Consider the following 230,686-nt stretch of genomic DNA (forward strand, 5'->3'; position numbering starts at 1 on the left):
ACCGTTACCGACTTTTAGTTTTTCTACTTTAGCGACTAATGTTTTAGTGAATTTTTCTTTGATTTCTTTTGCGACAAATATGCGATTTGGTGATACACATACTTGACCATTGTTACGGAATTTTGCTGCGATTAAATCATCTACTGCAGCTTCAAGGTTAGCATCCGCAAATACGATAAATGGTGCGTGCCCCCCAAGCTCAAGCGAGATTTTCTTCAAGGTGTCAGCAGATTGTTTGAATAGTGTTTGGCCGACTTTTGTCGAGCCTGTAAACGTTAATTTGCGGACATCATCACTATCTGTTAAAGTTTCACCAATTTCTTTCGAGCTTCCCATGACGATATTAGCAACGCCTTTTGGTAAGCCAGCTTCTTCAAAAATTTCAAAGATAGCTAAAGCCGAAAGCGGGGTATCTCCAGATGGTTTTAACACGATAGTATTACCTGTAGCTAGCGCTGGTGCGAGTTTTCGTGTCACCATTCCACCCGGGAAATTCCACGGAGTAATTGCTGCTACTACGCCAATTGGTTGTTTTTTAACGATAAACGCATGGTTGTTTGGAGCTGGGATTGTTTCACCGTATAGTCTTCTTGCTTCTTCAGCCGCGAATCGGAAGTTTTCCGCGCCGGTTAAGACTTCTCCTTTTGATTCTTTTAGTGGTTTACCTTGTTCTAAGGTCATAATTTTTGCTAAAGTATCTGCTCGTTCTTCCATTAAATCAGCAATATTATGCAAGAGTTTAACGCGGTCAGCTAGTTCCATTTTCGCCCAATCAGGAAAAGCATCTTTTGCAGCTTTAATCGCTTGTTTTGTTTCTTTAGGTCCTGCTTGAGCAATTTTCGCGATGACTTCGCCGTTTGCTGGATTTACAATATCTTTTGTTTCTTTATTATCGCCATCTATCCATTTTCCATTAATAAATAATTTGGTTTGAACTTTTGGTAAGCTTGTTTCTTTAATACTCAAAAATACCACTCCTTAGTAAATTTTTCTGTCCGAATCTATCGTTGCTTATAATAGTGTTTTCCACAAATCGAAAAATTTAATCAGGATTTTCTTCTTAAACCCAGAAAATGGCTTATAAGAAAACTTGCTCTATCCCAGCATGATGGGCACGAGCGACTTTCTAAAAAACTTTAATTTTTTTCAAAAAAAACTAGCTGCAACGGGTGCAACTAGCTTTTTATAATTAATTTTCTTCAATTGGTTGATGTATTTCTTCTTTTACTTTTTTCGGTGCGTTTTTCTTATATGCAAGGAAATAGAAAAGGCTGACAAAAACTGCTCCGCCGACTACGTTTCCGAGGTATACTGGGATGACGTTCCAAATAAAATCTGCCCATGAATAGTATCCAGCGAAAATTGCGGCTGGGATAATAAACATATTGGCGACAACGTGCTGAAATCCGATAGCTACAAAAGCCATGACGGGGAACCAAATACCGAGGATTTTTCCAGCAAAGTCTTTAGCCGCGTAACAAAGCCACACAGCAATTCCAACAAACCAGTTACACCCGATACCTGAAACGAAAGCAACCCAGAAAGGATCGTTAATTTTTGCTCCAGCTGTTGCAAGTGTTTTGGGTAAAAAATCTCCTTCTGTTAAGCCAACGAAATGCCCGAAGAAGTATGCGACGAAAAAGGCGCCGACTAAGTTCATGACGGACACAATCGCCCAGTTTCTAAGTAATTGTTGGAAGGAAATCTTTTTGTCATACCAAGCAATCGCTACCGCCATCATGTTGCCAGTGATTAATTCTCCTCCACCGAGTAAAATGCACACAAGCCCAACTGGAAAAAGGCTCGCACCAATAAGCGTTGCAAAACTGCCCCATTCGTGAGGCATTGTTCCTACTGCGCGTATGTATAATAAGTAACCAAGAGAAATAAAGGCGCCACCCAAAAAGCCTAGTAAAACGAGCGTTAATGTACTCGAATTTGCTTTTTGCGTCCCTTTTTCAATCGTAATCTCTGTTACTTCCTGCGGGCTATAATATCCCACATGAATCCCTTCCTTCTTGTTAAAATAATCACAAAATTGCGTTCTTATTATAGCATAATCAAAAACAGCTTGCTAGTATAAAAAAGCCCGGCACAAAAGTCCCGGGCTCGCGTTTTACGTATGGAGTTCTTTTACAACGGGTATCCTAATTTCAATATCCGCACTTTCTTCACCATTTTTTGCATATATTTCTAATTTAAATGGTAATGGATCAAAAACAGGATTGTTTGCAGTAATATACGGTTTGTACTCTTTTTCCTGTATTGCTCGAGCTATTTCCTCGTAACTTTCTAGTATATCGGTCTCTGCTATATGTTCCGCTACAAAATAAGTATGTGCTGGAACTTCAATCCATTCAAGTGGTTCTTTTAAATGAGCGTACTTTTGCTCAACTGGGATGACAGCGTAATGCGTTATACCATCTTCTATATTATGGACGGAAATACCATAGACCTCTTTTAGTTCTGAAAAATCATCTAATTCTTGCGCAAGTTTGAGCATTTCTTTAAAAGCTGTTTTAATTCCGGTATGAAATGCTTCTGTTTTTAGTCCTTCGTGAACAAGCGCAATCCCCGTGAAACCTTCCCATTCTTCTAATCGTCCTTGTCTAATCGCCATGATTAACACTCCTTTTAAAAAGAATATTACGGCAGAAGATTCATAGATGATTTTAATTTTTTATCCGCATAACACATGATAAATACCCTACTAAACTTTACTTAAAACAAGATACTAATGAAAACTATCGCTGCAATAATAAAAACAAAAGTGAGCCATGCAACAGGACGAGCAGTGTTGATCGTCCAGCCAATGCCAAAACGTTTTTCAACAAATAAAGCAGGATCATTCCTGTTAAAATAGATTACTCCAGCTTTCCAAAACGCATCATCATCACGAATTGGTTTATTCACATTATCTGGTTCGTTAGCAAATTTTAATCTACTTCCACCTTGTCCTACTTTTACAGCAAGGAGTACTGTTCCAAGTAATATTAAGATGATAGAAATACTCATGGTAATCATCATAATTTCAGGCGAGAGTGAAAGTAAAATAACTACTTGCATTACGAGAAAATCAATAACCAGAATAACGCACATAATCAACATTGCTTTACTAGAAATTTGTCTAAACAGCATATTCCGTTTTAATGAATCTGCTGGATTTTCGTTTTCTACCGTTTGTTTGCTTCTCGCAATAACGAAATTAATAAATATAAATAAAGCAATCATCCCTAATTGTAGCATTGGTAAAAGTAAAGCAGCTCTCACCGATTTTTGAACGGTGTCAGTCACGACTCCATTCATATCAAAATGAACTGGGAATGCTTCTGGTGCAATTGGATAGAACACTGCTGTAATGGCAAGTGTGATAATAAAAATAAGTAATGGTACTACAAACCAAGTATACGAAATAACCATTTTCCTGCGATGAAAACTAGTATCTACCATGATAATAGAGTTGGTTGAAATTTCGCCAGACTCGATCTTTTCTCTTTTCCACTGTAATGTTGTGTGATGAAAACGATAGTAAATAATGAAAGAAACAATTAATTGACCAAACATGGATATGATAAAGATTCCCGCTTGAATGTTTTCACTCCAATGGAAACCTTGAATTAATGCAATTCCAATGATAGCAACCAATACAGTCCATAAAATCACTTGACCAACATATTGTTTTTTAAGTTGGGTTAGTTCTGCATTTCGATTAGCGCGTTCGCCCACATTTACCCCGAAACATTCAGATTTACGTATTACAAATGGCGTAATTGCTTGCAGGGAAATAATAGCAATACTGACAAAAATATAAATGATGATTTCCATAACTACTCCACTCCCCGCCCTTTTATTTCGTTAAAAATAGCTTTACTAATTTCTAGCCACTCTTCCTCACTCACGCTACGCACAATCGATTCTGCAATTAATGGTCTTAGTTTTGTTTGCAGCTTAGTGAAAAATAGTTGATCTGCTTTTGCCACGCCATCTGGATGTATAACTACTCCTTTTTGGCGGTGTATTTGAATAAATCCTTCTTGCTTTAAGATTTGGTATGCTTTATTTACGGTATGAAAATTAATACCAATATCCGCACCAAGACTTCGCACGGAAGGAAGTTTATCTCCCGGTAAAAGTTCCCGTTTTGCCATGCCTTCAATAATTTGATTACATATTTGTGTATAAATCGGCTCGTCTGATTGTAAGTCAATCGCGAGTAACATACAAACACCTCTTCTCTAACTGTTATACACATTGTATAACACATATATTTTTAAGTCAACATCATAAATTCAGTGGCTATTTAAAGCAGTTAATGGTACTATAAAATTTAACAATAAGGTTTATAGAAAGAAGGGGATCATTTGAAATTTTCACGTTTTAGGGATAGTAAATTGTTTTTTTGGACTATTGAAATTTTAGCAGTTGTGGCAGTTTTATTTATTCTGTTGCAGATGAAGTACATATTTTCACCAATCGGTATAATCGTTTCCACTTTATTTATGCCTATTCTAGTAGCAGGATTTTTATTCTATTTATTCAATCCGCTAGTTTTATTTTTAGAAAAGAGAAAAGTTCCGCGACTTTTAAGTGTTATTTTGATTTTTATCGCGTTTATCGCGCTTGTTGTTCTAGCTGTAATGCAACTCGGTCCAACACTTGCTGACCAAGTAGCCGAACTTGCAAAAGCAATACCAGGTTACTGGCAAGATTTTGAAAAATGGCTACAAAGTCTCTCAAATAATTCTGCATTAAAAGATATTGATATGAAACAAGAACTTTCGAAACTCAACATTTCCTTACCGAAAATTATGTCTGTGGTAGTTGATGGGGTAGCTTCTAGTTTTGGCGCGATTATCTCGTTTGTTTCTGGTTTTGTTATGATTCTTGTAACAGTTCCATTTATCGTCTTTTATATGTTTAAAGATGGTCATAAATTCGTTGAGTCTTCTGGCAAATTTTTCCCAGCAGGCATTCGTACTGAAGCGAAACAAATTATTAAAGAAATGAACAAAACAATTTCTACTTATATTAGTTCTCAAGCGATTGATTGTATGTTTGTTGGTTTGTTTACTTTTATTGGTTACTTAATTATTGGTCAACCATATGCGCTTCTGTTTGGATTTATTGCAGGTGCAACGAACATTATTCCTTATCTTGGACCATTCCTTGGAGCAGCTCCCGCGGTTATCGTGGCGCTATTCACTTCTCCAGTTCAGGCTTTACTCGTAATTGTTGTCGTTACTATCGTTCAACAAATTGACTCTAACTTACTTTCTCCATATATTATGGGTAAATCATTATCCATTCATCCGCTCACTATTATCATCATCTTGATTGTTGCAGGTAATTTAGCAGGAATTTTTGGAATGATCTTAGGTGTTCCACTTTACGCGGTAGTAAAAACAATTATCGTCAATGTGAATCGGTTAATTAAATTAAGGCGAGGCCAGCTGGCAATTGATAATAATCCACCTGGGTCTAATCCGCCGACAGAATAAAAAAACGAGCTTTGGGAAACTAGTTCCTAAAGCTCGTTTTTTCTATGCTTTTTTAAAATGAGAAGTATCGTTTAAACGTTCTAATTTGAATAAACCATTTTCATAAGCTAAAACAGTAACGCTTGCATTGTCTAGAATGACTGATTCGTCCATGGATGGTTCTAGTTCGTGGACAATGTTGCGAATGGTATTTCCGTGAGCGACAATAAGAACGTTCCCGCCTGTTTCACGGTGCCGGTTAATGACATGTAAGAAACCTTGTTCTACCCGAGTCCAAAATGTCATAAAATCTTCTGCATCACCAGTTGGATCAGCGGCTTTCGTGCCATTCATCGTTTCGCGAACATCTGCGTTTTTAAATAATTCTTCTTGGTTTGCGTAGCCCATGTGATGAGCGATTTCGTTCCAAGCTACATCGCCTTTTTCACCTTCATAGGAACCGAAGAATGTTTCCCGAAATTCGCTTAGTGGTTCAAGAGTTAGACCGAATGCATGTTTATTTTCTTTTAGTAAGTGTCCTGCTGTTGCGATTGTACGGTGTAAGTCACTTGAATAGGCTGCGACGAATTCCGTTTCGGCAAGTCCGCGACCACTTTCTTTTACAACTTCAATTCCTTCTGGTGTAAGCGGCGTATCAGCCCAGCCCTGCATACGTAGATTTTTGTTTAAATATGTTTGACCATGTCTTACAAAATAAAGTGATAATTTTTTTCCCATTACGTACTTCCTCCTCCATCGTTGTTTTCTATTTCATTGTAACAAATTCTTCAGATCCTGTTGGGTGGATAGCAACTGTATTGTCAAAATCAGCTTTTGTTGCTCCCATGTTAATAGCAACGGCGAATCCTTGAATCATTTCATCCACTCCGTAACCAATACCATGCAGGCCGATTACGCGTTCAGTCTTCCCTTCACAAATCAATTTCATCCGGCAAGGCTCGCGGTGGTCTGTAATAGCTGTATACATCGACGTAAAGCTAGACGTATATACTTTAATATTTTCTTTGCCATATTTTTCAATAGCTTCTGGTTCTGTTAAGCCAACTGTACCAATAGCTGGATGGCTAAAGACAACAGTTGGAATATTTTCATAGGTTAAATGAGCATCTTTTTTATTATTGAAAAGGCGTTCTGAAAGACGACGACCAGCAGCAATCGCAACTGGAGTCAATTCGTAATGTCCCGTTACATCGCCAACTGCATAAATCCCGTCTACATTAGTATTTTGGAATTTATCTACCGCAATATGCCCGCTATCCACAAGTTCAACGCCCGCTTTTTCGATTTGAAGCCCTTTAATAACCGGTTTACGTCCGATTGCCCAGATTAAAGTATCCACTGTTTCCGTACGACCATCTTCTAAAAAGATAGTTAAACTACCATCCGAGTTTTTTTCCACTTTTTGAGGAACGGCATGTTTATGCAAAGTCATGTCAGATTGCTCGATAAGCTCGGTCAATGTATCTGTTAAAATCGGGTCAAAATTACGCAGAGGAGCATGTTTACGTACAAAAAGATGCGTATCTGATCCAAATTGCTGTAATACACCGGCTAACTCAACAGCAATATAACCCGCGCCGACAACCGCCACTTTTTTAGGAAGCTCTTTTAACGCAAAAAAGCCGTCTGAAGTAATGCCATATTCTGCGCCAGGGATGGAAGGAAGTGCTGGTTCGCCGCCCGTCGCAATTAAAATATGATCCGCTGTCACTAATTCACCATTCACTCGTAACGTTTTTTCATCGACAAATTCGGCGTAACCTTTGATCCATTCAACTTTATTGTTATCAAGTCCATTTTTGTAGGAACCACGAATTCGTTCAATGTAAGCTTCTCGGTTTTCTACTAATTTTTGGAAGTTAAAGCTTGAATCTACTTGGTAACCATAAGCATCTGCGTATAAATCCATTGCTTCTTTGATTTGTGCGCCATACCACATTACTTTTTTAGGAACGCAGCCAACATTTACACAAGTACCACCTAAAAATTTTGGTTCAATTAATGCACACTTTGCCCCGTGCATTGCCGCGCGGTTAATAGAAGCAATCCCGCCACTACCGCCACCAATCGCAATATAATCATAATGCTTCTCCATACAAAATCTCTCCTAACATTTCTTCGTTTTCATTTTTATAAATACGCTTCGCCCCGCATAATCGCGAGAACCCGCGGATTTGGTAAGTAACGTTTAATCACTTGAAGTTTTTCATAGGTGTCGGTATCTCCTAAATGTTCAGCAATACCCATAGCAACGGCGCTACTTCGACTGACTCCAGCATGACAATGGACTACAATTTGTGTGAAATCTGGATGTTCATCCACAAAATCATAAATCAAGTCACGATGAACCTCATTAAACAGCTTCATCTCGGCTTGCTCTTTGTCACTTAATCCCCAATAATCGTCTTCTTCGTTAATATCGTTAAAATGAACGGGCAAAATAGCTTCAAAAAGTGCTTCGTGTTTGAGTGGCTGATACGTTGCGCCAACATCCGCAATACGAATAAGTAAAGTATGTTCTGAGCGCGGCTTAAATTGAACCGCTACTACTTCTGGTACGGCAATTATCCGTAATTCAAATGGATCAAAATCAATTTGGCGCCTTTCTTTGTTAATATAATTCGCCATCCTGCATGTCCCCTTTTCCAGTGCAACAAGATTTTCCTTCGCCTTATTCCTCCTCTATTCTATCACGGTTCCACACTTTTACATAAAGAAGCAGTTTCAAACGCAAAAATAACCAAATAAAATTATCTGGTTACTTTTTTCCTTGGCGGTAAAGATCTTTTGTTTTGTATCCTTGGCTCAAAATATCGACCATTTCTACGCGTCTTTTTTCTTGTGTGGCTGGTTGTTTGGCAGAGTAAATATAACGCGCCCAAACACGCTGGTACCCTGTGGCTAAATTGTTGTAGAAGGCTTGTAAATCGCCTTTGTCTGCTAAAAATTCTGCGACAAGAGGTACATAGTCGGCATATTCATCTGCAGAAGGATTATTTTTCTTTACGCCCTTCGCTTTTAGTTTTGCTGCTTCTTTTAGTCCAACAACCGTGTATGTTTCATCAAGTGCGACCATTCGCGTGAATTTGAGCGTGCTACCGTCGACGTAACCTTCCTCATCGGTTTTAAGTGCTGGCATGAGTTCATCGCGGTGGACATATGTAGCGAATTTTTTATTGCCTTTTTTCGGATAAGCGAAAAATAAATAACCATTCGCGGAAAGTTTATTTGTAGCAATAACGTCTTTCGTAAAAGACACTAATTCTTCTAGCGTTTCAACAAAGTCAAAAATTAAATCGTATTGCTTATCTGTTAGTTTTTCTTCGTAATTCGCTAGATTTCGAAAATAATCCGCTCCATCTGGTTGATTTAGGATGACTGCTTCTTTGTACTTAGTCAGTTGTAATTTTTCTACTATTGTCTTCTCTGCCATATTCCAGCACCTCGTTTGTATAGTTTGGTTTCAGTATATAGCCTTCCCTCCAAGTAATCAAGCCAAACTCAATGTAAAAAAATAGACCGAGCAATGGAGCCCGGTCTTTTAATCTTTTATTTAAAAACAACAATCTCGTTAATTTCAATCGAAGGGTCTAAACTTTTCGCAACCGGGCAGGCATCTTTCACTAAATGCACCGCTTTTTCGGCTTTCGCTTCGTTACTTTTATCCACTAAATCAACTGTGAAAGTAACGTTAATTTTCGTTAAAACATGCACGGCACTTTCTTGATCTTGCTCATAATCGGTATGAATGCTTAAATCATTTATCTCAATTCGTTTTTTCTCAAGTAATGTTTGATATACATATCCGCTACAAGCCGCAACCGCAGCCACTGTTATTTGAACTGGAGAAAAACCTTCTTCTTTAATTAATGTCCAGTTTCCATTTGGATGTACAAGTTCTAATACTTTCCCATTTTTCACTAAATCCATGATTAATTCCTCCAATTTAATTCTTACAATTCTTATATGAATAATAAGATTATAGCTCAAATAAAAAGCCATGTCCAATTTCCGATACGAAAAAAAGAATCCAAGTGTAACTTGGATTCTTTTTGAGCGGTCCCGACGGGATTTGAACCCGCGATCTCCTGCGTGACAGGCAGGCATGTTAACCCCTACACCACGGAACCATATGTATAGAAAATGAATAAAAAAGTGACCCGTACGGGATTCGAACCCGTGTTACCGCCGTGAAAGGGCGGTGTCTTAACCGCTTGACCAACGGGCCAGATAAAAAACGAAAAATGAATATATATTCAATTGAATTCATTTCTCTTACACCAGCTTTTTTATTATAACATAATCTCAGTCACTGTCAACGGCTTTTTCTAATTTTATTTACAAATTTTTCATCTCATGTTTTTTATGCATTTTTGCTAGTATAAAATAAAGTCAGCTATGCTTATAAAAAGGCACGCTGACTTTATTTTACTTTTCTCGGTGATCAACCATAATGAAACTTCTCGTATCATAGCGATGTCTTGAACGGGAATATTCGACTGGTCTACCGTCTTTTAAATACACTACTTGCTCCACTTCTAAAACTGGATCATGTTCTCCGCACGCTAAATATTCTTGGTCATATTCAGATGGCTTATCGGCATTAATTTTTCGAAATGCACCACTTAAAACGAGCCCTAGTGTGTCTTGTAAGTATGCATAAATAGAATGATGCAAAATCTCTCTCGTTAAACCTGGAACTAAATCTGCTGGCATGGTTGTATGCTCTAATACATACGGCTCACCATCTAACAGGCGCAAACGAATCAATTTATACACTGGTTGGTCTGCTTTAATCAAGAGTTGTTCTTGCGTTTTTTCATCTGGGAAAGCAATATCGAATGCAATGATTTTACTTCGGATTCGATTGTCTCCCATCATTTTTGTTAGACCGTCATAATCTCGCAAACTCGCATCTTGTTTATTAGCTAAGGCATTTTTCATCACAAAAGTTCCTGCACCACGTTGTCTGTAAACAAGTCCTTCAAGCGCAAGTACGTCAAAGGCTTTTTTTATTGTCATTCTGCTACAATCATAAGCTCTAGATAAGCTCACTTGATCAGGAAGAATGGATTCTGGTGGATAAGTACCGTTGTTTATTTTTTCACGGATTTCTGCGGCAATCAGTTCATACTTAACCAAGTCGATCGCTCCTTCGTTTGAATTAAAAATGTCTAGCCATTTCCAATCAAATTATAGCATATCGAAAAGGAAAACATAACTTATTTGATAGCTGCTTCGGATTCTCTTGCTATATTCGTACGGTCAACAAGTTTAAGGAATGGATACCAGATGATTAACACGATGAAGAAATCCACCACTTGAAGTGCCCCACCGAGCCATGAGTTTGTTGCTAAAATTCCATTGATGATAATTGGCACTGTCCAAGGTACAGATACCCCAGTTGGAGCTGGTACAATCCCAGCAGCCATCACAAAGTAATTAAGTGTAGTGACAACTAATGGTGCAAGTATCCACGGAATTAAAATTGTTGCATTTAATACGATTGGCATCCCGAATAATACCGGTTCGTTTACATTAAAAATACCAGGTCCGAGCGCTAAACGACCGATTTCCTTGCTTTGTTTGCTCTTCATTAGAAAAGCGAGCGCGATTACTACAGCAAGTGTCATCCCAGATCCACCCATGCCGACAGTAAATACTTCCATGAATGGTTTTGTAATAATATGTGGTAACGGAGACCCAGCTTTATAGGCATCCAGATTTTCAAGCATTAACGTATTCCAAATTGGGTCCATTACCGAGTTTACAATAATTTGACCATGTAAACCGAAGAACCACAATACTTGGACAAAGAAAAGTGCAATCAAAGTTGGTATAATTCCCGATCCTAAACCAACAAGCGGTTTTTGAATAACCGTGTACACGACATCATGTAAGTTGGTATTGAAGAAGAATTGAACAATAATATTAATTACTAAAAAGATACTTAATGTCAAAACTGCTGGTATTAATGCAGCAAATGATTTAGCAACTGCTGGAGGCACCCCATCAGGCATTTTAATCGTCCAATCACGTTGCACGAAGAAACGATATAATTCTCCGGCAATAAAACCAGTAATCATCCCAATAAACATACCTTTTGCACCAAGTCTGTCTAAAGAAAGTGCTCCAGTAACTAATTCCCCATTGGCACTATTAAAGAAAAATGGCGTTAAAATCAAGAAACTAGCGAGCGCAACAGCACCACCATATATAGCTTCTACTTTATAATACTTCGATAACGAATAACCAATACCAAAAACGACAAAAACCGTCATAATACTCATCGTCGCATTTTGGGCATTTCCTAAATAAAGTTGTAAAGTAGCTTTCGTTTCATCACTCCAAAATGGCAGATTCATCAAAACTACAGCAATAGAACCAAACATTGTCAGTGGAAACGCTAACATAAAAGCATCTCGTAAAGTCGTTAAGTAACGATTCTCCCCTAACTTTGCAGCAAGAGGCATTAATTTATCCCCAAGCAACTCCATAAATTTATTCACTTTTCTTCCCCCAAACGTATTTTTTTCTACAAGAAAACGTTTTCTATTTATTATTATACTCATTTATTTTTAAATGTCTAGTCTTTTTAAAATAAAAGACCAAACAAAAAAGCTTCCATCATATTGATGAAAGCCTCAAACTTATTTTTTCTTTTTCTTTGCTAGCTTTTCTGCTGCTTTTTGTTTATTTTCTGCTAATCGGAAAAGTGTCATTTCTTTAATTAATTCATAAGGAACTTCTTCTTTGATAGGAAATTGAACCGCACCTTTTGAATACTTGTACTTTCCTAATTGCTTCTCAAAGGCCGAAATGCCACTAGGCGCTGGATAAAACCCGTAATGATTTTTCGCGACTGCAAAATGCACTAGATTGCCTTCAAAATAAAAAGTTGGCATTTGATAGCTGATTTTCTCAGTTGCTTCTGGGGCAGCAGCTTGAATTGTCTCTCTTATTGTTTGCAACACTTCTTTTGTTTCTGGTGGCGCTTGGGTAATATATTCATCAATCGTTGTAAATTCTAGCTTATTATCCATAGTCCATTCCTTTCTGAAACGTTTTTCTTATTATAGCAACTCTCTTCTTAAATGCCAATTTTAGCGCGCAAAAAAGGTTACCTTAACATTTTATAAGGTAACCTTTCTTAATTACGGAGAAGGAGGGATTTGAACCCTCGCGCCGCGTGAGCGACCTATACCCTTAGCAGGGGCACCTCTTCAGCCACTTGAGTACTTCCCCAAACTCCACAGGCAGGATTCTTGTTCCTGCGCCCACTCGGTTAACAGCCAATTACGCTATCAACGGAGCTACTGTTGAATTATCTGACTTCCATTAGTATACGCAGAATTAAGCAAAAATGCAAGGCTTTTTAGGGGGATTCTGTATAAACTTTTTTTGAACCAGTTTGCTTTAATCTTCCGCCGCAACTGCCACAGCGATAACGGTTTACATTAAATCTACGTTGTCTTAAAAATGACTTCCCGCAACTTTTACATGTATATTCATGCATTGTAATTTCACGCGGAATCGCAGCACAAAACCTTGGGGCGTCTACTTTTTTTAATAATTCACGAAAATCCTTGTCGCGATGTTGGTAGCCTTTTTTCTCTAAATGAAGGTGATAATGACATAATTCATGTTTCATAATGCCGAAAAAGTACTCTAAGCCAAAGTTTTCTAAGTACTTAGGGTTCATTTCGATATTGTGGCTTTTGAGTAAATATCTTCCGCCGGTTGTTCGTAAACGCGTGTTAAAAACAGCTTGGTGACGGAATTCTTTTTGGAAAAATTGCAGCGACACTTCTTCCATGTGCTGCTGCAATTCTGTTTGATTCATTATTTGACACTTCCATCTGGATTACGCATTGTTAAAGCAATTCGATTTTTCTTCGTGTCTACTTCATCAACCCAAACTGTTACAACGTCTCCTACTGAAACGACATCCATCGGGTTTTTAACAAAGGAATTACTTAGTTTTGAAATGTGCACAAGTCCGTCTTGTTTCACGCCAATATCAACAAAAGCGCCAAAGTCAACAACGTTACGAACAGTTCCTTGTAACTCCATCCCTTGTTTTAAATCTTCCATCGAAATAACATCTTGTTTTAATAGTGGAGCTGGTAGTTCATCACGAAGGTCGCGGCCTGGGGCAATTAAGTTATCAATAATGTCGCGCATCGTTTCTTTACCAATGCCTAGTTTTTCTGCTTCTTCTGGGATACTAAGAGCTTGTAATGCTACTTTTAAATCCTCACTACCAATATCATTCAAGCCAAAACCAGCTGCTTTTACAATTTGCTCTGCTGCTTTATAGCTCTCAGGGTGAATAGCTGTTTTATCAAGCGGATTTTCGCCCTCTAAAATACGTAAGAAACCGATACTTTGTTCATATGATTTCGCGCCGAGACGAGGAACTTTTTTCAACTCTTTACGGGAAGTGAAAGAACCATTTTCTTCGCGATATTTACGAATGTTATTTGCAACTGTTTTGTTTAAACCGGCAACATATTGTAAAAGTGATGCGGATGCTGTATTTACGTTGACGCCTACTTGGTTAACGGCTGTTTCAACGACAAAAGTTAGCGTTTCATTCAAGCGTTTTTGGGCAACATCGTGTTGATATTGTCCTACTCCTACTGATTTTGGATCGATTTTTACAAGTTCTGCTAATGGATCTTGTAAGCGGCGTCCGATGGAAACTGCGCTACGTTCTTCTACTTGATAATCCGGGAATTCTTCACGAGCTGTTTCACTTGCAGAATAAACACTTGCGCCTGCTTCATTAACAATACAATAATAAGCATTTGATTTTGATTCGCGAATAACTTCTACGATAAATTGCTCTGTTTCACGAGAAGCTGTTCCGTTACCAATCGCGATAACTTCTACTTGATAGGTGGATAAAATCTCAGCTATCTTTTGTTTTGCTTCTGGACGTCGCGCCTTAGCAGTATGCGGATAAACAACACCGATTTCTAGCACTTTCCCCGTTTGATCTAATACAGAAAATTTACAACCTGTTCTAAAAGCGGGGTCAACTCCAAGGATGATTTTTCCTTTTAAAGGTGGTTGTAATAGCAGTTTGCGCAAGTTCTCGGAGAAGATATGGATTGCTTGTTCTTCTGCTTTATCAGTCAGTTCACCGCGAATTTCACGTTCAATTGCTGGACCGATAAATCGTTTATATGCATCTAAAATCGCTTCTTCTACGTATGTTCGTGTTGCAGAATTACGGTTTTGGATTACTTTTTCAAAAAGATATTGAAAGATTTTTGTTGTGTCTACTTGGATTTGTACGCGTAAAATATCTTCTTTTTCACCACGATTAAAAGCAAGTATCCGGTGACTAGCAACTTTTCCAATCATTTCATTAAATTCGTAGTACATTTCGTAAACGCCTTTTTCATCAGCTTCTGCGTTTTTTGCTCGTGATTCAATCATACCGAATTTTCTAGTGAAGTTACGAATCCATTCACGGAAAGTAGGTTCATCACTGATTTGTTCGGCAATTATTTCATGTGCGCCTAGTAAAGCGTCTTCTGCTGACGTCACTTCTTTTTCTTCAGAGATGTATTTGGCAGCTTCTTCAAGTGGATTTGCTTCACCCGGAAAGCTCATTAACCAATCGGCTAGAGGTTCTAAGCCTTTTTCTTTGGCAATGGTTGCTTTGGTGCGTTTCTTTTGTTTATAAGGGCGGTATAAGTCTTCTAATGCTTGATGCTTTTCAGCTTTTATAATTGCAGCTTTTAGTTCATCTGTTAATTTTCCTTGTTCATCTATTAAGCGAATAATTTCTTCTTTACGATTTTCTAATTTAGTAACGTATTCAAACGTTTCTTCAATATCGCGAATTTCAACTTCATCTAGGCTACCAGTCATTTCTTTACGGTAACGTGCGATAAATGGAACAGTGTTGCCTTCTTCCATTAGTTTAATTACGGCATTAATTTGCGCTGGTTTATAAGTTAGCGATTTTTGGACTAATTTCATTATTTTTTCTTGCATTTGTTCCATACTTGATAGCCTCCAATTATTTCATTATCTATTAAGTGTAACATAATTACGTTTCAACTGACAAAAGCTATCTGCTAAGCTCACTTAAAGCATTTTCCGCATAATGGACCGCGTCTTCTGTGTGTAAAAAGAAGTGTTCTTCCCCAATTCGGTCATAAAGTCCGCTACCTTTCAGACTTTCTTTCGCTTTGTCTGTTAGGCCCGTAATCAAGATTTGCCCACCTTGCTTCGAAAATTCTTTTTCAATTTGATGGAAATAACCTTCTGCCGTAGCATCGATAATTGGCACTTTTCCCATTCGCAAAATAAGAAATTCTGGTTTCACATGGATTGCTTTAATAATATTTTGTTGAAAAATTTGTGCCGCACCAAAGAAAAGCGGCCCGCGAATCGTAAATATGCTAATTTTATCATGTAAATGAGGAGCTATTTCGGCGCCTTCTGGTTCAATTTCTTCAATTTGCATCGAGCTGCCCATTTGTTTAGCGAAGAGCACGACCGCAAGCAATAATCCCACTTCAACGGCTACTGTTAAACTTGCAAAAACCGTTAATAAAAAGGTAATAACAAGCACTAAAGTATCGCCTGATTTTAATTTGATAATATGTTGGAATGTTTTTCGTTCGCTCATATTCCAAGCAACTAACATCAAAATCGGCGCCATTGCTGCAATCGGAATATTAATAGCTACTGGTGCAAGGACAAGTAACGTAAGCAATACAAAAATCCCATGAATTACTCCTGAAACACGACTAGTGGCACCATTATTAATATTGGTCGCTGTTCTTGCAATTGCACCAGTTGCTGGAATACCACCAAACATTGGCGTGACGATGTTTGCTATACCCTGCCCAATTAATTCACGATTACTATTATGTTTTGTATTCGTCATCCCATCAGCTACTACTGCCGAAAGAAGCGATTCAATCCCACCAAGCATTGCAATAACAAAAGCCGGGCCAATCAATTTACTCATATTAGCAAATGTCATATCAGGAAATTGGAATGGTGGAAAAGTACTCGGGATTTCTCCGTATGCCGATCCAATTGTTGGGAGCGCGTCTTTGAAAAACAGCATGGCAATCCCGGTCGTAATCACAAGACCAATGAGTGGTGCTGGAATTCGTGGTAAAATTTTTGGAAAAACAAATAATACAAACATACAAATACAGGAAATTAACACGCTATAGAAATTCCATGAATCTAAGTGTAGCCAGATCTCTTTCATATTTGCTATAAATGATTCATGTTTTTCCATCCCAGTTAATCCAAGGAAATTCCCCACTTGCCCCATAAAAATCGTTACGGCAATTCCCGCTGTAAAACCGATAGTTACCGGGCGCGGAATAAATTTAATTAACGTTCCAAGCTTGAAAATCCCCATTAAACAAAGTAAAACCCCAGCCATCATCCCAGCTACAAGTAAATCCTGATAACCATAAGTTAAGACGATTCCAAGTAATACAGGAATAAACGCCCCAGTTGGCCCCGCTATTTGAAATCTAGAACCACCAAAAATGGAAACAATAATACCAGCAACAAAACTTGAATAAATCCCGTATTCAGGCTTTACTCCTGAAGCAATCGCAAATGACATCCCCAGTGGTAAAGCAATGATGCCCACGATAATCCCCGCAAGCAAGTCTTTTCTAAATCTCGCCCACGTATAACCTTTTACACTATTCGATAAAACTTTCTTCAATTTGCTCCTTCTCTCTTATTTATATTTTAATCCGCGCGAAAAAACGCAAAGCAATATCGCTTCACGCTTACTAAGTGATTTTTATCACATGATTAAGTATAAAAACTAGCGCTCTATTCTAATATACCATAAATAGACTAAGTTCTCACACCCGATTTTAAAAAACACCTTTTAAACCATCGCTCGTTTAAAAGGTGTTTTCGTTATTCTGGAAACTTTCCAATCATGAAAGTTACATCATCTGTTGGAATATCAAGTATATTTCGCTCGATTAAATGTCCTATTTTTACTACACAAAGTGGTGATTCGAGACTTTTTCGAACACGAGAAAGAACAAGCCCATCTGAATGCATCAAAAACTTACTGCCTGGTTTGTATTTAAAAGATTGCATCCGGTACTTCTGTTTTCTTCCAGATAAAAACCCAGAGCCAGAAAGCGGAAAAATCAGCTTATCTTCTATACCAATCATATAAAATCGGATATTACCCATACCAGTATAGTAAAGTGTTTTCGTTAAGTAGTCACCTTTAATAATTGCTATCGCAGCACCACGAAGTCCAGAAACGGCCTGGTTAGCTTTTTCAAGCATATCAGTAATATCCGCATGAATATCTTCCTTTATGGCTTCAACGGTCGCTTTGGCGGCTCTATTCGCCTCAAGCCCACTTCCGAGTCCATCAGAAAGAACATACAAAAAACCATTTTTGTCTTCATGGGTAAAATAAACATCCCCGCAGTATTGTTGTAATGCTTTAGAACGTTGAAATACAAATAAATTATTTGATTCAACCGCCTTGTTCATTTACTCCACTTCCTCATTCTGCAACGCCTCTCGAAGTTTTTTAATAGCTTGACGTTGGATTCTAGACACATGCATTTGTGATATATCGAGTAGTTCACCAGTTTCTTTTTGACTACGATTTTCAATGAATGTATATTGCAATATTTTCTGTTCTCGCTCATCTAAAACAGGGAGAACTTTCTCTAAAAGCATACGTTGATTCACACGTTCAAATCCATCATCCGTACCACCAACTACATCAAGTAACGTAATGGTACTTCCATCCGAATCTGCTTCAATCGAATGATCTACAGAAAGTGCTTGGTAACTTTTTCCCATTTCCATCGCTTCTAAAACTTCTTCTTCCGTGACACCGATAAAATCTGCAATATCGCTAATTTGCGGCGAGCTTTGTAGTTCTCTTGTTAGCTCTTCCACGGCATTTTTAATTTTCGGACCTAATTCTTTAATTCGACGTGGTACATGAACGCTCCATGTTTTATCACGTAAAAAACGTTTAATTTCGCCAACAATTGTCGGCACAGCAAATGCTTCAAAGCTTTTCCCAAAAGTCGCGTCATAACGTCTAATAGCACCAAGCAAACCGATATTTCCAACTTGAACTAAATCTTCGTGAAAAGATTTACCTTGAGAATATTTGCGGGCAATTGATTCTACTAAGTTTTTATAATGAACGACTAAATTATATTGGGCATCTTCGTCACCGTCTTCTTGGTAAGCGGCAATCCAAATATACACTTTTTCTTTTGCTTCTTTATCAGGTTGAGATACTTTTGGCATTCTCCTCCACCTGCTTTTCATTAATATATTTGGTCATTACGACAGAAACCCCTTCATCGTAATAAAGTTTCACATCATCCATTAATGTTTCAATTAAAAATAAACCTAGCCCTCCGATACGCATCATCTCCGCATCTTCACCCACTTCATAAGGACCAATTTCTTGTTTACGGGTTTCTAGGTCGAAGCTTGTTCCATTATCAGAAACACGAACTTCTAATTTGTCTTCATAAATATGATATTCTACAGTAATTTCACCATCTTCTTCACCTTTAAATGCATGTTTTACGGAATTAGTGATGGCTTCACTTACAGCTATTTTCAAATCTTCAATTGCTTCATAAGAAAATCCTGCGCGACTTGCAATTCCTGATAATGACAGTCTACCTAGACTAACATATTCAGGTTTGGCAGGAAGTTGTAATGTAATTTTGTCATGCATTGTTGCCATTCATTTCACCCTCTACATTTTTGATTTCAATGATATCTGACAATCCTGTGATTTCAAACAATCGGAAAAGTCGGTCGCTTAAACCAAACAAGACAAGTTCACTTTGGCGTTGTCGTAAGCTTTTGAAAGCCCCTACAAATACGCCTAAACCGGTGCTATCCATATAACTTACTTCTGTTAAATCAATTCTAAGTACAATACCCTCTTTTACTTGATATACTTCAAGTGCTTCTTTTACCTTTGGCGCTGTATAAGCATCGATCTCCCCAGCAACAAATATGTCTATGTGGTCAGTATCACGTTCTTTTATTTCTATACTAATATTCATCACTTCACCCCATCTAATTTAAGTATACTGTCGATTTTACCCTAACAAATAAAATTAAAACATTAAAAAATAAAAACGTTCCACTCTTTAAATACGTTTACTCACCAGTAAATGCTCTTTAAAGAATGAGGTACGTCTCTACTTTGGACTTATTTAGTTCGTTTAATACAAATAAGTGTAAAGTCATCATGCAATTCAAAGTTTTGCATTTTAACTAATTGATCATAAATTGCATGTACCATTTTTTCAGCTGATAATGAAATATGCGCTGCTATAATTTCTGTTAACTCTTCTCGTTCGATAAATCCATTTGCTGTTCTAGTTTCAGTAACACCATCTGACATAATAAAAATAGCGTCTCCAACTTCAATTTTCTTATCAAATTGACGATAAACAGCATTTTTATCAACACCCAGAGGTAAACCTTTGGCATATAAATCAGAAAAGCTGTTTTCTTTATGTTGGTAATATAAACCTAGTTCGTGTCCAGCAGAACCATATTCAAACAAATGCGTATCTTCATGATAAAGCCCGTAAAACATCGTGATAAACATATTATCATTAATGTTTTCTTCCGCTACTTGGTTAAGCGTTTCTAGTACGATGGATGGTTTTCGGTCGTCACCAGTCATCCCTGCTAGAGCATATTTTATCATCGAGATACTAAATGCAGCCGGGATTCCTTTACCAATAACGTCAGCAAGCGCGATACCAATTTGCTTATCGCCTTCTTCTGTAAAGCTATAATAGTCGCCACTCATTTGTCTTGCTGCGACACTTATAACGCCAAAATCAAGTGAATCATGTTCTGGCACATCTGTTTTCATTAAGGTTTTTTGCATATCTTCTGCTTGAGCAATTTCGCTACGTAACGCTTTTTGTTCGGTTCTTAGACTCAGATGTTCCATATAAGCTAAGCCGTAACCTACCATTATTTCGAGTAATACATCAAAGGATAATCGTACAAAATCTGGCAACTCTTTTCCGTATAATTCAAGAACTGAGCGATGTAAATGGACTATTTCTTCTGGTGAAACTCGCTCTTCCATAGCTTCTCTGGATAATTTCTCGCAAGTATAAAGAATTTCTTCATCTTGATGTTCTAAATATTGAATAAGAATATCACGGTATTTTCCTTCAAAAGCTTTTTCCATTTTTTTCTAGCTCTCCTTACCGAACCCATTTCGTTGTTGTAATTACCGTTCCTCTTGTGTCGCCTTCAATGCTGGATTCAATATCAAAACTGTCCATTAAGCGTTTAACTCCCGGGAGACCTGCTCCAAGACCGCCAGATGTAGTATAACCATCTTGCATTACTTTTCTAATATCTACAATTCCTGGGCCTTTATCTTTGGCCACAATAATCATTCCTTGCTTACCGGATTCGCTTACTTTTTCGATGCAAATCTCTCCTCTTCCAGCATAAAGGAAAATGTTTCTTGCTAGTTCACTGATGGCTGTTGTAATTCTTGCTTGGTCAACCGTTCCAAAGCCAATTTCTTTGGATATTTTTCTACCTAATTGTCGTGCAGCCACAATGTCCCATTCATTAATTATCTTTACACAGGATTGGAATGTCATGTTCATTCCCCCAATTCCTGTTTAAGTTTTTCGAGACCACTTTCAAGATCCATCGCCGAAAGCACTCCACTAAACGTAATTCCGAGTTCAATTAGTGTAATCGCAACTGCTGGCTGTATTCCAGTTACAACCACTTTTGCACCCATCAATTTAGACATACTTACTACATCTCCAAGAATCTTTGCAATAAATGAATCAATAAAATCGATCGAAGTTATATCAATGACTACTCCTCTGGCCGACGTTTCATGGATTTTTGCAAGTAAATCTTCCTGGAACTCTACCGCAGTATGATCATCTAATTCACTCTGGATAGAAATTAATAAACATTCACCTAACTTTAAGATTGGTATCCCCACAGTATTCACCCCTCTTTTTCTACTATCTCTCTGTTCGTCAAGGCTAGCGCACGCTCCATGCCTTTTTTCATTGTGTTGGTCGTGATAATCTGATCTAATTCAATTCCTAGGTTAACGATAGTTTGCGCGATTTCTGGTCTAATACCTACAAGCATTGCCTGACAGCCGACAAGTCTAACTGCTTCTGATGCTTGAATGATATGGTGCGCAACCATTGTATCAACAACAGGAACTCCCGTAATATCAATCAAAACCACTTCTGACCGATTTTTTACAACGCCTATTAGTAAGTTTTCTATGATTAACTTAGCTCTTTCTGTGTCAATCGTTCCAATTAGCGGCATTACAGAAATTTTTTCAAATATTGGTAAAAGTGGTGCGGATAATTCCTGTAAAGCACTTTTTTGGATAGAAACTGTCTTTTCCCACGTATCCGCGTAGGCAGTGACCACTTTGTTATACATGGAGGAAAGCCATGTTTCAAAGCGATAATAGGCATCATCTTCTGGTTTTTCTTCTCTTTTTAAGAATAAATCTTCATCTCTCATCGCTGTATATACTAAAAGCCCGAAAACTCGTAGGCCAGTGGTGACAAAATGAATCGGCCAACCTAGGTGAACCACTTTCTCTGCAAAATCATCAAGTTTTTCATTAAACTTAGAGCCATTTTCAGTAATATTCGAGACAATCAAATCAACAAATTCAATGCTTGTTTCTTCGTACATCGGTTCTTTAGCGATGTCGTTAATAAGCGGATCTGATTGTTTCTCCATTTCATTCATCCAATTATTTAGTAAGTCTTTTTTATTTGTACGGATGAAGTTTGCAAAATCTTTATACATCAGTTATTTTCCAACCTTTCTCCATTGTTAACAAAATTTTCTCTATTATTATGCGGTTTGATTAACTATTCTTTAAAAAAAGACATTAGAAACAAATTTAGCGAATAGGTTGATTACGCGTTGTTTGTAGGTTTCTGATGCCCTTTTTGCTTAGCCAGACTAGTTAATTATTTTCTTATGTATTAATTATCTTTTTTTACGTCAGACCCTTTGCCTGCATTCATCATTGTATGTTATTTCTTTAGGATTGTTTAGAATTCTACTACTCCTAGACTGACTTCAAGTGCCTGATTTACCTTGGCCATTAGTTCCTCGTCCAAATGTGTAATCTTATCTGTCAGGCGTTGTTTATCTATCGTTCTAATTTGTTCTAATAGAATGACAGAATCTCTTTCAAAGCCGTCTTTACGAGTAGCTTCCACATGTGTTGGCAACTTCGCTTTTTGAATTTTTGCAGTTATTGCTGCCACGATCACAGTTGGACTGAATCTATTACCAATATCATTTTGAATGATGAGAACAGGCCTTATTCCCCCTTGCTCGCTTCCGACCACGGGGGAAAGGTCCGCGTAGTAAACGTCACCACGCTTCACCATCAGCCATTAACCTCCTAAAATACTAATATTCCTGTCTTCTGCCTCTGCTTCGACATGAGTACACTCGCACGCGATAGCGAAATTAATCGTCGCCATTTCTGCATAGCCGCGTTCCATCTCGTCTCTTAATTCACGAGCTCTTTTCTCCTGTAAAAATTGTTGCGTTGCTTCCATTATAACTTCACTCCGCCCCATTTTTTCTTTTTCTACAACTACGTCGAGTTCTTGTACCATTTCCTGTGTCAGTTCTACGGATATTATCATCCGTTTTTCTTTCTCTAACACGTGTCACACCCCCAAAGCCTCGTACCTGTAAGTAACAACTATATCGTACCATTATCACGCCATGAAGAAAAGAGTTATTTCGCATTTTATTGTTAAGAATGTTACAGTTTCAGCTTAGGAACTCCCTTAAGTCCTATATATAGCTATAAAGTTTCATATGTTAGATTATAAACGCTTCTCTTAAAAAAAGCACGAATATTACCTTCTAATTGATGTATTTCCTTGGTATGCGCTCCGTTAACAAACAAGTAACTTCATAATTAATTGTGCCTAAATATTCTGCTGCATCATCTGCTGTTACCTTATTTCCATGATCTGAACCGATTATCGTTACTTTTGTACCAGTTTGAAATTCACGAGGAAGTTTTATGATGGTTTGATCCATACAAATCCTTCCGATAATTGGTGCCCGCTCGCCTTCTACTAAAACATGAAAGCCACTATAATGGCGAATAAGGCCATCTGCATAACCAATTGGTAATGTCGCAACCCATTCTTTTTCGGTTGCTGTATAAGTTGCGCCGTAGCTAACACTGTCACCTGGCGCTAGTTCTTTCACATGAACCATTTCCGTATAAAGTGCAAGTGCAGGTTTAAGTTCAAAGGGCAAACTATTTTTAATTTCCGTGGAAGGTGTTAAACCATACATCGAAATCCCAAAGCGAATAGCATCGAAATCAATTTGCGGTTGTAGCAATGAAGCTGCTGAATTTGCTGTATGAACGAATGTTGGGCGTGTTGTTAAACTACTTAAAATTGCTTGGAATTTTGCTAATTGTTGTTCAAAATAACTTGTTTCTAATTGATCGGCTGTCGCAAAATGCGTATAAATACCTTCTAAAATCATTTGATGATCTATCGCTATTGTTGTTTCGATTCGCTGTGCTTCTTCTCTACTACGAATACCAAGGCGTCCCATGCCACTATCTACTTTTAAATGAATCCGGAGTGGCGCCTCTAAAGTTAAATCGTCCAGCCAATCTTCTCTAAAAACAGTAACCGAGATATTATTTTTAGCAGCAAGGTTGGCGTCTTCTTTTCTAGTTGCCCCTAAGACGAGAATAAATTCATTTCGAAACCCAGCTTCTCTTAATGCCAGAGCTTCATCTAAAATAGCGACACAAAAACCTTTTGCTCCGGCTTCTTTCGCTATTTTTGCTGTTTCAATAATTCCGTGACCGTATGCATTTGCTTTTACTACGGCCCAAAGTGCCACCTTATCTGGTAGTTTATTTTGTTCATTTTTTATATTTTCGCGAATTGCTGCGCGGTCAATTTCAATCCATGTCGGACGGTGCCAGCCTGTTACCACTATCGTTCACTTTCCTTTCTATTGTTCAATTATCACTTGAGCTGCGGCTGATCTGGCTGTATGGGTGATACTCACAAAAACAGTTTCACCTTGTTTTATCGGCATCGTTACGTGAGGTCGCCCATCTTCTACTTGCAAAATTTCTACATCAGTAAAACTTAAATGTTTACCAAATCCGGTTCCATTGGCTTTCGCATAAGCTTCTTTCGCTGCGAAACGTCCTGCTAAAAACTCAATTTTACGGCTACCTTCGTATTTTTCATATTGTTTAGTTTCTTTTTCTGTTAAAATTCGTTCGATAAAGCGAGGGTTCTTTTCGACCGCTTGTTTTACACGGTCTAAATCGATCATATCGAGTCCAATTCCTTTAATCATGTTACACCTCTTCCAAGAAATCTGCTAATTCAGTAACCGCAGTTTGTGCTCCAGCTATACAGTCAGGAATTCCTACACCTTCGTAACTCATCCCTGCAAAATAAACACCTGGATAGTCTGTCTGGATGTTTTTTTTCAATTGTTTAAGACGATCTTGGTGATCTACTAAATACTGCGGCATAGCTGATTTCATTCGACTTACTTCATAAAAAAGTGGGGCGGCATGTAAATCCATTATTTCCGCATAATCTGTTAGTACAGCAGTGACGATTGCTTCATCACTTGCTTGCTCTAACCAAGATTCACCAGCTTTACCAACAAAGCCCCGTAATAACATTTTATCTTTTGGTACCATGTGAGGCCATTTTTTTTGCACCCACGTACAAGCAGTTGTTTTATACGGCGCGGTTCGAGCAACTAAATAACCTGTTCCATCTGGCAAAATAGGTACATCTTTTTCGTCGTAAGCTAACGAAACCGTCGCGAGTGTCGTTAGTGGTTGTCCTGCAAAAGGTGCTGTCGTTGTTTCTGCTAACAAATGAATCAGGGCATCATGTGTAGCTGCAATAATAACGCCATCTGCTTCTTTTTTATCTCCATCAGCAAAAGAAATTTCATAAGAAGTATTTTTTTTCGTGATTTGTGTTGCTTGTTTCGCTGTATGCAAGTTTTCAGCTGGCAGGGCGTCGGCAATTGCTTTTGGTAAACGGTCTAAGCCTCCTTCTAACGTTCGAAAGGCGCCAATGGTTCCTTTTGTGCCAGTTGTCTGCATAGTACTTTCCTTCAACCCGTCCATTAGATTTCCATACTTTCTAACGGTTTGTTCAAATTGCGGAAATGTAGCGCGCAAACTCATTTTGTATATATCACCGGCGTAAATTCCTGATAAAAGAGGTTCAATGATTGTTTTCACTAATTCCTTGCCAAAACGTGCTTCAAAGAATTCGCCAAGTGGCTGATCTGTTTCTTGATTATTTGGTTCGATTGTCGGTTCTTGGAGTGCGCGTGCTTTGCCTATTTCAGAGACAATCGTGCTAGCTAGAAGTGCTTCTCTATCAGTTGGAATTCCCATCACAGAACCTTCTGGAATTGGATGAAGCGCTTTTTGATGGTAAATGTAAGACCGTCCTGTCGCATTTGCAATTAATTTATCTTCGAGTCCTAAGTCTTTCACTAAGCCCACTCCAGCAGGCTTTCTAGCTAAAAAGGAATCTGGGCCTTTTTCAATTAAAAATCCGTCCCGTTTTACTGTTTCAAATTTCCCGCCTAATTTCTCGTCTTTTTCAACTAATTCCCACGTATAATTCGGATGTGTTTTTTGTAGTTCATAAGCTGCTGCAAGCCCCGATAAGCCGCCTCCGATAATCACTATGTGTTTCACTACTTAACCAATCCTCTCTATCTCTTGTGTCGTTTATTCTTTCTATTTTACCAGATTTCCACCTAATTGAAAAAAAATAATAGAACATTCGCTTCCAAAAACCTATGCGTTTACCTCGATAGATTTTTTAGGAATTGAATGTTCTATTTATTAATTAACCGTTTTTGATGGGCTGTACCAGTTGTATACGCTTATTGCTTGGTCTTGATTTAAATAGCGCACATATGCCTCAGCGCTTGTACTGCCGGATTTAAGCCACACATTTAAATGGCGCGAATCCCCTTTTTCCATCCAAATGCTTTGTCGTAAGCTTAAACCTTGGATTCGTTCTTTACGGATAATATGGGTTAACTTAGAGAAAATTGGTCGTGACTGTACGAGTAGTGTGTGTTTATCCATGAAAACCCCAGTCGCCCGGTAACTTGCTATCGCTTTTATTCCCGCTAAAATTGGTAAAATAATACTAATTAAGCCAAGTGGGAAGAATAATATACTTGCTATAATAGCCGGAATGACTGTCCAAATGAGGTAAATCTGCAAAAATCTGAGCAAACTTGCTTTTGGAGCACGTTCCATTTCTTCTATTTCAAATAAATAATCGGGTAGCATTTCTTTTAACGTTTTTAAGGCTAACTCTTTTTTCATAATTGGCAAGAGTAAAATGTCACCTGATTGTTTTTCATCACCTGAGTTGCCGGCTGTAATTACCTTGACAGCAACTAGTCCAAGCATTTGTCGTAGTGGTGATTCAATAATGGTAATTCCTTGAATCCGGGCAAGTGATATAGTTGTATGGTTTCGTTCTAATAATCCTTTTTCCACGACTAGGGAATTGGGGTATTTCATTAGTTTGAACTGGAAATATTTGAAAAGGGTCGTAACAATCGAGATGCCCCATAATACTAGGAGAATCAAAACGATTAAGACAATAAGTACAATTATTCCCATTTTCCATAATTCTTCTGCTTGAGCTTCCATCCAATCTGTCGGAATGACTTCACGGAATTGTTGCATGAATGCGAGAACGATTAGGAGCGTTCCGAAAACGCCACCTGATGTTACGGCCATTAGTATGAGTTGTTTTGTTTGTAACATCACCGTTTTTTCTGGAGCTTCTTCTGTCTCAAGCACTTCTACTTCAGGCTCTTCCGTTTCTTTCACTTCATCTTGTATGGTTGCTTTTTTCCCGTCACGTAAATCTTTCAATTCATCGACCACGCTCACAGGAACAGCAACTAAGTCGGCCTCCGCTTTACCATTACCACCTGCTGTTTCAATTAAAATTTGGCAGACGTTAAATGGAATAAAGAAAAACCATTGTTTCTTTTGGACGGTTTGAATGCGTTCATAAGGTATGTAAGTATTTTTCCGGAAAATCAAACCGTATTTAATACGAATCCCTTGGTCTTCCAGTGTGTATTTATATGTAATGTATTTTAAAACCGCGGGGGTTAAAACGAGCAATATAACGATGACAATAATAAGATATACAGCCCAGTTCGGTAAGTAACCGTTGCTATTAATTGCGCGAAAAACAGAAAACAAACCGACGACGATAGGAACAATATTGCGCCTTACGTTTGTGATAATTTCTTTAATTAGAGCAATTGGATGGAGGCGTCTTTCTTCAAACATCTTCTTTCGCCACCTTCACAAGCTCAAGGATATGATGTCTAAGTTCATCTGACTCGGATGCGTTTACCGCTTCAATCTTATGTGTCCTTGCAGCTGTTGTAATTGATAAGGAAACTAATTTTTGTCTTCTAAGTAGTGGGCCTTGCTCCGTTTCCACGTGTTGGATGCGAATCATTGGAATTAATACACGACTTCTAAAAATAATACCGTGCTGAATTTCCATTTCATCAGGTTTAATTTGATAGCTCCACCTCGCAAAACGAAACGGAATAATGAATAAGTAAATAAAAGCGGCATATAAAAGAGTGAAACCAAATCCAATAGCACTCCACCAAACCGAGGCTCCAGCATAATATAAAATAATTGCCGCGGCCACCGAACAAACAAGAAAAACAAAAACAGCAATTCCCTCTGTTTGCCGCCATACAGTTTTAATTTTCTTCGGTAATTTCTTTTCTAAATTTTCAAGTTCCATTGCTCTACTCCTTTTTTCTTTTTATCTTACGTTAAAACCATCCAAATTGGTAGCGATTTTTTAAAACTATCATATTTTATTCATAATTTGTTCATATTTCTTTTTTATAATGGAAAAAGAAGAGGTGAGAATGATGAAGAAAAAAGGTTACGTTCTATTAATAGTTGCGCTTTTGTCGCTAACTTTAAACTGGCTTCCAGAAATTGCCCATGCGAAAAAAGAATCAACGGGAGTCACCTATACAACTGCAACAACAGGCGAATTAATGGAAATGTTCCTAACTTATTCCATTCAAAACCCTTATATCGAAACGACGAAAAATAGCGCAGAATTAATGTTTCAAACAGATACCGCTGCAACAATCTCGATTAAAACAAATAATCAGACCCAACAAATTGCCGGAAATACTGAAAATCACCAATTTACATTAGAAAACTTGGAGCCCGGAAATAATTTAGTGACTATTATCGCAAAAATGGCTGATGGAACAACAGAAAGCAAAACAATAACCATCAATCTTCCCGATAAGCCAAACAAAAATTCCAAATCGTTTCATGATAAATCAAAAAACCAAACCGTGACACATCGAAAAAAAGGTCACCTTCTATAATATAAAAGGAAGCGCTAGAGAAATTCAGCGCTTCCTTTTTTTAGTTTTTACGTCCAAAAGTTAAACCGATTGCAACCAAACTTACTCCAGCCAAAAATGGAATTAGTGGGCTTTCGTCACCTGTATGTGGCAAAGTGCCAGATGCGTTTACTGCCCCATCCACTCTCGTTGTACTAGTCACTTTTTGCGGAGTTGGGACGGTAATTTTTGATAGTAGTGTTTTTTCGATAGTTAATTGTAGTTTTTGTCCCGTTTGTAAATTATCCGAGCTTAAATGGTTCCAGTCTTTGATTTCTGCAACAGTCACATCGAATTTTTTAGCAACGCCTGGTAAAGTATCGCCACTTTTCACTTTATAAATGACTTTGATTTTACCGTCTTGTTCGGAATCTTTGACAACTTCAATTGGTCCAAAGTCTGTTTCAACGATTTTTTCAATTGGTTGTTTATCTGCTGGGATAAATGGTGGTTCTTCTTTAACTGGCGGTGTTGGTGGCGGTGTTCCTGTCCCTTGTCCGCCGCTTCCGTAATCATTAACGGTTGCATTTCTTGAAACTGCATCTAAATTGTCACCTGATAAAGTGGCTTTATTTGTATAACTTTTTTGTTTCGTGGTGATTTTAGTATCGTAAGTAATGACGACTGATTGATTGTTCAGTGTACCGATTGTTAATTCAAAATTACGATTACTATCGAGCGCAATTGGTTGGACGCTGGTTGATAGAACTTTTTTATTTGCGTCGCGGTATTTGATTGTTGCATTTCCTAGAAGATTTTGGCCAGTTCCAAGTGTATCGGTGTAAATCGCATTATCAATTGGTGTAAGTGCATTGTTTAGTGTAACAGTCCAATGAATAATACTCGTGTCCTTATCATCCATTCGCCCTTGTTTAAAGACGATAGTAGGTGAACCAGTACCGCCACCTGTTGTTACTTTGCTTATATAAGTATTAATGGTTTGCGTGGTGTTATTTACTGGAAACTGGATTGGATTCACTTGGTCTGTTTGGATATTCTTGCTGTTAAAAGTGGCATTATAAAACAAGCTACCACTTAAGTTTGTATGTGTATTGACGTAATCTGTAAAAGTTAAGGTAATCGTTCCTGTTGCTGGATCAATTGTCGCATTCGCAATAGTATTTCCTGATGCATCATTCACTGGAAAACCACCGAAATTGATTAATTTTAGCTGATCCGGAATCGTTAATGTCATTGTCTCTCCACTTACAACAGGTTGCGTAATAACAAAATCATACGCTACCCGCACTTTGCTATTTTCTTTAAAATTAGTAACTGGATCCCCGTTTTGATTTTGCAAAGCTACATTAGTAAAAAAGCTGCTACCGTAATCTGTTGCAGCCTCTGCTTTTGGGCTCAAAAATCCACTTGCAATTAAAAAAATGATTGCGAAAATTAGCCACTTTTTTTTCATTTGTTTCATTCCCCCTTAAAACATCTACATGTACATTCCCAAACCTTACTCGTTGTAAACGTTGCTACTAGTTTCACATAAGAAAACGCCAGAGAAAACTCTCTGACGTTTTTACTATAATTCTAATAAGTACTTGTAACTTGCTTCTAAAGTTTCGAACATATTTCGTTTCGATCTATCTTGCTCGATACAATAATATTCCACTCCATTAGTTTCGCCCCACTCGATGATAGCGCGAAAATCTACTTCGCCCTCGCCCATTTCAACGAGATTATTATCCATATCTTCTAGCTCAAAACCACTTATAAAGTCTTTCATATGAACAATTGGCGCCCGCCCACTGTATCGCTTAATAAATTCCGTTTCATCATGTCCGGCTGCTTTAATCCAGTACGTATCTGGTTCTGCGTAAATGCAAATTCCATTAACTGGATCTGTGATAAAATCCATCACTCGGCGGCCGTTGATGCATTCATTAAAATCGTATTCCGGATTGTGAAGGCCGATGCGAAAACCGAGTGCGTGTAACTTTCCTGCCGCTTCTATGAGTGCTTCTTTTGTTGCAATGTAACCCGCAGTTGTTTGGTCTTCCTCTTCAATATATTTATCAAAAACTGTTTTACAACCGAAGTAATAAGCTTCTTCAATAATACCGTCTAAATCATTCATAAAGCGGTCGTGTTTAATGTGCATCCCGATAACTTTCAACTCATATTTTTGAAGTAAGCGTAAAACCTCTGCCGGATCATTGCCTCGCATACCATCAAGTTGCACATAACGAAAGCCGATTTCGTGAATTTTCTGGAGCGTACCTTCTAAATCGCGTTCCATTTCTTTGCGTACTGAATATAGTTGGACTGCTATTTTAGCTTGAATATCCATTTTCTCTCCGCCTTTCCTTATGCCTTTAAATCAAGCCAGTCAACTTCTGCTTGCGTTAACGTAATTTCTGCTGCCAAAACAGATGACTTAAGTTCAGCAGCATTTTCCGGTCCGATAACTGCGGCTGTTGGGAAAGATTGTGTTAAAACATACGCGAGCGAAATTTGAATTGGTGTACAGCCCTTTTGTTTAGCGAGTTGTTTGGCGCGACTGAAGCGTTCCCAGTTTGCTTCACTATAATAAACTTCTACCATTTCCGTATCGTTTCTATCTTCTTTAGAAAATCGACCGGAGAAAAACCCGCCAGCTTGTGACGACCAAGAAAATAGCGGCAAGCCTGTTTTTTCATGCCAGTTAATCATCGTTTCGTTTGCTGAAACACAATTTTCCCAGCGTGGTCGATTCACTTTTGCCAAACTAAAATTAGGGCTATTGAAACTTAGTGGGGTTAAACCATGGCTTACTGCATATTCGTTTGCTTCGATAATCCGCGGCAATTCCCAGTTAGATAGTCCAATAGCATATACCCGGCCATCTTCCACTTCTTGATGCATTGCTTCCATGATCTCACCCACTTCTACTTCTGGATTATCACGGTGAAGTGCAAATAATTCGACATGATCTGTTTGTAGCGTGTCTAAACTGACGGAAATATCTTCATGGATTGCTTCTGCCGTAACACGTGGCACATCGCTTGCTTCTCGTACCGGATGTCCGCCTTTTGTTTGGATAATTACACTATCGCGGTTACCACGAGCTTTCATCCACGTGCCGATTGCTTTTTCGCTATGACGATAATGGCGCGCGGTATCAAATATATTTCCGCCCATTTCAAAATATTGATCTAGTATCGGACCAGCAAAATCCATATTATCAGCGCGTAAAAAATCTCCTGCTCCCATGACTAAATTCGAACAAGCTATCTCGATTTGTTTGCCATTTTTCCTTCCTTGAACAATAATTTTTTCCATTATGCCTTCACCCCACTAGCCGCTACTTTATCAATTACAAGGGTTGTATTTGCTTCTTTTACGAGCGTCGCAGGAATCGCAACTGTTGGCGCTTTTTCAATTACTTGTTTAACGATGTCGACTTTTTTCGCTCCTGTAGCTACTAAGTAAATTTCTTTCGCCGCTAAAATTTGCTTCATTCCAAGGGAAATTCCGTGTGTTAACGGTAAGTCTGTATCGAAATATTTGCTCATTACACGTTTCGTTACATCATCGAGCTCTACCACGTGGCAGTTCACATCCACCGGCACAAAAGGTTCATTAAAGCCAATATGCCCGTTAAGTCCAATCCCTAACAAAATAAAATCCATCCCGCCTCGCTCATCAATAAAGGCATCTACCCGAGCACATTCGGCAGCTAAATCCTTCGCTTTCCCGTCAAAAAAGCAAATTTGTTCATTAGAAACATCTTCTAAACGGTCAAAAAACGCATCATACAACGTTTGGATACAACTGCCTTTTGTTTCGCGCCCTAAGCCAACCCATTCATCCAAACCAACAAATTGCGTTTGACTGAAATCTACTTCACCAGCTTGACTAGCTTTTATTAGGGCTTCAATCGTAAGTAACGGCGTATCCCCACCAGCAATACAGATGAGGCTAGCTGGTTTCGCCTTTACCAATTCGATGATTCTTTGACTTACCGTTTCCGCGACGAGTTGTTCATTTTCATTAATAATTAATTTCATTTTTCAAATCAACCTTCCTGTATTAGAAATCTAAGTCCAGTGCATCGTGCGCCGCTTGACGTTCTGATACCACTGTTTCTTCTTTGATTAAGCTCTTTTCATACATTTTAAAGAATGGATAATACATACAAACTGCTACTGCGAGAACGAAGATGATTAAAATAATCGCGCGCCAGTCCATGGTCGCTAAATACTGTGCGAGTGGAATCGGTGTCCCGCCTACATTTGCAATCGGCGGACGAACCCAACCAAAGTGGAATACAAACCACTGACCAACTGCTAAAATAGGTGTTCCAAGTACGAATGGGATAAATAAATATGGGTTAAAACAGATTGGAAGTCCAAATACCACTGGCTCGGAAATCGTAAAAATCGCTGGAACGACAGACACTTTTCCGACTGCTTTTAATTCTCTTGATTTACTAAATAAAGCCAGAATAACTAATGCTCCTGTAATACCAGAACCTGAGAATCCCATGAAGTAATCCCAGAAGTTTGGCGCAAATACGTACGGAATTGGTTCTCCTGCCGCATAAGCAGCTGCGTTCGCTCCTAAATATTGTGTCATAAATGGAAGCACAAAACCAATCAAAATCGCATAACCATTTAGACCGATAAACCAAAATAGCATTTCAAGGAAACAGATAAGGAACACTGCATAAGGTGTATCAATGCTATTAATCGCCGGAGCTAGCATCGTCGTGAAGGCTTCTGGAATAATTTGCCCGCTCGTCACACTTTGCATTAGAATACTAAGGCCAACAGCACTGAATAGCAGTACTACGAGTGGAATAATCGCTTCAAAAGTAGTCGCAATCCCCGCTGGTAATCCTTTAATTTGAATCGTAATATTTTTTCTAATAAACAAACCGATAAGTTCAACAGAAATAAGTGCTGCAAATATTGCGATAAAGAGTCCTCTTGAATCTAGAAATTCTGTATTTAGAACCCCGTCAACCATTTTCGTATTGAGGATGAGTGTTACCATAACAGCGGCCATAACACTATGTAACACGGGTACTTTCATTTGTTTTGCATGGCTGTAGGAAATAGTTATGGCAGCATAAATCGATAGTAATCCAAACGTAAATTGAAACGGTAAGTTAAGTGCTGCTGCGTTTTGAACAAAGAATTCTTTCACAACAGAACCCGCTGGAAACATATTTCCGATTGCTGAAATAATCAGCGAAAATGATCCAATAATTAAAACCGAGATCAAAGCAATCATCCCATTTTTTATTGAGGAAATATGGCGTTGTTTTTCAATTCTAGCTGCGACTGGCTCAAAATACTTCTCCATAAAAGCGATAAAACGGTTCATAAAAGATTGTTTGTTTTTACTCGACATGTTGTTTCCCTCCACTTTTTTTATTTGTTCATTTTAAGGATAATCGCGTCTTTTAAAATGTTTGCGCCGTTGACTGTGCCGTAATCTTTCGTATCAATGACTTGGATTGGTTTATTATATTCAGCTGCGATTTCACTTAAATGTTTTAGTTGGTGTTTAATTTGTGGCCCGACTAAAATAACATCGAAATCTTCAATATGCTCACGTAATTCTCCAGCAGGATGTGCCTCGATTTTTACATCTGTATTCTTTAGTTTTTCACTATTTTGAGCAATTTCTTTCATTTTTGTTACCATTACTCCGGTTGATGCACCTAGATTACACACTAGAAGTACATGTAATTGATTTATTTCCATTTACTTTTCCTCCTCTTTTTTTAATGCTTTCATTTCTTGATGCATTTCAATCATTTCGCGAATTAACGTCGATGCTAAAATAGTATTCATTAAGGTATCTTGCGCATGTACGAGTAAAACAGAAAAACTGGCTTGTTCGCCTCTCGTTTCTTGAATAAGCATTTCAGTTTGTACTTTGTGCGCTTCAATCATTAAATCATCCGCCTCTTTCAAAAGCTGATCTACTAGTTCTGTGTTCGATTCTTTTGCGGCTTGTAATGCTTCAATTAATTTAGAAAATGAATCCCCCGCTAGCGATATTAGTGAAAACGATATTTTTTCTATGTCCATTATGAAACCCTCTCTCATTCAAAGATAGCTGACTTAACGTAATGATAAATATCACGTTTTGAGCTAGCCATTTTAATTTTTTGCATTTTTTCTTCATTCAGCGCTAATTTCATTAATTGTTCGACGATTAAATGTGCCTCTTTTGTTTTTAAGGCCAAGGTGAAAATGACATGAACCGGCTTTTCGTATCTATCAAAAAACATAATCCCGTCCTCAATTATCGTCACCCCAATACCATCCATCAAAACACCATCACTTGCTCCCGCGTGCGCAATCGCAACACCTGGCGCAACAACCATATATGGCCCATAAACTTTTAAATTATGGATGATTTTTTCATGATAACTAGGCTCAATTACCCCAAGCTTCTCCATACATTTTGTTCCGAGTTTAATTGCTTTTCGCCAAGTTGGACAATTTTCTTCCATAATGATGGCCTCTTCTGTAAATTGAAATGGCGGGATAATTTTCCTTGGCGCCTCTCCCTCATCAGATATAAGCGCTTCCAATAAGTCGAACTCTAACTTACTTAAATTATTAATTTGCGTATTTTCCGCTATAATCGCTAAAATCTTACTAAATTTGTTAATAATCTGCTTATCACTTTTAACCAACTTCATTCGTAAATGCTTTTGCAGTAATTCCATATCTTCTTTTTGCAAATAGCTATTAATTCTGAGCACTTTAGCATCTTGCATATCTGGTAAATCCACTGTACTAATAACAAAGTCAAAATCTTTCATCATATCACGCTTAAATTTTCTAAGACCAATCGTCTGAACCGACTCAAATTCAAACATTCGTTTTAACTGAATCGCAATCATATTTGACACCGCGACCCCTTCTGGACAAATAATCAATAAGTTTGGTTTCATTTCAACGGTTTGTTTATTTCGCTGTACCTCAGATGCAAAGTAAATCGCCAAAAATGAAATTTCTTGAGAACTAACAGAAATCGGCAACACCGGCTTTAATGCTTCCAAACTTTCCTTCACCCGCATAAAAATTTCGCGATTATCACGCATAAATTCATTAAAAATCGGATTTTCAATAATAACCCCTGCTCGAACGCGCCGAATCATTAACTTAATATGCGCCTTCATTTGTGTAAAAAAATCCGTATCTCCATGCACAAAATCCACTTGATAAATTTCGCCCATTTTTTCGCAAATACCTCTCACAAAAGCTTCAATGATAGCTTCATCTTCACTCCCATATTGGTACTGCTTGAGCGAGCCAATAATCGTTTCTAGCGCTTTATCTAGCTCATCTGTCACCGCAAAATCCGCTGTAAACTTAAAATCTGCTTTCGTTTCATGTTGTTTTAGTAAAATAGCAATTAAGGTTAAATAAAGTTGCTCATCCATCGCACGCGTCATATTCTCTTCAACCGAATGCGCCTCACGATTCACTTCCTGCAAAACTTCCATCTCAAAAAGGTTATAAAAAAATAACTCTCCTTTTTTAGATAAGCTATTTTCTGAATCTAAAAACTGATAAAATTCTCGGATGTTAATAAAACGCAAGAAACTCCTCGCAAAAAGGGATGTTTTCGTAATTAAATTACCAGTCACTAGAAATCCATGACGCGGTTGGTGGGACAAATCCAAGTTATTTAAAAAAAGTTCCCCTTCAATTGCGCGTAGATGATTTAGCACAGAAGATCTTGAAATAAAAAGAACTTCTTCAAAATATGTAACCGGAAGCACTTCTTCACTTAAAAGAAGCTTTAATAGTAAAAATTGCTGTACTTCTTCTTGGCTGTAACGATATTTTTTCGGCGTGATTTGCTGTTTGAACTTACTCACCACCGGATTTATGATGTTCTTTTCTGGAAGTAGCACCCCTTTCCTCGTATGTCTGATAAGAGCTGGCAACGTTTGCTCATGGAGAAAAATATCGATTTTTTCCAAACTATAACGAACACTGCGCTCCGAACAACCAAGCGCGTTAGAAATATAACCAATATTTTTAAAATCTTCCTGCTCCATAAGAAAATCTAAAATTTGAATACACTGCTGATTTAGTTTCATCAGGTATCACTCCTCTTTCTAAATTCAATTTATCATTTTCATGATAGGGCTTACAATAAGCTATATAGCTATTTTTGTCAGACCTGTCGGGACAAAAAAACTATCCATTTTACTATAACTGGAAAAAAACCTTGCCGGAATAGGTCAGACCTACCGAAAGCACAAAAAAAGCCTTCTACATTCACTGTAAAAGGTCTATTATTTGAACTATTTATCTTTTTTCATATAGAAAGTTAAAATAATTGCGATGAAAACCATCAAAAATCCGACAATCGGTGTATAACTTAAACCAATATATTCCGTTACTAATCCACCAATAAATGCTCCGAGCGCGATTCCAATATTAAACGCAGAAATATTAAGCGCAGAAGCCATGCTCACCGTTTCTGGCAAATACCGTTCTGCTAATTGCACCACATAAAGCTGCAATCCAGACACATTCATAAACGCGAAAAATCCCATTAGCATAATAGTAATTAAACCTAAAATAGCATTGGTCGACGTAAATTGAAGCAATAATAACGTAATCCCTTGCAAACTAAACATCACGAAAAGTGCTTTAGCTGGGCGTTCATTCGCAAAATGCCCACCAATCGTATTCCCAATCGCAACCATCACACCATAAATAATCAGTAAAATAACTATCATACTTGTCGAATAACCCATATTGCTAAACATTGGCGATAAATACGTATAAACAACAAATGTGCCCCCGTAACCAAACGCCGTCATGAGTAATACCATCACGATTTTTTTATTAACTAATAATTGCCCAATCGATTTAAATGAAATACTACTTGCATTAGATAAATTTTTTGGAACTAAAAAGAAGTTGGCAATAATGGCAATCACGCCTATCACAACAATAAACAGAAACGACATCCGCCAGCCAAATAGTTGCCCGATAAAGGTTCCAAGTGGCACCCCAGTCACAGTCGCCACGGTCAGCCCTGTAAACATCACCGCAATCGCACTAGCTCGTTTGCTCGGATGAACGACATCTGCCGCAATAACCGAAGCAATCGACATAAACACCCCATGCGCAAATGCCGCCACTACCCGCCCGGTAAGGAGCATTCCAAAACTTACAGCAAATGCCGAGACAAGATTCCCTATCAGAAATACTAACATTACTAATAATAGTAGATTTTTACGATTCATTTTCGACGTCATTGTTGTTAAAACCGGCGCCCCCACCATCACACCTAGCGCATAAATCGATACAGTTAATCCCGCTGAACTAATCGACACACCCATACTAGAAGAAATCAGTGGAAGAAGCCCTACACTAATAAATTCTGTTGAACCAATCCCAAACGCACTAATCGCCAGCGCCAAAAGTGTCAAATTAGGATTTACTTTTTTCATATCCACGTTATTTCCCCCTAAAAAATTGCAAATTGTTTCGTTCTGTTATACAGTATCTTATATACCGTACAGAATAACAAGAAGGTACTTAAAAGTCATATAGATACTAAAAAGTGCCTATAGGAGGATTACGATGACTAAAATATACAATATCGGCGTAGAAGCTACACTAGAAGTTATAGGCGGAAAATGGAAACCAGTTATCCTTTGCCATTTACGCGAAGGCAAAAAACGAACTGGCGAATTAAAACGACTCATCCCCAACATCACACAAAAAATGCTCACACAACAATTGCGCGAGCTGGAAAAATCCGGGGTTATTATTCGTAAAGTATATGAGCAAATCCCGCCAAAAGTCGAGTATTATTTGAGTGAATACGGTGAATCGTTATCGGAAATCTTGAATAAACTGTGCTTATGGGGCGAAAACCATGTCGATCTTTTGCTTACAAAAAACGAAGATATTGTTCTTCTAAACCGCGATTAAGGAAAAACAGCCATCTAAAAAGATGGCTGTTTTTTAATCAATCATTTTACGGAAATTTAAACGTTTATTTAATAGATACATTAGCGGAATCCCGACACCCATTACGATGAATTCACTTGCCGCAGTTGTTGCCCAAGTAATTAGGAACGGTAAGTCAAAAACAATCACTAGCTCCCAAGCGATAATTGCCATCGTTAGCGAGAAAAGGATCGTATTAATAATCATCCGCGGAATAATTCCTTTAACGTATTTAGAAATTCCAATCATTAGTAAAAGGGAAATAGCCGATTGTGCTACGCCAAAAACTAAATCAATCCAACCTAATCCGGAAAAGAATAAATTCGTAATAAAAACACCTACGATAATGCCCCAGAAGTATTTTTTATTAAAGACGATTAGGTGGTTAAAGATTTCTGGTATTCTAAATTGTAATGCCATAAACCCAATTGGTGCGACAATCATCCCGAGCACTACATACAGTGCGGCGATAATTGCATTCACCGTCAAAATTTTCATTTTCATTATTTTTCCTCCTAGTTTTTTTACGTGGGATGGTATGAATGAACCACGTGTGGCAATTTTGCCAACATGCTATTTTCTCATATTTGGAAGTTAATGTAAATGAATTATTGCACATAAAAAAACGGCTACTTAGAGTATAGCCGTTTTTTATCTGCTATGTTTCCCATTCAACCTTTTGCCTACAAAATAAAGAACTATTGATAGAATTACTAATGAAATAAATCCTATATTTTTAGGAAGAATTTCTTTAATGACAATGAAGTAAGTCCACACTAGAACGATGATTGCTACGACAATATATTCGATAATTTTGTTTATCTTCATGACGAGCGCCACACTCTCGTTCCCTAACATTAGTATTTATAAAAAAATAGACTGTAGATAAAGTTAAAACTTCTTTATCTACAGTCTATCTATATGGTAACTATTTGTCTAATAATCTTATTTAGATTTTTGTGAGTAGTTGCCTTTGTTGCCGCCGCTACGTTGTTCTCCGCCGCCACGACGATCACGATTGCCGCCACCGCCAGAACCGCTTCCGCCGCCGCTACGACGACCTTTGCCACTGTTGTTACGATCACGGTAGCTTCCGCCTTTACCGCTTCCGCCGCGATAGCCGCCACCTTTACCATTTTTACCTTTGTAGCCACCGCCACCACGGGATGGTAATGGGCGCTCTTCAGTAATGTGGACAGGAGTTTTGTCTGGCTCTTTCGCTAACATTTTAAGCATTGCTGCTGCGATGTCAGTTGCATCGTATTTTTCAAGAAGTTCGTTAGCAAACGTTTTATAGTCAGCTAAGTTTTCTTCTGTAATTGCTTCTTGAATTTTTTCAGTTGCTACGCGTAATTGGCCTGCAAATGCTTCGTCCCAAGTAGGAGCTTGAAGTGGTTGCATACGTTTTTTCGTAGTTTCTTCAACAATACGTAGATAACCCATTTCACGAGGTTGTACGAAAGTAATCGCCATACCTTCTTTACCAGCACGACCAGTACGACCGATACGGTGAACATAGCTTTCTGGATCTTGTGGAATATCATAGTTATATACATGTGTTACGCCGGAAATATCAAGTCCACGTGCTGCTACGTCTGTTGCAACTAGAACATCAATTTTTCCTTCTTTAAATTTGCGTAGTACGCTCATACGTTTTGCTTGCGTTAAGTCACCGTGGATACCTTCAGCCACGTAACCACGCATATCAAGCGCGCGAGATAGTTCGTCTACACGACGTTTCGTACGACCAAAAACAATTGCTAGTTCTGGTGCTTGAACGTCTAATAAACGAGATAATACGTCAAATTTTTCTTTTTCGTGCACTTTTACGAAGAATTGTTCGATTAATAGTGCAGTCATTTCTTTCGCTTTAATACGAATAAGTTCTGGGCTGTGCATGAAACGTTCACCAATACGGCGAATCGGATCAGGCATTGTTGCAGAAAATAGTAATGTTTGACGTTCTGCTGGCACTTCTTTTAAGATAGTTTCAATATCATCAATGAAGCCCATGTTTAGCATTTCGTCTGCTTCATCTAGTACAAGTGTTTCCACGTGGTCTAGTTTGAGTGTGCGACGGTTAATATGATCCAAAATACGTCCTGGCGTACCAACTACGATTTGTGGGTTTTTCTTAAGTGAACGGATTTGACGGCTAATATCACTACCACCGTAAACCGCTAGCACACGTACATGTTTGTCATAGCTAAGTTTATAAAGCTCTTCTGAAACTTGGATTGCAAGTTCACGCGTTGGAGCAATAATTAAAGCTTGTACGTTGTTATTCTTTTGGTCGATTTTGTGGATCATTGGAAGACCAAAAGCGGCTGTTTTACCAGTACCTGTTTGTGCTTGTCCGATTAAGTCTTTACCTGCTAGTCCTAGTGGAATTGTTTTTTCTTGGATTGGCGTTGCTTCTTCAAACCCCATCCGATTTACTGATTTTACAATTTTTTCGTCCAGTCCGAACTCCGAAAATTTTGTCAATGTCATTTCTCCTTTACCTGTTTAAAGTTTGGTAGGAGAGCTACTTTTATAATTCATCACAATACGCTTATTACGATTGTTTGTCTGTTCATTTGCAGTTGTTTTTATGAAAACTGCTATCTTTCATTTTCATTTTTCTGCAATAGAAAAGCCTGGGCGCACCAAGCAAAATGATTCACGGCATCAGAAAATTTCTCTGCCATTATAGCAGTTCTAACGCATCAAATAAAAAAGCCCTCATTAATCACTAGGCTAAATATAAACCTAATAAACTTCCATCTAACATCATAACACAATAACAATTTCTTTTCAATGTCAAAACCTTATCTTTCCATGCTATTATCGAATAAAAAAAGTTATTTCGTTTTAAATGTACGTTTATCAGCTGTTTTTAGTTATTTTTAATTTTAAAAAAGCTGGAAATCATCCGAAAACGATTTCCAGCTTTTTTTTAGTCCCATACAGCTAATACGCGTCTTTTCAAGTCATTCATTGCTTTTTCTGCGTTTTCTTCTGTTTCAGCAATGGTTTGGAAATAGATTTTACATTTTGGTTCAGTCCCAGAAGGTCGGACAGCGAACCATGATTTGTCTTTTAAGTAAAATTTCAATACATTTTCTTGAGGTAGCTCGATGTTTGTTATTTCTTTTGTGAGAAGATTTGTTCGCTCACTAGTGAGAAAATCTTCAACAGCTACTATTTCTGGTAAAAAATGGGGTTCTTTTCGTAAAGTGTCTATCATTTGATTCATTTTTGCAGCGCCATCGTTGTTTTCGAGGGTAATAGTGTGCAAATATTCTTTATGATAGCCAAATTGTTCATATAAAGAAGTTAGTTTTCCAAGCAGGGTAGTTCCTTCTTTTTTATAGAAAAGAGCCATTTCTGCTGTAAGTAATGCTGCTTGTACCGCATCTTTATCGCGTACAAAAGGCGCTATTAAGTAACCGTAACTCTCCTCGTAGCCAAAAATAAAATTAGCTTGCGTCCCTTCCATTTCGGCTATTTTTTCACCAATAAATTTGAAACCTGTGAGCGTTTGGACGTGACGAATACTAAATTGACTTGCTATTTTGGCACCTAAATCTCCAGTGACAATCGTATTAATCATCGTATCCTCTTTCGTTACAAACTCTTTCGCCGACAAAATATAGTCTAATAACAAAGCACCAAGCTGATTTCCTGTTAAAATTTGATACTCGTTTTGATTGGTTAAAACTGCTACTCCGAGTCTGTCAGCATCGGGATCAGTTGCCAAAATTATATCCGCTTGCATTTTTTGCGCTTGCAGTTTAGCTAATTCAAAACTATTTTCTTCTTCTGGATTAGGTGAAACAACCGTTGGGAAATCTCCGTCTGGCTCACTTTGTTCTTGAACAAGTAGCGTATTTGAAAAGCCATTTTCCGCTAAGCCTCGCATAACTAGTTCTTTACCAGCTCCGTGAAGTGGTGTATAGCAAATCCCTAATTCATTTCCATAATCAGCAACCAATTCCGGACGAGAAATTACTTTTGTTAAAGCCTGTAAATAGGCGTCGTCCATTTCTTTTCCAATGGTAGTAACGAGCAAATTTGGTAATTCTCGAACTGGTATACGAAAAATATCCGTTATTTTATTTAAATAGCTGGTAATTTCCTGTGCCGCACCTAATGTGATTTGGCATCCATTTTCATCATACACTTTAAATCCATTATAAATAGAAGGATTATGGCTCGCGGTAATCACTACTCCGGCAAAGGATTTCGTTTCCCGAACGCAAAAAGAAAGTGCTGGCGTTGGACGAATCGTATCTGATAAATAAACTCGAATGCCCAGTGCTGATAATACTTTTGCTGTTTCAGCTGCAAAAACGTCTGAATTATTTCTAGAATCGTAAAAAATTGCGACGCCCTTCTCTTTGCCTCCATTTGCTGCCACATACTCGCCTAATCCACTTGCCACCCGTCTGATTGTAAAAAGGTTAATGCGATTCGAGCCAAGCCCCATTTTTCCACGCATTCCGCCTGTTCCAAATGTTAAGTATCCTTCAAAACGCTCCTGTTCATGTTCCACTCGCTTTAATTCACTTCGCCACTCATCAGATAAATCGGCATTTTTCCAAGCATTCAAATAGTTTTGCCAAGTCATTTAGCTTCCACTTCTAACTGATGTAAAATTTCACTGATTTTCATATCGCAACCTGCCATGGAAGTATCCGCTACCCCGTAATACATGTGTAACGTGTCGCCTTCTTGAATGGCTCCACAAGCAAAAACAACATCGCCAAAGAAACCATTTTTTTCATAATCAGCTACTGGTTCTAAAATCGGGGTTTTCGTTCTTTTCAGTACAATTGTTGGATCATTTAAATCAAGCAATGCCGCGCCCATCACGTAACGATTCTCTTCAGTTGCACCGTGATATAAAATCAACCAGCCTTCTTCTGTTTTGATTGGCACACAACCTCCACCAACGCGACCACTGTCATATTCACCAGGACGGATACCAAGTAAATGACGATGATCTCCAAAACTACGCAAATCCGGTGAAGAAGCAATCCAAATATCTAAGTTACCGATACTTTTTAAACTTGGGCGATGTAGTGCATAATATTTCCCATTAATTTTTTCCGGGAAAATAAGTACATCTTTATTTTCAGGAGCAAAAATATTGCCTTGATACTCCAAATTTTCAAAGTCTTTTGTTGTAACTAATGCGTCTGCTACACCGAACTCAGATACCGCACTGAAATTCACATGATAAGTATCTCCAATTTGTGTCACGCGAGCATCTTCAATCCCAAATGTCTGATATTCATTAAATGGGTATAAAAACGGCTTTTCATCTAAGGTAAAATGATGACCATCTTTACTGCGAGCGATTCGAATATATGAAAGAGAAGTTAAATAAGAAAATCCTTCTAGTTTTGCTTTACTGCGAATCATTCGCGGATCTTCAAAATCATAATTTTCATCATCTAAACGGAAAGATTGTAATTCTAATTCTTTGTTTTTCTCATTATAAACTGGTGCAAGAACTATTTCTGGGTCTTCACTAACTGGTTTTTCTGCCACACGAAGAAGTAAAAGCACTTCGCCATTATACTCGGCAACACCGCCGTTGAAAGCGCCAATCACTTCAAAACCTTCATGGATTGGTTTCACGTCTAAAGGTGTAATTAATGGATTTTCTTCATAACGATAAATGTTCATTTCTATTCAAAACTCCTACTATTAGTTATTTTTAAATGGATCAGGAATGGTTAATTTTTGTGCATCAGAATCGCCAATCCCTGCATAAAGTTCAGCAGTACCGTCTGAATTTCTGATTAAACCGCCGCTAAATACAACATCTGCTAAATCAGGTCTTTTCGCCTCACTTGGAGCAAAATCAGCACGTTCTGCAATAATTTTTTCTTGTTCGATTTGTGTAAAATCTTCATTTAAACAAAAAGAGCACGCGTAATAATGACGATCACCAGATTCATCAAAACAAGCAATATGACCAAGAACGCCAATTCGACCATCTTCGAGCAAATGAATCTCATTGCCGCCGCCCCATTCATCACCTGAAAAGTTTCGTTTTAAAAGGGGCGCTTTCTCAATTTGTTCAATTGTTAAATCCGCTAGTGAATTAATGACGATTGCGCCAATTTTCCCGCGACCGCCTTTTTCGCCTTGTGGTCTTGTTAGTACTAAAATCCGGCCGTCTGCTAGCTCTTTCACTCGTAAATCTTTCATTCCAATTGGACCTGTAAAAATTTGCTCAAAGTCGGTAAGCGAAGTTGCGCGATATAAATTAGTGCGCCAATCTAACATTGCCCTGTCCGATTCTTTAGGAAAAACTTCCACGCCACCGATAATAAGTTCTCCTTGTACAAACGTTACAAATGGATCTTGCAGGGCTAGGATAGTCGTATTTTCAACTAATTGATACGTATCCTTTGCCGTATTTTCAAAAAAGCGCACTTCTGCAAACTCACTATCTCGTGATTCCACTCGTCCAGCAATATATTCTTTTCCGAGCCAAGTAAAAGGCGCAGTAATGTTATAGACATCCTTGTCAAAAGCGCCACTTAACTCAAGATGGGTGTAAGAAGCAGTCTTTGTTTCACGATAAACTTGCAATAAGGTTTCAATTGATTTCATGTTAATCCTCCACTCTGAGCGCAATTCCAGTATACGCTCCCATCTTAATGCCAGCTTCTAACATCACAGCTTCTCCAAAAACAAGCTCTGATTTCCCTTGAAGTGGATATGTCACCTCTGCCTCACCAAAATGCAGTAAAAATAAGAATTCCCCACGCTGATAGCTAAGTGTTTCACCATCTAACGTTAATGACGCGTATTCTTTTTCTTTAAAATCATGACCTTTTCTAAAAGCGAGTAAAGCTTGGTAAAAATGCCACATTGATAATGCATCTTCCTCATTTAAACTAGCCATTTTAATCCAGGGTTGACCGGTCGTAAATGGCTTCCCGTCCGGAAATACCATCGGGCCGCGTGCTTTATCGCGCGTTTTATTTATCGCGAGCTCAAGTGCACTTTGTTCATCTGAACCTGCTTGTAACGCTTGATAATAAGCTGCAGTTCCTTGAATATCACGCATTTCTTCCACGGAGGAAAAGGTTAAATCTGGCACCCCCACTTCCTCGCCATAATAAATAAACGGTATACCTTTAGCAGTTAACATTAAAAACGCTAACAGTTTCGTTTTGGACAAGTTTCCGTTTGAAAGTCGTGTTGTAAATCGACTCATATCGTGGCTACCAAAGAAAAGCGTTGGCCATTGTCCCTCTTGTAATGCTGTTTCCATTTCATTTAAAGTAGTAAATACCGATTGCGCATCAAGCAGTTCGACACTTCCAAAATTAAAATTAAAGGTAACATCAAGCATTGTTTTCGAACTATATTTCGCAATTTCTGGCAATTTATCAGAACTAATTTCACCTACTAAAAATACCTCTCGCTCTTTGCGACAAAAAGCAGCAATCTGCTCTAAAGCTTGTTCGAGTCCTTGTTGATTTCGATCATAAACATGCTCCATTTCATTATCTACAACTGGATTATCTGGGAACTCAAGTACAAGCGTTAAATTATTAATCACGTCTAACCTGAATCCTGCCACGCCTTCATTTAACCAAAATGCTAAAACTTGCTCGATTTCAGCGCGAACAGCCGGATTCGCCCAGTTAAGATCAGCTTGTTCCTTTGCAAAACTATGATAATAATATTCACCAGTAAGTTTATCGAGCTCCCAAGCTGAGCCACCAAAAAACGACTCCCAATTATTTGGTTTTTGACGCCAAATATAATAATCTCGTTTAGGATTTGTTTTGCTACTCCGCGACTCCTTAAACCACGCGTGCTCTGTCGAAGAATGATTTAAAACTAAGTCAATAATCACTTTTATGCCTCGCGCATCTGCTGCTTTCATAAATTCTCGAAAATCAGCCATACTGCCGTAATCTGGATTTATATCACAGTAATCCGAAACATCGTAGCCATTATCCACTTGTGGTGAAGGATAAAATGGAGTGAGCCAAATGCCATCAACCCCTAAATCTACCAAATAATCTAACCTACTAGTCAATCCTTTAAAATCACCTAAACCATCACCATTACTATCTTGAAATGATTTCATATAAATTTCATAAAAAACACTATCCCGCCAAAATTCCAAGTTCAGTCGCTCCTTTTATTTCAAAGTAAATTGCATTCCTTCTTGGAATTTCTTTGAGAAGAATAAGAATAGAATAATTAGTGGTAGTGTGAGTAGTACAGAAGCTGCATACATTGGACCTGGATAAGTTGCATACGGTCCGAACATTTGCGAAATTAGTACATTCAGCGTTACCGTTCCATCACTCTTCGTTACAAGCATATCCCAAAGTAAATTCGTCCATCTGTCTGTGAACAGGAATAAAAAGATAACTGTTGTGATTGATTTGGACATCGGAAGTACAACCCGAAATAGAATTTTCAAATCACTCGCACCATCCAATTTTGCTGCTTCAATTAAAGTATCTGGAATCGCTTTAAAAAAGTTGGTATACATAAATACAGCCCATAAACTAAGCATCGTCGGAATAATCATTCCAGCGTACGTATCAAGTAAACCAAAGTCCGTAATCATTAAAAATTGCGGAATTAGCAAAATAATCGCCGGGAAAAACATTTGGAATAAAATCGCATTATTAACAATTTTTTTACCCTTAAAATCAACTTTTGCGAGTGCATAGCCGACCATTAAGCCAAAAAGTAACATTAACCCTGTCGCAATCGTGGAAACAATAATGGTATTAATAAAGGCGTGAATCCACGGAGCAGGCGCCGCAACCACTGAATTCCCAAACAGCCAATCCCAAGAACGAGTGGTAAATTCAGTCGGAATGAGCTTTTTATCTACTTGATCCCAAGCTGCAAATGAATTTAATACGAGATAAATAAACGGATAAATCATAACTAACATGAGCAATGTTGTCAGTATATAGCGAACAATTTTTCCTGCTTTACTATTATGTCCAACCATTTCTTTGACCCCATTTCTCAAGCATTTTCTTAATAACTCCAATTGATGCGAACGTTACAGTAGCAGCCATAAGAGAAATCGCTGAAGCATAACCAGAATTCAAGTTAACAAATGCTTGGTTGAAAATCTCCATTTGCCATGTATTCGTTGCAAAATTTGGACCACCGCCAGTTAGCTGGTATACTTCGGTGAAAATCCCAAAACTAACACCTACCGCTAAAACAATCACGGTAAATAAAGCTGGATAGAGCATCGGAACGGTAACTTTCCAAAAGGTTCTAAAGCGACCAGAGCCGTCCATTGCCGCTGCTTCATAAATTTCATGGTTAATACTAGCGAGTCCAGAAATTAAAATAAGCGCATAATAACCAGACATTTTCCATGCAATCATTAGCGAAATAATGACAAGTGCCGACATCGGCGTCCCAAGCCAATCAATATCCCAACCAAAATGCCCACGTAAAAACACATTTAGAGCACTGTTATACGAAAGTAAACCTTGCACAATTAGTGAAGTAACAACACCTGAGGACAAGTATGGTAGGAAAAACGCCACTAAATATAGTCCTTTAAACTTCGGTAGTCCGTTTACAAGTACTGCGACAATCATCGAAATAATTAACGCCATCGGAACAAACACAATTAAAAATTTATAAGTGACAAAAAATGCCGCTCGAACTGCCGGGCTAGTAAAAGCTTTAATAAAATTATCAAAACCAACAAAATTGATTTCTGGGCTCATCATGTTCCAATCAGTCACGGATAACCAAATTGACCAAATTAGCGGTACTAAGAAAAATACCGCTGTGAATATGAGATACGGGCTGGTAAATGACCAGCCCAATTTGTTATTTCGCCGCTTCATTTTTGAAGCACCCCGTCCTCCGCTTTCTTCATGTCAGACCAAGCTTTATCAGGTTTTTTCTCCCCGCGTACAATTGGATTCCAAGCTTCTTCTCCAAGAACTTGTTGAATATCATTGTATTTCGCATCATCCATCGCTGGAATGCTATACGGCACATTTGCTGCATATACTTCTAATTCTGGATTTTCTTTAAAGAATGCTGTGAAAGCTTCATTTTCTGTTGCATCATCACGTGCTGGAATTAAATTAGTAGTTTCAAGGAATTTCAAATCATTTTTATCGTCGTTATAAACGAATTTCAAGAAGTCCATTGCCGCTTCTTTTTCTTTATCTGTTGCTTGAGCGTACATTACAACCCCTTTTGAATCAGCATAAGTAGCAATATTTTTTTCATTTGCCATGCTGTCTGGTACAAGTGGTGCAGTTATCGCGTAGTTTTCGTTATATTTAAGTTCTGGGAATTTTTCGTCCCAGTTAGGGAAAGTCCACGGGCCATTGTCTGCCATAATACTTGTTCCTGTTTCAAATGGATCTGTTGCTTTACTTGCAAGAAGTAATTTATTTTTTTGCAATTCGGACATGAAGGTTAATAGTTCTGTTCCAGCTTTATCGTCTGCAACTAATTTGCCATCTTCAACAAATGCATTTCCTTTTGAAGCTGCATCATACAGTGGGAAGAAATCAAACCAGCGCATCCATGCTGTTGGGTCAGATAAATCACCTTTAGCCCAAAGTACTTTATCTGGATATTTCGCTTTTAATTTTTTACCAACTTCAAGTGCTTCACTATATGTTTTTGGTGGAGCATCATAGCCAAGTTCTTTTAATGTATCTAAACGCCAAGCAAAAAGAATTGGATTGGAGTATACAGGTAGCACATATTGATTGCCATCAGAGAATTTCCAAGAATCCATTGTTTCGCTCATTTTTCTTTCTTTTACAACATCATCGAGACCTTTTACATCATTCAAAGGTACAATAGCTTTACTATCTGCTAATTGTGCAGCGAAACTACGATTGATATTTTCAGACATAGTTGGTGCCGTTTTAGAGGCGATAGCTGATTGAATTGTCGCTTCTGATGATGGGCTTTCTTTCATTTGGGAAACTTCAACCGTTACATCTGGGTTTTCTTTTTCATATGCTTTTGCCATTTCATCCCAATATTTTACTTGAGTTGGATTTGGAGCTGCCCAAAACGTTACTTTTGTTTTACCGTTATCGTCTCCACTTTTGTTTCCTCCACCGCCACAAGCAGTTAGTAATGAGCCAGCAACCGCAACACTAAGAGCCGCAATAGCAATTTTTCTAATCTTCATATCAATAATCCTCCTAATTCCACTTTTTGTAATTGTAAGCGCTTGATTACGATTACATTATCACATTACATTTTTGTAATGTCAATAATTACTTTTATAAATTCTTTTATTATAAACGTTTTAACCATTTTAATTTAAAACTCATAAAAATTACTTTTAACATTACTTTTTAATTATAAAATTTTTGCTATTTTGTGAATTAACTTCTATAATAGAATAAACAGAGGAAAACGGAGGGGGAAGCATGAAGAAAGTTACAATGCAAGATATTGCTGACAGGCTAAATATAACGAAAAATTCAGTTTCACAAGCTTTAGGTAATAAAAACGGGGTCAGCGAGCAAACTAAATTGGCTGTTTTTAAAATGGCTGATGAATTAGGTTATAAATATAAAAAAGAAATCGCACGAGAGGTCGTGAAAGAAAAATTTGCACTTTTAGCAACTTCATTCGCCTTATCACAGCGTAGTTTTTTTGGCGAAATTATTGATAATATGAAACAAAGCATCATTGCCCACCAAGCGGAATTAATTATTTTTCCAGTGACGGATGAGGAGGCAGAAAAGAATCAATTTCCTGAGCAACTAACAACGGAAAACTGGACAGGGATTTTCTTGCTATCGCATATTAATACAGTTTACAGTAAGAAAGTGATTGAACTTGGTATGCCAGTGGTACTAATTGATCATCACGATCCACATTTAAAAGCCGATGCCGTTATTAGCCAAAATAAAGACGGTGCTTTCACAGCAGTCGAATTTTTAATCGAAAATAAACACCAAAAAATCGGTTTTCTTGGTGATACTACTTTTTCTCCGAGTTATGAAGAGCGCTTTGAAGGATACAAAAAAGCATTGCAGTATTACCAGATTCCTTTTAATGAAAAATATGCCATTACTCGAATTAAAGAAGAACAAACGACACTATACCGGACGCTAGACGAGCTAGATGAACTTCCAACAGCTTGGTTTTGCGTTAATTCAGGCCTTGGATTTATTTTAAATACTTATTTGCAATCAAAAGGATACAATATTCCGAAAGACTTATCGATTATTTGTTTTGATAACACCGAATTTACGGTACTTAGCAATCCCCCACTTACGACAATGTGTACCAATCTTTCGTTTATGGGCGAAAAAGCAGTGGAACTTATGTATAATCGCGTAAGAAAACCAGATGAAGGCTTTGTTCATCTGGCACTTGCGACTAATTTAATAGCCCGAGATTCTGTTGGCGAAAACAAAAAAACCGATTCAGCAACTGAGAGCTGAATCGGTTTTTTTAATTTGCATTTAGTACAGCTACATCTTTTTGTAAAAATGTTAAAACAGCTGCAAATAATTTATCTGCTTGTTCATCCTGACAAATCACATGTTTTGAACCTTCTAGAATAAATAATTCTTTCGGTCCTGGAATACTTTCCATTAAAAAATTGACACTTTTTTCAGCAGAAACAATAGGATCGGCACTGCCTTGTGCAATAAAAGTTGGAATTTCAATATGTTCAAATACTGGTTTTGCAAGAGCGACCATTTTTTTAAATTGAAGCGTGGATGTCCACGGGGTTTCAGTTACTTTCTTTTGATAGCGTTTGAACATCGGGCTGTTTTTAAGCGTGACTTCTTTTGCTTCGGTGATTACTTGCTTGGAATTTTCGATAATTTGTGGCCATTCCATCGCATTTACAGCTGTGCTTAGAAGTACCAGCTTTTTCACTTCCGGATAATGCCTAGCTAGCCATCCCGCGAGCAAACCGCCCATAGAAAAACCAATAATATATACTTCATCGTCTTCTTTTAACATTTGACTTAAAATGCTATCTACAAAAACAATCCAATCTTTATACGTCACATTTTTTAAGTGGCGCAGGTGATCATGGCCAGGTAATGTGGGTGCTAAAACATCCCAATCTGTATGCTCTCGCAAATAATCAGCGAGCGGCTTCACCTCGGACGGCGAACCAGTAAAACCATGAATACACAAACAAGCAACCATTATGCCTTTCCTCCTGTCCAAATTATTACCAATTAATCGGTAATATCATATGTCCAATTTTATTCGTTACTTAATAATAAGATTTTCTACCACATCTTTCAAGCCCATTCCGTAAGAACCTTTGACCAGTATCCATTCATTTCCATTTATTTCTGAAAGAAGCGCCGTCTCAAGCGATTCCTTTGTGTCAAAATGTTGAACTTTTCCCTGACCAATTTTTGCCTCAGCCACTGATTTGAAAGCTTTCATCGCTTCACCGTATAAGAAAATCTTCTCAATCGTATCATTTTCTAGTACTTCAGCAGATTCTTGGTGTAGTTTTGTCGACAAATCGCCTAATTCAAGCATATCTGCAAGTACTAAATATTTTGGTTTACCTTTTGAGTCCATATGCATAAAAGTTTTTAAAACTGTTTTTAACGCTGTTGGGCTGGAATTGTAGGCATCATTTAAAATACGCGCGCCGCTTTTGGTCGTTATCCATTCTAAACGACTTTTAGAACGTTCCATATTTTTAAGCGCTGACTGTATTTTTTCTCCTTCAATACCAATTTCTCTTGCCGCAAGCATCGCCGCCATCGTATTGAAAACATTATGCTCGCCGATAATCGGAACAAAAATTTCTAAATCTGGCTCCCAGTTTGTTATAAAAGAGGTCCCTTCTGCTTCAGCGCGAATTTCTAACGGATAAATTTCCGCTGCATCTGATTTACCAAAAGTTAGTTGTCTAAAATCGCCATCTACGTTTCCTAAAAGAAGGTTTTCTTCATGTGGATAAATTAAAATACCGCTTGGATTTAGTCCTGCTGTAATTTCGAGTTTTGCTTTGGCAATTTCTTCACGCGAACCAAGGTATTCAATATGAGCCTCGCCGATATTAGTAATAATCGCAATATCAGGTTTTGCAATTTTTGACAGCACTTCGATTTCATGACGATGATTCATCCCCATTTCAAGTACAGCCACTTCTGTATCTTCCGGCATCGTTAAAATAGTATAAGGTAAACCAATATGATTATTAAAATTCCCGCCCGTATAGTGCACTTTATAAGTCGTTTCAACAATTGCTGCCATAATATCTTTTGTAGTCGTTTTCCCATTGCTGCCAGTGATTGCAATTACTTTAGGTTTTACTTGCTGAATATATTTCGCTGCCAGCTCTTGAAGGGCTAGCAAAGTATTTTCCACTAAAATAACCGGGAAATCAGTTGGTGGATTGGGTACATCTTTTTGCCAAAAAGTCGCTACCGCTCCCATTTCTCGTGCCTGACTTACGAATTCGTGCCCATCGCGTAAATTCCCTACAAACGGAACAAATAAATCTCCTGACTTTATTTGCCTTGTGTCAAAACAAATGCCAGTAATGACGACATCGCGAAATGTATCTACATGGATGGAACTATCTAACATTGCTACTACTTCGCCTACTGTTTTTTTCAAATTAAATCGCTCTCTTCCATAAAAAAGCAGCTTCCGCATCTGAAAACTGCTTTCTTGTTTATTTTAGTCTTCTAATTTATATTTAAGTGCATTTTTAGCTGCGTGGCGTTCTTTTGCCAAATCAACTAATCGTTCAATTAGCGCTCCGTATGGTAAGCCAGTTTCCTGCCAAAGTAGTGGATACATGCTATATGGTGTGAAACCAGGCATTGTATTTACTTCATTTAAGAACAACTGATTATCTTCCGTTAAGAAAAAGTCAGCACGCACGAGCCCGCTTGCATCAAGTCCTAAGAAAGCTTGAACCGCATATTCTTTCATTTGTTCTAAAATTTCTGGCTCTACTTCTGTTGGAATAATTAATGCAGTGTTGTTATCTTGATATTTTGCTTTGTAATCATAAAACTTAGCAACTGCACCTTCTGGCAAGATTTCTCCTGGAACCGAGCAAACTGGTGTATCATTTCCAAGTACGCCCATTTCGATCTCACGAGCAACCACACCTTGTTCAACAACAACACGACGGTCGTATAAAAATGCTTCTGTCATCGCTTCAATTAATTCTGTTTTATTCGTTGCTTTACTAATACCAACACTTGAACCAAGATTCGCTGGTTTTACGAAGACTGGATATGTAAGCACTTCTTCCATTTCAGTAACCATTTCCTCTTGATAGTTTTTCCAATCAATTAAACGCACCGCAACTGCTGGAACTTGTGGAATACCAGCATCTGCAAAAATTTTCTTCATCACGATTTTATCCATTGCTGCTGATGAAGCTAGGACACCATTGCCAACGTAAGGAATATTTAAAACTTCGAATAAGCCTTGAACAGTTCCATCTTCTCCGTTTGGACCATGTAAAAGTGGGAATACGACTGTTTCTTGTCCGTCAGCTTCTAAAACAGCTGGGCTAATTGCTTCCCCTTCTGATTTTTCTGATTCAGCCGTAGCAAGTTTCACTCTATCTGTAGCCGAGAAACGTAATTGCTCGACAAAATCTAATTTTCCGGAAAGTAACGGTCCTTGAACCCACTCACCTTCGTTTGTAATATATATTGGTTCAGCTTCAAATTTTTCTAAATCTAAAGCATTGATTACTGAAAATGCTGTTTGTAAGGAAACCTCGTGTTCAGCAGATTTTCCACCGTATAATAAAATTAACTTGGTTTTCATAATACCCCTCCGTCATTATTCGCTTTATCTATTTTACCATGTTTTAGCAAGATGAAAAGACATAACTAAAAAATAGGTTGAAAAAATCTTCATTTTCGAATAAGAATGACGTGCTCTTATTCCAAAAAGATCTTTTTCAACCTATTTTATTTAAACACCAGATGTTAATTTTAGACCGACAACGCCAGCAATAATCATCGTAATGAAGAGCAGTTTCCCAACACTCTTACGCTCTTTAAAGACAATCATTCCGAGTGTGACACTACCAACAGCCCCAATTCCGGTCCAAATCGCATAACCCGTACCAATCGGAATTGTTTTAAGTGCGAGAGATAATAAGAAGAAGCTCGCTGACATAAAGATAACGGTGAGTATCGCAAATCCGAGACGTTTAAATCCGTCTGATAATTTCAGCATGACAACAAAGACCATTTCACACAAACCTGCTACGAGTAAAAATATCCAATCCATCGTTATTTAGCCTCCTTCTCAGACTCATTGCCATCCACTAACTTAAGGCCAATAATTCCTGTTAATAGTACGATTAGGGAAACAATTTTCCAAAAAGAAACACCTTCTGAAAGAAATATCATTCCAATAATCGCCGTACCAGCAGCCCCAATTCCGGTAAACACTGCATACGCCGTCCCAATTGGAATCGACTTCATGGAAATCGAAAACAAACCGAAACTAACAATTAGAAATGCTATCGTTAAAAGGCTCCACCCTAACATCGTAAAGCCGTGCGATTCTTTCAGCCCAAAAGCCCAAACAATTTCTGATAATCCTGCCATTATTAAATAAAACCAAGCCATTTTCCTTACCTCCAATTTATCCGAGTAAACTTGCGAGAACTTCCCAAGCGGATTTCCTACGCAACTCAAATTCCGTTTCATCATAGATCCCGTGCTCGACGCTAAGCCCATCGAGTAACGCATAGAACACATGCATCCATCTTGTTAAAGCATCTTCAGGGAGCGCCGGCTCAAGCGTTTTTCGTAAAATATCATTCGTTAACTGCTCATAAGTTCTCGTCTCTTCTTTTAACTCTTCAAAAAGAGACTTTGGTGGATAAAATACTGCTCGTTGGAAAAACTTTTTCTCATCAGGACTTCTTGAAAAATCAGTCGCAACAAAAAAGATTGTCCGCAGTTTTTCTTCTCCTCCTAGCGCTTCTTCATCAGCTACTTTACTTAATTCGCTTAGTTCTGTGTGGATGCTATCTTGATACACTTCCATAAAAAGCGCTTCTTTAGATGGAAAGTGGGCATACAACGATGGCGTTTTAATCCCTACAGCTTTTGCAATTTCAGAAAGAGCCGTTCCATCATATCCTTTTTCTGCAAAAAGGGTTAATGCTACTTCTTTGATAAGTTTTTTCGTCATTAGAATAATCCTCCTAACTAACGTTCATTAGTTAAATTCTATCAAATAAAAAACCAAACGTAAAGGAAAAGGTTTGATTTTTTATTTTTCGATATATTTCCATTCATTTTGTTTTAAATCATAGACTAGTTTTGCGACTTCTTCTTCGTAGTAAATTTTTGAAGTTATTTCTAGTTCAGTCATTTCTTCCGTAAGACCAAGGCCAATTGGTACTTCGATTTGGGTTCTAGTTCTAACGACATCATCCATTGCGATACAAGCACCGTCTTTGAAATGATCGGACATTTTTTTGAGTAGCTCAACTGGTGGTTCAGAAACATATTTTTTCTTTCCAAACGAAAAAATGCCTTTCTCATTAACGAGTTCTGATGTTTTCCGGGCAATGACATAACTTAGCAACATATAAAAATGATTTAAATTCCGATAATATACTTTATTGTAGCGACCGTCTTCTCTCGTTAAATAAACAAAATTATTTTGTAATTTATAGTAAAAAGGAGAACGAAGGTGGCGTCCCGTATGCGCAAGATAAAGCATCTCAGCCACTTCTTGCGGTGTAAGTTGGTTTAAAAGTTCCACATCTTCAAAATCAATCCAACAAAGTGGACTGAAATTTTCTTTAGATATATTTGCCAAATCGCCTGGCTCTAAGTAATGAAAAGCCGTGTGTGCATTATAAGACGCATCTTCCATATTATGTTTGATTAACAATATATTTTCAGGCGGTTGCCCAACGCCATTTAAAAAATCACAAAAAGAAATGCCGCTTGTAGCCACATTGTTAATAACATGATCAATATGAACATAAATAGATTGTTGATTAACTGCTTCTTTTTTCATGTATTTGCCTCACTCTATTTCTATTTTCTTCATTCACAGAAGTCTTCCATACCATCATACAACATTTTCGCTTAAAAAGGATAACAGAAACATCAAAACTTAATGACTAATTTATGACAAAGAAAAAAAGTGGAGTAATTTTACATGCGAATTCTATCATTTTTCGTAACTTCACTTACAAAAAACGCAGACAAATAACATATAAAAAGTCCCCACTTCTCGATTTTATTGCAATCGAAGTGTCATATTCGGCATCGCTTTGCCGCTTACCGATTTCCATATATCTTTTCGGGATTTGGTTTTTTCAACCACAATACCTTTTTCTTTGAGCTGACGGATTACTTGATTCAAATCTTTTTGATTATTATCCAAACTCATCACTCCATCTTCCAAATTAGTTTTCATTCTTTTCATTATCTCTCTTTCCTTACTTTACCATATTCTCTTTAGTAAAAATACCCTATTAATCTAAAAACTAACCTAAATTCGTGACTTTTTTCAAGAAAGCGTTTGAAAACCGAATTTTTTTGGATAATATCGTATTAATATAAAGAATAATTGCCTTTTTCACATAAAGTTTCCTAAGTGGATTTGTAATCCTTTCTTATAATTATAAAATATAATAATCAATAATTGTTAACTAAAAGGAAAAAAGTCGCTATTTTGTGACAAAATTGTGAAAAGAAAACAACATAAAAGATTTTTAAGTAATCAGATTGTGAATATATCGCTATTATGCATGAAATCAAGTCTAAAAATATAATTCTTATCTTCACATTATTGTCACTGATTTTCTCTTATACTTCCTATATAATAAGATACATATATCAGACATCGGAGGAATTACATGAAAAGACGAATTATCATCATATGTGCCACAGTTATTACAACGTTTAGTGTAACCGGTACCTATCTCTACCTAACAAGCCAACAAACTTCCGCTCCAGAAAGAACCTCTAGTATTTCCAAAAAAGACCTTCCAACGTCCAAACCCAAAGATTCCAATCAACATGATAAAGATAAAAAAATCGGTTCAAATAAAGAAAACTTCAAACTAGAAACTGGTTTTGGCAATAAAACATTAGAAGTTGGTAGATTAACTGGAAAAGTTTCACAGGAATCTGTTAATCAAAACAAAAATTTCGAAATTAAATTAACAAACGACAAAACAGCAGCAGCGAAAAAAAAGGGAAGTTCTAAGCTGAATAACACTACACCGAATAACACTTTGCCGAGTAAAGTAAAACCTGGGAAAGTAAATCCAGGTAAACAAGAACCGACCGAAGAGACGCCAATCCAAGATATAAATTTTTATGATAAAGAACGAGTAATGGATCCAATTGACGCACAACTAGAATCATTGGATATAGCGGCTCTTGAAGAAAAAGAGCATCTCGTAATTGGGGCTGACATAGCCAAACTTCAAAATTTAATTGCAACTAACCAACTAAGTTATAAAGAATTAGCAGGAATTTACCTCAACCGAATAAAAAAACACGATCAAAATGGAATTATGTTAAATGCAATCACAGAGGTTAGTCCTACTATTATTGCAGAAGCAGAACAACTTGATAATCAAAACGAGCCAAATAAACCAGCTTTATACGGCATGCCTGTCGTTTTAAAAGATAATATTGGTACTATTACCCTGCCAACAAGTGCCGGTACTGTAGCCCTTAAAGATTGGGTAATGGAGAAAGACGCGGCTATCGTAGACAAACTTAAAACAAACGGTGCTTTAATTCTAGGAAAAACTAATATGTCAGAATGGGCAGCTGCAATGGACGACGGAGTACCAAATGGCTACTCAGGAAAAAAAGGGCGTAGCAAAAATCCTTACTCTTCCGAACTAGATCCACTTGGTTCAAGCTCTGGATCTGCAACTGCTGCTACTTGTGATTTCGCTGCAATTGCGATTGGAACAGAAACAAATGGTTCTATCATTTTACCAGCAGGAGCTCAATCTGTTGTTGGCTTTAAACCCAGCCAAGGCCTTGTAAGCAACGAGGGAATTATCCCACTCTCAAGTAGATTTGATACGCCTGGTCCACTTACAAGAACAGTTACAGATGCTTATTTAACAACCAATGTTTTAATGGATGAAGCAAGTCAAACACCACTTTCCAAAGATGCGCTAAAAAATAAGCGGATTGGACTACTGTCTGATGATGAAAGCAATGAAGAAACAGCCATCCTAAAGAAAATTAAAAAAGATTTAACAACTGCTGGTGCAACCGTTATAGAGGGCATCACATTGGAAGAATTAGAACAAGTGGATACTGATTATATCACTTTATTAAATGCCGATTTCAAACGAGATCTTAATCAATTTTTACAAATTAATCGTTCTCCTATGTCGACATTAGAATCGATTATCGCTTTTAATAAAACTAATCCTACTAGAAACATGAAGTTCGGCCAAAGTGAACTTGTAGCGTCGCAGAATAGTACAATGACGAAACAAGAAGCGGATAACGTAGCTAATGAACTTATTCATATTACACAAAACGAACTGGATTCTGTGTTACAAAATGAAAGATTAGACGCTATCGTATCAGCAGGTGTCGGCGGGTCTGTGAAGTTCCTAGCTCCAATCGCTGGAAATCCGGAACTCACTATCCCAGCTGGCTATGACACTGAATCAAATCAACCTAAGAGCTTAACTTTTGTCTCTAAACGAAATACGGACATAGCTTTACTAAATATGGGATATGCTTACGAACAGATTTCAAAGAATCGAAAAAGCCCCATTTTAACAAACCAATAAAAAAAAGCAATATGCCTGAATAATACAGGCATATTGCTTTTTTATTATAAAACTTTATCTAAGAAACTAATTGTTCTTTCGTTTGTAGGGTTGTCAAAAATATCAGCTGGCTTTCCTTCTTCCACGATATAACCGCCATCCATAAAGATAACACGGTCGCCAACTTCGCGAGCAAAGCCCATTTCGTGGGTAACAATCATCATTGTCATTCCATCTTTAGCTAGCTCTTTCATTACTCCAAGAACTTCCCCGACCATTTCAGGGTCAAGTGCGGAGGTTGGTTCGTCAAACAACATAATATCTGGATCCATCGCCAGAGCTCTGGCAATCGCAACCCGTTGTTTTTGTCCACCAGATAGTTGATTTGGAAACTCATCTGCTTTTTCTTTTAGCCCAACTTGCTCAAGTAAACGAAGCGCGTTACTTTTCGCTGCTTCTTTATCCATTTTTTTCAGTTCTACAGGAGCTAAAGTAATATTTTCTAACACAGAAAGATGCGGGAATAAATTAAAATGTTGAAAAACCATACCGATGTTTTCGCGAACTTTATTAATATCTACTTTTTTATCTGTAATATTAAAATCGTCTACAACAACTTCACCAGCTGTTATTTCCTCTAGGTTATTCATGCAACGAAGAAAGGTACTTTTACCAGAACCAGATGGCCCAATTACGCAAACTACTTCGCCTTCTTTTACTTCTATATCAATGCCTTTTAGCACTTCATTCGCGCCAAAACTTTTTTTAAGACCTGTTACTTTAAGTTTAGTCATTTCGTAATCTCCTTTCCAAACGATCGGACACTTTCGTTAAAATAGTAATGACGATTAAGTACATAATTCCAATGATAAGCCAAGTCCATGTACTTTCAAACGTACGCGCCATAATAATTTTACCAGATTGTGTTAATTCGACGAGTCCAATTGCCGACATAATCGACGTATCTTTCAAAGTGATAACGAACTGGTTGATAAAGGATGGAATCATCATCCGAATTGCTTGTGGTAGAACGACTTTCATCATTGCTTTTTTATGTGGTAAACCAAGACTTCTTGCTGCTTCCATTTGTCCTTTGTCGACAGATTGAATCCCGCCGCGTACAATTTCGACCATATAAGCACCGGCATTTAAGCTTAGCGCAATGACCCCTGCCAAGAATACTGGCATCCTAAAGTCGAGCGCTGCTGGAATACCAAAGTAGAAGAAGAATGCTTGAACAATTAATGGTGTTCCACGGAAAATATCTACATAAACTGTTGCAATCCCACGTAGAATTTTACTATTGCTCACTTTCATAAAGCCAAATGTAATACCAATAATGAAGGCAATAATTAATGAAACAACGGCTAGACGAATAGTCAACCACATTCCAGCTAAAAGTGCTGGCCAGGAAGATTTAATAATACCCATGAAGCCTTTTTCAGTAGTATTTTCTTTAACAGCGTCTTTTCCTAAATAAGTTTCAAGGATTTTATCGTATTCGCCGCTAGCTTTAATATTAACAAGGCCGTCATTGAATTTCTTTAAAAGTTCTTGATTTTGGCCTTTATTAACGGCAAAACCATATGAATTTCCTTTTTCTTTTTCAGTAACGATTTTTAAGCCGTTTCCAGTTTGCACGCCATAAGCGAGTACTGGATAATCATCAAAACATGCAACTGAATTTCTTGTTTTAACGTCATCATACATTTGTGCAGAGTCATCAAATACAACAATATCAAAACCATATTTATCTTTTATTTTTTCAGCGAAAGCGTAACCTTCTGTACCTGTTTTAACGGCTACTTTTTTGCCTTTTAAATCATCATAATTCTTGATTTCGTCGTTATCTTTCAGGATTCCCATAACAACGCCAGAGTCAAAGTACGGATCAGAGAAATCGAATTTTTGTTTCCGTTCGTCTGTAATACTCATTCCAGCGATTACGCCGTCTACTTGATTAGCTTCAAGTGCTTGAACGGCTGCATTGAATCCCATTGCTTTAATTTCATATTTAAAATTTTGATCTTTGGCAATGGCTTTAAGAATGTCCATGTCAATCCCGACATGTTTCCCATCTTTTTCAAATTCAAAAGGTGCAAAAGTAGTATCTGTACCAATCAAATATGTTTCTTCAGCGGCTTTTGCATTTAACCCGTTTCCTGTGAAAATGAACATGGCAACACATGCAATTGCCATTGTTAGTATGAAGCGTGAAAATTTCTTCATATTGTGTCCTCCCTCTATATGTGTTTAGCTATTATTAATTATTTTATGTAGCATTAATTTTTTTCCGTACTCGTAAGATTTTACCATAAGGCTAGATTATTGACCATAGTTATTTATGATAAGATTTTCAATACAGCAAAACAAAGAAGCTAATCAGTGAAAGCTAGCTTCTAACTGTTTTTCAATTGGTTTTCAAAATCGTATTCTTTCATCTTAGCATATGCGGCATACGTACTCTTAGCGTTTTCGATAGCTAAATTAAGCTGTTTCTTCTTTCCACCTTTTTGCGGGAAGGAAGAAGCCTTACGGAGCGGCTCTTTCAAAGTAATTTTATCGATTTTTTCTGCGATTAGCAACTCTTTTGGTTGGATATTATTTGGATCTTCGTAAAATTGGTTGATAAAATTGGCTAAGTCTTCTTGGAGCGAATTTTCGATTGGGAAAACATGCCATTTACTACCGTTGATTGCGCCATTTCGGACAAAGAAAACGAAAACACTTAAATGATTATCTTGTTCATAACAGCCGATAATATCACGATTTTTTAGTCCGGGGAAAATAATATGTTGTTTTTCGATGGTTTCATTAATAGCATGGATTTTATCGCGTAGTTCAGCAGCTCTTTCGAATTCCAGTTTTTCGGTGGCTGCTTCCATGTCTTTAGTGAGCTTCCCCTTCACGCCTTTAACATCGCCTTCAAGAAAACGACTAATTTTTTGAATTTGTTTTTTATATACAGCGGGTTCAATTTCTGCTTGGCAAGGTCCTAGGCAAAGTCCTAAATGATAGTACAAACACGGACGTCCCGGCTTTCCGTCACATCTACAAAGCGGATATAATTTTTCAATAAGTTCTACCGTTTGCCTTGCTGAAAACCGACCAGGATATGGACCGAAGTAGTGCGCGCCATCTTGTTTCACTTCAAATACGACTTCGATATGCGGATTTTTCTCATTCGTGATTTTAATATAGGGATAACTCGTTCCTTCTTTTAACTGGATATTGAAAGGAGGTTGATATTTTTGAATTAAAATCATCTCGAGAAGTAGTGCCTCTTTTTCGGAGGTAGTGATAATTAGTTCTAAATCACGAATTTGTCTTACAAGTCTTGCAGTTTTACCGATTTGTTTACTATGAAAATAAGACTTTATACGGTTTTTTAAACATTTAGATTTGCCAATATAAAGTATTTCGTTATTTTCATCTCTATAAATATAGCAACCTGGTGATTCAGGTAATAAGGTTAATTTGGTTTGTAATTTGTCATCCAAAGGGCTTCCCCTCCTTCTAGAACATCTATTCTATTCCTACTTGCTGTTTTTGTAAAGACGAAAAAAGAACTAGCCTAGGCCAGTTCTTCTTATTTGTTATTTCCCCCAAACGTCTTCTGCGATTTTGACGACGTAACGTAATTTGTTCCATTGCTCTTCTTCACTTAAAATATTGCCTTCTTCTGTAGAGGCGAATCCGCACTGTGGGCTAAGGCATAATTGGTTTAGCGGCACAATCTCACTCGCTTCTTTAATTCGTGCTTTGATTGCCGTTTCATCTTCTAAATCCCCTGTTTTAGAGGTGATTAAGCCGAGAACGATTTTCAAATCTGGGCGCGCTACATATTTTAGTGGTGAAAAATCTCCAGAACGTTCATTATCATATTCTAAAAAGAAACCATCGATATTTAGCTTGCCAAATAATGTTGCTGCAACTGGTCCATAACCGCCTTCTGCTATCCACGTAGAGCGGAAATTCCCACGACAAATGTGCATCGTAATAACCATATCTGCTGGTTTATACTTGATAGCTTCATTAATAAGCGTTTTATATGTTTCTTGCAGTGTATCGGGGTCAAAACCTCGCTCACGTACAACTTCACGCTGTTCATCAGAGCATAAATAGCTCCACGATGTATCATCTAATTGTAAATAACGACAACCGGCATCATAAAAGGCTTGAATCGCTTTTTGATAAGCAGCCGCTAAATCAGCCACAAATTTATCAGCATCGTCTATATATGGCTGATACTCCATGTCACCACGATAATGAAGCATCGCCGGACTTGGAATCGTTTGTTTTGCTACATGATTTTCACCAACGGCTTCTTTTAGGAAAATAAAATCTTCTATAAATGGATGCGTCGTGAAATCAATTGGACCTGTAATTTTCACCGAATGAGATTTTGTTTGGACTTTGCTAAATTGAATGCCTCCCGCCGCATCGTATCCTTCTACCCCATCCAAATTCTCTAAGAAATCAAAATGCCACCAAGCGCGGCGAAATTCGCCATCAGTAATTGCTTTTAAACCCACTTCTTTTTGTTTTTCAACAATATACTTAATTTCTGCATTTTCAATTTCACGTAATTCTTGAGTTGTAATTTCGCCACTTTGGAATTTCTCGCGTGCCTCTTTAATTGCCTTTGTCCGTAAAATACTTCCAACATGATCTGCATAAAATGGTGCCACTTGATTCATTTTCTTCGCCTCAATTCTAGTTATTTTTATGTACAAAAAAACTTTCCCCCAAAAGACAGCTTTTAAGGGAAAGAGTGATTTACCTGTTTCGCGTGCCTTATCTGTCAGTGATACTGCTGGATTTGGCACCGTGAAAAGTCCGGTTGCCAAGGCTTCACTGGGCCAGAACCCTCCACCTTTCTTGATAAGTTACTATGTAATTGGTTCTTATTATATCGTTTACTTCTCGTGATTGTCAAATTTATTTCTGAATATTTATGCTTCTGCGATAACTTCGATTTCAATGTCAGCGTCAAGCGGTAACTTGGCTACTTGGAAAGCACTTCTTGCGGGGAAATCACTGGAAAAGAAAGTAGCGTATACTTCATTCACAGCTGTAAAATCATTTAAATCTTTGAAGAAAACAGTCGCTTTAATGATTTTATCTAGTCCAGAACCCGCTTCTTCTAGTACGGCTGCTAAATTTTTAAAAGCTTGCTCAGCTTGTTTTGTTGCGCCTTCTGCTAATTCTCCAGTTGCTGGGTTAATACCAAGTTGACCTGATGTGAAAATAAGTCCATTCACTTTTACAGCTTGTGAATATGGTCCGAGTGCTTTTGGGGCTGACGAGGTTTGAATAATTTCTTTTGCCATTTTATCCCTGCTTTCTTTTGTGGTATGCTTTTATTCTAATCAATAAAGTTAGTTTTAGCAATAAAGGGGGATTTCTGAATGATTTTAACGATATATTTAATCGCGATAACGCTTATTTCTTTTCTATTATTCGCTGTTGATAAACGGAAAGCAATTAAACACGCATACCGGATACCTGAATCGGTACTACTTCTCTCCGCATTTCTTGGTGGTGCCTTTGGTAGTTGGATGTCGATGCAGTTGTTTCACCATAAAACGCAAAAGCCGAAGTTTCGGATTTTAGTGCCACTTGCGATGGTTTGGACTGTTGGGGTTTTGGTTTGGTGGTTGTACTGAATTAACAAGCTAAATTTGTCGATTTTTTAGCTTTTATAATGTTCAAATTCCCAGCAGAAATAGTTTTGCAGTGCTTGACAGGAGTCATCTCAATTGTCTTTTAAACATGATTTCTATCTTTGATAAAAGTAATTCATAGCTATATTTTAACAGTCTTTTTGTACAGTTCTTAAAATTAGTAAAACACTATAACAAATCTATTATGTCTAATAGCAAAAAATACCGACCAGAGAAAACTGGTCGGTATTTTTATTCTATCTTTTATTAATTTTTCCTTCTTAATTTCTTTCTACCTCTCATCACCAACAAGAGCATGCTTAGAACAAGTAAGCTCATGCCTGTCCAGATTACCCAAGTGTTTGTTTGGTCACCTGTTTTTGGTAATGGTTTTGCTGCTTCATATGTTGTTGTATGTTGCTTGTTATCAACTACTTTTAATGGTGTTTTTTCTACTGATGGTTTTACTGGATTTGTAGGTCCTGTTGGGTCTGATGGGTCAACAGGTTTTACATTTTCTGCTTTTACTTGAATGTTAGCTGTAACAGAAAGTTGTTCCTTCCCCGCATCTGCAGTTCCTTCATTTGGATCATACGTGTAAATCACTTTGTAGATACCAGCTTTATTTACATCTACTTTACCATCTACTTGGATTTTGGAGAAAGGAATTGCTACACCATCTCGGTTTGTCGCACCTATAAAATTAGCTTCTGCTTCCCATTTTTCTCCATGTGGGATAACGCTATCTTTTACAGTGATTTGAGCTTGGTTTTGGATCACAGTGATATGAGCTACTTTTTTCACTCCATCATAGATATAGCTTACTTCATATGCGCCTGCTGTTTCAGAATCAACATGCCCGGTTACAGTTACATCTTCAAAAGAAATTTGGTCGCCTTTTTTATCAGTAGCGTTATCGAAGTTGTCTTCTGCTTTCCATTTATCTCCTGTATAAATGGTAGAGTCATGCACTTCTAAGCTTGTTTTTCTTGGACTTACAGTGAGATTAATTGTTTTCGAAACACCGCCATAACTATAAGTCACTTGGTAAACACCAACTGTTTCTAAATCAACAGTCGGATTTTCTGAAACGTTGATATTTTGCCAATCTACTGTATTTCCGTCTTTATCTTGTGCACTGTCAAAATTATCTTTGGCATCCCAGCTATCTCCCACATAGATTTCAGAATCATGCGCGTTCACTGCTGTTAAGATGTCTTTTACTTGGATATTAATTGTTTTTGAGACACCGTCATATGTGTACGTTACTGGATATGTTCCAGCTTTATCTGTATCAACAGTTCCTTTAACTTCTATATCAGCAAAAGCGACGGAATTGCCATCTTTATCAAGCGCACTGTCAAAGTTATCTTCTGCATTCCACGTGTCTCCGATGTAAACTGCGGAATCATGTGCGTTCACTGCTGTTAATTTAGCTTTCACAGTTAAAGTGATTTTTTTCGATACTTTGCCATACTTGTAAGTGACTTCGTAAGCACCTGCTTTAGCTGTATCAACGGTTGGTTTTTGTGTGACTGTAACATCTTCTAGGTCAACCGCGTTACCATCTTTATCAAAAGCACTATCGAAGTTATCTTTAGCATCCCATGCATCTCCTACATAAATAGTAGAGTCATGAGCACTGATACCTTCTTTATTTTCTAAAACAGTAACTGTAATAGTTTTCGAAACGCCATCGTAGCTATAAGTGATGGTATTAGTACCAGCTTGATTTGTATTAACATTTCCTGCCACTGTTATATCAGCAAAAGCGACGGAATTACCATCTTTATTAAGCGCACTATCAAAGTTGTCTCCCGCATTCCATGTGTCACCTGTATAAATCGTGGAATCATGCGCGTTCACTGCGGTTAATTTAGCTTTGACAGTAACATTAATTTTTTTAGAGACACCATTATATGTGTAAGTTACTGGATACGAACCAGCTACTGCAGTGTTTACAGTTCCTGTAACTGTCACATCGCTAAACGCTACATTAGTTTCGCCTTCTTTATTTGCTGCACTATCAAAGTTGTCTTTCGCTTCCCATGTGTCTCCTACATAAATAGTAGAATCATGTGCGTTCACTGCTGTTAAATCTTCCGCTACAGTTACTTGAATAGTGACTGAGACTGTTTTGCTGTCTTTAGTTATCGTGTAAGTTAATGGATACACGCCACCTTGATTAGAACCATTTTTTATAGCATTTAGTTGTGTTTGGTTCACTTGTACTAAGTCTAAACGATCTTCGGCACTTGAATTAGCACCGTCTTTTACCTCTTCAAAGGCGGCTGTTTTTGCGAGAGTTAGTGCCTGTGCTTTCGTTAAATCAGTGGCTTCTTTGTACTCCATCGAAAAGTCAGTCGCACCCATGGTATAACCGTCTTGTTGCGCAACCGTTCCCTCAGTTCCAGTAACATATAGTGGAGCTTTGGAGCTTTGTTCTGTTCCAAAAATATCTTGAATTGTAATCGTTAAATCCGTTACATCAATCGTTTTATCATTTGTGGAAACGCCAACTACAGCTGCTGAACCATCTGCTAATGTTTGTACTGTTGCCACTTTTGTATCTGCAACAGTCCATTTGTAACCATTTGTTGTTGCTTTAATATTTTTAAAGAAGCTTGGTTCAATAGTATCTTCGGCAGCTTGTCCAGTTGTTGAAGCTACTTTTGGTAATGTGATTTCTAAATTGCGACCCATTTGCACTCGTTTTTCATTTAGGTTAACTTTTAAATCTTGTGTAGGATTATAAGCGTAATAACCTGCATTTGCGTATTGTGAGCTTGGTTGCGTTGGATCGATTTGTTTCACCCAACCTTTGTCTGCTCCGCTGTATGGAACATCACTATCTAGTGAAATATCTTTACCAATATTTTTCAACGTATACTGATAGCCAGCTTTGTCTGGGAATTTCACTGCATAATTACCATAACCAACGCCATCATTATAATCAAAACTGTATTTACCGTTGCTATCTGTTGTGGCAGTTACATTTTTGTCTCCTACTTTGGCAGGTTGATAAACAGATGTGGATTCATTCCATTTGTACAACTCAACTGTTTCATTCGCTAAAGGTTCATCGCCTTTATCTTTTTCATACAAACCATTAACATCTTTATCATTAAATAACATACCGGCTACTTCGCCAATTACTAATTCAGCACCTACTTTTGTTCCAGATAATGAACCAGCGAACGTATTAGTAATTACACGGTAATACGGGTTGTAGATATCACGTTCACCAATTTTGTTGCCTTCTGTTGCTGAATCAAATGTTTCATCTACTTTAAGTGGTACTTTGAAGGTTTGTGTTTCACCTGCATTAATTTTCGTTTTAACTTTGATTCGAACCATATTTACTTTTTCATAGTCAGAAACTGTATTTGAGTATATGCTTGTAGAATCGTAATTGTTTTCTGTTGCATTTGTTGCATAACTAATGTCGAATTGGTCTTGTTGATCTGAACTAACAGGTAGTGCTCCACTTAGTTTCATATCCCACTTGAAAGGTTCACTTTGGAATTTAGATCCGAAGTCTTGACCAGTTTTTGGAATTGGGATATAAAGCTCAAATTCACTTGCTTCTCCGTTAGAAGCATTCGTAATTTTAACTGTGTAGTCCGCATCCGTTCCTGGTGTGAAGTAGGAAACCGTACTGTCTTCTCCTTCTACATAGGCCGCTTTAGCACCTTCTCCAGCCACGCTTAAGAAGGTTTCTACAGCAACTGTATCTTGTTTTGGAATACTTAAAGTACTACTATTGACAGAAAGTAATCTTTCATTGTCCCTGCCATTTTTATTTACATCTAGCCCTACATCTGAAAAAGAATTAGTAGAAATTGCCGGAGTAACATTTGGGCCACCCCATGCAATGACCTCCTGTGCATCCATATTAATGCTTTTATCTAAAGTTACATCAAACGTTGTATCGTAACTGACATTTAGAAATTTATGTTTAGTAGGATAGCCGACATATACTCCCACTGATACATCCGTTGTTTTTAAGAGGTATACTTTGTCTCCATTATTTGCCGTTTCTTGTTCAACTGTGAAATTAACATCTTTCCCATCCTGATCAGTCAGTTTAATAGAAGAAGGTTGAATTGTTGTACCTTCTATAGCACGTAAATAAACTTCCGGATCATTGAGGACCGTTCTTGTTCCATAAGGATAATCAAATAACGCTAATATAGCTTTTGTGTTGATAGTTTCTCCTGCACTTGCTGTTTTCACCTTTGTACCAGCTTTATTATAGAAAGCTGCAGTACCATTTGCTCCTGTACTTTCTGCACTTGAAACTTTATAAGTTGATATGCCAGATGTTTTCGTGTTAGCTTCATCATCTGCGTCCCAAATTGCGCCTTCAAATTGGACAGATGTAACGCCCGGCTTGATTTTACCGTAAGAAGTAGTGGAGTTCCAACGATAAGTGGCCGAAGCTTCTGTATTCTGATATCCAGGCGCAAAATCTCCTACATTTGCTTTTACTTCTGTGAAATATTCCCCTTCTTCAAGTCCAACTGCTTTTGCATCTAGTCGATACATTTGGTTATTATTTTTAATAAGCGCCCCTTCAAATGTTCGAAAAGCGTCGTTTAAATTTGTTTTATACTGTACTTCACTGATTTTGTTTCCTGAAATAGTGCTATCAAAAGGGATATTGATCATATAAGCTTCCCAGTTAGGGTCAAATTTAATTTGATACATTTGATTTTTTTTCACACCAGCACTATTTTTATTATTGATTTGGATACTGCCACCCCAAGTTTCGTTATCTGGATTGAGTTGACCATTTGCTGTCTTTAAACTCAATTTATTTTCGGTAGTATCAACAACTTTACAATTGTCTAGAGGTGCTAGAGTGGTTAAATCGTTTGTATTAGTTGTTAGTGCATCTGATTCAAATACTTCTCCATCATATGTTGTGATAACTGCATGGGGAGCTTTTGATGTGCTATATGTTCCTGCAGGAGTTCCTTTAGGTACTCTATATTTGACTCCATAAATAGAATTACTAGCAGAGCTGTTGTTTAAGTGCTTATTATTAATCACAACCTTATTTTCATTCGGATAATTAGTAATAGTTACGTTAGAATTTTCCGTCAGCACTGTTCCAGCATTATTTACAACATTTACAAACTCCATACCTTCTGGGTAATAAAGCGTTACTTCGAGATTTTTAGCAATATAAACTGCTGCTCCGCGACTATCTAAACTATTCAATCCGTTCACGACAGAGTAAGATTTTGTATAGTTATAAGAGTCGGTATCATCTGTACTTGCAAGGACTTCTGATAGTCTTTGATCATTATACCAATTACGGAACATTGTTTTTACATGATCTTGGTCAGCATATCCTACAACTTTTTTTCCTTCTGCACGAATTGCTTGTTCTGCAGAAGCAACAGGTGTACTTGCCTCCCCTTTAAATACTTCTGTTTTTATTAGATCATCTAAGTCAAGTGGTCCGTAATATTTTGCTGCATCTACTCGTACAGAAAAAGTAAAGCTCGCTTTTTCAGTTCCTGGACTTAGCTCATAACTAACTGTTCCAAAAGTAGCTTGATTATATGCTTTTTCTTTATCAGGTACTTTTACCGAAGTAATGGCAATTCCTAGTGGATCACTTGCCCCTAAAAAACTTAAAATTCCTTTATCCACATTCGCACTAGCCTGGTAGTTACTCGGCACTGGCAAAGAAACAAAACGCATTCCATCTGGTAAAGTGAAATTTACTTTTTTGCCAGTAGAAGTACTGTCGCCAAAGTTAACTGTCGCAGTTACTTCTTTAATATCACCGTTTGCCCATGCTGTTTTGTTATAATCTGGTATTTTTAGTTCAACTGTTGTTTGTCCAGATTTTAGTGATTTTATATTTTTATTATTAGAAGGAGATTGAATGTTAGCATCTTCTTTTTCAGTTACCTTCTCTGTTTCCGTAGCTTTATTTGCTTCATCTTCAGAAACTATGTCAGATACTTCATAAGAAGCAGTATATGTTTTAGTTTCTGCTTTTTCTTCGCTTGTATTTTGATAGTTAATTAAGAAATTAGTTGTACCATTTTTTTCGGCTTTATAGCTTACTTCTTGGCCTTCTTTCTTCTCTCCATCAGGTGTTTCAATAGTTAAGATTTTCACCTGATCGCTTTTTGGTGTTACTTTAATGGTTAAATCAGCTGATTTTTTGTCTTCTGCCAATTTAGACTGAACTTCATAAGTTAGCTCGTCATTTCCATTTTCTTTTGCAAACACGTTAAGGGCTGTTAAATTTAATTGTCCTAATACTAGGAAAAATGCCATCAACAGCACTAAATAATGTCGCGCTCTAGTTGCTTTAATCATAAAAGAGTTCTCTCCTCCAAGTATATTTTATAGCTGTGAAATAGTGTGTTCTCGTATTTCATTACTTATAATACGTACAAAGATCGCCATATGTACACATGACTAGAGTGAGTTTTTTAAATAAATACTAAATATAACTATTTCATACAAAAGTTCGCCATATAAAAACACGATTTTAGACATATTTTAGACATATTTAGCAAATGAGACACTCTTAAAGAAGTAAAACAACTATTAAAATCGCATGATAGAGCCATTCTTTATAGTTTTTAATATAATCTTAAAACAGGCGTATTAATGTCATATTGGTCGTTTAGTACTTCTATTAGATAAGTTTCTAAAAGAAATTTTATCTATTTTATATACTTGTTATTCACCGATTTCTTTCTAATTACGAAGAAAAAACACAGAAACCCTTAGTTAATCAAGGAATTTCTGTGCTTATATGAATTATTTAAAAAACTTGTTCTGAACTACTTTAATAATCTCCATCATCACAACTGCTGCGAGTGCTAATCCTGCTGCAATCGACCATTCGTGTAAACCAAATGTTGCTGGGATTGAGAAGATTTCGCGAGCTCCTGGTAATACTGTAATTCCGTATAGGACGAAACAAAGTAATACTGCGCCGATGACGTATTTGTTGCTGAAAAATCCTGCGCCAAATGCGGTTTGGACGTTCGAACGAGCTGCGAATGTTTGTAATGTACGCGCTAAGATAAGTGTAGTAAATGCCATCGCGACACTCATCTCTGGTGAAATTTGCATTCCGATATATTGTGAGATGATAACAGCAATACCGATTAATACACCGCGGCTAATAACTGCACGCATCGTTCCGCCGGCAAAAATACCTTCGTTAATATCTCTCGGTTTGCGTTTCATTACATCAGGTTCTGCTTTTTCCATTCCTAGCGCAATTGCCGGTAAGGAGTCATTGACTAAGTTAATAAATAGTAATTGTAGTGCTGTGAACGGGTTAATCCAGTCGAGCACTAGTGCAAATAAAATCGCAATAATTGCGCCTAAATTTCCTGCAAATAAGTAGGAGATGGATTTCTTAATATTATCAAAAACCGTTCTACCTACACCAACTGCATCCACAATTGAAACGAAATTATCATCGGTTAAAATCATCGCGGCAGAGTCTTTGGCAACGTCAGTTCCGCTACCCATTGCGACACCAATATCGGCTTGTTTTAAAGCGGGCGCATCATTGACACCGTCTCCGGTCATTGCCGTTATTTTACCTTTTTTCTGCCAAGCTTTGACGATACGGATTTTATTTTCTGGAGAAACACGGGCGTAAACAGCGATATGTTCCAATTTTTTATCAAGTTCTTCTTCTGGCATGGCATCAAGTTCTTGGCCAGTCAAAGCAATGTCGTCTGCATCCATTAAACCAATATCACGTCCGATTGCTTGTGCGGTTGTTTTATGGTCCCCAGTAATCATGACGGTACGGATACCCGCTTTTTTAGACTCTTCAATTGATGCGTAAACAGCTTCACGCGGCGGATCAATCATTGCAGTTAAACCAACTAGTACGATGTCTTGTTCGTCTTCTAATTTTAATTCGGTTGTGTCAGCTGGCATCCGTTTGTAGCCGTAAGCAAGGATCCGGAGTGCTTGATTCGAAAATTCTTCATTTGTTTCTTTTAGTTTCGTTAAAATCTCTTCTGTCATTGGCTTTTCTTCGCCGTCAAGGAAAACATAGCTACAACGCGCGAACATCACATCTGGTCCGCCTTTTGTTAGCATTGCTTTGTTTTCATTAAAGGTGTGAAGCGTAGACATTAACTTACGATCTGAATCAAATGGAATTTCGCCTTCACGGATGAATTTTTCGCGAATCTCATTGTAGTCTTGATTATTTTTATTACTAAAGGCAATTAGCGCTACTTCGGTAGGGTCGCCTAGTTCTTTACCTTCACTGTTAATATTTGAGTCATTACAAAGTACCGCAATATGAATCAAACGACGCTCCCCTTCTGACCAGTTTTCTGGACTATCCGGGAAATTTTCCTTTGTTCCATCTGGTAAAAAGTAATCGACAACCGTCATTTTGTTTTGGGTTAACGTACCTGTTTTATCGGTACAAATAACACTTGTGGAGCCTAGTGTTTCAACGGCCGGGAGCTTTCTAATAATCGCATGTTGTTTCGCCATTTTGTTTGTTCCAACGGCAAGTACAATCGTTACAATAGAAGAAAGTGCTTCTGGAATCGCTGCTACAGCTACGGCCACGGCAAACATAAAGGCATTTAAAATCGCTGTTGCCATATCCGCTGAATTGTCGCCGAGTAATACGCGACCAGCCTCAACTGCAAAAATAAGTACACAGAGTGCTAAAATACCAATTCCTAATTTTTTACTAAATGATTCTAGTTTTCGTTGTAGTGGTGTTTGTTTTGCTTCTGCTGTTTCAAGTAGTCCTGCGATTTTGCCGATTTCCGTTTCACTTGCTGTACCTGTTACGACAAACATCCCGCGACCATAAACAACGAGGGAGCCACTGAACACCATATTCACACGGTCACCAAGGCCTACTTCATCAGAAATAGTATCAATATATTTTTCTACTGCTTCGGATTCCCCAGTGAGCATGCCTTCATCGATTTTTAAAGAACCACTTTCGAATAAGCGGCCGTCTGCTGGGACAAAATCGCCTGCATCTAAAATAACTACATCGCCTGGGACAAGTTCGCGCGCATGAATGCTTTGTTTAGAGCCATCGCGAATAACTTTGGCAACTGGCGCAGACATTTCTCGTAAAGCATCGAGTGAACTTTCTGCTTTTCTCGTCTGAACTACGCTAATAATTGAGTTGACAATAAGTACTAAAAAGATAATAAGTGATTCAACTACTTCACCTAAAACCAACTGCACCAAGGCAGCTATGACTAAAACGATGACCATTGGATCTTTAAACGTTTCGAGAAAAAGCTTCCAAAGTGGATCTTTCTTTTTATTCTTCAGTTCGTTAAAACCGTATTTTTCTTGTCGTTTTGTAACCTCACTAGTTGTTAAGCCTTGTTCTGTTGCTTCTAGTTGTTTAAATGTATCTGCCGCGCTTTTGCGGTAAATCTCCAATCATTTCAGCCCCTTCCAATCAATCTATGTGTTAAGTATAACAAATCTTAACAGTGAAATAATATTGATAACATGGATAATTTACACACTCTTAACAAATAGCGCTTCCAACTTCCTATTTTAGCGAATAAAGGCAAAAAATAGTTGAAACGGACACAAAAAACAACTATACTACAACCAGAGAGATAACTTAGGAGGGCATGGCATGGATAAAAACGAACAAGTCATGGCAAACGTTAGAGATTTATTTAATAAACTCGCATGGATTAACAAAGTGAAAATGGAAAAAGCGCTTGAGGGATACAAACCTTCCGAAGTTCACTGCATTGAATTTATTGCTAAAAATGAGGACCCAAACGTAACTAAACTCGCGGAAGCTTTCTATATGACAAAAAGCGCGATTAGTAAAATCACTAAAAAATTAATGGATAAAGGATATATTGAAAGCTATCAAAAACCTGAAAATAAGAAAGAAATCTATTTTCGATTAACGACCAAAGGAGCAGAAATCAACCAAGTGCATGATAATTTGCACCAAGAGTTTCTTGACCGGGATAAAGTTGTTTTTGAAGATGTTTCTGATAAACAATATGAGGAAGTTTTACAATTTGTGGATAAATATAGCCGTCATTTAGATACTGAAATGAAGAAAATTTTAGACGAAAAATCAGAATAAACTTAGTAACAGTCTCGCTTTTATTAGTTAGGCTGTTTTTTATCGTTTTATTTTTGTTGACAAGGAAACAAAAAGGAGTTAAGCTATTTATGTTTCCTAGGACACTAATTATATTTCGATAGGAGAATCACATGTCTTCAACTAAATCTTTCATTAATACAAAAACCTTACTTTTTGGTCTTATATCTGTTTTTCTTTGTGGAATGGGCTTCAGTATCATTATGCCTGTAGTTCCTTTTCTAGTTGCACCGTATGTAAGTAATTCTAGTGAACAAGCGCTTATGGTGACGCTATTAACATCTGTTTATGCCCTTTGCGTGTTCTTCGCAGCACCTGGACTTGGAGCTTTAAGTGATCGGTTCGGCAGACGTCCAGTGTTACTAATCTGTTTTATCGGTTCGGCAATTGGCTACTTTGTTTTCGGGCTTGGCGGGGCGCTTTGGGTGCTCTTTCTTGGGCGGATTATTGAAGGAATCACTGGCGGTAGTATTAGCACGCTATTCGCTTTCTTTGCTGACATTACACCCGAAGAACAGCGTACGAAATACTTTGGCTGGGTCAGTGCCGCGGCGGGTGCAGGTGCGGCGCTTGGTCCTGCTTTTGGTGGCGTAATAGCTCATTTTGGATATGCGATGCCGTTTTTCTTTGGGGCGGCTATTACTTTTATTAACTTGGTGTTTGGCTATTTTTACATGCCTGAAACTTTAAAAGAGGAAAATCGCTTAAAACGAATTCCGCTTATACGACTTAATCCTTTCTCGCAACTCCTTAATATCTTGACGATCAAGCATTTAGGTCGCTTACTTATTGCGGCATTCTTGATTTGGATTCCAAATGGATCACTTCAAGCAGTTATGTCTCAATTTGCCATTGATAATTTTAGTTGGAAACCAGCTTTAATTGGTTTGATGTTTTCAATTATGGGGGTTCAAGATATTCTTTCACAAGCCTTTGTTATGCCTAAACTGCTACTTAAACTTAGTGATAAACAAATTGCTATTCTCGGGATGATTGCTGAAATTATTGGTTATGCGCTTATTGCGGCCTCCTCGATTTTTATCCTTCCTCAGCTGCTAGTCATTGGAATGTTTGTTTTTGGGTTTGGTGATTCGATTTTCGGCCCCGCTTTCAATGGCATGGTTTCGAAATCGGCAAGCGCCAGTGAACAAGGGCGAATTCAAGGTGGTAGCCAAGCGATTCAATCACTCGCGCGTATCATTGGACCTATTATCGGCGGTCAAATTTATATCACTCTTGGTCACGCTGCTCCCGCCGTGATGGGCGTCATTTTGATAATTGTTGCCATTTTTATTCTCTATAAAAGAACTCGTCCGCAATTATAAAAAAAGGATTCCAAGTTGGAATCCCTTTTTCTTAAATCGTATTAAATTGTGCATCATATAATCGTTTATATGCACCGTTTTCTTTTGCTAACAGTTCATCATGTGTTCCAGTTTCTGCAATGCCGGTTTCATTTACAACGATAATTCGGTCAGCATGCTTAATCGTAGCAAGCCTATGCGCGATTATTAAAGTAGTCCGACCTTCTGCTAATTCTTCTAATGAAGCTTGAATTACTTGTTCTGTTTCAGTATCCAGGGCTGAAGTTGCCTCATCCAAAATTAAAATTGGTGGGTTTTTTAGAAACATTCGGGCGATTGCTAACCGTTGTTTTTGCCCGCCAGAAAGTTTTACCCCGCGTTCACCAATAATTGTATCTAGACCGTCTGGCATCTCTTCTACCACTTTAGAAAGATGCGCTAGTTTTACGACATGCTCAATTTCTTCATTACTAGCATCTAATTTTCCGTAAGCGATATTTTCACGAACAGTACCGGAAAATAAAAAGACATCTTGTTGCACTACGCCGATTTGCGCTCGTAAGGATGGTAAAGTGAAATGTTTAATATTTTCTGCATCAATAGTAATTTCCCCATCTGAGACATCATAAAAACGTGGCAATAAATTACAAATCGTCGTTTTCCCAGCGCCACTTGGTCCAACAAATGCGACTGTTTCGCCAGCTTTAATCGAAAGGTTAATATGACTTAAGACGTTTTTTCCATCGCTATATTCAAAAGAAACATCTTTGTATTCAATGTCTCCGCGGAAAGCCGAAGCAGGTTTCGCATCTTTTTCATCTTGAATTGCGGGTTCCGTATCCATCACCTCTAGGAAACGCTTAAAGCCCGCGAACCCTTTCGGATAGCTTTCGATAACATTATTGATTTTCTCAATTGGTCGGATGAAAACATTCGTTAGTAAAATAAACCCGACAAATTCACCATATGAAATTTCGCCATTAATGGTAAAGTAAGCTCCGAATAACAAAGCAAATAAACTAATTAATCGCATAAGAAAATAGTTAAATGAAAAACTAAGTCCCATCACTTTGTAAAACATGAGTTTTGATTTTCGGTACGCTTGATTTAAAACTGCAAAACGACCTCTTTCATGCGGTTCGTTGGCAAATGCCTGAACAACCCGAACGCCACTGATTGCATTTTCCACTCCAGCGTTAAAATTCCCTAAATCTTTAAAAATCCCGGTCGTTACTTTGGTCATTCGTTTGTTGAAATAAACAATTAACACTGTCAAAATTGGGACTAAAATAAATGTAGAAATCGCCAGCTTGACATTAATATTTAGCATTAAGAAAAATGCGCCAAACAGCGACATAATTGAAATGAAAATATCTTCCGGACCATGATGCGCCACCTCGCCAATTTCAAATAAATCGGTCGTCATTCGCGACATCAATTTCCCCGTCTTTTGATTATCGTAAAAGCCAAATGGTTGCTTTTGCAAATGACTGAATAAATCTCTGCGCATATCTGTTTCTATGTTAAGACCTAACATGTGGCCAAAATAAGTGACAATGTACTGCATAAAAGTATTAAGTATGTAAAAGAATAACAAGGCAAGTGCAGCAGTAATAATTAGCCCAAAATCTTTTCCTGGAAGTAATGTATCAATCACGTGATTTACAGCGACCGGAAATGTGAGCTCTAAAATCGCAGCTAAAACAGCACAACCAAAATCAATGATAAAAAGTGTCCGATACGGTTTATAATAACTAAAAAACCTTTTTAGAATAACAAACTCCCCCCTTAAAAATAGTCATGGTTCCCATTATAGTGTAAAATGACTAAAAAAGCGATATTGTTTTTGGAAAGGAGGCAACTGATGAAACGATTAGAAAAGATTTCTTCTATTGTTCCCATCCTGCTACGGATTACTCTAAATTTGGCGCTCATTATGGTCGGATTTACTCTTGTTGCTTTTTTAATTAGAGAGGCATTTACGATTTTCAATAATATTTTCTTTTTAGATACGGACGTTTCTTACTACTATATGACACAGGATATTTTGACGTTTTTCCTTTATTTTGAATTTATTGCGCTCATTGTAAAATATTTCGAATCTCATTTTCATTTCCCGCTGCGCTACTTCATTTATATCGGTATCACAGCGATTATTCGATTTATTATTGTCGATCATTCTAGTGCAACATCTACGCTAATACTCTCAGGCGCGATTTTACTTCTTGTCGCTGCACTATTTTTAGCTAATACAAAGCTCCTTAAAAGAGAGGGCTAAAAAAGCAAGCAACCCCACTTTCGGGATTGCTTGCTTTTTTTATACTGTATTTAAATCTGAATTGAAAAGTTGAATCGCTTTAGTAAGTTCTAAAACTTCGGCTTCTAATTTATCTTTTTGTTTTTTTAGTTCGTACATTTGTAAGATGTTTGCAGCTTCATTCAAATCAACGTCTGTCACATCGTACCATTTAATCCATCTAGAAAGTGAAGCGCTTGAAACTCCAAAATCCTCGCATAGAGTTTGTTTAGAAGTTCCTTTGCGATATAAATAAACAAGGCTTATTTTGAATTTTTCGGTATATTTTTTAGTAGGCATAAACAGTTCCTTTCTTGTGCGTTTTTCTCATAAAGTAGTTTCCCAGTCAACTGTTGTGTTGTTTTAATACCCCATTGTACGTCTCTTTTAATACTCATTTCTAGTAATAACAAATTAGCAATATTTCCTTTTTTAAACTATTTTGAATGAGCAGTTTTGCTGATTGTTTTTTAGTATTTAAAAGAACTATTTTTCTTGTTTCCCTTATTTTGAAAATTAATAGATAAAACCAATTCTTCGTTAATTAATGCAGTCTAGCCTCGTTTCATTCCTATTATCTCCTTTTATTTTTCAGTAAAAACTTTCTTATCAACAATGAAACTTTTCGGAATTTGCAAAATTTCTTAATCAACACATTTATTATAGATTATACGATGAAAATTTTTATACTAAAAAAAGACCAATTTAGTTATTTTTGTGGCTAAAAGGTGTCTTTTTAGTGTCTATTTAATGACATAGGTCAAACTCCCTCTGTTTTTTAGTACTTTTTTAGGACTTTTATGATGAAAAAGAGCTTTTTTATTCCTAAAACAGTACATTTAGCTGCTTTCGATTCTTTTTAAGAACAGATGTTAGAGAGGCGGACTAGCATAATTTAGCAAAAATAATCGTTTAAAGATAACTTATAAGGGCTACTATTGGTCTATTTTAAATATAAAACGTCTTTTTGTGGTACAATAATTTACAATCTATATAGAAAAGGGTGTTGCTATGGAGTTTCTATTCATTTTACTTCCAGTTTTCGGAATTTTTGCAATTGGTTTTATTGGGCAGAAAACATTAAAATTCGATATTCCTAATTTATCGAAACTGACGCTTTATCTTATGTCGCCGTTTCTTGCATTTAATACTTTTTATACTAATCCGCTAACGATGGATTATTTTTATTTGGCGATTTATATTTTTGTTTTATGCTTAAGCTTAATTTTACTTGTTAGTGTTATTAGTTTTCTGCTTGGTTACAATGTGCAAGATCGTTGTGCGCTTATTTTAGCTAGTGCTTTTATGAATAATGGGAATTACGGCACCCCTGTTGTATTGCTTGTTTTTGGGGCGGCTGGACTTGATATTGCAGTTGTTTTAATGGTGTTACAGCAGCTTGCAATGAGTACGATTGGTATCTATTTTGCTGCAAAAGGGAGCAAGGATGCGAATGGTATGAAAACTGTCATGACACGTGTGGTACGAATGCCGATTGCTTACGGGGCGCTACTTGGGCTTATTCTTCAGCTACTACATATTCCGCTTCCCTCTGCATTAATGACTTGTGTGAAACTTGTTGGTGATGCAGCGATTCCAACAATTATGATTGTTCTTGGAATGCAGTTAGCGGTTATTTCTTTTCGGCGGATTGAACTGGATAAAGTTGGCATCGCGCTAGTTTTGAAATTACTCATAGCACCGTTTATCGCATTTGGTTTGACTCTTATTCTTCCTGTCGATGAAATGACAAAGCAAATCATGATTTTGTTAGCAGCAATGCCTACAGCAGCAAATACAACTCTTATGGCTGTTCAATTTGATACTAAGCCAGATTTGGTTTCCAGTACGACGTTTATTAGTACTGTTTTAAGTATAATTACGCTACCAATTGTACTTTATTTTCTTCATCCAGTTTTCTAAGGCGGGCTCCGGCTCGTCTTTTTGTATAGACCAATAATAAAACAAAACGTTTGATTTACTTATATTTTATAAATATAATAGCTATACCAATTAAAAAAGGAGACGGTTATCAGTGGAAAATATCGATATGAAATATTTACATTTATTAGCCAAACAATATCCTACTATAGCTAAAACGGCCACAGAAATTATTAACCTTGAAGCCATTATGAATCTACCAAAAGGAACGGAACATTTTTTAAGTGATGTGCACGGAGAATATAGCGCATTTGAACAAGTTTTACGGAATGGATCTGGAGTTGTAAAACGTAAAATTCGCGATATTTTTGGGGATGAGTTGGATGATGCTGAAATCAATTCTCTTAGTACTTTGATTTATTATCCAGAAGAGAAAATGGATTTAATTGCTGAAGAAATGGACGATATGCATGATTGGTATCGCACTACCCTTTTCCGCTTAATTGAACTGTGCCAGTATGTTGCCTCAAAATATACTAGATCGAAAGTAAGAAAAGCCATGCCGGAAGATTTTGCTTACATATTAGAAGAATTGTTACATGAAAACTATAACGAAGAAGATAAAAAAATGTACTATGAAGAAATTTTGCAACATATCATTTCGCTGGATCGTGCAGCTGAATTTATCAGTGCATTATCACGTTTAATTCAACAACTCGTGGTTGATCATTTACACATCGTTGGCGACGTTTATGACAGAGGCCCTTATCCAGATAAAATTATGGATACACTGATGAATTATCACTCACTTGATTTCCAGTGGGGTAATCATGATATTTTATGGATGGGAGCGGCTAGTGGCTCAAGAGTTTGTGCTGCTAACGTCATTCGAATTTCTGCGCGTTATTTAAACTTAGATATTTTAGAAGATAGTTATGGTATTTCTCTTCGCCCACTTGCACTTTTTGCTGATGAAATTTATAAAAATGATCCTTGCACCTATTTCCAACCTAAAAATGAAGATAATTTAAACTATAGTAAAGCTGAAATTACCCAAATTGCGCGGATGCATAAAGCGATTTCGATCATTCAGTTTAAATTAGAGGGCGAGATAATCAATCGACGTAAAGAATTTGATATGAATCATCGTCTGTTACTGCAAATGATTGATTATAAAAAAGGAACCATCCATTTAAAAGGGAAAGATTACCAGTTACTTGATACTCATTTTCCAACGATAGATCCTAATGACCCTTATAAGCTAACAAAAGAAGAAAAAGAGCTTATTGAAAAAATTACGGCATCGTTTAAAAATTGTCGGCGATTACAAAAACATGTTCAATTTCTTTATTCAAAAGGTAGTATGTTTTTAACGTATAATGGTAATTTACTTTATCATGGTTGTATTCCTCTATATGAAGATGGAACTTTTATGGAAATGAAGCTACGCGGAGAAAACTTTTCTGGGCGAGAACTTTTAGAACAATTTGAAATTCTTACTCGTGAAGCCTACGTGCGTAAACCCGGAACAAAAGAGAAGAAATATGCTTGTGATATTGTTTGGTATTTATGGACAGGAGCGGTATCTTCATTATTTGGGAAAAGCGAGATGACTACGTTTGAGCGCTACTTCATTGCGGAAAAAGAGACACACAAAGAAGAAAAAAATCCTTATTATAAACTCCGCAACGAAGAAACAATTTGCAAACAAATCTTGGAAGAGTTTGGTCTCGACGGTGAATGTGGACATATTATAAACGGCCATACACCAGTTAAAGAAGGTAAAGGTGAAAGTCCAATTAAAGCAAACACCAAAATGCTCGTGATTGATGGCGGTTTTGCCAAAGCTTATCATAAAGAAACGACGCTTGCTGGCTACACATTACTCTATAATAGTTACGGTTTGCAGTTAGTCAGTCATCAACCGTTTACGACGAAAGAAGATGCGATAAAAAATGAGACCGATATTCTTTCAACGCGACAAGTTATTGAGATGGAAATTAATCGAAAGCGTGTACGAGATACAGATATTGGTAAAAATCTTAATGAACAAGCCACCGATTTAAAAATGCTCCTTGAGGCTTACCGCAATGGTTCGCTTCACGAAAACAGTTAAACGATAGATTTAGAATTGTCATAAAACTTTCACAAGTGCTAGACTGACTGGGCTGCAACAAATAAAGCGTTATTAACTATTTATGTTCTATTTTTACTAGTGCACGTTTTAGTAAAAAAAGTTATATTAAAATAGTAGTTATTTCTTTATAACGTTCATAAAAGAATATCTATTCATTCCCACTTAGCTTCTGATTCCCACAGATCAAAAGCAAATAAAGAGAAGACCCAGTGATCACTGGGTCTTCTCTTTATTTTTCTTGTTCTCGCGCTAATCTTCTAGCCTCTCTAGCTGCTTTTCTTGCTGCGCGGTCATCATCTACTGGTTTTTTGGTTGCTTCTTCAGATACTTCTTTTTTCTTCAATATTTTTTCTAAATCAAGACCTGCCATTGTCGCATAGCGTTTGAAGCGTTTCTCAGCATCTAAGCGTGTTTTTTCGGACAGTTTAGCTGCTACTTCTGGATTCGCTTTATATAATGCAGAATAGCGTGTTTCGCGTTTTAAGAAGTCTTCAAATTGATCAAAATCCACTTTTTTATAATCCATAACCATCGGATTTTTACCTTTTTCTTCTAGTAAAGGATTATAACGATATAAGCTCCAGTATCCGCATTCGACTGCTTTTTGAGTTTCGCTAAGCATCGTCTTCATCCCGCGAGAAATCCCGTGGTTAATACATGGCGTATAAGCGATAATTAACGATGGACCTGGATAAGCCTCCGCTTCCTCGATAGCTTTCAAGGTTTGGCGTTTACTTGCACCCATCGCAATTTGAGCAACATAAATATTACCGTAACTCATGGCCATGATTCCAAGATCTTTTTTACCGACTGATTTTCCACCAGAAGCAAATTTAGCGATTGCAGCAGTTGGGGTTGCTTTGGATGATTGACCGCCTGTATTGGAATATACTTCATTATCCATTACAAAAATATTCACATCTTCACCTGATGCTAAAACATGGTCAATTCCGCCAAATCCGATGTCATAAGCCCAACCATCACCACCTATCATCCACTGCGACCGTTTAATAAATAATTCTCTGTCACGGTAAATAGATTCAAGCAAGGCATTTCCTTTCATTTCATTTAAAAGGGCGAGTTGCAAAGCTTCTGCTCGGTCACGTGTGTCTTCTGAAACGTCCATTTGATTTTGCCAATCTGAAAGAGCCTCACGTAAGCCTTCTGATAATGTTTCATCCGCTAGTGCTTGAGTGACTTTATTATTTAAAGCTTTTCGCATCGTTTGGTTCGCTAAATACATACCGTAACCGTATTCTGCATTATCTTCTAATAATGAATTTCCCCAAGCCGGACCGTGTCCTTGATCATTCACAGTATAAGGCGTTGCTGGTGCAGATGCGCCCCAAATTGAGGAACAGCCAGTCGCATTGGCAATCATCATTCGGTCGCCAAACATTTGCGTTAATAATTTAACATAAGGGGTTTCACCACAACCTGCGCAAGCCCCTGAGAACTCAAGTAACGGTTGTTCAAATTGACTACCTGGAACGGTATTTTTCTTACCAGGATTTTTCTTTGGTTTGACATTAATCGCAAATGACCAATTCGGATTTTCTTTTGCGGCAACTTCTTCAAAAGGTTTCATTACGAGCGCTTTATCTTTCGCTGGGCAGGTTTCTGCACATAAGTTACAACCAGTACAATCCATTGGTGAAACTTGAATACGGTAACGAAGTCCATCTTTCCCGCGCATTTCTCGTGTCATAAAGCCTTCTGGTGCAGATTCCAATTCCTCTTCATTAGTTAAAATTGGGCGGATTGCTGCATGCGGACAAACAAAGGCACATTCATTACACATCGTACAGTTTTCAGAAATCCATTCGGGAACTTCGAGTGCGATACCACGCTTTTCGTAAGCTGCTGTCCCTGGAGGATATGCGCCGCTTACCATACCGTTAGAAATTAAATCACCAACAGTCAAGCTGTCCCCTTCTAAACGGTTCACAGGTTCCAGAATATTTTTAACGTACGCTGGTTTTTCGGTGGCGGTACTTGCTTCTGCTGTTAAAACTGGATTTGCCCAGCTTTCCGGCACTTCTACTTTATGCAAGTTAGCAACTGTTTGGTCCATCGCAAGAATATTTTTCTCCGCAACCGCCATATCTTTTTTCCCGTAAGTAGCGATAGCCGATGCTTTTAAATCAGCCAGTGCTTTTTCGAACGGTAAAATATCGGTCACTCGGAAAAAGGCCGTTTGCATAACGGTATTAATTCTTCTACCAAGTCCAGCTTCACCCGCAATTCTCATCGCATTTAATGTATAAAATTGAATATTATTTTTCGCAATATATTCGCGCATCGCAGCTGGTAAATGTCGTTCTAACTGCTCGCCTTCCCAAATCGTATTGAGTAAGAATGTTCCGCCTGGTTTTAAGCCTTTTAATAAATCATAGGAGCGTAAATAGGCCGAGGTGGAGCATGAAACAAAATCAGCTTGTTGAATTAAATAGGCAGAACGAATGCGGTTTTCACCAAAACGCAAATGCGAAACGGTTAGCCCGCCCGATTTTTTCGAATCATAGGAGAAATAGCCTTGCGCATATAAATCGGTATTATCCCCAATGATTTTAATTGCGGCTTTATTCGCGCCAACTGTGCCGTCCGAGCCGAAACCCCAGAATTTACATTGGAATGTTTTTGCTGAAGTCAGATCACTTGGTCCAGTATTTTCAATGGAAAGGTTCGTAATGTCGTCTGTAATTCCAATCGTAAAGCGCGGTTTTGGTTTTTCGGTCGTTAGGTGCGAATAAACACCAAGAATCTGGTCTGGTGTAACATCTTTTGAACCTAAGCCATATCTACCGCCAATAACGAGCGGACGCGTTTCACTATCATAAAGCACACTTTGTACATCGAGCAAAAGTGGTTCCCCGCCTGATCCTGGTTCTTTCGTACGGTCTAAAACAGCCACACGTTCCACTGTTTTCGGTAGTTTTGCTAAGAAAGTTTCTGCTGGGAAAGGACGGTATAAACGAATATTTAATAGCCCTACTTTTTTGCCTTGGGTAGTTAAATAATCAATCACTTGTTCGATGACAGGTGTTACAGAGCCCATCGCCACAATAACGTCTGTTGCATCTTCCGCTCCGTAGTAATTTACTAAGTCATAGTCTGTGCCACGAAGCTGATTAATTTCTTGCATGTAGTTTTGAACGATACTAGGGATTTCCTCGTAATAACGATTCACCGTTTCTCTTTGTTGGAAAAAGATGTCTGGATTTTGGTTGGAACCTAGTGTTTTAGGATTATTTGGCGTCATTGCGCGATTTCTGAATTGTTGTAAGGCCTCTTTATCAAGTAAATTTTCTAATTCGTCATATTCGAGCACTTCGACTTTTTGTAATTCATGGCTCGTCCGGAAGCCGTCAAAGAAATTTAAAAATGGTAAACTCCCTTTTAACGAGGCTAGATGGGCAACGGCAGATAAGTCCATTACTTCTTGCACGGAACCTTCTGCAAGCATCGCAAATCCAGTTTGGCGCGCTGCCATCACATCACTATGATCGCCAAAAATATTAAGTGAGGCTGCAGAAATTGTTCTTGCAGAAACATGGAAAACAGTTGGTAATAGTTCGCCGGCAATTTTGTACATATTCGGAATCATTAAAAGTAAACCTTGACTCGCTGTATATGTGCTCGTTAAGGCTCCTGCTTGAAGTGAGCCGTGAACTGTTCCTGCTGCTCCTGCTTCTGATTGCATTTCTACTACTTTTACGGGTTCATTGAATAAATTTTTCTTGTTTTTTGAAGACCATTCATCCACAAGTTCAGCCATGGTGGAGGAAGGGGTAATCGGATAGATTGCTGCAACTTCTGTAAATGCGTAAGAAATATAAGCTGCGGCGGTATTTCCATCCATCGTTTTTCTATTTCGCATAAGACTCAACACTTCCAGTCATTCTAGTTTTATAATCATTCTTATTCTACACCACTATTCGCTTATACTCAATGCTTCACAAGGACTAGAAAAAGTGTAGATTTTTAACAAAAAAAGAAACTAGCTAAAACGATAGCTAATTTCTTTTGATTATTATTCGTTTAATTCTAAAACAGACTCTGCAATGTTATTTGCATGGTCACCAATTCGTTCTAAATCACTTACAATATCGATATATAAAATTCCGCTAACGACTTGGCATTTGCCTTCATTTAAGCGACGGATATGGCTTTTACGTAATCTACGTTCTGCTTTATCAATATCTTTTTCAACCAAAATAGTTTCTTCAGCAAGTGCTCGGTCTTTTTTATGCATTGCTTTTACTGCTCGTTCGAAATTGGATGTTGTCAGTTCAAACATTTCGATTAGCTGCGTGGATGCTTCTTCAGACATTTTCGCTTTGTTTTTAATCAGTTGGTCGATATTTTCTACGATGTTCTCCATGTGATCGCCCACCCGTTCAATATCACGAACGGTATCAAGCATCAGCGCATGTTCTTCTGTTTCATTGTTTGTTAAAGCAACCGAAGAAATTTTAGTTAAGTATTCGGTGATTTTTCGGTCTAAATTATTCACTGCTTCTTCAACCTGAACAGTTGACTCGGCATGTTTTGGTTCCTGGTTAACGAGATATTCTTTTGCTTCTTGTAGGCCTAATTTGGCATAATCTGCCATGCGAAGTGTTTCCTCGCGTGCCATTTCAAGTGCAATCCCTGGTGACTGATCGATTAAGTTTGTATCTAGATGTTTCACTTTATAATCAATGCGCGAATCGTCTCCTGGTATGAGTTTTGTTACTAGCCAAGCAAAGGCCCCAATAAACCAGAATTGAATAAATGTATTTGTCACATTAAACGTTCCGTGAGCAACCGCAATGGTCATTTCTGGATTTAGTCCAAATAAACCTTGCATATAAGCTACGAGCGATGTGAAAAGTGGTAAAATCAACATGAATATAATTGCGCCTAATAAGTTGAAAATAACATGAGTCGCTGCTGCACGTTTAGCTGCAACACTAGCTCCAATGGCAGCAAGAACCGCTGTGATCGTTGTACCAATATTATCTCCAAATAAAACTGGTAATGCGGCTTGAAGGTCAATTGCACCTTGCCCATATAGCTCTTGTAATATCCCGATAGTCGCACTTGAAGACTGCACTACCGCGGTAAAGATCGTTCCGATTAACAAACCTAAGAATGGATTTGTACTCATTTGAGCAGTTAATTCATGGAAAGATTCCATTCCAGCAAGAGGTTTCATCCCTTGCCCCATCAAATCCAGTCCATAAAATAACGCACCAAATCCAAAGAATACTTGTCCAATATTTTTTACTTTATGATTTTTAAAGAAGAATAAAAGTACTGCTCCTACAGCAATTATTGGTAAAGAATACTCGGATAACTTAATACCAATAATAAAGGCGGTTACGGTTGTTCCAATGTTCGCCCCCATGATAACACCAATTGCTTGTTTTAAGGTCATAAACCCGGCACTTACTAACCCGACCGTCAAAACAGTTGTACCTGAGCTACTTTGAATTAATACAGTAACTAAAATTCCGGCAAGTACACCCATAAAAGGATTCGTCGTGTACTTATCTAAAATATCACGGAGTCTATCCCCAGCTGCCATTTGCAGCCCGTCCCCCATATATTTTATACCGAAAAGAAAAATTCCAAGTCCTCCAATAAATTGAAAAATCATCTGCTGAATATTTATGTCTCCCATGAAAATCTCCTTTTTGTTTGTAATCTTGTAATTTCACTCTTTTTTCATCATAAAAGAAAGTAAAAGCGAGGTAAATAGATTTTTTTCATTTTGTAAAGGAAGTTCTATTAAAAAGAATGTAACTCGTTGAAAATAAAGGCTTTAACGCGTTCCGAATGTATTGTTAAGTTTTTGTAAAGGTCGTTTACATAGACTTTTATTTTTCAGATCGTAAAGTAGCGATATATGCTTTCGCTGCCATAACATTCATTTGTTTGCTTTCTTGTAAAAACTTGGCTACTTTTTCGATTTCATTTGCTTCTGCTCCCGCTGTCATTGCCAGTGATTTTGCTTGTAACGACATATGTCCACGCTGGATGCCTTCCGTAACGAGTGCCTTTAAAGCGGCTAAATTTTGCGTTAAGCCAACTGCGCATACTAACATAGCTAGTTCTTTCGCCGATTCTACTCGTGCAATTTTTTTCGAAAGGCTGGCGATCGGATGAATCCCGATAGAACCTCCTACAAAGGCGACTGGCATTGGTAAAGTTAATTCGCCAACTAAATATCCATCTTGATCTTTGGACCACTTAGACATGGGCTTATAGCTTCCTGTACGGGCAGCATAGGCATGACTAGCAGCTTCTACTGCACGCCAATCATTTCCAAAAGCCATAATAACTGCATCGATACCATTCATAATTCCTTTGTTGTGCGTGGCTGCTCGGTAAATATCAGCATCTGCAAATTCATAAGCGGCAATAATTCGATCACGTACCCACTCGCCACTTTGCGTTTTTGTCGCTAAACTTAGAGGGGAAAGTCGACAAGTCACCGTTGCGGTTGCTTCATCTACTAAATTGGATAAAATTCGCATATTTGCCGTTCCACCCGTTAAAAGCTCTAATTCTGGCGCTAACGTTTCTACCATTGTATTTACCATATTGGCTCCCATTGCTTCTTGGGTATCAACAAGTAAATGAACGATAAATAAAGTTTCTTCGCTCGCAGTTTTAGCGGTACGTAGCTGTAAATCCACAGCCCCGCCGCCTCTTTTTTGTAAAGATGGATGGGCGTCATTAGCAATAGCAATGAGTTTTTCTCGGTTAGCAAGCACTTCTTCTTCCGCAGATTGGACATCTGGCACGTTAATTAATTCAATTTGACCGATCATTTTCCGGTCAGTCGCAGTGCCTTTCATACCACCGTTTTGCGCGATTAATTTCGCTCCTGAGCTTTGAGCAGCAACGACAGAAGGCTCCTCCATTGCCATTGGAACAATATAATTTTTTTCATTTAAAAGCATATTCATTCCTAGCCCGAGCGGAAGCGAGTATATGCCAACCGTATTTTCAATCATGTGGTTTGCTTTATCAAGAGAAAGAGCCCCTGTGGAAGCTAAAAAGGCTTGTTCTTCATCATTTAAATCAGCATATTCGGCTAAAACCGCACGACGTTCTTCTAAAGTTTTTTTATAAAATTTATCAAAAGCTTTCATTGCCTTAATCACCTCAAATTAAATTTTCTGCACTTACTTGACTATAGCATATTCCGAAACTGGATGTAACGGTTCCAGTAATCCCCAGTTAGTTCCGTTTTTTTCTTAGGTTTTTCCCATTTATCCACGACTTGGCCGGCTGAAATAATTGCTGGTCTAAAAATCCCATTCTTCGTTATAATTGCTTCATGCCACTCTTCTGGTAAAACGATGGAGCGGTCAATGTATCCGATAATCCACTCGTCAAAACCTGCAAGTGGAACCGTGTGTACTGGACTACTTTTCTCAATTGTATTGGATAAATAAAAGTCGCCTTCTTTATTGAAATCTTCTAAAGCTATTTTTGCATCGGTAACGGTCAATCCAGACCAAAAGCAAAAGTCTTTTAAAGTAGCTGGCGCGTGGCTTTGTATGTAGCGCTTTGCCAATTCTTTCAACGCTTCTTCTCGGGTATAAGTGTACTCAGGAGCTGGAATATGAATTGTGTTTCGAAAGGTTTCATCCGCGCCAGAGCAAATAATTTTCCGCGAGCTTAAGTAGACCAATAACTGCGCAAACGGGATGCCGCTGCTAGGTAAATCATGTTTCGCTAAGTTCAGAGCTAAGTCTTTTCGCGTTATCGCATGCTCTGCTACAAGTGTTTTTACAACCTCCGTAGATTTACTTAGAATGTCTTCTGTTAAACCTAATTTAGTTCGATATGGCTTACAAATTTTATCTATCCTCGGGGCAATTAAATCCATCAACCAGTGATAATCACGTGCCGAAAAAAGATGAATTGTTCCTCGCAAAAGCCACGTTCGGATAATTTCACCTTCATCAATCGCTTGTTTTACAGTTTGCTCATTTGGAGTAATTAATCTACTTCCAACTGCCCAAAGTGATTGACCATAATTTTGAGACTGCATCGCACCAAAATGAAACACTACTTCTTCAGGGGACGAAAGCCATGTAGTCTCAGCTAATCTTTGGTTTATGAACCGCTTTTGAATAATCGTTTTTCGCTCCATAGTAACCTCTTTTTTTAGTTTATTGTAGCATAAAAACATAGCAAAAATCCCTCCCGCTATGAAAAGTCGGAAGGGATTTTATTTTAATTAGCAGTTTCTTCGTTTTTCTTTTAGAAATTGAAATTATCTGGGTCTGGGCCAGTTCTTTCATCTTTATTTAATCCGCTGATTTTTGCAACTTCTTCATCACTTAATTCGAAGTCGAAAATATCGGCATTTTGGATAATACGTTCTTGGTGAACTGATTTTGGAATAGTAACTACGCCAATTTGTAAGTCCCAGCGAAGAATAACTTGTGCAACTGATTTACCATGTGCATCAGCAATTGCTTTAATTTCTGGGTTAGCAAGAAGTTTACCGTTACCAAGTGGAGACCAAGCTTCTACTACAATGTTGTTTTCAGCACAGAATTTACGTAATGGTTCTTGTGTTAATTGCGGATGTAATTCAATTTGGTTAACCATTGGAGCGATTTCCGCATCTTCCATTAATTCTTTTAGGTGATGTTCGTGGAAGTTACATACGCCAATTGCTCGAACGCGTTTATCTTTATATAATTTTTCAAAAGCGCGCCAAGTATCTTTGAATTTTCCTTCGACTGGCCAGTGAATTAAATAAAGGTCTACATAATCAAGTTCTAGTTTACGTAAGCTTTCATCAAAAGCAGCTAGAGTAGATTCATAGCCTTGCTCTGCATTCCAAAGTTTGGTTGTTACGAATAAGTCTTCTCTTTTAACGCCAGACTCTTTAATCGCTTGACCAACACCTTCTTCATTTTTGTAAGCAGCAGCTGTATCAATGCTAATGTAACCAGCTTCGATTGCCCATTTAACAGAATTTACTGCTTCGTCGCCGTCTTGTACTTTCCATACGCCAAATCCTAAACGGGGCATTTCTACACCATTTGCAAGTTTTACTGTATCTTTTAAGTTCAATTTATCCGCCTCCTAAAAGTATTAACACGTTTACTATACACCTTAGAGTATACTCAAAGGCAAACATTTGGCTTTTCGATTTTCAAGGTGCTATTATTAAGAAAAAAAGAGGTGATTTTAGTGCAACAAACAATTAAAGAAGCTTCCGAGCACACGGGTTTAAGCGCCCATACGATTCGCTACTATGAACGAGAAGGGTTAATTCCATTTCTAGCACGTGATAAAAATAATAACCGGATTTTCGATAATGATGCCCTGCACTGGCTTGAATTACTTACTTGTTTACGTGTCACTGGAATGCCACTTGCGAAACAGAAAGAAATTGTTGAATTAACTAAATGTGGCGATGAAACGGTATCAGAACGAATCGCTGTACTTAAAGAACATCAACAAGATATGTATCGCCGGCAAGCTGAACTGGACCGCGCATTTAAAAAAATCGAGAAAAAACTAGCTTGCTATGAAGAATTAGAAAAAGACGTAAAGAAAAGTGTGAATCAGCTTAGCTAACTGATTCACACTTTTTTTACTGTATTCTTTTCTTTTTGCGATGTTTTCTAATAAGATAAATCAATAAACCAATAATCGCTACGAGTAGAATTCCACCAACAATCGCAATATTTTTCACGTTTGGCACAGTGACTTCAAAATACATTTCGGATTTTTGATCAAGTGGAACGTCCCAAGTGAGCTTTCCGCCATCGACGCTCTTAGCATTATTATCACCAATTGACGACACTGGTAAATCTAAAATAAAAGTATAGTCGATTTGACTTAGTATTTCTTTAGGAAACGGGACATCTGCTACTTCTTTTTTCCAGATTTTCTCGATGTCAATATTTGCATCCACTTTGATTTTTTGTGTGAAGAAACTTTTCGTATTAGTAATTTTCACGCCAAAATCTTCTGGCTCCATATCGCTTTTCGTCGTTTCATCCTTCGCTAATTTCTTTTCGATATGATAACTTGTATTTGATTTCTTATCAACAGTAAAGCCAGCTTCTTTTAGTTTAGCTTCCACTTGATTTGAATAACCTGATGCGAAAATTCCTGCTACAGATGAAATATCGATGTCAAAGGAAATCATTGCCTCACCTTTTTTGTCGACTTTCACCGTATTCGTTACATTGGCGCATCCTGCGAGAACTAAAACTAAACTAAGTAGCAGCGTGAAAATAATTTTTTTCATTGGTTTGCCTCATTTCTTATTTTTGCATATGTTCATAGTCGTGGCCGCTCAGTTTAATTTCCCCAGTCACATGAAATCCTAAGCGTTCATACAACCGTTTCGCATGTGGATTTCCTTTATCGCAATTTAAACCGACTACTTTTTCACCATCGTTTGCAGCAATTTCTGTTAATTTAGCAAGTAATGCTGTTCCAACGCCGTGACCGCGGTATTTTTCATTTGTTACGATTGAATCTAAATACCATTCACCTGGAAATGTTTCTTTATCCACAAAAATCGGCGCATCGTAAGTAATTCCGTGTTTTTTCGCAATCTCGTTCCACGCATGGTCGATTTCCGGTTCAATTTTCCCAGGATAGCCAGCTAAAACTCCGGCAATATCTCCATCTTTTTCAAATACATGAAGATGTCTGTAGCTATAACGGTAATCCTCGGTTTGAATCGCTTCAATTAATGCATTTGTAATTGCTTCTTCCGTTTCTACTTCTAAAATTGGTAACTCCATATCTTTCCATATTACGAGTAAAAGTGGCGCAATTTTTGGCGCGTCTGATTTTTTAGCTTGTCGAATCAATTTTTACATCCTCTTTTCTAATATCATTGTATCATTTTATTATTCTACCAATCTCACTTGCAAAAATAAAATGCTATTTAGGATCAATTTCCTCCAAATAGCATTTTATTCTTATTGCTGTGCTACTTTTTGTAAGAAATCGAGTGCTTTACTAGTTAAATCTGTATCTTCCATGATTTTTGGTTCTTCGTGCGTTAACCACTTAGTTAATTTTTTCGCCTCTTCATCCGTTAATTTTTCTAGCTTTTTCAAACTATGTGCAATTGGTAAAACGGAGCGAATATAAGCTTTTAATGCTACCAATCCTAGGTTTTCTGTTAAAATCCCTTGGCGTAGCAATAGTCTAGCTTTGACCTCAAGTTCCGCGTCCAAACTCACATCATAGCCCAAATGTTGTTGTTCCGTATCATGATTATCTAAAAAATGAACTTCGATGGCAATTTGCTCGACTTCATAAATTCTAAGACGAATGCGCATATCTGACTCAAAAACTAATTTCACCCGAAACTGAGCTCCGAGTTCTGTGTTCATTTCGGCTACCTCACCTAACAACCATGCATGGAAAGATAATAGTTTTTGGCGTACTTTATTATTTTTAATATGTTCTAATACATATGGGAGCACGATTTTATTAGCTTCATCTGTCCAATATGTCGGTAAATCCCGCCAATATTTTTCAGTATCCGCGCTCGTTCCATTGACCAAAAGAAGCGGATACGGATAGGCACTCATGTCACAAAATTGATTTTTTTGAAGTTCGTATAAAAATGGAATCGTTTTTTTCACTGTTTTACTTTCGATTCCTAATTTTTCTACAAGTGGTGCAATAACGATAGCAATTTCCTCAATAACTTCTTCGGCACGCAACTGCGCTTCTTCGTTTCCTTCATAACGTGCCCCGATGTCTTTTCCAAAGTTACGTTCTAGAGATGCTGCTACTAATTTTTGAGTTTCATTCATTTAGTTGTCCTCCTTTAAGCTTTTGCTCTTTTGCGCTGAATTAGCTTTTGGATTTCAACGAATAGAAGTGGGAACATCGACAGGATAAATGCAAGAATCCAGTGCGTTAAGCTCATCTCAACTAAGAAGAACATATTAGCAAGCGGTGGAATAATCGCAAGTCCTAGAATAATCAGCATCGAACAAATCGCACTAAAGAACAAGCCGCGGTTTGATAAAAATCCGATAGTGAAAATCGATTTATCGCTTCTTACGTTGAAAATGTGCGCGACAGATGACCATGCTAGAATAACGAACGCCATTGTCATTCCAACTTCATAGCTTGCACCAATCGAATTATTAATCGTTACAAACTGCCCGATATAAAATCCTGCAAGTGTCACAATCGTAAAGACAACCGCTTGTGTCGCCATTTTCTTTCCAAGTCCATTCGCAAAGATCCCTGCATTTTTCGGTATTGGCTTACGCTCCATAATCGAATCATCTGCTTTTTCACGACTAAGGAAGAATCCTGGAATCCCGTCAGACACAACGTTGATTAGTAGCAACTGAACAGCTACAACCGGCGCGCCCCAGCCAAGAATAATCGCAATTAACATAATGAAAATTTGTGAAAAGTTTGTACTTAGTAAAAAGTAAATCGTTTTGCGGATATTCTCATAGGCAGTACGTCCCTCTTTGACTGCATCTACAATCGTTGCAAAATTATCGTCTGTTATAACCATATCTGCAGCGTTTTTAGATACATCTGTTCCGGTGATTCCCATTGCTGCTCCAACATCCGCTGCTTTGAGGGCTGGCGCATCATTTACACCATCACCTGTCATTGTTACAATCTCACCATTTTTCTGCCAAGCCTTGACAATCCGAATCTTGTCTTCTGGGCTAACCCGAGCGTATACTGCATAATCTCGAATATTTTTCTCCAGATCTGCTTCTGACATTTCTGCCAGTTCCGCTCCAGTAATCGCTTTGTCCCCATCCGTTAAAATACCAATTTCTTTTGCAATTGCTGATGCCGTTACAATATGGTCACCAGTAATCATTACAGTCTTAATACCCGCTTTTTTCGCCGCTAACACAGCCGCTTTACTTTCCGGTCTTGGTGGGTCAATCATTCCAACCATCCCCGCGAACGTTAAGTCCGTCTCAAGCGCTTCACTAGACAAGTCTGTCGGCATTTCCTGATATTTTTTATAGGCAACAACTAACACCCGTAATGCCTCTTCTGCAAAACTGTCATGCACTTGCTCCGCCTCTTTTAAAAACTCCGCTGAAAAATTTACCGGAATGCGGTCAAAAGCACCTTTTGTAATGGAAAGAAATCCGTCTTCTACTTGGTGAATCGTCGTCATTAACTTTCTATCTGAGTCAAAAGGAAGTTCGAACACGCGTGGATATTTGGCTTCTAATGCTTTTTTCGTTGTTCCTTTTTCTTCTAGTAAACGGATAATCGCGCTTTCAGTTGGGTCACCAATAATGGTTTCTTCGCCGTCTGTTACATCAATCGTCGCGTTACTGGAAAGGCTCAACATTTCTAATACTTTTTGTTCTGCAGTATCAAATTCAGCTGTTGCTTTTATCGGAGCATGGTCTGCTGCCCAAATTTGCTGGATAATCATTTTATTTTGCGTTAATGTTCCTGTTTTATCAGAACAAATAACCGAAGTATTTCCAATTGTTTCTACTGCAGGAATTCGGCGGATAATCGTATTTTTCCGCACCATATTTTGAACCCCATAAGCAAGTGTTAATGTAACAATAACTGGCAACGTCTCAGGAACTGCTGCTACAGCTAGAGAAATCGCGATCATCAACGTTTCAATAATCGTTTCACCGTACACATATACATCAATTATAAAAATTAAAATACCTGCTAAAAGTGCTACAATACTAAGTCGTTTAGCTAATTCTTTTAAGCGAAGTTGTAAAGGTGTCATCAGTTTTGAGGTGCTGTTTAGAAGTCCAGCAATTTTCCCCATCTCTGTTTCCATCCCAATTTCCACAACAACTGCTGTTGCACGACCATTTGTTACAAGACAGCCTGAGTAAAGCATATTCAGACGGTCGCCAATTGGTGCTTTTTCTGAAACAACCGCATTTGCGTCTTTTTCAACTGGAACACTTTCGCCAGTTAACGCAGATTCCTCGACTTGCAAACTGCTGCTTGAAATAATCCGTGCATCTGCTGGAATCATATCTCCTGCAACGATTTCAATAATATCCCCTGGCACTAATTCCGTTGCGTCCACTTGCATCCGCACACCATCACGAACAACCGTCGTTAAATGCGCATTCATACTTTGAAGTGCCGCGAGTGCTTTCTCGGCGCTGTTTTCCTGGTAAATGCCGAGCACCATATTTAACACGACAATTCCTAAAATAACAACCACTTTCGCCCAACCATAACCGGTTGTAATTGCTAAATAAGCGGAAATCGCCGCTGCAAAAAGCAACACAATCGTCGTAATTTCAACTAAATGGTGACCAATTTTTTGAAGAAGTGATTCTTTCTTCCCCTCTTCAAATTCATTCGTCCCGAACTCTGCATGTTTTTGTTTCACTTGTTCTTTCGTTAACCCTGTGTCTAAATTCGTGTGTAGTTTGCTGAGAAGTTGCTCAATTGACTCTTTTACCCAAAGCATACATCTACCTCCTACGCACCTACTCCCAAAAGCAAGTACTTACTTTATTTTATTGCAAAAAAATATTAATTTAAATATATCCGATTTCTTAGTGTAATTGTATAATATATCACGTTTATTTGCAAGTATTTTGTTTTTATTCACAAATCCTTATTATTTTGAGACATGACTTCGCAGTAGATTAGGCTTATACTAAAGCTATTAATTGTATAGGAGATGATGAGATGTCTTTTGCAGTTCCATACTTAGTTTTTAACGGAGAAGGTCAAGATGCGTTAACATTTTATGCGGATGTGTTTCAAGCTGAGATTACAAGCGTTCAGCGTTTTAAAGAGATGAACAATTTTGATGGCGATGCCGTTTTTGGTGAGCGATTGATGCATAGTCGTTTAGCAAAAAACGGAGAAGAATTTATTTATATTACCGATGCGCCTTATGATGGTTTTACAATTGGTAATCGGGTGACAATCCTGATTAATTTTGAAACAGAGGATGATATTAAGTACGCCTATGAAGTTTTAAGTGCTACTGGCAAAGTGGAGATGGAGTTGCAAGTGGCATTCTGGGGTTCGACTTATGCGCAGGTGACGGACCGGTTTGGGGTGTTTTGGCAGCTTAATTTTGATAAAAAAAGTTGAGCTTAGTATGCGCTCAACTTTTTTTATAAATCTTTTATCATAATAATATCAGTTTGACAATCATCGCCCATGAAAAAATCATGTTGTCCATTTTTAATAAAACCCAGCTTTGCATAAAATTGAATAGCGTTCTTATTCTTTTCCCAAACACCTAACCATATTTTTTCTGCATCAACTTCTTTCGCTATCTCTATTGCTTGATTAAATAACTCTTTACCTAATCCCTTTTTTTGGAATGACTTCAATACATAAATACGCTCTATTTCGATTGTATTCCCAGCTATTTCTTCTGTTTGAGCATCTCCTATATTTAGTTTTAAATAACCAGCAATAGCTTCTTGGTGAAAAACAAAATAAAAATAGGAATGTGGGTTTTTTAGTTCATCGCTTAATTTTTTAGCCGTAAAATTTGTTTTTAAATATGCATCCATGTTTTCCGGTTTATTTTGCGCTCTAAATGTTTCATCAAATGTCTTATAACTTACTTCTAAGAGTGCTTGGGAATCACTTATTGTACATAATTTTATCATTACATTTCCTCCAAATTAATAACTTCTTTTATTGCCTTTTTTGACATATAACCAGTCATCTGCAATATTTTCTTTGACCTTCTTGAGCGCATCGGTGAGCAAATTAATTTCAGCCTCAGTAAATCCTTTTAAAGCTACTGCATTAGAGTATTCATTCTCGCGGATAATTAAGGGATATAGTTGCTGTCCTTTCTCTGTTGGGAATAATAGTTTATTTTTTTTATTATTCTTATCCTGTTTCTTTATAATCAAACCGTTTTTCTCCAAATTCTTAATAGCTCTCGAAGCAGTGGTTCGATCGATTTTTAAAATATCTACTAGTTTTTCTTGAATAATCCCTTGGTTCTCGCAAATTCTAACTAGATAAATAAATTGTCCTTTTGCTAGATTTAATTCTTTAAATTCGATATTACTTATTGAATCAAGTGCACGTGCAATAACACCTATATCTCTTAATATATCTTTCATCGCCAATCTCCTTTTATTGCATTTGCAACAATATAACTTTACATTAGTATAACATAGAGGATGTATTGATGAAACAGAAATGAATTTTTCTACTAACTAAAAAAGCCGTATCAGCACTGAGTGAACTGGCACGGCTTTTTATGACTTACTAAAAATCCAATATTAAGGAATCTATCGAAGCTATTTTACTCAAACGCTTCAAAAGAAAGCAGTTTAAAACATTAATTTAATTCTAACCCAGCAATCACATTCTTAGCATCTGTCATCATCTCTTCAATAACATCTTTACAAGGTTTGATTTCTGTAATTAAGCCAGCGATTTGACCGGCCATGACGGAGCCGTTGTCTGTGTCGCCTTCTTGTACTGCTTTTCGTAAAGAGCCTAAAGTTAACTCTTCTAATGTGTCGCGATCGGCGTTTTCTTCTTCTAAACGAATGTATTCTTTGATCATTTTATTTTTAATTGAGCGAACTGGTGCGCCAGCTTTTCGTCCGGTAACCATTGTGTCGCGGTCGGAAGCTTTAATAACGGCTGCTTTGAAATCGGGGTGTACTGGGCATTCATCGGTTGCTAGGAAGCGTGTTCCGATTTGGACACCTTTTGCACCTAGAGCTAGAGCTGCAGCGATTCCGCGACCGTCGGCAATTCCACCTGCGCCAATGACTGGAATAGTTACAGCATCCACGATTTGAGGTAAGAGCGCCATTGTTGTTGTTTCGCCAACGTGTCCACCCGCTTCTGTTCCTTCTGCGATAACTGCATCTGCGCCCATTTTTTCCATACGTTTAGCAATCATGACAGATGGAACAACAGGAATCACGATAATTCCAGCTTCTTTCCAAATTGGCATAAATGTTTTCGGCGTTCCCGCTCCAGTTGTAACGATTCCCACTTTTTCTTCTATAATTACTTCGGTTAATTCAGCAATATTTGTCATCATTAGCATTAAGTTGACGCCAAATGGTTTATCTGTCAGTGCTTTTGTTTTTTGGATTTCTTCGCGTAGCATGTCGGCAGTCATTCCGCCAGAAGCGATAATTCCTAAACCGCCTGCATTAGACACAGCGGCTACAAGTGGAGCTTTGGCAATTTGAGCCATTGCACCTTGGATAATTGGATATTTAATATTTAATAAGTTCGTAATCGACATCTTTTTCCTCCTGCGTTCTTGTTTGTTTTATCACAATTTAGTATATCAAAAAACAGCCCTATAAACTAGAGCTGTTTTTCGCCATTAATTGGACTCTTCCGCATCCACAGCGAGCAAGACACAGCCAGTAATTCCAGCGTCATCTTCTAACTTTGGAGGAACAATATATTCATCTAAATCCGGTAGCTGAACATAGTTATTAACGAGTGCTTTTAATTTTTGACGGACAAGTGGGAAAAGTTGGCGTTGTTTCATGACGCCTCCACCTAAAACAATTCTTTCTGGAGATAAAATAAGCGTGTAATTCATTAAAGCTTGAGCAATATAATGCGCCTCTAAATTCCACACTTCTTCATTATCCGCAAGTTCTGCTGCTTTTTGACCCCAACGTTTTTCTATCGCCCCACCAGCTGCGAGACCTTCTAAACAGTCACTATGACTCGGGCAGCTGCCTGTGAAACGATCGCGCTTATGACGGCGCACCATAATATGCCCCATTTCTGGGTGGGAGAAACCTTCTAAGATTTTACCAGAAACAACTGCACCACCACCGATTCCAGTGCCGATAGTCAAATAAATACAACTGTCTAAACCTGCCGCTGCTCCTAGGCTTACTTCTCCTAAAGCTGCTGCATTAACGTCGGTAGTAAAGCCAATTGGCACATTAAATTCTTTTTTCATTGCGCCCACAATATCATAATTACGCCACGCTAGTTTTGGCGTTTGGGTAATATAACCATATGTAGCACTACTTTTTTGAATATCAATCGGTCCAAAAGAGCCGATTCCAATTGCTTTTAATTCATCTTGATATTGTTTAAAAAATTGAATGACTGCTTTCATTGTTTCTGCAGGTTCCGTTGTCGGATAGCTCTCGCGTTTAATAATTTTCCCTGACTTTTCACCAATTGCTACAACAAATTTAGTTCCGCCTGCTTCAATTGCTCCATAAACCATTCAAAAAAACTTCCCTTCTCGTAAGTTTTATAACGCTTTCATTTTACAATAGTTTTCTGGAAAAAGAAACTTATTTTCTAAAAACTTATCATTTTAATTCTTAATACCTAATTTAACAGATATTTTGATACAAAATTTTACTTCTTAAAAATCCACTTCACAAGTCGCGCGTATTCATCAAAGAAACTAGGAACGTCAGATGGATTTAACCCGTATTCCATATTATTTTTAATCCCTTCGTTATACCATTTTTGCAATTCATAGCCGCGTTTAAAATAGCCCCAGACAGACTTGCCTTCTGAGCTTAAGGCATATTTGACGGAGGTTAAATTATCTAGTTTATCCGCCACGATTAACGCTTTTTCTTCTAGGCTACCAGTGCGGACTTGTTCAATCGTATGGGCTTTTCGTTCTTCCCAAGATAATGTTTTATTTTCTGTATGAGAAGCTACTAAATCTGCTACTTCGTCACCAAATGTTGCGCGAATATCGGCATCAGTCATCTCCGTATCTTCAACAGCATCATGTAACAACCCCGCGACAACAACTTCTTCGCGAAAGCCAGCGCGACGTAAAATTCTCGCTACATTTAAAGGGTGCGAAAAATAAGGCTCGCCAGTAATTTTGCGAACTTGGCCACTATGCGCTTCGATCATCATCTGTCTCGCTTTTTCATACATAAAAAGAAGCCTCCACTCAAAATCTATGTCTATACTATACAAGATTCGAGCGAGGCTTTCTAGTTTTTTAATTGTAAAAAGTAATTTCACGACCATTTAAATCTTGTACTGGTCGGCTTGTATTACCAATTGCTTTTTCAAATTCAGTAAAATCTTCTTGGCCAAGCGTCTTCGCATTTTTCAACACGATCCAAGTCACGCCTTCCACGGTTGGTGGTGTCGTCCGTGAACCTTGGTATGTATAGAAAACACGCTCTTCTGGCATAAATTCATTTACATCCAAAGTGATTTCCAGTTCTGTTTCAAAATCAGCGAACACTTCTGGGAAATAGGTTGGTAAATCTTTGAATTCGACATTGTTTGTATTATCAATTTCCATCCAAGCACTCATTACAAGCGTTGTGCCGTCTGGTTTTTCATGAACAAAATGCCATTCAATCGGATATACATAACCGTCAAGCAAATGCTCAGCCGGAATATGTGCATGGAATGATACAAGCGGATAATACTCGCCGTTAAAGCGTAACCCTTGTTCTTTATCATGCGGAAAAACATGCACCGATTGTTCAATTCTTCTAATCGTATAGTCTGTTTCTTTATAGTAAAATTTCATTGTTGACGGTTTTAATTTTACAACGTCAGCTTGTTCAATATTTACTGGTGATTGTGCTTTCCCAGTATGTGCGATTTCAAAGTCAGAGCAGATATGCCCCCACATTTCTGGCCCAGTCTTTTCATCGTAACCCCATAACACTTTCTCCTTAGTCATAACCATTTCTCCTTTTCGAAAAAAATTGCGTAACATTATTTTAGCGGATAGCTGATCTATTTCACAAGTTATATGCTTAATGTTCGTGTTGTGACTCTCGCGTGAACCGGTGAAAAAAATACGGATAGCTTTATTTCCAGTCCGTCATAAACAAGAAATATTCAGTTTACAACATTATATAATATATGTTGATAATTTTCCTCTAGAACGATATTCAGTAAAAATCGTATTCGTTTCACTCATCCTTCCCCCACCCCTTTTTATGTAGTATGCTGGAGTTAACACCATATCCATTTAAAAGAGGAGATGATTACTCGTGAATTACACAATTGGTGCATTTTCAAAAGAAGTCGGTTTATCAATTGATACATTACGATATTATGAAAAAGAAAAACTAATTTTACCAAAAAGAAATGAGATCAACCGTAGAATTTATGATAGTTCGGATATTACTTGGATTAATTTCATAAAAAAATTAAAACAGACAGGCATGCCAATTAAAAATATTAAGGAATATGCAAAACTTCGGTATCTAGGAGATCAAACCATCGAGCAACGAATGACTTTGTTATATAGGCAATACGATATTTTAGTTGAGAAAAGGGAAGAAATTGAGCTATATACCCAGTTTCTACTAAATAAAATAGATATTTATAAGGAAATGTTGAGTGAACGAGATATTAAATAATTTTTGCTCGTATAAGAAGAGTTGACATGGTGTTAACTCCAGCATTTATAGTTGATTCATACTAAAATGCTAGGAGGAATTGTCATGAAAAAATATGTTGTCATCACAGGTGCAAGTTCAGGTATTGGCTATGCTGCAGCTAAAGGGTTTGCAAAACGCAAAAAAAATCTAATCTTAATTGCCAGAAGAGTAGCTAATTTGGTGAAGTTGAAAAACGAGATTGAAAAGGAAGTACCCGAAGTTGAAGTCCTAATCAAAGCGATTGATTTAACAAAAATAGACCGTTTAGAGAAATTATTTTCTGAATTGGACCTTTATTTCATTGAAACGTGGGTAAATAATGCTGGTCTAGGATATTATAGTGAAGTTAAAAACCAGAACCTAACTAAGACTTTACAGCTTCTTCATTTGAATATTGAAGCATTAACAGTTTTATCGGTCTTGTATGTTAGAAAGTATCATGACCAATCAGGTACACAACTAATTAATGTTTCTTCAGCAGGTGGCTATACGATGGTTCCTACTGCAACAACTTATTGTGCTAGTAAATTCTATGTTAGTTCCTTTACTGAAGCACTAAGTTTGGAATTACGAGAAAGCGGTTCTCCACTTCAAGCAAAAGTATTAGCACCAGCTGCCACCAAAACCGAATTTGGGCAAAAAGCAAATGATGTAAGCGAATATGACTATGACAAAAAATTTAATAATTATCATACAAGTGATGAAATGGCCCAATTTTTATTGGATTTGTATGACAGCGACAAAATTGTCGGCATGATTGATAGGAAAGCATTCTCATTTACTTTGACTGAAAATTTGTTTTCATACGCAAATCAAGCCTCTTCTAATCAAAAATAAGGAACCGTAAAAAAGACTCTTGTATTAGAATACAAGAGTCTTTTTGTTTGAGATGAAGCTTTATTTCCGGTACATCTTAAACTCCAAAAACAATTCATTATAATACGACAGCATTCGTTTACCGAGATTATCATATACTTCTAAATTATTTAATTCGTCCATATCCGGATAAAAACGTTCGTCACTCGAAATTTCTTTTGGTAACAATTTGACGGCTTTTTCATTTGGTGTTGCATAGCCGACATATTCAGCGTTAATTGCAGCATTTTCTGGTTTTAACATGAAGTTAATAAATTTATGCGCGCCATCGACATTTTTCGCCGTTTTTGGGATGACCATGTTATCGAACCATAAATTGGAGCCGTCTTTTGGAATAACATATTCTAAATCTTCATTTTCACTTAGCATTTCTGCTGCTTCTCCGGAGAAAGTAACCGCGACACCCGCTTCATTGTCCGCCATGAGAAGTTTAATCTCATCGCCAACAATCGCTTTGACATTCGGCGTCATCGTTTCTAGCTTGTCTCTGGCAGCTTGTAGGTGGGCTTTATTCGTATCGTTCAGTGAGTAACCGAGACTATTCAGCCCAAGTCCCATCACTTCACGAGCCCCGTCAATCAGCAAGATTTGGTTCTTCAACTCAGGATCAAATAACGCATTCCACGTATCGAAATTTTTATCTGGGAACATTTCTTTATTATAAATAATGCCAAGCGTTCCCCAGAAATATGGCATCGAATATTTATTATCGTCATCAAACGACAAGTCCATAAAACGCGGATCAAGGTATTTTTCATTTGGTAGTTTGGAATGATCAAGCGGAATCAGCAAATTTTCTTCTTTCATTTTACTAATCGCGTAATCACTTGGCACCGCAATATCAAAGGTCGTTCCACCTTGTTCAATTTTCGTCATCATCGCTTCATTAGAATCAAATGTTTGGTAAATAACCTTGATGCCAGTTTCTTTTTCAAATTTAGTAATGAGCGATGGATCAATGTAATCGCCCCAGTTATAAATAGTCAGCGTATTACTCCCAGCGTAGCCCTCAGAGCGGTTCATCGTCGTTGCAAGTAGCATCATTAGGAGTGCGACGACAATGACTGGTACAAAAATTTTCAGCAGTTGCTTCATTCTTTCGTCGCCCCCGTCCGAATATTTTTACTTGTATTACGTTGGTTGATAAAGTAATAACCGATCACGAGAATAATCGTAAACAGGAAAATCAGTGTCGACAAAGCATTGATAGAAAGCGAAATCCCTTGTCTAGCTCGGGAATAAATTTCCACGGCCAATGTCGAGAAGCCATTTCCAGTTACAAAAAATGTTACCGCAAAATCATCTAGCGAGTAAGTTAATGCCATGAAAAATCCAGCTAAAACTCCCGGCATAATATACGGCAAAATAACTTTTGAAAGAACTTGCCACTGGCTTGCTCCTAAGTCGCGCGCGGCATCCATCAACGTCGGACTCATTTCTTGCAATTTCGGCAAAATCATCAATACGACAATCGGAATACTAAAAGCAATATGCGAAACTAGGACGGAAATAAAACCTAATTTTACGCCTAAAATCGTAAAGAAAATCAAGAAACTAGCACCAATAATTACGTCCGGGCTAACAATCAACACATTATTCAAACTTAAAAGTGAGTTTTTCGCAAATGGTTTTGGCATAAATTTAATCGCCAGCGCCCCGCAAACTCCAATAATAGTTGCAATCACCGAAGAAAGCAGCGCAATTACAAACGTATTTAAAACAATAATTAGTAGGCGCGTATCTTGGAAAACTTCTTTATAATAACCAAGCGTAAAGCCACTAAAATTGTGCATTGTGCCACCTTTATTAAACGAGTAAAAAATCAAATAGAAAATTGGTGCATATAAAATCACAAAAACAAGCACTAAATAAATCGTACCCCATTTACTTTTCTTCATTTACGCGCACCTCTTTTCTTTTTCGAACCAGTTAGGAACATAATTAAAATCATCGCAATAATTAAAAATACGCCAATTGTCGAACCCATTCCCCAGTCTTGCGTTACTAGGAAATGTTCTTCAATCGCTGTTCCGAGCGTAATGACACGGTTCCCTGCAATTAATCGCGTAATCATAAAGAGTGATAGCGCTGGAATAAAAACAGCCTGGCACCCAGATTTCACGCCGTCAGCAGTGAGTGGAAAAATCACCCGTCTAAATGTCGTCATACTCGATGCGCCTAAATCGCGTGACGCTTGAATCAACGTTGGGTTAATTTCCTCAATTGCATTAAAAATCGGTAATATCATAAACGGAATAAAAATATAGGTCGATACAAATAAGAAACTAAAATCCGTAAATAAAATCTGTTTCGAGCCAATTCCAAGTATTTCCAAAAATTGATTCGCCGCCCCGTACGTTCCAAAAATCCCAATAAAGGCATACGCTTTAAGCAGCAAATTGATCCAAGTCGGTAAAATAATGAGTAGCAACCACAATTGTTTATGTTTTAGTTTCGTTAATAAGTATGCAGTTGGATAGGAAATCAGCAGTGTGAAAACCGTAATTAAAAACGCATACCAGAACGAACTCGCCGTCATTTTTAAATAGACAGGGGTGAAAAAATGAATATAATTATCTACAGTAAAATTGCCATCTACATCAAAAAAAGAATAATAAACAATTAATAAAATCGGTGCAACAACAAAAAGTAAAATCCAAAGAACATAAGGAACAAGATAAACTGTACGAGTGCGTCTATTCATTACTGCACCTCATCGTAGCTATCAAGCCGCTTATCGAATTCTTCCTCCGTTTCCCCAAGACGCATAACATGAATTGCCTCTGGTTCAAACGCTAAGCCAATCTTATCACCCACACGAACTTTTCTCGTTGTGTGAACAAGCCATTCATTTCCATCAATATCAATACAACCAACTTCATAATGAACACCGCGGAATAGCATCCAATCAACGGTTACTTGAAGTTTTCCTTTTTCAGCCGAAGTAATCTCTAGATCTTCCGGACGAATAACTACTTCAACGACTTCATTTGGACGGAAACCTTGGTCGACACATTCAAAACGTCTTTCCACAAATTCCACTTCGAAATCTTGTATCATTTTGCCATTAACAATGTTGGATTCTCCAATAAAATCAGCAACGAACTTATTAATCGGCTCGTCGTAAATATCAATCGGCGTACCGCTTTGTTGAATTTCGCCTTTATTTAATACAAAAATTTCATCGCTCATCGCAAGTGCTTCTTCTTGGTCATGTGTCACAAAAATAAACGTAATCCCAAGCCGTTTTTGCAAATCGCGCAACTCATATTGCATTTCGGTACGTAGCTTTAAATCAAGCGCTGACAGTGGTTCATCAAGCAAAATAACTTCTGGTTCATTGACGATTGCCCGCGCGATTGCGACACGTTGTCTTTGTCCGCCAGACATTTCGCTAATTTCTCTTTTTTCGTAGCCTTTTAAGTTAACAAAGCGCAGTGCTTCTTGTACTTTTTTATCGATTGCGTCTTTTTTTAGCTTTTTAATCCGCAGTCCAAAAGCCACATTTTCATACACGTTTAAATGTGGAAATAACGCATAATCTTGGAAAACGGTATTTACAGGACGTTTATTGGCTGGAATTTGGTTAATTACCTTATCCCCTAAGTAAATTTGTCCTTCTGAAGCTTCTAAAAATCCGGCAATTAAGCGCAAAATGGTTGTTTTCCCGCAACCAGATGGGCCGAGCAAAGTATAAAACTTCCCTTTTTCTATTTCAAAGCTGACATTGTCAAGCACTGGTGGATCATTATCAAATTGTTTTGTTACATTTTCAAAACGAATAATTGTTTCTGTCACAATCATTTACCTCCCTTATAAATATGACTCTGTCGCAACTAAGATGAGTGTCGCTTGTTCCGTTGATCGATTAATAATTTGATGTTCATCTGCGGCGTGGAAATAAATTGCTTCTCCTTTTTTAGCCACATACTCATTTCGACCAAGCAGCACGGTCACTTCCCCTTTTAGCACGTAAGCAAAAGTTTCTGAAAGTGATGGTTCAAAGCTTTTAAAACAACTGTTTGCTTCTATTTCAAGTAGAACGGGTTCCATTTCTTTTTCATTTGATTCTGGAACAAGCCACTTAATTCTGTAACCTTTTTCTTCATCTTCAAAGAAAGTATGCTCTAGTTCTCCGTATATTACTTTTTGATTATGTTCTTCTTCATCAAAGAAATCTTTCGGAGTAGAACCTAACACTTCCAAAATAGCAAATAACGTTTCGATAGAAGGAGAACTTAAATCTCGCTCTAGTTGAGAAATATATCCCTTCGTCAAATCCGTTCGTTCGCCTAATTCTTCTTGTGTCAAATTCTTACTGAGCCTAAGATTTTTTATGCGTTTGCCAATATCCATGTCTATGTCCTTTCTTTCAAGTTTAGTGATAGTAAACCTCAAGTCATAGAAGTTTACCAATATTAAACACAAAGTTTACTTACAGCAAGCTACATTATACAACAAAGCCTTACCATGGACAATAGTTTTTTTGATTTTTTTCTACGATAGATAAATCATTTTAAAACAAAAAAACCTTAAGAACGTTGCATTGTCCTTAAGGTCTTCTCTTATTCTAAAAAGTCATCATATAAATACGTTTCAATCATGTTGAGATTTTGGCGTAAGTCACGGGCTAATTCCCTTGAGATCCCGCCTTTTTCAAACATATTCTGAATAATATCACGTTCTAATTGGAAAGCCACTACTTGGACTTCGCGTTTTTTCTGTTCGAATTTTGCTCGCTTACCTCTCGGACTGTGCTCTTTTCTCACGCGTTCTAAGGAAATAGTGTGTTCCGTAATTAACGGTCCAATAATATCAGCATTTTCTTTCGTTAATTGTTCTTTGAGTTTAGAAATAATGAGTATTTCATTTTCTTCTCGTAGTTGGCGAATTGCTTGGAATCGTTCGCTATCTTTAGAAATACCTTTTTTCACTTTATGGGTGATTCTACCCCATTTTTTCGGGTGAATGATAAGCATTATTAGACGATAAAGGAACATCCATGCTGTTTTTATTTTTGTTCGGAAGCGCTGTTTAATCGCTTGTTCCATCATATTAAGATAGTGTTGATAACGATAGCTATCTGTAGCAACAATGCGTCCTTCATCGGTCATTTTTTTGGTGTTTTCACGTTCCCACTGGATAATTTCTAATCGTTTCGCCCGTTCTCTTTCATCCATGCCTCGATTCGAAATATTATTTTGCTGTAAATCATAAATCCGTCTGCGGTAATCTTCAATTACTTCATCTGTTGCGGCTTTCGTTTCTGGTAAAGTCTGTTCTTTCAATTCTCTAATGACATTTCGAAGTATCCGAATCCGTGTCGCAATTTCAGCTCGTTCATCTTCCGTTGTCACTTCTTCACTTTTTGCTAGTAAAGGTAAGATAAACGTCGCAATAACTAGCGTACACAGAATAACACCTGACGCTATAAAGATAATCAGTGAGCGCTGCGGAAATAGTGATCCGTCATCTAAGAAAAACGGAATTGCGAGCGCACTGGCAAGCGTAACTGCCCCGCGAACACCAGAAAGCGATGTGAGCACAACTGGTCTAAATTTAGGTAGCTGTGTCTTTTTATTCTGTTTTTGCCTTTGTTTTGCGCCAATGCTCCATGATATGTAAACCCATAAGAAGCGCAGTAAAATCAAGGCTGCTGTGATAGAAAGTATATAAGCAATTACTTGTAAATTGCTACTACCGGAATCATTCCATACTACCTCGGTAATCGCAGGAAGTTGCGTACCAAGCAGTAAAAACACTAAGCCATTTAAAACAAAAATAATAACCGACCAAGTACTTTGCGAAACAACATTTAATTTAACTAATTGTGGATCCATTTTCTTTTGTTCCATTGAATGCATAATCCCGGCTGCAACCACCGCTAAAATTCCTGAAACGTGTAACTCCTCTGCCGCTAAATAAATAATAAATGGCGTTAAAATTTGGATAAGCATGTGAAAAGTAACATCTTCCATCCCAAGACCGCGAACCCATTTTAACAATCGGAATTTTAACCAACTTAAAACGAGCCCTACTAAAATACCACCAATCGCGATAATAAAAAAGCTAATACTCGCATCCATTAAACTAAATACGCCTGTCACCATCGCAGCAATCGCAAATTGGAAAGCAACTAGTCCTGAAGCATCATTAATTAGCGCTTCTCCTTCTAGTAAATTCATAATCCGTTTTGGCAAATTAATCCGCCCAGAAAGTGAACTAACGGCTACAGCATCAGTTGGCGCAAGAGCCGCTGCAAGAGCAAAAGCTGCTGCAAGTGGAACGGTTGGAATCATCCAGTGGACAAAGTAACCAATCACAACAACCGTCGCAAACACAAGACCGAGCGCTAATACTAAAATCGGCATCCGCATTCCCCAAAGTGCCGCTTTATCCGTCTGTCTGCCATCATTAAATAGCAAGGGTGCAATAAACATTACAAGAAAAAGTTCTGGATTGAGTTGTAAATCAAACGTAATTGGCATAATAGCGATAATTACACCAAGTCCGATTTGAATTAACGGCACCGAAACAAAGGGAACAAACCGATTAAGCAAATTAGAAATAAAAATAGCTACAAGTAATGCTAAAACATATAAAAATATCTCCAATATGTATCGTCCCCTTTCGTTTATTCTCCTATATTATTATGAAGCAAAATAAACTATCTCGCAAATATAAAACAGCCCTGCTCCTTTGTATTTGCTCACTTTACAAAGAAACAAAGCTGTTAGATTAAGTTACTTTTCTTTTTCATTCTTATATTGATCAATTTGATCATTTAAATTTTTCATTTTTTCATCTAAATGGGTAATGATTCTTGCGGCGTCTTGTAATTCTTTTACTAATTCTTCTGGCGCTTCTTGTTGATATTTATAATAAATTTTATGTTCTAAACTTGCCCAAAAATCCATTGCAACCGTTCGAATTTGAATTTCTACCGTCATTTTTTCCGAACGATTTGTTAAGAAAACTGGCACTTCACATAATAAATGTAAACTCCGGTAGCCATTCGGTTTTGGGTTAGTCACATAATCTTTTACTCGTTTAATCGTTATATCACTTTGGCCGGCAAGCATTTCATGAATACGAAAAATATCGGATACAAAAGAACAGGTAATACGAATTCCCGCAATATCGTGTACATATTTAAGTGCATTTTCTGGTGTAATATCCACATTTTTCTTTTCCAGTTTTGCCCCTATACTTTCGAGTGATTTGACCCGTGATTTCAAGTGTTCCATTGGATTATAGTCGTGAATAAATTGAAATTCTTCATTCAATATTTTAAGTTTCGTGTTCACTTCTTCTAGAGCAAAACGGTGAAGAAGCATAACATTTCGCCAATGCTTTAGTTCGTCTACTGATGGTTGTTCCATGATGACACTCCTTCCATATGTATAAACTTCCTATTCCATGTTACTACAAATCAGAAGCCAGCGTAACTATATGTCGAAAGTTTCACCACATTCTCATGAAATTTTCATAAAAAAGCCTAGAATAAAATTTATTCTAGGCTAACTCGCTATTTAACTAATTGGACAACTAATTACTTTATCGTTATCTGTCACAAGCAACAAATTACGATTATAATACTGTCCATCACTTTTTAATACCAGCGTTTTTTCTGTGTCATTATAATCGATCGTTAACGCATCTTCTAGAAATATTTCCGTCCAGCGCTTAATTAATACAGGATCGATATTTGAATCTATTATATCATCTTCAGGAGTTTTCTCTGCTACTAATCGAAGGGTAAATATACCACTGTTTTCACAGGAACACCCTTCTGTATCGTAGTATAAATGCAACTGACCGGAAAGATTTGAACGAAGCGCATTTAGCCGATTTATGGCGCTATCTGTAAATGTTATATACATAACCAATCACCTCTAACTCTATTATACACCTGAGTTACTAAGATTTCGCGTGAGTTGCTTACTTTCGATTTATTTCACAAATTAGACATTGGGTTTTCATTCCTTTGCGTGTTATGATAGGTATGTATTTACAAAGGGGGAGAAACACGCAGATGAGCGCTTATCCAAAATTCGATGTTATTTTGAAAGCATTAAATTTGTCTAGTGTAGGAGTAATTATTACAGATCCTGAGCAAAAAAACAATCCGATTATTTTTGTGAACACAGGCTTTGAAAATATTACTGGCTATACTAAAGAAGAAGCTATTGGCTCTAATTGTCACTTTTTGCAAGGAGATGATACTGACAAAGAGGAAGTTGCGAAAATCCGTCATGCCATTAACGAAAAATCAACTGCGAACGTTCTACTAAAAAATTACAGGAAAAATGGCACTTCATTTATGAATGAGCTGACAATTGAACCGATTTATGATGATAATGACCATCTATATTTTGTCGGTATTCAAAAAGATGTGACGACCGAGCATAATTATCAACTTGAACTTGAAAAATCGTTATGGGAAATTGAAAAACTATCCACGCCAATCGTTCCCATTAAGGAAAATATTTGTGTGCTGCCGCTAATTGGTTCCTTGACCCACGACCGGTTTCAGCACATGTCCGATTATGTCAGCGAATACATGGATAATGGGAAAGAAGATTACTTAATTATGGATCTTTCTGGTCTTGCTGATTTTAATGAAGACGCTGTAATGAATCTTGTGAAGTTCCATGGCTTTATGAAGCTCACAGGTGTGGAACTAATTATTACGGGGATTTCACCTAAATTTGCGATGACTTTAATGCGCTACCAAGAAAATCTATCTAGTTTAACTACTTATAGCACAATCAAAGAAGCACTACAATTTTACTAAAACATATTGCAAAACAACCCATTTTCCGTTATTATGGGTAAATAATCAAATATAAACCCTCATCCAAATGGTGAGGTAGAGGTTGCGAGATGCACTAGTAATTTTTTCGAGGCGAAACAAAGACGCCAATGACAAAAAACGAACAGGTTGATCGCCGAAGTGACTATTTTCTCTTTGTATCGAAATAGTTGTTGGGACAGTTTCCTAAAGGAGCTGGACTGCTATAAGAATTTGTCGAAATTTCTTATAGGTGTGCTATCTGACAAAATGATGTTGGTAAAATACGTAACAGCCAATTTCTTGCAGATTGGCTGTTTTTTTGCGCACTTCCTCTGATAATAGAAAGGGAGATTTATAGTGAAAAAAGAAACACATGGCGAGATTCGTCGTGACTTAAAGACAAGGCATCTATCCATGATAGCAATTGGTGGTTCAATCGGAACCGGATTATTTTTAGCAAGTGGAAATGCGATTCATACTGCTGGGCCTGGTGGAGCGCTAGTTGCTTATATTGCAATTGGCATTATGGTGTACTTTTTAATGACAAGCTTAGGTGAAATGGCTACCTACATGCCTGTTTCCGGCTCATTTAGTACGTATGCTAGTCGTTTTGTTGATCCAGCTTTTGGTTTTGCACTCGGTTGGAACTATTGGTTTAACTGGGCGATCACGCTTGCGGTCGATATTTCAACAGCGGCGATTATTGTTCAATTTTGGTTGCCGAATACGCCTGCTTGGCTCTGGAGTGCGATTTTCTTACTCTTGATTTTCGGTTTAAATGCCCTATCGGTAAAAGCTTACGGGGAGTCAGAGTACTGGTTCTCGATTATTAAAGTAGCGACTGTTATTATTTTTCTTATCGTCGGTGTGCTGACAATTGTTGGTATTCTTGGCGGCGAAGTGATTGGCTTTTCTAACTTTACAGCAGGAGATGCACCATTTAAAGGTGGATTTTTCGCGATATTAGGTACATTCTTGATTGCTGGATTTTCTTTCCAAGGGACTGAAATGGTTGGGATTGCAGCTGGTGAAAGTGCTACTCCAGAAAAAAGTGTTCCTAAAGCGATTAAGCAAGTTTTCTGGCGGATTTTGTTATTTTATATTTTTGCGATTTTCATTATCGGGATGATTATTCCTTATACTAATCCGAATTTACTGAGCGCTGAGGCAACAGATGTGGCGATTAGTCCATTTACGCTGGTATTTGAAAAGGCTGGGCTAGCTTTTGCGGCTTCGGTAATGAACGCGGTTATCTTGACTTCCGTTCTATCCGCGGGTAATTCAGGTCTTTACGCTTCCACAAGAATGCTTTGGGCAATGGCTCGCGACAAAAAAGCTCCTAAATTCCTAGGCAAAGTAAACCGTCGTGGTATCCCGATGGCTGCACTTATTGTGACAACCATTGTTGGTGCGATGACATTCATTACTACGCTTACCGAAAATGGGACAGTGATTTATACATGGCTCCTTTCTGCCTCTGGTTTAACCGGATTTATCGCTTGGGTCGGCATCGCTATTAGCCATTACCGATTCCGTAAAGCTTTCATTAAGCAAGGCCATGATTTGAACGAACTAAAATATAAAGCCAAATTTTTCCCTTTTGGTCCGATTTTAGCTTTAATCTTATGTATTTTAGTTATTGTCGGTCAAGATTACGCGGCATTTTTAAAACCAGAATTTACGAATCCTGCTTGGTGGCAAAAAATCGGTATTTCTTATATCGGCCTCCCTATTTTCCTTATCTTCTGGTTATCATTTAAATTTACAAATAAAACAAAAGTCATTCCACTGGAAGACTGCAAATTTGATCAAAAATAAAAAAACATCTCTTGTTCATTCATTTTTACTTGAATGATACAGGAGATGTTTTTATTTACTCTTTTTGAGTAAGGTTTCTACTTTTTTATTTAAGCGGATTAATTCTTCTATTTCTTCTTCGGTCAAATTTTCAAATACTTTCATCATCGCTTTGTACATAAAAGCGTTTGCAGTGGAGCGCTTGGATAAGTCTTCTCCTTTTTTTGAAAGCTTTAGTGTTAAATCCATATTATCAGTTGGGATTGTTTTGTTTAATTTTACAACAAGGCCTAAGCTAATTAACCCGTCCACATTAGCCGCGGCAGAACTTCCAGTAATTATTAATCGTTTCGTTAAATCCGCTACCGAAATGCCAGGTGTGCTATAAATCACATTAATCATCGCAAGTTGCTGAATTGTTAGTCCTAAGCTAGCCGCATTTTGATCGGCATATCCCGCTGAAATCCGCTGTATTGACCAATAAGTTTTTAATAATTCACTAATATTTTCTGTATCTGTATTAATTTTTTCCATCATTCAACCTCCTCTTACCACCTATTCTACGCACTTTATTAGAAAAACTCAATCATATTTACGAAAAAAATATATTTCTAATACGTTTTTATAGTTGCTTATTAAAAGTAAGTATGATATAGTTTACTTATAAACAGTTAAGCAATTGCTTTTCTAACGTGTAAAAGTATTTTTTCTAAGGTTTAATATCAAACAATTTAGGCTAGATTATAAGAGAATGCTTTTATAAAAAACATATTTGGAGGAATGAAAAAATGACAGTAGAAAAATGGAACGTAGACCCAGCGCATAGTTCAATCGAATTTCAAGTAAAACACATGATGGTATCAAAAGTAAAAGGTGCATTTAGCGATTTCACAGCAGATATTGAAATGGATCCAGAAGATTTAACAACAGCAAAATTAAACTTCTCTGTATCAGCAGCTTCTGTAGATACTCGCCAAGCACAACGCGATGGTCATCTAAAAAGTGAAGATTTCTTTAATGTAGAAAAATATCCAAACGTTACTTTTACAGCAACAAAAATCACAGCAGATGGCGATGATGAATACGAAGTGACTGGTGATTTAACGATTCGCGACGTAACTAAACCTCTTACACTTGAAGTAAGCTATGAAGGTACTGGAAAAGATCCAAACACTGGTAACATGGTAGCTGGCTTTGAAGCAAAAGGTAAATTCAACCGTAAAGACTTTGGCCTAAATTACAATGCTGCATTAGAAACTGGTGGCGTACTTATCGGTGACGAAGTAAAATTAAACATCCAAATTGAAGCAAGTAAATAATTACTGAAACTACGAGTAGCTAGCCTATTCGTGGTTTTTTTTGTAGCTTTATTCTCCCTTTTAGGATAAAATAGTTCTATTGTTTTTAAAAAAGGAGGCTAACATCGCTATGGAAAATAAACAAAATGGGCAGCTAGGTGGAATTATCGCCGGAGCTCTCGCATATGTATTTTGGGGTGTCCTTCCGATTTACTGGAAGCTTGCCACAAATGTCCCTCCTATGGAGATTTTGGCCTATCGAATTATATGGTCTTTTATTTTTATGCTATTTTTGATTGTTTGTTTACGAAAGACTTCGATGGTTTTTCAAGAAACAAAGGACGTTTTGCTTAAACCGAAAACGCTTATCGCCATTATTGCGGCAGCTTTTTTAGTTACTGGAAACTGGTATTTATTCATTTACACAGTGAATAGCGGGCATGTGACCGAAGCAAGTCTTGGTTACTATATAAATCCACTTGTAAATGTACTTCTTGCAACGGTGATTTTAAAAGAACGATTGAGTCGCGGTGAGATTATTGCAGTTATCTCGGCAACAATTGGCGTCTTAATTCTCACATGGCATCTTGGGTCCGTTCCTTGGGCTGCAATCGGTATGGCTGTTTCCTTTTCCCTTTATGGATTGATTAAAAAAGTCGTTTCCGTTTCCGTATGGACTGGTTTAACACTTGAAACGATGATTATTACGCCATTCGCACTCATTTATGTACTCTTTTTCGCGACGAATGGATTAATGCAGTATGCCGCGCAAACAAATATTATTTTAGTTGGCGCTGGGATTGTTACCGCTATTCCACTACTTTTATTTGCGACAGCTGCGAAGAAAATCAGCTATACAATGGTCGGCTTCTTGCAATATATTGGACCTACGTTAATGCTTGCTCTTGGTGTCTTACTTTTCAAAGAAAGTTTTGACCACATCCAATTATTTGCCTTCATGTTCATTTGGTTAGCACTCATTATTTTCACGATTTCACACATTTATTCCGCAGCAAAAATCAAACAATTAGCAACCGCTGCAAAAGAACAATCATAAAAAAATGTTTTCCGGTCCCCTCTTTCGGGAATAATTCTTCTATCAAGCGAGAAACTATTCCATAAAAATGAATAGGGGGCTTTTTTCATGAAAATTGGTATTATTGGCGCTACGGGTCGAGCTGGTTCGAGAATTTTAGAAGAAGCAAAAAGTCGTGGCCACGAAGTAACAGCTATAGTTAGAAATGCCGGGAAAATAACGCAAACGCATAAGGATATTAATATTTTACAAAAAGATATTTTTGATTTAACGCTTTCAGATTTATCCGATCAAAATGTAGTCGTTGATGCTTACGGGGTCAGCCCGGATGACGCAGAAAAACATGTGGATTCGCTTGATCATCTAATTTCTGTTTTAAATGGAACTGTATCTCCGCGCCTAATTGTCGTTGGCGGGGCAGCAAGTCTTCAAATTGATGAAGATGGTAATACCCTTTTAGAATCAAAAGGACTTAGAGAGGCGCCGTACTATCCAACTGCTCGTGCTCAAGCAAAACAGTTGGAACATTTAAAAGCAAATAAGGCTGAGTTTAGTTGGACTTACATTAGCCCTTCTGCCATGTTTGAGCCAGGTGAACGCACTGGCGAATATCAATCAGGGAAAGATCATCTTTTATTTGGTAGTGATGGTAATAGTTTTATCAGTATGGAAGATTATGCTATCGCCGTTTTAGATGAGATTGAGCGACCAAACCACTTAAATGAACGATTTACAGTGGCTGGAAAATAACACGAAAGTCGAAGGAGCAAAACGCTTCCTTCGACTTTTTCATCCGAAATAATACTCCCAATTGCCAGAAAATTCCTGTATACTAATGCTATATGCAAAAAAGGGAGGAAGAAAATGGTTCTACTTGGTGCGCTAGTTAATGGGCTAGGGATTTTAATTGGCTCTATAATTGGCATGAAATTACATAATATCCCTGAACGTATGAAAGATACTGTCATGAAAGGGATGGGTTTATCCGTTATCGTCCTTGGTATTCAAATGGCATTTAAAACGAGCAACTCGCTTATTGTTATTTTAAGTATTTGTTTTGGAGCTGTTATTGGTGAATGGCTTAATATAGATTACCATCTTAATCAACTCGGGCACTGGATTGAACGGAAAGTCGGGGCAAAAGGAAAAAGTAATGTTTCAAAAGGCTTTGTTACTGCTACACTTATTTTCGTGATTGGCGCGATGGGAATTATTGGCGCGCTTGATAGTGGTATTCGTGGTAATCATGATGTACTTTATACGAAATCAGTGATGGATGGATTTATCGCCCTTCTTCTTAGTACGACACTTGGTTGGGGCGTTATGCTCTCGGCTATTCCGGTGTTTTTATTTGAAGGCCTTATCGCGCTTTTTGCAACACAAATTGATCAATTCATTCCAGCAGACCTGATGGCACTTATTATTAAAGAACTAACGGCTACTGGCGGAATTATGATTTTGGCTATTGGTCTCAACCTGCTTGGTTTAACGAAAATTCGGGTCGCGAATCTGGTTCCGGGGATTTTGGTTGTTGCGCTGATTGTTGCGGGGCTTTATTATTTTTAAAAGAAAAAACAGAGAATCGCTCGTCTCTGTTTTTTTAATTTCGTTTAAATGGTTCTTTTACATCTAAACTTATTAAATCTGTATAGGTTTGCGGTTTTCGGTAGGCATTTCCCCACGTTTCATTTTCCCTGTAACTTCGAATCTCGTCTAAATTAAATTCAGCAATAAAAATACCTTCTGAAACGTCGTCTGTTTCAATAATCGTATTATCGCGGTAATCCTCATTTTCATCAAAAACAATCGGGGAAAAAGCAGTGGATCTGCCCCATTTCTCTCCAGGATAGTTTGCCATTGCAACGCCAACCATATTTTCAAAAGCACGAGAGTTTAGTTGGTTCAGTCTAGCTGGATTCATATCGCATGCATTTGGAACAAGGATAATTTCTGCCCCTTTTAACATTAAAACTCTGGCGCTTTCCGGGAATTCTCTGTCGTAACATATCATCACACCAAGTTTTATGCCATCAAACTCACAAACGTTAAATTCGTCCCCGCTTTGCAGCAATGCTTCTAAAGAGAAATCGCACGTATGGACTTTAGCGTAATCTAGAATTATTTCTCCATTTCGGTCAATTATAATAGCTGTATTTTGCGGTTTTTGTTTTGTTTTAGATAAATAAGTAGCACAAACGCCAATGTTTAGTTCTTTCGCGAGTTTTCTTAAAGTAGTAACGTATGCGCTATCTCGTGCTACTGCATCTGCCAACCACCGCGTGCGCTCTTCTTCAAAACCAGCATCCATTGGCTCATCAAAGGCTGTCTCAAAAGGTGGCGCGTAGCCGTTTGACCACATTTCGGGAAAAAGGACTAAATCGGCTCCTTTTCGGTGCGCTTCTTTTATATACTTTATAGATAAATTTAAATTTGCCTCTTTGTCATTTGGTACTGCTTGTTGTTGTACTAAAGCGACTTTAAGTGTAACCATGTGCCCCCTCCTAGTCAACTAATTAATGCAATTATAACATCTATTGCTAAAAACAAAAAAACACCAACAACCCGAAAGTTGCTAGTGTCTATAAAAATCTTAGTTCATGCCACCCATGAAGAATGCTGTTGTTAATTCTTGCATGAATGCCATATCGTTTTGCATTTTCCATAATGAATCATCATCTGGATCTGCTTTTAGTTTAAGTGTGATTGTTTTCGCTTCTGATACTGCATCTGCATTTTGAACAGCTTTAGTGTAGATTTCCATTGTTTTTTCAGCCATTTTTTGATCATCTGTAGCAATTGATGGATCAGCAGTTGCTGCTTTTGTTAGTTCTTCTACTAATTCTGTTTGAACGCCCTTCATGTCTAGCCCTTTAACAGCGAACTGAATTTCTGGACTTTCTTTGTCGTCATTTGTTACTTTAGTAGTGTACGATGTTTTTTCGTTTACTTGTTTACGAAGTGCATTATAGAAATCATCCACTTGTTTGTCTAAGTTAACATCACTTGAAAAACTTGCAGTGAATGTACTAATGAAGCTTTCTTTAAAACTAGTTTCAAATTCTTTTTCGAATTTAGAACCATCTTCACCATATACGTCTTTAACTTTATCCGTGTCTTTATTATAAACAACGGCGTTAACTGTGATTTCTCCTGCTTTTTTTGGTTCTACCCTTGATACGCCGCCACATGCACTTAAAACAAGTACCATCGCAAGCACAAGAACCATGCTAAATAACCCTTTTTTCATTAATAAATCTCCCTTTCTTATTTGAATTCCATTTCATTGTACAGAAAGCAGCGATAAAAGCCAACTATTTAACTAAAAGTGTCATAATTTGTACATAAATTAAAATTAATTGAGGTGAAACAATTGAATAAAAAAACAAATGCGTGTCGAATTTTGGATAAACAGAAGATTAGTTACCAATTACGTGAGTATGAATGGAGTGAAGACGCGCTTGATGCACTTCATGTTGCAGAAGAAACGGGGAATAATCCTGCGCAAATTTTTAAAACGCTCGTTCTTACTGGCGATAAAACAGGAAATATCGTCGCGTGCATTCCAGCTGATAAAACCTTGCATTTAAAACACTTAGCGAAGATTAGCGGGAATAAAAAATGTGAATTAATTCCAGTTGATACGTTGGAAAAGCTAACAGGTTATATTCGCGGTGGTTGTTCTCCTATTGGTATGAAGAAACTATTTCCAACTTTTATTGATAATAGTGCAGAACAGCTGGATACTATCTTAATTTCAGCCGGAAAAAGAGGACTTCAAATCGAACTAGCCCCTTTTGACTTAAAAAAAGTAGTGCGTGCGGAGTTTGCAATGATTACCGAAGATTAAGTTTAACGAAGGAGAATGATGTTTTATGAACATATCCGTATACGTTGCAAGCGCATTTAGCAAAAATAACAACGGCGGAAATAAAGCTGGCGTAGTATTAAATGAACCAACATTAACTACCCAACAAAAAATGGCGATTGCAAAACAACTAGGCTATGCGGAAACAGCTTTTGTAACCGATTCTAAAATTGCCGATTATAAATTAGAATATTTTACACCAAAAGAAGAAGTTGATTTATGCGGGCATGCGACTATTGGTTCTTTTGCGATATTGATGCATTTAAATAAACTTCATAAGAATCAATATACAATCGAAACAAATAGCGGTGTTCTTACTATTACATTAAAAGACGATACTATCTTCATGGAGCAAAATCGCCCAAATTTCTATGATATAATCCCGCCAAATGAGCTAACTGAATGCTTTGACTTAAACAAGGTTAATACAAACTATCAAGTTCAAATTGTCTCAACTGGTTTAAAAGATATATTAATTCCAATCAAAAGTGAAATAGATTTACATGCCTTAGAGCCAAATTTTGAAAAGATCCGGGAAGTTAGTGCGACTTATGATGTCGTTGGAATGCATCTTTATACTTTTAATAACGACCGAATTATTTGTCGGAATTTCGCCCCGCTATACGACATTAATGAAGAAGCAGCAACAGGGACCTCAAATGCCGCTTTAGCATGTTATCTTTATAAAAATCATTACTTACGAAAAGAAAATTATCTGTTTGAACAGGGCTATTCTTTGGACTCGCCTTCTGAAGTCTTAGTTAATTTAGCATTGAGTAATAATGATGAGATAGAAAAAGTGTTTGTGGGTGGTAAAGGATATTACTGTGAAAAGAAGAATTTAACTATTGAATAGAAAAAAGCCGCCCGTTGGATGGGCGGCTTTTTTAATTAATCATTATCGGTTTGGACATGCTCATTGCTAGAAGCTACGTGCTTCACTTTCTGAGCAATCGCGCCAACTGGATCTGCATCCCGCGCTTGTTTTACTTTGTTTCCAATCATTTCGACTGGGGCGCTTTCTCGTACTTGTTTTGCTTTACCAAGGATTTTTTCTCTTGGGTTAAATCGTGTATTGGTTTCTTTTTCGGTGATAACTTCTGTCGTTTCTAGTTGTTTTCTGGCGATGGAGAGCATTAGTTTGATTCGATTTAGTTGATTCACAGAACTTGATCCGGCATCGTAGTCAATCGACATGATGTTAGCTTCTGGATACATTTTTTTGAGTCCTTTAATCATCCCTCGACCGGTAATATGGTTTGGCAAACAAGCAAATGGTTGTAAGCACGCGATATTTGGTACGTTACTATCGAGTAATTCAAACATTTCTCCTGTTAAGAACCAGCCTTCACCCATTTTATTTCCGAGTGATAGTAATTGGCTCGCTTTTTCAGCAATAGATTCGATACTTGCTGGTGCTTCAAAGCGTTCACTTTTCTTCAGCGCATCTGTCACTGGTTTGCGGAATTGATTAATGAGCGGAATCGCAACGCTTTGTTTTGCGAATGATTTTACTTTGGAACGTCCGAAAGTATTCGCTGCAAAATGATCGTCATAACAACAATATAAAATGAAATCTGTTAAGTCTGGAACAACCGCTTCTCCGCCCTCGTCTTCAATGACATCGACAATATTATTATTAGCCCCGGGATGGAATTTCACGAGAATTTCTCCAACCACACCAACTCTTGGTTTCACTTCATTTGTAATTGGCAGGTTATCAAAAGCGCGAACCATTTCGTTTGCTAATTTTTTATATGCTACGAAAGAATAATTTTCCATTAGAGCACGTCCAGCATCAAGGTATTTACGGAATAGTTTATTCGCACTGCCTGGTTCGACTTCATATGGTCTGGTTCGGTATAGCATTCGGTCGAGGGCATCACCTAAACTAATTCCAGCCAAGAAACGAATGAGAACTTTTGGTGTCATTTTAAAACCTGGTTGTTTTTCTAAACCATTAGCATTAAGCGAAATAACTGGGATATGGTCAAGGCCAGCTTCTCCAAGTGCTTTTTTCAACATCGAGATATAGTTGGTTGCCCGGCAGCCTCCGCCCGTTTGCGTCATCAATACCGCTAAATTATTCACATCATAATCACCATGTTTCAGCGCATCCATCATTTGTCCGATAGTTAAAATCGCCGGATAACATGCATCATTATTTACGTAACGTAACCCCTCATCAACCGCGCGAGGCGTAACTGCTGGTAACACTTCCAAATTATAACCGCCCACTTTACAAGCTGCTTCTAACATTTCAAAATGGGTCGGAGCTAGCTGTGGCGCTAAAATAGTATAGGTTTTCTTCATTTCCTTTGTAAATAATGGTCGTTCTTTTGGTTTTGCCATAATTCCTGGTTTCACGTTGTTTTTCTCGCGTTCTTCCATTGCTGCTTTTAACGAACGTACGCGAATACGAGCCGCACCAAGGTTGTTGATTTCATCGATTTTAAGTAGTGTATATACTTTATTATGACCTTCAATGATTTCTTGGCACATATCCGTCGTAATTGCATCAAGTCCGCAACCAAATGACGTCAATTGCACAAATTCTAAATCTTCACTTTTAGCAGTAAAGCTAGCTGCGCGATATAGTCTTGCGTGATATTTCCACTGATTTTCGACGCGGAGTTTATGGTCAATTTCACCAAGATGAGAAATTGAATCTTCGGTAAGAACCGCCATGCCATTCATCGTAATAAGTTCAGGAATGCCGTGGTTTACTTCTGGATCAATATGATACGGGTGCCCAGCAAGAACAATTCCTTTAATTTTATTTTTCTTAATATAAGTAAGTGCCGCTTCTCCTTCAGCTTGAATATCTTTACGGCAAAGTTCTGCTTCCTCTAACCCAGCTTGGACTGCTTTTTCCATATCAGCAGCTGGAATTTCTGGGAATGCGAGACTCATTTGTTCGATTAATGCTTTTTCATTATCTAATGTTAAAAATGGACTAATCATCGGGATGTTTTTTTCTTCCAAGGCATCCACATTCACACGAATAACTTCAGGATAACCGGCCACAACTGGACAGTTAAAGTTATTTGTCGCCTCGCCAAATTCTGGTTTTTCATAAACAACAGATGGATAGAAAATGCGATCCGCTTTTTTCTTAATTAAATCCATAATATGACCATGTGTTAATTTGGCTGGGAAACAAACCGCTTCAGAAGCAATCGTTTCGATACCTTTGTCATACAGGTTTTTAGACGATTTAGAAGATAAAACGACACGGAAACCTAAGTTTGTTAAAATCGTATGCCACAGCGGATAGTTTTCAAAAACATTCAGCGCACGCGGTATGCCAATGGTGCCCCTTGTAGCTTCGGATTTTTTCAGTGATTTGTAATCAAAGGTACGTTTTAATTTATACGCATATAAGTTTGGTAGTAAGTTGCGTTTTGTTTCGACACGTTCCCCGCGTTCACAACGGTTTCCACTAACAAACATCCGGTCATCGCCAAATCTTGTCACGGTTAACTGGCATGTGTTACTACAAAGGTTACAACGCGATTGCGACGTATCTGCACTAAATTCACGTAATTTTTCCAGTACGAGCATCTCGGTTACTTCGCCAGTTTCATAATGTTCCCTGGCGATTAAAGCAGCACCATAAGCCCCCATCATTCCCGCAATATCCGGTCGAACAACTTCCCGCCCTGTTAAAAGCTCAAAAGCACGTAATACGGATTCATTGTAAAAAGTTCCGCCTTGAACGATGACTTTTTCACCAATATCTTTCGGGCTACGGAGTTTAATTACTTTTTGAAGGGCATTTTTTACGACGGAATATGCGAGACCCGCGGATAAATCTTCCATACTAACGCCTTCTTTTTGCACTTGTTTCACTTTGGAATTCATGAACACCGTACAGCGCGAACCTAAGTCAACTGGTGCTTTTGCCTCTAAAGCTCTGGCAGCAAATTCTTCAATGGATAAATTAAGTGTTTGCGCAAAAGTTTCAAGGAACGAACCACATCCGGCTGAACAAGCTTCATTAAGCATTAAGCTATCCAGTGCCCCTTTTTTAATCTTCATACATTTCATATCTTGTCCGCCAATGTCTAAAATAAAATCAACATCCGGCAAAAACTCACGAGCAGCACGATAATGCGCTACGGTTTCTATTTCGCCAACATCAATTTTAAGTGCGGCTTTAATAAGCGACTCGCCGTAACCTGTAATTCCAGACTGCGCTATTCGAACTTTTTCTGGTAAGATTTCATATAAATCGCTTGTTGCATCAATAACAGATTGAAGTGGATTACCGTTATTGCTTGAATAAAATGAGTATAAAATTTCGTTGGTTTGGCTCATTAAAATTAATTTCGTTGTCGTTGAACCGGCATCAATTCCTAAATAAGCGTCGCCTTCATACTCTTCCAACTTCGCCCGTTTAGCTTTCATTTGATTATGACGTGCCCGAAAATCTTCTAAGTCTTCGTTATTTTCAAAAAGTGCTGGCAAAATAACCGTATCGGTCGCCATTGTTGTCATATCCATGTTAGACAGACGATTAATCATATCTGCCACTTTTATCGGTACATCGTTTAGCCCTGTAAAAGCAGTTCCAAGCGCAATAAAATATTCCGCATTTTGAGGTGCGATAATATCACTGTCTTTCATTTTAAGCGTTTCTGTAAAACGATAACGTAATTGATCAAGAAACGTAAGCGGACCTCCAAGAAAAGCTACTTTCCCGCGGATTGGGCGTCCACAAGCTAGCCCACTAATGGTTTGTGTAACGACACTTTGAAAAATAGATGCTGCTATATCTTCTTTTCTAGCACCTTCATTAAGTAATGGTTGCACGTCTGTTTTTGCGAAAACACCGCATCTAGAAGCGATCGGATAAATCGTATTCGCATTTTGCGCTAGTTCATTTAAACCAGTTGGATCGGTTTGAAGTAGTGTGGCGATTTGGTCAATAAAAGCACCAGTTCCCCCCGCACAGGCGTTATTCATTCGTTGCTCAATCCCACCGCTGAAATAAATAATCTTCGCGTCTTCCCCGCCGAGCTCAATGACTACATCTGTCTCTGGAATGACCTGTTCTACTGCTTCTGTACAAGCAATTACTTCCTGCACAAATGGTACATTCAAAAATTTGGAGATGGCAAGCCCTGAAGACCCTGTAATTTTAAATGTCATTTCGGTCATGCCACATTTTTTTTGCATATCTTGCATGATTTCTAGTGTTACTTTTTTAATGTCGGAAAAATGTCTTCGGTACGTTTGAAATAAAATATCCCCCTGGTCGTTAAGTGCTACGGCTTTTGCTGTTGTTGATCCCACATCTAAACCTGCATGAATCATTTTCTCATCCCTTTCGTTACGCCCTACTTGATATGTACAGAAATTCACATATCATTCGTTAATTGTATACTGCTTCACATATGTACGCATTTATAAAAATGAGTGAGTACTCACTCGAAATGCGTAAAGGCATCAAAACCTCTAAACACCTATCATTCTACACGATTTTTTTGATTTGTAAAGAATTTCGCGGAGCTATTTTTGCTTCAAAAAAAAGCAGTCACCCGCTAAAACTGCTTTCTTTAGCGAATGACTGTATTCTCGTTAATTATGTCTAATTTTTGTCTTTCGGTTTGATGCTTTTAAAATTTGATAAGCTATAGCTAGAATTAAGAACCACACTGGAGTTACAAATAAAGCGATACGTGTATCTGCTGCAAATCCTAGAATAATCAATAATCCTGCAAAGAAAATCAAACTCACCCAGTTCATAAATGGCGATAATGGCATTTTAAATTTACTTTTGGCAGAGATTTCCGGATGTTTATGACGGAAACGTAAATGCGCCACTAAAATAATGCCCCAAACCCAGATAAAGCAAATCGTTGCGATACTTGTAACTAAAATAAATACTTGCTCTGGTAGAATATAGTTTAAAAATACACCGATAAGTAAGCATGCTGTAGAAGTGATTAACGCGGTTGCTGGCACTCCATTTGAACTTAAGTGGTGCATTTTCTTCGGTGCTTTTCCTTCTGCTGAAAGTGTATAAAGCATCCGACTAGTACTAAAAATACCACTATTACAAGAAGACATCGCGGCTGTTAATACAACGAAATTAATAATTCCTGCCGCGGCCGGAATCCCAATCATCGTAAACACACTAACGAATGGACTTGTGTCTGGATCAATATTACTCCACGGATAAATGGACATTAGTACTAATAAAGCACCAATATAGAAAATCAAAATCCGGATTGGAATATTATTGATTGCTTTTGGAAGTGTCCGCTCTGGATCATCTGCTTCTCCTGCTGTCACCCCAACAAGTTCAATCCCAACAAACGAGAAGGTCGCCATTTGGAACGCGAGTAAAAATCCAGCTACTCCATTTGGGAAAAAGCCACCATAATCAATTAAATTAGAAAATGATGCTGTACTAGTTCCATGTTTATAACCAATAAATACAAGTACAAATCCGATTACGATTAAAGCGATAATAACAACCACTTTAATAATCGCAAACCAAAACTCAATTTCGCCAAAAGCTTTGACTGTAGCTAAGTTAAATAATAGTAAAATTAAAACACAACCTAATGCTGGAATCCACTGAGGTAAATCAGGTACCCAAAACTTCACGTACATTCCAACTGCTGTGATTTCTGCAATCCCGGTCACAATCCAGCAAAACCAGTAAGTCCAACCAGTAATAAAGCCAGCCCACGGTCCGATAAATTGTTCCGCAAATTCGGTAAAAGATCCTGTTGTTGGATTATGTATTAATAATTCTCCCAAAGCTCTCATAACAAAGAATAAAATAGCCCCAATAATTAAGTAAACTAACATGATAGAAGGTCCGGCTAAATGAATTGACTTCCCTGCTCCTAGAAAAAGCCCTGTACCAATTGCTCCGCCAATCGCAATCAACTGAATATGTCTATTTTTCAGTCCTCTTTGCAATTCTTCTTTTTGCTCTTCCATCTCTATTCATCCCTTTCGAGTAACTAAACAGAATAAAGTGCCGAGTTGAGTCAGCACTTTATCCATCAATCTACTTCTCTACTTTACCAATTTATAAAGGGATTAGCAATCTTTTTATATGTTTTTATTGGTCTAGACAGTTGATAATACTATATTAACATTTAATATTAAAAACTATTTTTCACAAACTTTTTCAGAATTCAGCAGCACTTTCATGCGCTACCGCTTTAGCAGCTGCAACGATTTCCGCTTCTTTGCTTGGATTGTGGTCAATACCTTCAACAAAAATCGATGGTACTACATCAATACCGATAAATTGTAAAATTGTGCGCAAATAAGGTTCTCCGTGAGTAAATGAACTTGTTGGTCCAGCAGAATAAATACCACCGCTACCATGAATCAAAATCGCTTTTTTACCTTTTAAAAGTGCTTCTGGGCCGTGTTCTGTATAGCGGAATGATTTTCCAGCAATAACAAAAGTGTCTACATAAGCTTTTAAAAGTGGCGGGATTCCAAGGTTCCAAAGTGGGAAAACGAATACATATTTGTCTGCTGCTAAGAATTGCTCAGTAAGCGCATTGTAGGCATTTAATCTTTTTTGTACATCTGGAGCTAGATCAGTAAATGCTTTACCTGCTTGTAATTCGCGGCCAGCTGTCATTAATTCTAAATCTAATAATGGAACTTCTGTATTATATAAAACTAATTCTTCTACTGTATCAGACGGATTTTTCGCTTTGTATTCGTCGATGAAAGTAGCTGCTACTTGCGAACTTCTGGATACTTCATTTGGAAGTGGTGACGCTTTAATAAATAGTACTTTTGACATTATGAAAACACCTCATTGATTTTATTTGTTCCTTCTATATAATAGTACTATCCGCGCGGGGAGTCAATTTGATTTTAAGCAAATAATCATTGACATTTTCACTAGGAATGCTAAGATAAATACAGAATTCTAGAGTGTATTAGCATCATTCAATACACACTCCGTTTTTCAATACACTAATTGGAGGTTTTATAATTGAAGCGTATTGACCGTATTTATGAATTTATTTTAGAAAACCCTTCAACTAAGTCGATTCGTGAGCAACTAGAAAATAATGAAGGCTTTACTGCAACTACTATTTCAGAAACATTAGATATTTTAAGAAATAACGTCAGCATGGAATTAAATGAACTTCATAGACAAGGAAAAATTATTAAAATCGTTGGGCGACCAGTGCTTTATTTTCCGAAACGAACGGTGGAAGAAGAAATTGGCCGCGTGCTTTCAGATAACGAACTAGAATTTGAAAGTTGTGAAGCACTTCTGAAAATTTTAAAGCCAAGTATCGTTGAAAGAAGCCCTTTCGATGATTTAATTGGCGTAAATGATAGCCTTAAAACCCCTGTCGAACAAGCCAAAGCAGCAGTACTTTATCCACCAAACGGCTTACATACAATGATTCTTGGACAAACTGGTGTGGGTAAAACATTGTTCGCTAACTTAATGTATCGTTTCTCGCAACATGCCAAACGATTGCCGGCTGATGCCCCGTTTATTATTTTCAACTGTGCCGATTACTACAATAACCCGCAACTCCTGATGTCCCATATTTTTGGTCATGTCAAAGGTGCCTTTACTGGTGCGGAAAATGATAAAGGCGGACTCGTTGAAAAAGCAGAAGGAGGTATTTTATTCCTCGATGAAATTCATCGTCTCCCTCCAGAAGGGCAAGAAATGATTTTTTATCTGATGGACTCTGGTACCTATAACAAACTCGGCGAAACTGACCGAACTCGAAAATCCAATGTTTTAATTATTGGAGCAACGACAGAAAATCCGGAATCTTCCTTATTAAAAACATTTATGCGTCGTATTCCGATTATTATTACTTTACCAAGCTTAGAAGAAAGAACTGCTTTTGAACGTGTGGAACTGCTTAAATACTTACTTTCTAGCGAGGCGCACCGTGTAAATAAACCGATTCGGATTGAAGATGAGGCTGCGAAAGCGCTGATTGGTAATACTACTTACGGCAATATCGGCCAGTTGAAATCAAACATTCAACTCGTTTGTGCGCAAGGTTTTTTAAACAGTTTTGATAAAGACGATGAAATTTTAATCGATTTTAAAACTTTACCGATAAATATTAAAGATGGCTTTTTCCACTTTAGTAATCGGCGCAAAGAACTTCAAGCCATCGCGGAATATCTAGAGCCCTACACGACGATTTTCCCTGAGCTAAACAACACGTTAATTACCTCCGACGAATATGAGCCAAACTTCAATCTTTATAAAATTATTGAAGATAAAGCTTCTATTTTAATGGATCAAGGTGTTGAAGATGACGATATTAAGAAATTTATCAAGATGGATATTGATATTCACCTCAACAGTTTCTATAACAAATTCAAAAATACCATCCATAATCGCGAAAATATTTTAAAAATCGTGAATGAAGAAATCCTTAATTTTGCAGAAGGTATTGAACAAAGAATCGAGCATCAGCTAGGCAAAAAGTTAAATGAGCGCTTCTTACTCGCCTTTAGTCTGCACTTGACTTCCTTTATTAAACGCATTGAAAGTAACAAACCGTTAAAATACACGAATATCGAAAATGTGGTTAATGATCAACCTGAAGCATATGAATTATCTCGTGAAATTAAAGATGATATTGAGGCTACTTTCCACATTCGCGTTCCAAATATGGAAGTAATGTATCTAACCCTTCTCATTAGCTCCTTGCTTAAAGAACAAGAAAATGCGCGCGTTGCTGTACTTGTTGCTACTCATGGAAATAATACCGCTAGTAGTATGGTTAGCGTTGCGAAAAAATTACTCGGCGAAGGATTAGTCGAAGGAATTGATATGCCTCTTGACCAAAGTCCGAAAATCGTGCTGGATAAGCTGACTGAACGAGCGAAGGAAATGGATATGGGGCGCGGTCTACTTCTACTTGTTGATATGGGCTCGCTCACAAGTTTTGCTCCAGTTATTTCTGAACGTACGGGCATTCCGGTTCGCTCAATTGATATGGTTTCAACTGCGACAGTTATCGAAGCTGTGCGTAAATCAAACATTCTTGATATGGAACTAGATAGTATTTACGATTCACTGAAAGATTTCCGCGGCTACGGGGGTTATAATTCTGATGATGACACACTCGATTCCAATCAAAAACCACACGCTATCGTTACTATTTGTGCGACTGGCGAAGGAACTGCTGAAAAACTTCAACTATTTATTGAAAATATTTTAGATACTATCACAACCGACGCCATCAAAGTCATCCCAATCGGTTTACATGAAATGGATACAAGATTAGAACAGCTACAAGAAGAAAACGATATTTTAATGGCTGTCGGAATTCAAGATCCAAAAATCCAAATCCCCTTCATCCCGCTTGAACGACTTTTTGGCATTGACGGTGAAGAACAATTAGTTAGCCTAGTTAAACAACGCAACATTATTGTTAAAAAAGGCGAAACTGGTCGAATCGCAAAAGAAATTATCGAAGAAAGCCTTAATGAATTTCTAACCTATCTTAATCCAAAGAAAACAATCGAAATTCTGAGCTCTTTTGCAACTGTATTAGAGAAAAAACTAGGTTACAAACTGGATAATACTTTTAAAATTAATTTACTCATCCATGTAGGTTGCGCCCTAGAACGCATGGTTTTAAATGATGGTTTAGTCTACCGCGAACCAAAAACCATGCTAGACACAGATATTTTCAGTGCATTAGAACAAACAAATAAAGAAGTCATCTACAAAATGAACTTAAAGCTTACAAATGATGAACTTTGTTATTTGTATGATATTTTGAACGAAATTCAACCAGAAGTACTTTCATAAACATCAGAAAGCCAACAAAATTCTTACGTTGGCTTTTTTTATTTTCAACTATTGCGTTTTCTGCTACATTTTTTAGGGTAATGTTGTATGTATGTCTAAGATAAATATTTAGTGTATTAATGTAGTTATATAGCGTATTAAGCTCCTATTCACCTTTTAGTACACGCTTACAGAAGCCTTGAACCACTTCTATTAATAAAGGGGGTAGTTTAATACAGAAAAGTTGGCACAGTTTTTGCGTTAGTATTAATGGATGCTTCATATCCACGCTTTAAGGAGGAGATACTTATGCCAGTTGCAATTATTATTGGCACACATGGTGAAGCTGCGCGTGAATTGCTCAAATCAGCAGAAATGATTATCGGCAAACAGGACAATGTTGAATTTATTACGTTTGTTCCTGGAGAAAACACTGATACGCTTATTACCAAATATAAAGAAAAACTAGACAAATTAGATACTTCAGAAGGTGTTATTTTTATGGTCGACTTATTTGGTGGTAGTCCTTATAATGCTTCTAGCCAAATTGCCCTTCCAGAAGAGAATATGGACGTTATAACGGGCGTCAATATCCCAATGTTACTTGAAACACTCTCCATGCGTGCTGCAAGTAATCAAAAAGATCTAGTAAAAACTGCCTTAACAGCAGGAAGTGATGGCGTTAAGTCACTGAAAGAATTATTACCAAAAAAAGAAACCGAAGTCGGGGAGGACGATTTATAATGGAAATTCGCTTAGCACGTATTGATGATCGCTTAATTCACGGTCAAGTAGCAACAGTTTGGACAAAAGAAACACAGGTAGAACGTATTATTGTTATAAGTGATGATGTAGCAAAGGATGAAGTGCGTAAAACCCTTCTTACACAAGTAGCACCTCCAGGAGTTAAAGCTAGTGTTGTTGACGTACAAAAAGGAATTCGTGTATACAATAATCCTAAATACGCAAAAACTCCAGTAATGCTTTTATTTACTAACCCAACAGATGTATTAACTTTAGTAGAAGCTGGTGTCAATATCACAACTGTTAATATTGGTGGCATGGCATTCCGCGAAGGTAAACACATGATTACCAATGCAGTTTCTGTCGATGCAACAGACGAAGCAGCATTCCGCAAATTAGACGAAAAAGGAATCGAACTAGAAATCCGTAAAGTCGCTTCTGATAATAAAGTAAAACTCATTCCACTACTTGATAAAGAAAAGTAGGCTTTCATTTTCAAAGTAGAAAGATATGCAAACGTTTAAAGGAAGACCTTTAAAGGGGTGATTCATGAATAAAAGCTCATGTAAAAGACGCTTTCATTATTCAGTCATCATATTGAAATTATCTTTTTTATCATTTTAAAGAAAAATTGGGAGGGAAATATATGTCAGCAATACAATTAATCCTTGTATTCCTCGTATCATGTATTAGTGGTATGGGTAGTATTTTGGATGAGTGGCAAACGCACCGTCCATTAATTGCCTGTACATTAATCGGTCTTGTTTTAGGGGATATTACAACCGGTATCATTATTGGGGGAACACTTGAAATGATCGCGCTTGGCTGGATGAACATCGGAGCTGCTGTTGCACCTGATGCTGCACTTGCATCTATTATTTCTACTATCTTAGTTATTACAGGGGGACAAGATATTAGCGTAGGTATTTCGCTTGCGATTCCTTTAGCTGCTCTTGGTCAAGTACTTACAATTCTAGTTCGTACAATTACAGTTGCTTTCCAACACATGGCTGATAAAGCTGGTAAGGAAGGTAATCTGCGAAGTCTCGACTGGATACATGTTACTGCACTACTACTTCAAGCAATGCGTATCGCAATTCCAGCCGTTATCGTTGCGGTAACAGTTGGTACTAGCGCCGTAGAAAATTTACTCAATGCCATTCCTGATGTTATTGTTAATGGTCTTAACGTAGCTGGTGGATTTATCGTTGTTGTTGGTTACGCAATGGTTATTAACATGATGTCAGCTAAATATTTAATGCCTTTCTTCTTCTTAGGTTTTGTTGTAGCAGCATTTACTGCCTTTAACTTGGTAGCACTAGGTGTTCTAGGGCTAGTTGCAGCAATCGTATATATCCAACTAAATCCTAAATATCAATTGAAAGAAGCTATCCAACAATACGGTGGGGGCGGCGGCGGACGATCAGCGGATGATGATCTCGACGACGACCTTGACGACTAAGGAAGGGGGAGAAAAAATATGAGTGAACAAATTACAGTTAATGAAAAGAAAATAACGAAAAGTGATTTAATGGGCGTTTTCATTCGTTCCAACCTCTTCCAAGGGTCGTGGAACTTTGAACGTATGCAATCTCTAGGTTTCTGTTTCTCAGTAATTCCAGTAATTAAACGTCTTTATCCTGAAAAAGGACCTGATAGAGAACAAGCTATCAAACGTCACCTTGAGTTCTTTAATACCCATCCATATATGGCCGCACCTATCTTAGGTGTAACTACTGCGATGGAAGAACAAAAAGCCAATGGTGCTGATATTGACGATGGCGCTATCAACGGTATTAAAGTTGGTTTAATGGGACCACTTGCCGGTGTTGGGGATCCAATTTTCTGGGGAACTGTTCGTCCGGTACTTGCCGCTTTAGGTGCAGGTTTTGCAACTGACGGTAGTATCATCGGGCCAATTTTATTCTTCGTACTATTTAATGCAATTCGTCTAGGTTTCCGTTATTGGGGAGTATTCTACGGATATACAAAAGGTACAGATGTTGTATCTGATATGTCTGGCGGTTTGCTTCAAAAACTAACAGAAGGAGCTTCCATTCTCGGACTATTCGTTATGGGTGCCCTCGTTAATAAGTGGACAACAATCTATGTTCCACTTGTAGCTTATACAACAGAAGATTCTAAAACTGGTAAAGACGTTCCAACTACTGTCCAAAGTATCTTGGACCAATTAATGCCAGGTCTTCTTGCCCTTCTACTAACATTCGCTTGTATGTGGATTCTGAAGAAAAAAGTCAATGCTTTATGGCTAATTTTGGGACTATTCGTTGTTGGTATTCTAGGTTACTGGTCTGGTATTTTAGGACTTCCACCAGCTGGGTATTCACCGCTAGGATAATGAACTAAAATGAAAAAGCGGAGAACCGGAATTAGATCCGGTTCTCCCTTTTATTTACTTAATTATGTTACAATATTACTAAACTATACCAATGATAGATTGTGAGTGATAACTAAATGGTTTGGGATGCTACTAATATCTTTTTATTCATTGCCAACATATTGACTTTACTGTATATCTTGTATAATGATGCAGTAATTCCTCTTTCAAAAGGTAAAACAGTCTTAAGTGTCAAATTGCGTTCTCGTGGACGTTGGGATGGCTATATTTTCGTTGGAATCATTGTTCTTTTATTTGTTTCCAATACATTCTTTCGTGAAGGTCCGTTCTCAACTTCGGTATTACTTGCTGTTATGGGTGTATTATTCATCTATATTTGTTTCTTCCGTAGTTCAAAAGCTGTTTTTAAAGAAACAGGACTTTATTATGCCCTTCTATTCTTCCCATACGCTAAAATCGAACGAATGAATTTATCGGAAGACGGTGTGTTAGTCATTGAAACTAATCGCCAACGTTTGATGCTCTTTGCAAGATCTGAAAAAGATTTAGAAAAAATGCTCGCTGTATTTACTACATATAGCTAAAAAACGCCACGCTCACCTTCCCTTTTAAGAGAATGGAGCATGGCGTTTTTTTATATACCAACATTACTTAATTCTATTTCCGGAATAACAAATTCAACAAATCTTCCATGGAGCATTTCGATTTCTTCGCTGAATTTCGTATCAAAACAAATAATACTTTCTTCTAGACGGAGTACCGCAAAGCCATCTTCCTCGTAGTCCTCCAACTTCCCAACTACATGAACTAAGCCATCTTCATCTATTTCTAATAAACAATGTTTTTCTTCACTTTCATGCAAAAGTTCCGCGGTAATCATATCAGGTATCGTAATTTCTACCGTGTAAACCCTACTTGGTTCTGGGTCTTCATCGGCCCATATACCAACGCATTCACCATATTCACTACTAAAAGCGATTCTGCCGTCAGTCAATTTTTTTTGAACCTTTATCTCCACTAACCATTTCCTCCTGCGCTTCAAATTCTTGCTTTATTATAGCACAAAACTCGAAAGTGACGGTAATTTTTAGCAAAGTAATTTCACTTTTTATTTGTCATTTGTCTTATTTAAAAGTATGATAAGTATATACTTTTTATAAAAAGGAGATCGGATTATGACGATACTAGCATTTGATATGGGTGGTACCGCAGTGAAGTATGGCGTTTTAACAACAGAAGGCGCAATACTAGAAAAGGGTAAATTTACAACTCCGGATAATTTGGATGAAATGATACAATTATTGGTGGATGTGAAATCTAATTATGACTATTCTTTCCAAGGTGCCGCTTTTAGTTGTCCTGGTGCAGTAAATAATGAAACCGGCATCATTGGCGGAGCGAGCGCAATTCCTTACATACATAACTTTCCTTTCAAACAATTACTTGAAGAAAAACTCGGGCTTCCGGTTACAATGGAAAATGATGCCAACTGTGCGGCTTTAGCAGAAGTTTGGATTGGAGCAGCTAAAGATAAACAAGATATTATTTTTATGATACTTGGAAGTGGCGTAGGTGGTGCGGTTATTCGCGGTGGCAAAGTACATCATGGCGCGAATTTGCATGGCGGCGAATTTGGTTACATGTTGATGGACCGTGACGGACACACCCTTAGCGAGCTTGGTACTGTCGTAAATGCTGCTACTCGGATTTCAGAACGCCTGGAGCTCCCTGCTGATGAAGTGGATGGTCATCTTGTTTTTAAGCTTCGTTCAGAAGGAAATGAGGTCGCCAAAGAAGAACTTGAGACAATGTTTTATTATTTAGCTCGAAGTATTTTTAATTTACAGTATGCACTTGATCCTGAGATGGTTGTGATCGGTGGCGGTGTGAGTGAACGCCCTGATTTTATAACTGAACTAAATAGCTACGTCGATCAAGTAAAGGCGAGTGTTCCGATTGCTACAATTCGCCCAACTGTAGTTAGTTGTCAGTTTGGAAATGATGCCAACTTAATTGGTGCAACTGCCTTTCATTTAGCATAAAAAAAGAAGCTGGACACTTTGTTGCGCCAGCTTCTTTTTATCCTAATTTTTCTGGTTCACCGCGGCTTTCTAATACTTTTCTGACCGCTTCAAGCCATTTCTTTTGTTTATTTACAACAAATTGATACTTCACACCTGAAATCATATCTACTTCTAAAATGTTGGATAATAACTCTTTTCCAAGAATTTTTGTTCGGACTCCGCGAATTTTAGAGACGCGGTTCAGTGGAATATTGATTTCTTCGTCAAAGTAATCATTTGGCTTGTGTACAATGTAAGTTTCGGTCAAATAAAGCTTCCCAGGGACCGCTTTAAAACCATTTTTCGCATTGGCAAGACCTTTATGAATGACTTCTAATTCCTCTTCCATAAAGCTTCTCATCTCCTTATTCTTCTACATTTATAATAACAACGCTAGCTGTTACTTTTTCAGTATGAATGGACCGAAGTGCTTCTGGCTGCTTTTTTTAGGTGCGAGGATGTTCAAATGGCTTCCAAGGACTTCAATCTCGGCCGGAACGCCTGGACCTGGATCGCCGTCCACATTAATGCTTAAGTCGTCCCCGCTTGCATCAATCGTTAATTTCTTCGTTTTAATATAAACAACGCCATCGCTATTTTTTAAATTACCACGAATTAATTGTGGGATCATATTAGCCGCATCAAGTAGCCCGAGTTTAGTTAACACGATGACATGAAGATAACCGTCATCGATTTTGGCATCGGGAGCCCATGATTCCATTCCGCCGACTGATTTCGTTAAGCCAGCCACAACAAGTGCTGCCTCACCTTCCCATACTTCCTCGTCATATTCTAGTTTAAAATGAAGTAGTTCATTGCGGTTAAACGCTTTTAGACCTTCTAAAAAGTATGCTACTGAACCAAATTTCGTTTTTTGTTCTACGCTCACTTGGTCAACAGCTTGCGCAATCATTCCAATCGCTAATACGTTCATAAAATATTGATCGCCAATTCGGCCGATGTCCATTGGAATTGCTTTTGCTTTTTCAAGCGCTTGAATTGCTTTTTCGGGTTTTAGTGGTATGCCTACGGAACGTGCCAAATCATTGACGGTCCCAAGCGGAATAAAGCCGAAATCTGGTCGTTTTTCATGGATTGCTAAACCATTTATAGTTTCATTTAGCGTTCCATCACCGCCCATTGCGATAACTGCGTCAAACCCTTGTTCCGATGCCCAAGACGCAAATTCCGTTGCATCTCCTGCTTTTTCTGTTAAACGTACTTCTACTTCATCATATCGTTTTTTTAAGACTTCTTCTGTTTTCCCTTGATAAGTTTTTCCTTTTTCTTTACCTGATGATGGATTCACAATCAATAGTGCCTTACCCATCGCACTCACCCTCTCTTGCAAAAAAATTCTATTTATATTTTCACACATAATATAGGCATCTTCACTACTATAGTTTACCTTGAAATGGGGATTTGTACCAGTCACAGCCTTGAAAAATGCCGAAAAAAGTCGTAAAGTGAAGATGAACACAAAATAGAGTTGTGGAGGAATTTATAAATGAAATCATTTCAAGCGCTTTTCATTGAAAAAGAGGCAGACAATACTTCACTTCATTTTAGAGAAACTACTTTAGATAACTTACCAGAAAATGAAGTAACAATTGAGGTTCACTATTCTGGTATTAATTACAAAGATGGGCTGGCAGTTCTTCCTGATGGAAAAATTGTGAATGAATATCCTTTTATTCCGGGAATTGATGCAAGTGGTGTGGTTGTTGAATCAAAATCAGCTCGTTTTAGAGCCGGGGATGAAGTTATCGTAACAAGCTATGATTTTGGTGTTAGCTATTTTGGTGGCTATAGCGAAATTATCCGGGTTCCCGCTGAATGGGTGGTCGCTTTACCAAAAGGTTTATCGCTTAAAGAAGCTATGATCCTTGGAACAGCAGGCTTCACAGCAGCTCTCTCGGTCGATGCGCTGGAATTTAGCGGCGTAACACCAGATGCTGGAAAAATCGCTGTGAGTGGCGCTACTGGCGGCGTTGGTAGCCTTAGCACAGCCATCTTAGCTAAAAGAGGATATTCAGTCGTAGCTTCTTCAGGAAAAAAAGACGCAGAAACATTTTTACATAAACTAGGCGCGAAAGAAGTCGTTTCCCGCGAAGCATTCCAACCAGAAAAAATCCGTGCTCTAGATAAACAACTATATGCAGGAGCGATTGACTGTGTTGGCGGAAAACCACTTTCGTACTTACTGACTGCTGTAAAATACGGTGGGGCAGTAACGACATGTGGTATGTCAGCGGGTGGAAAATTAGATACAACTGTTTTCCCTTTTATCTTGCGTGGGATTCAACTTTTTGGTATTGATTCCGTTCTTTGTCCAATGCCAAAACGAGAACGCATCTGGAAACGACTTGCAACAGATTTTAAATTAACTAATTTAAATGAGCTTGCTACTGAAATCAATTTTTCTGAATTACCAGCTGCCCTTCACCAAATCATGAATGGCGGAATAACCGGAAGATATTTAGTAAAAATAAAATAAAAAAAGCATTGTCCCTTTTGAATGGGGACAATGCTTTTTTACCGATAAGCGACTAATACATGCGCATCAATGACTTGATCAATGATCGCCATACATTCGTCGTAATTTTGTGCTTCAAGCGCATCGATAAAACGCTGAATATTAGCGATTGTTTTAACACAAGCGTTTTGAGCGATTTTAATTACTTCTTCATCACCAAACTCTTGAATATTATTAAAAAAGTCATTGCTAATTTTTAAGTAATAATTATTTTTCATATAGGTTAGTAAATCATTAACAAACCATTTTTCATATTCAAAATAAACTGCTGGATCACTTGGTTCTACGTCACGTTCAATTTCTACTAACTTAGCGACTACGCGCATCTTATTAAAACTGATTTTTTTAGTACGAATTTTTTGAATGGCTTGTTTTAAAAATAAACCAAGAATTTCAGTCATTTCAAAATAACGTTCTTTATTAATAATACTGTCCCGAACAAAAGCGCCGCGGAAATCATTATATTCCACATATCCATCTGCAGCAAGCATCCCGATTGCTTTACGAATGGGCGTCCGACTAATACCCAACTGCTCTGATAACGTGTTTTCTATTAAGCGATCACCTGGCTTTAGTTCCCCGTTTCTAATCTTCTTTTTAATTTCCCGATAACAAACACTTTCTCTAGTCTCTTTGCGTTTGGTTGTCATTACTTTTCCTCCTAAGTATGCCTAAAAAATTATGTTATAAAAAGGACCGTGATGTAATAATCTCTTTCAAAAAATCGTTTTCATTCACTTTTTTCTCCATCGCCAAAAAGGGATGGTAACTCGTATTTTCTGTGACTAACATAGCTGTTTGAATAGCAATTATTTCTTTTGTTAGTTCGTGCTCTTTTTTTGCATTTATTTCTGATTTAGAACGAATAACTGACATAATCGTAATCCCGAAAAAATACAATACTATTGCCATAACGATAATGATCACTGCCGCAATGAGTCGTTCCGCTACATTATTCATTAAAAATAGAAAAGACCCGCCTAATATAGCTAAAAATGCAGCAATAAAAACGCCTATCATCGTACTAAGGGGCTTATAGTTCTTTTTCTCTTCCGCCATTTCAGAGTGAATAAACCGAAGCAGTTTTTCTAAGTCATCTCTTGAGCTGAAGCCACTTTTTTCTAAATAAGCAAATAATAAATAGCGACGCATAACTGCTAACTCTTTAAAATTACGCAACTGATAACGGGTTTTAATAAATTTTTTCGCCCGATTATAAATCAATAGGTAATAAAAAAGTGGAATACAGAGTAAACTAACCAAAATTACTGGAATAAAAAAACGATTATCCACTAAATTCATGACTATAACATTACCAACAATTAAAAGCAGCACTAATAAAAAAAACGCTCTCCAAAAACCTTTCATAAAGCTATGTATTAAATTCCAGCTACTAAGTTTTTTAAAATAAAAATCGTTTAATTTTTTTATAGCCATTTCTACACCTTTTCCTTTTTTTCCTAAATTTAAGTTTAACATGAGTCATCCATTTATTAAAGTTTGTAAAGAGATTTTCACTTTTTTATCGTAATTAGTTTACATTATGCTTAAAATTAAATATAATTAATATTATAAAATATATTTAATGGGTGAGTAAATGAAAACACTACTATATCAAAAAGTTTATGATCAACTAAAATTATCCATTCAAGAAGGCAAGATTCCTGTTGGTAGCAAAATGCCGACTGAAAATGAATTAATGGCTCAATTTGATGTGAGCAGTATTACGTTAAAAAAAGCGCTGGAATTATTAAAAAAAGATGGTTATATTTCAAGGCGCCCTCGTGTCGGTACTTTTGTTATTAATGACTCGCCAAATAGTGAGCAAATCGAAACGAGGAAGTTCGATAAACCACTTTTTGGTTGTATTATGACAAATTTCGACGACACTTTTGGAACAATTTTATTATCTGGCATGCTAGAGCACAGTGACTCTAAAGCTCATATTATTGTAAAAAAATCACTGGGAGATACTGAGCGAGAAGAAGAAATACTGCAAGAGTTTATTGAAATGAATGTTGCTGGGATACTTATTTTACCTGCTAGTTCTAAATTTGTTTCACCAACCTTACTGGAGCTTGCTTCTCAAAAATTCCCTTTAGTTGTGATAGATCGTACGTTAGAAGGTTTACCAATATCCTCTATTAGTTCCGACAATACAGAAGCTGGTCGTATTATTACAGAGAAATTATTTGAACTTGGTCATAAGCACATTGGAATGATAACGTCTACTAGTCCAGTTTCTACGCTTGATAGTCGAGTGAATGGCTTTATTCGCGGACACGCATCTTTCCATACCGCTTTTCATTCTGATTATGTTTTTCGTGAAATTGAATCAGTGATGCCAAATTCAACGGTTTCCATTCAAACAGATATTGATAAAATTGCTCATTTTTTAGAAACACATCCAGAAATTACTGCCCTTGTAGCGACAGAATACAATATCGCCCTTTTGATAAAACAAGCATGTAATAAGTTAGGCAAATCTATTCCTACTAATTTATCGGTGGTTTGTTTTGATCATCCAGATAATTTTTTTGATACCTCCGCATTCCAATTTACACATATAAAACAAGCACAATATGAAATAGGCGTTAAAGCAGTGGATATGCTGTTAAATCAAGTGCTTAAACCAGATACGATAAACAAAGAAACTTTACCTCCACTGCTTGTAGAAGGAGATTCAGTCGAGCCACTAAAAAGCACCTCCAAGTAGGAGGTGCTTTTTTCTAATGTTCTAATTTTGCAGCCATTTCAAGTGCGATCATTCCACTTAATTCTGCTGAATAAGGAATTTTCCCAGAAGGTTTTTCTTTCCAGTTCATTCCCATTAACAAATATCCATCTAATTTTGCGTTTTCAACGAGTATTTGACAACTATTTAGTACAAAATCCCGGTAAGTTTTATTCGCCGTTTCTTCTATTAAATCTGTAAAATATCTGTAAAAGATTCCTTTGAAAAGCCCTTCGTCTCCGCCATTTCCTTCATCTTTAAATATATCATCTTCCGTTAATTCTTTTAATGATATATCCGCAGTTTTATTCGCTGTGTCTAAATATTTTGCTTCTTTAGTGATACGGTATAATTCTAAATTAGCTCCAATATACACACCTTGGTTATAAGTAAATTTCCATTCATAATCAATGGATCCGTCTTCTAAACGATTAATTCCATCTTCAACAAAACCATCTTCACGTACAAGGACTTTAGTTTGCCATTCGTAAGTCTTCATTGCCCACTCTATATATTTCGTTTCATTAAGTTCATTATATAGCCAACAAGAAAGAATGATGAACGGTGCATTCACGGGTGTGTTTTTATAATACATTTGTGGTCGACGCCAAGCAAATCCACCGCCCATGATGTCGTTCCAACCAGTATCCACTAAATCCTGCCAAACCAACTGTGCATCTTCTAAATAAATTGGTTTCCCAGTCGCTTTATATAGACGATAAGCCGCAAGTGCATTCCAAAGCATATCATCATAAAAATCATGAATAAGCGTTCCACCATTTCTGTTTTTATTATGCAGATATGTTTTCTCGGCTATCTCCAAATCCGCTTGTTTTTTCGTGCGTAAGTATGCATCTAGTCGTACTTCAACCAAGTGAGCTAGCCACCAATAATTAAAAACCTTATTATCTTCTTCCGGATTTCCTGTCGGATAAAAGTTATTTAAAAATTGTTCTTTTGTATCCGCAAGATAAAATTTTTCTAAACTTTGTTGAGCTAAATTTGCATATTCGGACCATTTCATCGTTTATTTATCTCTCTCTTCTTTTAAAATTTGGTTTCCTTCTTTTTCAGCTTGTGATAAAGCTTTTTCCGCTGAAATATTACCATTCATGAATTTCTCAAATTGAGGCTTCATTGCTAAACCTTCTACATCTGCATAACCTGCCACAGTTGGACGGATTTTAGCATATTTCATTGTATTTACAAAAACAGAATAATTGGGGTCTTTTGTAAAATATTCATCTTCAGCAGCAATTTTATTCGCTGGTAACCAACCACTAATTTTAGCAAACTCTACACCATTTTCTGGTTTTGTTGTCCACCACTTCATAAAGTCCCATGCGCCGTCTTTATGTTCCGCTTGTTTAGGCATTACTAATCCAAACCCGCCCATAATCGCGCCTTTATCACCATTTGGTCCTTTTGGCGGTTCTACTACACCGTAATCAAGATTCTCTACTTTATTATAATCCGCTAAAGCCCATGGACCGTTGTATGTCATTGCTTCTTTTCCAGCTGCAAAAGCATCAGAACCATCATCAAAACCACGTTGGTATACTTTTAAATCATTTTGCATTTTATCCCAGTAATTAAGTACTTCTAAGCCTTGTTCTGAATTGAATGCCGTTTTTTTATTATCAGGAGTTACTAGTTGGCCACCTGCTTGCATTAAATATAAGTTAAACAAGCCAACATCTTGAAGCGACATTCCTGCTTGCGTCATTTTATTTCCATCCCATTTCGTTGTTTTTTGCGCAGCGGTTGCTAATTCATCCCATGTAGTTGGTGGTTTTACGCCAGCTTCTTGTAATAATTTTTTATTGTAAAATAGAATTCGGTTATCATTTAATAGTGGTAAACCATATAATTTATCACTATAGGTCATTTCTTTCACCGATTCTTCATAAAAATCGTCCATCTTCACGTTGTCTTCTTTGACAAGTTTATCTAGTGGTTCAAGCACTCCTTTTGGTGCATAAAGAGCTGTTTGATAGCGATCCCACATAATAATATCAGGGAGTTCACCACCTGCAATTCCGGTTAATAATTTTTCTTCCACATTTTCTTGCATTACATATTTTACTTTATACTTATCTTGTGACTTATTATAACTATCGATTTGTTTTTCTAACTGTTTAATCTGATCTCCTGACCAAGAGCCCCACATAACAATTTCTTCTTTTCCGTCCTTATCCTTACTACTGTCTGAACCTCCACCACAAGCCGCTAAACTGAGTAACAACACCATACTAAGAATTGCTAACAATACTTTTTTCATCCTATACACTCCTTTTTAGTTTATTTACCGCCATTATGCGCAATACCTTCTACAAAATATTTCTGTGCAAAAATAAAAACAAACAATACAGGAATGGTGGAAACAATTGTCCCAGCCATTAAAGCCCCATAATTGGCACTTTCGTTATATTGAAAGGAAGCAAGTCCTACTTGAACAGTCATCATTTTTTGCGAATTAAGAACAATCAAGGGCCACATAAACTGATTCCAGCCAGCCTGAAATGTCATTATTCCAAGGGTAGCAAGCGCTGTTTTAGCAAGTGGCATATAGATTTTCCAAAAGATTTTAAACTCCGAACAACCGTCTATTCTTGCAGCTTCAGAAAGTTCATCTGGCAAAGTTTCAAAGAACTGTTTCATGAAAAAGATCGAAAACGCGCCAGCAGCTCCTGGAATCAAAATTGCCCAGTAAGTATTAATAAAACCCATTCCACCATGGCCAGTAATATCATTACCACCCATCAACGGGAAATTCTTTAAGACTAAAAACGATGGAATCATTGTTACTACAGCCGGAATCATCATACTTCCTAAAAATGTCATAAAAAGACCTTTTTTCCCTTTAAAAGGTAGCTTAGCAAAAGCATACCCTGCTAGTGATCCAAAGAATAAATTAGTGAGCACTCCACCAACTGCAAGTATTAAAGAGTTGACTAGATAGCGGGCAAATGGGGTTGTACTAAACACATCTTTGTAATTATCCCAAGTAAACATTTTAGGAATTAAATTCATGCTATTACTTAAAATTTCACTCGTTGGTTTAAAGGAAGTAGATACTGTCCAAATAAGCGGGAAAACAGTCACTAAACTAATTAGAAGTACTGCAATATACCAAATGAACGACTTGCTCCCTTTTTTTAATTTTATGGTATTCATACCAACCCTCCTTAAGCTGTTCTATCTTCTTTATTCACACGCATATTAATAATCGAAAATACTAGTATGATTAAAAATAGTACAAAAGAAATCGCGGAAGCATAGCCCATTTTTAATCCTCCAAAGCCTTCATTGTAAATATAGTAAACAAGGGTGATAGTTGAGTTTCCTGGCCCGCCTTTTGTTAAAACATATGCCTGATCAAACACCTGAAAAGCATTGATAATTAGCATTGTAGTTACGAGAAAAGTAGTCCGTGAGAGGGATGGCCAAGTGACATAACGAAACGTTTTCCATCTTGAAGCGCCTTCAATTTTAGAAGCTTCATATAAGTTAGCTGGGATGCCTTGAAGACCAGCAAGAAAAATCATCATATTTGTTCCAAATGTCATCCAAACACTCATCATCACAATCGCAAACATTGCCCAGTTCGAATCATAAAGCCATGCAGGACCATTAATCCCAAACCATCCTAAAACACGATTAATCAAACCATACTGCGGATTAAGCAACCAATACCAGATAGTCGCTGTGGCTACCGTAGAGCATAATACCGGCACATAAAAAAATGTCCGAAACAAACCTGCCCCTTTTTTATTCATATTAATTAAGATAGCAGCCCCAAGCGATGCTACAAGACCAAGTGGTACAAACAAGGCTGTGTAGATAATCGTATTCTTTAATGAAATGAGAAAATAAGGATCTCTAAACATTTTTATGTAATTGTCAAAGCCGATCCAGTTGGGAGAATTAACAATATCATAATCTGTAAAGCTGACAAACAGAGCCATTCCAATAGGAAGAATCATAAAAATCGCTAGTAATAAAACTGGAAGCGCAATAAAAAGGTAAGCCATTCGTTGTTGATGTATTTGAACAGATTTATTTCTAATCGTTGCCATCATTAAGCCTCCTTCGTTAGTTCTTTAAAACACTTGCCATTCGAAATCCAGCTACATCAAGAATTAATTCGCAAAACATCATATTTGCCCATGAAAACCATTCACGCGTAAAGTCTTCCGGGTGATCTGGATGAAACGATTCATGCATTAATCCAGTTCCCGCATCCGTTCTTAACAACATTTGTAAAATCTCCAATTTTTCTGATTCATCATTTGCAGTGAGTCCTTGAATCGCCAGTCCAATTGGCCAAATATATCCTGCTGGTGTATGCGGACTACCAATTCCTTTTGCAAGCTCACCTTCAAAATAATACGGATTCGATTTACTTAAAATAAACTTCCGCGTGTTCTGATAAATTGGCGACTCTTTCTCAAGATATTGGATGATTGGCATAGAGAGTAGACTTGGAACATTTGCATCATCCATCAATAATTGATTTCCAAGACCATCTACTTCAAAAGCAAATATTTCACCAAAAGTCGGATGATTATATGTACCAAACTTTTCAATCCCTAATTGAATATCATTTTGTAAAGTAACTGCTTGTTTTATCGTTTCTATTTCGCTTGGATAAAAAGCTTCTATAATTTCTTTGGCATAACCTAAAACTACTACTGCAAACATATTTGAAGGGATAAGGTACCCATATTCACAAGCATCATCACTTGGTCTAAATCCTGACCAAAGCATACCGGTGTAAGCTGTTTCCGTTCCTAATCCGTTTCTTTTTAGAGTATCAGAAGGAACACAGTCCAGCCGTTCAAAACGATAAGGCGATTTTGTTTCATGATGTTGTTCTACTTCCCATAAAGCAAAAATCGTTTGTAACATCTTGAAAAATGCAGCGTCAAATTGTTCTGTTCTTCCAGTAATTTTCCAAATAAAGTACGCTAATTGAATCGGATAGCATAACGAATCAATCTCATATTTTCGTTCCCATACTTGTGGATGCATTTCTGTTTTATCAGCTTGATGCCCAGCTCCATTTGGCGTTTCATTGAAAGCGTTAGCATAAGGATCGATTCCAACTAATCGGACTTGTTCTTTGCTAAGACCAATCAACATCGACTCAATTTCTTCATTTTCTTTAGCGAAAAGCAGGAACGGTCGTACTTGGCATACGGAATCACGTAACCACATTGCCGGAATATCCCCTGTTAAAATAAATGTGAGACCGTTTTCCCTGATTTTAATGGTGGTGTCTAATGTGTTTTCCATACACTTTTCATACATGTCAGCTAATTTTTGATTATTTAATTCTTTTTTTATTTGTTCGGTGCTTGTTTGTATAAAAGCGCGGTTTGCGATAACCAAATTATTCACTCCTTTTAATTAATTATACTTAATTATTATTTATCATATTTAAATAATACTATATATATTTATTTTATGTCAATATAAAAATGAAATCGTTTTCTTTTATACACAAAAAAACTCTGAGAATCTATATCTCAGAGTTTTAATTCTTATTCAAACAACATATCTAGTATTGCTTCTTTTTCAATATTACCAAAATAAGCTTTTGTATTTACATTTTCCCAAGCATGTTGGACTGCAGCTCGCTCAAAACGGCAACCGATTAATTTAGCTGCTAACTCACTAACATCTTCTGTACCAAAGAAATCACCATAAATTATCGCTTCAGCCACTTGCCCTTTATTTAAGGATAGCTGAAATTCGATAGTGCCGGCGGGAAATCTTTTTTTGCGTTTGATGGTTGCTTTTGGGGATTTTCCGTAAGTCCAGTCCCAATTCCGATACCGCTGAGTGCGTAATTTTTCTATTTCGATTTTATCTTCCGCGGTGAAATTATATTTCGGTATATCTGTCGTTTCAAAAATCGACTCAAGTAAAATCTGCTTAAAGGCTTGAATATCCATATCTTCTGCTAAGTGCTCGCGAATAGTTGTCACACGGCTGCGCACAGATTTAACGCCTTTAGATAAATATTTTTCTGGATCGACTTGTAGTGCTTGTTCTAACATGGATAAATCCACATCAAAAAGTAGCGTTCCGTGGCTATAAAGTCGCCCTTTCGTTGCAAATTGCGCATTACCACTTATTTTTTTGCCGTCCACCTCAATGTCATTTCTTCCGCTGAGTTTGGCATTTACACCTAATTTTTGAAGTGCTTGAATAACCGGTTCTGTGAATCTGGCAAAGTTTTGAAAACTATTTCCATCGTCTTTTGTAATCATACTAAAACTAATATTTCCTTCATCATTGTAGACTGCCCCGCCACCTGATAAACGGCGCAAAACATCGATATTATGTTCTTTTACAAAGGAATGATTGATTTCTTCTAATGTGTTTTGATTTTTACCAACAATAATCGTTGGCTTCATTCGGTAAAACATAAAATAAGTTTCATTTTCATCCAAAAAACGGAGCGCATATTCTTCCATTGCAAAATTATATGCTTGGTCAAGCACGTCTTCATTGTCTAAATAAATCAATTTTCTCTAGCATCCCCTTTTGCTTTAAGCGTAATTCGAATGATTTCTGGATCATTAAATAGACGCGGCAGCTTAGTTACATTGCCTAAACCACGACTGACGATAAGCGATTTTCCGCCAGCTGAGTGAATTCCCGCTGTCCATTTTGGCATAAAGCCTTGTCCTGGTGCAAAAAGTCCTTCTGTGAGTGGTAGTCTAAATTGACCGCCGTGCGCGTGACCAGACAATACTAAATCAACCGGATAAGCTTGATAAAGTGGCCAAAATTCTGGACGATGGGCGAGTAGAATCGTAAAGTAGTCCGGGGATAAATTAGCTGTCGCCTCATCTAGCGCTTCTTTTAATGCTTCTTCTTCCCAAACTTGTTTAGGCAATTCTTTCTCGACCCAATCATCTCTAACAAATCGCGGATCTTTAACACCAGCTACCATGATCGCCGCACTATCTTTTCTCAGAAAATAGCGTTCGTTTTCAAGGACAGCTACATGATGTTTTTCCATGTCCGCTTTAAAATCTTCATAAAATGCGCTTCTACCTTCGTGGTTTCCGCTCACATAAAAGACCGGAAATTCTTTTGCTATTTTACGGACGACTGCCATTGTTACAAAAGGAGACTCATCACCATCAATCATATCTCCCGTTAAAAAAACAGCATCCGGCGCTAGTTCATTGACGATACTAAGCAAAGGATTATTATATAAACCAAAACTCGCACTATGCAGATCAGACAGCTGAACAAAAGTCGCGCCGTCCCATTCTGCCGGAATTTTATCTGATACTATTTCATAATCTGTTACAGTTAAATGTTTGGTTGACCAGTATGCATATCCTGTGAAAGCAGCAACTGCACCAAGTATACCCCATCCAGTTTTTTTCATAGCTAGAAATCTCCTCACTAAATTTGCTGTATGTTTCATTATAGCAAATTCAGCTGGAACTCGCTTTACTCAGCTACTTGGTATTCTGCTAGCTTCTGTAAATCGGCCGGACTAACTTCAGCCACAATTTCGGTGCCGTTTTCCAAGTATTCAGTAGCTAAAACATCTGCATGATCGTTTAAATAAGCAACAACATTCCCCGCTTCAAACGGAATTAAAAAGGTCGCTTTTTCATAGCTAGCAAAAAGTTCTTTACGAATTACTTCGGTTAGAAATTCCAAACTTTCTTCTTCGCGCGCTGAAAAGACAATTGTATTTTCCGTCTGTTTTGGATATATTTCGTCTTCTAAAAGATCCGCTTTATTGTAAGCATAAATGACTGGAACATCTTCCACTCCAACTGCTTTCAACGTTTCTTCCGTCGTTTTCATCATTGTTTTATAATGCGGATCCGAATAATCTACCACATGAATGAGCAAATCGGCATCGCGCGCTTCTTCTAAAGTGGAACGGAATGCTTTCACTAATTGATGCGGAAGTTTGCTAACAAAGCCGACCGTATCTGTGAGTAAAAATTGCTTGTTATCCGGTAAAACAATTTCGCGCACACTTGTTTCAAGCGTAGCAAACAGCATATCTTTCTCAAAAACTTGTTTGTCCGCAGTTTCGCTATAAGCACGCACTAAACCATTCATCGTCGTTGATTTTCCAGCATTGGTATATCCAACAAGTGACACCACAGGAATCTCATTTTTCTTCCGTTTGCGACGACGAACTTCGCGGTCATCTACGAGCATGTCTAGTTCTTTTTGTAAATGGCGGATTTGATGTTTGATGGTACGACGGTCGGTTTCGATTTTCTTTTCACCCGAACCACGGTTACTAAGTCCGCCTTTTCCGCTTTGTTGGTCCATATCTTCCCCTTGTCCAAAAATTCGCGGTAATTCATATTGTAATTTGGCGATTTGGACTTGGAGTTGAGCTTCTTTAGTTTTTGCTCGGTTTGCAAAGATAGCGAGTATTAGCCCAGTCCTATCCATTACCTCAAGCTCGAGCGCTTCTTCTAAATTCCTAATTTGCGACGGCGAAAGTTCATCGTTAAAAATAATCAAGCGAGCATCCTGCATTTCTGCTAAGCCTTTGATTTCATCCACTTTTCCTTTTCCGACGTAAGTAGCGCGATTTTCACGATCGATATTTTGTCGTAATTCGCCCACAACTTCCATATTATTTGCAGCCGCTAAATTGGCTAATTCTTCCATTGAATAATCAAAATCTTTTTGTTTTTGGCTAACACCAACGATTAATACATTTTTTTCCATAAAAAAGGACCTCCTGAAATAGATTCAGCGCGGTCAGGGTTTTTGAGTAGATAAAAACACAAAAACAGCATCAAAAGATACTAGCTTGCCTTCAAATGAAAGCATTTCGCCTTCATTCTACCCATATTTATTTTGGGTGCCATACATGCACGCAAGACCAATCCCGTTACCCATACTAAATAAGCATGGATATTCCCGCACTATTAAATTAGTTGCATAGATTTTTTGGGAAACGTAGTCTAATATAACGCATGATGGGCAACCCTCCGTTCAATTTAGATGCCCCTAGTTTAACATGATGGCCTTTGTTTCGCAACTATTTCTCGTTAGTTTGGCCTTTCAATCCGGAAAATATCGCCAAGTTTTGTATAGTCATTTCCAGCGAGTCTGGCAACTGGTTCAAGCTTTTCTGGTAAAATATAGTGATGCTTTTCGTCAAACACTTCATCTGCAAAATCGTACGTCAAAATACGTGCCAGAATTAAATCAGAAACAACCTCATCAGCGTCATTCTTAATTGGAATAATTTGTTCTAGTTTAGCTGTAAGCACGATATTGGCCTCGGAAATCTTCGGAGTTTTCATTCCAGGAACTTGCTCTAAATGCAAGCTTGTCTTATCGATTTCGCTTACATCTGGTGCAAGTCTTGCCGCAGTTTTATTCATTTCTTCCACAAATGACTCACTAACAATATGAATATTTAGTTCTTTCGTAAAAGCCGCATTCCTCGCTGTATCTTTTTGCTTGCCATCTGCGCGTTGAACCGCAATCGATACTATCGCCGGATCACTCGAAACGACATTAAAAAAACTGAACGGGGCGGCGTTAACCGTCTCCCCGTCTTCAGCAAGCGTTGTTACAAAAGCAATTGGTCGTGGAATAATACTTCCTGTTAAAAATTTATAGTTTTCTTTTTGGGTTAAATCTGCACTTTGAAAAACAGTCATTTATTTACCTCATTTCTGGTTGTTTTGATACCATTTTTTTGCTTCTTCTAGTTCTTCCATAGTCAAGGAATGGCCAGCAGCTGTCCAAACTGTTTCGACTTTCGCGCCCCGTTTTTCGAGGATTTCCACTAATTCTTCGGATGCTTTTGCGGTAATAAGTGGATCATTTAAGCCGGCTGACAGAAATACATTGCGGTGGCTAATTGAAAACTCGGGTTGTTTATTTCCAGCTGGCATCGCGTGAAACAAAATTGCTTTATGAAAACTATCTTCTGCTTGTAGTAGCGCGTTGGCTGCAATATTGGCACCGTTCGAATAACCTACTGCAATCATTCGTTCAAAATCCAGTTGATATTGCTCGGCTAACTCGCGTGTCGTCTTGATTAATTCTGCAGTTTTAAGCTCCAAATCCTCTAAATCTAAGCTGCCATCATGAAATCTTTTGAAAAATCGATTTGCTCCGCCTTCTTTAATATCACCGCGTAATGATAAAACAGCAGCATCACTATTAATAAATTCCGCTATTTCAACAAGCGACTTTTCATCGCCACCTGTCCCGTGAAGTAGTAATAACGGTGCTAAATTGTTATTTTTTCCAGGAATAAAAATGTGTTCCATACGTTTTTCAGCTCCTTTTCGTGTTAATTGGGCGGACCATTTTTTCAATTTCAGCTCGTTTTGGTTCTAAAAATGGAGGTAATGCCAATTTTTCACCGAGTGTTTCGTATGGTTCATCACCTGCAAAACCTGGGCCATCTGTTGCGAATTCAAATAAAATTCGTTCTGAAACTGGTACATACAATGATTCAAAGTAGAAGCGGTTTACATAGCCAGAGTTGGGTGCTTCGATTGTATTCATGCGGTCAATCCATTTTTGTAATTCCTCGTGGTCGTCAACGCGGAAAGCTACATGGTGTACACCGCCGTAACCTTGCATTGCGGCTGGAATATCGGTACGTTCTTCCACAATCACTTGCGCCCCGTTTCCTCCTTCACCCACTTCGTATAAATGAAGTCCATCTTCTTCTGTCACTTTTCTAAAGCCAAAAATAGTTTGTAAAATTGCTTCCATATTTTTGAGCGAAACTACTGTTAAAAATACTGGTCCTAAACCGTAAATCGCATATTTTTCTGGAACTGGTCCTTTTTTCCAAGGAGTTCCTGCTGCAACTCCTTCGTTATTTTCATCTGAAATTAGTTGTAATTGTTGGTCGTCAAAGTCTTGGAAGGTAAGATATTTTTTGCCAAATAATGTTTGGATGTCACTATGCGGAACTTCTAATTGGTCAAACCGGTCAAGCCAGTATTCAAGCGCCGCGTCACTTGGTACACGGAAAGATACGCGAGAAATACTATCTGTCCCGTGACGTCCTTTTGGTAAATTAGGAAAGTCGAAAAACGTCATATCTGTTCCTGCTGAACCTTTGTCATCTGCGAAAAACAAATGATACGTATGAATATCGTCTTGGTTGACTGTTTTTTTCACTAATCGCATTCCTAAAACTTCTGTGAAAAACGCATAATTTTTCTCGGCACTACTTGTCATTGCTGTTACGTGGTGAATTCCTTTTAACCCTTTAATCATGATAAATCTCCTCCAAAATAAGTTTCAATTTCTGTTCTTTTTTCTTCTAAAAAGCTTGGTAAGGCTAAGTGGTCGCCCATTGTTTCAAGTGGTTCATCGATAGTAAAACCGGGGCCAGCACTAGCAAATTCAATTCTCAAGCCACCTGGTTCGCGAATATAGAGACTTTTAAAATACTCGCGGTCAACAAATTCTTCAATTTCTAAGTCGTTTTTCACTGCTAAATCGTGAAGTTCATCCACAGCTTCTTTTGTTTCTAAAGTATATGCAATATGATCGATTGTTCCGCGTCCTGTGCGGGATTTTTTGTCTGATTTAGTAGCGTACAATTTCATAAAACTCATTTCACTCTTATCTACTATTACCCCATTCTGTTGCTTTAACCCAAAAAGCTTTGTGAAAAATTGACTAGATGCGGCTGGGTCCGGTACGTGATAGTCTGCGCCGATAATTCGAACGATTTGTTTTTCGACTGGTATATCGGTGTGGATGGTTGGGTTAGAAATGGTTTCTGGTATTTCCGTTAGGATTATGCCCATTGTATCGGGATCTTGTAATCTAAAAGTCTGGTCTTGTTTTTTGAAAGAAATGGCAAAATCGTTTAGCCTTTTTTCCCAGTAAGAGCTTGTGTCTTTTGGTATTCCAAGGGTGATATTACCGAAAAAGGCGCGCTCGTTGTAGCTTGAGCCGATGCGAGGTACTTCGAAAAATGTTAACAAGGTACCGGGGCTGCCTGTATAGTCCCCGTAAAATAGGTGGCGCATGTGAATATTGCTTTGATTTACTGTATTTTTTACGAGCCGTAGCCCTAATATGTCTGAATAAAAATGATGGTTCTCGCTAAATGATTTTGTTAGCGCGGATACGTGATGAATGCCTTTAATCATTTGTTTGTACCTCCTTCTTGATTACTAACTATAGTTTATAACTAAACTATTAAAAAGAAAAGTTTTATGCTCACAAAAAGTAAGTAACTTTTAATGTACGCAAAAAAGAGCGCCGTTAAGCGCTCTTTAATACACATCTCGTTTTGTGAAAATAAAATAGGATAAGATGAAAGCGACTACCATCCACGCTGTTAACACAAGCATCGAGAAATTCAATGTCATTCCTTCGACGGGTGGACTGGAGCCGTTCAAGTAATTCGTTAGTTGTAAATTGACCATAAATAGATATTTTGCGCTTGGCCAAGAGCTAACGAGATTGGTTAAAATCGTTCCGGTAATGAGTGAAGCAAGCATAATTCCCATCACGGCGGCCGTGGACCGAACTAGCACGGATACAAACATTGTTAACACACCGACCACAACACTGACAAACCACGCGAGTCCGAACTCCATGAGCAGTAATTGCCAAACCGGAAGCTGGTACACATTGGTTGTCGTTATCGCGCCATCTTTCACACCAAACCCGGTGAGAACTGGTGCATCCCAGCCACCGTACCCAAAGACAATTCCAGAAATCAGGTAGGCAATAACGGCGGATAATACCATAATTGCGGAAATCGAGAGTAGCATCGATATATATTTACTCGTCAAAATCCGCCATCGCTTTACAGGCCTTGTCAGCAGGAACTTCATCGTTCCCGCGCTTGTTTCGGCACTGATTAAGTCGGCTGCTATTACCATGATAAAAAGTGGAAACAACAAACTAATACCATTTTCGACAAACGTTTTTAGGAAAGTTGGTGCTCCAGGTGCATTGGGATTGATGTCATTATCTAAATAATATTGTAGTTGCCCGACAAGCACTTTGAAATATTTTTGATATTCTTCGGGTAGTCGCCCTGTGCCGAGTCTGTTTTCAAGGTCGACGATTTGTTGCTGAGTCTGTACATGCCAATCACTTGTCCCAGCTTGCTTTTCATCTTCTTGATACTGCCGGAACTGCGCATACGTGAAAATCGCTACGATAATTGCTACCAATGCTAAAATAACGATGAGTCGCTTTTTGCGCCAAAGTTTTAGCTGTTCATTATAGACTAAATTAATCAATCGAATGACCTCCTGTTAACTCAAGAAATAGGTCTTCGAGAGATGGTTTTTTCTTGTCGATTTCATGGACTTGAATGCCTTTTGCAACCAACTGTTCGTTCCATTCGGCGCTACGTTCATTCACTGCGGTCACGAGATATTCGCCGTCCACTTCGACTTCGGTTACACTTGCCAAAAATGCTTTGGCTTGTTCAAAAGGAGTCGCCAGCCAGCGTAATTGTGCGCGGGAACTAAGGAGGTGTGAAACTTGGTCGGTTTTAATAATCGTCCCGTCTGTCATAATCGCCACCCGATCACATAAAAGCTCAATTTCACTTAATAAATGCGAAGAAACGAGCACGCTAATTCCTTCATTTCTGGCAAGCGCACGGATAAAGTCGCGCATTTCATGAATTCCAGATGGATCTAAACCGTTTGTGGGCTCATCAAGAATTAATAATTTCGGACTGGAAAGTAACGCTTGGGCAATGCCTAAACGCTGGCGCATACCAAGTGAATAGGTGGAAACTCGGTCATTTATCCGTTTTTCCAGCCCAACTAGCTCAGTTACTTCCTGAATACGTTCTTTTTTTATCGAGGGATCCATTCGGGCAAAATACGCCAAATTTTCTTGCCCTGTTAAAAATGTATAGAATTCCGGATTTTCCACGATAGAGCCAAGACCGCGCATTGCTTCGGTGAAATTTTTTCGAATATCTTTTCCACCGATTAAAATCGTTCCAGATGTTGGTTTAATCAACCCCACGATCATTCGAATCGTAGTTGTTTTGCCCGCTCCATTTGGTCCTAGAAAACCGAATACTTCTCCGGGCATAACTTCAAAAGAAATCCCTTTGATAATTTCTCGTTTACGGATTTTTTTATGCAGGTTAGTTACTTGAAGTGCTAGCTCCGTCATCGCCTTTTCCCCCTCCCGTCTGTATCACTTCTGTCACCCGATTACCGATAAACTGGTATCCCGCATGATTTGGGTGGAATTTATCACTTGCTAAATAAGCCGCTCCATTTTGTTGAAATAAATCAAATGTTGGTACGTAAATAATGTTTTTCTCATTTTGTGATAGATTTTGACTCTCTAAATTCCATTCATTCGCAACAGCCGACATCTCACTCGCATTTTCTAACGACATAAACGGATTATAGAGCCCAATATGAAAAACTGGCGCGGATGGATTTAATTTTCGTATCGTTTGGTAAATTTGTTTTAAGTTATTCGTGTAGCTTGCTTCGGCTTGTTTAATCGCATCACTTTTGAAATCATCAAGTGCTTCCCCGCCGCGAAATAAATCATTGCCGCCGATTGTCATTAAGACTACATCAGCTGATTTTATTTGATTCTGTACTTCTTTTTGTTCCAATTGTTTGAGTAATTGTCCTGATTTCGCCCCGCTAATAGCAAGATTGACGTTCTCGACATTTTTCTCTTTTTGTTTATAGAAATTTTCCACAACCCGAACATACCCACCGCCTTCTGTGTCACCAACGCCATATGTAAGTGAGTCGCCGAGTGCAGTTATTTTAAAGGTATCTTGTTTTTTCGTTACAGTAGTATCTTTTTGGGCAGCTGAATTTGTATTATTTGCTTGATGATTTTTTTGCCCGTACCAAATTGACGCTACACCAACAACACTAACAACTAGCGCAATAACGGAAAAAACGAAAAGAATTTGAACCGTTCTACTCTTCTTCAATGACTACCACCCGCCTTTTTCTTGAGGTTTATTTGTCCCTAAGTATAGCATATTTTAAAATGGGAATAACGATATAGCGTTTTTAGCAAATTTATCTGATATTAAAAAACACTCACCCCTAAAGGTGAGTGCTCTCTCATTCTTATTCCGCTACAATTGCTTTCGTTAAATCATCGACAAAATCTTGTTTGTTTTCTGCTTTCGATGCTTCGGAAATTGCATCAATATCTTTCGGTTTATCATCCCAGCGGCCAGAATCTGCTGTTACCGCAATATGGATACTTTTATCTTTATTATCATTCATAAAAGTGGTTACGTTTTCTGGAATATCATCGGACTGTACTGTAGTGAATAGAACTACTTTGTCATAATCATCTGCTTTTACTTTGTCTAGTTTTGTTGTATCGATAATCGAAACATGTACGTTTTTGCCTTCCATGTCTTTTTTCACTTGATCCATTACGCTGTCTTTAAATTTACTACCTTGAGTTGCCAGCAATACGTGATCTCCTGTAGCTGATTTGTTTATTTCGGCATTTTCAGTAACGTCCATTGATTTAATAAAACGGTAGGATAGCATCACTCCTGCAAATATAACTACTGCGATTCCTACGACGATTAAGCTGATTTTTAGTGGTTTTTTCATGTTAAATTCCTCTTTTCTGTTAGTTGGGTCATTCTGATCTTAAAGCTTCTGCTGCATCTAATTTTGCTGCTTTATTACTTGGATAAATCGAGAAAATAAAGCCAATTGTAATTGTTATTGCGAGTGTGACAAGGAAATTCCAGAACGAAATGTGAATCATATCTTCAAAACCAATGTTCGTTTCTAAAATAGGACTAGCTATTTTTGCAATTGTCACGGCGACAAGACTTGATAGTACATTTGCTAAAATAATAATATAGCTTGCTTCCATCATGAAAAGTCCGCGAATATGACGTTTTCGATAACCAATTGCTCGGAATACCCCGATTTCTCTTGTTCGTTCAACCACACCGATATAAAGCACAATAGCAATCATCACGCCAGCAACAGCCAGCGAAAGACCTGCAATAAAGGCAATCAAGTACACAATAATATCGGTAAACTGGCTAAATGTATCTACGAAAGCATTCGCATTAGTAATCGAATAATTCGCCCAGTCTTTGTCATCCTCATATTTTCCAACGATTTCCTCTGCTTGTGCTGTTGTTTTTGTGAATGCATCTACAGATAAAATCGGTTTTTCAATACCAGTTGTTTTAATAAAATCATTCATTGTTTTTGTAGAAACGTCAAATCCCCTAGCAAAACCTTCTTTAGATGGATTTGTAATACCAGTAATAATTGTTTCTGTTTTAACCGTATTTTTTGTGTCGCTATTTCTTCCGGCATAAACTAAGGTTATTGTTTTACCAATGAGTTTATCGCCGTCACTTTTTGTTATATCATCAGAATCCTTTTTCCCAAGAATAGCTCTTGCTACATTAGAAGGGATAACTGCTCCTGCTTCATCACTTGTTACCATTTTCCCGCTTAGAAGATATTCATCTTTGACCGTCAAATCTTCATAGCGTGATGGCTTAAAGTTGGCTTCTTGCATTTCACCAGAAATACCTTTCAAATATTCGCTATCGTATTCAAATTTAATGCCTTGGACAGTAGTTCTTTCATAAATTTCGGTAATGTTTTCATCTTCATACAATTGCTTAATTTTCTTAATTTCACTACTCGTTAATGGAGTAGTCGGTTCAGGTGATTTCGAGCCACCATCTTCTTTATAATAAGTCGTAATCTGGTTAGGTGAAAAAGTCGTTCCAAAAATCTTTGAAAGACTTTGATTTACTCCATTCCCAAGCCCGAATGCTAATAAAATGGCGATAATTCCAATTGAAGTCCCAAGTGCTACGAGCAAATTCCGAAACTTTCTATTGAAAAAGCTTTTAAAAGAAATTTTAGCAGTGGCCCACCAGTTTAGACGCAACTTTTTTTCATTTTTGTGGCTAACTCTTTGGATAACTTCTTTTTTCCGTTCAAATGAAATTACTTCTCCATCTGCTAGTCGTAATACCGCATCGGTTTGGTCTGCAATATTTAAATCATGCGTGACGATGATGACTGTTGTTCCTTGTTTCGCTAACGTTTTTAATAGCTTAATGATTTCCTCTGAAGTTACACTATCAAGCGCTCCGGTTGGTTCATCCGCAATAATCATATCTGGATTGTTAGCAAGCGATCTCGCAATTGCTACCCGTTGCTTTTGTCCACCAGAAAGTTGCGTTGGTTTTTTACTAGCAAATTCGGTTAATCCAACTTGTTTCAGCAAATCTAGCGCTCTCGCATTTCGGTCACTTTCCGATAATTCGGCATTCAAATATAAAGGAACTTTGACATTTTCAATAACAGACATATGGTTAACTAAATGAAAGCTTTGAAAAATAAAACCAATATGATTAAAATGATAGGCGTCTAAGTCTATATCTTGTAAATCAGCGCCATTGTATAAAACTTGTCCGGAATAGTCGGTATCTAGCCCACTAATAATATTCAGCAAAGTGGACTTACCGCTACCGCTTTTCCCGATGATTGCCGCAAATTCCCCGTCTTGAATCGTCACATTAATATCTTTCAAAACAGGAGTCTCGTTTTTCTTTCCAAGTTTGTAAGATTTTTTTAAGTGCTTAATTTCTAACATGTATTCTCCTACTTTCAAATAGTATCCATTTTTTTAGACTTCATATAGATATAACTGCCTGCAATAACTGAACATAATCCTACATTCCAAACAATAGAAAGAAGTGAAATCTCAAAATGACCATTTGGCAAAATAGAGATAATTCCCGCACTGTTATAAATATGCAAGTAGTATTCAGCTAATAAATTGATTATTAGGATTGCAAAAAGAAGTAGAACAACGGCTGCTTTTTGAAGAGAACTAGCCTTCACGTGATCTTTTAACCAACCTACCGGAATAACAAAGTAACAAACAAACATAGCGATAAATAAAAACATCATCAGCGTTCCAGATACAAACGATAACGCATCGCCTGCTTCAATTCGTCCTGTTTCAAAACCGTAATACCAAATAAAAGCACTTTGAAGTAAAATAACTGCAATTGCTGATAAATAAGCAGCAAATAGTTTTCCGAAAAATTTCTTTGTTTCCGAAAATCCGGAAAGAGAAGCGAGCGTTAAGTTTTCTTTCGATGTGTCGAGTTTCGTGATTTTCCAAGTTGTGATAAGAACGAGAATTAAGCTTATCACCGTCGTTCCTCGAATCGCTCTAAAAAGTAAATCCGTTCCCTCCAGTAGATTTATCGTGAACCCTAGAAAGTTCAGCCCCAAGATAATTGCAAGTCCAATCAAAAGAATAGGACTAATTTGTTTTAAATAAAAAGTAATCATTTTTGTCATTTGTTCATTTCCTCCTTATAGAAATCGATTAATGAGTTGCCTGTTCTCTCGCGATAAGTTTCTGTTTCTATTGTTTTTAATGTATTATCTTTAATTAACCAAAGTTTGTTATATAATTTTTCCGTTCCTTCTAAATGATGCGAAGAAATAATCGTGATAGCATCTGGCTCTGTTTCGCTAATAATAGCCTTCATTACTTCTGAACGAGCCATAATATCAATACTTGCAAATGGTTCATCGTAAAGATACACTTTGGCTTGTCTTGCTAAAACACTAGCAATTTTCACTTTCATCAACATACCTGTCGATAGTTCACCAAGTTTTAAACGTTTACTAATGCGCCATCCTGAAAGTAGTCTTTCCCACTTATCTAAATCCATATTTTCAAAAAGAAGCGCATGTTGTTTCATAAATTCTTCTATAGTAATACTTTTTTTAGCGTAAAGTTCATTGTTTAGATAAGCGATTTGCTGACGGATTTCACTCGTTATGAAAACTTCATTATCTAGTTGTAATGTGCCGCTATCTGGTTTCTTCAAATTTGCTAACATATCTAGCAAAGTCGTTTTCCCGCTGCCGTTTTCACCAGTGAGCACGATCATATCGCCTGGTTTTGCTTCGAAGTCCACATTTTGTAAGACTAATTTATTTGGATAGGATTTAGCAAGATTATTTCCCACTAACATTTACTTCTACCTCCTCTACTTTTTTCACCCAAGCGATGATTTTTTCTTTATTAATTCCTAATTTACTCATTTCACTAATAAAATTTTCGGTAAGTTGTTTTGCGATGTCATTTTCCAATTGCTCAATTCTCCTCTTATCTTCTGTCAAATATTTACCAGTACCGCGAACGGTGAAAATAATTCCCGCTTCTTCCAGTTCTACATAAGCTCGCTGGATGGTTGTCGGATTTACTTCTAACTTTGTTGCTAATTCTCTTACAGATAGTAGCTTGTCACCAGCCTCGTATGTTCCTGTAACAATTTCTGTATGAATATAATGAACGATTTGCTTATAAATGGGTTTACTATCATCAAACTTCATAATTTCCTCCTTTCGCCTGTCTGTCCGTATCACCGTACCACTTGGGTAACACTGGCTATGAATGTACTATATCAAAGGAAAATCGCTTCATTTATATACTTCATATATCGAGCAAGCGTTTTTCCCACTACAAAATTTCTTTTCAAACTTTTATCCCTCTCTCCAAGCGACTTTAGCAGGAGTCACAAACTGTTCATAACTCTTTTTGAAAAGAATTAAGGTATAATAAATGGGTAAATATGTAAAAAAGGAGTGGTCCTAATGACGGAAAAATTCAATACAGTGCTCAGTTATCTAAAAGAATTTCCTGACTACTATAAATATGTAACAAAGAAAACCTATACAATGAATGAAAAAATTATTTTTGAACAAGAAAAAGCAAAACATATCTTTTTTGTTGTGGAAGGTTATGCTGCGGTAGAATTAGAGGACAATTTAAGAAAAACAAACTATATTTCAATATTCGTTCTTCCAAATAATGTGTTAGGGATTGACGCATTCTCGTCATTTCCAAAGAAAAAACATAGTATTACCGTCATGAGTGAGCAAATGGTGCTCTATAAAATAGAAGCAGACTTTTTACTAAACATTTTATCGATCAAACCTGATGTGAATGATTTTCTTTTGACAAGTATTGCTGACGTTTTTGCTCGCCACTATGCACTACTTGGAATGATTGCAAAAACACCTAAAGAACGGATTTACATGGCTTTAGAAAATCTTGCTGTAGAGATGGGCGCTGAAGATGAAGAAAGAAATGAGATTGTGTTACCAAACTTTATCAATCAGTCAGTCCTTGCAAGATATTGCCGTACAACCCAGCCAAACATATCTAATTTACTCACAGAGCTTGTAGACGAAGAATTTTTAGTCAATAAAAAAAGCCCTTATCGGATAGATAAGGACTCCTTAGATATTTAATTTTGTTTGTGTTTACGGCGTAATAATCCAAGCGCTGCAAATACAAATATTAAGCCAAACATGCTATACAAAACGCTATCCCAAAGTTTATCGCCAGTAGTTGGAAGTTTTAATTTACCAGCTATAGTTGATTTTTCACTTTGAGTTGGCGTTATTTTTATTGTTTCTGTCTTTTCTGCTGAAGTTTGGTGGTTTGTAGCTGGTGTAGTTTCGTTATTTTGTTGCGCTGGTACTACAGGGTTTAGCGGTGTAACTGGAGGCGCTGGAACGGCTTTTTCTTTAACCGTTACATTAATTGTTATTGATTCGCCGCCAAAGCTATAAGTGACCGGATAAATACCTGCTTTCGTGGTGTCAACTTCACCGTCCACCTGCACATCACTAAAGGAAACAGCGATACCAACTGAATTTATCGCACCATCAAAATTGTCCTCTCCGCTCCATGCATCGTTTACATAAATCGTCGAATCGTGCGCTTTAATTTTCGCAGGTACTGCTTGATAAACATAAGTGACTGTTTGCGAGTTTGTTTCGAATACGCCACTTGCATTTGCTGGCAGTTTACTTTTATCTAATGTAAATCCAGCAATTTCTTTTGCTTCAGCTTGATACGTATCATCTAATTTACCTGTTAAAATATCTGAAGTGGTTAGTTCCTCGCCATCTTGGTTTACATATTTTACTGTGACTGGTGCTCCGTCTGCTTTTTTATATACATAAGTGACCGTTTGCTCGTCTAAACTAAGTGTCCCGATTGCATTTTCTGGTAGTTGGTTAGTATCGAGTTCGTATTTATCAATTGCTAGTTCATATTCAGGCGTCGTCACATCATAGTCATCGCCTACATTTCCACTTACCGTTTGCGACTCGTGAATCTCTGCCCCTGTTTCATCCACATATTTAACCGTTAAATCCTTTGCCTTAACCGGTAAAATATCAATTAAAAAAGTTGCTTGGTTTTGAGGATTGTTAGTCGCATTATCAAGAACTACTTTAATTACGTGTACGCCAGATTTAAAGTCGGTTAATGGAATACTCACATCTGATGTCAGCGCCCCATCATAAAGCACCTTACCATCATTCGTATCGGTAATCGTCACATCATGCCCATCAAACAATTCCGAGTCAAACATATATACTACTTGTAAATTAATAAATGTAGGACTATTTTTTAAAAATGGCGTAAGCTCCATATCATTAGTTAGATTAGAAATAAAAGAATTATTTGCTTTAATATGACCGCTATACTCTGGTGTATTAGCTGGATAAATGAACGTATACGCTGAGTAAACACTTGGTTCTGGTTTTTGACTGTTAATCGTCACTTGGTTACCAGAAACATTTACTTCATTTGCGCCAGTTCTATTTTCATACAAACTTAAAGGTAGTTGCCCGACTAATTTATTACCTTGCAAAGCGATGGAAGGAATATTTCCAAGACCATCCGGAATTTTTCCTGAGAATTGATTATAATCTAAGCGCAGTTCTGTTAATTTTTGTAATTGACCTAATTCACTAGGAATCTCCCCTGATAAATTATTACTATAAAGTAAAAGTCTTTCGAGAGACACTAGGTTTTTAATCTCTGGTGGGACTTCTCCCGTAAGCGACCTATTGCTTAAAGAAATGGTCTTAATCTTAGCCAAATCCTCAAAAGTTAGATCAACACCGACTTTTTTCGGCGCCAATTGTCTATTTACCTCATTGATTAACCACGCTTGTCCTCCTAAATCTTCAGAAGTAACAATATCTGTATTACTTTGATTTAAATTAATTGGTTGATTTGTTTCTTTTGTTGTTTCTGATGCTATTCCGGAAATGGGAAAACCCCAAACAAAATTTAATGAGAGAACAACAGCAGAAAGATAAAGAAAAGCTTTTTTCATTAATGTATAACCTCCAGTGTTTTTGATTACTCCTAAAATTATACGCTAAACAATATTATTAAAATGCCTAATAAGGTACCTAAAATCACCATTTGTGAACATTTTTCGAACATTTCATATCATAAAAGCAGCATGCCTTTTGATTTCCAAGCACTTTCCTTTGACACATTTACCTCAAAAAATCGAAAATTATTTTCATGAACAAAGCAAGTATCCGTAGAAATAAAATCCGATAACATATTGATATTACTTGTTTTTTCGTTCAAAAAAGCATTCAAATCAATACCATCTAAATAGCTCCCTTTAGTCTAAACAGCATCTAAAATAGTTATAAAACAGTTAAATCGGGTCTAAATTTGAACAAACCCTGTTTTTCGCCATTTTTGTGATTTTGTCACCGAATAGTCACATTTAAGAAATCACACGCGATTTTTAGGTCTGATTTTAGTACTACGAAAATATGGGAAAGGACTATAATTAACTCATAAATAATAAAACAAACTATAAAAGGATGTGCAATACCTCTTGAGAAAAACTTTTCTAATCCTCATTTGCTCCATGCTACTCGCAACACTCGTCCCCTTCACTTTCCCAAAAGCTAATACTGAACCGACGTCCTGGATTGAAACAGAATTAGATGGTAACGAAGCTTTCATCTCGGCAACAGAGAGAAATCTCAATAAAAAACGAGAAGATATTACACTAGCAGATGTAGAAACAATCACTTCTCTTGATCCAGTAGGCGCCTCTTCTATACCTGATAATATAACAGACTATAAAAATTTAACTAGGCTTTATATAACACAAGGAACTTTGACGGAAGTACCAGAGAGTATTGGTGAACTCAAAAAGCTAACCTTTTTAAGTTTTTATAATAATAAGCTGACTGAATTTCCAACAGTTGTTTATGACCTACCAGCTTTAAATTCGCTTCTATTACAACGAAATAATATTAGTGAAATCCCTGAAGAAATTACGAATATGTCTTCCCATTTATCAAGTCTCGATGTTCGTAATAACAATTTAATTTCCATTCCTGATAAGATTTTTACAACTAAATGGGCTAGCCGCAGTGGCCAACTAATTATAGATACAGAAGGAAATCAAATTACTTCAGATGTTCCTGTTGATTATTTAGATAACTATAATAATGGCGGAAACATGTTAGAGAATTACAATTATCGTCAAAAGCAAGATCAATTGGTTTATAAAGGCGATCCAATCGTAGTTCCTTACAAAACAGACTTTAAACAACTGACTCCTGATAAATCCAAACTAGCATTAGCTTCAAATAATGCGTTATACCCTACTCACGAATTCGAATATTACGACGACGGTTCTTCAACGCTTGAAAACGGGGTAGCCACAACAGAAGGTGAAGGTTTCATTACGATTAAAAGCACCTTATCAACTACCTCCAACCCATTTGCAAAAGTACGGGTGCCAATCGTTGTGGAAGCTCCTCCAGAAGGCTCCGATGTCACAGTCGAATACAAAAGTACCACAGGAGAAACAATTGCTCCTTCTGAAACTTTAAAAGGTTTATTAGAAGCAAATTATACGTCTGAAGCTAAAACGATTCCTGGCTACACACTTACAGAAACGCCAGCTAATGCGAACGGTACTTTTTTAAACGATCCACAAACAGTCACTTATGTTTATTCAAAAGACCCCGTTCCTGCTAAACCAGTTACTGTAAAATATGTTGATGATAAAGGTAAAGAACTAGCGCCATCAGAAACATTCACTGGTTTTATAGACGATGATTATACTTCTACAGAAAAAACGATTGAAGGATACACATTAGTAGAAACACCAGCAAACGCCAACGGAAAATTAACAGCAGACCAACAAACAGTGAATTACATTTACACTAAAAATATTATTCCTGCTGAGTCTGTAACAATTAATTATGTGAGCGATACAGGTAAAGAGTTAGCAGAACAAACTGTCTTAGATGGCAATATTGGAGATTCCTATTCTTCTTTTGCCAAAACAATTCAAGGTTATAAGCTAACTACAACACCAACAAATGCGAACGGTACATTTTCTGATACTAAACAAAGCGTTAATTACGTGTACACTAAAGACAAATCTTTACTAAAAGCAAAAATTGGTAAAGTCGAAGTAGAATTTGTTGATTCCACAAACACGCCAATCAGTAATCCTTTAATAGTAGAAGGAGAAATTGGAAAAACGTATAAAATCCCTCATAAAGAAATAACAGGATACACACTAAAAAAAGAGCCCTCTAATGAGCTCGGAACATTTGATCAAACACCGAAAAAAGTCACTTTTGTATATCAAAAAGAAGACAGTTCAGAAAAATCACCATCGAACAAAACAACTTATAACAAATCGATAACAAAAGCAGAATCAAGCACAGTAGGAATGCCAAAACTTCCAAAAACTGGTGATAAGAGTCCATTAATTCCTTCACTAGTAGGAATCTTCCTTTTAAGTTCTGCTATTGTTCTTTGGAGAAAAAAACAGCTGTAAATCCGAATAATAATTAATAAAAAAAGACGATAAACCTCGGTTTATCGTCTTTTTGAATGGCTTAAATTTGTTTTTTCTTCCAAAGTAAACTAGCAAATCCAACAAATAATAGCCCAATCAGCACCAAGTATAAGTTAGTATCACCTGTTTTTGGTAGTGTTCTTTGTTGTTTTGAGTCATCTAAAGAAGTTGCGTTTTCTGATGCCGCTATAGTTCCAGATTGTTCTCCCTTAATCTCCATATCACCCGATCCCTCGGAGGAGACTATTTCATCCGGTTTAACTGGATCTGTTGGTTTTGTTGGGGCAACTGGACTTCCTGGATCAGCTGGATCTGTTGTTTGTTCTTCATACTGAGCATATAGTGTCATATTGTTTGCTGGCATTTTATCTGTAGCGAAGTTCCATTTCTTTCCACCAGTTTTTGCATCGTACCAACCAGTGAACGTGAACCCTGTTTTGCTAGGCTTTGCGGGTTCAGTTACTAATTCATCACTAGCAAAAGTCCTTGTAGATAGTGTTCCTTCATTGTCAAAGGTTACTGTATATCCTCCAACAAGGGATTGTGTGACCTTCCCACTAAATTCCCCTGTTGACCTGCCAATCTGAGTTGTCTCAGAAAAAGAATAATCTAGATTTGCTACGAAGCTTGGAAGTTGCCAAGATAAGATAGCATTTGAATAACTACCGCTATTACTAATATTCTTCGGCGTCACAAGTGTTCCATTGATATTTTTCACTTTATTTTCCAGTGTAAAATTTGTAGAAAAAGCTTTGGGTTGATTGACAATACTCTGATCCTCTGCAAAAAAGTAATCTAATTTGCCAAAATCAGCATTTTTCAACGAACTAATACCACTAATGTGGTTATTGCTAATATCAATATAAAAATCATCGGCCAATGGATCCTCTGAATATAGTGTCATCTTACTTAATGGACTAATATCACTTATTTCATTATTGTTAAGTGTTAATTGTTGAAACGATTTACCAGCGAGCGGGCTAATATCCTTGATTTTATTATCGGCCAAATAAATATAAACAAATTGGTTTGCCGGGAAATCTCTTAACACACTTATATTACTTATACTATTATTATTTAGTCTTACCGAATTTAAATTTGGCAATGAGCTAAGTGTGCTTATATCACTTATATTATTATTCGATGCATCTAATATTTTTATTTTTGGAGATTTACTAAGTGGTGATAAATCATTAATATTATTTTCAGAAATATATACAGTTTCTAACTCTGATAATCCTTCTAACGGTGAAATGTTACTTACAGACTGCCCAGAAATATTAAATTCCGATAAATTTTGAAGATACTCGACACCCTCTATCGAATAAATTATTGGCCCCGGCATACGGTCAGAGGTGCTGCCATCTAACTTTGTAATATTATCTAAATCTGCCTGAGATACTTCATCTGCTGAACTACTCTTATAAGTGACTTCAGCTATTACTTTAGCCATATTTTCATCAGGAAAAACCTCATTTATTGGTTTCGGTGATGTTAAAATACTTTTTTCGGCTGCATTGGCGTTTGGAGAACTAATAAAACTAATTAAGACGAGAGATACGACTAGTAGCGACATTGTGATTGTTTTTTTCATGTAGTTAATCATTCCTCCTAGATGTATAAACGCTTATTTATGAAATTGGTACTTAACCAGTATACAATCAACACAAAATTAACAAGTACTAAAATTAGACTCAATTTTCCGAATTATATTTAAAATGTGAATAAAATGTGAAATTCGATAAACATTTACTGATTTTCAGTGCTTTTTTAGTAAAAAAAATAGACTGTAAACAAAATGATTTCTCACATTGTTACAATCTATTTTTTTAAAGCCCCTTTTAGAAAGTTTGTACTTTTCTCGCTAGGCACATAATACCTGCGATAACTGCAAGTACGCCTGGAACGATCCATAGTAAGCTAACTAAGAAGAAACCACCTACACCAGCAACTAGCGTCAAGATACCAAATACTTTCGCATTACGTTTAATTAATACTGCGAAAACAATCAAAGCAATACCAATGACTAAAGCGATTGCAGATAAAATTACTGCGAAACCTCCAGCAGCAGCAAGTGCTTCTGTATCAGTAGTAGACATTGTTGCAGCTCCAGATAGTTCTTCGCTACCAGATAAAGCAGCAAGAATACCTCCACCTGCGATTCCTGTAATACCAGCGATAATACCTGTAATTCCTGCTATTAATGTTAGAATGAATTCTGGTTTTCTTGGATTCATGTTGTAAAACCTCCCTTTTTTATAGTCATTTATTAGTATAACATTAATTCACACGAAAAATGTAGACATTTAGTGTATTTTTATTTAAATTATCTTTTTATTGTACAATTTTAACTATAAAAAAAAGACCTCTTGTCTGAAAAGGTCTTAAATATCTTCGCGTTCTAGCCATAAACTGAGAAGTACATCATTTTCTTCTTTAATATCTTCTTTTGTCATTTCGGGTTTAATGTCTACTTTTTCAAGAATTTCAAATTGAATGGTGTCGATACCATGTTCAGTTGCTTCTTTTGCCATTTCTGGTGGTAGCATATTTCCCGCTCCAATTTTCACTCCGAAAGCAAGTTTATTGGCTATTCCTTTTAAATCCATTGTATTATCGATTAAGTATTTGCCTGTTTTGGTACTGATAAAACGATATACTCCAGCGTCAGGGGCTTTTTCTTTGTATGCCCGAATCAGCTCTTTGCGGTTTTCTTTATCCATTTGTTTCACGTCCTTAGTATCCTGCTTCTTGTAAAAGTTTGCTAAGTGTCTTGAGGCGTTCGCTGAGTAGCTCATCATCATTTTTTAATGCTTGTTCGAATAATTGAATGTCTTCGTCGATATACTCGTTATCTTCACAAACTGCGATAGTTAGCGCATCCCCTTGCAAGCCGATACGGTCAAGCGTTGGATTTTCTTTATCGTAAAAATTAGGTAAACGATAAGCATCTTTAAAATGAACCTTCGTTCTTGCAATTAAAATAGCTAAGTCAAGTACGCGGTGTAATGGAAGCTCTTCGGATTGGCGCGACCATTTATCGCCCGTATGACGCCAAACTTTGGCTGAAATATCTACTTTTCCACGATCATTCCACTGCGCAAGACCAAGCGAAAGACCTTTTGCATCCGAATGATACGCGCTTTTACCGTCTACTTCTTCGTAATTTTCGGCAACAATCACTGGTTTATGTTTTAAGGTAGTTGGAATCTTCATTAGATTTCTCCTTTTAAATTTTAGTAATTTACTAAATTAGTATATTACTAATTTTATAAAATGTAAAGAAAAACTTTCCTAATGACTAGGAAAGTTCATTTTTCATATGTAATTGTTGTAGTCCGTCTGGTAAATCTACTTTGATAGTTCTGCTATTCGTCACTTTTACGAGATTCTTGTCGGTTTGATAAGTGCCGGTTGCAGGAAGAACATAGTCATCTAAGCCGACCATTTCACCATTTTCTACCATTCCGGTAATATACCACGGGTGACCAAGGAGTTGTTCTGCTTCTAGGAAATGACCGCGCCGAATAAAAGCTCGAATGTTTGTGGAGCTGATTTTTGTTTGGTTTGTTTCAATTACTGGGACAGATGTGACGTCGATACCATAGGGCTTGCAAAGGTCCCGCAGTAAATCCACATCAGAATCGCGCCCTTTTCCAAAATTAAACTCAGAACCAACGATGATATGCGATAATTGTAAATTGGTCAAATGGTCCGTAACAAATTCTTCTGGTGTTGTTTCCGCATACCTTGGTGTAAAAGCTGTTTCGATGAGATGGTCTACCCCGTAATGCGCGAGCCAGCGTTCTTTTTCCATTCTTGGTGTGAGCATTTCGCGGTATATTTCGATTTGTTTTAAAGCCCAAAGTGGATGTGGGCTGAAACTAATAGCAGTTAAAATTTCGTTTTCTTTTTTGATGGATAAAGCTGTATTTAAAATGGTTTGGTGACCAAGATGAACCCCGTCAAACTTACCGATTGTTAATACTGCGGGGCGACTATCTTTATTTGGTTCGAGTGTTACGTGTGATACTTCCATTGGCTGATTTCCCCCATTCCTCTCTAAGTTTATAGTATAACAAGGGGGTCGTGCAAATTTATTGATTGCATAAAAAAAGACCTTTTCTAATTTCGAAAAGGTCTTGAATACTTTATTCTACTGTTACACTTTTTGCTAAGTTTCTTGGTTTGTCGACATCGCAGTCACGGTGAAGTGCTGCGTAATAAGCTAATAGTTGACACGGGATAACACTTGCTAGTGGTGTTAATAATGGATGTACTTGTGGAATAACAAAGCGATCACCTGGTTGTGCAACGTTTTCCATTGCAAATACACAAGTTTTTGCTCCGCGTGCTAAGACTTCATTTACATTTCCACGAATATTCCAATTGATAGATTCTTGCGTAATAAGTGCTAAAACTGGTGTGCCGTCTTCGATAAGCGCAATAGTACCATGTTTTAATTCCCCACTTGCAAAACCTTCTGCTTGAATATAAGAAATTTCTTTTAGTTTAAGTGCTGCTTCCATCGCTACGAAATAATCGATGTTTCTACCTAAGAAGAAAGCGTTACGAGAAGTCGCTAAGTATTCGCCCGCAATATGTTCGATGACTTCTTTACTAGAAACCATTGCTTCCATTGCAGTTGCAACGATACCTAATTCAGCAGCCAAATTAATGCTAAGTGCTTCAGCGTCACCAATTTCGCGACCAAGTGAAACTGCAAGTACTGCTAAAACAGAAATCTGTGCGGTATATGCTTTTGTTGATGCAACCGCAATTTCTGGTCCAGCATAGAGATACATCGAATGATCTGCTTCACGGTCAAGCGTAGAGCCTGGTACGTTCGTTAATGTCAACGTCCGGTAACCAAGTTCTTTCACTTTTACAAGACATTGGCGGCTATCGGCAGTTTCCCCACTTTGCGTAATGAAAATGAATAACGGCTTTTTAGACATTAGCGGTAAATTATATCCAAATTCACTAGAAACATGTACTTCTACAGGAATTTTCGCCATTTTTTCGATTAAATTTTTTCCAACTAAACCAGCATGATAGCTCGTTCCGCAAGCGACAATGTGAATACGGTCAGAAGATAAAATTTCATCAAGGATTGTTTGATCGACATTGATTTCCCCAGCTTCATTTTGGTAAGCTTGGATGATTTTACGTGTTACTGCTGGTTGTTCGTCGATTTCTTTTAACATATAGTGCGGGTAAGTGCCTTTTTCGATGTCAGATGCATCTAGTTCTGCAGTGTAGCTTGCGCGGCTTACTTCTTCCCCTTCTAATGTTTCTAATGTAAAACCGTCTTTTGTAACAATAACGATTTCTTTATCCATAATTTCCACGAATTCATCGGTTTCTTTAAGAACAGCCATTGCGTCACTTGCAATAACGTTGAAGTTTTCGCCTTTTCCGATTAGTAATGGGCTTTTGTTTTTTGCTGCGTATAGTGTTTCTGTATCCGTTTGGTCAATTAAGCAAATTGCGTATGAACCGTGAAGTAACGATAAAGCTTTCTTAAATGCTTCTTTTGTAGAAAGTTTTTCAGCAAATAATTCAATAAGCTGCACGATTACTTCTGTATCTGTATCACTAATAAATGAATGATTTTTTAAATATTCTTCTTTTAAAAGCGTGTAGTTTTCGATTACACCATTATGAACAATAGTAAAACGGCCTGATTTGCTTTGGTGCGGATGAGCGTTCTCGTGATTTGGTTTACCATGAGTTGCCCAGCGTGTATGACCGATTCCTGTTGTACCAAATGCATCACTTGGTACAAGGCTCGCAAGGTCTGCAATCCGTCCTTTTTCTTTTACAACTGTTACTAAGTCTTTGTTTTGTAAGGCGATTCCTGCTGAGTCATAACCGCGATATTCTAATTTTTCAAGTCCTTCTAATAAAATACCTTTTGCATTGTTTGTTCCAATATATCCAACGATTCCACACATAATAAATTCCTCCAATAATTAACTTGAGGGCAGACTTGTCCAATTTCAAGCCCTCTACATTTTTTGGTTTCCTTGGAGGGTAAAAAACATGTTTCATTACTACTCTGTCCACTTGGTCACCCAAATGATTTGTAAGTAAGACTTAACGACTGCATGCACAGCCGGGAGACTCCCGCCGAAATTTCGATTAATCTCCTCCTCGTCAACTGATTGTTTACTTTCCAGGAATTTCACCTTTAAGCATTTTCGTCCCAATCAGTTCTGGCGCTTCTATTCAGTTGTACTATCCTCCTTCAATACTTTTCAAGGAAACAAATCTATTTTACAATAATATGTATACTAGGTCAAGCATTATATATAGCCGTTTGTTTAAAATTGGTCTATACATTGACAAAAAATAACAAATGACTAATAATATAGTTATGATAGAAAAAGGAGCGAGCCGTATGGTTTTATCAAAAAAAATAGTTTCTAGTATTGCTTTAATTTTTTCGCTAGGTTTTATTTATTTTCGTGTGAGCACGGTTTATGCACTCGAGCATACAAGTAATGCGTCACTTTTACCTTCGACCGGGGATGCATTTTCGGTTTGGCCGATTGTTATCGGAGTACTTCTAGTAGTCTTAGCAGTCGTTCTTTTCATTAAGAAAAAAATATAAAAAACGTTTGGAAGCTTGCTTATGCTTCCAAACGTTTTTTTATGGTTTGCTTAAATAAATAGCTTGTTTTCCCATGGCGGACCAGCCTTCTTCTAAGACAGCTCTTTTTACAGCGCGATTTTTATGTCCGTATGGATCGTTGATATAAAAATTCTCCTTATCAAATCCAGTAATGACAACACTATGCATGGAATAAGTGATTTTCTTTTTTCCTTCTTTTGTTTGGACGGTTTGCCAATTTTTTGGTGCATGGTAATCGGTCGTTGTGATAATCCAAACGGGTGCTCCTGTGCTAAGTACGGTTATAATATCGGTTATATCATTGCCGCTAATGTCATGTACATGCGCTTCGTTAACATATTTAGCAGCCAGTTTGGCGATGGGAGCATGATTCACCCCGAGCCCTTTACTATCTCCACTGATGCTCCCAACAAATGCTTTATCAGGATTTCCGTGTAAGCCGTTTTGTTCAATAGGTGTGGTTGGAAGGTTCGCTGCTAATTCATTTTTGGTAACATTTTTCCCAGTGAACTGTAGGAGCATTGCAAGACTCGTTACTTCACAGCCGTTAAAAAGTATAGGCGCATCCATTTGATTAACGAGAGGAACGTCGAGTCTTACATTAAAAGGTTCATTGTCTAATTTATAAACTACTTTGGCGCTTTCGAGTTTGACGGTTGGTGAATAAAAGGTATATTTCGTATTTAGAAGGGTCAAACTAAATATACAAGCTGTAATAACAAGTAGTGATTTTATCCAAATTCGCATTTGTACAAGCTACCTAGACATTTTCAGCTAGGATTGGCTCTCCGGGTTCTTTTGTTTCCGGTTCTTCTTCTACTTCGACCACTTCTTCGCTTACTTCGGTATTGAAGTTGGCGATATACCCTTCTAATGAGCCGGAAATTTTTTGCATTTCTTCTGAGATAACTACTAGCTCGTCCACTTTCATTTTGTTAACTTCCGCGAATTCAAGTGCGGCTGTGGATTTTTCACCAATTTGGTTAGAGATTTCTGTTACGTCGCTAATCGATGTGTTTACTTCTTCAATTCCAGCAGCCATTTCTTCTGTTTCTTGAGAGACGTTTTGCATTTGAGCGGAAATATCGTTCACACGGTTGAGTAAATCTGTAAATGTCGCTTCTGTTTCAGAAATGATTTTTTGACCTGCTTCTGATTCGGAAAGCCCAGTGTTCATTACTTCAATTGTTGTTTTTGATTCGGTTTGGATTTTTTTCAGTACCGTATTAATGTCGACAACAGCAAGACGAGATTGTTCTGCTAACTTACGGACTTCTTCAGCTACAACTGCAAAGCCGCGGCCATGTTCGCCAGCACGTGCGGATTCGATTGCTGCGTTTAAGGCTAGCAAGTTCGTTTGGTCAGCGATATTTGTAACGGTATCAAGTGCTTTTTCGACTTCGCCAACACGATTAACGAGTTGAGATACGACGTCTGTGCTCGAACGCATTACACCGCTGATACGATCCATTTGTGATACTAAATTGTTAATAACAGCAATTCCATCATTTGTTTTTTCTGCGGAGTCTTTTGTTAAGTCAGATACTTTCAGGGCATATTCCGCAACGTTTTGAACGCCGCCTGTCATTTGATCCATTGCATCGGTACTTTCTTTCATGCTACCGATTTGCGTTTGGATTTGTTCGCCCATCATTTTCATTTCGATGTCCATCTCTGTTGTCATTGCAGAAATAATTTCAGAACTAATAATGACGTTATCACTGGAAGATTTAACGTCTGTAGAAGCTTTTTTAATATCTTCAATCATTAATCTTAGGTTTTCGCTCATTTCATTTAGGTCATTCGTGATGTCGCCTAGCTCATCTTTACCATTGTATGTGCTACGGTATGATAAATCACCGCTTGCTACTTTATGTACAGCTGTTTGCAAGTGACGAATTCCTTTTAAAATAACGCGTGTAATATAAGCGTTGAAAATGAATAGTGAAATCAGTACAGCAATGATAACGGCTGTGAAGATTAAACTAATTTTTACGCCAAAATCAGAAATAGCTTGCGAAGATTTTTCGACTTCATTATAGTTCATATCATTTAAAACGTTTAATTGTTTTGTAGCATCGTCAAATTTTGTTTTAACATTTTGGTAATATCGATTTTGTGCTCCTAAAAGTTCTGCGTCGTCCAGCGCACTTGAAGTATCACTGATGACAGAGGATGCCGCTGACTTCATATCCGCTAATTTTTCTTCAAAGTAAGCTAATTGTTTTTTATCTTCTGCTGTTAAATTGGCTTTTTTGAAATTATGGATTGCTTGGTCATTTTCAGCATAAAGCGTATCAATATCTTTAATAAGGGTTGATTTTCCGTTGATAGTATCGAACATGGTCAGGATGTCGATATTGATTTGTGCCATGTTTGTTTGGATTTTTGCGATTTCTTTCATTGGAGCAACATTATTATCAACCATATTATCTGAAAGTGTCGCTACATGACGAAATCCAAGGAAACTCGTTGCGCCAAGTCCGATTAACATGATGGTGGTTATAATAATATTAATGCTTAGTTTTGTTTTCAATTTACGATTTTTAATTAAATTCACCCATTCCACACTCCTATTCTCTAATTCTAGTTCATTATCTCATATTTTTTAAAAAAACTCCATATTTTATTGTAAAATAATTAGTTTTAATAAAAAAACATTATAATAACTAGCGAATATCGGCGTAAAATGGGTGATATTGTTATTTTTTTATTTATTTTTTATAAAAATCTACGTAAAATAGTTTTAAGTGGTGGCATTTTGGCGAAACGGTGGTCTTCTAGGACTGATTGGATTTCGAATTTGGTGTAACCTAATGCTTCGTCCATCACGATTTTTCCTGGTAGTGGAGCGGCTGCGCTATCCACGGAAACGTCGATGATAACTGGTTTTGTTGCTAGTTTGGCGTTTTCGAAAGCAGCTTCTAGGTCCGCCATTTTTTCTACTCGGAAACCAATTCCGCCACAACTTTCGGCGAATTTTGCGTAATTGATGTCTGGAAGGTCGATTGCGTAATTTAGTTCTCCTGCAGATTGTTGTTCATATTTAATAAATGATAGTTGTTGGTTGTTTAAAACGACGACAATCATTGGCATATCAAGACCCACCGCGGTTACGAAATCTTGCATAACCATTGAAAAGCCACCATCACCGACAATTGCAATTGCTTGGCGATCTGGATAGGCTTTTTTCGCTGCGATAGCTCCGGGAAGACCGCAGCCCATTGTACCAAGCCATGCAGATACGATAAAGTCATTTTCTGGTGTTAAGTGTAAATAACGCGTGCTCCAAACTGTTGCTGTTCCTACGTCAATGGAGAAAATAGCATCTTTATCAGCGATTTTTTGGATATTAGCCATCACGACTTCTGGGGCAATTGGGTCCGTTGTTTGCGAAATATCTTCTTCCAACCATTTCCACCATTCTTGCATATTTTCTTGGCATGCTTGAAGGAATTTCCGTTCTTCAACCGGTGCTATTTTGGTTGTTAAATTACTAATTATTTCTGCGGCATCGCCAACTAAACCAACTGTCGCTTGATAACGTTTGCTGATTTTGGCTGGGTTAATATCGATTTGAATACATTCAGCTTTTTTAGGTAAGTAGTCGCTATAAGGATAATCATTACCAAACATTAAGAGTAAATCAGTTTCTTGCATGGCTTCATATGCTGGTTTCGTTCCTATTTTACCAAGGTTACCAAGTGCGTTTGGGTGGTCATCTGGAACGATTGTTTTTGCTGGCAAAGAATGAATAATCGGGATTTTCGCTTTCTCTGCAAAAGCGATTAATTCTGGTCCAGCGTGTTTTGTTCCTAAGCCTGCTAAAATGACTGGTTTTTCAGCTTTATCAATTAATGTTACGGCTTCTTGAATTGCTTTTTCGTCTAGTTTTGGAATTTCTTGTTCAAATTTTACTGGTTTTGCTTTTAGGCTCGCTTTAATTTCTTGAGATGGAATATCATTTGGGATTGTTAAGACAGCGACACCTTTTTCTTGATAGGCAGTTCGAATCGCTTCATCAACAACATCTGCCAGCGTTTCAGCATTATCGATTTGTTTATTATAAACGGCAACATCTTCAAAAATAGCTGGTAAATTAACTTCTTGGAAAAAGCCCGTATTTAAGACGTCCGTTGTCACTTGGCCAGCTAAAACGAGCATTGGTACGTGGTCCATTTTTGCATCATACATACCGTTTAGAAGATGAATCGCACCAGGTCCGCCGATAGATAAAGCGACTCCGATTTTGCCGGTTAATTTGGTATAGGCAGCTGCTGCTAGTGATGCGACTTCTTCGTGACGCACATGAATAAATTCAATTGCCTCTTGTTCTTTTCTGAGTGCATCGACCACGGTATCAATCGAATCACCGGGTAAACCATAAACATGATCGATGTCCCAATTTTTTAATGTTTGTACGAGTGTTTCACTTGCTTTTACTTTTTTCATTATACTTTCTCCTCCCATGGATGTTTTCTCTAATGTCCAATAGTTTTCGTTTACCCTGTTTTTGGAAGAATATTCATGAAAGAGAATTGACGAACAATTCAGAAGTGCTTATAATGAAGGCAAGGTGGTGATCAAAGAGATGCAAACAAAATTGCACTGCTCTCGACTTTCTAACAATGGCTTTAGGATTGTTTAGAAAGTAAGAGTGAAATAAACTCTTCAATCCTTCAGCTAGTTTAACCAAAATTAAACTATTAAAGGAGAATTATTAATGAAAGAGTTTATCGAACCATACCAATATAATTTTATCAAAAAACAATTAGAAAATGTCTCACGCGCTTATCGGTCCGCGAATGATAAATCTACTTTGAAGGCGTTAAAGTCTTTGACGGAGGAGAAAATCAACGAACTATTTCCGGAGAGCGTGCTAGAAGAGCATAAGGAACTTTTTAGCGAGCTCCATTCGATTACTTCAACCAAAGAAGCAGAGCCGTTTTTAGAGGGGTTAAAAGCCTATGTGATTCCTTTCGTTCCGCCTAGCGATGTGAAACTTAAAAAACTTTTTGCGAAAACGAAAAAATTAAAAATTCCTGCATGGTCGAAACTTGATTTGCGCGATTATACTTTTTACGGCTGGAATGATATTGCTCAGCAGCGTAAATATATCGTGACTTATGAGGACGGAAATTTGGTCGGCGTAAATGGGACTATTTCTCCGGAGATTCAAAAGGGTGTTTGTTCCATTTGCCAAACGCATTCCAAAGTATCGCTGTTTATGGCGAAAACGAAATCTTCTAGTGATGGCGTTTATACGACAAATGGTAATTATATTTGCTACGATAGCGATGTTTGTAACGAGCAAATAAAAGCCCACGAAACATTAGATGAATTTATTGAAGTTGTGAAGAAACGCAAATAAAAAAAACAGCAAGTCTCTCTTATATTCGGAGAGACTTGCTGTTTTTTATTTGATTGAATCACGTAATTTTGAGCGTTGTTTATCCATCCAAGTTTCTTCTGGATATTCGTTTAGTAAGCTGTCTGCGAATTCGGCTAGGTCATCGCCTACAACAGCTTTTAATTCTAATTGATCAGCGGCTGCGTTTTCGAACATTTCGAGGACGTTTTTTAGGATTTCGAACATCCCTGCGCCTTTTGCAAAGTTCCATAAATAGGTTTCAACGGCTTTCATTGCTGTTTTATAGTCTTCTGGGAGCGCGTCTATTCTTTTTTTGTATTGTTTATAGTCTCGTTTTTCTTCGCGGTATTTTGTGTACCATTTAAACATATGCTGGTCCTCCTTTAATTTGGACGATTTTCGATTGGATAAAGTTCCATCGTTTCCAAAAAGTTGCTAGTTCTTCTTCGCCGGCTGGGCTTAATGTGTAAAATTTTCTAGGTGGACCTAATTCTGATTTTTTCTTTTCGATATTGACTAATTCTTTTTTCTCGAGGCGAACGAGAATGGTGTAGACGGTTCCTTCAACGATTTCATCAAAACCTAGGTCATTGAGATACTTGGTGATTTCATAACCGTATGTTTCACCTTTAGAAATTCGCTCTAATATCATTCCTTCTAAACTACCTTTGAGTAACTCGGTAAGTCCTTTCATTTGAATTCACTCCTCTACTAGTTGTTACTAGGTACAAGTATATAGTAATACAAAGTAGACTGATTGTCAAATGGTTTTTAGAAAAATATTTTCTTTCAAATCATAAGACCTTCACAAATATAAATTCGTGAAGGTCTTATATTAATTACCTTTATAATGAACTAAGTCATAAGGATAATAAGGTAGATTCTTTAAATCTTTATCATTGAGTTGTAATATCTTTGCAATTGCTCCACTTTCCCAGCTCCAATAACCACTATATATTTTTTCATAATGATTATGTGATTCGTGCCATCCAGTGTCATCATAAATTTTATACCACTCATTTTCTAAGTAATATTTTAGTTTATTTATCATTTCTTCTTTATCGTCTAATTGAACTAATTCCTGAAGAGTTTTAAAATCCTTGGGAAATAAAAGTTCTTTAGTGTTAATTTTCCAATTTGAATTATTTGCATGAAATAAATAATCAATTAGAAAATCTTCTTTTTTAGACTTACTTTGTAACTCATGTAATGATTCCATTACTTCAGAAGAGGCATCAAGCAATATTCCCCATGAAACCATCCATAACATAGTATTATAGCTTTTAAAATTCCATCCTTTTTTCATGTATTCGACAACTTCGTAGTAATATTTTCTTATCGAGTCTATTTCCTTTCCCATTGAGTATAAAGCGTTCAATTTATAAAGTGAAATATCTAATAAAAATCCGTTGCCTTCTCGCTCTTTTTCCTTGTTATTCGGAAATTTAATTTTGCCTAATTCTAAAACCTCATTAAATTTTAATAACCTTTGGTCAGCTTTAGTTAAATATTCTTCAAAATATTTTTTATCTTTTCTTATATCTCTCATAATTATAACCTCTATTCTAATTTTCCATTTTTTTACCAGTTGTATCCAATATACATTCCATAACATTCCCATTGTCATCTACATGGATTAACAGTTTTTGAACGTTTTCTGGATTTAAGAACATCTCTGTTTTAATATCATCTGCTTTATCTATGCCTACAGCTTTTTCTAGTCTTTCCGACCCCTTAATCCACGTATCACTCATTTGTAGACCATCATCTGTTAAGTTTAATCTTGATGTTCCATATTTAGCCTCTGCAATAATATATTTTGGTGGTGGAGATGCACTTTCATAGACACCATCTATTCCTTTGTTAATTATATCATCTAAACTAGTGACAGGATTCCCACTAATTCTCGATGCCCCTCTGACACTCTCCATATAACTATCCATTACTACTTCACCAAAATTGCCTTTATACTTAGTGGTTTCTAAAATGACTTCTCCCTTTTTAACACTCGAAATAATCTCTTGTTGTTGTCTTTTTATTACTTCCACGGGGTCATCAATATATTTGAGTGTGTTCGCATTTTTAAGTATCTTATTTAAACCAAATCCTGCAACCATAAAGGCTATATCCGTCCCTGCACTCAGAATATATGCTTCACGTTCTTTTTGACTAAGTGGGTTGCCGTTTATATCGAGTCCAGTTATCGCATGACCGATAGACTGGGCGCTCATAATTCCACCTGCCACCATTGATGTTGTGCTTACCCATCCAGGTACAGCTATACCCGCAAAAGCGCCCCCCGTTGCTACTACTAGACCTCCAACACATACAATAACTAGTCCTGTTGTAAGCATATTGGTTACTTTTTCTAAACCAGTTTCATAGTTAAAATCAGTCTGACGATAGAGAGTGTTTACAAAGGTTTCGTAATTAATTTGAAAGTCTAACTGACCAGTCATGGCTAAAAAGGTTTGATATTGTTCTTGTTTCATTTTACGTGTAAATGAACTATTCATCAAATCCATAAAATCTACATCGTTTTTGGTTTTAAATGTATTATAGGCCGTTGAAGGAGCAGAAATGCTCTCACCTGGTTGCCAAGCTTCTCCTTGAACAGCTATACCACTTGTTGAAACAGAGTGACGGTTAATATCTACTAAACTTAATCGTTCTGCAAATTGTTCCATATTTTTCTTAAATGGACTATCAATCTTCTCACTGGCTTCACGATAAATTCTAACAATATTATTTGTCAAATTCCATAATTTTTCGTTTAAATTATCAATTTTAAAACTCTGTGAAGAATAAGTGAAATAGAACTCATTAGCTAAGCCTTCATCGTGTAAATAATCATCCATTTGTTTGAATAAGTGGTCAACTCTATAAAATTGATTTACAGCCTCGTTCAAGCGGTTAAACAAATCTTGTTTATAGTTTTCTAATGTATCATCGTTTATATAAATTTGTTCTGCCACTATCCCAATGCCTCCTCACAAGTTTTCTCCCAAAGTTTAGCTATCTTTTCATCAGTATCTTTGAATGTGATCATAGCATCAATGCAGTATTCGTTGATAAGATTATAATAAGTTGCAAGCATCTGCACTTTTCCAGCAAAGTCCGCCCCCATTTGCATCATATCTGAACCATTCACTTCAATCATACTTTTACTTAAGATACGCTCCACTTCTTCTTTTGCTTCACCTTCAATATAGAAAGCACTATTTTTCACAGCATTAAGAGATGGCAGAGCTGTATTTATAATAGATTCCATTAATTGTTGTAAAGTGGTAGTTACTAGCTCTAGTTCATCCGGATTAATAACAATTTCACTCATGATTTTTTACCTCCTGGATTCGCTCTTGGGCGATAGTTACAATTTGTGGTACTTTATCAACAAACCATTTAAAAGGGTCAATATCAATTTTTGTAGTTAGTTTATTCCTTTCATCTAACTGATAATATTGATTATTATCTTGTCCAATAGCTAATTGAGCTTCGAGTTGATATTCATTGTTAAATATTTCTATCACCAAAGTGGGCGCGCTATGTGAAAAGGGAAGTGTTCTTTCATCTAATGTCTTGGTAGTTATTTTTTCATAATATATACTTGCTGACTGTTTTAGGATTGGATGACTAAGAGCTATCTCTAGCATACTCAAGGCATCGCCAACAAAAAGTTCAAATCGAATAGTATCTTGAACAGGGACTTGTTTCAAAATAATGCATAGCCCATCGTTAAATAAACCAAAAATATATTGTTGAATATGTACATAACGATCAGCTTGAGCGTATTTTTTTAGTACCTCCACATAGTTAATTGTAACTAATGATAAACCTCCAGTAGATGTTAGTATTTCTTTTTTTATTAATCCTTCTACAGAGGCAGAGCTTGGTGCTTCATAAGGGATTCCAAATAGCAAGGATATGTTTTGATACTCTGCTAAGTAGTAAAGTTCATCGGCATTTAATACTTTACCAGTCATAAACAATACCTTTTATTCCAAGATAGGATTCCATTCTTTCAAATTCTTTATAGGTTTGACCAAATTGATAAAGAGCTTCATTCAATTCAACAGAACTGTTCAATAAAGCACCATGGTACACAACAACCATTTCAAGTAATGCTCGAATATGCTTGTAGTGTTCACCGTTCCAATTCATATTCTCAACATTTGCTTGTAAAGTTTTGGCTTGCGAAAGAGTATCATCTAACATTGTTTTTACTTTCGCTAGTTCTGTCCACGCTTCATACCAATTATCATTATATAATTGCTCACGACTCATTTTCTTTTGCCTCCAATTGATTGATTTCCAGTGCACAAGAATACAACTTGTTTTGCGCTGAGTTTTTCAAGTCACATAAATCTTCCAATTGATTATCATGCTTTTTACGCATTTCTCGAGCCATCTCAAGAACAAGACGAGTTTTGTCATCAATGAGCATATTGGGTTCGTAGTTGGTATCCAGCCAACCTATTGAATCTAAATCAATAGCACACATACGAGCGTTCTCAATTTGGGTTTTTAAATAGTTTGCTTTTTTAATTAAATCTTCGTATTTCTGATGTTTTATTTTTGCATTTGTTAATTCCTCACTTGCAAACAACGAATTAAACATGGTATATTCCTCCCGTATTTTATTTTGTATTAAATTTCACAATATACCTTTGAATCAATTATAATGTACTTTATTTTCTGATACAACAAAATTTTATAATAAATGTGATTATAAAGTTTACTAGTAATCTTGCAACAGACTCATTCCTATACTAAAATGAAACTATCAAACAGATGTAAAATAGAATTAAATTCCAACTTATCTACTTATACTTCTTAGAAAGGAACAATTAATATGTTATCTTTAATTAAAACTTTAGTATGGTCTGCCTGTTTTTTAGAATTTGTTTTTGCCTTTTATACGCTAAAAGCTCTGGGAGACGCGATAACTTTATTCCCTATCATTAGTTTGATAGCATTTCTTATGCTAGCTCATTGTCTTTGTTGCATTATCCGTTTAAGATCTCTAACTCCTAACAATAAAATTATCTTTCTATTTATTAGTGGTATTCTATTGTTAGGCGCCAACCTAATAGAAGGTTTTTACATAAATCCGATTCCTGGTTCGCTTTATATTATAGCTGGTGTTATCGCGACTATTTATGATCGAAAAATCGATGCATCACAAAATTAGCTTTATAAAAAAGAGAGGCGCATAGTAGCGGCTCTCTTTTTGTTTATTGAAATAGTACTTCTGGGTTTTGTTTCATCGCGGTTAAATTGGCGATGTTAACTGTTAAAAATTTCTTTTTGGGTGCTTCTAATGTTTCAAGCCATTCGCTCGTTAAGTTTGCGGCCATTTCGGCTGCTGCTTCATTTTGGCAGATGAATCCGATATTTTTGTATTGGCATTTTTCATGAAGGTTAGCGTAGTGATGTTCTTCGCTTTCTTCGGGGTTGAAAATGTCCATGTAAAAATTGCGGTTGCCTTTTAGAAATTGCATGTGGGTATCATGTGAGTCTACTAGATTGAAATCGCGTTTGGTGAACTGATTGATTGCTTCTGATTTTACGCTAGCGAGGTCGAAACTTACGGTTGTACTTGGTTTTTCTAGGTTTTGAAGTTGGCTCGCTTCGAATGATTTAGATGCTTCTTGGTCGGATGTGAAGGCTTGGAGTTGTTCTTCGACGCGGTTCATTTTTGCTTCAAAATCAAGTTCATTTAGGAGATTTTCGGTTTGTCTGATGACATTGATTGCTTCTTCAAATTGGTCATTTTTTATGTAGGAAGTTACTTTGTCGGCTGCTTCGATTTTAATTTCTTGTTGCATTGCTGCTGTCATATCGCGCCATGATTCCCACTTTTGTTGCCAGTTTCCCATGATTTATTCTCCCTTACCCGATAATTTTCGTTAAATAGTTTTGCGTTTCTTTGAATGGTGGGACCCCGCCGTATTTATGTACGTTACCTGGTCCAGCGTTATAGGCTGCTAATGCTAATTTTAGGTCACCATCGTATTTTTTGATGTAACCGGCAAGCTGTTTTGTCCCTGCGTCGATATTAGTCGCTGGGTCGGTTCGATTAGAGCCGTACATTAGTTGCATTAGACCAGTGGCACCAGCACTTGAAACCACATTCGGATTAAAATTAGATTCTACTTGGATAACTCGTTTGATAAGCGCTTCTGGTACACCGTATTTGGTTGCTGCTGTTTTAATTAAATCGCTATATTTGCCTTCATTTTCAGCGCTAATAGGTTTAATTTGGTAGTTGTTCCAATTAGTTAGCTCTCCGGTTGTTGCTGCTGGAGTTTCGGTTGTTACACTTGACCTTGCACTAGGAGTTTGTTTAGTTTCGGATTTATTTATTAAAGCTTCGTATGCTTCACGGGCGCGAGCTAGTTCGGCATCGGTGACTGTTTGCACATTAGTTGTGGTGGTTTGCTTTGTCGCATTTAAACGTTCATTTAATTTCGTTTCAAAAGTGGTGGCCGATTGTTTCGCTGCTTCAAATGCGCTTTGAAACTCGGCTTGTCTAGCACTAATAACTTGTTCTACTGGATTCATCCACGGCACTCCTTTGTTATACTAACGTTTCCATCATTTTACTCGTTTCTTCTAGCGTGACACTCTCATCCCGCAGCTGTTTTAAAAATTGATGAATAAAATAGGATTTTTCCTTACTTGTAAAAATGGCTGCGTTGTCGCTTGTTTGTTCAATTGTTCCTAATTTGAAGTACAGTTCATTTTCTTGGTAAATGCTCATCCATTCGCGGATTTTCGAAGCGGATTTCCACTGACTTTCTGGCACGATTTCTTCCATTACCCGGCTAACGGAGCCAAGGACATCAATGGCTGGATAGTGGTTTTTTGTTGCCAGTTCTCGGGTTAGAACGATATGACCATCTAAAATCCCCCGCGCTAAATCGGGTACTGGTCCGTTCATATCATCTCCATCAACGAGTACTGTATATATACCTGTGATCGATCCATTTTTAGTTTTACCGGAACGTTCTAGCAATTTTTTCATATAGGATTCCATTAGCAAGGTTTTCCCGCCAATTGGTAGGTCTTTGACGGCAATATCAACGCTTCTTCTTGCATCAGCGAAACGAGTGACAGAATCCATCATTAATAGGACGGTTTTCCCTTGATCGCGGAAATGTTCTGCAATCGAAGTCGCAAGTTTGGCAGCACGCAGTTGCATGAGATGGCTTTCATCTGAAGTGGCTGCGACAATAACGCTTTTACGCAACCCTTCTTCACCAAGATCTTTACGCAAGAAATCTTTTACTTCCCGACCACGTTCGCCAACAAGACCGATAATATTAATGTCTGCCTTGGCGTTACGTGCTATCATTCCAAGCAAAGTTGATTTACCAACACCTGATCCTGCAAAAATACCGATTTTTTGACCTATACCAATGGTTAGCATTCCATCAATCGCTTTGATTCCAGTTTCAAGTGTTTCCGTAATTTCCGCTCGGTTAAAAGCATGGATTGGCGGTGCTTCCAGTGGCATTTTTTGTTTAAATTTAGCAGTACCAGCTTCTTCATTTAAAATATCACCGGATGCATTTAACACTTTTCCGAGTAAAAATTCATCGGCTGGAATAGTGATTTTTGTGTCAGTCACGTACACCCAGTCACCATACGCTACTTTATCGCTTTGGTTAAATGGGAGTAGCATGTTGTTTTCTTTTTCGATAGAAATCACTTCACAAAGCACTTTGTTTTCGCCGACCATGACGGTGTCGCCAATTTTCACTTGTGGCCCTTTGGAAATATAGACTTGTTCTTGGACGGTGTGGATTTTGCCTTTTTGGATGTATGGAACGGTGTTTTTTAGTTCTTGCCAAGCTTCGGTTTTTGGCGACCAATTCACGATTTATCTCCTCCTAGAATTTTCCGTTCTGCATTTTGCTTGTGTAAGGTTTGGAAAATTTCTGTGATTCGATAGTCGAAGTATTCTTTTTCTTCTTCTACAGTGAATTCGCCGTAATCAAGCCGCATATCGAAGTTCCAATGAATATTTTCTAAAAGCCAGTCGTACTTTGTTCCGGTGTTTTCTTCTTTGAGTGCTTTTAATGTTTCTGGGTGGGTGGTGACGTTTAGTTTGTCGAAAGCAACTGGGAGTTTTTGAATGACTTCGGTTAGCATTGGTAAGACTTCAATTTGGCGGGTGTCGATTGCTTGGTGGACGATTCTTTCTGCGAGATCAATGCTTTCATCCCAAAGGAAATCGGTAATTGTTAGGTAAAGCTGTGTTTTTTCTTGTTCAAAAGCTAGTTTTTGTGCTTTAATTTCTGCTTCTGCGCTTTGTTTTAATTCTTCAATGGCTTGGCGCTCAGCTTTTAGTGCTGCTTTTTCATTTGCTAGCTTTTGTTGTTCGATTTCGATAGCTGACATATGCTTTTCGAGTTCTTTTTGGTGGTTTTCTAGTTGTTCAAGTTCTTTGGAATATGGTGATTCGACTTCCTCTGTTTCTTCCATATCTTCTAAATAGAATAGTTCCATTTTCACGTCGGATAAAGTTACTTTGCCTTTTGGGATTCTTGGATTAGATAAGGACATCCTGTTCCCCCCGTTGGATAACTATTTTGCCATCTTTTTCCAAGTTTTTAACGACATTAGCGATGTCTTGTTGTGCTTGTTCGACATCAGAAAGTCTGATTGGGCCAAGGACTTCTAGTTCTTCGGTAATCATATCGCGACGGTTTTTCGATACGCAAGAAAGAATTTTTTCTTTGAGTTCTTCTTTTTCATTTTTGAGTGCACGGGCGATTTTGTTGTTGTCTTGAATCTCGGCAAGCACCTGTTGCAAGGTCATATTGTCAAGCAGAATAATATCTTCAAACATAAACATTTTCTCTTTAATTCGTTCAGAAAGTTCGGCTTGTTCTGCGTCTAAATGTTCGAAAATAGTACGTTCCAACCCGCGAGTTACGTTATTTAAGATATTCGCAACATTTTTAATTCCGTCCGTTTTGTTAAGCGAACTATTCGACATTGTATCCAGTTTAATTCTTAATAAATTCGATACATTTTGCATGACTTCACTATCAAATTGCTCTAAGCTCGCGATGCCGATTACCGTACTAATCATTTTTTCTTCTGGTAAAAGGGCTAGGAGTTTAGATGCTTCTTCCGGTTTCATGTATGAAGCAATCATCGCAATCGTTTGCGGTGATTCGTCACTAATAATCGTAAACAAGGAATCGACATCATCAATTTCTCGTAAAATATCTAATGCTGTTTCGCCGATACGTGATTCTGCTTCTACCCCGTAAATTAATTGGTTCAATTCTTCTGTTGTCATGTCAGGGAATAGGCGTTGCAAGTGTTCTCGGTCAAGTTTAGCAATCCCGCCAGAAAGAAGCTCTAGTTCATCAAGAAATTCTCTTGTTGCTTCTTCCACTGCGCCGCCATCCATTTCTTTCATTTTGGCCATTTCACGTGCAAGGCGTTGTTTGGAGGCATCTGGAAGTAAATCAACTACTTCAGTCGCGATTTGTTCATCTAGACTCCAAATAATAAGGGCGGCTTTTTCACGTCTTGAAATACCTGAATCTAGTTGAGTAGCGGCTTTTTCTTCTGGTTCTGCTACTTCGACAGTTTCCAGTTCAGCGCTAGTTTCTTCTAAGGTTTCTTTGAGTGTTTCTGCCATTTTTTATTCCTGCCTTTCATTGAGCCATTTTTGGATGACTGCTGCGGCGCGACCTGGATCTTCTTTGGCCATTTCGCCGAGTTTATTTTTCAAGCTTTCTTTACGAGCTTTAAGTTCTGGTTCTGATAAATCGAATGCGTCTGTTTGGAAGTTGAAATCTGGATGTTCTTCTGGATTAACTATCGCCTCTTCGGCTGGGATGAAGTCTTTCTCTTCTGCTTCTAGGGCTTCTTCTATTTGTTCTTTACGTTTCAAGAAGATGATATAGGCAATTATTCCAGCTGCAATTAGGGCAAATAGTAAACTTCCTACAAGCCACCAAACCCAAGCTTTACTTGCTGGTTCTGCTTTTTCAGTAGTATCTTTTTCTACTGGTGTTTGATTGTCTAAAAATTGGATTGGCATAATGGTCACGTCGCCGTTTTGGAATGTTCCTTCGAATGTTGGTGTGGCTGCTGCTTCTCCGCCTTCACCAGCTTCTTCGGTCGTCATGTTAGGTGTTAGTCCTGCCGAAACGCCAATAGCTTTCGTGAATTCAGCCATATCAACGCCATTTTTATTGAGCGATTGTTGGTCCACCCAAACAACGACATTTGTTTTTGCCAAGGCTGGATGTTTTTTAATTTCTTGAATGGTAGAATCAAGCTCATAGTTCGTGGTTTCGCTAGATTTTTCACTCGTGTATGTGTTAGTATCATCGCCATTTTGTTCGGTGTAATTTGGTACGTCAGCGTTCGAAGCAGTTCCTGACTCTGTTTGGTTGGTGGAGCCTTTTGATGTATCGGTGGACGTTTCTTTTTGGTTGCTTCGGACTTTACCGTCATTTGGATAATGCTCGGTATTTTGTTTTATTTCATCAAAATTAACTGTGACATTTGTATTTACTCGGAAATTATCTAGAGCAAAAATGCTTGAAAGAGTGCCTTCAATGTCTGTTTTCACATTTTTTCCGATTGCGTTTTGAATGTCGACTTCATTTTTATAAGCTGAGCTACCTTCTTCTTTAGAGGTATCTGCTTCTGAAATCACACCATTTTTTGTATCGATTATTGCAACGTCATCGCTTGCAACGTTTGGCACAGCCGCACTTACGGTTCGTTGGATACCGAGAACTTGTTCTTTTGTTAGCGTTTGGTTATTTTTGGTTTTTAGCGTGACTGCTGCCGTTCCTTTTTGGCTCGCTTCTTCAAAAATCGAACTTGATTCTGGCAAAGTTAGTTGGACTGATGCGCTGTCCACGGTCGTGCCGTAACTTTGAACGATTTCTTTTTCTAAGTTAACTTTTGTGCCGACTTTTTCTTGCATTTTTTTATCTTCTTCACTAGCTCCAAGCGAACTATTTAAAAGAATATCATTGCCATCTTGGCCTGTATACGGGATTCCTAAGTCAGCAAATTTGTCACGAACAAGCGTCTCCACTTTTTCATCGACTAAAATATTGCCGCTTTTATCAACGGTATAATCAACGCCCATTTTGGCTAATTGGTCTGTAACTTGTTGTTGGCTAGTTTCTGATAAATTTTTATAAAGGGTAACTTCTGTTTTGGGCGTGTTCATGTAGAGTAATAACACCGTGACTACGACAAAAAGGCCGACAAAAATCGCGCCTTTATGCCAATTCTTCAATTTCGAATACATTGTTTTTATTTTTGCCATCTTAAAAACTTCGCTCCATTTTTCTCGTGTGGACGATTGACTAAAACTCCCCCGACTAGTCTAACCGCTACACTTGCATATTTAAAAGCTGTTTGTAGCTTTCGATTACATTATCACGAATGACCGCAGCAGTTTTCATTTCTGATTCTGCTTTTTTCATTTGAATGAGTACATCGCTTGCATTTCCTTCTCCAGTTGTTAAAAGATTCGATACGGAAGTTTGCGCGTTTGATTGTGTATCACTCATACTATCCAGCATTTGCGTAAAGGTATTTCCGGCACCTGTCGCATTGTCTGTTTTTGCGGTTTCACCAAGCGTAACTTTAGGTAAGACGCTTGCTGCATTAATACTTTCAATTGCCATTCCTTAAAACACTCCTTTATACTTTGCCTATTTCTAAATCTTTTTCCATCATTTTTTCATTTGCTTGTAAGGCGGAAGTATTTGCAGCATACATTTTTTGTCCGACCATTAAATTGGTCATTTCGGCTGTCATATCCACATTTGCGTAGTTGACGTAACCTGCTTCATTTGCGTTAGGATGAGTTGGATCATAGACGCGCTTAACGCTTCCTGTATCGCTTGATATTTCGCTTACTTTCACGCCTTTTGTACCTGTTAAAGCTGTTTCAAATGGCGTAATTTCGGATAGTACGACGCGCTTTCTAAGAAAAGGTGTCTCGCCAGGTGCGGCGCTTGAATCAGCGTTCGCGATATTGTTAGAGCTAACTTCCATCCATTGTTTCGCAGCATTTAACGCGGAGCCACTTGTGTTTATTCCTTCAAACATGGTTTATCACCTTACTTTCCACGGGCTGCTGTGTTGATAGATGAATTATAGTTGAGTGCACTGATAGCGAGCGCGTACATTTGGTTATTTTTTGTTAAGCTAATCATTTCAGAAGTGACGTTGACATTGTTGCCGTCTTCGTTGATGGAGCCGCTTTTAGTCGTGAGTTTCGCATTTGTTTCGTCTATATCGGTTCCGGCTAAATGTTTTGTGTTCGTTTTCGTTAAATTTCCCGTTGATTCGATATTGTTCGAACCGGATGCTCGCAAGCTCGCGCCGAATGATTCTTCAAAACTCGCTTCACTTGCTTTAAAATTTGGCGTATTGGCATTCGCGATATTATTTGAAACTACTTGGTTCGCTGTTTGAAGATAGTTCAAGTAGTTGCCAATATGCGTGGTATAATTTTCCACTTGTGATTTCCTTCTTTCTTTTAGAAAAATTTCGCATAGTTCAAGTTGGCGGCATTGCGACTTTTATTTTCAGAAAAGGCATTTTCAGTGGATTCTAATTGTTTTTGGGTGAAAAGAATACCTTTATTTATAACTTCTCTTGTTTCTTTTAAAATGGCTTCTTTTGTGTCTTTTGGTAGATGTTCGGTGCTTTTTAGTAGTTCATTTAGTTTCGCTTGATATTCTTCGAGGTTAACGTTTAATTGTCCCGTCGAGTGAAACAGTGCTTTTAACTCAGCCAAATGTGTCTTTGCTTGATTCATGTTTCATCACTCCCTCGTAGCCTTCTTTAAGCTGCGTGATGACGTGAATAATTGTATCGATATTAACGGGTTGTTTTAGTAGTTGCATTTGACGAATTTGTTCTGAAATCCATTCGTATAAGCCGAAAATATTATCGTAAAGTTCTTGTCCGGCTTCGGGATTTAATTGTAATTTTAGTTCTTCAAAGATCTTTTCCATTTTATCGAGAATAAGGTCTGCTTCGGAAAAATGCAGTTGTTCGAGTGCTTTGTCTAATTTTTTAAATTCAATAATACAACGTTCGTATATGTAAATGGTGTTTTTAATGGGATTGCTCGTATTTAGTTCATTTTGGGTATATCGTTTCCAAGCTTGCATTTTTTTCACCTACCATTTTTATTTATTAGAACTGTTCATGCCGTCGATTAAGGCGTCGAGAGTCATTGCATCACTTTGCATGGCTTGCATCATTTCGAGCCATTTGTTGTACTGATCGGTAATATTCGTTAGTAAGGTGTCATTTCGGCTAGTAATGTCGGTTAGCTTAAGATTTAATTTATTGATTTCATTCGTCATCGAGGTCGTTTCATCACTGATAAAGCCTGTCGAGCCAAATGTTTTATTCAAAGATTGATAAAGCTCATCACCAATTCCACCAATACCAAAGAAAAATCTTTCGACTGCGGTTGGATCTTCAGCTACCATTTTTTTCATTGCTGTTTCATCGACTTTTAAAACGCCTTCTTTATCGACGCTTATACCAAAATCAAATAATGTATTTCCGTCTTTTTTATGTTGGAATACATTGTTTAGCGCGCGATTTGCTTCGAGGTCGGCAGCAGATGCTTGTAAAATGGTTCCTTTTCCCGTGTATGTTTTCATTGTGCTTGTTAGCGCATTATATGTATTTACAAAACTTGTAATCATGCTGGCTGCTTTTTCATCACTTTGATCTTGAATCGTTAATTTTTCAGCGCCAGTTGTTTCTTTTTTGAGGTTGATTGTCACGCCTGGAATGTAGTTGGTTACTTTGTTTGTTGCACTTGTGACAGTTGCTCCGTTGATTCTCAGTTTGGCATCTTCTGCCGCTAAATGGTCTGGTGAATTTTGTACTAAACCAAGTGCTTCTAAAACTGCGGAATCGCCTTCAAATTTAATGCTATTTTCGACACCGGTTGTTGAAGCTGTGACGACCATATTTTCGCCTAATGTGTAGATGTTTACTTTCGCACCAGCGCTATTAATCGAGTTCATCACATTTTTCATCGAGCTATCTGCATCGACTTTAATTTCTTTACCGTTGATTTTAATTGTCCCACTTACACCAATTTTTGCTTCAATATCAGGTACTGCTTTGTTGTAAGTGTCTGCGGTCGCCAAGTTTTGTACTTCGATGGAATAGCTGCCGTTGACGGAGCTGCTCGTTGATGAAACGGTAAAACTTGTTTCGTTGGATGAAGTCGCTAGTTTGGTTTTACTTTCATAAGTCGTGAAAGAACTCATCGTTTTCAGCGAGTCAGACAAAGCATTTTTTAAACTAGCATAAAGATCAATCCGTGATTGGTAGCTAGAAATTTGGTTTTGATATGGTGTTTTTGCTTTTTCTAAACTGGCTTTTTGGAGACTAATAAATTGCGAATAATATTGCGTCGGATCCATTAAACTACTTGCAATCGAACTTCCCACTTGGTTTCACCTCACATATAATTTAGAATGCTTAATTTTTGCACCATCACACTGGATTGCAGTGCGGCTTGGTAAGCGATAGACGTTTTGTTTAAATTACTTACAGCTTCTGGCATATTGACTTCTTCGACATTGGATTTTCGTTCTGAGAAATCAACAATTTTGCTAGAAAGTACATTGTCATAGGCTGTCACGCCGTTTTTTTGTCCGCCGATATTTGTCATCGAATTGGTAATAATTTCGATATTTTTGCTATTTGTTTCTTGCAAGGCAGACAAAGCATCTTTATCGCCACTTTTCATTGCGTCAACGATTTTTTGAATGTTGTTAAAAACATCCGTCATCGCGCTGCCATCATGGAAAACTTCTACTTCTAATGTGTCCGTTACGCGGAATTTTTTATTTTCTGTCGTTCCGTTATAGATGATTTCTCCGGTTGTTTTATCCGTTGTAAATGGCTTAACGCTTGTACTAGAACCACTGAAAACATATCTGCCATCGTCTTCTGAGTTAGCAACAGAAATAAGAACATCAAGTAAACCTTTGATTTCTTCGGCTGATTGCGACATATTGTCTTTATCGCTCGTACCGTTAATTGCTTGTAAGACTAGAGCATTTACCCGGTTCATCGATGTGGACATGGATGAAAGAGAGGTTTCTGCGGTATTTAATAATGATTTCGCTTCAGTTACGTCCGTTTTTTCACGATTAAGCTGACTAAGCACGTGATTATAGGATAAAATTTGTGCTGTAGCACCAGGATTTTCGCTCATCGATTCATACTTTTTCCCGGAAGATACTTGTAATTGGTATTTTGCAAGGTTTCCTGAGACATTATTCAGCTGGTTAATTATTGAATTTGCTTGTTGATTCGTTGAAATTCGCATTATTTTCCTCCTTATAACATGGCTAAGAGAGCTTTCATCATATCGTTCACTGTGTTCATGGCTTTCGTATTGGCCACATAATAGCTTTGGTATTGCATGATATTTGTCATTTCCTCGTCAATATTAACTCCTTCAAGAGATGATTTTGATTCAGAAAGGGAATTTAAAGCTTGCGTGTCTGCCGTGGAAGTTGCACTACTTTTACTCGCATCTGTTGCAACTTCTGTAATGATTCCATCCATGAAGCTTGGGAAAGTTGTTCCTTGAATATTTTTATCGGTTTTTAAAGATGCAATATCTGCCGCGATAACACCTAAGAATGGCTTGTTTTCAGCATTGCTAGTGATTGCAGGATTCAGAATCCATTTACCAGAGCTTTGGGTGAAAATTGGAATCGAAAAATCGTTCACATCCGTTACATATGTACTTGTACCAAGTGTGTCAATCGCGTGGTCAACTCCGCCAATGGTTAGCGTATCACCAGAACGAGTCACGCCAGGGAATTTTTCTAATTGACGTAAAAGTTCTTCGCGGTTGCTGAGTAATTTTTCGTCATTCGGGTTAGCTTGAAGGGCATCATTGATTTTTTGCAAGTCGTCCATTGTCTTATTGACGTTTTTGACTTGAATATCATCTAATGCTTTTGCTAAGCCATTTGAAAAAGTTTCGATTTTTTCTTGGTAGGATTTAATTTCATTTTGGTTAACACGAACAGAAGCGATAATCGAACCTTCTGGCATGTTGAGTTTCTGACCATCAACGGAAAATTCAAAGCCTGTCGCGGTTCGCGTTGATGTGATTTCGGTCGTTTCATCACCTTGGACAACAAGACGTCCGCCAATTGTCACATCGTATACATCTGGGTTATTTGGGTGGGCGCTAACAGAAATACCAGCATAGCCCGACATCGTACTAAGCAGCTGATCGCGCTGGTTAAGTAAATCATTCGGCGGATTAGAACCTGCATTCCCGATTGCTTTATTGATACTGCCTAGTTTTTTAATTAATGTATTTAAATCTTGAATCGCAGCATCTGTATCTGCTGCTATCGTTGTTTCTAATTCCTTTAAGCCAGAATGAAGTTGATTTAATTGATCGGTAAAAATCGTCATACTGGATAAAAGTGCCGTTGTATTCGTTGCTTGATCAGGATTTTTTGCTAACGCAGCCCAAGCGGTGAAAAAGTTATCTAAATTATCACTTGGGGTATTTTTCCCAGGAGTACCAAATAAATTAAGCGCTTGACCGAGCGCCCCACTTTGATATAACGAAGCGGATTGTTTGGCGATTTGATTATTGTATTGTGTCGTAAGAGCTGCGTTTGTCAGTCGTTTAATATCTGTTACTTTGACCCCGTAGCCTGTTTGTTTCCCGCCGAGAAGACCTCCGTCACCGTAAACTGCCGTCTGATCCACAGCTTGTCTAATATAACCCGGCGTATTCATATTACTAATATTTTGCTGAGCGACCATATTAGCGATTTGCGCCGCTGACATGCCCGATAATGACGTATTAAAATCACTTAAACGCACAAAAAATCCCTCCGTTTACTTAAAAAGTTTCGTTAATCATCATATTATTTTCTGCTTGAGTTTCCGCGTGATGCCCCGTAATAACATCTACCATATGTTCCGAAAAAGCTAATTGCATTTCTGTTCTAATTTGATTTTCAGAAACAGTTACTCGTAAAAGGCTTTCTTTTTCAAGCAGCATTTTTTTACGTTCATCAATAAATGCATTTTCAGCAGGTGTCCATGTTTTTTGCAAGCTTCTAAGTGTATTATCTTCGCCAATAATTGTTTTTAAAACGTGATATTCGTTTTGTAAACCGGCAAGTTCGCGCTGAAGCCCTAGTTGGCGTTCTTCTGCTTCAATCCAATTTTCTTCCTGTAGTAATTTACCTAATACATTTGCTTCATCGGCCGCTTTGACATTTTTTTCGATTAAGATTTCTAATTGATTAATTAATTCGTTTTGCATTCCCATCACCTACAATACGACATCGAGAATCATGCCAGTAATCTCACCAATTCGGTTTAGCATATCTAAATGTCCAGTTTTTGTATCAATTAAATTCATTACATCATCTAGTTCATTGGTTTGTTTTTCTACTTGTTTTAAAATCGTCATTTTTTGCGAAAACCCGTATTTTGGATGTCGGCTTTCGATATTGTCATAATCCATCACATTATTAACATAAAAATTCAAAAAGCTTTGGACTGCTTTTTTGTAGCTCAAAACGTTATCTACAGTCATATCCATTTCAACAAGTGATTTTTTATCTGTCACTTCGGTAATTAGTTCATTGATTTCAGTCAGGGAAGGAGTTTGTTTTTTGCCATTTGCCTTCATTTGCTCAAAATAGAGCTGTTGTGTTTGATTTAATTCTTGCATTCCCCTAACTAAGTTCGTCTGTTTGGACTGCGAAATTTGGCTAATTGAAACATTATTCATCCTTTTTCCCCCGAAAAACTCATTTTCGCTTTCTAAACCTTATTTTTCTATTTAATTATACTGAAACAACCTGAAAAAGTATATATTTTTTCAAAAAATATCTTTTTTAAAATAAAATAATTAATAATAAAATAATAAATATAGCAACCATCATGAAAAATATTGGTTGTTTGGAGACGCTTCGAAAATCTTTTACTAATAAATCTAAAAACGACATTTCTTGTTGTGCGAGTAGCATCATCTTTGTCATATCACTAGCGAATTCTGCGTCTACGCTTCCTAAAATTCGCTCAGAATCTGTAAAGCCCGCTTCGATTTCCATTTTTTGAAAAAGCTGCGCGAGTCTTGAAAGCTGACCTTGCATTCGGTCGAGAATAACAGCAATCCCGCCTTGAGTCATTTGTCCATCAGCTAATCTTTGTAGTTCTTGGAAAAGCTCCGTTAATGGTTTTGTCGCTTGTTGGTGAAAAATTTTAATATTGCCATTTGGAAATGCGCCAATTTGTGGTAAAAGTTGGTTCATTAGCTTTAAGTATTCGCTACCTAGTTTCCAGATGTTGATGTTTTCAGCTTGTAATTCATATGGTAGTAAGTGGCGGGAATGGAACATATTGCCAAACTCACGTAATACTTTAATCATCCAGTTTGTTTCTTGCTTAGCGTCAACTACTGGATCAAGTCTTGTCGCATGTTCCAGATGACCTTGAAACTCTCGCATCATTTGGATACCAGTTTCCATATTTCCAGAGGCGATTTGCATCATACGGAGAAAATCATATTTTCCAGTTGTTTCAAATGTTAAAGTTGGTAACATTTTTAGCAAAAAGGAAATTTCGTTCATAATTTTTTGATTGGCTAAAAACAACTTTTGGTTGGCTGGATTTTCAGAAAAGTATGCTTCAAAATTATGTTGTTTCATTAAGATGGTGCTTAATTGGCTGCTGATTTCGCTTCTGACCGTTTGCCATTTTGCCGAGTCAGTTGGATTTTTTATACCTGCGCGCATGACGTAAAAAATTAAGTCATTCGCTTTTTTGGCGTTGTTCATCATTAATTTCATATATAATTCTAGATTTGCGGTTGTGGTGCCGTTTAGTTGCAAACTGCTTAGTTCTTTAAAGGAAAATGATACTGGTGGCGTTTTTGGTACCGCGACTTCTGTATTCATTTGTGCCTTTGCACTGCCTTCTTTTAATAATGGATTTTGTTTAATTAATTCCCGTTCTAGCTGATTACGATTTTCTGCGGATTCTTGAATGCCATCTATTTTCATTCCGTCCACCTCACTTCTGCTTTTATTTCATTGCTCTATTACCTGAAAAAATAATAACGCCTATAATCATGAGTGCCGGAATCCAAAACGGGATACTGCTTGACTTGTTTTTAGTTGAGGTTTCCTTCTTAGCCTGCTTCTTTGGAGGTTTTTCGCTGGATTCAGTAGATGGTTTAGGGGCAGGTTTTGCAAGTATTGGCTCTTTTTCATTTGGTATAACTGGTGGTGGTGCAATTATTTCTTTATCTGGTACAGGAATCACTGGCTTGATTTCTTGACTCAATTGTTTAGAATAAGCCCGGCCGTCCCAGTCGATCCAGTGTAATATGATTTTTCCGGTTGTTGAGATTTCCGCACTTTTGAAGCTATTATCCGTTCTAACGGTGCAGAATGTTTGCCCATTTACTTCGACGGATAATGCTGTGATTAAAGCAAAATCCGGATTAATTAGCCCAGTTAAAACCGTATTATTGATTAAGTTAATCTCCGCAAATGGCTCGCTTGTGGAGCGAACGAGTATCGCTATGTTCATTCCTTGAAAATGGATAATTTCGCCGGATAATTCTTTTGTTAAAGTGAGACTTCCAATCCATTCGTTGGCTTTTTTTTGCCAATTTAGCGGGATTTTAATACCACTTTCCGTTTCTGCTTCTGGAAATTCGGTTGTATATTTGTCGAGCGTTAATTTGATTTGATTGCCAACTTGGACGATTTTTTTCTCGTCGTTGGTGATGTCAACAGCGTCATAACTTAGATGTGGCTCATTCGGCTGGTACACCTGAATCGTGTTTTCTAAGTCAATCGTGATTTCATTCTCCGCAAAATCAACTAATTTCAACTGAAAAGTGAGTTTTTCTCCTGGTTGAAATTTTTCTAACGGTACTTCGCCTTCAAATTTCCCAGTCCAGTTATTTTGTATTAATTCAGCTTCTGCGTCGTTCGAATCACTATGAATTATCAATATCGCTTGTTTTACACCTGTTTCTGCATCGGCTAAATCTGCTGCCACATGAAGGGCGCTTGTATGTAAAACATCTTCGTCATGCGCGAAGGTAATATCTGTTAAACTAGGTGCCGTTTCATCTTTTTCAACTTCCTTCAGCTGTTGCACTTGGAATAAATCATCTATAGTAACAATGGCTTCAGGGTTGTCGTTTGCGTAAAATTCTGCGCGGTAGCTTCCCGCCAAATCAAAGTCCGTCACCGTATATGTTTCGCCATCTAGGGGTCTTTTTTGTCCATGTTCATTCACTAAAACGATTTTCATCTTTTCCGCATTTTCGATATGAAACGAAATCACTTCACCTGACGTGAAAATCTGCTGTTCCTTTTCAAGTGAAATCATCGGAAGTTCCGGTTCTGCCGCGAATACTTGAACAGAAATAAACATCCAAAATAAAATTGTCATCAGTCCAAGTTTTCGCACATTTTTCACCTTACTAACTCAGTCATTTGTATACCAAAATGATCATCCACGCGAACTAAAATTCCTTTGCCAATCGTTACGCCATTTAGCGCTAAGACAAGTGGTTCATTCATGCTTTCTTTCAGGATAATCACATCTTTTTCACACCATGAGATAAATTTTTCTAGTTTTACTTTAGCTGTACCGAACACAACTTCAAGCGTTACTGGAATATCTTCCAAAATTTGTTCCATTTCGGATAGTGTTTCTTTTTCTTCCATTACTACTGGTTGCGCTGGCTCTTTTGTTTCATGCGCCATTATTTCTACTGGTGTTGCTTCTTTTTCTGCGACTTCTTTCGCTTGAATCCCAAGCATTAGTTGCGCCATTTCTTTTGCTGCTGCTGGATTAAAAATTTGATACATTGGTGTTTTTAACAAGCCTTCTACTTCAAGTGGAAAGATAACTTCGACGGTTTTTCCTTCTGCAATATTTTTTTGAATCATCGTATCACCAAAATTGCAGAATTCCATCGTTGGCGGGCTAATATCAATCTTTGTTCCGAGCATTTCTGACATCGCTGTCGCTGAGAAGCCCATCATTTGGTTCATTAATTCTTGCACTGCACTGACTTCAAGTTCTGTTAATTCCGCATCTTCTTGAACGATTCCGTCCCCCATCATCATCAAGTCTGCCATGATTAACGCGGCATTTTTGCTAATGATAAAGGTGTTACTTGAACGCAGTCCTTCGACAAATTCCACACTGGTTACTAAGCAAGGTCGTTCATTAAACTCGAATTCTTTACTATCAATCACGCGAGCTGTTGGGATTTGTAGCGAAACTTTGCGATTAAGTAATTTCGATAGAACAGTTGAAGCAGAGCCAATGCCGATATTACAAACTTCTAAAAAGACATCTAATTCTTCGGCAGTTAAGCTAATTTCTTCTTTTACAGGTTCTGGCTCAGGGATTGCGTCGCCAAGCAATCTTTTCGCAAGTTCACGACCTTTATCAACGGGAATAAGTTGCATTAAATTCGATGTGATTAAGTCGCCGATAATTAAGTCAAAGCCGACTTTTATCATTGTTTGGTCGTTTGTGTCTTCTAATTGTTCTTTTAACGCGATTACTTTAATGTCTGGTGTCGTAATATCAATCATTTCGCCAAACATATTGCTCATTGCTGTTGCGGAATGTCCCATCATTTGGTTCATCGCTTCCTGTACGGCGCTGAGATGAAGTTCTGAAAGCTCTTCGTTTGGATCGATATTCCCGTCGCCCATCATCATTAAGTCCGCGATAGCCGCAGCCACCTCTGATTGCAGAACAAATAAATTCCGCATTTCGATTCCTTTGTGAAAATTCACTTCTAACACGACATGTGGAATATCAATGTCTTTCGTATTATATAAATCAACAATCTCTACTTTTGGTGTAGAAATAGTGACTTGTTGGTGTAGTAAATCAGATAAGACCGTAGAAGCTGAGCCAAACGAAATATTGGCGATTTCTCCTATCACATCTAGTTCCATTTGCGTGATATTTTTCTCTAGTAATTGCTCCACTTCTACCTCTCCTGCTCTGTTCGCCCTGTATGACGCATAAATTTAACGGCTTTTTGGTTACCACTTTTTCCCATATAGCATTCAAATTTCCATTTTTCGGTGACGTAACCTTTAAGTGTGTCACGTATATGAGTTTCTGTTAGAAGCACGTCGCCAACTTCCAGCATATTAAGCTCTTTCCATGTTGTTTTAATTTCTCCCACCCGAATGCGCGCTTCTTTCTCAACTTGATGCAATTCTTGCTCCACTTCCGCATCAAAGTTCCGTCTTTTATCAAACGTATACTCAACGACGTTTTCCAGCTTATTCATAATCTCTTCCACCGAGAAAAATGGTACGCCAATACGCATCGTACTAATCCAGAATTCCGATTTAATATCGACACTGACAAGCGCCATCATGTCGTTTGGTGATGTGACACGTAGAAGTGCTGGATTGGTTTCGATATTAACAATTTCTGGTGAGATTGGATGCACTGATTTAAAACTGTCTTTGAGTGCTTCGCAGAATTTTTCTAAAATAGATTTCAACGTCAGCTCTTCAAAAACAGATAATAGTCTGCGCTCGCTTAATTTTCGTTTTGGATTTCCGCCAGATAAGCATTCATGGATATAAATGATATAGGCTAAATCGAGTTCGATAATAATTTGGCCGAGCTCCGGATTCCCAAGGTCAATAATGCAGAAAATGTAACTATCGTTCGGCATTGTTTCGATATAACCGCTCGCAAAGGAAACTTGATCTGCAAGGGTTGCTTCGGTATGAATTGGAATCCGGATACGCTGGGAAACAAACTCCATACTTTTTTTCGTAAATGCTGATGCAATCGTCTTTAAGCTTTCGAGGTGTTCTGCACCAAATTTCTCTGGTTTATGAAAGTCATAGGGATGAAAGCGCCCAAAGTCGCCAATTTCCGTACTTTCATCAACTACCTTACCTTCACTCATTTGGGAAAGCAGGGCGTCAATTTGTTCTTGACTTAATTTATCGCTCATTTTTTGTCACTCCCTAGCTCTCATGAAGAACTTCCCTCTCCTAATTTCGTTATTTTGACAAACATCTTGCCGTCTTTTGTCAAAATCTCGCCGTAACCGATGCATTTGCCTGAAATTGTAATTTTAACCACATTGGCTGTTGAATCTTCTAACCGAAAAACGGTCCCTTTTTTTACATCTAGCAAACTACCGACTGGCTGTTTCGTGCGTCCTAACTCGAAGTCGATTCTGAGTGGAATAGTATGATTAATTTTCATTTAGCTAAACTCCCTACTGAATCAAGTTCACAATTTGTTTCATCACGTCATCTGCAACACGAATAACTTTTGTATTGCCTTGGAAACCACTTTGGTATGTCATTAAGTTAACGAATTCGCGGGATAAGTCTACGTTTGAGCCTTCTAATGAAGAGCCGCTAATTCCGCCAGCTCCGTTTTGGCCAGCAACGCCGTAAACTGCATCTCCAGAAGATAATCCTGGAACATATTCGCCATTCCCCATTTTGACTAAGCCGTCTTCATTGGAGAAAGTAGCAACCGCAAGTTGGGCAACTGGGATAACTGTACCATCTGAGTAACTCACTGCAATATAACCAGAATCGGTAACTGCGTAGTCTTTTACAGTTGCAGCGCCTTTTCCGTCAGAAGTTGGCGAGAATACTTGGTTTGTACCATAGTTTGTTAAGCCACTTAGGTTTAAGCCCATATTGACTTGTTTGCCGTTAACAGTGGAATTGATTTGAATGTTTTTAAGTGCATCAGGGTTTGTAAGTTCGCCTTGTGCGTTGTAATTAAGTGTTCCTGTTACTGGAGGAGTTAACGCTTTGCCGTCCATTTGAATTTCATATTCATAGGAAACATTGCCACTCGCATCTGGTGTCGCAGCTTTCATATTGACTTGAAGTTTATGTTTTCCACCAGCATTATCGTATACAGAAAGCTCGGAAGAAATCGTATCTTTTTCGCCCCAATCAAGTGGAATGTTACCGCTTAAGCTACCATTTTTTGTTGCTTCGCCTGGAATTGCGCTATTTAATGGGATTTGAATTGGTTGCAAGTTTCCGTTTAAAACGTTGCCATTTTTATCTGTTGCATATCCCATAACGTATTTTCCTTGTTGCGTTGTTAAATAGTTATTGTCAGATACTGCAAAGCTACCGTCACGTGTGTAAACGATATTCCCACCAGCGTTATCGCCAGCAATGAAAAAGCCGCGGCCTTGTAGTGCTGCATCTTTGTTTCTGCCAGTTGAAGTCGGAGAACCTGCTGTATAATCGGTTAAAATTGCCCCAATTTTCGAACCGGAACCGAAGCTCATTGGGTTTGTTCCTGCATAAAGTCCGCCTGCAACAGATCCCATTGTGTTTTGGTAAAGTAAATCATTGAAAACGACGCTTTGTTTTTTATATCCTGTCGTGTTCGCATTGGCAATATTATTTGATGTCACTGATAATGCTTGTTGGAACGCATTCATCCCAGAAATAGCTGTATACATAGTTTGATTCATAATTCACACTCCCAAATTTTTAATTAATTTCTGTTACATAAGTCATTGGCACGAGGCTATCTTGGTCTTTTATTTTCAGCATGACGCCGTTTGTCGTTTGTTGAACGCTTTCGACTTGGCCGCTAATTACTTCGCCGTTTAGTGAAACTCCTTTTATATCTTTACCGATAAAATTAACCGCGGATTGTAAGGCGGAGTTTTGCGCTTGTTCAGATAGCTTGTCTACGGCAGTGGTCATATTGGCAACTTGTTCCATTAAGGAAAGTTGCGCCATTTGTGACATCATTTCATTCGTATCAAGCGGGCTCGATGGGTCTTGGTATTGTAAACTTGTTAAAAATAGTTTCATGAAGTCATCTTTGCCAAGGGTTTTTGATACGCTAGATGTTACTGCATTGTTTGTATCCTGACTCGCCCCTGATAAACTACTAATTCCGTCCAAATTACGTCTCCTCCTCTAAATCAAATGCTTCTTGTTTAGCTCTTTCCTGATGTGGATTTTCGCGTTCTTTCTCTTTTTTAGATTCGCCTTGGTGTCGTCCATCTGACCCTTGACCATTTTCTTTTGGTGCTTGTTTTTCGGTCATTGTTACGGCAACTTCTACACCGCGATCTCGGAAGCGATTATGTAAATCTTGCGCCATCTGTTCGAGTTTTTGTTTCGCTGTTTGCTCCTGATATTCGATATGTACAAATATTTTATCGGGCATTTTTTTAAGTAAAACTTCTACTTTTCCGAGTGACTCTGGTTGAATCGCGAAAAAGGCTTTATTTTGTTTCACTTGGAATTTTTGCAACTGTTCGATTTGGTCGGTGATGGTTTTATCGAGTTGTTTCAGCGTTACTGGTACTTCGACTTTTGCAGCTGGTGTGAGTTGTTTTGCCGTATCGTGCCAAATATTACTTGATTCAGCTGGCTTTTTGACAGCGACTTCTTCTTTTGCTGTTACCGGTTCTTTAATGCTCGCTTTAAAAAGTTGCACGACTTCTTTTTCTTGAGGTAATTTGGCTAGGACTGGTTGGTTTTTGGCCACGTTTTCTGCTAGTTTAGGTGATTCTTTTGTGGGCATGATAAGTTCTGGTGGCGGTTGTTGTTCTCTGGTAGCATTTTTTGTGGGTTCATTCGGTGTATTTGTTACTGGAGTTTGCACGGCTTGCGGGGCGTTTTCTATTTTTGGTTGTTCAATTGCTTGTTTGGCGATTGCCGCAAGTGTGTCTTTAACTTCTTTCAGCTCAAGTGGCGCATCCGGTAGTTTGGTCTCCGGCTCACCTTCAAGTAATTTTGCTGAAACGAGTGGTGGTGCGATTTCCTTTAATGGAATGGTGGCTAGCTCTTCATTTCCCGCTTCTCCCTTTAAGAGCGGCGCAGGGCTATTTTCCATTAAAAGTGAAATAAAAGGTAATTCTACTAATTCTTCTGCTAACATTTCTTTTGGTTCGATTTCTTTTTTTCCGACAAGTGGTTGTAGCAAATTATCTGGGATTAGCATGAGTTTTCCTCCCTTTTACTTTAATAGCACCATTTTCAAATCGCGTAATAGTTGTTCTTCTTTTTTATTTTCAAGCTGTTGCCATTTTTTTCTTGTGTCATCGTACATTTTTTTCGCCTGTTTCCCTTTTTCCTCGAGTTTTTCTAAGATTTGTTCATTGCTTTTAATGTACTGGCTAATTTGGTGAATTTCTCGCTCCATTTGTTGAATGCGGCTCGGGGAAAAGGCATCAAGTTGCATGCTTCCTGCTAATACCGCCACTTGGAGTCTTTCTTTTTTCGTTCTCGAGTAATAGACTTCTTTTTCGTGCGCTAATTTTTCTGTAACTTTTTCCCGTTTGGATAGTAATAATTGCAATTCTTTTAAAATGGCCGTTTTCTCTTGGTCCACTTTCATCTTCACTGCGTTGTAAGCCTCTTGCTTCAAATCACTTGCCCTCTTTCTTTAGTCGATTTCTGAAATAACGATTCCGAAGTTCTCGTCCATCAAAATAGCTTCACCGATGCCGACTTTCTTTTCATCGAGGAAAATTTCGACTTTGTGGCCAGGTTTCTTTTCCACTTCGAGAACATCGCCAATGCTTAACTCGGCAATGTCCCCTACTGGCATTTCTTTTTTTCCAAGGCGGACGATTAAGTTAACGCCAATATTGTCTACTTGACGGATAGAGCCTTTTTCGCGTCCTTCTTGGCTCGGTTCTTTCGGTTCCCATTCAGGAAGTTCTACTTGAAATACTTGTTCCATCATGGTCCCTCCTTAAAATGTTTCTAAATTTAAAATTAATACGACACGGCCATCGCCTAAAATCGTTGCCCCAGAAAAGGCAATTTGACTTTCACTGAAAAAGCCGCCAAGTGTTTTTAAAACGATTTCCCGTTGACCGATAATATCTTTAATAATAAGTCCAAAAGTTCGCTTGGCATTTTTCACGACGAGTAATAGTAATTCATCCGTATCGTTCAAAGGTGTTTCATGGAAGCATTCGCCTAAATCGAGTACTTCAATAATTGTTTCGCGGTAGTTGATTAAGTCTTTGCCGTGAACGTGTTGAATGTCCGCGGGATTAATCGTGATAGCTTCTGCCACGTTTGCTAGCGGTACAGCATAGCGACGTTCGGAGGTTGCGACGAGCATCGACTGGATGATTGATAATGTCAGCGGAATCTCAATTCGGAACGTCGAACCAGCATTTTCACTTGATTCTACGCTGATTTTTCCGCCGATTTTAAGAATCGTATTACGGACAACATCTAGCCCCACGCCTCGACCAGACAAATCGGATACTTGGTCTGCGGTACTGAAACCGGAATCAAATAATAAATCAAAAATTTCCGAGTCCGTCATTTTCGTTGATTCTGCTCTTGTAACGACATTTTTCGCAATCGCTTTTTCCAAGACTTTGCGTTTATTGATTCCCGCACCGTCATCGGCAATCTCAATCACAACATTGTTCCCACTATGGAAAGCTTTTAGGTTAATTGTGGCGGTTTCATTTTTTCCATTTTTACGTCTAACTTCCACTGTTTCTGCGCCGTGGTCTACTGAATTACGAATTAAGTGGACAAGTGGGTCACCAATTTCATCGATGACGATTTTGTCGACTTCCGTATCAGCGCCTTCAATCACTAAGTCGATTTTCTTACCTAATTCTTTGGCTAGTGTGCGCACCATTTTTGGAAAGCGATTGAACACACTGTCCACTGGCACCATACGCATATTTAGTAAGCCGTTTTGAATTTCTTTGGAGATGGAACTGAATCGTCCTAAGTGTTCCATCAATTCTTTGTTATTCGTTTTTTCTGCGATTTCATCAATTCTCGCCCGTTCAATGACGCTTTCTTCAAAAACGTTCATTAGCTTTTCGATTTTTTCAAGTTGTACACGAATGGTTTTATTTTCTAATCGTTTGGTTGTTTGTTTTGCGGCTTTTTTGATTGGTTCAATAATCTGAACTTCTTCCACTTCTTCTGTCACTGTCACTTTTTCGATTTCAGAAATATCTAGAATAACCGCTTCGATTTCTTCTTTTGTTTGCGCCGACTCTAGGACTACTTCAAACGAATGCTCAAATTCTTCTAGCTCAATCGCTTCTCTATCTGGCGTTGTTTCTGAAATAATCCCCATTTCTGCAAGTCGCTCTAAACACATTACCGCCCGCACTGCTTTCAAAATAGCTGCTTCTTCAATTTGAATGGCAATACGGTACGTTTTCTCAACTGCTGTATCTGTTTCTTGTTCAGGATGTAAAAGCGCCTCTAAGTCAGCTACGGTTTTTGAAATATCCGCCGCGCCTTGTCCGCCGTGCTGGATATCCGAAACCATTGTTTCCAAATGAGATGTACATGTAAAAATAATGTCTACCAAATGTTCTGTTACAGCTAATCGATTATTGCGTACCTCATCTAGTACATTTTCCATTGCATGCGTTAAATCAGCCACCTGTTGGAAGCCCATTGTTGCGGACATTCCTTTAAACGTATGTGCTGAACGGAAAATTTCACTTACTAACTGACCGTTCGTCGGGTCTTTCTCAAGCTGTAACAGATTATCATTTAGCGCCTGTAAATGTTCTGAAGCTTCTTCTATAAACAGGTCTAACATATTTGTAGTCATGCTATCCACCTCCATTTCTCTACTTAGCTGCTTTTTCTAACGCCTCTAAAACCCGGTCCGCTTGGAAAGGTTTTACGATAAAGTCTTTGGCACCTTTTTTAATGGCATCAACAACCATGCCTTGTTGGCCCATCGCTGAGCACATAATAACTTTTGCTGATGGATCTTTTGCCATAATTTGTGCAAGTGCTTCTAAGCCGTCCATTTCTGGCATTGTAATATCAAGTGTTACAATATCCGGTTTTACTTCATCGTACTTTTTCACTGCTTCCAGTCCATTTTCCGCTTCTGCAACTACTTCAAAATCGCTATCTTTCACGATATTCTTAATCATCGTACGCATGAACATTGCATCGTCGACAATCAACAACTTCAACATAAAATACAACTCCCATTCCTATACCTATAAATATTTTTTAAAAAAATCGCATAATATCATTTTATAATAAAAATAAGACAATTTCTACCTTTTTCTTAAAAAATATCCGTTTTTTATAATAAAATTATTCAAAAAATAGTTAACTAGCTTAACATTGGCTCTGGGCCATAATTTCAATCCGAAAATATTTTTATAAAACAAAAGAAAAGCCTCTCGTCCGGGGTGACGAGAGGCTAAGGGTAAACAATGTTCGATAAATGAATTTGATATGTTATTAGCTGTTAATTAATTGAGTTAACATTTGCGGTGTTTGGTTTGCTTGAGAAAGCATGCTGATAGATGTTTGTGTAAGAATTTTGTATTTAGTCATTTCGGACATTTCAGCAGCCATATCTGCATCTTCAATAGAGGAAGCAGATGCTTTAGTTGCGATGGATTGGTTGTTCACGTTAGATACATTGTAGCTAAGGCGACTCATACCAGCACCTAGAAGCGCACGACCGTTAGAGATGTTATTGATTAATTCATCAATAGCTTCAGTTGCTTCTTGAGAAGAATCAGCATCAGCAACAGATAATGCACTATAACCAGCAACTGTAGAACCACTACCTAGAGTGATTGTTCCAGCAGAAAGACCTTTCGCATTGAAAAGATCGATATTGATTAAGTCATTAGCTTTATCAGACGCTTGGATGCTTACTTGAGTAGCAGCATTTGTAGCAGTTTGATCTAGTAATTTGATGTTGTTGTAGTTAGTAGTGTCAGCAACGTGATCAAGTTCTTTGATCAAGCTACCGAATTCAGCAGTATATTGTTTACGATCTTCGTCACTGAATGAACCGTTAGAAGATTGTACTGCTAATTGACGCATACGTTGCAAGATTGAACTCATGGAGCTAAGAGCTGAATCCGCTGTTTGTAACAAGTCAATACCCATGGATGAGTTTTTGCTTGCTGCATCTAAGCCTGTAGATTTAACGTTCATACGAGTAACAACTGCAAGACCAGCAGCGTCATCAAGAGAACTGTTAATACGTTTACCAGATGCTAAACGTTCTTGCGCTTGAGTCATGCCTTCGTTGTTTTTACGAAGATATTCTTGTGTTTTCAAGCTAATGATATTAGTATTTACTTTCATTTGTGTTTCCCTCCTACATTCGGTTTAGAAAAGACTTCTCTTCTCTATATGCTTTATTATATCTTCATTTTTTTAAAAAATCAAATGTTTTTTTGTTAAAAATGTAAAAATAAGTTGTTTTTATTTATATAAAAATGATTAAACTGCTATACATCAACGTTTTTTCGTTTTTATAAATTATTTTTTTAAATAAAATAAAGAAGTGTTTGAACAGAAAAATTGTCCAAACACTTCTTTTTATAAAACGAGCTCATCCAAAATATTAATGAGTTGGTGAATATTCGGTTTACTTACTTGCGCGTCCGCACCAACCCCAGCACCTTTATGTTCCAGGTCTTCTGTAATTAGGGAAGAGAAAATAACAACTGGTAATTCACGGCCAATTTCATCTTCTTTAATTACTTTTGTTAAATGGTGTCCGTCCATTTGTGGCATTTCGATGTCTGTAATTAATAAGTTAACATTTTCAAACGTTTGCTCTTTTTGTTCTTTGAGTAATTTGAAAATATGTTCTTGGGCTTCACGTCCATTAGCAAAGAATTGCAGATTGGTATAGCCAGCCTCATGAAGTGTATCTTCCAGTAATTGACGTAGCATTTGCGAATCCTCGGCAATGAAAATAGTCTTCTCTTCGCGGTTTACTTTTCGAGTAATACGATCTTCACCAGTAACGGCAAAATCGGCATTTCCGCTAATTTCATAAATGATTTTTTCATAATCAAGTAAGAGTACTAAATTACCATCTAGCTTCACGATTCCAACAGCTAATTCTTCTAAGCCAATCGATAGTTTCTCTGGCTCTTCAATTTGTTCCCAAGAAATGCGCTGAATACGGTGCACCTCGTCGACACGGAAAACGATTTTCATTTGGTTTAGTTCTGTGATAATGAATTTCGTATTTTCTGGTTCGATTTCTGGTAATTTCATCACACGCGCAAGATTGACAACTGGCATGATTTCGCCGCGAACTTGGGAAACGCCTTCAATTGCCGGATTCGAATCTGGTACGGGCGTCACTTCTAGCGGATGAATAATCTCTTTCACTTTTAAAACGTTAATACAAAATAAATTTTCGCCAACTGTAAAAGTAACAATTTCTAATTCATTTGTTCCACTTTGTAGTAAAATTCCTTTTTCTTCTGTCATATTACTGGCCTCCTATCGATTGTTTGTAACTGTATCTTGTAGCATCGTAACTTCATCTAACAATTTTGCTAAATAGCGGTTATTTGGGAATTCGTCCATTGCTTCGCTGATACGATTCGCGCGGTTTTCGGTATCAATTTTGATTGCCCAAAGGTAGAAACGGAAATCGGTACTAAAATTATCGATACCTCGTTCTGCAATCGCAAGCGCCTCATCTAGTACATCGGCATCTACTAAATAATTGATTAGGTTAATATAGCCTTGTTTAGTCACTTCATCTGCGTCGACGATATTGTAAAAATCAAGCGCAATATCGGCAAAATCATATTGGAAGAACAAGTCAGCAATGTGGCTATTAATGCTATCATGGTAGACATTTCGAAGTGCAAGCAAGTAATCAGCAAACTCGCCTTTACCAAGCGCAATCGCTCGTTCTAATACAAATAAATAACGTTTTTTGCTGATTTTCGGACCGTTTTCAAAGATAAAATCATAAATTTCTCCAACATCGCTATTTTTCATGACGCGTTCGATTGGTAATTGCGGATTTTCATAGTGCCACAAGCATAAGTCAGCCGCGTCAATTAATTCTTCTTTAATCCCGAATAAAATGGCCGATTCGCTAATTACTGGGAATACGTTACGAATGGTCGCGATTTTCACTTCGGTAGCTTCTGCGACTGGCGGGTAAACATCCGTTAGCGATTGAACGATGAGTTCAGATAACTCTGCGTATCCTTGTTGTGTTGTCATCGAAAGTAACCGCAATCCTGTTTCCGTACTAGAAATAAAGTTATGACGTTCCATAAATGCGAAAATTTCTTTTGGTTGATGGAATTTGCTAAGTAACATGATCATTTGGAACATCACGCCGTAATCAGAACTATTTTCTGCATATGCTTTGGAAAAATGAGTCATTGCTCGTGTGTAATCTTTTTCTTCTAAGTAAATCGTTCCAAGCATTTTGTGCGGCATAAAGTTCGTTGCTTCGTATAAAACAATTGGTTGATAGTCGATCGCAGTATTTTCTAGCAAACTTTTATAAATTTCTTTCGCATCCTCGAGTTGGTGATTAACGTATAAGATATTTGCTTTTTTCAGTGGAAATTCTGGTACGTTCGGCCAAATGACTTTCGCTTCTTCAATAATTGCCAAACTTTCATCGTAGCGTTTTTCTTGTTCAAGTAGTTCGGAAATATGATAGGCGCTTAGTTTTGCCCAAATATAATGGTTGTTATCGCGCAAACGGAAGGCCTCCGAAAATTCTTTCAAAGCTTCTTTTTTGTTTCCAAGGCGATTCATTTCCTGCCCAATATTAAAATGAACAAATCCGCTGTTTTTATTATTTTTAACTTCTTTTTCTAATAAGCGCAAATTACGGTCTGATTTGTCTTGTTTTTCAACAATTTCAGACATATAACCATAATGATAAATTTTTACTTCGGCAAGACCTGCTTCAATCGCATGTTTATCGACTGCCTCTAGTTGTTCGTGAATGACGCCGCGGAAACAAATCGTCCCATCATTTTTATAAACCCGCGCCATTTGGTTCGTTGTTGTTACTCGCCCTTTTTCCCCTGTAAAACTAATAATTTGTGCCATTTGAATTGGTTCGATTGGTGATTTTAATTGTTTTTCTAATTTGCGATAACTTTCTTCTTCTAAACATTCGTCTGCATCAATGGCTAAAATCCATTTTCCCGTTGCATGTTTAGCTGCAAAGTTTCTTGCATCAGAAAAGTTGCCTGTCCATTCAAAGTCATAGACAAAATCAGTGAATTCTTTTGCGATTTCCTTGGTGTCGTCAGTGGAACCTGTATCTACAATAATGATTTCTTCTGTAAATTTTCTAAAAGACGCTAAACTTTGTCTTAAAATATGTGCTTCATTTTTGACTATCATACAAATCGAAATTAACGGCCGCATGAATCTTCCCTCTTTCTATCAATTAATTCACTAATTTTATTTTATCGCTGCTCGCTCTGTGTAGTAGATGTTTTTTCGCTTTAGGTAAATCATAAATCATACTTTGCACATCGAACGATTTTGCTACATCGACTGGTATCACATCAGTCGGCTTATCCCCGTTATAAAAACAACAAACCAAATCCATTTTATTAATAATTTGTGCTAAGAATTTCTCATAAGTCGGCTTGGTTATCACCGTATCAAAATAACCAAATGATTGATAGCTACTGCCTAAGCGCTCCAAGTAGTCTATCGCGGATAAAAATGGCTCTGGTAAACATTCTTTTGGTGCACATGTATAAATCGACAGCCGCGGAGCCAAATGCTCTTTTTTTAGAAAATATTGTAAAACTTCATTTTCAATTGATTTATAACAAAGCAAGTGAATATGGTTCACTGGTGCAAATTTTTCTAGGTATGCTTGTATTTCTTGTTTGTCATAATCTGTTAATGTATGGGAACCGCTTAAAAAAAGTTGCAATCAACTCACCTACTTATCTTCATCAAGTGTATCGCGATTAATTGGGCGCACCATGATTTCTACACGCCGATTTTTTTCGCGATTTGTTGCAATGTCATTTTTGGCGACGGGTCTGAATTCTCCGTAACCACGAGCACTAAACTCACCTGGGTTGACTTCGCTGTTTTCTTGAATAATTGCTTCCATGAAATTAACAGCACGCGCGACGCTTAGTTCCCAGTTGGAGGAATAAATCGATGTACTTATTGGCACATTATCGGTATGCCCGGAAACAATACCTTCCATCGTTCCTTTACCTTGCGCAAATAGTTCGCCGATTTCTTTGGCTATCTCGCGTTTGTCTGCAGATAATTCTGCGCTACCAGATTGGAATAAAATATCATCGCGAATGGTGATTAAAAGCCCTTCGTCTGAGTATTTCGTCGTAATTTTTGCTCCCAAATGCTCTGCTGCTATATAGCTATCGATTTGTTTTTTAAATGCTTCAATCTTTTCTTCGTTTTGCTTTTTAAGTAAGGCAGCTGCTGCTTTTTTGGCTTTCTCTTGTTCGTTTGCTTCTTTCTTTTTATCCTGCTCTTCCATCGCCTTCAAGACTGCATTCACATTTGGATCATCTGGTCCTTTTTCTTTGGATACATATGCTTGATTGCCTGCCGCGCCTTCCTCAACAATTTTCTTAAATGCATTTCCCATTTGTTCGAATTTCTTAGCATCAACGGAACTGGAGGCAAACAGAACGATGAATAGCGCAAGTAAAAGTGTCAGCAAATCACTATATGGAATTAACCACGTTTCATCAACGTGTTCCTCCTGCGGTTTCTTGCGACGCTTGGCCACGCTCAATTTCCTCCACTTCTCTCGTTTTCTTCCCTTTTCCATTTCGCAGCACATCTTTCTCTTTTGGACTTAAAAAAGATAATAAACGTTCTTCCACAACACGTGGTGCATTTCTTTCTTGAAGCGCAACGACTCCCTCAATCATCATATATCGCAAATGCACTTCTTTTTGTGATTTTACTTTTAATTTATTGGCAAATGGTGTCCAAAGCACGTAACCGGTGAAAATACCGAAAATTGTACAAACAAACGCCGCGGCTATTGCTTCGCTAAGCTTATCTGGATTCGACATTTCTCCCATCGCATGAATGAGTCCCATTGCTGCTCCAAGTACACCAAGCGTCGGCGCATATGCTCCGGCTGATGCAAAAATCTTGGCATAAGCAGCATGACGTTCTTCCATGCTCGCAACTTCTTCTTCCAAAACATCCCGTAAAAATTCTGGGGAAGATTGTCCATCTACTACTAGACGCATGCCTCGTTTCATAAATGGATCTTCAATTTCATCGACAGAGTCTTCTAGCGCAAGTACGCCGCTACGCCTAATTTCATCGGCATATTCTTTGTACTGCACAAGTATCTCTACTTTGTCTGGCATCTTTTCTTTAGTGAAAAGAATTTTAAACAGTTTCGGTACTACTTTTACATCACTCCATGGGTGCGCCATCATAACAGCTGTAATTGTCCCAAGAATGATGACAATTAATGCTTCTGCGCTAAATAACATCGCCAGTGATATATTTTGAATCATAAACGAACCCGCAATGACTATCACTGCCAACACAAGTCCTATAATCGTTGTTATTTCCACGTTACTTCATCTCCCACCTACTTTTTTCAGCGAACTAATTCCACTTCATTTAACCAAAAAGCAATTAACTCGTTTTCCATTTCTGGTAAATGAACGAAAAACGCTTTGGCATCCGCTTCACTGGCAAATGCTTGCGAGCGGTAATTATCTTCTTTAACACCTTTTAAAGCGAGAAAATAAAACGACTCGAGTCGGCCTAGAATGACTTCTTTATCCCCGATTTCATAGCCAACTGTTTGTCTAATTTCAAATTCATTTGGTAAAAAAAGTTGCTCTTTCTTTTCAAGCATAAGAATTTGTTCTGCGAGTCCTGGTTTGTCCTCAAAAAACGCTAAATTTTTAATGTTTTCCATTCGTCCCATCTAACCAACTCCATTTCGTTTTTGCTAGGTTTTTATGTAGAAAAAATTATTTAATGTGGCCAGTCCGTAGTCAGCCGGGTTCAAAATCTGCTCTGAACCTCCGATGAAAAGAACACCGCCACGTCTTAGTGAATCTGCAAATTTCTGATATGCTTGATGTTTTCCTTCTGCCGTGAAATAAATCAGCACATTGCGACAGACAATTAAGTCAAAGCCTTTTTCGTAGTAATCCGTCAGCAAATCGTGACGTCGAAAACGAATAGCTTTACGATATTCAGGTAAAATCTGATATGTATCCCCTTTTTCAATGAATGCGCTACGTCGTTCTTGTTCGTTTAATTCTTCCATTTGGCGGCTTTGATATTCTCCGATGACTGCTCGTTTTAAAATAGCTGGTTCGAGATCCGTTGCCAAAATATCATAGTGGCGCGTGCCCACCGAACGTTCCATCATAATTGCTAGCGAGTACGGCTCTTCCCCTGATGAACAAGCCGCACTCCACACGCGAAGCTTCCCGCGACTATCTTCAAGCAGTCTTGGAATCACTTGTTTTTCTAGCACATCCCAACGATTGCGGTTCCGAAAAAAAGCAGAAACGTTGATTGTAATCAAACTAATGAACTCATCTAAAAGCAATGCATCTTTTTTGAGATGTTTGAAAAATTCTCCAAATGTAATATATTTTTTCTTCACGATAAAAGATAAAATCCGCCGTTTCATTTGTGTTTCTTTATAAAGCGTTAAATCTAAACCTAAGTCCCTTTTGACGACACGAGTAAAGTAAAGATAATCCTTTTCCAAATCTGGAATCATTCTTTTTCCCCTCCCCTTAGCTAGGTCGTTACTGACGAATTAATCCGGTTGCTTCTTTGTCGTATACTTTGTCAAACATATTCACGACATTTTTTGAAGCTTGTACCATACGCTGGTTATCCATCAGTTGTACCATTTCCACGCCTAAATCGACATTGGACGTTTCTAGTACACCGTTTTGAATATTCCCTTGTCCAGCTGGTAGATTCATGGTGTTTATTCCATTGACGTGAAGTCTTCCTTCTCCGTCTTTCACTAAGCTGTCCACTTGATCGGCTGAAACAAATTTTGTTCCAAGACGTCCCAAGTATTGATTAGTTTCTGCATTATATAAATCACCGTTTGCTTCGGCTCGGATAGCTGTTTTTTGGCCAACTTGAATCGCTTCTCCGGTTGAGCTGAGTATATTGGCGCCATCTGCCGTCCGCAAAAAACCAAATTGATCAGTATGGAACTGTCCGCCTCTTGAAAGAGAAATCTCACCATTTTTGGCAGTAATGAAAAAATTACTACCTTGTTCTGGATTTGTGTCTTGCATAAAGAAATCTCGGTCGCGGTTCGTAATATAACTTGATCCAGCCGTTAAATTAATATGTGTCGCCGCTGGTCGAACGCCGTAATCAATCGTTCCAACTTGCCTAGCGACAGGACTGTTCTGATAGTTCACCTTATTCCTAGAAATAACTTCACTTGTGAGCTGATCAAATTTAAAACCTGGCGTCTGCGCATTTGCCACGTTATTAGAATGAACCTGAATATGTTGCATATAGTTCATCATCCCAGCTGCTCCAATGTATAATCCTTTCATTCCAGTACCTGCCTCCTATCCGTCCCAACAAATCGTTCTGCCAACCAACGACTTTTTGGTCTGAAAATATTTTCGGTTATATTTTGCCCGTCAGTCATATAGAGCACCGGCAAATTCGTTTCTTGCATTACCGTGTATAAATCACCAATTCGGGTCGTTTCATCCATTTTTGTAATAATAAAACCATCGATTGGAATTTCTGCTAGTTTTGGTAAAATCGTCATCACATCAGCACTTTTCATACCAGAAGAAAATGTAAAACAAGTTAGATCCGGATGAACGACATTCGTATATGCAGCGATTTCACTTACCGATTCCTCCGCCAAATAGTTCCTACCAACCGTATCAATCAAAATATGATCCACACCGCTAACATACGTCATGTACTGCACGGCTTCTTCCAGTTCAGCAGGGCTTGTCGCAACGATGAGTTCGACGTCAAGTTTATCCGCGTAACCTTGGAACTGCTCTACCGCACCCGAGCGGAAAGTATCTGTTGTGATAAAACCAACTGTGCGATTTTGCTTCAAAAGTTGCCAGCCTAGTTTTACAAGTGTCGTCGTTTTCCCAACACCAGTTTGCCCAATTAAAGAAATAATTCGGTGGTTGCTTAAGTCAAATGAATCTTCCACCGCTAATTTTCCTGATAAATACGGGACAAACCAATCGGTAATATCGTCTAAATGAGCTGTTTCCACTTGTTTAAACTGTTTTCGTCCCGCCTGCATAAAGTCCGCCACATACGTATCGCTTATTCCGCGGCTCTTCAAAAATTTCACGAAATCACTGTTTTGCTCGCGTTCCTCACGCATTTTTACAGCAAGCTCGCGGTTTAATGCCGCCAGCTCAAGGCGCATAGTTGTAAGCTCTTCTTCTTGTGTTTTACGTTCTTCAAGGAGTGGCGTTGACTGTGCAAGTTCCGCCCCCGCGGCAAGCATTTCTAGTAGTTTTTCCTTTTTTAATAAATCGTCCGTTTTTAGTCTCGTTTTCACAACTGATTTTTGAAAGGTTTCTTGGAAGTCCATTCGACCATCTGCTATCGCTACTTCACTCATAATGACCGCCGTCACTTCATACTGTTTCTTAAAAATCCCAAGCTTTGTAACACGTTCATCCGTAATTTTATATGGCTCGTTCGTCACTAAGCGAATTTTTTTATGTATTTCTCGCTTGGAATTCGCCTTAAAAATTTCCATCTTTTCCACTAAATGTTTTCCCATTTAAACGGATTACCTCCCTCATCAAGTTGGTTCAATTAACGCAATTTGCTCCACTTCCGTTTCCGGCGACAGTTCACTAATAGAGAGCACCGGTACATCCAATTGATACCTTTCTAGAACTCGTACAAAGCCAAAACGAAAATCTTTTCGCCTTGTTAAAATGACTGGTTCGCGTCCAGTAAGTTGCGCTTTATTTACGGTATCTCTTACTTTTTGGATGATTGGCAGTTCTTTATCGAGCGCCCAGTTCAACGCGTAGCCATAATACGGCGTGTTAACAATTTCCGTATCCATTTCAATCGAATCTTGTAAAAGTAGCGCGTAAATTTTGCCATCTTGGTTTTTCGCTTGCTCACAAATGACTTTTGAAATCCGCTCTCTGACAAAAGCTGTAATTCCGTCTAGATCATTAGGATAAATTGTTTGTCCGTCAATAATTCCTTCGACAATCGTTGGTAAATCACGAACTGAAATACCTTCTTTCAAAAGTTGTCTAAGTACCCCTTGAATCAACGAATAATCAATTTCTTTTTTCTTAATTTCATCAATTAAAATTTGGTTTTCATCAGCAAGCCCGTCAATTAAATCTTTAATTTGTTGGCGCATCAGTAGTTCATGTAAGTTTTTCCGTAAAACGACATCCAGATGGGTAATTAAAATACTCAGCGGCTCAAGCACCTGATAGTTTTTCATTTGCGCATCTTCCAACTCTCCCGGCAAAATCCAGTAACCATCTTCCCCGAAAATGGGATCCTTCGTCGGCTCAGCGTCAAGATCCATCATCACGCCTGGTGTTTTTAACGCTAATAAATGTCCTGCTTTTAAAACCCCGCTCGCAACCGCAACACCTTTTACTTTAATTTCGTATTTCCCGCGCGGTTGAAAACTTGTATTATCTTTAAAATTAATCCCAGGAACGCCAATGCCTAAATCTTGTAAAATCGATTTTCGCATCAAGACGACTTTATCTTTCGCCGTTTCACCATTCATTTTTTGTTTCACGAGTGCCGCAATATTTAAGCCGAGTTCGACCACCACTGGGAATTTCTCGCGTGCTGCCCCAAATGCTTGGTTGTGTTCCGCCTCAGCCGAATTCGTTTCCGACTGAATCAATTCCATTTCTTTTTCCAGTTCCAACTGTTCTTTTTTCTTTAAATTAAATTGCGTACGGTAACCGATAATACCAAGCACAATCCCAATTCCGACAAAAGGAATCGCAGGGAGTGGGCTAAATACGCCCATTAAGATAAACATTGCAGCAAGCGTATATACAACCACCGAGTTTTGCATTAATTCTTTAAAAATCCCGACCGCAACGTTATCATCCGAACCATCAAATACCCGAGTAACAATAACCCCAGCAGACATCGCCATTAGTAGTGAACCGATTTGGCTCACGATACCGTCCCCGATAGTTAACTCCGTATATTTAACCGCAGCCTCTCCGAATGACAGTCCGCCTTGAACCATTCCGACAATTAAACCAAAAACGATATTAACAACAGCTAACAAAACGGTAAAAAGAACGTCCCCTTTTACAAATTTCCCAGCTCCGTCCATTGCCCCGTAAAATTCGGTTTCCATATTCAAGTAAGCGCGTTTTTCTTTCGCTTCCGGCTCTGTAATCAAGCGTTGATTCAGATCCGCATCAATCGCCATTTGTTTACCAGGTAAAGCATCAAGTGTAAACCTCGCAGCAACCTCAGCTGTCCGCGATGAACCATTTGCCACAATAAACTGAAAGACGATTAGAATAATAAAAATTACAATCCCAACAACAAAATTACTGCCAATAACAAAGTTCCCGAACTGTTTAATTACTTGACCCGGATCTCCTGTAGTTAAAATCGCCCTCGTCGTAGAAATATTAATCGAAACACGAAATATCCCCATCAAAAGTAGTAAAGACGGAAATGACTTCAATTCATTCCAATCTTTAATTGATGTGGCACGCATGTAAACTAACACTGAGAACGCCAAGATCGTCACAAGCACTAAATCCAACACAAATGGAGGTAATGGCACAATAAGTGCAATAACAAACGAGACCGCAATCAAGATAGCAAAATATTTTTTTATAGCACCTAAATTCCCCATTTTGAAACCTGCCTTTTCTAAGTTTAGAAAGGTCGCTCATATGTTGTTAGAACTTGATTTTGTCTGCGTCCATCAATTCTTTCATCACTTCAATAACATCTTTATATAAATCTTCTTGTATGTATTCATCTGGATTCGTCGTATAGTAAATACTTCGCGCCAGTTGTCTATTCGTAATCATCGGTACCCCGTCCGTATCCGCCACCTGTCTTATAAACAGTGCCAGCTCATCTTCCCCTTTAACGAGCAATTTCGGCGCATGGTCTTTTGTTTTGTCATAGCGCATCACGACCGAGATATGCGTCGGATTATTAACGACAAAAGTTGCGTCCGCCATTTTTTTCGTAATCGAACCTTGGAGAAGTCCCCGTGCAATGCTTCGTTGGCGTTGCTTCACTTCCGGGCGCCCTTCCGAATCCTTCATTTCATCTTTAATTTCTTGCTTTGACATCCGCAAACCTTTTTTATAATCGTAGCGTTGGTAAAAGAAGTCGAGCAGCCCAATTACTGCGATTACTAGGAATAAAGCTAGAAATTCATTTTTGAATAAAGCGAAAATTTGACTGAGTGAGTAGAGCCAATTTTGTCCAGTGTAACTAATGAGTGTATCTAAGTGATCCCGAAAGCCAATGTAAGCCACATAAGAAAGTAATGTGATTAAAAGTAATGCTTTAACAACCTCGACAATCCCCTTCACACTAAACACACGCTTAAAATAGTTCGCCGGATTCAGTCGTTTGAACTGAGGTTTCACAGCCTTTGCGGAAAACAAGATCCCGACCTGCACCCCGTAGTTCATTAAACCGAAAATAACTACCATCACCATGACAGGCATTAGCACTTTGCCAAATTCCATTAAATAAAACAAACTATAACTTTCCATGCTAGCAAGCTTCGGCGGCTGTTTTAAAAGAGCAACAAATGCTTGGATCGTGTTTTTAATAAACATTTCTCCAAAAAAATAAAGAAGCCCAGCTACAATCAGCAGTGAAAAAGCATTATTAAGTTCTTTACTTTTCGCCACATTACCTTCGTTTCGAGCTTTCTTAATGCGGCGCGGCGTTGCTTTTTCCGTCTTATTATCCTTCGCCAAGCTTTTTTCTCCTCCCTATTTTTTCAGTAAATAATCAAAAAACGACACATATTGTTGAATCATCTCATCTGTCAAATTTTTAAAAACTGTACTCAAGATAGGAACTGCGCACGTAAGGATGAAAATCCCAAAAGTAATTTTTATAATAAACGCATTCATAAAAATATTGATTTGCGGAGCGCTCTTAGAGATAAAAGCAAGAATAATATTAACGATAAAAATACTACCCATAATCGGAAGTGCAATCGAAACCGCTGATGCGAGCGCAAAACCAAGCGTCCCGAGCAGCAAATCAATAAACCCTTTTTCAAATAAAATCGAAACCGAAGCCGTAAATTCAAACGATTTCATTAAGTAATAAATTAAGTAATCCATGCCTTGAAGCGACAAGAATATTACGACAAAGAAAGTATCTAAAATCGCAGCAGTAATCGAGTTTTGCGTCCCGTAAGAAGGATCAATCAAGTTTACTTGCGAAAATCCTAAATCATAATCAATCATAAAACCGGCCATTTTTGGAATTACCGCAATAATTTCCACCAATTTCGCCAGTGCTAATCCAAATACCACTTCAGACGTTACCCGGAGTAGCAAATCAGGTAATGTCGTAATACCAGAAACATCGACCCCTGTCGCAACTGGAATAGAGATCGCCATCCCAAAAACAACTTTGACACTGTTCGGAATGTTACGTCCTTTTAAAAGCGGAAAGAAAAATAAAAAACTGGCAACTCGGCTGAAAACAATCACTACAGCAAGGAAAAATTCAAACTCCATGTTTACACCCTAATCATCAGGGGTAATTTGGAAAAGATTCCTACAAATAAATCCGTCATGTGTTCAAACATCCACGGTCCAAGAATAAAGAGCGCCACTACAAAAGCAATAATCTTCGGTAAAAACGTCAGCGATTGGTCTTGAATTTGCATCATCGCCATCAAAATCGCTACCACAATCACGACCACGATACAAATGAGCGACACCGGCAAAATAAGCGCCAGCCCACTATAGAAAAAATCTTGAAAAATTTGCGTAATCGGCGTTAAATTCATTTTGCTACTCCCTTAAAAGTGAATTGTTTGAAAAATCATGTTGGTAATCAGTCCGTATCCGCCAATGAAAATAAAAACAAGAATCTTAAACGGTAAGCTAATGGTCATCGGCGGCACCATCATCATCCCAAGATACATCAGTAGCGTACTAACAATTAAATCTATAAAAATAAACGCCAAGTATATAAACATCCCAGTTAAAAATCCTTGGGTAATCTGTGTCAAAATAAAAGCAGGCATTAAGGCCATAAGAGGTGCATCTTCTTTTTTTGTAACCGGGTCTTCTCCTTCTGCTTTCAACATCATGTTAATATCATGCTTATATGTATTTTCTGCAACATATTTTGTTAGAAGTGGTTGTGTTTCGTCCCAAACTTTTGACGCACTCCACTCTTCTTTTTGCGAGGGTTTATATACATCGTCATACCAAGCTGTAATTAAAGGTTGCATCATAAACAAAGATAAAAATAACGCCAGCCCTACAAGCACTTGATTGGGCGGTAAGTTAGTTGCACCAAGCCCTTGCCGCGTTAAGCCGAGGACAATAATACAGTAAGTAAAGTGTGTGAACATTAATACAATCGATGCAGACAACGAAAGAACCGTGACTAAAACAAAGAGGGCAACACTAGAATTAACCCCGTCTGTCCCATTTACACCAAGAGAATCAAGCCAACTCTCCGCATGAACATTCACGCCGGGCCAAAAGAAAACCAATGAAATTGCAAAAATAACAACAAAAGATACTTGAAATACTCGTCTAGAAGCTATTTTACGCATTTTCCTTAGTCTCCTCTTTCAAAAGTAATTCTCGGAAAAGTGCCTCATTTTGGATATTATTTCCTTTTAATGACACCGTTCGAATATCATTGTTAGAAATAATAGCCAGCACCTTTTCCCCGTCTGTCTCCAGAAGAACTGCACGTAACTGATGAGAGATTAAGAGAGTGTCTTTCAACTTTATTAGGTCATTTTCGCTTTTTCTCGTGCGATTCGCTTGCTTATTTTTCTTAACTAAAAAATAAGAAATTCCAGCAAGTACTGCTAAAAGTACAATAATTTTTAAAAGTGATAAAAAATATTCCATTCAAGTAAGGTAAATTCACCTTTCACTCCCTTCATCAGATTACAAAAATAAATCATTTTTTCAAAATATATATCAATAAAGTGTTTTTTGTAACTGCAATATAAAATTTTACACCAAATCCAGAAAAAATCTATACTTTTTTTAAAAAATGAAATTGTGTGTAAAAATAAAAAACAGCCAGCGTAACAGCTGTATCAAAGGAAAACTTCTCATTATTCGATTTATATTTTTCTATTTAACTTAAAAAAAGGTTCTTCATACCCAATCCTTTTGACCTACTCGCGTTCCCTTTACACAACTAACATATATTGTTATTATAAAAATAAACAGAAAATCAATAATACTATAGGATAGAGAGGTATGTGATTGTATGCCTAAATCAGAAATAAGAAAATTACTTCAAGAAATCAAAAATCAAGTAGATGAGCCGGGGAATTCATCTGCTACTGAAATTAAAAAAATGGCTTCAGAAGCTGGCATTAACGAACAAACTGCCGAAGAAATCTACCAATTACTCACTGAATTTTATCAAGCCGTTGAAGAACACGGTGGAATCGAAAAATATATGCATTCCAATATTAGTTGGTTAAAAATCGAATTAGAACTACTTTCTGCATGTTACCAAATTGCTATTTTAGAAGATATGAAGGTCCTTGATATTTCTGAAATGCTTAGCCTAAACGACTTGCGGATTTTTCCAAAGACACCAAGCCAACTACAAAACACCTATTACAAACTAAAAAAAGAGCTTATCCAAGTAGAAGATATTCCGAAAAACAAGCCAGGGAGAAAAAGAAAAACACAAAAGAATACTAAAAAAGAAAAAACCAACATTTTCGGAAAAGTTGTTCCAGCTGAATTTAAAGCGCCAACCTCCATCAAAGAACAAATCAGCTACGACAAATCACGCGAAAAAAATCTAGTTGACCTACTTTCCGGCGTCAAAAGCAATGTTCAACTTTTAAGTGAAAATCAAGGTGAAGAAAATAACGTATATGACTTACTTAAAAGCATCTACTCACTCTCTTCCCTTGCAGTACAAAAAGAAGAACTCGACAAAAAATATCAAGATCTTCAAACAAAATATCAAGAGTTGGAACAAGAAAACTCCTACTTAAAACAACAAAACGAAACAATGACCGACTCGTTCCATACACTGGTATTACAAGTAGCTGATTTTGCTTATGCAAGCGACTTAGACCAAATCCAAGCGCTGCCACTTTTCAGTCAGCAACTCGTTGTAACACTTAACCAACTAGGTGTTTTCAAAGAAAATTATAAGCAAATGTAAGTTATGAAAGGGGTGTTACGATGTATATCGAGATTTATACAGTAAATGGTGAATCAATTCGTCTAGATGACGACGCAAAAATTAATAACATCAGCATCCACGAATTATCCAAAGCAGACCTAAAAAACCTTTTTAACGAAAAATGTATCGAGTTAACGAAATACGACTTAACTTACTTTATTAATACAAATCAAGTGAATTGGTTCCTTGTAAGCGAAGGAATCCATTAAAAAAACGAGCTAGAATTAATTTCTAGCTCGTTTTTAATATTTAAATATCAAATTCACTATCTAAATCACCGTATTGGTTTGGTCCATCACTTTCAAGACACATAAAGACAAGCATAATAACGCTACCAACAAACGGAATTAAATCAAGCAATAAGTATAAACCACTTTTCCCTGAATCATGTAAACGCCGAACCATCAGGCTAATTGTCGGAAGTAATACTGCTAGTAAATATAGCAATACAAGAACCATCATAAAGAGCGCCCCACCACTACTCGCAATACCAGTTCCCCCAAGAGCACTTTCCATAAATATAGAAATGCCAAAAACAAAAGCTAAAAAGTATAATACTGCAAAAATAATAACATTCCAAAGTACTACATACCAATACGCTGACCGCGGAGCTCGCCCACTAAAGTTCACGTAATTTTTCCAAAATGACTTATAAGCTTCTAAAAATCCCATATTTCCTCCTATGTATAAAAATTTACTGTTCTTCTAAGAATATACGTCCGCACTTACTTAAATAAACTTTTCATATAAATATTCATAAAATCCACATATAAATCTATAAAAAAGTTAAGTGTTAGTTTTAGCTCGTTTTTCTTTTAAACCTCTGATTTATGATAGACATCTCCATATTGGTTTGGTCCATCACTTTCAAAACACATAAATATTATAATAATAATGGATCCAACGACTGGAATTAAAGCAAGGAAAGCAAGATAGCCACTTTTCCCAGTGTCATGTAGTCGTCTTACAATAAGGCTCGTTAGTGGGACTATAGTAGCCAACCAGTACAACCACCGTAGACCAACAAGAAAGAACATAACTACGATTCCAGCAAAGCCAACCCCATCTATCATTGATGAAGCGCCAAAAATAGCTGCCATAACACGAAGAGGTACAATAATCATCAGGTTCCAAACCACTACATACCAATATGCAGAACCTGGTGCACGACCACTAAAATTCACATAATTCTTCCAAAATGACTTATAAGCTTCTAAAAACCCCATGTTTCCCCCTGTGTAATTAAATTTAGTTATAGCATTAAGGATATATGCCACTTGTATTTTACACAAGGTTAAAATTAAAAGATTCATAAAATAGACACATTTCAACTCACAAACAAAATTAGGACTAATGACACAGGTCTTAAAACTCACTAATGGCCAAAAATCCATTTCTTAAAAATCCACGAATAAAACGCTTTTAAATTATAAAGCTTCTCGTAGTTCCTAAAAATTAATTAAAAAATAGATACAATTTAATCTTTCAAAGTAATTAGTGGTATGTATATATGAACGCCGTTTTTATAAGAACGTCTTTTATTGTATGATTTATACTACATTGCAATTTAAATGCCCCTATCTGTGATAAATTCTGAAAGTGGATGCTTTCCCAAACATCCATATCTTTGTTCACTTAGAAAATCCCCAGTAGCATTTATAAATATCAGTAAATGCCGAACACCTCAAACTTTCCCTTGTTTGAGGTGTTTTTATTACTATCTTTTACTAAGTTGTTTTCTTTTCTTCTTTTGCATAAAAAAGGCTCACTAACAAAAGCACTGTTTTATTTCAAAATATTTTAAGTATTCACTTGCTATAATAAACCCATTTATTTCCTCAACTGTGTACCTCTAACCTCTGTAACATCGCATGTTCCACAACTAAAAATAGCCTTCATCTAATAGTACATTTTTTTAAACATATATTCTTTTATTGAGTGGAAAAAGGACTAAAAAGTTAAAACAGCTATTAACATCAATGTTCCCAGTATGTTAAAATTACTCAAACTTAAATCACCTCTTTAAACTTAAATAAAAATCAATTATGCAAAAAATACATATAAATAACAAAAAATAGATAGGAATAATAAATACAAACATTCCCTCATTAAAATTAATTATGTTTTGGTTCTCCCATGCTAGAAACATAAACAAAGCGTCTAATAAGGCTAAACTAGCAATCATTATTTTACGAAGCTGTATGCGATTTACAAAATACGCATAAGTAAGTATACACAAACATAAACCAATAATTATATAGCCCGGTAATTGATTATCATCTAGTTTAATGCCAATCCCCCTACCTGTAGCGAAAATAAATGACAACAACCAGAGAATATTAAAACACGATAAAACCATTAGAGCAGTATAATATCTTTTATTCATATTTTCTTTCCTCCACTTCTCAGTAATATCCCCGGAAAAGTAAAAGTGGAACAAAGATAGATAATGCTAAAACGATATAAAACCACCACATACTAAATAGTTTTAAAAACTCTCCCCCTCGAATAAGTGCTACTAATCCACCAATCAAGAGGAGTGGAAAAGCTAAATACATAATAAAAAACATATTTTGTGACAGTACTCCACCGATTGCAGCACCGAGCATTAAAACACCTCCAAGTAGATGGTGCTTACGAACAAACAAAGAACCTACTACTCCAGAAATGGAAAATATGCTCGTTAATAAAATGGATAACAACCAATAACTAAAATCTATATCACCTATATCTGGTATCGTAAATCCCAACATAGTAGTTGCCGCTAAAATTCCAAATATCCCCCCACATAAGCCTAAACAAAACTCTGTAGTTCTTCCTATATTTTTGTTCATTTTTATCACTCTTTCCAATTATTTACCTATGATATTTAATAGGTTCCAACTTTATAAGGTTTAAAATTATTCGTAAATAGATTAGGTAAAGCGTTTGGAAGAATACTTGTTAAAGCCGCAGAAAATCCTTGTATTACATTTGCAGATCCGCTTCCAAAGTAAAAGGATTGGAATACCATTTTCGAGCAGTAATTAGGATCCGTTGTGAGTGTTCCAGAAGTAAGCCTATAAGTAATATGGCGATTTTTAGTATAACTATGTGTACTACTCCAAAATTTGGCGTCTGCATAGTCTGCACACTGCTTAGCCATCGCTTGGTTTGGCATTCGCCATAATTGAATCCATTTCGCAATGTGTGGAGCAGATGAAGCACCTTGTTCATTGGATGTACCAAAAATCCAGTTTTGTTTAGTGAATTGGTGGTTATTATTTGAAATCCCACCTATGAACCAACTTGCAAAATTTTGGCTCCCAGACATTTCTAAAATATAATTATCAGTTGTTGCAATTGCTGCATGCCCGACTCCACCACCAACTATTAGTATGTCTCCTTTTTGGATTGCTGCTTTCAACCTGTTTCCGTTAGAAGTAGTACTTCGTTGTTCTATTTTCAACTCAGAATTCGCATGCCCCTCTCCATCAGGAAAAGCACCATAATTATAACTTTCAGAAAACCATTCGTCATAAGAATCACTTGTATTAAATTCATCTTTCAGTGCTGAATAGGTAACCTGGTTTGTTTCATAATTTTCTTTAAACGCATCATAAGGATATTGTTTACTCGCTATCTTTCCCTCTGCTATCCCTTTTTGGTATAAATAGGCAATCTTTTGATCAGACTCTTCCGCAAATACTGTTCTGCTTAAACATTGGCTAAGAAAACAAACACATAAAAAAACAAACAACCATTTCTTCATCTTTTCCCCTCGCTCTCTAGTTTATTTTGCTTTTACTTGTAGAATAGAACCTACTTATTTTGTAATGAATTATGCACAAACGCATAGTAACATGGTATTTATGATTGGTTATTATTTAGTGTTATAAATGATACACTGCAAGAAATACAGAAATACATTTTATGTCTAGTACATTTTGGAATAAAACGTATTTATTATTGATTCCGTTAAGGTTCTTTTAGTGTGTGATTTATACTACATTGCAGCCCATTAGATTCAAGCAATGATATATTTTTGAAGTGGTGATTTCCCAAACACCCATATGTTTTGTTTACTTGAATTTCCAGTGGCATTTACAAATATTAGTAAATGCAAAAACACCTCGAACTTTCCCTTGTCCGAGGTGTTTTTATTACTAGTTCTTATTAATTTGTTAGCAATTCTTAAAGCTTAAGTGTTCCATATATTCTTTGTAAATAGTATTTAGATTAATATTCCGTTTTTCTATTCGTGTTCAATGTACTTTTAGTTCTTTATTCCACTCAATTCTGAGAAGATTTTATCTACTACACTTTTCTGCCCCTCAACATAGCAAATATATTTACAAAAAAAATACTCCTAGTGGCTGCTAACAACCGCTAAAAGTATAAAAGGGAGTTTAAGGTAAGTAAAGACAATCCACTACAAAAAAGGGAGAAAAAGTAATGGCATTGTCATTGCTTATGGTTATATAATACCCATCTCACCCAATCCAAACCCTTTTTTTGTATTAAAATTAGATGACGAATTTAACTAAAATGCAACAGAACAAAATTATTTGTCTTCTCGCTCGATTTCATTTTCAAGATTTTTTAAAACTTCGGCTTGTACTTGATTGACCGCTGCTTCTGTGTCGCTGTTTTTAGGAAATAATTCATTTCTTTTATTAGGATCAAGATTTATTTTTCCGAAAATAACTGCTGTCGGGACATAATAGTCATCTTCTGAATCTTTTTGCAACAGCAACAGGTATTTTTCTTCTTTATCCATTTTTGTATAACCAGCGATATGGTATGTCGTATTCGTTTCGGCATCGTAACCTTCATTTTCAAAAATAGGTATTATCATTTCTTTTCCTAAATTGTCATCCGTCTCATTTTTTAAAACTTGAGCTATTTTAAAAGTGGACATTCTATATACACCTATCACAGCATCATCTGAAGCTCGCTCTATTATTGATTCTCCACGCTTTTCTAGTTGACCTGTTACGATGACATTACTCGCGTTTTCTAGTTCATCCCCACTCTCATAACCACCAATTTTAGCTTCTGCCACTACTTCGGTGAACGGTTTTGGTTTCATCTGTTGATAAATTAAATATCCTCCGATAATCAATAGGAAAGCTGCAACCACAGTGCTGAAAATCCATCTTCTTTTATTCATAAAAGTTCCTCCTCGTTGTCATCATCTCTCTTAATTTAAATAGTACACTTCTTTTATCAAAATTAAAACACTTGAAACAGTAGACTTAAAGCCTAGCGTTTCAAGTGTTTTTTTAGTTTAACATTACGATTCCTTATGATTTTTATACCATTCTTCTGCTTTTGAAGTGGCAATTGGGATGGCGCGGCTTTCTGAGTAGCCATCTTTTAATAGCGCGTTGCCGATTTCAATTGCCTTTTCGCGTTCGGTCTTTCTTAGATTTTTCCACGAATCAGGATAATCATTTTTTGTCCACGGCACGACCTCTCACCTCGCTTTTAATTAATAGGAGCACCGCCAGTAATTCCGTATACTTGGCCCGTCGTATAACTTGCTTCATCTGAGGCTAGAAGTACATAAGCGCTCGCAAGTTCCGCTGGTTGGCCTGCTCGTCCAAGTGGCTGATCTTGACCAAATTCTGGAATACTATCTTGTGGTTGTCCCCCAGAAATTTGTAGCGCCGTCCAAATTGGACCTGGTGCAACTGCATTAATGCGAATTCCTTTTTCACCTAGTTGAGCAGCTAAACTTTTCGTTAATGAAATCAAACTACTTTTTGTCATTGCATAGTCAACGAGATGAGCGCTTGGTTTAACGCCTTGAATGGAGGACGTTAAAATGATACTTGCTCCTGCTTTTAAGTAATTAAGTGCTTCTTGAATTGCGAACACAACAGAGAAAACATTCACTTCAAATGTGTCACGTAATTGTTCAGCTGGAAGTTTTTGAATATCTAATTGATATTGTTGTAGTCCAGCATTTAGCACTAGAATATCTAGTCCACCTAACTCGTTATATGCTTTTTTCACTAACTCTTTCGCTAAACCTTCTTTTCGTAAATCACCTGGTAGTAAGACGCATTTCTGTCCAGCTTCCTCAACAATCGCTTTAACTTCCTGTGCATCTACTTCTTCATCCGGATGATAATTTATCGCGACATCAGCACCTTCTCTAGCGTAGGCAATAACCGCAGCTCGACCAATTCCCGAGTCGCCCCCTGTTACAAAGGCTTTTTTTCCGGTTAATTTGTTCGCACCTTGATAACTTGATTCGCCCGTATCTGGCACAGGT

229 protein-coding genes, 3 tRNA genes and 2 riboswitches (2 of these 234 running past the window's edge) are annotated in these 230,686 nt (G+C 37.6%); of the genes, 38 read left to right on the plus strand and 194 right to left on the minus strand.

Annotated elements, in window-relative coordinates; all coding sequences use genetic code 11:
- From AC4PG0_RS03830 to AC4PG0_RS03850, 5 genes are all read right to left on the minus strand, one after another.
- Positions 1 to 966, minus strand: partial view of an NAD-dependent succinate-semialdehyde dehydrogenase gene (locus AC4PG0_RS03830; protein WP_267667663.1) — the 5' portion only. 501 nt of this gene lie to the left of the window's left edge; the window shows 966 of its 1,467 coding nt (coding positions 1-966); the start codon lies at positions 964 to 966; its stop codon lies off the left edge, out of view.
- 223 nt (positions 967 to 1,189) lie between these two features.
- Positions 1,190 to 2,002 carry a formate/nitrite transporter family protein gene (locus tag AC4PG0_RS03835; RefSeq protein WP_003721480.1) on the minus strand — a complete coding sequence of 271 codons (813 nt, stop codon included), beginning with the start codon at positions 2,000 to 2,002 and terminating at the stop codon, positions 1,190 to 1,192.
- Positions 2,003 to 2,116: 114 nt separating this feature from the next.
- Positions 2,117 to 2,620, minus strand: a complete 504-nt coding sequence (locus AC4PG0_RS03840) for an effector binding domain-containing protein (protein WP_112119714.1) — start codon at positions 2,618 to 2,620, stop codon at positions 2,117 to 2,119.
- Positions 2,621 to 2,721: 101 nt separating this feature from the next.
- Positions 2,722 to 3,825: a DUF1648 domain-containing protein gene (locus AC4PG0_RS03845; protein WP_033533217.1), complete on the minus strand. Its 1,104-nt coding sequence runs from the start codon at positions 3,823 to 3,825 to the stop codon at positions 2,722 to 2,724.
- A gap of 2 nt (positions 3,826 to 3,827) precedes the next feature.
- The gene (locus tag AC4PG0_RS03850) at positions 3,828 to 4,220 is read right to left on the minus strand and encodes a GntR family transcriptional regulator (protein ID WP_003771148.1); all 393 of its coding nucleotides are present in this window, start codon (positions 4,218 to 4,220) and stop codon (positions 3,828 to 3,830) included.
- A gap of 141 nt (positions 4,221 to 4,361) precedes the next feature.
- On the opposite strand from AC4PG0_RS03850, the gene AC4PG0_RS03855 reads away from it, so the two are divergent.
- Positions 4,362 to 5,498, plus strand: a complete 1,137-nt coding sequence (locus tag AC4PG0_RS03855; RefSeq protein WP_003761335.1) for an AI-2E family transporter — start codon at positions 4,362 to 4,364, stop codon at positions 5,496 to 5,498.
- Between the two features lie 42 nt (positions 5,499 to 5,540).
- Here the strand turns inward: AC4PG0_RS03855 and AC4PG0_RS03860 are convergent, their stop codons facing one another.
- From AC4PG0_RS03860 to AC4PG0_RS04000, 29 genes are all read right to left on the minus strand, one after another.
- Positions 5,541 to 6,215 carry a histidine phosphatase family protein gene (locus AC4PG0_RS03860; protein WP_033533219.1) on the minus strand — a complete coding sequence of 225 codons (675 nt, stop codon included), beginning with the start codon at positions 6,213 to 6,215 and terminating at the stop codon, positions 5,541 to 5,543.
- A 28-nt stretch (positions 6,216 to 6,243) separates the two neighbouring features.
- On the minus strand, positions 6,244 to 7,593 hold the full coding sequence (gene gorA / locus AC4PG0_RS03865) for a glutathione-disulfide reductase (RefSeq protein WP_003761331.1): 1,350 nt from the start codon (positions 7,591 to 7,593) through the stop codon (positions 6,244 to 6,246).
- Positions 7,594 to 7,628: 35 nt separating this feature from the next.
- Positions 7,629 to 8,126, minus strand: a complete 498-nt coding sequence (locus AC4PG0_RS03870; protein ID WP_003771146.1) for a tyrosine phosphatase family protein — start codon at positions 8,124 to 8,126, stop codon at positions 7,629 to 7,631.
- A 130-nt stretch (positions 8,127 to 8,256) separates the two neighbouring features.
- Positions 8,257 to 8,931 carry a YdeI/OmpD-associated family protein gene (locus AC4PG0_RS03875; RefSeq protein ID WP_187984064.1) on the minus strand — a complete coding sequence of 225 codons (675 nt, stop codon included), beginning with the start codon at positions 8,929 to 8,931 and terminating at the stop codon, positions 8,257 to 8,259.
- Between the two features lie 116 nt (positions 8,932 to 9,047).
- The gene (locus AC4PG0_RS03880; RefSeq protein WP_033533221.1) at positions 9,048 to 9,428 is read right to left on the minus strand and encodes an OsmC family protein; all 381 of its coding nucleotides are present in this window, start codon (positions 9,426 to 9,428) and stop codon (positions 9,048 to 9,050) included.
- Between the two features lie 127 nt (positions 9,429 to 9,555).
- Positions 9,556 to 9,628: transfer RNA gene (locus tag AC4PG0_RS03885), tRNA-Asp, on the minus strand.
- A 26-nt stretch (positions 9,629 to 9,654) separates the two neighbouring features.
- Positions 9,655 to 9,726 (minus strand) — tRNA-Glu (locus tag AC4PG0_RS03890).
- A 200-nt stretch (positions 9,727 to 9,926) separates the two neighbouring features.
- Positions 9,927 to 10,640: a GntR family transcriptional regulator gene (locus tag AC4PG0_RS03895; RefSeq protein WP_003761327.1), complete on the minus strand. Its 714-nt coding sequence runs from the start codon at positions 10,638 to 10,640 to the stop codon at positions 9,927 to 9,929.
- A gap of 80 nt (positions 10,641 to 10,720) precedes the next feature.
- Positions 10,721 to 12,007, minus strand: a complete 1,287-nt coding sequence (celB, locus tag AC4PG0_RS03900; protein WP_010990670.1) for a PTS cellobiose transporter subunit IIC — start codon at positions 12,005 to 12,007, stop codon at positions 10,721 to 10,723.
- A gap of 141 nt (positions 12,008 to 12,148) precedes the next feature.
- Positions 12,149 to 12,541 carry an iron chaperone gene (locus AC4PG0_RS03905; RefSeq protein WP_045554583.1) on the minus strand — a complete coding sequence of 131 codons (393 nt, stop codon included), beginning with the start codon at positions 12,539 to 12,541 and terminating at the stop codon, positions 12,149 to 12,151.
- Positions 12,542 to 12,655: 114 nt separating this feature from the next.
- Positions 12,656 to 12,743: transfer RNA gene (locus AC4PG0_RS03910), tRNA-Ser, on the minus strand.
- 130 nt (positions 12,744 to 12,873) lie between these two features.
- Positions 12,874 to 13,341, minus strand: coding sequence for a SprT family protein (locus tag AC4PG0_RS03915; protein WP_003761323.1), 468 nt, complete (start codon positions 13,339 to 13,341; stop codon positions 12,874 to 12,876).
- Positions 13,341 to 15,518 (minus strand): Tex family protein, encoded by a 2,178-nt coding sequence (locus AC4PG0_RS03920; RefSeq protein ID WP_492167423.1) that lies wholly within the window; start codon positions 15,516 to 15,518, stop codon positions 13,341 to 13,343. Before AC4PG0_RS03920 ends, AC4PG0_RS03915 begins: the two co-directional genes overlap by 1 nt.
- A 67-nt stretch (positions 15,519 to 15,585) precedes the next feature.
- Complete coding sequence (locus AC4PG0_RS03925; protein WP_003771135.1) at positions 15,586 to 17,220, minus strand: SulP family inorganic anion transporter; 1,635 nt, start codon at positions 17,218 to 17,220, stop codon at positions 15,586 to 15,588.
- Between the two features lie 203 nt (positions 17,221 to 17,423).
- Entirely contained in the window at positions 17,424 to 18,023 is a 600-nt protein-coding gene (locus AC4PG0_RS03930) for a PP2C family serine/threonine-protein phosphatase (protein ID WP_003771134.1), read from the minus strand.
- Entirely contained in the window at positions 18,024 to 18,803 is a 780-nt protein-coding gene (gene sigB / locus AC4PG0_RS03935; RefSeq protein ID WP_185324352.1) for an RNA polymerase sigma factor SigB, read from the minus strand.
- Positions 18,781 to 19,254, minus strand: a complete 474-nt coding sequence (gene rsbW / locus AC4PG0_RS03940; protein ID WP_003761314.1) for an anti-sigma B factor RsbW — start codon at positions 19,252 to 19,254, stop codon at positions 18,781 to 18,783. The genes sigB and rsbW overlap by 23 nt, the downstream gene beginning before the upstream one ends.
- Positions 19,238 to 19,582 (minus strand): anti sigma b factor antagonist RsbV, encoded by a 345-nt coding sequence (rsbV, locus tag AC4PG0_RS03945; RefSeq protein WP_003721460.1) that lies wholly within the window; start codon positions 19,580 to 19,582, stop codon positions 19,238 to 19,240. The genes rsbW and rsbV overlap by 17 nt, the downstream gene beginning before the upstream one ends.
- Positions 19,583 to 19,731: 149 nt before the next feature.
- A complete protein-coding gene (locus AC4PG0_RS03950) occupies positions 19,732 to 20,736 on the minus strand; it encodes a PP2C family protein-serine/threonine phosphatase (RefSeq protein ID WP_003761312.1) in 1,005 nt (334 codons plus the stop codon).
- Between the two features lie 16 nt (positions 20,737 to 20,752).
- Positions 20,753 to 21,163 carry an anti-sigma regulatory factor gene (locus AC4PG0_RS03955; protein ID WP_010990667.1) on the minus strand — a complete coding sequence of 137 codons (411 nt, stop codon included), beginning with the start codon at positions 21,161 to 21,163 and terminating at the stop codon, positions 20,753 to 20,755.
- 2 nt (positions 21,164 to 21,165) lie between these two features.
- Positions 21,166 to 21,522: an STAS domain-containing protein gene (locus tag AC4PG0_RS03960; RefSeq protein WP_003721457.1), complete on the minus strand. Its 357-nt coding sequence runs from the start codon at positions 21,520 to 21,522 to the stop codon at positions 21,166 to 21,168.
- A 5-nt stretch (positions 21,523 to 21,527) separates the two neighbouring features.
- Positions 21,528 to 22,364 (minus strand): RsbT co-antagonist protein RsbRA, encoded by an 837-nt coding sequence (locus tag AC4PG0_RS03965; RefSeq protein WP_003771126.1) that lies wholly within the window; start codon positions 22,362 to 22,364, stop codon positions 21,528 to 21,530.
- 251 nt (positions 22,365 to 22,615) lie between these two features.
- Complete coding sequence (locus AC4PG0_RS03970) at positions 22,616 to 22,963, minus strand: type II toxin-antitoxin system PemK/MazF family toxin (protein WP_010990666.1); 348 nt, start codon at positions 22,961 to 22,963, stop codon at positions 22,616 to 22,618.
- Positions 22,964 to 22,966: 3 nt separating this feature from the next.
- Positions 22,967 to 23,245, minus strand: a complete 279-nt coding sequence (locus tag AC4PG0_RS03975; protein ID WP_003761302.1) for a CopG family ribbon-helix-helix protein — start codon at positions 23,243 to 23,245, stop codon at positions 22,967 to 22,969.
- 205 nt (positions 23,246 to 23,450) lie between these two features.
- Positions 23,451 to 24,557: an alanine racemase gene (gene alr, locus AC4PG0_RS03980; RefSeq protein WP_010990665.1), complete on the minus strand. Its 1,107-nt coding sequence runs from the start codon at positions 24,555 to 24,557 to the stop codon at positions 23,451 to 23,453.
- Positions 24,558 to 24,575: 18 nt separating this feature from the next.
- Positions 24,576 to 24,932 (minus strand): holo-ACP synthase, encoded by a 357-nt coding sequence (acpS, locus tag AC4PG0_RS03985; protein ID WP_003761296.1) that lies wholly within the window; start codon positions 24,930 to 24,932, stop codon positions 24,576 to 24,578.
- A gap of 1 nt (position 24,933) precedes the next feature.
- The gene (gene hemG, locus AC4PG0_RS03990; RefSeq protein ID WP_153648254.1) at positions 24,934 to 26,313 is read right to left on the minus strand and encodes a protoporphyrinogen oxidase; all 1,380 of its coding nucleotides are present in this window, start codon (positions 26,311 to 26,313) and stop codon (positions 24,934 to 24,936) included.
- A 150-nt stretch (positions 26,314 to 26,463) separates the two neighbouring features.
- Entirely contained in the window at positions 26,464 to 27,948 is a 1,485-nt protein-coding gene (locus AC4PG0_RS03995; protein WP_492167973.1) for a PH domain-containing protein, read from the minus strand.
- Entirely contained in the window at positions 27,941 to 28,423 is a 483-nt protein-coding gene (locus AC4PG0_RS04000) for a PH domain-containing protein (protein ID WP_003761286.1), read from the minus strand. Before AC4PG0_RS04000 ends, AC4PG0_RS03995 begins: the two co-directional genes overlap by 8 nt.
- A gap of 133 nt (positions 28,424 to 28,556) precedes the next feature.
- On the opposite strand from AC4PG0_RS04000, the gene AC4PG0_RS04005 reads away from it, so the two are divergent.
- A complete protein-coding gene (locus AC4PG0_RS04005) occupies positions 28,557 to 29,033 on the plus strand; it encodes a hypothetical protein (protein WP_010990662.1) in 477 nt (158 codons plus the stop codon).
- 40 nt (positions 29,034 to 29,073) lie between these two features.
- On the opposite strand, the gene AC4PG0_RS04010 is transcribed toward AC4PG0_RS04005, so the two are convergent.
- From AC4PG0_RS04010 to AC4PG0_RS04050, 9 genes are all read right to left on the minus strand, one after another.
- Positions 29,074 to 30,465 carry a collagen binding domain-containing protein gene (locus tag AC4PG0_RS04010; protein ID WP_112119710.1) on the minus strand — a complete coding sequence of 464 codons (1,392 nt, stop codon included), beginning with the start codon at positions 30,463 to 30,465 and terminating at the stop codon, positions 29,074 to 29,076.
- 114 nt (positions 30,466 to 30,579) lie between these two features.
- Positions 30,580 to 31,347: a sugar phosphate isomerase/epimerase family protein gene (locus tag AC4PG0_RS04015; RefSeq protein ID WP_194321319.1), complete on the minus strand. Its 768-nt coding sequence runs from the start codon at positions 31,345 to 31,347 to the stop codon at positions 30,580 to 30,582.
- 17 nt (positions 31,348 to 31,364) lie between these two features.
- The gene (locus AC4PG0_RS04020) at positions 31,365 to 32,318 is read right to left on the minus strand and encodes an aldo/keto reductase (RefSeq protein WP_492167421.1); all 954 of its coding nucleotides are present in this window, start codon (positions 32,316 to 32,318) and stop codon (positions 31,365 to 31,367) included.
- Positions 32,318 to 33,046 carry a glucosamine-6-phosphate deaminase gene (locus tag AC4PG0_RS04025; RefSeq protein ID WP_492167420.1) on the minus strand — a complete coding sequence of 243 codons (729 nt, stop codon included), beginning with the start codon at positions 33,044 to 33,046 and terminating at the stop codon, positions 32,318 to 32,320. The genes AC4PG0_RS04020 and AC4PG0_RS04025 overlap by 1 nt, the downstream gene beginning before the upstream one ends.
- A 22-nt stretch (positions 33,047 to 33,068) precedes the next feature.
- A complete protein-coding gene (locus AC4PG0_RS04030) occupies positions 33,069 to 34,394 on the minus strand; it encodes a PTS sugar transporter subunit IIC (protein ID WP_003771099.1) in 1,326 nt (441 codons plus the stop codon).
- 20 nt (positions 34,395 to 34,414) lie between these two features.
- Positions 34,415 to 34,750: a PTS sugar transporter subunit IIB gene (locus AC4PG0_RS04035; RefSeq protein ID WP_003766106.1), complete on the minus strand. Its 336-nt coding sequence runs from the start codon at positions 34,748 to 34,750 to the stop codon at positions 34,415 to 34,417.
- Positions 34,751 to 35,080 (minus strand): PTS lactose/cellobiose transporter subunit IIA, encoded by a 330-nt coding sequence (locus AC4PG0_RS04040; RefSeq protein ID WP_003766105.1) that lies wholly within the window; start codon positions 35,078 to 35,080, stop codon positions 34,751 to 34,753.
- 14 nt (positions 35,081 to 35,094) lie between these two features.
- A complete protein-coding gene (locus tag AC4PG0_RS04045; protein ID WP_492167419.1) occupies positions 35,095 to 37,113 on the minus strand; it encodes a BglG family transcription antiterminator in 2,019 nt (672 codons plus the stop codon).
- Between the two features lie 207 nt (positions 37,114 to 37,320).
- Positions 37,321 to 38,487, minus strand: coding sequence for an MFS transporter (locus tag AC4PG0_RS04050; protein ID WP_010990656.1), 1,167 nt, complete (start codon positions 38,485 to 38,487; stop codon positions 37,321 to 37,323).
- Between the two features lie 127 nt (positions 38,488 to 38,614).
- Here AC4PG0_RS04050 and AC4PG0_RS04055 point away from each other — a divergent pair, with 127 nt between their 5' ends.
- Positions 38,615 to 38,968: a winged helix-turn-helix transcriptional regulator gene (locus tag AC4PG0_RS04055; RefSeq protein WP_492167418.1), complete on the plus strand. Its 354-nt coding sequence runs from the start codon at positions 38,615 to 38,617 to the stop codon at positions 38,966 to 38,968.
- Positions 38,969 to 39,001: 33 nt separating this feature from the next.
- Here the strand turns inward: AC4PG0_RS04055 and AC4PG0_RS04060 are convergent, their stop codons facing one another.
- From AC4PG0_RS04060 to AC4PG0_RS04105, 10 genes are all read right to left on the minus strand, one after another.
- Positions 39,002 to 39,490 carry a QueT transporter family protein gene (locus AC4PG0_RS04060; RefSeq protein ID WP_003724800.1) on the minus strand — a complete coding sequence of 163 codons (489 nt, stop codon included), beginning with the start codon at positions 39,488 to 39,490 and terminating at the stop codon, positions 39,002 to 39,004.
- 147 nt (positions 39,491 to 39,637) lie between these two features.
- Positions 39,638 to 39,814 carry a hypothetical protein gene (locus AC4PG0_RS04065; RefSeq protein WP_185504726.1) on the minus strand — a complete coding sequence of 59 codons (177 nt, stop codon included), beginning with the start codon at positions 39,812 to 39,814 and terminating at the stop codon, positions 39,638 to 39,640.
- A 117-nt stretch (positions 39,815 to 39,931) separates the two neighbouring features.
- Positions 39,932 to 41,473, minus strand: a complete 1,542-nt coding sequence (gene cshA, locus AC4PG0_RS04070) for a degradosome RNA helicase CshA (RefSeq protein WP_492167417.1) — start codon at positions 41,471 to 41,473, stop codon at positions 39,932 to 39,934.
- 451 nt (positions 41,474 to 41,924) lie between these two features.
- Positions 41,925 to 43,598, minus strand: a complete 1,674-nt coding sequence (locus AC4PG0_RS04075) for a phospho-sugar mutase (protein ID WP_492167416.1) — start codon at positions 43,596 to 43,598, stop codon at positions 41,925 to 41,927.
- Positions 43,595 to 44,662: a BtaManbiosPhlase gene (locus tag AC4PG0_RS04080; protein WP_112119699.1), complete on the minus strand. Its 1,068-nt coding sequence runs from the start codon at positions 44,660 to 44,662 to the stop codon at positions 43,595 to 43,597. The genes AC4PG0_RS04075 and AC4PG0_RS04080 overlap by 4 nt, the downstream gene beginning before the upstream one ends.
- Positions 44,663 to 44,683: 21 nt before the next feature.
- On the minus strand, positions 44,684 to 45,598 hold the full coding sequence (locus AC4PG0_RS04085; RefSeq protein WP_492167974.1) for an MTP-1 family protein: 915 nt from the start codon (positions 45,596 to 45,598) through the stop codon (positions 44,684 to 44,686).
- A gap of 1 nt (position 45,599) precedes the next feature.
- Positions 45,600 to 47,132, minus strand: coding sequence for an alpha-glucosidase (locus AC4PG0_RS04090; protein ID WP_492167415.1), 1,533 nt, complete (start codon positions 47,130 to 47,132; stop codon positions 45,600 to 45,602).
- A 15-nt stretch (positions 47,133 to 47,147) separates the two neighbouring features.
- Positions 47,148 to 47,981, minus strand: coding sequence for a carbohydrate ABC transporter permease (locus AC4PG0_RS04095; protein ID WP_003724791.1), 834 nt, complete (start codon positions 47,979 to 47,981; stop codon positions 47,148 to 47,150).
- Positions 47,968 to 48,846, minus strand: coding sequence for a carbohydrate ABC transporter permease (locus tag AC4PG0_RS04100; RefSeq protein ID WP_033533234.1), 879 nt, complete (start codon positions 48,844 to 48,846; stop codon positions 47,968 to 47,970). The genes AC4PG0_RS04095 and AC4PG0_RS04100 overlap by 14 nt, the downstream gene beginning before the upstream one ends.
- On the minus strand, positions 48,843 to 50,165 hold the full coding sequence (locus AC4PG0_RS04105) for an ABC transporter substrate-binding protein (RefSeq protein WP_003761234.1): 1,323 nt from the start codon (positions 50,163 to 50,165) through the stop codon (positions 48,843 to 48,845). Before AC4PG0_RS04105 ends, AC4PG0_RS04100 begins: the two co-directional genes overlap by 4 nt.
- Positions 50,166 to 50,409: 244 nt before the next feature.
- On the opposite strand from AC4PG0_RS04105, the gene AC4PG0_RS04110 reads away from it, so the two are divergent.
- Positions 50,410 to 51,435, plus strand: a complete 1,026-nt coding sequence (locus AC4PG0_RS04110) for a substrate-binding domain-containing protein (RefSeq protein ID WP_492167414.1) — start codon at positions 50,410 to 50,412, stop codon at positions 51,433 to 51,435.
- A 10-nt stretch (positions 51,436 to 51,445) separates the two neighbouring features.
- Here AC4PG0_RS04110 and AC4PG0_RS04115 read toward each other — a convergent pair whose 3' ends face one another.
- The 8 genes from AC4PG0_RS04115 to AC4PG0_RS04150 form a co-directional block, all read right to left on the minus strand.
- The gene (locus AC4PG0_RS04115) at positions 51,446 to 52,159 is read right to left on the minus strand and encodes an alpha/beta hydrolase (protein WP_185625175.1); all 714 of its coding nucleotides are present in this window, start codon (positions 52,157 to 52,159) and stop codon (positions 51,446 to 51,448) included.
- Between the two features lie 66 nt (positions 52,160 to 52,225).
- On the minus strand, positions 52,226 to 53,599 hold the full coding sequence (locus tag AC4PG0_RS04120; RefSeq protein WP_010990643.1) for a UDP-N-acetylmuramoyl-tripeptide--D-alanyl-D-alanine ligase: 1,374 nt from the start codon (positions 53,597 to 53,599) through the stop codon (positions 52,226 to 52,228).
- A 63-nt stretch (positions 53,600 to 53,662) separates the two neighbouring features.
- A complete protein-coding gene (locus AC4PG0_RS04125) occupies positions 53,663 to 54,775 on the minus strand; it encodes a D-alanine--D-alanine ligase (protein ID WP_003771067.1) in 1,113 nt (370 codons plus the stop codon).
- Positions 54,776 to 54,925: 150 nt separating this feature from the next.
- A complete protein-coding gene (gene sugE2, locus AC4PG0_RS04130; RefSeq protein WP_003771065.1) occupies positions 54,926 to 55,246 on the minus strand; it encodes a quaternary ammonium compound efflux SMR transporter SugE2 in 321 nt (106 codons plus the stop codon).
- Between the two features lie 2 nt (positions 55,247 to 55,248).
- On the minus strand, positions 55,249 to 55,590 hold the full coding sequence (sugE1, locus tag AC4PG0_RS04135; RefSeq protein WP_003736027.1) for a quaternary ammonium compound efflux SMR transporter SugE1: 342 nt from the start codon (positions 55,588 to 55,590) through the stop codon (positions 55,249 to 55,251).
- A 16-nt stretch (positions 55,591 to 55,606) separates the two neighbouring features.
- Complete coding sequence (locus tag AC4PG0_RS04140) at positions 55,607 to 56,161, minus strand: TetR/AcrR family transcriptional regulator (protein WP_003771062.1); 555 nt, start codon at positions 56,159 to 56,161, stop codon at positions 55,607 to 55,609.
- An 81-nt stretch (positions 56,162 to 56,242) separates the two neighbouring features.
- On the minus strand, positions 56,243 to 57,001 hold the full coding sequence (locus tag AC4PG0_RS04145; protein ID WP_003766067.1) for a hypothetical protein: 759 nt from the start codon (positions 56,999 to 57,001) through the stop codon (positions 56,243 to 56,245).
- Positions 57,002 to 57,226: 225 nt separating this feature from the next.
- Positions 57,227 to 57,373 carry an Lmo0850 family protein gene (locus AC4PG0_RS04150; protein WP_010990641.1) on the minus strand — a complete coding sequence of 49 codons (147 nt, stop codon included), beginning with the start codon at positions 57,371 to 57,373 and terminating at the stop codon, positions 57,227 to 57,229.
- 475 nt (positions 57,374 to 57,848) lie between these two features.
- Between AC4PG0_RS04150 and AC4PG0_RS04155 the strand changes: the two genes are divergently transcribed.
- Positions 57,849 to 59,768 carry an amidase family protein gene (locus tag AC4PG0_RS04155; protein WP_194321323.1) on the plus strand — a complete coding sequence of 640 codons (1,920 nt, stop codon included), beginning with the start codon at positions 57,849 to 57,851 and terminating at the stop codon, positions 59,766 to 59,768.
- A gap of 44 nt (positions 59,769 to 59,812) precedes the next feature.
- Here AC4PG0_RS04155 and AC4PG0_RS04160 read toward each other — a convergent pair whose 3' ends face one another.
- The 5 genes from AC4PG0_RS04160 to AC4PG0_RS04180 all read right to left on the minus strand — a co-directional run bounded on the left by AC4PG0_RS04160 (position 59,813) and on the right by AC4PG0_RS04180 (position 65,080).
- Entirely contained in the window at positions 59,813 to 60,541 is a 729-nt protein-coding gene (locus AC4PG0_RS04160) for an amino acid ABC transporter ATP-binding protein (protein WP_003771056.1), read from the minus strand.
- Positions 60,534 to 61,976 (minus strand): amino acid ABC transporter substrate-binding protein/permease, encoded by a 1,443-nt coding sequence (locus tag AC4PG0_RS04165; RefSeq protein WP_160465218.1) that lies wholly within the window; start codon positions 61,974 to 61,976, stop codon positions 60,534 to 60,536. Before AC4PG0_RS04165 ends, AC4PG0_RS04160 begins: the two co-directional genes overlap by 8 nt.
- A 170-nt stretch (positions 61,977 to 62,146) precedes the next feature.
- Entirely contained in the window at positions 62,147 to 63,247 is a 1,101-nt protein-coding gene (gene uvrC / locus AC4PG0_RS04170; RefSeq protein ID WP_492167413.1) for an excinuclease ABC subunit UvrC, read from the minus strand.
- Between the two features lie 96 nt (positions 63,248 to 63,343).
- Positions 63,344 to 64,447: a 5-methyltetrahydropteroyltriglutamate--homocysteine S-methyltransferase gene (locus AC4PG0_RS04175; RefSeq protein ID WP_492167513.1), complete on the minus strand. Its 1,104-nt coding sequence runs from the start codon at positions 64,445 to 64,447 to the stop codon at positions 63,344 to 63,346.
- A 94-nt stretch (positions 64,448 to 64,541) separates the two neighbouring features.
- Positions 64,542 to 64,638, minus strand: a riboswitch (SAM riboswitch).
- A gap of 64 nt (positions 64,639 to 64,702) precedes the next feature.
- Positions 64,703 to 65,080, minus strand: coding sequence for a RidA family protein (locus tag AC4PG0_RS04180; RefSeq protein ID WP_010990638.1), 378 nt, complete (start codon positions 65,078 to 65,080; stop codon positions 64,703 to 64,705).
- 78 nt (positions 65,081 to 65,158) lie between these two features.
- On the opposite strand from AC4PG0_RS04180, the gene AC4PG0_RS04185 reads away from it, so the two are divergent.
- A complete protein-coding gene (locus AC4PG0_RS04185; protein WP_003761210.1) occupies positions 65,159 to 65,416 on the plus strand; it encodes a DUF1294 domain-containing protein in 258 nt (85 codons plus the stop codon).
- A 264-nt stretch (positions 65,417 to 65,680) separates the two neighbouring features.
- On the opposite strand, the gene lcp is transcribed toward AC4PG0_RS04185, so the two are convergent.
- Both lcp and AC4PG0_RS04195 read right to left on the minus strand, forming a co-directional pair.
- Positions 65,681 to 71,758, minus strand: coding sequence for a putative cellulose-binding protein LCP (gene lcp / locus AC4PG0_RS04190; protein ID WP_492167412.1), 6,078 nt, complete (start codon positions 71,756 to 71,758; stop codon positions 65,681 to 65,683).
- Positions 71,759 to 72,208: 450 nt separating this feature from the next.
- Entirely contained in the window at positions 72,209 to 74,851 is a 2,643-nt protein-coding gene (locus AC4PG0_RS04195) for a calcium-transporting ATPase (RefSeq protein WP_492167411.1), read from the minus strand.
- A 205-nt stretch (positions 74,852 to 75,056) separates the two neighbouring features.
- On the opposite strand from AC4PG0_RS04195, the gene AC4PG0_RS04200 reads away from it, so the two are divergent.
- Both AC4PG0_RS04200 and AC4PG0_RS04205 read left to right on the plus strand, forming a co-directional pair.
- On the plus strand, positions 75,057 to 75,527 hold the full coding sequence (locus AC4PG0_RS04200) for a MarR family transcriptional regulator (RefSeq protein WP_003771045.1): 471 nt from the start codon (positions 75,057 to 75,059) through the stop codon (positions 75,525 to 75,527).
- 131 nt (positions 75,528 to 75,658) lie between these two features.
- Positions 75,659 to 76,870: an MFS transporter gene (locus AC4PG0_RS04205; RefSeq protein ID WP_492167410.1), complete on the plus strand. Its 1,212-nt coding sequence runs from the start codon at positions 75,659 to 75,661 to the stop codon at positions 76,868 to 76,870.
- Positions 76,871 to 76,901: 31 nt separating this feature from the next.
- On the opposite strand, the gene AC4PG0_RS04210 is transcribed toward AC4PG0_RS04205, so the two are convergent.
- Complete coding sequence (locus tag AC4PG0_RS04210; RefSeq protein ID WP_492167512.1) at positions 76,902 to 78,623, minus strand: ABC transporter ATP-binding protein; 1,722 nt, start codon at positions 78,621 to 78,623, stop codon at positions 76,902 to 76,904.
- A 90-nt stretch (positions 78,624 to 78,713) separates the two neighbouring features.
- Here AC4PG0_RS04210 and psiE point away from each other — a divergent pair, with 90 nt between their 5' ends.
- Positions 78,714 to 79,127 carry a phosphate-starvation-inducible protein PsiE gene (gene psiE, locus AC4PG0_RS04215; RefSeq protein WP_003729465.1) on the plus strand — a complete coding sequence of 138 codons (414 nt, stop codon included), beginning with the start codon at positions 78,714 to 78,716 and terminating at the stop codon, positions 79,125 to 79,127.
- A gap of 39 nt (positions 79,128 to 79,166) precedes the next feature.
- Here psiE and AC4PG0_RS04220 read toward each other — a convergent pair whose 3' ends face one another.
- Positions 79,167 to 79,445 (minus strand): transposase, encoded by a 279-nt coding sequence (locus tag AC4PG0_RS04220; RefSeq protein WP_003761194.1) that lies wholly within the window; start codon positions 79,443 to 79,445, stop codon positions 79,167 to 79,169.
- A 711-nt stretch (positions 79,446 to 80,156) separates the two neighbouring features.
- Between AC4PG0_RS04220 and AC4PG0_RS04225 the strand changes: the two genes are divergently transcribed.
- The gene (locus AC4PG0_RS04225) at positions 80,157 to 81,068 is read left to right on the plus strand and encodes an AEC family transporter (RefSeq protein WP_003771037.1); all 912 of its coding nucleotides are present in this window, start codon (positions 80,157 to 80,159) and stop codon (positions 81,066 to 81,068) included.
- A 112-nt stretch (positions 81,069 to 81,180) separates the two neighbouring features.
- Positions 81,181 to 83,142 (plus strand): fructose-1,6-bisphosphatase, encoded by a 1,962-nt coding sequence (locus AC4PG0_RS04230; RefSeq protein WP_010990630.1) that lies wholly within the window; start codon positions 81,181 to 81,183, stop codon positions 83,140 to 83,142.
- Between the two features lie 250 nt (positions 83,143 to 83,392).
- Here the strand turns inward: AC4PG0_RS04230 and nifJ are convergent, their stop codons facing one another.
- From nifJ to AC4PG0_RS04255, 5 genes are all read right to left on the minus strand, one after another.
- Positions 83,393 to 87,043 (minus strand): pyruvate:ferredoxin (flavodoxin) oxidoreductase, encoded by a 3,651-nt coding sequence (gene nifJ / locus AC4PG0_RS04235; RefSeq protein ID WP_492167975.1) that lies wholly within the window; start codon positions 87,041 to 87,043, stop codon positions 83,393 to 83,395.
- Positions 87,044 to 87,196: 153 nt separating this feature from the next.
- Positions 87,197 to 88,831 carry a Na/Pi cotransporter family protein gene (locus tag AC4PG0_RS04240; RefSeq protein ID WP_045553470.1) on the minus strand — a complete coding sequence of 545 codons (1,635 nt, stop codon included), beginning with the start codon at positions 88,829 to 88,831 and terminating at the stop codon, positions 87,197 to 87,199.
- A 196-nt stretch (positions 88,832 to 89,027) separates the two neighbouring features.
- A complete protein-coding gene (locus AC4PG0_RS04245) occupies positions 89,028 to 90,308 on the minus strand; it encodes a hydroxymethylglutaryl-CoA reductase, degradative (RefSeq protein ID WP_492167408.1) in 1,281 nt (426 codons plus the stop codon).
- Positions 90,309 to 90,349: 41 nt separating this feature from the next.
- Positions 90,350 to 91,318 carry a winged helix DNA-binding domain-containing protein gene (locus tag AC4PG0_RS04250; protein ID WP_492167407.1) on the minus strand — a complete coding sequence of 323 codons (969 nt, stop codon included), beginning with the start codon at positions 91,316 to 91,318 and terminating at the stop codon, positions 90,350 to 90,352.
- Positions 91,319 to 91,428: 110 nt separating this feature from the next.
- Positions 91,429 to 92,253: an aldo/keto reductase gene (locus AC4PG0_RS04255; RefSeq protein WP_003771025.1), complete on the minus strand. Its 825-nt coding sequence runs from the start codon at positions 92,251 to 92,253 to the stop codon at positions 91,429 to 91,431.
- 120 nt (positions 92,254 to 92,373) lie between these two features.
- Here AC4PG0_RS04255 and AC4PG0_RS04260 point away from each other — a divergent pair, with 120 nt between their 5' ends.
- Positions 92,374 to 92,763: a MerR family transcriptional regulator gene (locus tag AC4PG0_RS04260; RefSeq protein ID WP_003761175.1), complete on the plus strand. Its 390-nt coding sequence runs from the start codon at positions 92,374 to 92,376 to the stop codon at positions 92,761 to 92,763.
- Between the two features lie 16 nt (positions 92,764 to 92,779).
- Here the strand turns inward: AC4PG0_RS04260 and AC4PG0_RS04265 are convergent, their stop codons facing one another.
- The 4 genes from AC4PG0_RS04265 to AC4PG0_RS04280 form a co-directional block, all read right to left on the minus strand.
- Positions 92,780 to 93,442, minus strand: coding sequence for an EGFR-like transmembrane domain-containing protein (locus AC4PG0_RS04265; protein ID WP_207578436.1), 663 nt, complete (start codon positions 93,440 to 93,442; stop codon positions 92,780 to 92,782).
- Positions 93,443 to 93,458: 16 nt separating this feature from the next.
- Positions 93,459 to 94,016 carry a GNAT family N-acetyltransferase gene (locus tag AC4PG0_RS04270; RefSeq protein ID WP_003766021.1) on the minus strand — a complete coding sequence of 186 codons (558 nt, stop codon included), beginning with the start codon at positions 94,014 to 94,016 and terminating at the stop codon, positions 93,459 to 93,461.
- A 111-nt stretch (positions 94,017 to 94,127) separates the two neighbouring features.
- Positions 94,128 to 94,976 carry a hypothetical protein gene (locus AC4PG0_RS04275; RefSeq protein WP_003761169.1) on the minus strand — a complete coding sequence of 283 codons (849 nt, stop codon included), beginning with the start codon at positions 94,974 to 94,976 and terminating at the stop codon, positions 94,128 to 94,130.
- Positions 94,977 to 94,990: 14 nt separating this feature from the next.
- Positions 94,991 to 97,621: a cation-translocating P-type ATPase gene (locus tag AC4PG0_RS04280; RefSeq protein WP_492167406.1), complete on the minus strand. Its 2,631-nt coding sequence runs from the start codon at positions 97,619 to 97,621 to the stop codon at positions 94,991 to 94,993.
- Positions 97,622 to 97,845: 224 nt separating this feature from the next.
- Here AC4PG0_RS04280 and AC4PG0_RS04285 point away from each other — a divergent pair, with 224 nt between their 5' ends.
- A complete protein-coding gene (locus AC4PG0_RS04285) occupies positions 97,846 to 98,259 on the plus strand; it encodes a VOC family protein (RefSeq protein ID WP_003771016.1) in 414 nt (137 codons plus the stop codon).
- Positions 98,260 to 98,282: 23 nt separating this feature from the next.
- Here AC4PG0_RS04285 and AC4PG0_RS04290 read toward each other — a convergent pair whose 3' ends face one another.
- From AC4PG0_RS04290 to AC4PG0_RS04315, 6 genes are all read right to left on the minus strand, one after another.
- The gene (locus AC4PG0_RS04290) at positions 98,283 to 98,789 is read right to left on the minus strand and encodes a GNAT family N-acetyltransferase (RefSeq protein WP_003761162.1); all 507 of its coding nucleotides are present in this window, start codon (positions 98,787 to 98,789) and stop codon (positions 98,283 to 98,285) included.
- A gap of 15 nt (positions 98,790 to 98,804) precedes the next feature.
- Positions 98,805 to 99,257, minus strand: coding sequence for a MarR family winged helix-turn-helix transcriptional regulator (locus AC4PG0_RS04295; RefSeq protein ID WP_153648271.1), 453 nt, complete (start codon positions 99,255 to 99,257; stop codon positions 98,805 to 98,807).
- 221 nt (positions 99,258 to 99,478) lie between these two features.
- Positions 99,479 to 100,408, minus strand: coding sequence for a nitronate monooxygenase (locus AC4PG0_RS04300; RefSeq protein WP_070038016.1), 930 nt, complete (start codon positions 100,406 to 100,408; stop codon positions 99,479 to 99,481).
- An 84-nt stretch (positions 100,409 to 100,492) separates the two neighbouring features.
- Entirely contained in the window at positions 100,493 to 101,365 is an 873-nt protein-coding gene (locus AC4PG0_RS04305) for an ROK family protein (protein ID WP_003761157.1), read from the minus strand.
- Positions 101,366 to 101,502: 137 nt separating this feature from the next.
- Positions 101,503 to 102,045 (minus strand): HD domain-containing protein, encoded by a 543-nt coding sequence (locus AC4PG0_RS04310; RefSeq protein ID WP_010990620.1) that lies wholly within the window; start codon positions 102,043 to 102,045, stop codon positions 101,503 to 101,505.
- A 67-nt stretch (positions 102,046 to 102,112) separates the two neighbouring features.
- Entirely contained in the window at positions 102,113 to 102,814 is a 702-nt protein-coding gene (locus AC4PG0_RS04315; RefSeq protein ID WP_492167405.1) for a carbonic anhydrase, read from the minus strand.
- A gap of 316 nt (positions 102,815 to 103,130) precedes the next feature.
- Here AC4PG0_RS04315 and AC4PG0_RS04320 point away from each other — a divergent pair, with 316 nt between their 5' ends.
- Both AC4PG0_RS04320 and AC4PG0_RS04325 read left to right on the plus strand, forming a co-directional pair.
- On the plus strand, positions 103,131 to 103,502 hold the full coding sequence (locus tag AC4PG0_RS04320; RefSeq protein ID WP_203573668.1) for a MerR family transcriptional regulator: 372 nt from the start codon (positions 103,131 to 103,133) through the stop codon (positions 103,500 to 103,502).
- A gap of 84 nt (positions 103,503 to 103,586) precedes the next feature.
- Positions 103,587 to 104,360 carry an SDR family NAD(P)-dependent oxidoreductase gene (locus AC4PG0_RS04325; RefSeq protein WP_492167404.1) on the plus strand — a complete coding sequence of 258 codons (774 nt, stop codon included), beginning with the start codon at positions 103,587 to 103,589 and terminating at the stop codon, positions 104,358 to 104,360.
- A gap of 60 nt (positions 104,361 to 104,420) precedes the next feature.
- On the opposite strand, the gene AC4PG0_RS04330 is transcribed toward AC4PG0_RS04325, so the two are convergent.
- The 8 genes from AC4PG0_RS04330 to AC4PG0_RS04365 all read right to left on the minus strand — a co-directional run bounded on the left by AC4PG0_RS04330 (position 104,421) and on the right by AC4PG0_RS04365 (position 112,282).
- The gene (locus tag AC4PG0_RS04330) at positions 104,421 to 105,494 is read right to left on the minus strand and encodes an ABC transporter substrate-binding protein (protein WP_003726405.1); all 1,074 of its coding nucleotides are present in this window, start codon (positions 105,492 to 105,494) and stop codon (positions 104,421 to 104,423) included.
- Positions 105,491 to 106,297 carry an ABC transporter permease gene (locus AC4PG0_RS04335; protein WP_003721373.1) on the minus strand — a complete coding sequence of 269 codons (807 nt, stop codon included), beginning with the start codon at positions 106,295 to 106,297 and terminating at the stop codon, positions 105,491 to 105,493. Before AC4PG0_RS04335 ends, AC4PG0_RS04330 begins: the two co-directional genes overlap by 4 nt.
- Positions 106,294 to 107,103, minus strand: coding sequence for an ABC transporter permease (locus tag AC4PG0_RS04340; RefSeq protein WP_003765965.1), 810 nt, complete (start codon positions 107,101 to 107,103; stop codon positions 106,294 to 106,296). The genes AC4PG0_RS04335 and AC4PG0_RS04340 overlap by 4 nt, the downstream gene beginning before the upstream one ends.
- Positions 107,103 to 108,197 carry an ABC transporter ATP-binding protein gene (locus AC4PG0_RS04345; protein WP_003765964.1) on the minus strand — a complete coding sequence of 365 codons (1,095 nt, stop codon included), beginning with the start codon at positions 108,195 to 108,197 and terminating at the stop codon, positions 107,103 to 107,105. Before AC4PG0_RS04345 ends, AC4PG0_RS04340 begins: the two co-directional genes overlap by 1 nt.
- Positions 108,198 to 108,212: 15 nt before the next feature.
- A complete protein-coding gene (locus tag AC4PG0_RS04350; RefSeq protein ID WP_003761140.1) occupies positions 108,213 to 108,755 on the minus strand; it encodes a helix-turn-helix domain-containing protein in 543 nt (180 codons plus the stop codon).
- Between the two features lie 209 nt (positions 108,756 to 108,964).
- The gene (locus tag AC4PG0_RS04355) at positions 108,965 to 111,013 is read right to left on the minus strand and encodes a Na+/H+ antiporter (RefSeq protein WP_492167403.1); all 2,049 of its coding nucleotides are present in this window, start codon (positions 111,011 to 111,013) and stop codon (positions 108,965 to 108,967) included.
- Between the two features lie 129 nt (positions 111,014 to 111,142).
- Positions 111,143 to 111,781 (minus strand): GTP pyrophosphokinase, encoded by a 639-nt coding sequence (locus AC4PG0_RS04360; RefSeq protein ID WP_033533260.1) that lies wholly within the window; start codon positions 111,779 to 111,781, stop codon positions 111,143 to 111,145.
- 150 nt (positions 111,782 to 111,931) lie between these two features.
- Entirely contained in the window at positions 111,932 to 112,282 is a 351-nt protein-coding gene (locus AC4PG0_RS04365; RefSeq protein WP_492167402.1) for an iron-sulfur cluster biosynthesis family protein, read from the minus strand.
- A gap of 152 nt (positions 112,283 to 112,434) precedes the next feature.
- On the opposite strand from AC4PG0_RS04365, the gene ytvA reads away from it, so the two are divergent.
- On the plus strand, positions 112,435 to 113,196 hold the full coding sequence (gene ytvA, locus AC4PG0_RS04370; RefSeq protein WP_003761135.1) for a YtvA family blue-light photoreceptor: 762 nt from the start codon (positions 112,435 to 112,437) through the stop codon (positions 113,194 to 113,196).
- Between the two features lie 68 nt (positions 113,197 to 113,264).
- Positions 113,265 to 113,462: riboswitch (Lysine riboswitch) on the plus strand.
- A 91-nt stretch (positions 113,463 to 113,553) separates the two neighbouring features.
- Entirely contained in the window at positions 113,554 to 115,014 is a 1,461-nt protein-coding gene (locus AC4PG0_RS04375) for an amino acid permease (RefSeq protein ID WP_003761134.1), read from the plus strand.
- 51 nt (positions 115,015 to 115,065) lie between these two features.
- Here AC4PG0_RS04375 and AC4PG0_RS04380 read toward each other — a convergent pair whose 3' ends face one another.
- Positions 115,066 to 115,527, minus strand: coding sequence for a MarR family winged helix-turn-helix transcriptional regulator (locus AC4PG0_RS04380; RefSeq protein ID WP_010990610.1), 462 nt, complete (start codon positions 115,525 to 115,527; stop codon positions 115,066 to 115,068).
- A 254-nt stretch (positions 115,528 to 115,781) separates the two neighbouring features.
- Between AC4PG0_RS04380 and AC4PG0_RS04385 the strand changes: the two genes are divergently transcribed.
- The 4 genes from AC4PG0_RS04385 to AC4PG0_RS04400 all read left to right on the plus strand — a co-directional run bounded on the left by AC4PG0_RS04385 (position 115,782) and on the right by AC4PG0_RS04400 (position 118,893).
- A complete protein-coding gene (locus AC4PG0_RS04385; RefSeq protein ID WP_003761132.1) occupies positions 115,782 to 116,312 on the plus strand; it encodes a YceI family protein in 531 nt (176 codons plus the stop codon).
- Positions 116,313 to 116,421: 109 nt separating this feature from the next.
- The gene (rarD, locus tag AC4PG0_RS04390) at positions 116,422 to 117,348 is read left to right on the plus strand and encodes an EamA family transporter RarD (protein WP_003761131.1); all 927 of its coding nucleotides are present in this window, start codon (positions 116,422 to 116,424) and stop codon (positions 117,346 to 117,348) included.
- An 87-nt stretch (positions 117,349 to 117,435) separates the two neighbouring features.
- Positions 117,436 to 118,077: an NAD(P)-dependent oxidoreductase gene (locus AC4PG0_RS04395; protein ID WP_033533262.1), complete on the plus strand. Its 642-nt coding sequence runs from the start codon at positions 117,436 to 117,438 to the stop codon at positions 118,075 to 118,077.
- Between the two features lie 114 nt (positions 118,078 to 118,191).
- Positions 118,192 to 118,893 carry a DUF554 domain-containing protein gene (locus AC4PG0_RS04400; protein ID WP_003770989.1) on the plus strand — a complete coding sequence of 234 codons (702 nt, stop codon included), beginning with the start codon at positions 118,192 to 118,194 and terminating at the stop codon, positions 118,891 to 118,893.
- A 34-nt stretch (positions 118,894 to 118,927) separates the two neighbouring features.
- Here AC4PG0_RS04400 and AC4PG0_RS04405 read toward each other — a convergent pair whose 3' ends face one another.
- Together AC4PG0_RS04405 and AC4PG0_RS04410 are read right to left on the minus strand one after the other, a co-directional pair.
- Positions 118,928 to 119,818: a carbon-nitrogen hydrolase family protein gene (locus AC4PG0_RS04405; RefSeq protein ID WP_010990609.1), complete on the minus strand. Its 891-nt coding sequence runs from the start codon at positions 119,816 to 119,818 to the stop codon at positions 118,928 to 118,930.
- A gap of 99 nt (positions 119,819 to 119,917) precedes the next feature.
- Positions 119,918 to 120,574 (minus strand): DUF5105 domain-containing protein, encoded by a 657-nt coding sequence (locus AC4PG0_RS04410; RefSeq protein WP_492167401.1) that lies wholly within the window; start codon positions 120,572 to 120,574, stop codon positions 119,918 to 119,920.
- Positions 120,575 to 120,697: 123 nt separating this feature from the next.
- On the opposite strand from AC4PG0_RS04410, the gene ybaK reads away from it, so the two are divergent.
- The gene (gene ybaK / locus AC4PG0_RS04415) at positions 120,698 to 121,174 is read left to right on the plus strand and encodes a Cys-tRNA(Pro) deacylase (RefSeq protein ID WP_003765943.1); all 477 of its coding nucleotides are present in this window, start codon (positions 120,698 to 120,700) and stop codon (positions 121,172 to 121,174) included.
- A 25-nt stretch (positions 121,175 to 121,199) separates the two neighbouring features.
- Positions 121,200 to 122,048 carry a PhzF family phenazine biosynthesis protein gene (locus AC4PG0_RS04420; RefSeq protein ID WP_492167400.1) on the plus strand — a complete coding sequence of 283 codons (849 nt, stop codon included), beginning with the start codon at positions 121,200 to 121,202 and terminating at the stop codon, positions 122,046 to 122,048.
- 35 nt (positions 122,049 to 122,083) lie between these two features.
- Here the strand turns inward: AC4PG0_RS04420 and AC4PG0_RS04425 are convergent, their stop codons facing one another.
- From AC4PG0_RS04425 to AC4PG0_RS04435, 3 genes are all read right to left on the minus strand, one after another.
- Complete coding sequence (locus tag AC4PG0_RS04425) at positions 122,084 to 126,511, minus strand: 2-hydroxyacyl-CoA dehydratase (RefSeq protein ID WP_010990606.1); 4,428 nt, start codon at positions 126,509 to 126,511, stop codon at positions 122,084 to 122,086.
- A gap of 264 nt (positions 126,512 to 126,775) precedes the next feature.
- Entirely contained in the window at positions 126,776 to 128,152 is a 1,377-nt protein-coding gene (locus AC4PG0_RS04430; protein WP_003761117.1) for an amino acid permease, read from the minus strand.
- A gap of 193 nt (positions 128,153 to 128,345) precedes the next feature.
- A complete protein-coding gene (locus AC4PG0_RS04435; protein WP_003770984.1) occupies positions 128,346 to 128,981 on the minus strand; it encodes an FMN-dependent NADH-azoreductase in 636 nt (211 codons plus the stop codon).
- Positions 128,982 to 129,176: 195 nt separating this feature from the next.
- On the opposite strand from AC4PG0_RS04435, the gene AC4PG0_RS04440 reads away from it, so the two are divergent.
- The 6 genes from AC4PG0_RS04440 (at position 129,177) to AC4PG0_RS04465 (ending at position 135,659) form a co-directional block, all read left to right on the plus strand.
- Positions 129,177 to 131,993 (plus strand): sigma-54-dependent transcriptional regulator, encoded by a 2,817-nt coding sequence (locus AC4PG0_RS04440; protein ID WP_003765938.1) that lies wholly within the window; start codon positions 129,177 to 129,179, stop codon positions 131,991 to 131,993.
- A gap of 288 nt (positions 131,994 to 132,281) precedes the next feature.
- Positions 132,282 to 132,716, plus strand: coding sequence for a mannose/fructose/sorbose PTS transporter subunit IIA (locus tag AC4PG0_RS04445; RefSeq protein ID WP_492167976.1), 435 nt, complete (start codon positions 132,282 to 132,284; stop codon positions 132,714 to 132,716).
- Positions 132,716 to 133,201: a mannose/fructose/sorbose PTS transporter subunit IIB gene (locus AC4PG0_RS04450; RefSeq protein WP_003765934.1), complete on the plus strand. Its 486-nt coding sequence runs from the start codon at positions 132,716 to 132,718 to the stop codon at positions 133,199 to 133,201. The genes AC4PG0_RS04445 and AC4PG0_RS04450 overlap by 1 nt, the downstream gene beginning before the upstream one ends.
- A gap of 161 nt (positions 133,202 to 133,362) precedes the next feature.
- Positions 133,363 to 134,178 carry a PTS mannose/fructose/sorbose transporter subunit IIC gene (locus AC4PG0_RS04455; protein ID WP_003770981.1) on the plus strand — a complete coding sequence of 272 codons (816 nt, stop codon included), beginning with the start codon at positions 133,363 to 133,365 and terminating at the stop codon, positions 134,176 to 134,178.
- Between the two features lie 18 nt (positions 134,179 to 134,196).
- Positions 134,197 to 135,075 (plus strand): PTS mannose transporter subunit IID, encoded by an 879-nt coding sequence (locus AC4PG0_RS04460; RefSeq protein ID WP_003761108.1) that lies wholly within the window; start codon positions 134,197 to 134,199, stop codon positions 135,073 to 135,075.
- 116 nt (positions 135,076 to 135,191) lie between these two features.
- The gene (locus tag AC4PG0_RS04465) at positions 135,192 to 135,659 is read left to right on the plus strand and encodes an Lmo0779 family protein (protein ID WP_003761105.1); all 468 of its coding nucleotides are present in this window, start codon (positions 135,192 to 135,194) and stop codon (positions 135,657 to 135,659) included.
- A 50-nt stretch (positions 135,660 to 135,709) separates the two neighbouring features.
- On the opposite strand, the gene AC4PG0_RS04470 is transcribed toward AC4PG0_RS04465, so the two are convergent.
- The gene (locus AC4PG0_RS04470) at positions 135,710 to 136,093 is read right to left on the minus strand and encodes a hypothetical protein (protein WP_003761103.1); all 384 of its coding nucleotides are present in this window, start codon (positions 136,091 to 136,093) and stop codon (positions 135,710 to 135,712) included.
- Positions 136,094 to 136,250: 157 nt separating this feature from the next.
- Here AC4PG0_RS04470 and AC4PG0_RS04475 point away from each other — a divergent pair, with 157 nt between their 5' ends.
- Positions 136,251 to 137,117 (plus strand): ROK family protein, encoded by an 867-nt coding sequence (locus AC4PG0_RS04475; RefSeq protein WP_003770980.1) that lies wholly within the window; start codon positions 136,251 to 136,253, stop codon positions 137,115 to 137,117.
- 37 nt (positions 137,118 to 137,154) lie between these two features.
- Here AC4PG0_RS04475 and AC4PG0_RS04480 read toward each other — a convergent pair whose 3' ends face one another.
- The gene (locus tag AC4PG0_RS04480; RefSeq protein ID WP_003761100.1) at positions 137,155 to 137,487 is read right to left on the minus strand and encodes a hypothetical protein; all 333 of its coding nucleotides are present in this window, start codon (positions 137,485 to 137,487) and stop codon (positions 137,155 to 137,157) included.
- A 51-nt stretch (positions 137,488 to 137,538) separates the two neighbouring features.
- The gene (locus AC4PG0_RS04485) at positions 137,539 to 138,468 is read right to left on the minus strand and encodes a diacylglycerol/lipid kinase family protein (RefSeq protein WP_492167977.1); all 930 of its coding nucleotides are present in this window, start codon (positions 138,466 to 138,468) and stop codon (positions 137,539 to 137,541) included.
- Between the two features lie 177 nt (positions 138,469 to 138,645).
- Between AC4PG0_RS04485 and AC4PG0_RS04490 the strand changes: the two genes are divergently transcribed.
- Positions 138,646 to 139,635 carry an NADPH:quinone oxidoreductase family protein gene (locus tag AC4PG0_RS04490; RefSeq protein WP_194318220.1) on the plus strand — a complete coding sequence of 330 codons (990 nt, stop codon included), beginning with the start codon at positions 138,646 to 138,648 and terminating at the stop codon, positions 139,633 to 139,635.
- Between the two features lie 38 nt (positions 139,636 to 139,673).
- Here the strand turns inward: AC4PG0_RS04490 and AC4PG0_RS04495 are convergent, their stop codons facing one another.
- Together AC4PG0_RS04495 and AC4PG0_RS04500 are read right to left on the minus strand one after the other, a co-directional pair.
- On the minus strand, positions 139,674 to 140,324 hold the full coding sequence (locus tag AC4PG0_RS04495; protein ID WP_003761094.1) for a GntR family transcriptional regulator: 651 nt from the start codon (positions 140,322 to 140,324) through the stop codon (positions 139,674 to 139,676).
- A 34-nt stretch (positions 140,325 to 140,358) separates the two neighbouring features.
- Positions 140,359 to 141,111, minus strand: a complete 753-nt coding sequence (locus tag AC4PG0_RS04500) for a hypothetical protein (protein ID WP_010990599.1) — start codon at positions 141,109 to 141,111, stop codon at positions 140,359 to 140,361.
- A 160-nt stretch (positions 141,112 to 141,271) separates the two neighbouring features.
- On the opposite strand from AC4PG0_RS04500, the gene AC4PG0_RS04505 reads away from it, so the two are divergent.
- Positions 141,272 to 142,390 carry a GntR family transcriptional regulator gene (locus AC4PG0_RS04505; protein ID WP_492167399.1) on the plus strand — a complete coding sequence of 373 codons (1,119 nt, stop codon included), beginning with the start codon at positions 141,272 to 141,274 and terminating at the stop codon, positions 142,388 to 142,390.
- Between the two features lie 13 nt (positions 142,391 to 142,403).
- Here AC4PG0_RS04505 and AC4PG0_RS04510 read toward each other — a convergent pair whose 3' ends face one another.
- From AC4PG0_RS04510 to AC4PG0_RS04605, 20 genes are all read right to left on the minus strand, one after another.
- Positions 142,404 to 143,432 (minus strand): glycoside hydrolase family 76 protein, encoded by a 1,029-nt coding sequence (locus AC4PG0_RS04510; protein WP_492167398.1) that lies wholly within the window; start codon positions 143,430 to 143,432, stop codon positions 142,404 to 142,406.
- A gap of 3 nt (positions 143,433 to 143,435) precedes the next feature.
- Positions 143,436 to 144,689, minus strand: a complete 1,254-nt coding sequence (locus tag AC4PG0_RS04515) for an ABC transporter substrate-binding protein (RefSeq protein ID WP_492167397.1) — start codon at positions 144,687 to 144,689, stop codon at positions 143,436 to 143,438.
- Positions 144,690 to 144,709: 20 nt separating this feature from the next.
- Positions 144,710 to 145,585 carry a carbohydrate ABC transporter permease gene (locus AC4PG0_RS04520; protein ID WP_003721884.1) on the minus strand — a complete coding sequence of 292 codons (876 nt, stop codon included), beginning with the start codon at positions 145,583 to 145,585 and terminating at the stop codon, positions 144,710 to 144,712.
- A gap of 11 nt (positions 145,586 to 145,596) precedes the next feature.
- The gene (locus tag AC4PG0_RS04525; RefSeq protein ID WP_010990596.1) at positions 145,597 to 146,487 is read right to left on the minus strand and encodes a carbohydrate ABC transporter permease; all 891 of its coding nucleotides are present in this window, start codon (positions 146,485 to 146,487) and stop codon (positions 145,597 to 145,599) included.
- A gap of 16 nt (positions 146,488 to 146,503) precedes the next feature.
- Complete coding sequence (locus AC4PG0_RS04530; protein ID WP_153648284.1) at positions 146,504 to 147,802, minus strand: glycoside hydrolase family 125 protein; 1,299 nt, start codon at positions 147,800 to 147,802, stop codon at positions 146,504 to 146,506.
- Positions 147,803 to 147,954: 152 nt separating this feature from the next.
- Entirely contained in the window at positions 147,955 to 148,944 is a 990-nt protein-coding gene (gene lplA2 / locus AC4PG0_RS04535; protein WP_207578421.1) for a lipoate protein ligase LplA2, read from the minus strand.
- A complete protein-coding gene (locus AC4PG0_RS04540; protein ID WP_492167396.1) occupies positions 148,941 to 149,822 on the minus strand; it encodes a metallophosphoesterase in 882 nt (293 codons plus the stop codon). The genes lplA2 and AC4PG0_RS04540 overlap by 4 nt, the downstream gene beginning before the upstream one ends.
- Before the next feature lie 65 nt (positions 149,823 to 149,887).
- Positions 149,888 to 151,144 (minus strand): GTPase HflX, encoded by a 1,257-nt coding sequence (gene hflX, locus AC4PG0_RS04545; protein WP_492167395.1) that lies wholly within the window; start codon positions 151,142 to 151,144, stop codon positions 149,888 to 149,890.
- A gap of 326 nt (positions 151,145 to 151,470) precedes the next feature.
- Entirely contained in the window at positions 151,471 to 152,091 is a 621-nt protein-coding gene (locus tag AC4PG0_RS04550) for a flavin reductase family protein (protein ID WP_010990591.1), read from the minus strand.
- Between the two features lie 9 nt (positions 152,092 to 152,100).
- Complete coding sequence (locus AC4PG0_RS04555; RefSeq protein WP_033533274.1) at positions 152,101 to 152,709, minus strand: alpha/beta hydrolase; 609 nt, start codon at positions 152,707 to 152,709, stop codon at positions 152,101 to 152,103.
- A 7-nt stretch (positions 152,710 to 152,716) separates the two neighbouring features.
- On the minus strand, positions 152,717 to 153,676 hold the full coding sequence (locus AC4PG0_RS04560; RefSeq protein WP_003770958.1) for a ring-cleaving dioxygenase: 960 nt from the start codon (positions 153,674 to 153,676) through the stop codon (positions 152,717 to 152,719).
- On the minus strand, positions 153,673 to 154,563 hold the full coding sequence (locus tag AC4PG0_RS04565; protein WP_010990588.1) for a VOC family protein: 891 nt from the start codon (positions 154,561 to 154,563) through the stop codon (positions 153,673 to 153,675). Before AC4PG0_RS04565 ends, AC4PG0_RS04560 begins: the two co-directional genes overlap by 4 nt.
- 126 nt (positions 154,564 to 154,689) lie before the next feature.
- Complete coding sequence (locus AC4PG0_RS04570) at positions 154,690 to 155,670, minus strand: ABC transporter permease (protein ID WP_003761063.1); 981 nt, start codon at positions 155,668 to 155,670, stop codon at positions 154,690 to 154,692.
- The gene (locus AC4PG0_RS04575) at positions 155,663 to 156,568 is read right to left on the minus strand and encodes an ABC transporter ATP-binding protein (RefSeq protein ID WP_003770956.1); all 906 of its coding nucleotides are present in this window, start codon (positions 156,566 to 156,568) and stop codon (positions 155,663 to 155,665) included. Before AC4PG0_RS04575 ends, AC4PG0_RS04570 begins: the two co-directional genes overlap by 8 nt.
- Positions 156,540 to 157,361 (minus strand): SGNH/GDSL hydrolase family protein, encoded by an 822-nt coding sequence (locus AC4PG0_RS04580; protein WP_492167394.1) that lies wholly within the window; start codon positions 157,359 to 157,361, stop codon positions 156,540 to 156,542. The genes AC4PG0_RS04575 and AC4PG0_RS04580 overlap by 29 nt, the downstream gene beginning before the upstream one ends.
- A gap of 142 nt (positions 157,362 to 157,503) precedes the next feature.
- The gene (locus AC4PG0_RS04585; RefSeq protein WP_003731229.1) at positions 157,504 to 158,007 is read right to left on the minus strand and encodes a hypothetical protein; all 504 of its coding nucleotides are present in this window, start codon (positions 158,005 to 158,007) and stop codon (positions 157,504 to 157,506) included.
- A 28-nt stretch (positions 158,008 to 158,035) separates the two neighbouring features.
- Positions 158,036 to 160,036: an ABC transporter ATP-binding protein/permease gene (locus AC4PG0_RS04590; RefSeq protein WP_492167393.1), complete on the minus strand. Its 2,001-nt coding sequence runs from the start codon at positions 160,034 to 160,036 to the stop codon at positions 158,036 to 158,038.
- A gap of 14 nt (positions 160,037 to 160,050) precedes the next feature.
- A complete protein-coding gene (locus tag AC4PG0_RS04595; RefSeq protein ID WP_003761048.1) occupies positions 160,051 to 160,755 on the minus strand; it encodes a hypothetical protein in 705 nt (234 codons plus the stop codon).
- Positions 160,752 to 161,441: an ATP-binding cassette domain-containing protein gene (locus AC4PG0_RS04600; protein ID WP_045554525.1), complete on the minus strand. Its 690-nt coding sequence runs from the start codon at positions 161,439 to 161,441 to the stop codon at positions 160,752 to 160,754. The genes AC4PG0_RS04595 and AC4PG0_RS04600 overlap by 4 nt, the downstream gene beginning before the upstream one ends.
- On the minus strand, positions 161,425 to 161,802 hold the full coding sequence (locus AC4PG0_RS04605; RefSeq protein WP_492167392.1) for a GntR family transcriptional regulator: 378 nt from the start codon (positions 161,800 to 161,802) through the stop codon (positions 161,425 to 161,427). Before AC4PG0_RS04605 ends, AC4PG0_RS04600 begins: the two co-directional genes overlap by 17 nt.
- Before the next feature lie 261 nt (positions 161,803 to 162,063).
- On the opposite strand from AC4PG0_RS04605, the gene AC4PG0_RS04610 reads away from it, so the two are divergent.
- Entirely contained in the window at positions 162,064 to 162,723 is a 660-nt protein-coding gene (locus AC4PG0_RS04610; RefSeq protein WP_153648294.1) for a Crp/Fnr family transcriptional regulator, read from the plus strand.
- Here the strand turns inward: AC4PG0_RS04610 and AC4PG0_RS04615 are convergent.
- Positions 162,720 to 164,609, minus strand: coding sequence for a MucBP domain-containing protein (locus AC4PG0_RS04615; RefSeq protein WP_492167978.1), 1,890 nt, complete (start codon positions 164,607 to 164,609; stop codon positions 162,720 to 162,722). The two genes, AC4PG0_RS04610 and AC4PG0_RS04615, sit on opposite strands and share 4 nt — an antisense overlap.
- A gap of 558 nt (positions 164,610 to 165,167) precedes the next feature.
- On the opposite strand from AC4PG0_RS04615, the gene AC4PG0_RS04620 reads away from it, so the two are divergent.
- Positions 165,168 to 167,108: a MucBP domain-containing protein gene (locus AC4PG0_RS04620; protein WP_492167511.1), complete on the plus strand. Its 1,941-nt coding sequence runs from the start codon at positions 165,168 to 165,170 to the stop codon at positions 167,106 to 167,108.
- A 61-nt stretch (positions 167,109 to 167,169) separates the two neighbouring features.
- On the opposite strand, the gene AC4PG0_RS04625 is transcribed toward AC4PG0_RS04620, so the two are convergent.
- From AC4PG0_RS04625 to glmS, 6 genes are all read right to left on the minus strand, one after another.
- The gene (locus tag AC4PG0_RS04625) at positions 167,170 to 168,735 is read right to left on the minus strand and encodes a leucine-rich repeat domain-containing protein (RefSeq protein WP_492167390.1); all 1,566 of its coding nucleotides are present in this window, start codon (positions 168,733 to 168,735) and stop codon (positions 167,170 to 167,172) included.
- Positions 168,736 to 168,970: 235 nt separating this feature from the next.
- Positions 168,971 to 169,366 (minus strand): DUF4064 domain-containing protein, encoded by a 396-nt coding sequence (locus AC4PG0_RS04630; RefSeq protein ID WP_003770937.1) that lies wholly within the window; start codon positions 169,364 to 169,366, stop codon positions 168,971 to 168,973.
- Positions 169,367 to 169,513: 147 nt separating this feature from the next.
- On the minus strand, positions 169,514 to 169,852 hold the full coding sequence (locus tag AC4PG0_RS04635; RefSeq protein ID WP_070753477.1) for a GIY-YIG nuclease family protein: 339 nt from the start codon (positions 169,850 to 169,852) through the stop codon (positions 169,514 to 169,516).
- Positions 169,853 to 169,865: 13 nt separating this feature from the next.
- Positions 169,866 to 170,345, minus strand: coding sequence for a DUF6530 family protein (locus tag AC4PG0_RS04640; protein WP_003765864.1), 480 nt, complete (start codon positions 170,343 to 170,345; stop codon positions 169,866 to 169,868).
- Positions 170,346 to 170,430: 85 nt separating this feature from the next.
- The gene (locus AC4PG0_RS04645; protein WP_187984031.1) at positions 170,431 to 171,168 is read right to left on the minus strand and encodes an FAD synthetase family protein; all 738 of its coding nucleotides are present in this window, start codon (positions 171,166 to 171,168) and stop codon (positions 170,431 to 170,433) included.
- 112 nt (positions 171,169 to 171,280) lie between these two features.
- Entirely contained in the window at positions 171,281 to 173,086 is a 1,806-nt protein-coding gene (gene glmS / locus AC4PG0_RS04650) for a glutamine--fructose-6-phosphate transaminase (isomerizing) (RefSeq protein WP_010990576.1), read from the minus strand.
- A gap of 446 nt (positions 173,087 to 173,532) precedes the next feature.
- Here glmS and AC4PG0_RS04655 point away from each other — a divergent pair, with 446 nt between their 5' ends.
- Positions 173,533 to 173,745: an LPXTG cell wall anchor domain-containing protein gene (locus AC4PG0_RS04655; RefSeq protein WP_010990575.1), complete on the plus strand. Its 213-nt coding sequence runs from the start codon at positions 173,533 to 173,535 to the stop codon at positions 173,743 to 173,745.
- Positions 173,746 to 173,784: 39 nt separating this feature from the next.
- Here the strand turns inward: AC4PG0_RS04655 and AC4PG0_RS04660 are convergent, their stop codons facing one another.
- The 3 genes from AC4PG0_RS04660 to AC4PG0_RS04670 form a co-directional block, all read right to left on the minus strand.
- The gene (locus AC4PG0_RS04660; RefSeq protein WP_070753480.1) at positions 173,785 to 174,513 is read right to left on the minus strand and encodes a C39 family peptidase; all 729 of its coding nucleotides are present in this window, start codon (positions 174,511 to 174,513) and stop codon (positions 173,785 to 173,787) included.
- 13 nt (positions 174,514 to 174,526) lie between these two features.
- On the minus strand, positions 174,527 to 176,326 hold the full coding sequence (locus AC4PG0_RS04665) for a methyl-accepting chemotaxis protein (RefSeq protein ID WP_033533283.1): 1,800 nt from the start codon (positions 176,324 to 176,326) through the stop codon (positions 174,527 to 174,529).
- A 161-nt stretch (positions 176,327 to 176,487) separates the two neighbouring features.
- Positions 176,488 to 178,218 (minus strand): pyruvate oxidase, encoded by a 1,731-nt coding sequence (locus AC4PG0_RS04670; RefSeq protein WP_010990572.1) that lies wholly within the window; start codon positions 178,216 to 178,218, stop codon positions 176,488 to 176,490.
- Positions 178,219 to 178,489: 271 nt separating this feature from the next.
- On the opposite strand from AC4PG0_RS04670, the gene AC4PG0_RS04675 reads away from it, so the two are divergent.
- Entirely contained in the window at positions 178,490 to 179,137 is a 648-nt protein-coding gene (locus tag AC4PG0_RS04675; protein ID WP_033533284.1) for a FusB/FusC family EF-G-binding protein, read from the plus strand.
- Between the two features lie 45 nt (positions 179,138 to 179,182).
- Here AC4PG0_RS04675 and AC4PG0_RS04680 read toward each other — a convergent pair whose 3' ends face one another.
- The 52 genes from AC4PG0_RS04680 to AC4PG0_RS04935 all read right to left on the minus strand — a co-directional run bounded on the left by AC4PG0_RS04680 (position 179,183) and on the right by AC4PG0_RS04935 (position 223,112).
- Positions 179,183 to 179,506: a DUF1048 domain-containing protein gene (locus tag AC4PG0_RS04680; RefSeq protein ID WP_033533285.1), complete on the minus strand. Its 324-nt coding sequence runs from the start codon at positions 179,504 to 179,506 to the stop codon at positions 179,183 to 179,185.
- A complete protein-coding gene (locus AC4PG0_RS04685; protein WP_492167389.1) occupies positions 179,499 to 179,831 on the minus strand; it encodes a PadR family transcriptional regulator in 333 nt (110 codons plus the stop codon). Before AC4PG0_RS04685 ends, AC4PG0_RS04680 begins: the two co-directional genes overlap by 8 nt.
- 141 nt (positions 179,832 to 179,972) lie before the next feature.
- Positions 179,973 to 180,686 carry a PoNe immunity protein domain-containing protein gene (locus AC4PG0_RS04690; RefSeq protein ID WP_033533540.1) on the minus strand — a complete coding sequence of 238 codons (714 nt, stop codon included), beginning with the start codon at positions 180,684 to 180,686 and terminating at the stop codon, positions 179,973 to 179,975.
- 16 nt (positions 180,687 to 180,702) lie between these two features.
- On the minus strand, positions 180,703 to 182,112 hold the full coding sequence (locus AC4PG0_RS04695; protein WP_003770918.1) for a hypothetical protein: 1,410 nt from the start codon (positions 182,110 to 182,112) through the stop codon (positions 180,703 to 180,705).
- Entirely contained in the window at positions 182,112 to 182,471 is a 360-nt protein-coding gene (locus tag AC4PG0_RS04700) for a hypothetical protein (RefSeq protein WP_003770917.1), read from the minus strand. Before AC4PG0_RS04700 ends, AC4PG0_RS04695 begins: the two co-directional genes overlap by 1 nt.
- Positions 182,464 to 183,120, minus strand: coding sequence for a DUF5081 family protein (locus AC4PG0_RS04705; protein ID WP_003770916.1), 657 nt, complete (start codon positions 183,118 to 183,120; stop codon positions 182,464 to 182,466). The genes AC4PG0_RS04700 and AC4PG0_RS04705 overlap by 8 nt, the downstream gene beginning before the upstream one ends.
- Positions 183,110 to 183,421, minus strand: coding sequence for a hypothetical protein (locus AC4PG0_RS04710; protein ID WP_003770915.1), 312 nt, complete (start codon positions 183,419 to 183,421; stop codon positions 183,110 to 183,112). Before AC4PG0_RS04710 ends, AC4PG0_RS04705 begins: the two co-directional genes overlap by 11 nt.
- Positions 183,411 to 183,755: a hypothetical protein gene (locus AC4PG0_RS04715; RefSeq protein WP_003770914.1), complete on the minus strand. Its 345-nt coding sequence runs from the start codon at positions 183,753 to 183,755 to the stop codon at positions 183,411 to 183,413. The genes AC4PG0_RS04710 and AC4PG0_RS04715 overlap by 11 nt, the downstream gene beginning before the upstream one ends.
- A gap of 616 nt (positions 183,756 to 184,371) precedes the next feature.
- Positions 184,372 to 185,016, minus strand: a complete 645-nt coding sequence (locus AC4PG0_RS04720; RefSeq protein WP_003770912.1) for a hypothetical protein — start codon at positions 185,014 to 185,016, stop codon at positions 184,372 to 184,374.
- Positions 185,017 to 185,029: 13 nt separating this feature from the next.
- Positions 185,030 to 185,701 carry a lytic transglycosylase domain-containing protein gene (locus AC4PG0_RS04725; RefSeq protein ID WP_003770911.1) on the minus strand — a complete coding sequence of 224 codons (672 nt, stop codon included), beginning with the start codon at positions 185,699 to 185,701 and terminating at the stop codon, positions 185,030 to 185,032.
- Positions 185,702 to 185,717: 16 nt separating this feature from the next.
- Entirely contained in the window at positions 185,718 to 187,019 is a 1,302-nt protein-coding gene (gene fliI, locus AC4PG0_RS04730; protein WP_003760993.1) for a flagellar protein export ATPase FliI, read from the minus strand.
- On the minus strand, positions 187,016 to 187,708 hold the full coding sequence (locus AC4PG0_RS04735) for a FliH/SctL family protein (protein ID WP_003770910.1): 693 nt from the start codon (positions 187,706 to 187,708) through the stop codon (positions 187,016 to 187,018). Before AC4PG0_RS04735 ends, fliI begins: the two co-directional genes overlap by 4 nt.
- Complete coding sequence (locus tag AC4PG0_RS04740; RefSeq protein WP_003760986.1) at positions 187,695 to 188,801, minus strand: flagellar motor switch protein FliG; 1,107 nt, start codon at positions 188,799 to 188,801, stop codon at positions 187,695 to 187,697. The genes AC4PG0_RS04735 and AC4PG0_RS04740 overlap by 14 nt, the downstream gene beginning before the upstream one ends.
- A 3-nt stretch (positions 188,802 to 188,804) precedes the next feature.
- A complete protein-coding gene (fliF, locus tag AC4PG0_RS04745) occupies positions 188,805 to 190,457 on the minus strand; it encodes a flagellar basal-body MS-ring/collar protein FliF (RefSeq protein WP_010990567.1) in 1,653 nt (550 codons plus the stop codon).
- A 67-nt stretch (positions 190,458 to 190,524) separates the two neighbouring features.
- Positions 190,525 to 190,821 (minus strand): flagellar hook-basal body complex protein FliE, encoded by a 297-nt coding sequence (gene fliE, locus AC4PG0_RS04750; protein ID WP_003724447.1) that lies wholly within the window; start codon positions 190,819 to 190,821, stop codon positions 190,525 to 190,527.
- A gap of 16 nt (positions 190,822 to 190,837) precedes the next feature.
- Complete coding sequence (flgC, locus tag AC4PG0_RS04755) at positions 190,838 to 191,248, minus strand: flagellar basal body rod protein FlgC (RefSeq protein WP_003721832.1); 411 nt, start codon at positions 191,246 to 191,248, stop codon at positions 190,838 to 190,840.
- A gap of 11 nt (positions 191,249 to 191,259) precedes the next feature.
- Entirely contained in the window at positions 191,260 to 191,661 is a 402-nt protein-coding gene (flgB, locus tag AC4PG0_RS04760; RefSeq protein WP_003760978.1) for a flagellar basal body rod protein FlgB, read from the minus strand.
- A 20-nt stretch (positions 191,662 to 191,681) separates the two neighbouring features.
- The gene (locus AC4PG0_RS04765) at positions 191,682 to 191,963 is read right to left on the minus strand and encodes a hypothetical protein (protein WP_003760976.1); all 282 of its coding nucleotides are present in this window, start codon (positions 191,961 to 191,963) and stop codon (positions 191,682 to 191,684) included.
- Positions 191,935 to 192,321, minus strand: coding sequence for a flagellar export chaperone FliS (locus tag AC4PG0_RS04770; RefSeq protein ID WP_003724443.1), 387 nt, complete (start codon positions 192,319 to 192,321; stop codon positions 191,935 to 191,937). Before AC4PG0_RS04770 ends, AC4PG0_RS04765 begins: the two co-directional genes overlap by 29 nt.
- 18 nt (positions 192,322 to 192,339) lie before the next feature.
- Complete coding sequence (locus AC4PG0_RS04775; protein ID WP_010990566.1) at positions 192,340 to 193,629, minus strand: flagellar hook-associated protein 2; 1,290 nt, start codon at positions 193,627 to 193,629, stop codon at positions 192,340 to 192,342.
- Between the two features lie 11 nt (positions 193,630 to 193,640).
- Entirely contained in the window at positions 193,641 to 194,516 is an 876-nt protein-coding gene (locus tag AC4PG0_RS04780; RefSeq protein WP_003760970.1) for a flagellar hook-associated protein 3, read from the minus strand.
- Positions 194,517 to 194,527: 11 nt separating this feature from the next.
- Entirely contained in the window at positions 194,528 to 196,048 is a 1,521-nt protein-coding gene (gene flgK / locus AC4PG0_RS04785; protein ID WP_045553514.1) for a flagellar hook-associated protein FlgK, read from the minus strand.
- 19 nt (positions 196,049 to 196,067) lie between these two features.
- Positions 196,068 to 196,496, minus strand: coding sequence for a hypothetical protein (locus tag AC4PG0_RS04790; protein ID WP_010990564.1), 429 nt, complete (start codon positions 196,494 to 196,496; stop codon positions 196,068 to 196,070).
- Positions 196,497 to 196,505: 9 nt separating this feature from the next.
- Positions 196,506 to 196,970: a YaaR family protein gene (locus AC4PG0_RS04795; protein ID WP_003765825.1), complete on the minus strand. Its 465-nt coding sequence runs from the start codon at positions 196,968 to 196,970 to the stop codon at positions 196,506 to 196,508.
- A gap of 106 nt (positions 196,971 to 197,076) precedes the next feature.
- Positions 197,077 to 198,243, minus strand: a complete 1,167-nt coding sequence (locus AC4PG0_RS04800; RefSeq protein WP_492167388.1) for a hypothetical protein — start codon at positions 198,241 to 198,243, stop codon at positions 197,077 to 197,079.
- Positions 198,244 to 198,265: 22 nt separating this feature from the next.
- A complete protein-coding gene (locus AC4PG0_RS04805; RefSeq protein ID WP_492167510.1) occupies positions 198,266 to 199,651 on the minus strand; it encodes a hypothetical protein in 1,386 nt (461 codons plus the stop codon).
- Between the two features lie 23 nt (positions 199,652 to 199,674).
- The gene (locus tag AC4PG0_RS04810) at positions 199,675 to 201,216 is read right to left on the minus strand and encodes a flagellar motor switch protein (RefSeq protein WP_160464118.1); all 1,542 of its coding nucleotides are present in this window, start codon (positions 201,214 to 201,216) and stop codon (positions 199,675 to 199,677) included.
- A gap of 2 nt (positions 201,217 to 201,218) precedes the next feature.
- Positions 201,219 to 202,211 carry a flagellar motor switch protein FliM gene (fliM, locus tag AC4PG0_RS04815; protein ID WP_003765817.1) on the minus strand — a complete coding sequence of 331 codons (993 nt, stop codon included), beginning with the start codon at positions 202,209 to 202,211 and terminating at the stop codon, positions 201,219 to 201,221.
- Positions 202,212 to 202,231: 20 nt separating this feature from the next.
- Positions 202,232 to 202,468, minus strand: a complete 237-nt coding sequence (locus AC4PG0_RS04820) for a flagellar motor switch protein FliN (protein ID WP_003721819.1) — start codon at positions 202,466 to 202,468, stop codon at positions 202,232 to 202,234.
- A 13-nt stretch (positions 202,469 to 202,481) separates the two neighbouring features.
- Entirely contained in the window at positions 202,482 to 203,717 is a 1,236-nt protein-coding gene (flgE, locus tag AC4PG0_RS04825; RefSeq protein ID WP_003721818.1) for a flagellar hook protein FlgE, read from the minus strand.
- A 19-nt stretch (positions 203,718 to 203,736) separates the two neighbouring features.
- Positions 203,737 to 204,159 (minus strand): flagellar hook assembly protein FlgD, encoded by a 423-nt coding sequence (locus tag AC4PG0_RS04830; protein WP_003760952.1) that lies wholly within the window; start codon positions 204,157 to 204,159, stop codon positions 203,737 to 203,739.
- Between the two features lies 1 nt (position 204,160).
- Positions 204,161 to 205,207, minus strand: a complete 1,047-nt coding sequence (gene fliK / locus AC4PG0_RS04835) for a flagellar hook-length control protein FliK (protein ID WP_003760951.1) — start codon at positions 205,205 to 205,207, stop codon at positions 204,161 to 204,163.
- 15 nt (positions 205,208 to 205,222) lie between these two features.
- Positions 205,223 to 205,633, minus strand: coding sequence for a hypothetical protein (locus AC4PG0_RS04840; protein WP_010990560.1), 411 nt, complete (start codon positions 205,631 to 205,633; stop codon positions 205,223 to 205,225).
- A gap of 18 nt (positions 205,634 to 205,651) precedes the next feature.
- The gene (locus AC4PG0_RS04845) at positions 205,652 to 205,951 is read right to left on the minus strand and encodes a flagellar motor switch protein FliN (protein ID WP_003724429.1); all 300 of its coding nucleotides are present in this window, start codon (positions 205,949 to 205,951) and stop codon (positions 205,652 to 205,654) included.
- A gap of 12 nt (positions 205,952 to 205,963) precedes the next feature.
- The gene (locus AC4PG0_RS04850; protein ID WP_003760949.1) at positions 205,964 to 207,820 is read right to left on the minus strand and encodes a chemotaxis protein CheA; all 1,857 of its coding nucleotides are present in this window, start codon (positions 207,818 to 207,820) and stop codon (positions 205,964 to 205,966) included.
- 19 nt (positions 207,821 to 207,839) lie between these two features.
- On the minus strand, positions 207,840 to 208,199 hold the full coding sequence (locus AC4PG0_RS04855) for a response regulator (RefSeq protein WP_003721812.1): 360 nt from the start codon (positions 208,197 to 208,199) through the stop codon (positions 207,840 to 207,842).
- A 274-nt stretch (positions 208,200 to 208,473) separates the two neighbouring features.
- The gene (locus tag AC4PG0_RS04860) at positions 208,474 to 209,337 is read right to left on the minus strand and encodes a FliC/FljB family flagellin (protein ID WP_003738355.1); all 864 of its coding nucleotides are present in this window, start codon (positions 209,335 to 209,337) and stop codon (positions 208,474 to 208,476) included.
- 237 nt (positions 209,338 to 209,574) lie between these two features.
- A complete protein-coding gene (locus AC4PG0_RS04865) occupies positions 209,575 to 210,483 on the minus strand; it encodes a chemotaxis protein (protein ID WP_003760944.1) in 909 nt (302 codons plus the stop codon).
- A 12-nt stretch (positions 210,484 to 210,495) separates the two neighbouring features.
- On the minus strand, positions 210,496 to 212,409 hold the full coding sequence (gene gmaR / locus AC4PG0_RS04870) for a transcriptional anti-repressor GmaR (RefSeq protein WP_010990558.1): 1,914 nt from the start codon (positions 212,407 to 212,409) through the stop codon (positions 210,496 to 210,498).
- A 22-nt stretch (positions 212,410 to 212,431) separates the two neighbouring features.
- Positions 212,432 to 212,932 (minus strand): hypothetical protein, encoded by a 501-nt coding sequence (locus AC4PG0_RS04875; RefSeq protein ID WP_492167387.1) that lies wholly within the window; start codon positions 212,930 to 212,932, stop codon positions 212,432 to 212,434.
- Positions 212,933 to 212,941: 9 nt separating this feature from the next.
- A complete protein-coding gene (locus AC4PG0_RS04880) occupies positions 212,942 to 213,769 on the minus strand; it encodes a flagellar motor protein MotB (RefSeq protein WP_003760940.1) in 828 nt (275 codons plus the stop codon).
- On the minus strand, positions 213,729 to 214,580 hold the full coding sequence (gene motA / locus AC4PG0_RS04885) for a flagellar motor stator protein MotA (protein WP_003760939.1): 852 nt from the start codon (positions 214,578 to 214,580) through the stop codon (positions 213,729 to 213,731). The genes AC4PG0_RS04880 and motA overlap by 41 nt, the downstream gene beginning before the upstream one ends.
- 26 nt (positions 214,581 to 214,606) lie before the next feature.
- Positions 214,607 to 214,942, minus strand: coding sequence for a DUF3964 family protein (locus AC4PG0_RS04890; RefSeq protein ID WP_003760938.1), 336 nt, complete (start codon positions 214,940 to 214,942; stop codon positions 214,607 to 214,609).
- A 24-nt stretch (positions 214,943 to 214,966) separates the two neighbouring features.
- Entirely contained in the window at positions 214,967 to 215,755 is a 789-nt protein-coding gene (locus AC4PG0_RS04895) for a CheR family methyltransferase (protein WP_003760937.1), read from the minus strand.
- A 28-nt stretch (positions 215,756 to 215,783) separates the two neighbouring features.
- Positions 215,784 to 216,563 (minus strand): flagellar basal-body rod protein FlgG, encoded by a 780-nt coding sequence (locus tag AC4PG0_RS04900; RefSeq protein ID WP_003760936.1) that lies wholly within the window; start codon positions 216,561 to 216,563, stop codon positions 215,784 to 215,786.
- A complete protein-coding gene (gene flhF, locus AC4PG0_RS04905; protein ID WP_492167386.1) occupies positions 216,560 to 217,783 on the minus strand; it encodes a flagellar biosynthesis GTPase FlhF in 1,224 nt (407 codons plus the stop codon). Before flhF ends, AC4PG0_RS04900 begins: the two co-directional genes overlap by 4 nt.
- 21 nt (positions 217,784 to 217,804) lie before the next feature.
- Entirely contained in the window at positions 217,805 to 219,880 is a 2,076-nt protein-coding gene (locus AC4PG0_RS04910; protein ID WP_153648307.1) for an FHIPEP family type III secretion protein, read from the minus strand.
- 46 nt (positions 219,881 to 219,926) lie between these two features.
- Positions 219,927 to 220,973, minus strand: a complete 1,047-nt coding sequence (flhB, locus tag AC4PG0_RS04915) for a flagellar type III secretion system protein FlhB (RefSeq protein WP_003770881.1) — start codon at positions 220,971 to 220,973, stop codon at positions 219,927 to 219,929.
- Positions 220,974 to 220,988: 15 nt separating this feature from the next.
- Complete coding sequence (locus AC4PG0_RS04920) at positions 220,989 to 221,750, minus strand: flagellar biosynthetic protein FliR (RefSeq protein WP_492167385.1); 762 nt, start codon at positions 221,748 to 221,750, stop codon at positions 220,989 to 220,991.
- A gap of 2 nt (positions 221,751 to 221,752) precedes the next feature.
- Positions 221,753 to 222,025 carry a flagellar biosynthetic protein FliQ gene (locus AC4PG0_RS04925; RefSeq protein ID WP_003718817.1) on the minus strand — a complete coding sequence of 91 codons (273 nt, stop codon included), beginning with the start codon at positions 222,023 to 222,025 and terminating at the stop codon, positions 221,753 to 221,755.
- A gap of 12 nt (positions 222,026 to 222,037) precedes the next feature.
- Positions 222,038 to 222,805: a flagellar type III secretion system pore protein FliP gene (locus tag AC4PG0_RS04930; protein ID WP_003760928.1), complete on the minus strand. Its 768-nt coding sequence runs from the start codon at positions 222,803 to 222,805 to the stop codon at positions 222,038 to 222,040.
- Positions 222,798 to 223,112: a flagellar motor switch protein FliN gene (locus AC4PG0_RS04935; RefSeq protein ID WP_241425238.1), complete on the minus strand. Its 315-nt coding sequence runs from the start codon at positions 223,110 to 223,112 to the stop codon at positions 222,798 to 222,800. The genes AC4PG0_RS04930 and AC4PG0_RS04935 overlap by 8 nt, the downstream gene beginning before the upstream one ends.
- Positions 223,113 to 223,482: 370 nt before the next feature.
- On the opposite strand from AC4PG0_RS04935, the gene mogR reads away from it, so the two are divergent.
- Both mogR and AC4PG0_RS04945 read left to right on the plus strand, forming a co-directional pair.
- Positions 223,483 to 224,403: a motility genes transcriptional repressor MogR gene (gene mogR / locus AC4PG0_RS04940; protein WP_492167384.1), complete on the plus strand. Its 921-nt coding sequence runs from the start codon at positions 223,483 to 223,485 to the stop codon at positions 224,401 to 224,403.
- 20 nt (positions 224,404 to 224,423) lie between these two features.
- A complete protein-coding gene (locus AC4PG0_RS04945) occupies positions 224,424 to 224,633 on the plus strand; it encodes a lmo0673 family protein (RefSeq protein ID WP_003721793.1) in 210 nt (69 codons plus the stop codon).
- Positions 224,634 to 224,673: 40 nt separating this feature from the next.
- Here AC4PG0_RS04945 and AC4PG0_RS04950 read toward each other — a convergent pair whose 3' ends face one another.
- From AC4PG0_RS04950 to AC4PG0_RS04985, 8 genes are all read right to left on the minus strand, one after another.
- Positions 224,674 to 225,096, minus strand: a complete 423-nt coding sequence (locus tag AC4PG0_RS04950) for a DUF805 domain-containing protein (protein ID WP_267667591.1) — start codon at positions 225,094 to 225,096, stop codon at positions 224,674 to 224,676.
- A gap of 143 nt (positions 225,097 to 225,239) precedes the next feature.
- Positions 225,240 to 225,650, minus strand: coding sequence for a DUF805 domain-containing protein (locus AC4PG0_RS04955; RefSeq protein ID WP_003760920.1), 411 nt, complete (start codon positions 225,648 to 225,650; stop codon positions 225,240 to 225,242).
- 788 nt (positions 225,651 to 226,438) lie between these two features.
- On the minus strand, positions 226,439 to 226,810 hold the full coding sequence (locus tag AC4PG0_RS04960) for a hypothetical protein (RefSeq protein ID WP_194319990.1): 372 nt from the start codon (positions 226,808 to 226,810) through the stop codon (positions 226,439 to 226,441).
- A gap of 19 nt (positions 226,811 to 226,829) precedes the next feature.
- Positions 226,830 to 227,258 carry a hypothetical protein gene (locus tag AC4PG0_RS04965; protein ID WP_003760916.1) on the minus strand — a complete coding sequence of 143 codons (429 nt, stop codon included), beginning with the start codon at positions 227,256 to 227,258 and terminating at the stop codon, positions 226,830 to 226,832.
- 35 nt (positions 227,259 to 227,293) lie between these two features.
- Positions 227,294 to 228,175, minus strand: a complete 882-nt coding sequence (locus AC4PG0_RS04970) for a hypothetical protein (protein WP_010990552.1) — start codon at positions 228,173 to 228,175, stop codon at positions 227,294 to 227,296.
- A gap of 792 nt (positions 228,176 to 228,967) precedes the next feature.
- Entirely contained in the window at positions 228,968 to 229,576 is a 609-nt protein-coding gene (locus AC4PG0_RS04975) for a hypothetical protein (protein WP_492167383.1), read from the minus strand.
- A 123-nt stretch (positions 229,577 to 229,699) separates the two neighbouring features.
- Positions 229,700 to 229,876 carry a DUF2188 domain-containing protein gene (locus tag AC4PG0_RS04980; RefSeq protein WP_003724412.1) on the minus strand — a complete coding sequence of 59 codons (177 nt, stop codon included), beginning with the start codon at positions 229,874 to 229,876 and terminating at the stop codon, positions 229,700 to 229,702.
- Positions 229,877 to 229,893: 17 nt separating this feature from the next.
- On the minus strand, positions 229,894 to 230,686 hold the 3' portion of the coding sequence (locus AC4PG0_RS04985) for an SDR family oxidoreductase (RefSeq protein WP_003760912.1). Its footprint extends 92 nt past the window's final position; the window shows 793 of its 885 coding nt (coding positions 93-885); its start codon lies off the right edge, out of view — the gene reads right to left on this strand; its stop codon occupies positions 229,894 to 229,896.

Source organism: Listeria sp. MAN/IMW/UF464 (assembly GCF_058683955.1).

Coding starts and splice junctions, on each gene's coding strand:
- AC4PG0_RS03840 (WP_112119714.1), bottom strand. CDS start 2,620: ATGGCGATTAGACAAGGACGATTAGAAGAATGGGAAGGTTTCACGGGG.
- AC4PG0_RS03845 (WP_033533217.1), bottom strand. CDS start 3,825: ATGGAAATCATCATTTATATTTTTGTCAGTATTGCTATTATTTCCCTG.
- AC4PG0_RS03850 (WP_003771148.1), bottom strand. CDS start 4,220: ATGTTACTCGCGATTGACTTACAATCAGACGAGCCGATTTATACACAA.
- AC4PG0_RS03860 (WP_033533219.1), bottom strand. CDS start 6,215: ATGGGAAAAAAATTATCACTTTATTTTGTAAGACATGGTCAAACATAT.
- gorA (WP_003761331.1), bottom strand. CDS start 7,593: ATGGAGAAGCATTATGATTATATTGCGATTGGTGGCGGTAGTGGCGGG.
- AC4PG0_RS03870 (WP_003771146.1), bottom strand. CDS start 8,126: ATGGCGAATTATATTAACAAAGAAAGGCGCCAAATTGATTTTGATCCA.
- AC4PG0_RS03875 (WP_187984064.1), bottom strand. CDS start 8,931: ATGGCAGAGAAGACAATAGTAGAAAAATTACAACTGACTAAGTACAAA.
- AC4PG0_RS03880 (WP_033533221.1), bottom strand. CDS start 9,428: ATGGATTTAGTGAAAAATGGGAAAGTATTAGAACTTGTACATCCAAAT.
- AC4PG0_RS03905 (WP_045554583.1), bottom strand. CDS start 12,541: ATGGATAATAAGCTAGAATTTACAACGATTGATGAATATATTACCCAA.
- AC4PG0_RS03915 (WP_003761323.1), bottom strand. CDS start 13,341: ATGAATCAAACAGAATTGCAGCAGCACATGGAAGAAGTGTCGCTGCAA.
- AC4PG0_RS03920 (WP_492167423.1), bottom strand. CDS start 15,518: ATGGAACAAATGCAAGAAAAAATAATGAAATTAGTCCAAAAATCGCTA.
- AC4PG0_RS03930 (WP_003771134.1), bottom strand. CDS start 18,023: ATGAACAAGGCGGTTGAATCAAATAATTTATTTGTATTTCAACGTTCT.
- sigB (WP_185324352.1), bottom strand. CDS start 18,803: ATGCCAAAAGTATCTCAACCTGATAAAGAAGCAAAAGAAAAAGTGTAT.
- rsbW (WP_003761314.1), bottom strand. CDS start 19,254: ATGGCAACAATGCATGACAAAATTACATTACAACTTCCTGCCAAACCT.
- rsbV (WP_003721460.1), bottom strand. CDS start 19,582: ATGAATATTAGTATAGAAATAAAAGAACGTGATACTGACCACATAGAC.
- AC4PG0_RS03950 (WP_003761312.1), bottom strand. CDS start 20,736: ATGGAAAAAGCTTTTGAAGGAAAATACCGTGATATTCTTATTCAATAT.
- AC4PG0_RS03955 (WP_010990667.1), bottom strand. CDS start 21,163: ATGACATTCCAATCCTGTGTAAAGATAATTAATGAATGGGACATTGTG.
- AC4PG0_RS03965 (WP_003771126.1), bottom strand. CDS start 22,364: ATGTATAAAGATTTTGCAAACTTCATCCGTACAAATAAAAAAGACTTA.
- acpS (WP_003761296.1), bottom strand. CDS start 24,932: ATGATTAAAGGAATTGGACTCGATATGATCGATTTAGACCGTGTAAAA.
- AC4PG0_RS03995 (WP_492167973.1), bottom strand. CDS start 27,948: ATGTTTGAAGAAAGACGCCTCCATCCAATTGCTCTAATTAAAGAAATT.
- AC4PG0_RS04000 (WP_003761286.1), bottom strand. CDS start 28,423: ATGGAACTTGAAAATTTAGAAAAGAAATTACCGAAGAAAATTAAAACT.
- AC4PG0_RS04005 (WP_010990662.1), top strand. CDS start 28,557: ATGAAGAAAAAAGGTTACGTTCTATTAATAGTTGCGCTTTTGTCGCTA.
- AC4PG0_RS04010 (WP_112119710.1), bottom strand. CDS start 30,465: ATGAAAAAAAAGTGGCTAATTTTCGCAATCATTTTTTTAATTGCAAGT.
- AC4PG0_RS04015 (WP_194321319.1), bottom strand. CDS start 31,347: ATGGATATTCAAGCTAAAATAGCAGTCCAACTATATTCAGTACGCAAA.
- AC4PG0_RS04020 (WP_492167421.1), bottom strand. CDS start 32,318: ATGGAAAAAATTATTGTTCAAGGAAGGAAAAATGGCAAACAAATCGAG.
- AC4PG0_RS04025 (WP_492167420.1), bottom strand. CDS start 33,046: ATGAAATTAATTATTAATGAAAATGAACAACTCGTCGCGGAAACGGTA.
- AC4PG0_RS04030 (WP_003771099.1), bottom strand. CDS start 34,394: ATGTCGAGTAAAAACAAACAATCTTTTATGAACCGTTTTATCGCTTTT.
- AC4PG0_RS04035 (WP_003766106.1), bottom strand. CDS start 34,750: ATGGAAATAAATCAATTACATGTACTTCTAGTGTGTAATCTAGGTGCA.
- AC4PG0_RS04040 (WP_003766105.1), bottom strand. CDS start 35,080: ATGGACATAGAAAAAATATCGTTTTCACTAATATCGCTAGCGGGGGAT.
- AC4PG0_RS04045 (WP_492167419.1), bottom strand. CDS start 37,113: ATGAAACTAAATCAGCAGTGTATTCAAATTTTAGATTTTCTTATGGAG.
- AC4PG0_RS04055 (WP_492167418.1), top strand. CDS start 38,615: ATGACTAAAATATACAATATCGGCGTAGAAGCTACACTAGAAGTTATA.
- AC4PG0_RS04060 (WP_003724800.1), bottom strand. CDS start 39,490: ATGAAAATGAAAATTTTGACGGTGAATGCAATTATCGCCGCACTGTAT.
- AC4PG0_RS04065 (WP_185504726.1), bottom strand. CDS start 39,814: ATGAAGATAAACAAAATTATCGAATATATTGTCGTAGCAATCATCGTT.
- AC4PG0_RS04075 (WP_492167416.1), bottom strand. CDS start 43,598: ATGACTTGGCAAAACTATTTGAATGCTTGGAAAAATGCCGATTTATCT.
- AC4PG0_RS04080 (WP_112119699.1), bottom strand. CDS start 44,662: ATGAACATTTATCGTTATGAAGAAAATCCATTAATTACACCTTTAGAC.
- AC4PG0_RS04085 (WP_492167974.1), bottom strand. CDS start 45,598: ATGAAATCAATTGAAACCTTATTGCAAGTTTATCGTGAAACAAAGACT.
- AC4PG0_RS04095 (WP_003724791.1), bottom strand. CDS start 47,981: ATGGTTGGACATAATAGTAAAGCAGGAAAAATTGTTCGCTATATACTG.
- AC4PG0_RS04100 (WP_033533234.1), bottom strand. CDS start 48,846: ATGAAGCGGCGAAATAACAAATTGGGCTGGTCATTTACCAGCCCGTAT.
- AC4PG0_RS04105 (WP_003761234.1), bottom strand. CDS start 50,165: ATGAAGATTAGAAAAATTGCTATTGCGGCTCTTAGTGTTGCGGTTGCT.
- AC4PG0_RS04110 (WP_492167414.1), top strand. CDS start 50,410: ATGAAGAAAGTTACAATGCAAGATATTGCTGACAGGCTAAATATAACG.
- AC4PG0_RS04115 (WP_185625175.1), bottom strand. CDS start 52,159: ATGGTTGCTTGTTTGTGTATTCATGGTTTTACTGGTTCGCCGTCCGAG.
- AC4PG0_RS04125 (WP_003771067.1), bottom strand. CDS start 54,775: ATGAAAACCAAGTTAATTTTATTATACGGTGGAAAATCTGCTGAACAC.
- sugE2 (WP_003771065.1), bottom strand. CDS start 55,246: ATGGATTGGATATTTTTACTCGTAGCAGGTTTGTGTGAAATGGTCTTT.
- sugE1 (WP_003736027.1), bottom strand. CDS start 55,590: ATGGCTTGGTTTTATTTAATAATGGCAGGATTATCAGAAATTGTTTGG.
- AC4PG0_RS04140 (WP_003771062.1), bottom strand. CDS start 56,161: ATGACGAAAAAACTTATCAAAGAAGTAGCATTAACCCTTTTTGCAGAA.
- AC4PG0_RS04145 (WP_003766067.1), bottom strand. CDS start 57,001: ATGAAAAAAGAAGCAGTTAATCAACAATCTATTTATGTTCATATTGAT.
- AC4PG0_RS04155 (WP_194321323.1), top strand. CDS start 57,849: ATGAAAAGACGAATTATCATCATATGTGCCACAGTTATTACAACGTTT.
- AC4PG0_RS04160 (WP_003771056.1), bottom strand. CDS start 60,541: ATGACTAAACTTAAAGTAACAGGTCTTAAAAAAAGTTTTGGCGCGAAT.
- AC4PG0_RS04165 (WP_160465218.1), bottom strand. CDS start 61,976: ATGAAGAAATTTTCACGCTTCATACTAACAATGGCAATTGCATGTGTT.
- AC4PG0_RS04175 (WP_492167513.1), bottom strand. CDS start 64,447: ATGAATCAAGTGGCACCATTTTATGCAGATCATGTTGGAAGTATTTTA.
- AC4PG0_RS04180 (WP_010990638.1), bottom strand. CDS start 65,080: ATGGCAAAAGAAATTATTCAAACCTCGTCAGCCCCAAAAGCACTCGGA.
- AC4PG0_RS04185 (WP_003761210.1), top strand. CDS start 65,159: ATGATTTTAACGATATATTTAATCGCGATAACGCTTATTTCTTTTCTA.
- lcp (WP_492167412.1), bottom strand. CDS start 71,758: ATGATTAAAGCAACTAGAGCGCGACATTATTTAGTGCTGTTGATGGCA.
- AC4PG0_RS04200 (WP_003771045.1), top strand. CDS start 75,057: ATGGATAAAAACGAACAAGTCATGGCAAACGTTAGAGATTTATTTAAT.
- AC4PG0_RS04205 (WP_492167410.1), top strand. CDS start 75,659: ATGTCTTCAACTAAATCTTTCATTAATACAAAAACCTTACTTTTTGGT.
- psiE (WP_003729465.1), top strand. CDS start 78,714: ATGAAACGATTAGAAAAGATTTCTTCTATTGTTCCCATCCTGCTACGG.
- AC4PG0_RS04220 (WP_003761194.1), bottom strand. CDS start 79,445: ATGCCTACTAAAAAATATACCGAAAAATTCAAAATAAGCCTTGTTTAT.
- AC4PG0_RS04225 (WP_003771037.1), top strand. CDS start 80,157: ATGGAGTTTCTATTCATTTTACTTCCAGTTTTCGGAATTTTTGCAATT.
- nifJ (WP_492167975.1), bottom strand. CDS start 87,043: ATGCGAAATAGAAAAACGATGGATGGAAATACCGCCGCAGCTTATATT.
- AC4PG0_RS04240 (WP_045553470.1), bottom strand. CDS start 88,831: ATGGGAGACATAAATATTCAGCAGATGATTTTTCAATTTATTGGAGGA.
- AC4PG0_RS04245 (WP_492167408.1), bottom strand. CDS start 90,308: ATGAAAGCTTTTGATAAATTTTATAAAAAAACTTTAGAAGAACGTCGT.
- AC4PG0_RS04250 (WP_492167407.1), bottom strand. CDS start 91,318: ATGGAGCGAAAAACGATTATTCAAAAGCGGTTCATAAACCAAAGATTA.
- AC4PG0_RS04265 (WP_207578436.1), bottom strand. CDS start 93,442: ATGAAAAAAATTATTTTCACGCTGCTACTTAGTTTAGTTTTAGTTCTC.
- AC4PG0_RS04275 (WP_003761169.1), bottom strand. CDS start 94,976: ATGAATGAAACTCAAAAATTAGTAGCAGCATCTCTAGAACGTAACTTT.
- AC4PG0_RS04280 (WP_492167406.1), bottom strand. CDS start 97,621: ATGCTTTGGGTAAAAGAGTCAATTGAGCAACTTCTCAGCAAACTACAC.
- AC4PG0_RS04285 (WP_003771016.1), top strand. CDS start 97,846: ATGTCTTTTGCAGTTCCATACTTAGTTTTTAACGGAGAAGGTCAAGAT.
- AC4PG0_RS04290 (WP_003761162.1), bottom strand. CDS start 98,789: ATGATAAAATTATGTACAATAAGTGATTCCCAAGCACTCTTAGAAGTA.
- AC4PG0_RS04295 (WP_153648271.1), bottom strand. CDS start 99,257: ATGAAAGATATATTAAGAGATATAGGTGTTATTGCACGTGCACTTGAT.
- AC4PG0_RS04300 (WP_070038016.1), bottom strand. CDS start 100,408: ATGTCGATTACGAACTTATTAAATATTAAATATCCAATTATCCAAGGT.
- AC4PG0_RS04305 (WP_003761157.1), bottom strand. CDS start 101,365: ATGGTTTATGGAGCAATTGAAGCAGGCGGAACTAAATTTGTTGTAGCA.
- AC4PG0_RS04310 (WP_010990620.1), bottom strand. CDS start 102,045: ATGTATGAAAAAGCGAGACAGATGATGATCGAAGCGCATAGTGGCCAA.
- AC4PG0_RS04315 (WP_492167405.1), bottom strand. CDS start 102,814: ATGACTAAGGAGAAAGTGTTATGGGGTTACGATGAAAAGACTGGGCCA.
- AC4PG0_RS04325 (WP_492167404.1), top strand. CDS start 103,587: ATGAAAAAATATGTTGTCATCACAGGTGCAAGTTCAGGTATTGGCTAT.
- AC4PG0_RS04330 (WP_003726405.1), bottom strand. CDS start 105,494: ATGAAGCAACTGCTGAAAATTTTTGTACCAGTCATTGTCGTCGCACTC.
- AC4PG0_RS04335 (WP_003721373.1), bottom strand. CDS start 106,297: ATGAAGAAAAGTAAATGGGGTACGATTTATTTAGTGCTTGTTTTTGTG.
- AC4PG0_RS04340 (WP_003765965.1), bottom strand. CDS start 107,103: ATGAATAGACGCACTCGTACAGTTTATCTTGTTCCTTATGTTCTTTGG.
- AC4PG0_RS04350 (WP_003761140.1), bottom strand. CDS start 108,755: ATGGATATTGGCAAACGCATAAAAAATCTTAGGCTCAGTAAGAATTTG.
- AC4PG0_RS04360 (WP_033533260.1), bottom strand. CDS start 111,781: ATGGAACAACCATCAGTAGACGAACTAAAGCATTGGCGAAATGTTATG.
- AC4PG0_RS04365 (WP_492167402.1), bottom strand. CDS start 112,282: ATGTATATAACATTTACAGATAGCGCCATAAATCGGCTAAATGCGCTT.
- ytvA (WP_003761135.1), top strand. CDS start 112,435: ATGAGCGCTTATCCAAAATTCGATGTTATTTTGAAAGCATTAAATTTG.
- AC4PG0_RS04380 (WP_010990610.1), bottom strand. CDS start 115,527: ATGGAAAAAATTAATACAGATACAGAAAATATTAGTGAATTATTAAAA.
- AC4PG0_RS04385 (WP_003761132.1), top strand. CDS start 115,782: ATGACAGTAGAAAAATGGAACGTAGACCCAGCGCATAGTTCAATCGAA.
- rarD (WP_003761131.1), top strand. CDS start 116,422: ATGGAAAATAAACAAAATGGGCAGCTAGGTGGAATTATCGCCGGAGCT.
- AC4PG0_RS04395 (WP_033533262.1), top strand. CDS start 117,436: ATGAAAATTGGTATTATTGGCGCTACGGGTCGAGCTGGTTCGAGAATT.
- AC4PG0_RS04400 (WP_003770989.1), top strand. CDS start 118,192: ATGGTTCTACTTGGTGCGCTAGTTAATGGGCTAGGGATTTTAATTGGC.
- AC4PG0_RS04405 (WP_010990609.1), bottom strand. CDS start 119,818: ATGGTTACACTTAAAGTCGCTTTAGTACAACAACAAGCAGTACCAAAT.
- AC4PG0_RS04410 (WP_492167401.1), bottom strand. CDS start 120,574: ATGAAAAAAGGGTTATTTAGCATGGTTCTTGTGCTTGCGATGGTACTT.
- AC4PG0_RS04420 (WP_492167400.1), top strand. CDS start 121,200: ATGAACATATCCGTATACGTTGCAAGCGCATTTAGCAAAAATAACAAC.
- AC4PG0_RS04425 (WP_010990606.1), bottom strand. CDS start 126,511: ATGATTCATGCAGGTTTAGATGTGGGATCAACAACAGCAAAAGCCGTA.
- AC4PG0_RS04430 (WP_003761117.1), bottom strand. CDS start 128,152: ATGGAAGAGCAAAAAGAAGAATTGCAAAGAGGACTGAAAAATAGACAT.
- AC4PG0_RS04435 (WP_003770984.1), bottom strand. CDS start 128,981: ATGTCAAAAGTACTATTTATTAAAGCGTCACCACTTCCAAATGAAGTA.
- AC4PG0_RS04445 (WP_492167976.1), top strand. CDS start 132,282: ATGCCAGTTGCAATTATTATTGGCACACATGGTGAAGCTGCGCGTGAA.
- AC4PG0_RS04450 (WP_003765934.1), top strand. CDS start 132,716: ATGGAAATTCGCTTAGCACGTATTGATGATCGCTTAATTCACGGTCAA.
- AC4PG0_RS04455 (WP_003770981.1), top strand. CDS start 133,363: ATGTCAGCAATACAATTAATCCTTGTATTCCTCGTATCATGTATTAGT.
- AC4PG0_RS04460 (WP_003761108.1), top strand. CDS start 134,197: ATGAGTGAACAAATTACAGTTAATGAAAAGAAAATAACGAAAAGTGAT.
- AC4PG0_RS04465 (WP_003761105.1), top strand. CDS start 135,192: ATGGTTTGGGATGCTACTAATATCTTTTTATTCATTGCCAACATATTG.
- AC4PG0_RS04475 (WP_003770980.1), top strand. CDS start 136,251: ATGACGATACTAGCATTTGATATGGGTGGTACCGCAGTGAAGTATGGC.
- AC4PG0_RS04480 (WP_003761100.1), bottom strand. CDS start 137,487: ATGGAAGAGGAATTAGAAGTCATTCATAAAGGTCTTGCCAATGCGAAA.
- AC4PG0_RS04485 (WP_492167977.1), bottom strand. CDS start 138,468: ATGGGTAAGGCACTATTGATTGTGAATCCATCATCAGGTAAAGAAAAA.
- AC4PG0_RS04490 (WP_194318220.1), top strand. CDS start 138,646: ATGAAATCATTTCAAGCGCTTTTCATTGAAAAAGAGGCAGACAATACT.
- AC4PG0_RS04495 (WP_003761094.1), bottom strand. CDS start 140,324: ATGACAACCAAACGCAAAGAGACTAGAGAAAGTGTTTGTTATCGGGAA.
- AC4PG0_RS04500 (WP_010990599.1), bottom strand. CDS start 141,111: ATGGCTATAAAAAAATTAAACGATTTTTATTTTAAAAAACTTAGTAGC.
- AC4PG0_RS04505 (WP_492167399.1), top strand. CDS start 141,272: ATGAAAACACTACTATATCAAAAAGTTTATGATCAACTAAAATTATCC.
- AC4PG0_RS04510 (WP_492167398.1), bottom strand. CDS start 143,432: ATGAAATGGTCCGAATATGCAAATTTAGCTCAACAAAGTTTAGAAAAA.
- AC4PG0_RS04515 (WP_492167397.1), bottom strand. CDS start 144,689: ATGAAAAAAGTATTGTTAGCAATTCTTAGTATGGTGTTGTTACTCAGT.
- AC4PG0_RS04520 (WP_003721884.1), bottom strand. CDS start 145,585: ATGAATACCATAAAATTAAAAAAAGGGAGCAAGTCGTTCATTTGGTAT.
- AC4PG0_RS04525 (WP_010990596.1), bottom strand. CDS start 146,487: ATGGCAACGATTAGAAATAAATCTGTTCAAATACATCAACAACGAATG.
- AC4PG0_RS04540 (WP_492167396.1), bottom strand. CDS start 149,822: ATGAAAAAAACTGGATGGGGTATACTTGGTGCAGTTGCTGCTTTCACA.
- hflX (WP_492167395.1), bottom strand. CDS start 151,144: ATGGAAAAAAATGTATTAATCGTTGGTGTTAGCCAAAAACAAAAAGAT.
- AC4PG0_RS04550 (WP_010990591.1), bottom strand. CDS start 152,091: ATGACTGTTTTTCAAAGTGCAGATTTAACCCAAAAAGAAAACTATAAA.
- AC4PG0_RS04555 (WP_033533274.1), bottom strand. CDS start 152,709: ATGGAACACATTTTTATTCCTGGAAAAAATAACAATTTAGCACCGTTA.
- AC4PG0_RS04560 (WP_003770958.1), bottom strand. CDS start 153,676: ATGATTAAAGGGTTAAAAGGAATTCACCACGTAACAGCAATGACAAGT.
- AC4PG0_RS04565 (WP_010990588.1), bottom strand. CDS start 154,563: ATGATTAAAGGCATTCATCACGTATCCGCGCTAACAAAATCATTTAGC.
- AC4PG0_RS04575 (WP_003770956.1), bottom strand. CDS start 156,568: ATGACGGAGCTAGCACTTCAAGTAACTAACCTGCATAAAAAAATCCGT.
- AC4PG0_RS04585 (WP_003731229.1), bottom strand. CDS start 158,007: ATGAAAAAACCACTAAAAATCAGCTTAATCGTCGTAGGAATCGCAGTA.
- AC4PG0_RS04590 (WP_492167393.1), bottom strand. CDS start 160,036: ATGTTAGAAATTAAGCACTTAAAAAAATCTTACAAACTTGGAAAGAAA.
- AC4PG0_RS04595 (WP_003761048.1), bottom strand. CDS start 160,755: ATGACAAAAATGATTACTTTTTATTTAAAACAAATTAGTCCTATTCTT.
- AC4PG0_RS04600 (WP_045554525.1), bottom strand. CDS start 161,441: ATGTTAGTGGGAAATAATCTTGCTAAATCCTATCCAAATAAATTAGTC.
- AC4PG0_RS04605 (WP_492167392.1), bottom strand. CDS start 161,802: ATGAAGTTTGATGATAGTAAACCCATTTATAAGCAAATCGTTCATTAT.
- AC4PG0_RS04610 (WP_153648294.1), top strand. CDS start 162,064: ATGACGGAAAAATTCAATACAGTGCTCAGTTATCTAAAAGAATTTCCT.
- AC4PG0_RS04615 (WP_492167978.1), bottom strand. CDS start 164,609: ATGAAAAAAGCTTTTCTTTATCTTTCTGCTGTTGTTCTCTCATTAAAT.
- AC4PG0_RS04620 (WP_492167511.1), top strand. CDS start 165,168: ATGCTACTCGCAACACTCGTCCCCTTCACTTTCCCAAAAGCTAATACT.
- AC4PG0_RS04625 (WP_492167390.1), bottom strand. CDS start 168,735: ATGATTAACTACATGAAAAAAACAATCACAATGTCGCTACTAGTCGTA.
- AC4PG0_RS04630 (WP_003770937.1), bottom strand. CDS start 169,366: ATGAATCCAAGAAAACCAGAATTCATTCTAACATTAATAGCAGGAATT.
- AC4PG0_RS04635 (WP_070753477.1), bottom strand. CDS start 169,852: ATGGATAAAGAAAACCGCAAAGAGCTGATTCGGGCATACAAAGAAAAA.
- AC4PG0_RS04640 (WP_003765864.1), bottom strand. CDS start 170,345: ATGAAGATTCCAACTACCTTAAAACATAAACCAGTGATTGTTGCCGAA.
- AC4PG0_RS04645 (WP_187984031.1), bottom strand. CDS start 171,168: ATGGAAGTATCACACGTAACACTCGAACCAAATAAAGATAGTCGCCCC.
- glmS (WP_010990576.1), bottom strand. CDS start 173,086: ATGTGTGGAATCGTTGGATATATTGGAACAAACAATGCAAAAGGTATT.
- AC4PG0_RS04655 (WP_010990575.1), top strand. CDS start 173,533: ATGGTTTTATCAAAAAAAATAGTTTCTAGTATTGCTTTAATTTTTTCG.
- AC4PG0_RS04660 (WP_070753480.1), bottom strand. CDS start 174,513: ATGCGAATTTGGATAAAATCACTACTTGTTATTACAGCTTGTATATTT.
- AC4PG0_RS04670 (WP_010990572.1), bottom strand. CDS start 178,218: ATGAAAAAAGTAAAAGCAAGTGAAACACTCGTACAAACATTAAAAAAT.
- AC4PG0_RS04675 (WP_033533284.1), top strand. CDS start 178,490: ATGAAAGAGTTTATCGAACCATACCAATATAATTTTATCAAAAAACAA.
- AC4PG0_RS04680 (WP_033533285.1), bottom strand. CDS start 179,506: ATGTTTAAATGGTACACAAAATACCGCGAAGAAAAACGAGACTATAAA.
- AC4PG0_RS04685 (WP_492167389.1), bottom strand. CDS start 179,831: ATGAAAGGACTTACCGAGTTACTCAAAGGTAGTTTAGAAGGAATGATA.
- AC4PG0_RS04690 (WP_033533540.1), bottom strand. CDS start 180,686: ATGAGAGATATAAGAAAAGATAAAAAATATTTTGAAGAATATTTAACT.
- AC4PG0_RS04700 (WP_003770917.1), bottom strand. CDS start 182,471: ATGAGTGAAATTGTTATTAATCCGGATGAACTAGAGCTAGTAACTACC.
- AC4PG0_RS04705 (WP_003770916.1), bottom strand. CDS start 183,120: ATGACTGGTAAAGTATTAAATGCCGATGAACTTTACTACTTAGCAGAG.
- AC4PG0_RS04710 (WP_003770915.1), bottom strand. CDS start 183,421: ATGAGTCGTGAGCAATTATATAATGATAATTGGTATGAAGCGTGGACA.
- AC4PG0_RS04715 (WP_003770914.1), bottom strand. CDS start 183,755: ATGTTTAATTCGTTGTTTGCAAGTGAGGAATTAACAAATGCAAAAATA.
- AC4PG0_RS04720 (WP_003770912.1), bottom strand. CDS start 185,016: ATGGGAAACTGGCAACAAAAGTGGGAATCATGGCGCGATATGACAGCA.
- AC4PG0_RS04725 (WP_003770911.1), bottom strand. CDS start 185,701: ATGAATCCAGTAGAACAAGTTATTAGTGCTAGACAAGCCGAGTTTCAA.
- AC4PG0_RS04735 (WP_003770910.1), bottom strand. CDS start 187,708: ATGTCCTTATCTAATCCAAGAATCCCAAAAGGCAAAGTAACTTTATCC.
- AC4PG0_RS04740 (WP_003760986.1), bottom strand. CDS start 188,801: ATGGCAGAAACACTCAAAGAAACCTTAGAAGAAACTAGCGCTGAACTG.
- fliF (WP_010990567.1), bottom strand. CDS start 190,457: ATGGCAAAAATAAAAACAATGTATTCGAAATTGAAGAATTGGCATAAA.
- fliE (WP_003724447.1), bottom strand. CDS start 190,821: ATGGCAATTGAAAGTATTAATGCAGCAAGCGTCTTACCTAAAGTTACG.
- flgC (WP_003721832.1), bottom strand. CDS start 191,248: ATGTTTGAAGGAATAAACACAAGTGGCTCCGCGTTAAATGCTGCGAAA.
- AC4PG0_RS04765 (WP_003760976.1), bottom strand. CDS start 191,963: ATGAATCAAGCAAAGACACATTTGGCTGAGTTAAAAGCACTGTTTCAC.
- AC4PG0_RS04770 (WP_003724443.1), bottom strand. CDS start 192,321: ATGCAAGCTTGGAAACGATATACCCAAAATGAACTAAATACGAGCAAT.
- AC4PG0_RS04780 (WP_003760970.1), bottom strand. CDS start 194,516: ATGCGAATTTCAACGAATCAACAAGCAAATTCAATAATTAACCAGCTG.
- AC4PG0_RS04790 (WP_010990564.1), bottom strand. CDS start 196,496: ATGCAAAACGAATTAATTAATCAATTAGAAATCTTAATCGAAAAAAAT.
- AC4PG0_RS04795 (WP_003765825.1), bottom strand. CDS start 196,970: ATGAATAATGTTTCAATTAGCCAAATTTCGCAGTCCAAACAGACGAAC.
- AC4PG0_RS04800 (WP_492167388.1), bottom strand. CDS start 198,243: ATGAAAATAGATGGCATTCAAGAATCCGCAGAAAATCGTAATCAGCTA.
- AC4PG0_RS04805 (WP_492167510.1), bottom strand. CDS start 199,651: ATGACAATTTTATTTTGGATGTTTATTTCTGTTCAAGTATTCGCGGCA.
- fliM (WP_003765817.1), bottom strand. CDS start 202,211: ATGAGCGATAAATTAAGTCAAGAACAAATTGACGCCCTGCTTTCCCAA.
- AC4PG0_RS04820 (WP_003721819.1), bottom strand. CDS start 202,468: ATGAAAATTAATCATACTATTCCACTCAGAATCGACTTCGAGTTAGGA.
- flgE (WP_003721818.1), bottom strand. CDS start 203,717: ATGAATCAAACTATGTATACAGCTATTTCTGGGATGAATGCGTTCCAA.
- fliK (WP_003760951.1), bottom strand. CDS start 205,207: ATGCTAATCCCAGATAATTTGCTACAACCACTTGTCGGAAAAAAAGAA.
- AC4PG0_RS04845 (WP_003724429.1), bottom strand. CDS start 205,951: ATGGAACAAGTATTTCAAGTAGAACTTCCTGAATGGGAACCGAAAGAA.
- AC4PG0_RS04850 (WP_003760949.1), bottom strand. CDS start 207,820: ATGACTACAAATATGTTAGACCTGTTTATAGAAGAAGCTTCAGAACAT.
- AC4PG0_RS04855 (WP_003721812.1), bottom strand. CDS start 208,199: ATGTTGAAGTTGTTGATTGTCGACGATGCAATGTTCATGCGTACGATG.
- AC4PG0_RS04860 (WP_003738355.1), bottom strand. CDS start 209,337: ATGAAAGTAAATACTAATATCATTAGCTTGAAAACACAAGAATATCTT.
- AC4PG0_RS04865 (WP_003760944.1), bottom strand. CDS start 210,483: ATGACAGAAGAAAAAGGAATTTTACTACAAAGTGGAACAAATGAATTA.
- gmaR (WP_010990558.1), bottom strand. CDS start 212,409: ATGCGGCCGTTAATTTCGATTTGTATGATAGTCAAAAATGAAGCACAT.
- AC4PG0_RS04890 (WP_003760938.1), bottom strand. CDS start 214,942: ATGGGACGAATGGAAAACATTAAAAATTTAGCGTTTTTTGAGGACAAA.
- AC4PG0_RS04895 (WP_003760937.1), bottom strand. CDS start 215,755: ATGATTCCAGATTTGGAAAAGGATTATCTTTACTTTACTCGTGTCGTC.
- AC4PG0_RS04900 (WP_003760936.1), bottom strand. CDS start 216,563: ATGAAAGGATTATACATTGGAGCAGCTGGGATGATGAACTATATGCAA.
- flhF (WP_492167386.1), bottom strand. CDS start 217,783: ATGGGAAAACATTTAGTGGAAAAGATGGAAATTTTTAAGGCGAATTCC.
- AC4PG0_RS04910 (WP_153648307.1), bottom strand. CDS start 219,880: ATGGGGAATTTAGGTGCTATAAAAAAATATTTTGCTATCTTGATTGCG.
- AC4PG0_RS04920 (WP_492167385.1), bottom strand. CDS start 221,750: ATGGAGTTTGAATTTTTCCTTGCTGTAGTGATTGTTTTCAGCCGAGTT.
- AC4PG0_RS04925 (WP_003718817.1), bottom strand. CDS start 222,025: ATGAATTTAACGCCGATTACGCAAATTTTTCAAGATTTTTTCTATAGT.
- AC4PG0_RS04930 (WP_003760928.1), bottom strand. CDS start 222,805: ATGCGTAAAATAGCTTCTAGACGAGTATTTCAAGTATCTTTTGTTGTT.
- AC4PG0_RS04935 (WP_241425238.1), bottom strand. CDS start 223,112: ATGGAATATTTTTTATCACTTTTAAAAATTATTGTACTTTTAGCAGTA.
- mogR (WP_492167384.1), top strand. CDS start 223,483: ATGCCTAAATCAGAAATAAGAAAATTACTTCAAGAAATCAAAAATCAA.
- AC4PG0_RS04945 (WP_003721793.1), top strand. CDS start 224,424: ATGTATATCGAGATTTATACAGTAAATGGTGAATCAATTCGTCTAGAT.
- AC4PG0_RS04950 (WP_267667591.1), bottom strand. CDS start 225,096: ATGGGATTTTTAGAAGCTTATAAGTCATTTTGGAAAAATTACGTGAAC.
- AC4PG0_RS04955 (WP_003760920.1), bottom strand. CDS start 225,650: ATGGGGTTTTTAGAAGCTTATAAGTCATTTTGGAAGAATTATGTGAAT.
- AC4PG0_RS04960 (WP_194319990.1), bottom strand. CDS start 226,810: ATGAATAAAAGATATTATACTGCTCTAATGGTTTTATCGTGTTTTAAT.
- AC4PG0_RS04965 (WP_003760916.1), bottom strand. CDS start 227,258: ATGAACAAAAATATAGGAAGAACTACAGAGTTTTGTTTAGGCTTATGT.
- AC4PG0_RS04970 (WP_010990552.1), bottom strand. CDS start 228,175: ATGAAGAAATGGTTGTTTGTTTTTTTATGTGTTTGTTTTCTTAGCCAA.
- AC4PG0_RS04975 (WP_492167383.1), bottom strand. CDS start 229,576: ATGAATAAAAGAAGATGGATTTTCAGCACTGTGGTTGCAGCTTTCCTA.